The organism is Flavobacterium sp. AC274 (assembly GCF_979258275.1).
This window is the reverse complement of record NZ_OZ409852.1, coordinates 3,633,301-3,863,986: the sequence shown is the minus strand read 5'-3', so window position 1 is coordinate 3,863,986 and position 230,686 is coordinate 3,633,301. Positions and strand designations below refer to the sequence as shown.

The 230,686-nt window shown below is 33.8% G+C and carries 227 protein-coding genes, 5 pseudogenes and 1 riboswitch (1 of these 233 cut by a window edge); of the genes and pseudogenes, 133 read left to right on the top strand and 99 right to left on the bottom strand.

Annotated elements, in window-relative coordinates:
• The 6 genes from ACZZZT_RS17400 to ACZZZT_RS17375 all read left to right on the top strand — a co-directional run.
• Nucleotides 1–242: the 3' portion of a DUF6934 family protein gene (locus ACZZZT_RS17400; RefSeq protein ID WP_243396806.1), read on the top strand. 295 nt of this gene lie to the left of the window's left edge; the window shows 242 of its 537 coding nt (coding positions 296–537); its start codon lies beyond the left edge, outside the window; the stop codon is at nt 240–242.
• A 31-nt stretch (nt 243–273) separates the two neighbouring features.
• Entirely contained in the window at nt 274–441 is a 168-nt protein-coding gene (locus ACZZZT_RS17395) for a hypothetical protein (RefSeq protein ID WP_159438460.1), read from the top strand.
• 93 nt (nt 442–534) lie between these two features.
• A complete protein-coding gene (locus ACZZZT_RS17390; RefSeq protein ID WP_463461325.1) occupies nt 535–702 on the top strand; it encodes a hypothetical protein in 168 nt (55 codons plus the stop codon).
• A gap of 1 nt (nt 703) precedes the next feature.
• Nucleotides 704–1,381 carry a helix-turn-helix domain-containing protein gene (locus tag ACZZZT_RS17385; protein WP_463461324.1) on the top strand — a complete coding sequence of 226 codons (678 nt, stop codon included), beginning with the start codon at nt 704–706 and terminating at the stop codon, nt 1,379–1,381.
• 81 nt (nt 1,382–1,462) lie between these two features.
• On the top strand, nt 1,463–2,188 hold the full coding sequence (locus tag ACZZZT_RS17380) for a siderophore-interacting protein (RefSeq protein WP_463461323.1): 726 nt from the start codon (nt 1,463–1,465) through the stop codon (nt 2,186–2,188).
• Nucleotides 2,189–2,410: 222 nt separating this feature from the next.
• A complete protein-coding gene (locus tag ACZZZT_RS17375; protein ID WP_073393892.1) occupies nt 2,411–3,382 on the top strand; it encodes a hydrogen peroxide-inducible genes activator in 972 nt (323 codons plus the stop codon).
• Between the two features lie 231 nt (nt 3,383–3,613).
• On the opposite strand, the gene ACZZZT_RS17370 is transcribed toward ACZZZT_RS17375, so the two are convergent.
• A complete protein-coding gene (locus ACZZZT_RS17370) occupies nt 3,614–4,408 on the bottom strand; it encodes an alpha/beta hydrolase (RefSeq protein WP_463461322.1) in 795 nt (264 codons plus the stop codon).
• A gap of 158 nt (nt 4,409–4,566) precedes the next feature.
• The gene (locus tag ACZZZT_RS17365) at nt 4,567–4,983 is read right to left on the bottom strand and encodes an OsmC family protein (RefSeq protein ID WP_042564539.1); all 417 of its coding nucleotides are present in this window, start codon (nt 4,981–4,983) and stop codon (nt 4,567–4,569) included.
• Nucleotides 4,984–5,267: 284 nt separating this feature from the next.
• Here ACZZZT_RS17365 and ACZZZT_RS17360 point away from each other — a divergent pair.
• The 5 genes and pseudogenes from ACZZZT_RS17360 to ACZZZT_RS17340 all read left to right on the top strand — a co-directional run bounded on the left by ACZZZT_RS17360 (nt 5,268) and on the right by ACZZZT_RS17340 (nt 12,441).
• Nucleotides 5,268–6,828, top strand: a pseudogene (locus ACZZZT_RS17360) (type I restriction-modification system subunit M).
• Nucleotides 6,828–8,078, top strand: a complete 1,251-nt coding sequence (locus tag ACZZZT_RS17355; RefSeq protein ID WP_463461321.1) for a restriction endonuclease subunit S — start codon at nt 6,828–6,830, stop codon at nt 8,076–8,078. Before ACZZZT_RS17360 ends, ACZZZT_RS17355 begins: the two are co-directional and overlap by 1 nt.
• Nucleotides 8,071–8,673: a hypothetical protein gene (locus ACZZZT_RS17350; protein WP_463461320.1), complete on the top strand. Its 603-nt coding sequence runs from the start codon at nt 8,071–8,073 to the stop codon at nt 8,671–8,673. Before ACZZZT_RS17355 ends, ACZZZT_RS17350 begins: the two co-directional genes overlap by 8 nt.
• A 252-nt stretch (nt 8,674–8,925) precedes the next feature.
• Nucleotides 8,926–11,805 carry a type I restriction endonuclease subunit R gene (locus ACZZZT_RS17345; protein ID WP_463461319.1) on the top strand — a complete coding sequence of 960 codons (2,880 nt, stop codon included), beginning with the start codon at nt 8,926–8,928 and terminating at the stop codon, nt 11,803–11,805.
• Nucleotides 11,806–11,988: 183 nt separating this feature from the next.
• Complete coding sequence (locus tag ACZZZT_RS17340) at nt 11,989–12,441, top strand: DUF6934 family protein (RefSeq protein ID WP_463462457.1); 453 nt, start codon at nt 11,989–11,991, stop codon at nt 12,439–12,441.
• Between the two features lie 366 nt (nt 12,442–12,807).
• On the opposite strand, the gene ACZZZT_RS17335 is transcribed toward ACZZZT_RS17340, so the two are convergent.
• The 6 genes from ACZZZT_RS17335 to ACZZZT_RS17310 all read right to left on the bottom strand — a co-directional run bounded on the left by ACZZZT_RS17335 (nt 12,808) and on the right by ACZZZT_RS17310 (nt 16,776).
• Nucleotides 12,808–13,032, bottom strand: a complete 225-nt coding sequence (locus ACZZZT_RS17335; RefSeq protein ID WP_463461318.1) for a hypothetical protein — start codon at nt 13,030–13,032, stop codon at nt 12,808–12,810.
• A gap of 330 nt (nt 13,033–13,362) precedes the next feature.
• Nucleotides 13,363–14,175, bottom strand: coding sequence for an SDR family NAD(P)-dependent oxidoreductase (locus ACZZZT_RS17330; RefSeq protein WP_463461317.1), 813 nt, complete (start codon nt 14,173–14,175; stop codon nt 13,363–13,365).
• A 59-nt stretch (nt 14,176–14,234) separates the two neighbouring features.
• The gene (locus ACZZZT_RS17325; RefSeq protein ID WP_463461316.1) at nt 14,235–14,900 is read right to left on the bottom strand and encodes a TetR/AcrR family transcriptional regulator; all 666 of its coding nucleotides are present in this window, start codon (nt 14,898–14,900) and stop codon (nt 14,235–14,237) included.
• A 271-nt stretch (nt 14,901–15,171) separates the two neighbouring features.
• Nucleotides 15,172–15,633 carry a PaaI family thioesterase gene (locus ACZZZT_RS17320; protein ID WP_042564548.1) on the bottom strand — a complete coding sequence of 154 codons (462 nt, stop codon included), beginning with the start codon at nt 15,631–15,633 and terminating at the stop codon, nt 15,172–15,174.
• Nucleotides 15,634–15,767: 134 nt separating this feature from the next.
• Nucleotides 15,768–16,358: a TetR/AcrR family transcriptional regulator gene (locus tag ACZZZT_RS17315; protein WP_463461315.1), complete on the bottom strand. Its 591-nt coding sequence runs from the start codon at nt 16,356–16,358 to the stop codon at nt 15,768–15,770.
• A gap of 73 nt (nt 16,359–16,431) precedes the next feature.
• Nucleotides 16,432–16,776 carry a winged helix-turn-helix transcriptional regulator gene (locus ACZZZT_RS17310; RefSeq protein WP_042564550.1) on the bottom strand — a complete coding sequence of 115 codons (345 nt, stop codon included), beginning with the start codon at nt 16,774–16,776 and terminating at the stop codon, nt 16,432–16,434.
• 426 nt (nt 16,777–17,202) lie between these two features.
• Between ACZZZT_RS17310 and ACZZZT_RS17305 the strand changes: the two genes are divergently transcribed.
• From ACZZZT_RS17305 to ACZZZT_RS17245, 13 genes are all read left to right on the top strand, one after another.
• Nucleotides 17,203–17,949: an SDR family oxidoreductase gene (locus ACZZZT_RS17305; protein ID WP_463461314.1), complete on the top strand. Its 747-nt coding sequence runs from the start codon at nt 17,203–17,205 to the stop codon at nt 17,947–17,949.
• A 305-nt stretch (nt 17,950–18,254) separates the two neighbouring features.
• Entirely contained in the window at nt 18,255–18,821 is a 567-nt protein-coding gene (locus ACZZZT_RS17300) for a Crp/Fnr family transcriptional regulator (RefSeq protein WP_042564552.1), read from the top strand.
• Between the two features lie 373 nt (nt 18,822–19,194).
• On the top strand, nt 19,195–19,749 hold the full coding sequence (locus tag ACZZZT_RS17295; protein WP_463461313.1) for a YceI family protein: 555 nt from the start codon (nt 19,195–19,197) through the stop codon (nt 19,747–19,749).
• A gap of 4 nt (nt 19,750–19,753) precedes the next feature.
• On the top strand, nt 19,754–19,972 hold the full coding sequence (locus ACZZZT_RS17290) for a tautomerase family protein (RefSeq protein ID WP_055095205.1): 219 nt from the start codon (nt 19,754–19,756) through the stop codon (nt 19,970–19,972).
• Nucleotides 19,973–19,977: 5 nt separating this feature from the next.
• On the top strand, nt 19,978–20,712 hold the full coding sequence (locus ACZZZT_RS17285) for an SDR family NAD(P)-dependent oxidoreductase (protein WP_463461312.1): 735 nt from the start codon (nt 19,978–19,980) through the stop codon (nt 20,710–20,712).
• Nucleotides 20,713–20,714: 2 nt separating this feature from the next.
• Nucleotides 20,715–21,164: a nuclear transport factor 2 family protein gene (locus tag ACZZZT_RS17280; protein ID WP_463461311.1), complete on the top strand. Its 450-nt coding sequence runs from the start codon at nt 20,715–20,717 to the stop codon at nt 21,162–21,164.
• Between the two features lie 17 nt (nt 21,165–21,181).
• On the top strand, nt 21,182–22,267 hold the full coding sequence (locus ACZZZT_RS17275) for an NAD(P)H-dependent flavin oxidoreductase (RefSeq protein WP_463461310.1): 1,086 nt from the start codon (nt 21,182–21,184) through the stop codon (nt 22,265–22,267).
• Nucleotides 22,268–22,776: 509 nt separating this feature from the next.
• Nucleotides 22,777–24,078: an epoxide hydrolase family protein gene (locus tag ACZZZT_RS17270; RefSeq protein WP_463461309.1), complete on the top strand. Its 1,302-nt coding sequence runs from the start codon at nt 22,777–22,779 to the stop codon at nt 24,076–24,078.
• Between the two features lie 157 nt (nt 24,079–24,235).
• Nucleotides 24,236–25,225 carry an alpha/beta fold hydrolase gene (locus ACZZZT_RS17265; RefSeq protein ID WP_463461308.1) on the top strand — a complete coding sequence of 330 codons (990 nt, stop codon included), beginning with the start codon at nt 24,236–24,238 and terminating at the stop codon, nt 25,223–25,225.
• A 294-nt stretch (nt 25,226–25,519) separates the two neighbouring features.
• Nucleotides 25,520–25,927: an organic hydroperoxide resistance protein gene (locus ACZZZT_RS17260; protein WP_463461307.1), complete on the top strand. Its 408-nt coding sequence runs from the start codon at nt 25,520–25,522 to the stop codon at nt 25,925–25,927.
• 132 nt (nt 25,928–26,059) lie between these two features.
• A complete protein-coding gene (locus ACZZZT_RS17255) occupies nt 26,060–26,815 on the top strand; it encodes a DUF1223 domain-containing protein (protein ID WP_463461306.1) in 756 nt (251 codons plus the stop codon).
• A 268-nt stretch (nt 26,816–27,083) separates the two neighbouring features.
• Complete coding sequence (locus tag ACZZZT_RS17250) at nt 27,084–28,100, top strand: sensor histidine kinase (protein WP_463461305.1); 1,017 nt, start codon at nt 27,084–27,086, stop codon at nt 28,098–28,100.
• Nucleotides 28,081–28,848: a LytR/AlgR family response regulator transcription factor gene (locus ACZZZT_RS17245; protein WP_073393920.1), complete on the top strand. Its 768-nt coding sequence runs from the start codon at nt 28,081–28,083 to the stop codon at nt 28,846–28,848. The genes ACZZZT_RS17250 and ACZZZT_RS17245 overlap by 20 nt, the downstream gene beginning before the upstream one ends.
• Here ACZZZT_RS17245 and ACZZZT_RS17240 read toward each other — a convergent pair whose 3' ends face one another.
• Both ACZZZT_RS17240 and ACZZZT_RS17235 read right to left on the bottom strand, forming a co-directional pair.
• Nucleotides 28,849–28,971: a hypothetical protein gene (locus ACZZZT_RS17240; RefSeq protein ID WP_463461304.1), complete on the bottom strand. Its 123-nt coding sequence runs from the start codon at nt 28,969–28,971 to the stop codon at nt 28,849–28,851.
• Between the two features lie 186 nt (nt 28,972–29,157).
• Complete coding sequence (locus tag ACZZZT_RS17235) at nt 29,158–29,544, bottom strand: DoxX family protein (protein WP_073393921.1); 387 nt, start codon at nt 29,542–29,544, stop codon at nt 29,158–29,160.
• Between the two features lie 231 nt (nt 29,545–29,775).
• Between ACZZZT_RS17235 and ACZZZT_RS17230 the strand changes: the two genes are divergently transcribed.
• From ACZZZT_RS17230 to ACZZZT_RS17185, 10 genes are all read left to right on the top strand, one after another.
• Nucleotides 29,776–30,258 (top strand): TlpA family protein disulfide reductase, encoded by a 483-nt coding sequence (locus tag ACZZZT_RS17230; protein ID WP_463461303.1) that lies wholly within the window; start codon nt 29,776–29,778, stop codon nt 30,256–30,258.
• Nucleotides 30,259–30,260: 2 nt separating this feature from the next.
• The gene (locus ACZZZT_RS17225) at nt 30,261–30,680 is read left to right on the top strand and encodes a redoxin domain-containing protein (RefSeq protein ID WP_463461302.1); all 420 of its coding nucleotides are present in this window, start codon (nt 30,261–30,263) and stop codon (nt 30,678–30,680) included.
• Between the two features lie 787 nt (nt 30,681–31,467).
• Entirely contained in the window at nt 31,468–32,085 is a 618-nt protein-coding gene (locus tag ACZZZT_RS17220; protein ID WP_463461301.1) for a LuxR C-terminal-related transcriptional regulator, read from the top strand.
• 177 nt (nt 32,086–32,262) lie between these two features.
• Nucleotides 32,263–33,798 carry a pyridoxal phosphate-dependent decarboxylase family protein gene (locus ACZZZT_RS17215; RefSeq protein WP_463461300.1) on the top strand — a complete coding sequence of 512 codons (1,536 nt, stop codon included), beginning with the start codon at nt 32,263–32,265 and terminating at the stop codon, nt 33,796–33,798.
• 7 nt (nt 33,799–33,805) lie between these two features.
• Nucleotides 33,806–35,137 (top strand): lysine N(6)-hydroxylase/L-ornithine N(5)-oxygenase family protein, encoded by a 1,332-nt coding sequence (locus tag ACZZZT_RS17210; RefSeq protein ID WP_463461299.1) that lies wholly within the window; start codon nt 33,806–33,808, stop codon nt 35,135–35,137.
• A 30-nt stretch (nt 35,138–35,167) separates the two neighbouring features.
• A complete protein-coding gene (locus ACZZZT_RS17205; RefSeq protein WP_463462456.1) occupies nt 35,168–36,247 on the top strand; it encodes a heparan-alpha-glucosaminide N-acetyltransferase domain-containing protein in 1,080 nt (359 codons plus the stop codon).
• A 191-nt stretch (nt 36,248–36,438) separates the two neighbouring features.
• The gene (locus tag ACZZZT_RS17200; RefSeq protein WP_463461298.1) at nt 36,439–36,591 is read left to right on the top strand and encodes an acetyltransferase; all 153 of its coding nucleotides are present in this window, start codon (nt 36,439–36,441) and stop codon (nt 36,589–36,591) included.
• Nucleotides 36,567–38,837, top strand: coding sequence for a GNAT family N-acetyltransferase (locus tag ACZZZT_RS17195; RefSeq protein WP_463461297.1), 2,271 nt, complete (start codon nt 36,567–36,569; stop codon nt 38,835–38,837). Before ACZZZT_RS17200 ends, ACZZZT_RS17195 begins: the two co-directional genes overlap by 25 nt.
• Nucleotides 38,838–38,848: 11 nt before the next feature.
• Nucleotides 38,849–39,445, top strand: coding sequence for a GNAT family N-acetyltransferase (locus ACZZZT_RS17190; protein WP_463461296.1), 597 nt, complete (start codon nt 38,849–38,851; stop codon nt 39,443–39,445).
• 9 nt (nt 39,446–39,454) lie between these two features.
• Nucleotides 39,455–41,239 (top strand): IucA/IucC family protein, encoded by a 1,785-nt coding sequence (locus tag ACZZZT_RS17185; RefSeq protein ID WP_463461295.1) that lies wholly within the window; start codon nt 39,455–39,457, stop codon nt 41,237–41,239.
• Between the two features lie 295 nt (nt 41,240–41,534).
• Here ACZZZT_RS17185 and ACZZZT_RS17180 read toward each other — a convergent pair whose 3' ends face one another.
• The 4 genes from ACZZZT_RS17180 to ACZZZT_RS17165 all read right to left on the bottom strand — a co-directional run bounded on the left by ACZZZT_RS17180 (nt 41,535) and on the right by ACZZZT_RS17165 (nt 44,466).
• Entirely contained in the window at nt 41,535–41,924 is a 390-nt protein-coding gene (locus tag ACZZZT_RS17180) for a RidA family protein (RefSeq protein WP_042563744.1), read from the bottom strand.
• Nucleotides 41,925–42,312: 388 nt separating this feature from the next.
• Nucleotides 42,313–42,876, bottom strand: a complete 564-nt coding sequence (locus ACZZZT_RS17175) for a Crp/Fnr family transcriptional regulator (protein ID WP_463461294.1) — start codon at nt 42,874–42,876, stop codon at nt 42,313–42,315.
• A 29-nt stretch (nt 42,877–42,905) separates the two neighbouring features.
• On the bottom strand, nt 42,906–43,391 hold the full coding sequence (locus ACZZZT_RS17170; protein WP_463461293.1) for a hypothetical protein: 486 nt from the start codon (nt 43,389–43,391) through the stop codon (nt 42,906–42,908).
• A gap of 127 nt (nt 43,392–43,518) precedes the next feature.
• A complete protein-coding gene (locus ACZZZT_RS17165; RefSeq protein ID WP_463461292.1) occupies nt 43,519–44,466 on the bottom strand; it encodes a hypothetical protein in 948 nt (315 codons plus the stop codon).
• A gap of 183 nt (nt 44,467–44,649) precedes the next feature.
• Here ACZZZT_RS17165 and tssD point away from each other — a divergent pair, with 183 nt between their 5' ends.
• Nucleotides 44,650–46,239: a type VI secretion system tube protein TssD gene (gene tssD / locus ACZZZT_RS17160; protein ID WP_463461291.1), complete on the top strand. Its 1,590-nt coding sequence runs from the start codon at nt 44,650–44,652 to the stop codon at nt 46,237–46,239.
• A gap of 623 nt (nt 46,240–46,862) precedes the next feature.
• Complete coding sequence (locus ACZZZT_RS17155; RefSeq protein ID WP_463461290.1) at nt 46,863–47,297, top strand: hypothetical protein; 435 nt, start codon at nt 46,863–46,865, stop codon at nt 47,295–47,297.
• 628 nt (nt 47,298–47,925) lie between these two features.
• On the opposite strand, the gene ACZZZT_RS17150 is transcribed toward ACZZZT_RS17155, so the two are convergent.
• From ACZZZT_RS17150 to ACZZZT_RS17085, 14 genes are all read right to left on the bottom strand, one after another.
• Complete coding sequence (locus ACZZZT_RS17150; protein WP_463461289.1) at nt 47,926–49,080, bottom strand: acyltransferase family protein; 1,155 nt, start codon at nt 49,078–49,080, stop codon at nt 47,926–47,928.
• A 102-nt stretch (nt 49,081–49,182) separates the two neighbouring features.
• A complete protein-coding gene (locus tag ACZZZT_RS17145; RefSeq protein WP_463461288.1) occupies nt 49,183–49,599 on the bottom strand; it encodes a LytR/AlgR family response regulator transcription factor in 417 nt (138 codons plus the stop codon).
• A gap of 725 nt (nt 49,600–50,324) precedes the next feature.
• Nucleotides 50,325–52,175 (bottom strand): DUF7619 domain-containing protein, encoded by a 1,851-nt coding sequence (locus tag ACZZZT_RS17140; RefSeq protein WP_463461287.1) that lies wholly within the window; start codon nt 52,173–52,175, stop codon nt 50,325–50,327.
• Nucleotides 52,176–52,299: 124 nt separating this feature from the next.
• A complete protein-coding gene (locus tag ACZZZT_RS17135; RefSeq protein WP_463461286.1) occupies nt 52,300–53,484 on the bottom strand; it encodes a leucine-rich repeat domain-containing protein in 1,185 nt (394 codons plus the stop codon).
• Nucleotides 53,485–53,530: 46 nt separating this feature from the next.
• The gene (locus ACZZZT_RS17130; protein WP_463461285.1) at nt 53,531–54,292 is read right to left on the bottom strand and encodes a LytR/AlgR family response regulator transcription factor; all 762 of its coding nucleotides are present in this window, start codon (nt 54,290–54,292) and stop codon (nt 53,531–53,533) included.
• A gap of 207 nt (nt 54,293–54,499) precedes the next feature.
• On the bottom strand, nt 54,500–56,314 hold the full coding sequence (locus tag ACZZZT_RS17125) for a tetratricopeptide repeat-containing sensor histidine kinase (RefSeq protein ID WP_463461284.1): 1,815 nt from the start codon (nt 56,312–56,314) through the stop codon (nt 54,500–54,502).
• A 394-nt stretch (nt 56,315–56,708) separates the two neighbouring features.
• Entirely contained in the window at nt 56,709–57,116 is a 408-nt protein-coding gene (locus ACZZZT_RS17120) for a response regulator (protein WP_073393941.1), read from the bottom strand.
• Nucleotide 57,117: 1 nt separating this feature from the next.
• Nucleotides 57,118–58,356: a sensor histidine kinase gene (locus ACZZZT_RS17115; protein WP_463461283.1), complete on the bottom strand. Its 1,239-nt coding sequence runs from the start codon at nt 58,354–58,356 to the stop codon at nt 57,118–57,120.
• Nucleotides 58,357–58,358: 2 nt separating this feature from the next.
• Nucleotides 58,359–58,658: a circadian clock KaiB family protein gene (locus tag ACZZZT_RS17110; protein ID WP_463461282.1), complete on the bottom strand. Its 300-nt coding sequence runs from the start codon at nt 58,656–58,658 to the stop codon at nt 58,359–58,361.
• A complete protein-coding gene (locus ACZZZT_RS17105) occupies nt 58,658–58,957 on the bottom strand; it encodes a circadian clock KaiB family protein (RefSeq protein WP_073393943.1) in 300 nt (99 codons plus the stop codon). Before ACZZZT_RS17105 ends, ACZZZT_RS17110 begins: the two co-directional genes overlap by 1 nt.
• A complete protein-coding gene (kaiC, locus tag ACZZZT_RS17100; protein ID WP_463461281.1) occupies nt 58,954–60,636 on the bottom strand; it encodes a circadian clock protein KaiC in 1,683 nt (560 codons plus the stop codon). The genes ACZZZT_RS17105 and kaiC overlap by 4 nt, the downstream gene beginning before the upstream one ends.
• A 173-nt stretch (nt 60,637–60,809) precedes the next feature.
• Nucleotides 60,810–62,063: an RNA polymerase sigma factor gene (locus ACZZZT_RS17095; protein ID WP_463461280.1), complete on the bottom strand. Its 1,254-nt coding sequence runs from the start codon at nt 62,061–62,063 to the stop codon at nt 60,810–60,812.
• Between the two features lie 173 nt (nt 62,064–62,236).
• The gene (locus ACZZZT_RS17090; protein ID WP_463461279.1) at nt 62,237–62,581 is read right to left on the bottom strand and encodes a YciI family protein; all 345 of its coding nucleotides are present in this window, start codon (nt 62,579–62,581) and stop codon (nt 62,237–62,239) included.
• Nucleotides 62,582–62,965: 384 nt separating this feature from the next.
• The gene (locus tag ACZZZT_RS17085) at nt 62,966–63,418 is read right to left on the bottom strand and encodes a carboxymuconolactone decarboxylase family protein (protein WP_073393947.1); all 453 of its coding nucleotides are present in this window, start codon (nt 63,416–63,418) and stop codon (nt 62,966–62,968) included.
• Between the two features lie 698 nt (nt 63,419–64,116).
• Here ACZZZT_RS17085 and ACZZZT_RS17080 point away from each other — a divergent pair.
• The 9 genes and pseudogenes from ACZZZT_RS17080 to ACZZZT_RS17040 all read left to right on the top strand — a co-directional run bounded on the left by ACZZZT_RS17080 (nt 64,117) and on the right by ACZZZT_RS17040 (nt 77,136).
• A complete protein-coding gene (locus tag ACZZZT_RS17080) occupies nt 64,117–65,580 on the top strand; it encodes a glycosyltransferase family 2 protein (protein WP_463461278.1) in 1,464 nt (487 codons plus the stop codon).
• Between the two features lie 231 nt (nt 65,581–65,811).
• Nucleotides 65,812–66,189, top strand: a complete 378-nt coding sequence (locus tag ACZZZT_RS17075) for a hypothetical protein (RefSeq protein WP_042563737.1) — start codon at nt 65,812–65,814, stop codon at nt 66,187–66,189.
• Between the two features lie 130 nt (nt 66,190–66,319).
• Nucleotides 66,320–66,701, top strand: a pseudogene (locus ACZZZT_RS17070) (transposase); the annotation flags it as partial.
• 346 nt (nt 66,702–67,047) lie between these two features.
• A complete protein-coding gene (locus tag ACZZZT_RS17065; protein ID WP_042563739.1) occupies nt 67,048–67,440 on the top strand; it encodes a response regulator in 393 nt (130 codons plus the stop codon).
• A gap of 137 nt (nt 67,441–67,577) precedes the next feature.
• Nucleotides 67,578–69,020 (top strand): ATP-binding protein, encoded by a 1,443-nt coding sequence (locus tag ACZZZT_RS17060; RefSeq protein ID WP_463461277.1) that lies wholly within the window; start codon nt 67,578–67,580, stop codon nt 69,018–69,020.
• A gap of 4 nt (nt 69,021–69,024) precedes the next feature.
• Nucleotides 69,025–69,453: a response regulator gene (locus tag ACZZZT_RS17055; protein WP_042563741.1), complete on the top strand. Its 429-nt coding sequence runs from the start codon at nt 69,025–69,027 to the stop codon at nt 69,451–69,453.
• A 167-nt stretch (nt 69,454–69,620) separates the two neighbouring features.
• Nucleotides 69,621–73,250 carry a HAMP domain-containing protein gene (locus ACZZZT_RS17050; RefSeq protein ID WP_463461276.1) on the top strand — a complete coding sequence of 1,210 codons (3,630 nt, stop codon included), beginning with the start codon at nt 69,621–69,623 and terminating at the stop codon, nt 73,248–73,250.
• A complete protein-coding gene (locus ACZZZT_RS17045) occupies nt 73,148–75,895 on the top strand; it encodes a response regulator (RefSeq protein ID WP_463462455.1) in 2,748 nt (915 codons plus the stop codon). The genes ACZZZT_RS17050 and ACZZZT_RS17045 overlap by 103 nt, the downstream gene beginning before the upstream one ends.
• 8 nt (nt 75,896–75,903) lie before the next feature.
• Entirely contained in the window at nt 75,904–77,136 is a 1,233-nt protein-coding gene (locus ACZZZT_RS17040) for a response regulator (protein ID WP_463461275.1), read from the top strand.
• A gap of 477 nt (nt 77,137–77,613) precedes the next feature.
• Here the strand turns inward: ACZZZT_RS17040 and ACZZZT_RS17035 are convergent, their stop codons facing one another.
• The 6 genes from ACZZZT_RS17035 to ACZZZT_RS17010 form a co-directional block, all read right to left on the bottom strand.
• A complete protein-coding gene (locus tag ACZZZT_RS17035; RefSeq protein ID WP_463461274.1) occupies nt 77,614–78,624 on the bottom strand; it encodes an FAD:protein FMN transferase in 1,011 nt (336 codons plus the stop codon).
• A gap of 214 nt (nt 78,625–78,838) precedes the next feature.
• Nucleotides 78,839–79,669, bottom strand: a complete 831-nt coding sequence (locus tag ACZZZT_RS17030) for an FAD-binding oxidoreductase (protein ID WP_463461273.1) — start codon at nt 79,667–79,669, stop codon at nt 78,839–78,841.
• A gap of 44 nt (nt 79,670–79,713) precedes the next feature.
• Nucleotides 79,714–81,039, bottom strand: coding sequence for a PepSY-associated TM helix domain-containing protein (locus ACZZZT_RS17025; protein ID WP_463461272.1), 1,326 nt, complete (start codon nt 81,037–81,039; stop codon nt 79,714–79,716).
• Between the two features lie 6 nt (nt 81,040–81,045).
• Entirely contained in the window at nt 81,046–81,525 is a 480-nt protein-coding gene (locus ACZZZT_RS17020; protein ID WP_073393957.1) for a DUF2271 domain-containing protein, read from the bottom strand.
• Between the two features lie 15 nt (nt 81,526–81,540).
• The gene (locus tag ACZZZT_RS17015; RefSeq protein WP_463461271.1) at nt 81,541–83,013 is read right to left on the bottom strand and encodes an ankyrin repeat domain-containing protein; all 1,473 of its coding nucleotides are present in this window, start codon (nt 83,011–83,013) and stop codon (nt 81,541–81,543) included.
• 257 nt (nt 83,014–83,270) lie between these two features.
• Entirely contained in the window at nt 83,271–83,705 is a 435-nt protein-coding gene (locus ACZZZT_RS17010; protein WP_073393959.1) for a DUF1810 domain-containing protein, read from the bottom strand.
• A gap of 313 nt (nt 83,706–84,018) precedes the next feature.
• On the opposite strand from ACZZZT_RS17010, the gene ACZZZT_RS17005 reads away from it, so the two are divergent.
• Nucleotides 84,019–84,600 (top strand): TetR/AcrR family transcriptional regulator, encoded by a 582-nt coding sequence (locus ACZZZT_RS17005; protein WP_463461270.1) that lies wholly within the window; start codon nt 84,019–84,021, stop codon nt 84,598–84,600.
• Nucleotides 84,601–84,776: 176 nt separating this feature from the next.
• Nucleotides 84,777–85,985, top strand: coding sequence for an MFS transporter (locus tag ACZZZT_RS17000; RefSeq protein WP_463461269.1), 1,209 nt, complete (start codon nt 84,777–84,779; stop codon nt 85,983–85,985).
• A gap of 101 nt (nt 85,986–86,086) precedes the next feature.
• Here the strand turns inward: ACZZZT_RS17000 and ACZZZT_RS16995 are convergent, their stop codons facing one another.
• Both ACZZZT_RS16995 and ACZZZT_RS16990 read right to left on the bottom strand, forming a co-directional pair.
• Nucleotides 86,087–86,971: an EamA family transporter gene (locus tag ACZZZT_RS16995; protein ID WP_073393962.1), complete on the bottom strand. Its 885-nt coding sequence runs from the start codon at nt 86,969–86,971 to the stop codon at nt 86,087–86,089.
• Between the two features lie 31 nt (nt 86,972–87,002).
• Complete coding sequence (locus ACZZZT_RS16990) at nt 87,003–87,641, bottom strand: FMN-dependent NADH-azoreductase (RefSeq protein WP_463461268.1); 639 nt, start codon at nt 87,639–87,641, stop codon at nt 87,003–87,005.
• A 78-nt stretch (nt 87,642–87,719) separates the two neighbouring features.
• Between ACZZZT_RS16990 and pdxR the strand changes: the two genes are divergently transcribed.
• The 8 genes from pdxR (at nt 87,720) to ACZZZT_RS16950 (ending at nt 96,396) form a co-directional block, all read left to right on the top strand.
• Nucleotides 87,720–89,183, top strand: coding sequence for a MocR-like pyridoxine biosynthesis transcription factor PdxR (gene pdxR / locus ACZZZT_RS16985; protein WP_463461267.1), 1,464 nt, complete (start codon nt 87,720–87,722; stop codon nt 89,181–89,183).
• 84 nt (nt 89,184–89,267) lie between these two features.
• A complete protein-coding gene (locus ACZZZT_RS16980; RefSeq protein WP_463461266.1) occupies nt 89,268–89,723 on the top strand; it encodes a MarR family transcriptional regulator in 456 nt (151 codons plus the stop codon).
• A 32-nt stretch (nt 89,724–89,755) separates the two neighbouring features.
• A complete protein-coding gene (locus ACZZZT_RS16975; RefSeq protein ID WP_073393965.1) occupies nt 89,756–90,190 on the top strand; it encodes a carboxymuconolactone decarboxylase family protein in 435 nt (144 codons plus the stop codon).
• 146 nt (nt 90,191–90,336) lie between these two features.
• Nucleotides 90,337–91,491, top strand: coding sequence for an alpha/beta hydrolase-fold protein (locus tag ACZZZT_RS16970; RefSeq protein ID WP_463461265.1), 1,155 nt, complete (start codon nt 90,337–90,339; stop codon nt 91,489–91,491).
• 41 nt (nt 91,492–91,532) lie between these two features.
• Complete coding sequence (locus tag ACZZZT_RS16965; RefSeq protein WP_463461264.1) at nt 91,533–92,300, top strand: methyltransferase domain-containing protein; 768 nt, start codon at nt 91,533–91,535, stop codon at nt 92,298–92,300.
• An 841-nt stretch (nt 92,301–93,141) separates the two neighbouring features.
• Nucleotides 93,142–94,131 (top strand): ribonucleotide-diphosphate reductase subunit beta, encoded by a 990-nt coding sequence (locus ACZZZT_RS16960; protein ID WP_463461263.1) that lies wholly within the window; start codon nt 93,142–93,144, stop codon nt 94,129–94,131.
• Nucleotides 94,128–95,825 carry a ribonucleoside-diphosphate reductase subunit alpha gene (locus ACZZZT_RS16955; RefSeq protein WP_042563436.1) on the top strand — a complete coding sequence of 566 codons (1,698 nt, stop codon included), beginning with the start codon at nt 94,128–94,130 and terminating at the stop codon, nt 95,823–95,825. Before ACZZZT_RS16960 ends, ACZZZT_RS16955 begins: the two co-directional genes overlap by 4 nt.
• 322 nt (nt 95,826–96,147) lie before the next feature.
• Entirely contained in the window at nt 96,148–96,396 is a 249-nt protein-coding gene (locus tag ACZZZT_RS16950; RefSeq protein ID WP_042563437.1) for a hypothetical protein, read from the top strand.
• Nucleotides 96,397–96,585: 189 nt separating this feature from the next.
• Here the strand turns inward: ACZZZT_RS16950 and ACZZZT_RS16945 are convergent, their stop codons facing one another.
• From ACZZZT_RS16945 to ACZZZT_RS16935, 3 genes are read right to left on the bottom strand one after another with little or no spacing between them, the layout of a single operon-like run.
• Complete coding sequence (locus ACZZZT_RS16945) at nt 96,586–96,837, bottom strand: DUF7218 family protein (protein ID WP_463461262.1); 252 nt, start codon at nt 96,835–96,837, stop codon at nt 96,586–96,588.
• A 40-nt stretch (nt 96,838–96,877) separates the two neighbouring features.
• The gene (locus ACZZZT_RS16940) at nt 96,878–97,183 is read right to left on the bottom strand and encodes a hypothetical protein (RefSeq protein ID WP_052483540.1); all 306 of its coding nucleotides are present in this window, start codon (nt 97,181–97,183) and stop codon (nt 96,878–96,880) included.
• A gap of 21 nt (nt 97,184–97,204) precedes the next feature.
• Complete coding sequence (locus tag ACZZZT_RS16935) at nt 97,205–97,336, bottom strand: hypothetical protein (protein WP_256365458.1); 132 nt, start codon at nt 97,334–97,336, stop codon at nt 97,205–97,207.
• Between the two features lie 226 nt (nt 97,337–97,562).
• Here ACZZZT_RS16935 and ACZZZT_RS16930 point away from each other — a divergent pair, with 226 nt between their 5' ends.
• Nucleotides 97,563–97,856 carry a hypothetical protein gene (locus ACZZZT_RS16930; protein WP_463461261.1) on the top strand — a complete coding sequence of 98 codons (294 nt, stop codon included), beginning with the start codon at nt 97,563–97,565 and terminating at the stop codon, nt 97,854–97,856.
• A 114-nt stretch (nt 97,857–97,970) separates the two neighbouring features.
• Here ACZZZT_RS16930 and ACZZZT_RS16925 read toward each other — a convergent pair whose 3' ends face one another.
• The 12 genes from ACZZZT_RS16925 to ACZZZT_RS16870 all read right to left on the bottom strand — a co-directional run bounded on the left by ACZZZT_RS16925 (nt 97,971) and on the right by ACZZZT_RS16870 (nt 107,072).
• Entirely contained in the window at nt 97,971–98,378 is a 408-nt protein-coding gene (locus tag ACZZZT_RS16925) for an SRPBCC family protein (protein ID WP_463461260.1), read from the bottom strand.
• Nucleotides 98,379–98,395: 17 nt separating this feature from the next.
• A complete protein-coding gene (locus ACZZZT_RS16920) occupies nt 98,396–98,638 on the bottom strand; it encodes a YgaP family membrane protein (RefSeq protein WP_463461259.1) in 243 nt (80 codons plus the stop codon).
• Between the two features lie 40 nt (nt 98,639–98,678).
• Nucleotides 98,679–99,125 carry a hypothetical protein gene (locus ACZZZT_RS16915; protein WP_463461258.1) on the bottom strand — a complete coding sequence of 149 codons (447 nt, stop codon included), beginning with the start codon at nt 99,123–99,125 and terminating at the stop codon, nt 98,679–98,681.
• A 123-nt stretch (nt 99,126–99,248) separates the two neighbouring features.
• Nucleotides 99,249–99,767, bottom strand: a complete 519-nt coding sequence (locus tag ACZZZT_RS16910) for a hypothetical protein (RefSeq protein ID WP_463461257.1) — start codon at nt 99,765–99,767, stop codon at nt 99,249–99,251.
• 113 nt (nt 99,768–99,880) lie between these two features.
• Nucleotides 99,881–100,261 carry a YidH family protein gene (locus tag ACZZZT_RS16905; RefSeq protein WP_463461256.1) on the bottom strand — a complete coding sequence of 127 codons (381 nt, stop codon included), beginning with the start codon at nt 100,259–100,261 and terminating at the stop codon, nt 99,881–99,883.
• 70 nt (nt 100,262–100,331) lie between these two features.
• The gene (locus ACZZZT_RS16900) at nt 100,332–100,916 is read right to left on the bottom strand and encodes a flavodoxin family protein (RefSeq protein ID WP_463461255.1); all 585 of its coding nucleotides are present in this window, start codon (nt 100,914–100,916) and stop codon (nt 100,332–100,334) included.
• 6 nt (nt 100,917–100,922) lie between these two features.
• A complete protein-coding gene (locus ACZZZT_RS16895) occupies nt 100,923–102,503 on the bottom strand; it encodes an FAD-dependent oxidoreductase (protein ID WP_463461254.1) in 1,581 nt (526 codons plus the stop codon).
• A 235-nt stretch (nt 102,504–102,738) separates the two neighbouring features.
• On the bottom strand, nt 102,739–104,208 hold the full coding sequence (locus ACZZZT_RS16890; protein WP_463461253.1) for a glycoside hydrolase family 130 protein: 1,470 nt from the start codon (nt 104,206–104,208) through the stop codon (nt 102,739–102,741).
• A gap of 432 nt (nt 104,209–104,640) precedes the next feature.
• Complete coding sequence (locus ACZZZT_RS16885) at nt 104,641–105,237, bottom strand: hypothetical protein (protein ID WP_073393977.1); 597 nt, start codon at nt 105,235–105,237, stop codon at nt 104,641–104,643.
• Nucleotides 105,238–105,427: 190 nt separating this feature from the next.
• Nucleotides 105,428–105,784, bottom strand: coding sequence for a nuclear transport factor 2 family protein (locus ACZZZT_RS16880; RefSeq protein WP_463461252.1), 357 nt, complete (start codon nt 105,782–105,784; stop codon nt 105,428–105,430).
• 18 nt (nt 105,785–105,802) lie between these two features.
• Nucleotides 105,803–106,174, bottom strand: coding sequence for a hypothetical protein (locus tag ACZZZT_RS16875; protein ID WP_463461251.1), 372 nt, complete (start codon nt 106,172–106,174; stop codon nt 105,803–105,805).
• Between the two features lie 346 nt (nt 106,175–106,520).
• A complete protein-coding gene (locus ACZZZT_RS16870) occupies nt 106,521–107,072 on the bottom strand; it encodes an ATP-binding protein (protein ID WP_463461250.1) in 552 nt (183 codons plus the stop codon).
• Between the two features lie 207 nt (nt 107,073–107,279).
• Between ACZZZT_RS16870 and ACZZZT_RS16865 the strand changes: the two genes are divergently transcribed.
• The 12 genes from ACZZZT_RS16865 (at nt 107,280) to ACZZZT_RS16810 (ending at nt 118,431) form a co-directional block, all read left to right on the top strand.
• Entirely contained in the window at nt 107,280–107,858 is a 579-nt protein-coding gene (locus ACZZZT_RS16865; RefSeq protein WP_463461249.1) for an RNA polymerase sigma factor, read from the top strand.
• A gap of 223 nt (nt 107,859–108,081) precedes the next feature.
• Nucleotides 108,082–108,921, top strand: coding sequence for a FecR family protein (locus ACZZZT_RS16860; protein WP_463461248.1), 840 nt, complete (start codon nt 108,082–108,084; stop codon nt 108,919–108,921).
• Between the two features lie 138 nt (nt 108,922–109,059).
• On the top strand, nt 109,060–109,413 hold the full coding sequence (locus tag ACZZZT_RS16855; protein ID WP_463461247.1) for an STN domain-containing protein: 354 nt from the start codon (nt 109,060–109,062) through the stop codon (nt 109,411–109,413).
• Nucleotides 109,414–109,459: 46 nt separating this feature from the next.
• Nucleotides 109,460–109,798, top strand: a complete 339-nt coding sequence (locus tag ACZZZT_RS16850) for a carboxypeptidase-like regulatory domain-containing protein (protein WP_463461246.1) — start codon at nt 109,460–109,462, stop codon at nt 109,796–109,798.
• A complete protein-coding gene (locus ACZZZT_RS16845) occupies nt 109,744–112,290 on the top strand; it encodes a TonB-dependent receptor domain-containing protein (protein WP_463462454.1) in 2,547 nt (848 codons plus the stop codon). The genes ACZZZT_RS16850 and ACZZZT_RS16845 overlap by 55 nt, the downstream gene beginning before the upstream one ends.
• A gap of 422 nt (nt 112,291–112,712) precedes the next feature.
• Complete coding sequence (locus ACZZZT_RS16840) at nt 112,713–114,023, top strand: hypothetical protein (protein ID WP_463461245.1); 1,311 nt, start codon at nt 112,713–112,715, stop codon at nt 114,021–114,023.
• Nucleotides 114,024–114,106: 83 nt separating this feature from the next.
• The gene (locus ACZZZT_RS16835) at nt 114,107–114,964 is read left to right on the top strand and encodes a T9SS type A sorting domain-containing protein (RefSeq protein ID WP_463461244.1); all 858 of its coding nucleotides are present in this window, start codon (nt 114,107–114,109) and stop codon (nt 114,962–114,964) included.
• Nucleotides 114,965–115,021: 57 nt separating this feature from the next.
• Nucleotides 115,022–115,816, top strand: a complete 795-nt coding sequence (locus ACZZZT_RS16830) for a hypothetical protein (RefSeq protein WP_463461243.1) — start codon at nt 115,022–115,024, stop codon at nt 115,814–115,816.
• 52 nt (nt 115,817–115,868) lie between these two features.
• Entirely contained in the window at nt 115,869–116,228 is a 360-nt protein-coding gene (locus ACZZZT_RS16825) for a hypothetical protein (RefSeq protein ID WP_463461242.1), read from the top strand.
• The gene (locus ACZZZT_RS16820; RefSeq protein WP_463461241.1) at nt 116,198–117,229 is read left to right on the top strand and encodes a S41 family peptidase; all 1,032 of its coding nucleotides are present in this window, start codon (nt 116,198–116,200) and stop codon (nt 117,227–117,229) included. Before ACZZZT_RS16825 ends, ACZZZT_RS16820 begins: the two co-directional genes overlap by 31 nt.
• A 32-nt stretch (nt 117,230–117,261) precedes the next feature.
• A complete protein-coding gene (locus tag ACZZZT_RS16815) occupies nt 117,262–117,513 on the top strand; it encodes a hypothetical protein (RefSeq protein WP_463461240.1) in 252 nt (83 codons plus the stop codon).
• 393 nt (nt 117,514–117,906) lie between these two features.
• Entirely contained in the window at nt 117,907–118,431 is a 525-nt protein-coding gene (locus tag ACZZZT_RS16810) for a hypothetical protein (protein WP_463461239.1), read from the top strand.
• A gap of 38 nt (nt 118,432–118,469) precedes the next feature.
• Here ACZZZT_RS16810 and ACZZZT_RS16805 read toward each other — a convergent pair whose 3' ends face one another.
• The 6 genes from ACZZZT_RS16805 to ACZZZT_RS16780 form a co-directional block, all read right to left on the bottom strand.
• Nucleotides 118,470–119,033, bottom strand: coding sequence for a tetratricopeptide repeat protein (locus tag ACZZZT_RS16805; RefSeq protein WP_463461238.1), 564 nt, complete (start codon nt 119,031–119,033; stop codon nt 118,470–118,472).
• A gap of 222 nt (nt 119,034–119,255) precedes the next feature.
• Nucleotides 119,256–120,101 (bottom strand): helix-turn-helix domain-containing protein, encoded by an 846-nt coding sequence (locus tag ACZZZT_RS16800; protein ID WP_463461237.1) that lies wholly within the window; start codon nt 120,099–120,101, stop codon nt 119,256–119,258.
• 140 nt (nt 120,102–120,241) lie between these two features.
• The gene (locus tag ACZZZT_RS16795) at nt 120,242–121,237 is read right to left on the bottom strand and encodes an SDR family NAD(P)-dependent oxidoreductase (protein ID WP_463461236.1); all 996 of its coding nucleotides are present in this window, start codon (nt 121,235–121,237) and stop codon (nt 120,242–120,244) included.
• 170 nt (nt 121,238–121,407) lie between these two features.
• The gene (locus ACZZZT_RS16790) at nt 121,408–121,806 is read right to left on the bottom strand and encodes a phytanoyl-CoA dioxygenase family protein (RefSeq protein ID WP_463462453.1); all 399 of its coding nucleotides are present in this window, start codon (nt 121,804–121,806) and stop codon (nt 121,408–121,410) included.
• Nucleotides 121,803–122,324 (bottom strand): phytanoyl-CoA dioxygenase family protein, encoded by a 522-nt coding sequence (locus ACZZZT_RS16785; RefSeq protein ID WP_463461235.1) that lies wholly within the window; start codon nt 122,322–122,324, stop codon nt 121,803–121,805. The genes ACZZZT_RS16790 and ACZZZT_RS16785 overlap by 4 nt, the downstream gene beginning before the upstream one ends.
• Nucleotides 122,325–122,437: 113 nt before the next feature.
• Nucleotides 122,438–122,872 carry a hypothetical protein gene (locus ACZZZT_RS16780; RefSeq protein WP_463461234.1) on the bottom strand — a complete coding sequence of 145 codons (435 nt, stop codon included), beginning with the start codon at nt 122,870–122,872 and terminating at the stop codon, nt 122,438–122,440.
• Between the two features lie 161 nt (nt 122,873–123,033).
• Between ACZZZT_RS16780 and ACZZZT_RS16775 the strand changes: the two genes are divergently transcribed.
• The 20 genes from ACZZZT_RS16775 (at nt 123,034) to xylA (ending at nt 143,497) form a co-directional block, all read left to right on the top strand.
• Nucleotides 123,034–123,264: a hypothetical protein gene (locus ACZZZT_RS16775; RefSeq protein ID WP_073393992.1), complete on the top strand. Its 231-nt coding sequence runs from the start codon at nt 123,034–123,036 to the stop codon at nt 123,262–123,264.
• 304 nt (nt 123,265–123,568) lie between these two features.
• Entirely contained in the window at nt 123,569–124,006 is a 438-nt protein-coding gene (locus ACZZZT_RS16770) for a Crp/Fnr family transcriptional regulator (RefSeq protein ID WP_463461233.1), read from the top strand.
• Nucleotides 124,007–124,036: 30 nt separating this feature from the next.
• Nucleotides 124,037–124,627: a Crp/Fnr family transcriptional regulator gene (locus ACZZZT_RS16765; RefSeq protein ID WP_463461232.1), complete on the top strand. Its 591-nt coding sequence runs from the start codon at nt 124,037–124,039 to the stop codon at nt 124,625–124,627.
• 75 nt (nt 124,628–124,702) lie between these two features.
• Nucleotides 124,703–125,290 (top strand): NAD(P)H-dependent oxidoreductase, encoded by a 588-nt coding sequence (locus ACZZZT_RS16760; RefSeq protein ID WP_463461231.1) that lies wholly within the window; start codon nt 124,703–124,705, stop codon nt 125,288–125,290.
• 26 nt (nt 125,291–125,316) lie between these two features.
• Entirely contained in the window at nt 125,317–125,454 is a 138-nt protein-coding gene (locus ACZZZT_RS16755; RefSeq protein WP_463461230.1) for a hypothetical protein, read from the top strand.
• A gap of 234 nt (nt 125,455–125,688) precedes the next feature.
• Nucleotides 125,689–126,453, top strand: coding sequence for a putative quinol monooxygenase (locus ACZZZT_RS16750; protein ID WP_463461229.1), 765 nt, complete (start codon nt 125,689–125,691; stop codon nt 126,451–126,453).
• Nucleotides 126,454–126,494: 41 nt separating this feature from the next.
• Nucleotides 126,495–126,725 carry a hypothetical protein gene (locus tag ACZZZT_RS16745; RefSeq protein WP_463461228.1) on the top strand — a complete coding sequence of 77 codons (231 nt, stop codon included), beginning with the start codon at nt 126,495–126,497 and terminating at the stop codon, nt 126,723–126,725.
• A gap of 28 nt (nt 126,726–126,753) precedes the next feature.
• The gene (locus tag ACZZZT_RS16740) at nt 126,754–127,317 is read left to right on the top strand and encodes a DJ-1/PfpI/YhbO family deglycase/protease (protein ID WP_042563485.1); all 564 of its coding nucleotides are present in this window, start codon (nt 126,754–126,756) and stop codon (nt 127,315–127,317) included.
• Nucleotides 127,318–127,408: 91 nt separating this feature from the next.
• Nucleotides 127,409–128,518: an alkene reductase gene (locus ACZZZT_RS16735; RefSeq protein WP_463461227.1), complete on the top strand. Its 1,110-nt coding sequence runs from the start codon at nt 127,409–127,411 to the stop codon at nt 128,516–128,518.
• Nucleotides 128,519–128,743: 225 nt separating this feature from the next.
• Complete coding sequence (locus ACZZZT_RS16730; protein ID WP_463461226.1) at nt 128,744–129,799, top strand: adenylate/guanylate cyclase domain-containing protein; 1,056 nt, start codon at nt 128,744–128,746, stop codon at nt 129,797–129,799.
• Between the two features lie 47 nt (nt 129,800–129,846).
• Nucleotides 129,847–130,494 carry an NAD(P)H-binding protein gene (locus tag ACZZZT_RS16725; protein ID WP_463461225.1) on the top strand — a complete coding sequence of 216 codons (648 nt, stop codon included), beginning with the start codon at nt 129,847–129,849 and terminating at the stop codon, nt 130,492–130,494.
• Nucleotides 130,495–130,544: 50 nt separating this feature from the next.
• A riboswitch (cobalamin riboswitch) is annotated at nt 130,545–130,744 on the top strand.
• Nucleotides 130,745–130,859: 115 nt separating this feature from the next.
• The gene (locus ACZZZT_RS16720) at nt 130,860–132,905 is read left to right on the top strand and encodes a TonB-dependent receptor (RefSeq protein ID WP_463461224.1); all 2,046 of its coding nucleotides are present in this window, start codon (nt 130,860–130,862) and stop codon (nt 132,903–132,905) included.
• Nucleotides 132,902–134,047 carry a DUF5074 domain-containing protein gene (locus ACZZZT_RS16715; RefSeq protein WP_463461223.1) on the top strand — a complete coding sequence of 382 codons (1,146 nt, stop codon included), beginning with the start codon at nt 132,902–132,904 and terminating at the stop codon, nt 134,045–134,047. The genes ACZZZT_RS16720 and ACZZZT_RS16715 overlap by 4 nt, the downstream gene beginning before the upstream one ends.
• Before the next feature lie 159 nt (nt 134,048–134,206).
• Entirely contained in the window at nt 134,207–135,340 is a 1,134-nt protein-coding gene (locus tag ACZZZT_RS16710) for a PKD domain-containing protein (RefSeq protein ID WP_463461222.1), read from the top strand.
• A 66-nt stretch (nt 135,341–135,406) separates the two neighbouring features.
• A complete protein-coding gene (locus ACZZZT_RS16705; protein WP_463461221.1) occupies nt 135,407–135,724 on the top strand; it encodes a PKD domain-containing protein in 318 nt (105 codons plus the stop codon).
• A 71-nt stretch (nt 135,725–135,795) separates the two neighbouring features.
• Nucleotides 135,796–137,844 carry a hypothetical protein gene (locus ACZZZT_RS16700; RefSeq protein ID WP_463461220.1) on the top strand — a complete coding sequence of 683 codons (2,049 nt, stop codon included), beginning with the start codon at nt 135,796–135,798 and terminating at the stop codon, nt 137,842–137,844.
• Between the two features lie 63 nt (nt 137,845–137,907).
• Complete coding sequence (locus ACZZZT_RS16695) at nt 137,908–138,852, top strand: DUF4465 domain-containing protein (RefSeq protein ID WP_463461219.1); 945 nt, start codon at nt 137,908–137,910, stop codon at nt 138,850–138,852.
• Nucleotides 138,853–139,029: 177 nt separating this feature from the next.
• On the top strand, nt 139,030–140,274 hold the full coding sequence (locus ACZZZT_RS16690) for a cell surface protein (protein ID WP_463461218.1): 1,245 nt from the start codon (nt 139,030–139,032) through the stop codon (nt 140,272–140,274).
• Nucleotides 140,275–140,297: 23 nt separating this feature from the next.
• Complete coding sequence (locus ACZZZT_RS16685; protein ID WP_463461217.1) at nt 140,298–141,920, top strand: DUF5074 domain-containing protein; 1,623 nt, start codon at nt 140,298–140,300, stop codon at nt 141,918–141,920.
• 251 nt (nt 141,921–142,171) lie between these two features.
• Nucleotides 142,172–143,497 carry a xylose isomerase gene (gene xylA, locus ACZZZT_RS16680; protein WP_302095861.1) on the top strand — a complete coding sequence of 442 codons (1,326 nt, stop codon included), beginning with the start codon at nt 142,172–142,174 and terminating at the stop codon, nt 143,495–143,497.
• 114 nt (nt 143,498–143,611) lie between these two features.
• On the opposite strand, the gene ACZZZT_RS16675 is transcribed toward xylA, so the two are convergent.
• From ACZZZT_RS16675 to ACZZZT_RS16655, 5 genes are all read right to left on the bottom strand, one after another.
• Nucleotides 143,612–143,971, bottom strand: a complete 360-nt coding sequence (locus tag ACZZZT_RS16675; RefSeq protein WP_463461216.1) for a hypothetical protein — start codon at nt 143,969–143,971, stop codon at nt 143,612–143,614.
• A 67-nt stretch (nt 143,972–144,038) separates the two neighbouring features.
• Complete coding sequence (locus ACZZZT_RS16670) at nt 144,039–145,508, bottom strand: FAD-dependent oxidoreductase (protein WP_463462452.1); 1,470 nt, start codon at nt 145,506–145,508, stop codon at nt 144,039–144,041.
• Nucleotides 145,509–145,693: 185 nt separating this feature from the next.
• Nucleotides 145,694–145,972: a hypothetical protein gene (locus ACZZZT_RS16665; protein WP_463461215.1), complete on the bottom strand. Its 279-nt coding sequence runs from the start codon at nt 145,970–145,972 to the stop codon at nt 145,694–145,696.
• Between the two features lie 142 nt (nt 145,973–146,114).
• The gene (locus tag ACZZZT_RS16660) at nt 146,115–146,612 is read right to left on the bottom strand and encodes a hypothetical protein (RefSeq protein ID WP_463461214.1); all 498 of its coding nucleotides are present in this window, start codon (nt 146,610–146,612) and stop codon (nt 146,115–146,117) included.
• A 124-nt stretch (nt 146,613–146,736) separates the two neighbouring features.
• On the bottom strand, nt 146,737–147,594 hold the full coding sequence (locus ACZZZT_RS16655) for a helix-turn-helix domain-containing protein (protein WP_463461213.1): 858 nt from the start codon (nt 147,592–147,594) through the stop codon (nt 146,737–146,739).
• Between the two features lie 226 nt (nt 147,595–147,820).
• Between ACZZZT_RS16655 and ACZZZT_RS16650 the strand changes: the two genes are divergently transcribed.
• The 3 genes from ACZZZT_RS16650 (at nt 147,821) to ACZZZT_RS16640 (ending at nt 150,084) form a co-directional block, all read left to right on the top strand.
• Nucleotides 147,821–148,018, top strand: a complete 198-nt coding sequence (locus ACZZZT_RS16650; protein ID WP_042563478.1) for a hypothetical protein — start codon at nt 147,821–147,823, stop codon at nt 148,016–148,018.
• A gap of 261 nt (nt 148,019–148,279) precedes the next feature.
• The gene (locus ACZZZT_RS16645; protein ID WP_073394010.1) at nt 148,280–148,756 is read left to right on the top strand and encodes a GNAT family N-acetyltransferase; all 477 of its coding nucleotides are present in this window, start codon (nt 148,280–148,282) and stop codon (nt 148,754–148,756) included.
• A 65-nt stretch (nt 148,757–148,821) separates the two neighbouring features.
• Nucleotides 148,822–150,084, top strand: a complete 1,263-nt coding sequence (locus ACZZZT_RS16640) for an MFS transporter (RefSeq protein WP_302095867.1) — start codon at nt 148,822–148,824, stop codon at nt 150,082–150,084.
• 308 nt (nt 150,085–150,392) lie between these two features.
• Here the strand turns inward: ACZZZT_RS16640 and ACZZZT_RS16635 are convergent, their stop codons facing one another.
• From ACZZZT_RS16635 to ACZZZT_RS16585, 11 genes are all read right to left on the bottom strand, one after another.
• A complete protein-coding gene (locus tag ACZZZT_RS16635; protein WP_463461212.1) occupies nt 150,393–150,767 on the bottom strand; it encodes a hypothetical protein in 375 nt (124 codons plus the stop codon).
• Nucleotides 150,768–150,886: 119 nt separating this feature from the next.
• Nucleotides 150,887–151,138, bottom strand: coding sequence for a hypothetical protein (locus tag ACZZZT_RS16630; RefSeq protein ID WP_463461211.1), 252 nt, complete (start codon nt 151,136–151,138; stop codon nt 150,887–150,889).
• 47 nt (nt 151,139–151,185) lie between these two features.
• Nucleotides 151,186–151,962 carry a Ppx/GppA phosphatase family protein gene (locus ACZZZT_RS16625; RefSeq protein WP_463461210.1) on the bottom strand — a complete coding sequence of 259 codons (777 nt, stop codon included), beginning with the start codon at nt 151,960–151,962 and terminating at the stop codon, nt 151,186–151,188.
• Nucleotides 151,963–152,497: 535 nt separating this feature from the next.
• On the bottom strand, nt 152,498–153,130 hold the full coding sequence (locus tag ACZZZT_RS16620; RefSeq protein ID WP_042567182.1) for a response regulator transcription factor: 633 nt from the start codon (nt 153,128–153,130) through the stop codon (nt 152,498–152,500).
• Between the two features lie 298 nt (nt 153,131–153,428).
• Nucleotides 153,429–154,247 carry an alpha/beta fold hydrolase gene (locus tag ACZZZT_RS16615; RefSeq protein ID WP_463461209.1) on the bottom strand — a complete coding sequence of 273 codons (819 nt, stop codon included), beginning with the start codon at nt 154,245–154,247 and terminating at the stop codon, nt 153,429–153,431.
• 241 nt (nt 154,248–154,488) lie between these two features.
• Nucleotides 154,489–155,028: a hypothetical protein gene (locus tag ACZZZT_RS16610; RefSeq protein ID WP_463461208.1), complete on the bottom strand. Its 540-nt coding sequence runs from the start codon at nt 155,026–155,028 to the stop codon at nt 154,489–154,491.
• Nucleotides 155,029–155,356: 328 nt separating this feature from the next.
• Complete coding sequence (locus ACZZZT_RS16605) at nt 155,357–156,115, bottom strand: hypothetical protein (protein WP_463461207.1); 759 nt, start codon at nt 156,113–156,115, stop codon at nt 155,357–155,359.
• Nucleotides 156,116–156,190: 75 nt separating this feature from the next.
• On the bottom strand, nt 156,191–156,523 hold the full coding sequence (locus ACZZZT_RS16600) for a DUF4870 domain-containing protein (protein ID WP_463461206.1): 333 nt from the start codon (nt 156,521–156,523) through the stop codon (nt 156,191–156,193).
• A 156-nt stretch (nt 156,524–156,679) separates the two neighbouring features.
• Nucleotides 156,680–157,621 (bottom strand): helix-turn-helix transcriptional regulator, encoded by a 942-nt coding sequence (locus tag ACZZZT_RS16595; RefSeq protein WP_463461205.1) that lies wholly within the window; start codon nt 157,619–157,621, stop codon nt 156,680–156,682.
• A 125-nt stretch (nt 157,622–157,746) separates the two neighbouring features.
• Complete coding sequence (locus ACZZZT_RS16590; protein ID WP_463461204.1) at nt 157,747–158,592, bottom strand: hypothetical protein; 846 nt, start codon at nt 158,590–158,592, stop codon at nt 157,747–157,749.
• 286 nt (nt 158,593–158,878) lie between these two features.
• Entirely contained in the window at nt 158,879–159,775 is an 897-nt protein-coding gene (locus ACZZZT_RS16585) for a helix-turn-helix domain-containing protein (RefSeq protein ID WP_073394020.1), read from the bottom strand.
• A 172-nt stretch (nt 159,776–159,947) separates the two neighbouring features.
• On the opposite strand from ACZZZT_RS16585, the gene ACZZZT_RS16580 reads away from it, so the two are divergent.
• The 10 genes from ACZZZT_RS16580 (at nt 159,948) to ACZZZT_RS16535 (ending at nt 174,715) form a co-directional block, all read left to right on the top strand.
• Entirely contained in the window at nt 159,948–160,799 is an 852-nt protein-coding gene (locus tag ACZZZT_RS16580) for an aldo/keto reductase (protein ID WP_456312332.1), read from the top strand.
• 37 nt (nt 160,800–160,836) lie between these two features.
• Nucleotides 160,837–161,820: an aldo/keto reductase gene (locus ACZZZT_RS16575; protein ID WP_463461203.1), complete on the top strand. Its 984-nt coding sequence runs from the start codon at nt 160,837–160,839 to the stop codon at nt 161,818–161,820.
• 9 nt (nt 161,821–161,829) lie between these two features.
• Nucleotides 161,830–162,465, top strand: coding sequence for a flavodoxin (locus tag ACZZZT_RS16570; RefSeq protein WP_463461202.1), 636 nt, complete (start codon nt 161,830–161,832; stop codon nt 162,463–162,465).
• 126 nt (nt 162,466–162,591) lie between these two features.
• Nucleotides 162,592–163,059, top strand: a complete 468-nt coding sequence (locus ACZZZT_RS16565; RefSeq protein WP_042567173.1) for a (2Fe-2S)-binding protein — start codon at nt 162,592–162,594, stop codon at nt 163,057–163,059.
• A 22-nt stretch (nt 163,060–163,081) separates the two neighbouring features.
• The gene (locus ACZZZT_RS16560) at nt 163,082–163,696 is read left to right on the top strand and encodes a hypothetical protein (RefSeq protein ID WP_463461201.1); all 615 of its coding nucleotides are present in this window, start codon (nt 163,082–163,084) and stop codon (nt 163,694–163,696) included.
• A gap of 27 nt (nt 163,697–163,723) precedes the next feature.
• Complete coding sequence (locus ACZZZT_RS16555) at nt 163,724–165,886, top strand: molybdopterin cofactor-binding domain-containing protein (RefSeq protein WP_463461200.1); 2,163 nt, start codon at nt 163,724–163,726, stop codon at nt 165,884–165,886.
• A 472-nt stretch (nt 165,887–166,358) separates the two neighbouring features.
• Nucleotides 166,359–169,301, top strand: coding sequence for an Ig-like domain-containing protein (locus ACZZZT_RS16550; RefSeq protein ID WP_463461199.1), 2,943 nt, complete (start codon nt 166,359–166,361; stop codon nt 169,299–169,301).
• A 781-nt stretch (nt 169,302–170,082) separates the two neighbouring features.
• Entirely contained in the window at nt 170,083–170,463 is a 381-nt protein-coding gene (locus ACZZZT_RS16545; RefSeq protein ID WP_463461198.1) for a carboxypeptidase-like regulatory domain-containing protein, read from the top strand.
• Nucleotides 170,412–173,279 carry a SusC/RagA family TonB-linked outer membrane protein gene (locus ACZZZT_RS16540; RefSeq protein WP_463462451.1) on the top strand — a complete coding sequence of 956 codons (2,868 nt, stop codon included), beginning with the start codon at nt 170,412–170,414 and terminating at the stop codon, nt 173,277–173,279. The genes ACZZZT_RS16545 and ACZZZT_RS16540 overlap by 52 nt, the downstream gene beginning before the upstream one ends.
• An 11-nt stretch (nt 173,280–173,290) precedes the next feature.
• The gene (locus tag ACZZZT_RS16535) at nt 173,291–174,715 is read left to right on the top strand and encodes a SusD/RagB family nutrient-binding outer membrane lipoprotein (protein ID WP_463461197.1); all 1,425 of its coding nucleotides are present in this window, start codon (nt 173,291–173,293) and stop codon (nt 174,713–174,715) included.
• An 82-nt stretch (nt 174,716–174,797) separates the two neighbouring features.
• Here the strand turns inward: ACZZZT_RS16535 and ACZZZT_RS16530 are convergent, their stop codons facing one another.
• The gene (locus ACZZZT_RS16530) at nt 174,798–175,160 is read right to left on the bottom strand and encodes a hypothetical protein (protein WP_463461196.1); all 363 of its coding nucleotides are present in this window, start codon (nt 175,158–175,160) and stop codon (nt 174,798–174,800) included.
• A 530-nt stretch (nt 175,161–175,690) separates the two neighbouring features.
• Between ACZZZT_RS16530 and ACZZZT_RS16525 the strand changes: the two genes are divergently transcribed.
• On the top strand, nt 175,691–178,624 hold the full coding sequence (locus ACZZZT_RS16525; RefSeq protein ID WP_463461195.1) for an AAA domain-containing protein: 2,934 nt from the start codon (nt 175,691–175,693) through the stop codon (nt 178,622–178,624).
• Nucleotides 178,625–178,702: 78 nt separating this feature from the next.
• Here the strand turns inward: ACZZZT_RS16525 and ACZZZT_RS16520 are convergent, their stop codons facing one another.
• The 3 genes from ACZZZT_RS16520 to ACZZZT_RS16510 form a co-directional block, all read right to left on the bottom strand.
• A complete protein-coding gene (locus tag ACZZZT_RS16520; RefSeq protein WP_463461194.1) occupies nt 178,703–179,071 on the bottom strand; it encodes a nuclear transport factor 2 family protein in 369 nt (122 codons plus the stop codon).
• Nucleotides 179,072–179,164: 93 nt separating this feature from the next.
• Nucleotides 179,165–179,554: an acyl-CoA thioesterase gene (locus tag ACZZZT_RS16515; protein ID WP_463461193.1), complete on the bottom strand. Its 390-nt coding sequence runs from the start codon at nt 179,552–179,554 to the stop codon at nt 179,165–179,167.
• A 52-nt stretch (nt 179,555–179,606) separates the two neighbouring features.
• A complete protein-coding gene (locus ACZZZT_RS16510) occupies nt 179,607–180,188 on the bottom strand; it encodes a TetR/AcrR family transcriptional regulator (protein ID WP_463461192.1) in 582 nt (193 codons plus the stop codon).
• Nucleotides 180,189–180,443: 255 nt separating this feature from the next.
• On the opposite strand from ACZZZT_RS16510, the gene ACZZZT_RS16505 reads away from it, so the two are divergent.
• The 9 genes and pseudogenes from ACZZZT_RS16505 (at nt 180,444) to ACZZZT_RS16465 (ending at nt 188,515) form a co-directional block, all read left to right on the top strand.
• Entirely contained in the window at nt 180,444–180,830 is a 387-nt protein-coding gene (locus tag ACZZZT_RS16505; protein ID WP_463461191.1) for a putative quinol monooxygenase, read from the top strand.
• Nucleotides 180,831–181,064: 234 nt separating this feature from the next.
• Complete coding sequence (locus ACZZZT_RS16500; RefSeq protein ID WP_463461190.1) at nt 181,065–181,358, top strand: hypothetical protein; 294 nt, start codon at nt 181,065–181,067, stop codon at nt 181,356–181,358.
• Between the two features lie 239 nt (nt 181,359–181,597).
• Nucleotides 181,598–182,521: a hypothetical protein gene (locus ACZZZT_RS16495; protein ID WP_463461189.1), complete on the top strand. Its 924-nt coding sequence runs from the start codon at nt 181,598–181,600 to the stop codon at nt 182,519–182,521.
• Nucleotides 182,522–182,536: 15 nt separating this feature from the next.
• Nucleotides 182,537–184,506, top strand: a pseudogene (locus tag ACZZZT_RS16490) (TonB-dependent receptor plug domain-containing protein).
• Nucleotides 184,506–184,886, top strand: coding sequence for a hypothetical protein (locus ACZZZT_RS16485; protein ID WP_463461188.1), 381 nt, complete (start codon nt 184,506–184,508; stop codon nt 184,884–184,886). The pseudogene ACZZZT_RS16490 and the gene ACZZZT_RS16485 overlap by 1 nt, the downstream one beginning before the upstream one ends.
• Nucleotides 184,887–184,929: 43 nt before the next feature.
• Nucleotides 184,930–185,796 (top strand): MbnP family protein, encoded by an 867-nt coding sequence (locus tag ACZZZT_RS16480; protein ID WP_463461187.1) that lies wholly within the window; start codon nt 184,930–184,932, stop codon nt 185,794–185,796.
• A gap of 62 nt (nt 185,797–185,858) precedes the next feature.
• Complete coding sequence (locus ACZZZT_RS16475; protein WP_463461186.1) at nt 185,859–186,878, top strand: cytochrome-c peroxidase; 1,020 nt, start codon at nt 185,859–185,861, stop codon at nt 186,876–186,878.
• A gap of 163 nt (nt 186,879–187,041) precedes the next feature.
• Nucleotides 187,042–187,635 (top strand): YheT family hydrolase, encoded by a 594-nt coding sequence (locus ACZZZT_RS16470; RefSeq protein WP_463461185.1) that lies wholly within the window; start codon nt 187,042–187,044, stop codon nt 187,633–187,635.
• Between the two features lie 502 nt (nt 187,636–188,137).
• Nucleotides 188,138–188,515: a hypothetical protein gene (locus ACZZZT_RS16465; RefSeq protein WP_463461184.1), complete on the top strand. Its 378-nt coding sequence runs from the start codon at nt 188,138–188,140 to the stop codon at nt 188,513–188,515.
• 129 nt (nt 188,516–188,644) lie between these two features.
• Here ACZZZT_RS16465 and ACZZZT_RS16460 read toward each other — a convergent pair whose 3' ends face one another.
• The 5 genes from ACZZZT_RS16460 to ACZZZT_RS16440 form a co-directional block, all read right to left on the bottom strand.
• A complete protein-coding gene (locus ACZZZT_RS16460) occupies nt 188,645–189,859 on the bottom strand; it encodes a hypothetical protein (protein WP_463461183.1) in 1,215 nt (404 codons plus the stop codon).
• A 34-nt stretch (nt 189,860–189,893) separates the two neighbouring features.
• Entirely contained in the window at nt 189,894–190,796 is a 903-nt protein-coding gene (locus ACZZZT_RS16455; protein WP_463461182.1) for a DUF4625 domain-containing protein, read from the bottom strand.
• A 34-nt stretch (nt 190,797–190,830) separates the two neighbouring features.
• On the bottom strand, nt 190,831–193,254 hold the full coding sequence (locus ACZZZT_RS16450) for a TonB-dependent receptor (protein WP_463461181.1): 2,424 nt from the start codon (nt 193,252–193,254) through the stop codon (nt 190,831–190,833).
• A 10-nt stretch (nt 193,255–193,264) separates the two neighbouring features.
• Nucleotides 193,265–193,738, bottom strand: coding sequence for a DUF4625 domain-containing protein (locus tag ACZZZT_RS16445; protein WP_463461180.1), 474 nt, complete (start codon nt 193,736–193,738; stop codon nt 193,265–193,267).
• Nucleotides 193,739–194,216: 478 nt separating this feature from the next.
• Entirely contained in the window at nt 194,217–194,564 is a 348-nt protein-coding gene (locus ACZZZT_RS16440) for a hypothetical protein (protein WP_463461179.1), read from the bottom strand.
• A gap of 158 nt (nt 194,565–194,722) precedes the next feature.
• Between ACZZZT_RS16440 and ACZZZT_RS16435 the strand changes: the two genes are divergently transcribed.
• The 3 genes from ACZZZT_RS16435 (at nt 194,723) to ACZZZT_RS16425 (ending at nt 197,414) form a co-directional block, all read left to right on the top strand.
• Entirely contained in the window at nt 194,723–195,355 is a 633-nt protein-coding gene (locus ACZZZT_RS16435) for an NAD(P)H-dependent oxidoreductase (protein WP_042567152.1), read from the top strand.
• Between the two features lie 116 nt (nt 195,356–195,471).
• A complete protein-coding gene (locus ACZZZT_RS16430; protein WP_463461178.1) occupies nt 195,472–196,494 on the top strand; it encodes an LLM class flavin-dependent oxidoreductase in 1,023 nt (340 codons plus the stop codon).
• Between the two features lie 317 nt (nt 196,495–196,811).
• Nucleotides 196,812–197,414 carry a murein L,D-transpeptidase catalytic domain-containing protein gene (locus ACZZZT_RS16425; RefSeq protein ID WP_073394053.1) on the top strand — a complete coding sequence of 201 codons (603 nt, stop codon included), beginning with the start codon at nt 196,812–196,814 and terminating at the stop codon, nt 197,412–197,414.
• An 82-nt stretch (nt 197,415–197,496) separates the two neighbouring features.
• On the opposite strand, the gene arsB is transcribed toward ACZZZT_RS16425, so the two are convergent.
• The 5 genes and pseudogenes from arsB to ACZZZT_RS16400 form a co-directional block, all read right to left on the bottom strand.
• Nucleotides 197,497–198,555 carry an ACR3 family arsenite efflux transporter gene (gene arsB, locus ACZZZT_RS16420; RefSeq protein ID WP_463461177.1) on the bottom strand — a complete coding sequence of 353 codons (1,059 nt, stop codon included), beginning with the start codon at nt 198,553–198,555 and terminating at the stop codon, nt 197,497–197,499.
• Nucleotides 198,556–198,557: 2 nt separating this feature from the next.
• A complete protein-coding gene (locus ACZZZT_RS16415; RefSeq protein WP_463461176.1) occupies nt 198,558–199,172 on the bottom strand; it encodes an arsenate-mycothiol transferase ArsC in 615 nt (204 codons plus the stop codon).
• A 45-nt stretch (nt 199,173–199,217) separates the two neighbouring features.
• Nucleotides 199,218–199,691, bottom strand: coding sequence for a DUF6428 family protein (locus ACZZZT_RS16410; protein ID WP_302095902.1), 474 nt, complete (start codon nt 199,689–199,691; stop codon nt 199,218–199,220).
• Between the two features lie 79 nt (nt 199,692–199,770).
• Nucleotides 199,771–200,256, bottom strand: coding sequence for an N-acetyltransferase family protein (locus tag ACZZZT_RS16405; RefSeq protein ID WP_463461175.1), 486 nt, complete (start codon nt 200,254–200,256; stop codon nt 199,771–199,773).
• A gap of 10 nt (nt 200,257–200,266) precedes the next feature.
• A pseudogene (locus ACZZZT_RS16400) lies at nt 200,267–200,598 on the bottom strand (ArsR/SmtB family transcription factor).
• A gap of 239 nt (nt 200,599–200,837) precedes the next feature.
• Here ACZZZT_RS16400 and ACZZZT_RS16395 point away from each other — a divergent pair.
• The 6 genes from ACZZZT_RS16395 (at nt 200,838) to ACZZZT_RS16370 (ending at nt 204,705) form a co-directional block, all read left to right on the top strand.
• A complete protein-coding gene (locus ACZZZT_RS16395) occupies nt 200,838–201,455 on the top strand; it encodes a hypothetical protein (RefSeq protein WP_463461174.1) in 618 nt (205 codons plus the stop codon).
• Between the two features lie 310 nt (nt 201,456–201,765).
• Nucleotides 201,766–202,287 carry an esterase/lipase family protein gene (locus ACZZZT_RS16390; protein WP_463461173.1) on the top strand — a complete coding sequence of 174 codons (522 nt, stop codon included), beginning with the start codon at nt 201,766–201,768 and terminating at the stop codon, nt 202,285–202,287.
• 31 nt (nt 202,288–202,318) lie between these two features.
• Nucleotides 202,319–202,537 carry a dienelactone hydrolase family protein gene (locus ACZZZT_RS16385; RefSeq protein WP_463462450.1) on the top strand — a complete coding sequence of 73 codons (219 nt, stop codon included), beginning with the start codon at nt 202,319–202,321 and terminating at the stop codon, nt 202,535–202,537.
• 305 nt (nt 202,538–202,842) lie between these two features.
• Nucleotides 202,843–203,628: an alpha/beta fold hydrolase gene (locus ACZZZT_RS16380; RefSeq protein WP_463461172.1), complete on the top strand. Its 786-nt coding sequence runs from the start codon at nt 202,843–202,845 to the stop codon at nt 203,626–203,628.
• A 293-nt stretch (nt 203,629–203,921) separates the two neighbouring features.
• Nucleotides 203,922–204,077: a hypothetical protein gene (locus ACZZZT_RS16375; RefSeq protein WP_463461171.1), complete on the top strand. Its 156-nt coding sequence runs from the start codon at nt 203,922–203,924 to the stop codon at nt 204,075–204,077.
• Between the two features lie 121 nt (nt 204,078–204,198).
• Nucleotides 204,199–204,705 carry a PRC-barrel domain-containing protein gene (locus ACZZZT_RS16370; protein WP_073394062.1) on the top strand — a complete coding sequence of 169 codons (507 nt, stop codon included), beginning with the start codon at nt 204,199–204,201 and terminating at the stop codon, nt 204,703–204,705.
• Nucleotides 204,706–204,844: 139 nt separating this feature from the next.
• Here ACZZZT_RS16370 and ACZZZT_RS16365 read toward each other — a convergent pair whose 3' ends face one another.
• On the bottom strand, nt 204,845–205,642 hold the full coding sequence (locus ACZZZT_RS16365) for an alpha/beta hydrolase (protein ID WP_463461170.1): 798 nt from the start codon (nt 205,640–205,642) through the stop codon (nt 204,845–204,847).
• Nucleotides 205,643–205,914: 272 nt separating this feature from the next.
• Here ACZZZT_RS16365 and ACZZZT_RS16360 point away from each other — a divergent pair, with 272 nt between their 5' ends.
• Nucleotides 205,915–206,625 carry a DUF1826 domain-containing protein gene (locus tag ACZZZT_RS16360; RefSeq protein ID WP_463461169.1) on the top strand — a complete coding sequence of 237 codons (711 nt, stop codon included), beginning with the start codon at nt 205,915–205,917 and terminating at the stop codon, nt 206,623–206,625.
• 844 nt (nt 206,626–207,469) lie between these two features.
• On the opposite strand, the gene ACZZZT_RS16355 is transcribed toward ACZZZT_RS16360, so the two are convergent.
• The 4 genes from ACZZZT_RS16355 to ACZZZT_RS16340 form a co-directional block, all read right to left on the bottom strand.
• Nucleotides 207,470–208,606, bottom strand: coding sequence for a DUF4238 domain-containing protein (locus tag ACZZZT_RS16355; protein ID WP_463461168.1), 1,137 nt, complete (start codon nt 208,604–208,606; stop codon nt 207,470–207,472).
• A gap of 47 nt (nt 208,607–208,653) precedes the next feature.
• Nucleotides 208,654–209,475, bottom strand: coding sequence for an SH3 domain-containing protein (locus tag ACZZZT_RS16350; RefSeq protein WP_463461167.1), 822 nt, complete (start codon nt 209,473–209,475; stop codon nt 208,654–208,656).
• A 213-nt stretch (nt 209,476–209,688) separates the two neighbouring features.
• Entirely contained in the window at nt 209,689–210,546 is an 858-nt protein-coding gene (locus tag ACZZZT_RS16345) for a hypothetical protein (protein WP_463461166.1), read from the bottom strand.
• Nucleotides 210,547–210,750: 204 nt separating this feature from the next.
• Entirely contained in the window at nt 210,751–211,161 is a 411-nt protein-coding gene (locus ACZZZT_RS16340; RefSeq protein ID WP_463461165.1) for a helix-turn-helix domain-containing protein, read from the bottom strand.
• Between the two features lie 181 nt (nt 211,162–211,342).
• Here ACZZZT_RS16340 and ACZZZT_RS16335 point away from each other — a divergent pair, with 181 nt between their 5' ends.
• Nucleotides 211,343–211,900 (top strand): hypothetical protein, encoded by a 558-nt coding sequence (locus ACZZZT_RS16335; RefSeq protein WP_463461164.1) that lies wholly within the window; start codon nt 211,343–211,345, stop codon nt 211,898–211,900.
• A 69-nt stretch (nt 211,901–211,969) separates the two neighbouring features.
• Here ACZZZT_RS16335 and ACZZZT_RS16330 read toward each other — a convergent pair whose 3' ends face one another.
• Nucleotides 211,970–212,365 (bottom strand): winged helix-turn-helix transcriptional regulator, encoded by a 396-nt coding sequence (locus ACZZZT_RS16330; RefSeq protein ID WP_463461163.1) that lies wholly within the window; start codon nt 212,363–212,365, stop codon nt 211,970–211,972.
• A 132-nt stretch (nt 212,366–212,497) separates the two neighbouring features.
• Here ACZZZT_RS16330 and ACZZZT_RS16325 point away from each other — a divergent pair, with 132 nt between their 5' ends.
• Nucleotides 212,498–213,298, top strand: coding sequence for an SDR family oxidoreductase (locus ACZZZT_RS16325; RefSeq protein ID WP_073394072.1), 801 nt, complete (start codon nt 212,498–212,500; stop codon nt 213,296–213,298).
• A gap of 136 nt (nt 213,299–213,434) precedes the next feature.
• Here the strand turns inward: ACZZZT_RS16325 and ACZZZT_RS16320 are convergent, their stop codons facing one another.
• A complete protein-coding gene (locus ACZZZT_RS16320; RefSeq protein WP_463461162.1) occupies nt 213,435–213,941 on the bottom strand; it encodes a hypothetical protein in 507 nt (168 codons plus the stop codon).
• Between the two features lie 685 nt (nt 213,942–214,626).
• On the opposite strand from ACZZZT_RS16320, the gene ACZZZT_RS16315 reads away from it, so the two are divergent.
• The 4 genes from ACZZZT_RS16315 (at nt 214,627) to ACZZZT_RS16300 (ending at nt 220,571) form a co-directional block, all read left to right on the top strand.
• Complete coding sequence (locus tag ACZZZT_RS16315) at nt 214,627–217,635, top strand: SusC/RagA family TonB-linked outer membrane protein (protein ID WP_463461161.1); 3,009 nt, start codon at nt 214,627–214,629, stop codon at nt 217,633–217,635.
• A gap of 12 nt (nt 217,636–217,647) precedes the next feature.
• Entirely contained in the window at nt 217,648–217,881 is a 234-nt protein-coding gene (locus ACZZZT_RS16310; protein WP_463461160.1) for a hypothetical protein, read from the top strand.
• The gene (locus ACZZZT_RS16305; RefSeq protein WP_463461159.1) at nt 217,854–219,140 is read left to right on the top strand and encodes a RagB/SusD family nutrient uptake outer membrane protein; all 1,287 of its coding nucleotides are present in this window, start codon (nt 217,854–217,856) and stop codon (nt 219,138–219,140) included. Before ACZZZT_RS16310 ends, ACZZZT_RS16305 begins: the two co-directional genes overlap by 28 nt.
• A 132-nt stretch (nt 219,141–219,272) precedes the next feature.
• Nucleotides 219,273–220,571 carry a glycosyl hydrolase family 8 gene (locus ACZZZT_RS16300; RefSeq protein WP_463461158.1) on the top strand — a complete coding sequence of 433 codons (1,299 nt, stop codon included), beginning with the start codon at nt 219,273–219,275 and terminating at the stop codon, nt 220,569–220,571.
• Between the two features lie 127 nt (nt 220,572–220,698).
• Here the strand turns inward: ACZZZT_RS16300 and ACZZZT_RS16295 are convergent, their stop codons facing one another.
• From ACZZZT_RS16295 to ACZZZT_RS16280, 4 genes are all read right to left on the bottom strand, one after another.
• Entirely contained in the window at nt 220,699–221,034 is a 336-nt protein-coding gene (locus ACZZZT_RS16295; RefSeq protein WP_463461157.1) for a hypothetical protein, read from the bottom strand.
• Nucleotides 221,035–221,299: 265 nt separating this feature from the next.
• Entirely contained in the window at nt 221,300–222,301 is a 1,002-nt protein-coding gene (locus tag ACZZZT_RS16290) for an aldo/keto reductase (protein ID WP_463461156.1), read from the bottom strand.
• Between the two features lie 82 nt (nt 222,302–222,383).
• Nucleotides 222,384–223,289 carry a helix-turn-helix domain-containing protein gene (locus tag ACZZZT_RS16285; protein ID WP_463461155.1) on the bottom strand — a complete coding sequence of 302 codons (906 nt, stop codon included), beginning with the start codon at nt 223,287–223,289 and terminating at the stop codon, nt 222,384–222,386.
• Between the two features lie 308 nt (nt 223,290–223,597).
• Nucleotides 223,598–224,248 carry a DUF1349 domain-containing protein gene (locus ACZZZT_RS16280; protein ID WP_463461154.1) on the bottom strand — a complete coding sequence of 217 codons (651 nt, stop codon included), beginning with the start codon at nt 224,246–224,248 and terminating at the stop codon, nt 223,598–223,600.
• A 141-nt stretch (nt 224,249–224,389) separates the two neighbouring features.
• Here ACZZZT_RS16280 and ACZZZT_RS16275 point away from each other — a divergent pair, with 141 nt between their 5' ends.
• Nucleotides 224,390–225,157 carry a response regulator transcription factor gene (locus tag ACZZZT_RS16275; RefSeq protein ID WP_463461153.1) on the top strand — a complete coding sequence of 256 codons (768 nt, stop codon included), beginning with the start codon at nt 224,390–224,392 and terminating at the stop codon, nt 225,155–225,157.
• Nucleotides 225,158–225,209: 52 nt separating this feature from the next.
• Here ACZZZT_RS16275 and ACZZZT_RS16270 read toward each other — a convergent pair whose 3' ends face one another.
• Entirely contained in the window at nt 225,210–225,980 is a 771-nt protein-coding gene (locus ACZZZT_RS16270) for a DUF1349 domain-containing protein (RefSeq protein WP_463461152.1), read from the bottom strand.
• 245 nt (nt 225,981–226,225) lie between these two features.
• Between ACZZZT_RS16270 and ACZZZT_RS16265 the strand changes: the two genes are divergently transcribed.
• The 5 genes and pseudogenes from ACZZZT_RS16265 to ACZZZT_RS16245 all read left to right on the top strand — a co-directional run bounded on the left by ACZZZT_RS16265 (nt 226,226) and on the right by ACZZZT_RS16245 (nt 230,259).
• On the top strand, nt 226,226–227,014 hold the full coding sequence (locus ACZZZT_RS16265; protein WP_463461151.1) for an SDR family NAD(P)-dependent oxidoreductase: 789 nt from the start codon (nt 226,226–226,228) through the stop codon (nt 227,012–227,014).
• A 225-nt stretch (nt 227,015–227,239) separates the two neighbouring features.
• The gene (locus ACZZZT_RS16260) at nt 227,240–228,046 is read left to right on the top strand and encodes a phytanoyl-CoA dioxygenase family protein (RefSeq protein WP_042567119.1); all 807 of its coding nucleotides are present in this window, start codon (nt 227,240–227,242) and stop codon (nt 228,044–228,046) included.
• A gap of 156 nt (nt 228,047–228,202) precedes the next feature.
• Nucleotides 228,203–228,889: a CDP-alcohol phosphatidyltransferase family protein gene (locus ACZZZT_RS16255; protein WP_463461150.1), complete on the top strand. Its 687-nt coding sequence runs from the start codon at nt 228,203–228,205 to the stop codon at nt 228,887–228,889.
• 1 nt (nt 228,890) lies between these two features.
• Nucleotides 228,891–229,316 carry a GtrA family protein gene (locus ACZZZT_RS16250; RefSeq protein ID WP_463461149.1) on the top strand — a complete coding sequence of 142 codons (426 nt, stop codon included), beginning with the start codon at nt 228,891–228,893 and terminating at the stop codon, nt 229,314–229,316.
• A 326-nt stretch (nt 229,317–229,642) separates the two neighbouring features.
• Nucleotides 229,643–230,259 (top strand): annotated as a pseudogene (locus ACZZZT_RS16245) (DUF4833 domain-containing protein).
• The last annotated feature ends 427 nt before the right edge of the window (nt 230,260–230,686 follow it).

Here is a 230,686-nt window from a genome sequence, read left to right as displayed (position 1 = left end):
AAGGAAGTGATAGTCATAATTCATTTGAAGAAGAATGTAGAAGTTCTTGTTCTAAAAATTGTAATATAATTTGTAAAAATAAGGACAGAAGAATTAGAACATATATTCATTTTTTAGATAAAAAAATTAAAGTTTTTTCAAAAGATTACACATTTTATGGATTTGATGAAAAGAAAAAAACGTTTGTTGAGTATGAACCCAAAAATAAATATACAGCAATACTCGTTTATAAGAAAAAATAGATAATTTTGTATAATTCCAAGATTTATGGTTATGAGAAACGAAGAAAAAATAGTGACAAAATTAAATGTAATCCCTATGTCTAAAGCTACTGAGAAGAGACTTTCTAAAGTTTTGGATGAAATTAAAGGGAAAGATTTATTTCCGGAAAAAACGGAATTTGCAAAAAAAACATTGCAAAACGTAAAATTACCTATGTAAATTCTTAGTTAAAATATAAAAAAAGCGATCTCGAATAGATCGCTTTTTTATTGATATTTGTAGAAATTATTTTAACTAATACAATGCTTTTCATTGAAAAAAATCCCAATATACAATCAAAGTCCCGAAGCCGTTGGCGGTATTTTTGTTGCCTATCATTCTGCTGAAGATTTAGCCCGTTTCGATGATAAATTAGAGGTGCATCGGGATGATTTTTTTATTTTTTGTACTTACCAAAGGGCAGGCGGTTTTGAAATGTGATATGATTGATATCGAAATAAATCCTATTAATGTAATGATGATAAAACCGCTTCAAATTCATCACGGGCAGGATGGTTCAACAGATGCAGCGGGATATTATATAGGCGTAGCACCATTTCTTATTCCAAATAACTGTATTGAAATTTTTCAGAATCTAAAAATTGCAGAACAACTCAATACCATTGATCCGGCGTACCGGGAAGAACTTTTAGATACCATTGATTTACTGCATCGTTCTTTTAAAAGCTCAAATCCTAATAGAACACAGATCATTAACGGTCTTTTTAATGCCTTAGTTTATAATTTAGCGAATATATATTCAGGCTCAAAAAATGAGGTAAAGGAATTAAAAAACCAATCAGGATTAATTTATGCCAATTTCAAAAAACAGCTTTCAGAAAATAGTTTTTTGGAAAGCCCTTCTTATTTTGCAAAGAAATTAAATATTACTACCTCACATTTAAATGATTGTGTAAAGGCTTCATCGGGAAAATCGGTTACGTACTGGCTGCAAAATGCTATGATTACCGAAGCACAAAGATTATTGTATTATACTGAAAACGAAGTAAAAGAAATAGCTTTTATGTTAGGATTCGAAGATCATACTTACTTTTCAAGGTTATTTAAGAAAATTACGGGCGTAACGCCACTTGCATTTCGGAAAAAATTCCGTGAATAGTCCAATCATCTCCATTTCTTATGCAATGTATTTTTAATGTTTTAGCTTCAATTTTGAATTGAAATTTAAAACATATAAATTATGAATTCTATGCCCAAAATTATTGGTGATTTTATGGAAGTAGCTTTTAGCAATAAAATTTGCAAAGTAAAAGTTACTACAGTAGAAATGCCAAGTCTTAATATAAAAATAATCGCATTCAAAGGTGTTTTTCCTCATGTAAAATTTAAAATCGGACAAGCAATTGTCATCAGAATAGATGAAACCAATTACCGAAATTACACGCCAAGCAAATGGAATAGCAAAACAGGAACTTTCGAAGTGATTTTTCATATTCATAACAATGGTCCTGGAAGTGAATGCATTAAAAACTTACAACCAAATGACCAGATAACGGTTGGTTTACCGAGAGGTTTTACTGTTTTTAATACAGCGGCTAAATATCATTTCTTTTTTGGAGATGAAACCTGTATCAGCGTTTTTAATAGTATGAAAGACGAAATTAACCGCTCTGAAAATAATTATTTAGGCATTTTAGAATTAGATACAGAATCGACAGAAGTACCGAAAAAATTAGGACTCATTACAGACATCGTGCAAAAATCAGTAAACAAAGCAGAATTTGCTATACAATCGCTTCACAACTTAGACACTGAAATTTGGAACTTATGGAAAGACGGTCAATTTTATTTGTTGGGAAATGCGAAATCAATTCAGGCTTTTAGAAAAGCGTTAAGAGAAAAAGGTGTTTCGAACAAGAATATTTATACCCAGCCGTATTGGGCAGAAGGGAAGGTTGGGCTTTGAGATTTTTAGCTTTTGAATTTAACCGCAAAGGGCACAAGGATTTACGCAAAGTACACAAAGAAAATAAACTTTGCGCCCTTGCGACTTTGCGAGCCTATTTCGCACCAGCTTAAAAAAACTTAGCGAACTTAGCGTAAAACCTTTGTGCCTTTGCGGTAAAATCCTTCAATGTTATAATTTAAATTGATATTTAATTATCTTTATAAAATAAAATTATAAGCAATGACCATTCAGCAATTAAAATATATCGTAGCCTTAGACGAAGAACGCCATTTTGCAAGAGCCGCCGAAGTTTGTATGGTAACACAACCCGGACTTACGATTCAGTTAAAAAATCTCGAAGAAGAAATCGGAATCAAGATTTTTGATCGCAATAAAGTACCGCTTACGCCAACGTTACTGGGAATTGAAATAATCAATAAAGCCAAAAAGATTCTCCGTGAAGCCGATGAAATTCGAGATTTTGTGGTCAATGAAAAAAATCTGTTGGAAGGAGAATTAAAACTTGGTATTATTTCGACTTTATCGCCATATCTGATTCCGTTGTTTATTAATGCGATGAGAGAAGCGACGCCAAAAGTACGTTTCATCATTCGGGAATCGAATACGGGACAATTGATGAAAGATTTAGAAACCGGTGCCATTGATGTCGCAATTATGGCAACGCCTACAGGAAATACGAATTTAATAGAACATCCTATTTTTAAAGAGCCTTTTGTGGCCTATTTGAATGAAACCCATCCAATGGCAAACAATGATTTTTATGAATTACAGCCCGGAGATAAAACTGAATTATTGTTGCTTCATCACGAATTCTGCTACAACGCACAGCTTTTAGACATTTGCGGATTAAAAAATTCAGACAAAATAAAAGAGCAGTTTACGTACGACATCAGTTCGATCGAAACCCTAAAAAATCTCGTTCGCGCACAATTGGGTTTTGCTATAATTCCACAGCTTTCGGTTATGAATGAATCGGCAAGCGGACTTTTTAAACCCTTTAAAGAACCAATTCCGGTAAGGGAAATCAGTTTGGTAGTTTCAGATTCGTTCTCAAAGAAATTACTCTTAGAAAAAATGAACGAAGCCATTTGGAATTGCCTTCCGGATTCCCTCAAAAAAGATTTCGCTTATCGAAAAATTCGTTGGAACGACTCGCCTTATTTTGTGAAAGAAGTCAGCAAATTTTCATGAAATTCCAATCCCGAGGTGTCTGGATAAAATTCCAAATTCCAATTTTTAAAAAGAAATTACAAATACAAAAATTCCAAATTCCAAATCTGTTGCGATTGGAATTTGGAATTTATCCTATTGCACATTTTAGGCATCTTTGTCAAAGTTTAAAACTTTGACAAAGATTTTAGGTAACAATAATCTCAATTTAAAACTCCTAGTTTGGAATTTGGAATTTAAAAAGATTGGAATTTAATTTCTAGAAGCTTCAATAATCACATTAGCAACTTTTACCGGCTGAGACATAAAAACCACGTGACTTCCTTTTATCTCTGTAATTTTTGTATTAGAACGTTTGTACATCGCGCGTTCGATATCAGGGTTGATGCTTTTATCTTCTGTAGCAACAATTCCGTAAGAAGGTTTGTCTCTCCAGGCTGCTTTTGTAACAGGAGTTAAAAAACCTTTTGCGTGAAAAGCACCTTGCGAAGCATACATAAATTCAGCTTGTTCCTTACTGATATCTGCAGCAAAACCCGCATGATATTTCGCTTTATCGTAATATACGATTCCTTTTTCGTCTACAGGCAATACACCGTTTTCTGGAGCAGGAGGCGCAGTTTGAAGCCATTGTACAGTAGTTTCTCCGTTATCAGGCTGTAAAGCTGCGATGTAAACCAATGCTGCTACTTTTGGGTGATTTCCGGCTTCAGTAATTACAGTTCCGCCCCAAGAATGTCCAACCAAAACAGTTGGTCCGTCTTGTTTGTCAAGCGCAAGATTTGTTGCAGCAACATCATCTTCCAAAGAGCTTAACGGGTTTTGAACGATAGTAACATTGTAACCTTTTTTAGTCAAAACTTCGTAAAGTGCTCTGTATCCAGAACCGTCTGCGAAAGCACCGTGAACCAATACTACATTTTTAATTTTTGGAGTGACAGTTTTAGCCTGCGCATTAACATTTACAGCAGTAAATAATAAACTTAAGATCAAAGCGGCGAACAAGAAATAACGATTCAATTGTTCTTTTATATATAGTGTTTTCATATGTTTTAATTTTAGATTGTTTTTAAATTCCAATTTTTTTAAATCCCAAATTCCAAATTGAAATCCAGGCCGAAATAACTTTAACAAAATTGGAATTTGGAATTTTTTATAATTGATATTTATTATTTAATTGGCATTTGGAATTTAAATATTGGAATTTAGTTTAAAGTAACAGATAACGTAATTTCAGTATTTAACAATTTTGAGATTGGACAAATTTCTTTTGCTTTTTGAGCAGTTTGCTGAAAATCTTCTGCAGAAATTCCAGGTACTTTTCCGGTCAATTCTAATTGAATTAAAGTGATGGTTCCGTCTTCGAAAGTAACTTTTGCTACAGTATCTAAATCTTCCGGAACAAAACCGGCTTCAGAAAGTAAAAAGCTCAATTGCATGGTAAAACAGCCAGAATGTGCCGCTGCGATTAATTCTTCAGGATTTGTACCTACACCTTGCTCAAAACGGGTTTTAAAAGATAATTGTGCTTCGTTAAGCGTTGTACTTTGTGTACTAATGGTTCCTTTTCCTTCCATTCCTGTACCTTTCCAGTTTGCGTTTGCTCTTCTTGTAAATTTCATGATTTCTATTTTTTAAAGTTGTTTTTAATTATTTCAAATCAGTTGTTTGATTTTGATGAAGCAAAGGTATGGCGAAGGTGTTTATTAATCAAATTAATAATTTTTAAGGGTTATTAAAAATATTTATAAAGTTTAGGTAAGCCCTATATTCATAGGTTATAATTAAATATTAAAAGCAGAATAATGTAAAACATATTTTTATGGAGTTTATGGCTTTCCTCTTTCCCCTTAAGTATATATTCAATACTTTAGCACTCATAATAAATTCAAACAATAATTGCTTAATGGCAGCCGAACAAAAACAAAAATTAGAACAACAACTCTGGAATATCGCTAACACACTTCGTGGGAAAATGGATGCTGATGATTTCAGGGATTACATATTAGGTTTTATTTTCTACAAATACCTGAGTACAAAAATGGATTTGTATGCTAATGAAATATTGAAACCAGACGGTTTGACTTTTCAGGAAATCGATGGACATGCTGACGAAGCTTTATTGAAGCAGGAATTAAAATCATTGGCGATTGACAAACTCGGCTTTTTCTTAGAACCATCTGAATTGTTTTCTGAATTGGCACGAAGAGGAAACGCAGGAGGAAAAAACAATTTTATTTTAGGCGATTTAGCAAAAGTACTTACCCATATTGAGCAAAGTACAATGGGTACTGAAAGTGAAGAAGATTTTGGAAATTTATTTTCTGACTTAGATTTGACTTCTCATAAACTAGGAAAATCAGAATCTGATAAAAACGAATTGATTGTAAAAGTACTTGTGCATTTGGATGAAATTGATTTTGATTTAGAAAATGTCGACAGCGATGTTTTGGGAGATGCCTACGAATATCTAATTGGAAAATTTGCTAGTGGAGCGGGAAAAAAGCAGGTGAATTTTATACGCCGCAACAAGTCAGCAGTATTTTGGCACAATTGGTAACCGTTGGAAAAGACAAACTTAAAAGTGTATATGACCCTACTTGTGGTTCAGGTTCATTATTGTTACGTGTTGCCAAAGAAGTAAAAACTGTAAATGCTTTTTACGGGCAAGAAATGAATCCTACGACGTACAACTTATGTCGTATGAATATGATTATGCACGATGTACATTACAAACGTTTTGATATTAAAAACGAAGATACTTTAGAACGACCACAACATTACGATATGCGTTTTGAAGCTATTGTTGCTAATCCTCCTTTTTCTGCAAATTGGAGCGCAAGCCCTTTGTTTATGAACGACGAACGTTTTTCTGCTTACGGAAAATTGGCTCCAAGTAGTAAAGCCGATTTTGCTTTTGTACAACACATGGTGCACCAGCTTGACGATAACGGAACAATGGCAGTTGTCCTGCCTCACGGTGTTTTATTTCGTGGGGGTGCCGAAGGACACATACGTGAATATTTGATAAAAGAAAAAAACTACTTAGACGCTGTAATTGGTTTACCTGCCAATATCTTTTATGGAACCAGTATACCAACTTGTATTTTGGTTTTGAAGAAAAAAGGGAGAATCCAAATAACGTTTTGTTTATTGATGCCAGCCAGCATTACGAAAAAGTAAAAACCCAAAATATATTGCGTACAGAGGATATTGATAAAATTATTGACGCTTACAAAAACCGCGCAACAGAAGAAAAATATAGCCATCTCGTAGAGACGCAATTCATTGCGTCTCAAGATTACAACCTGAATATACCTCGATATGTAGATACTTTTGAAGAAGAAGATGCAATAGATTTGAAAGCGATAACTGCCGAATTGCGAGAATTAGCAGTGCTTGGTAAAACTACGGATGAAACAATCGCTGATTTTTGTGATGAATTAGGAATTGAAAGACCATTTTAATGAGTGCAGTAACTTTACATAATATAGAAAAGATAGTACTTGCTCCTAAATTGAGATTTAGAGAGTTTGAAGAAGAATGGGAATTGAAAAAATTCGGGGATTTTACAACAAATAAATCTGGAAAATTCAATCCAGCAAAAGAAAATTCTTTTACTAAATGTATTGAAATGGAACATATAGCTCAAGAATCGGGTAAGTTACTTGGCTTTATTGATGGAAGAAATTTGGGAAGTATAAAAAACAAATTTATTGAAGGTGATATTCTATTTGGTAAGTTGAGGCCTTATTTAAGAAAATATCTTGAAGCTCCTTTTGCCGGTGTATGTTCTTCTGAAATATGGGTATTAAAAGGAGTAAACGTAGCTAATCCTTTCATTTATCAAATCGTGCAGTCTGATAAATTTATTGAGTTAGCAAATCAGTCTAGTGGTTCAAAAATGCCACGTGCAGATTGGAATGTTGTAAAAAATGGTCTTTTCTCTATTCCAGCCCTCCCAGAACAACAAAAAATAGCTTCTTTTTTATCTGCACTCGATAAAAAAATACGGCAACTTTCCCGCAAAAAAGAATTATTAGAACAATACAAAAAAGGCGTAATGCAACAATTGTTTTCTGGTAAATTGCGGTTTAAAGATGAGAATGGTAAGGATTATCCGGATTGGGCGGAGAAAAGTTTCTTCGATCTTTTTTTAGAAATACTTGATTTTAGAGGAAGAACTCCACTGAAAATTGGAATGGAATGGGGTGGTAAAATATTGAGTTTGTCGGCAAATAATGTTAAAAATGGATATATTGATATAAATGCAGAAGGAAATATGGGTTCAGATGAACTTTATCAGAAATGGATGGGCAAAGTAAATCTTGAAAAAGGTGATATTGTTTTTACAATGGAAGCTCCACTAGGTAAAGCACTTCTTATTCCTGATAATCAAAAATATATTTTAAGTCAAAGAGTTGTAGGTTTTAAAACAATTGAAGAAGTTAGTAATCTATTTTTAATTCAATTAATTTGGGGGAGAAAATTTCAAAGTGATATAGAAAAACTTTCAACTGGTTCTACGGCTAAAGGGATTAATCAAAAATCTTTAAAAAAAGTAAAAATAGCGCTTCCATCCCTTTTAGAACAACAAAAAATAGCCAATTTTTTATCAAGTATCGATACAAAAATAGCAAGTACCAATAAACAAATTACCCAAACACAAAAATTTAAAAAGGGTTGTTACAGCAAATGTTTGTGTAATTATGAATAGAAAAATTATAGACTATATAGTTGTAGAAGTTAGGAAAGCTAATTATGAGGAAAACCAATATTATTCCCAACCAAATAAGAGAAATGGTCTAAAGTTAGCTTTGACTCTAAAAAATATAGAAGATGAAATTGTAATCCAGGAAAACAAAAAAATACTTCTTGAAGAAGAAATTAAATACGTTGATACTCTTTTGCAAACAGTTAAAGATTTTTCAACTTATAAAGTAAGTATAGACGAAATTTTATTTTATAAAGCAAAATACAATAATTCACATCCCCTAGAATATTCACGCAATTTAGAGGATGGCTATAAAGCAGAATTCTCTAAAAAAATTAAAAACCATCAAGGAAACATCGTAGCTATTGCTAAAAAAATTGCTGAAGCAAAAAATGAAATACAGAAGCTAAAAATTGAAGAAAGTGCACTTTTAGATAATAATCAAAATCTCGATTTTGAAACTTTTCGTACCGATTTTGAAAAAAGTGTCATCTATTATTTAGAAAAAGGATATGAACTTCAAGGTGGCGTGTCAATCGCAAGGAAAGACTCTTTTGATTTTGTATATTGTCAGGCAATGGTTAAATACGAGGAATAGGGGAGAATAAAGTTGTACTTAGAGCTTTTGAATTATTGCTAGATTGCAGTGAAGCGTATTAAATAGGACTTATTCCGACTTACGAAGCAGATGTTATTAAATTTGAAGGAAAAACAGATTTTGATATTCATTTTCTTTGCTGGGAAAAAGTTCATGATTTTTGCTTAAAAGAAGAAAAATTAGAAAAAGTGGTAGATATTTTTAAATTTAATAAAGGGCAAATTTTTTAATAAGAAAATTAAATTATATTCTATGAGTCATCAATCCGAAGCTGTCTTAGAAAATAACTTAATCAAGCAATTGATTGATTTAAAATATTCATCTGTAAAAATTGTCGATGGAGAAGCTTTGGTTTCTAATTTAAAAAATCAGTTAGAAATTTTTAATGAAACTACTTTTACAGCAAAAGAGTTTGATGCAATTTTGAATCATTTAGCCAAAGGAAATGTTTTTGAAAAAGCCAAAACGCTTCGTGATCGTTTTCAATTGACTAAGGAAGATGGTACTTCTTTTTATGTTCGTTTTTTTAATACTGAAGATTCAAGTCAAAATCTATATCAGGTTACAAATCAAATAAGTTTAGAAGGGAGTTATAAAAATCGTTTTGACGTAACTTTATTAGTCAACGGTTTGCCTTTGGTACAAATAGAGTTGAAACGCTCTGGAATTGAAATTAAAGAAGCTTTCAATCAAATCAATCGCTACCAAATGCATTCCTTTTGGAGCAATCACGGTTTATTTCAATACGTGCAATTGTTTGTTATTAGCAATGGTGTCAACACCAAATATTTAGCGAACAATAAATTACAATCTGTTAAGCAAACCTTCTTTTGGGCAGATGTCAATAATAAAAATATCACGGAATTACCTGCGTTTACTTCTGCCTTTCTGAATCCTGTTCATTTGGGTAAAATGATAGCGCATTATATCGTAATTAACGAAACCCACAAAGTAATGATGGTGTTGCGTCCTTATCAATATTTCGCAACAGAAGCTATTATATATCAGGTTAAAAACTCTAGTGACAATGCTTACATTTGGCATACAACTGGTTCTGGAAAAACATTAACTTCATTTAAAGCAAGCCAAATTTTGATGGAATTGCCAGAAGTTTATAAAGTTGTTTTTGTAGTTGATAGAAAAGATTTGGATTATCAAACTATGAACGAATTCAACGCTTTTAAAAAAGACAGTGTTGATGTTACTGATAATACACAATCCTTAATCAGGCAATTAACTGATAATACAAAATTGGTATTAACTACTATTCAGAAATTAAACAATGCTGTTTCAGAACGTTTTAAAGGAAACATTGAACCTTTGAGACATAAGAAAATCGTTTTTATTTTTGATGAATGCCACCGTTCTCAGTTTGGAGAAACTCACGAACGCATTACAAAATTCTTTGAAAAAAGCCAATTAATAGGTTTTACAGGAACACCCATATTTGCAGAAAACGCTTCTAAAAATGATTTAGGAAAACGAACTACTAAAGATTTGTTTGGCAACTGTTTGCATAAATATGTGATTACCGATGCAATTCGTGATCAAAATGTATTACGTTTTGGAATTGAATATATTGGTAAATACAGAAACAAGAGCAATACTTTTATAGATATTGAAGTCGAAGATATCGACAAGCAAGAAGTTTTAGATTCGCAAAAAAGAATCAATAAAATTGTTGACTATATTATAGCTTATCACAATCAAAAAACATTTAGCAGAGAGTATTCGGCACTTTTAGCGGTAAGTAGTATTGATAATGTGATTCAGTACTACGATCTTTTTCAGCAAAAGAAAGAAGCGGGAGAACACGATTTGCGTATTGCAACTATTTTTACATACGGTACTAATGAAGATTCAGACGAAGCACAAGATTTTCTTCCTGCTGATGAAGTAGATTTTGATGTTTTGGCAGAACCACGAACTCTTTATGAATCCAGTCATACAAGAGACAAACTCGAAAAATACATTGGCCATTATAACGCAATGTTTGGCACGAGTTTTACAAACAAAGACAGTTCGTCATTCGAAAAATATTTCCAGAATATAAGTAAACGATTAAAAAACCGTGAAAAAGAAAATTTCAACAATGACCAAGATCGCTTGGATATCGTCATTGTTGTCAATATGATGCTTACCGGTTTTGATGCCAAGAAAGTGAATACGCTTTATGTCGATAAAAACCTAAAGCAACACGGCTTAATACAAGCTTACTCACGAACAAATAGAATTTTAGGAGAACAGAAGTCGCAGGGAAATATTTTGTCCTTCAGAAATCTTAAAAAGGCAACAGACGATGCAATTACTTTATTTTCGAATAAAGATGCAATAGAAGTTGTTACTATGCCTGATTATGAAAAGATAGCAGAGAAGTTTGATGAAGCATTAAAACTGTTGAGAGAAATTGCACCAACTTCTCAAAGCGTAAGTTATTTAGAAAATGAAGAAGAAGATGCGCAATTTGTACAAGCTTTCAGGAAATTAATGCGAGCCATGAATGTGTTGCAATCCTACTCTGATTTTAATTGGGAAGATTTACTGATTGATGAGCAGGAATTTGAAGACTACAAAAGCAAATATCTTGACTTGTACGAAAAAGTAAAACAAGACAATCAAAAACAAAAAACTTCTATACTTGACGACATTGATTTTGAATTAGAATTAATTCATAGGGATCAAATCAACGTTGCTTACATTCTGAAATTATTAGCACAATTGAAAGGAGCTAAAACTCCTAATGCAGCTGCGACACAAAGAAAAGCTATAATTGATTTATTAGGTGGCGATATTCAATTAAGAAGTAAAAGAGAGTTAATTCAAAAATTCATTGATGAGAATATACCTCATATAAAAGATGGTGATTCTATCGAAGATGAGTTTGAAAAATTCTGGCAAGATCAAAAAGTTTTAGCATTAGGAAAACTCTGTGAAGAAGAACATTTAGATAAAGCACAATTCAAATCTTTAATAGATGCTTATATATACAGTGGTCGAGAACCTATAAAGGATGAAGTTTTTCAATGTTTAGATAACAGACCTAGCATTTTGCAGGCAAGAGTAATTGGCGATCGTATAATTGCAAAAATGAAAGAGTTTGTAGATGTTTTTGTTAAAGGAATGATGGCTTAAAAGATTTAAATAAAATAATGCGAGAAATTCTCGTTATATTTTAAATTTCATTCTCAAAACTGTAAGAAAATTTTAATATTTTAGCATAAAAAAACAGTTGAACAACATCGATATTTATGAAACCAATTTATCAATAGAAAGTACTATTGTTCAATATCTTTTTGAGAGTAAGGGCGAAAAAAGCTGATAAAAGCCGTTCAGTATTCGGGGTTTAAAACGCAGACAGGTTTGATTATGTATAATCTGGGTTTTGGCGATTATGATTTTGAAACCAAAAGTATTTCAGACAACGAAAGCAGTAATAATGGCGATATGCGAACCGTGTTTAATACGGTTTTAAATACAGTGCCAAAATTTTTTCAGGACAATCCGGGATTTCCTATTTATGTGCAGGGCAGTGACAGCTCCGATTTGTTTGAAGAAGAGTGCCGAATTTCGTGCTTTAAAAACTGCGATGAAGCTTGTAAAAACAGAAACCGAAGAATAAGAATCTATACGTATTTTGTCAATAAACACTTTGCAGCGCTATCAAAAGAGTATCTCTTTTTTGGATATGACGAACAAAAAGAGACCTTTGTTGAATATGTTCCGCAAAATAATTACATCGCTGTACTGGTTTATAAAAAAAATAGATAATTTTGTATAATAATTGACGTTTGTATTAATAATCAATTAAATAGGAGAGTGATGGAAAATAAAAAAGTCGATAAAGTCACAAAAATCATTTCTATGTCAACTGCAACCAAGAAAAAATTTCGAAAGTAGCAGACGAGATAAAAGGGAGAGATTTGTTTACAGATAAAATTGAACTGGCTAAAAAAACGTTACAGAATTTAAAATCATTACCCATTTAGATTTCTGTTCTTTATAAAAATAAAAAAACGAGATTATTTCTTTTTAGAGATAGTCTCGTTTTTATTTTTTTAAACCGCAAAGTTCGCAAAGCTATATATATTTAATCGTGCGAAGTCGCAAAGAAAATTAAACTTTGGGTCTTCGCGATTATAGGTAGGTATTTTCACTTGGACTTTCGTTTTGTCCAATAGAATTTCCGTCGTTTTCAGCACAACTTAAGTTTGATGAAGAAGTTTCAGGCAAATCATCCCAATGACCCCAATCTCCTTTATAGGCTTTGCGATAGGTAAAATCATTGTTATAAGCTACACAAATTTCGCTGTGTAATGAATCTACTTTGTGAATTTCGCTATGTTTTATTGACTTTTCCATGATTGTTTGTTTAGATACGCCAAAAGTACAGCAGTAGTTGCCTTTAGATTTATATATAAACCCGGAATAGTTATGTAATTCACATGTTGTTAGTTGTTTATCGATAAATATCACTAAATTTTTTCAGGATTTAAATAGATTTTAAGATATTAAATTCCATTATAAAGTATTTTACTTCATGTATTAGTCTATAATGAATAGAAGATCCTTCTTTAAGGTTCCCAAGAAATATGATAAAGTCAGCAGGAAATAGCTCCATAAAAAAACGAGACCATTTCTCCTAAAAGAAACAATCTCGTTTTCATCAGCATAAAAAATCAGAAATATAAATTACCCGTGAGCCGCTACAGAAACATCAGCCCATTCTTCCCAGGTTGCTAGTTTTTGCGCGTAAACATGTTTGGCTAATGGCAGCGCCACTTTTCCTAAAAACAGGCGTAAAGGTGGGTTTTGAGCATCAACCAATTTAAGGATGGCAGGTACCGTAAATTCCGTTTTTCCGAAAGTATCAGGATCATGTCCTTCTGCAATGGCTTTTCTCATTCCTTCATAATCATCGATGATTTCGCTGTTGAAACCGTTACCCCAAATATCTGTAAAATAGCCATTTGGTTCTACCAAAGTAACATTGATTCCGAATTGTTTTACCTCTTGAGCCAAAGTTTCAGTAAGACCTTCAACGGCAAATTTAGAAGCGTTGTAAAGACCTAAATTTGGTAAAGTTGCGATTCCTAAAATAGAAGAAACCTGAATAATATGTCCGCTTTTTTGGCTTCTCATAATTGGTAAAACCGCTTGAGTTAGCCAAAGAGTTCCAAAGAAATTCGTTTCAAATTGTGCTCTTGCTTCACTTTCGCTTGCTTCTTCTACCGCTCCGTTTAAGGCATAACCGGCATTATTGATTAATACATCAATTTTCCCGAAGTGTTGTTTTACTTTTTCTACTACTGCAATCGATTCTTCGCGATTGTTTACGTCTAATTTAAGCGGTAAAATGGCATCGCCATATTTTGCTTTTAAATCGTTTAGTGTATCAATATTTCTGGCTGTTGCAGCTACCTGATATCCTTTTTCTAAAAATGCTTCTGTCCAGGCTTTTCCAAATCCTTTTGATGCTCCTGAAAGTAAAATTGTTTTTGACATGATTTCTAAATTTTTAATTGTTAATTATTAATGGTGAATTGTAAATTTTGTTTAATCGTTTATTTGTTTAACTGTGTATTTGATTTTTGATATTGATTTTTAAAAATGACTGATCGGTCATTTTTTGGATAAAAAAAGTTAATAGCTTTTTCTTCAATCATTTCTTTTAGTGTTCTAATAATCACTTTCATTTTATCGTTGCTTCCGGACGTTCTCGAAATAAGATTCCCGCCTTCTAGCATGGCAAAAATTATTGTTGCAAAGTCTGAGGCATTCCAATCTGGTTTAAATTCGCCGTTGGCAATTCCTTTATTGATGCTGTTTTCTAATATCTGCTGTGTAAATTTAATTCCCCCGTTTACTTTTTCTTTTACAATAGGGTTGGTGTCATCAGCTTCCATTCCAAAATTCAAAAGAGGACAACCGCCTGTAATTGGTGGATTTAGTGGGTTATTAAAAAAATCAATATAAATGAACAATTCTTCTTTTGCCGTTTTAGCTTTACTGATCGCAGCCAGGATTTTATCACCCAAAACCTTCATGTTATGATCTACGGCAGCGCAGGCCAAAACTTCTTTGTTTTCAAAATGAACATACATACTTCCCTTTGAGAGTTTGGTAGCCTCCATAATATCGCTCATAGCTGTTGCTGCAATCCCTTTTACATTAAAAATAGGGGCGGCTTTTTCTATGATAAATTGTCTGGTTTCTTCTCCCTTAGACATGATTTTATATTTGTTCGTTTGAATTACAATGCAAATATATGACCGATTGGTCATAAAAAACAAATTTATTATGATTTATTTGTGATTTTCATCGTAGATAGATTTTTGTGACGAAGTTTTTTGCCACAGATTTCGCAGATTAGAAAGATTAATTTATATGTGCTAAATAGCCACGAATTCACGAATAATTGCGTATATAATTATAAAAAATTCGTGAATTCGTGGCTAAAAAAATCTATGTTTCTATGTATTAAATAAATTACACAAAGGCTTATTTATCAGATTCTAAAACCTTTTTTACCACATTGGTTTTAAATAAATTAGAGTAGGCGCGGGCAATTAATCGGGTTTGTGCTTCGTTCCAGATTTCACATTGTACGTTTACAAATTGTCGGCCTTTTTTTATGATTAATGTTTTGGCTAAAATAGTATCACCCACATGAGCCGGAGCAAAATAATCTACGTTTAAGTTTATGGTGGTGTAAAAGTTTTCTTCATCCAAAGAAAATAAAGTAGCACCAATACAATCATCTGCAATAGCAGCCGTAACGCCTCCGTGTAATGATTTTATGGGGTTCGACATTTCTTCTCTTACCACATATTTAAAAGTTACCGTTCCTTCTTCGGCAACCACTACTATAGGTTTCATCCAAAGCATAAAAGGCGAGGGAGAAGCCGTAAATTCTCTATCAAGGTGATCTTGTAATACTTGTAATCTAGTTTTTCTTTCCATAATTGTTATTTATTATTTGCAAAATGTTAGATGTAAAAATGAAAATGAAAATGTAGTTTGTGTTTGACATTTACTTCTATATTTTACCTCTAACTGTTTTTATACTGATCGGTATATTTTTAATTTAAAAAAAGTTACTCTAAGTCATTAATAATTTTATTTAGTGAAACCATAATCGTTGGTAAATTGTTAAAATTCCCGGTCACTTTTGCAATCATAACAGCGCCTTCGATAATGGCGATAAAAGTTAGGGCAATTTGTTCGGGATTAATTTCTTTGGCTTTAAATTCGCCAACAAGAATGCCTTGCTCAATAAAGTATATGAGTTTTTCTTTCCACCAAAGAAGCGCTCTTTCCACATATTTTTTAAGAATCGGATGTGTATCATCAGCTTCGGTAGCCGTATTCAAAATCGGACAGCCGCCGCTTGTAACTTTTAAATCATAATAATTAGAATACAAACGCGGATAAACCATTAATTTGTCTTTAAAGGTTTTTTGTTTCTCAATTTCATTGGCAAAAGTATCCTGCAGTTTTTTGATATTGTATTTAAAAGCAGCTATTGCCACTTCGTCTTTATTTTCAAAATTGCCATAAATACTCCCTTTTGTAAGTCCGGTAGCATCAGTAATATCACTCATAGAAGTACCGCTATATCCTTTTGTGTTAAAAATAGGCGCAGTTTTTTCTATAATAAATTGTTTGGTTTTTTCGGCTTTACTCATAATAAAATGATTTGAAAGCACAAATATATACCAATCGGTATAATTTTAAAGCCTTTTTAAAAAGAAATAAATTTTAAACTCTTTCTCTTTGATTTTTAATATGTTCCCGATGAGAAATTCCCCACTTGATCATCTCCGTTATAATTGGTCCAAAAGATTTGCAGTAGTCGGTTGATTCATAAAGTATAGGAATCTTTGCATCACGATCTTCAGTTCTTTTTACGAGATTATTCGATTCCATATCTTTCAATTCTTTCGAAAGCATGCGCGAAGTAATTCCGGGAATACTTTGCAGAATTTCTGTAAAACGCGTATTGCCATTACAGATAGAATTGATGATGGGCAATTTCCATTTCCCGCCCAAAACATATATTGTATCCTGAAGCGCCTGAAACTCTTCTTTCTGATTTCTAGCCATGCTGTTTGTTTTTCAATAAAAGTATAAAAAAGATTTTATTTTTATTTTAAACCATATAAGTGATATAAGTAAATATAAGAGCAAACCTAATTAAAGCTTCTGTTAGACTTATATCACTTTTAAAATTAATCACCTATTTTGTTAAATTTTTATATGAGCTTACATCACATATAGCTATGTTTGTTGATGCAAGTAAAACGCCTTTTTTAAGTTAAATAAACTATGTTTCTATGTGTTTAAAAAAATATGCCCAACAGATTAAACTTATATCACTATTAAAATTCATCACCTATTTCGTCAAACTTTTAAATGAACTTACATCACTTATATGGTAGAAAAAATAATTCCAGTATACTCCATGATACCATTAAAAAAGCAATATGTTTTCCCATTTAACTTTGTCCCGTTAATTTAAAAAACATAAAAATGGACAATTTAAAAAATAAAGTTGCTGTAATTACCGGAGGAAATAGCGGAATAGGTTACGCAACGGCAAAACAATTAAAAGAACAAGGTGCAACGGTTATCATTACCGGAAGAAGAAAAGAAGCGATAGAAAAAGCAGCTTCAGAATTGGGTGTAACAGCTATTGTAGCAGATCAGTCGAATGTTGCAGACACCGAAAATCTGGTTGCCAAAGTAAAACAAGATTTCGGGCAGGTTGATATCCTTTTTATCAATGCCGGAATCGCCGGTTTAGGTACAGTCGAACAAACTACCGAAGCTTTGTTTGACAGTATCATCAACATCAATTTTAGAGGAGCGTATTTTACATTAAGCAAATTCATTCCTATTTTAAAAGATGGTGCTTCGGTTGTATTTCTTTCTTCAAACACAGCGAGTATGAGTGGTGCAGGATCATCTGTTTATTCTTCTAGCAAAGCAGCGCTAAATTCGGTTATGAAAATTGCAGCCTTAGAACTAGCACCAAGAAAAATCAGAGTAAACTCCGTTAGTCCGGGACCAACAGAAACCGAAGTCATGAACAAAGTAGGTTTAGACAAGGAAACCATTAAAACCATTATGGATGTTGTGGTAGAAAGTAAAGTTCCCCTAAAACAAATGGGAACCACTGAAGACGTTGCCAAAATGGTTTCGCACCTAAGCAGCAACGCCTCAAAATTTATCACCGGAGCCGATTTTATTATGGACGGAGGGATGGTATTAGCATAATTTAAGGTTCAGAGGTTCATAGCGACAAAGGTTCATAGGCTTTGCTTTTTGGAATTTGGAATTTAAAAAAATTTGGAATTTAATTTTCATTAGGAGCTATTCCTGCTGTCCTTCCAATCTTTTGTGCCTCCCGAAGCCTCGGGACCGGCACAAAAGGATTTTCCCTCCCATCAGGGCTAGGGCACTCGTTTTCATAAGAAATAATTAAATTTAAAACCTTTGTCTCTCTGAACCTTTGCTACTTTGAACCTTCCTCAAAAAAAACCTTTGTACCTTTGTTCCTCTGAACCTTTGTACCTTTTCTCATGAAACAACTCTTAAAAGACCACATCTCCAAAACCGTTTCATTAACAGATGAAGAGTTTGACTATTTCTTTTCGCATTTTAAACCGCAGTCTTTCAAAAAAGGCCAAACGATTATTAGTGTAGGTGATAAGGTTGATTGTGAGTATTTTGTAATTTCGGGTTGTGTAAAGGCTTTTTACATTAACGACGATATTAAAATGTATATCCTGCAGTTTGCAATGCCAACCTGGTGGACATCGGACTACGCGGCTTTATACAATCAAACAAAAGCAACTATTAATATAGATTGTATTTCTGATGTAGAATTGCTTTGCCTTTCCAATGCCGATCGTGAAAAACTTTGTGCCGAATTTCATCAAATCGAACACTTTTTCCGTTGGCGAACCAACAAAGGATATGTTGCATCCCAAAAACGCCTTTTATCTTTTATGAATAATAATGTCAAAACACGTTACGAAGAACTTTTGGCATTATATCCTCAGCTTTACAACCTTGTTCCCAAACATTTAATCGCTGCTTATCTAGGTGTTTCCAGAGAAACTTTAAGTAGGCTTAATAACTCCTGATTTTTTTTAGCCACAGATTTCACAGATTAAAATGATTTTTTTCACGCAGATTTGGCAGATTTTATTTTTTTGAGTCTAGTTTGTCATTTCGAGGAACGAGAAATCACATCACGTAACCATTACGTAACCACACAGTGCGTTGCTCTCTGAATGTGATTTCTCGTTCCTCGAAATGACACAAAATGAGAAAAAACTTCGCGACTCTGCGCGATTAAAAACAAATACAACAAATAAAAAAATCTGCTTAATCTGCCAAATCTGCGTGAAATAATACCCCAAAACCCGAATGTGATCTACATCACGTAACCAACTTCCATAGTCGCCGTTCCTTTGTACTGTACTTTAAATACAACAACAATTAAATACAATAACAATGGAAACAACAAATTTTAAAATCGTAAGCGCAAACAGCCAAATCGATTGGACCGGAAGAAAAGTAACCGGCGCACATAATGGAACAATTGGTATCAAAGAAGGTAATTTTATCCTGAATGATGGAAAAATAAATGGTGGAAACATCATCATTAATACTTCGACAATAAAAATTCTGGACGTTACAGATCCGGCTACAAATGCACAATTTGCAGGACACCTTGCTTCAGATGATTTTTTCTCTATCGAAAAATTCCCTACAGCTACATTGGATATTCTTTCAGTAAAAGAAATTTCAAACAGCACTTATCATCTTGAAGGCAATCTTACCATAAAAGATATTACACATCTTGTTGGTTTTGATGCCAAAGTAGAAAACAGCAGTAACGAAATTAAACTTTCCGGTAAACTGGTTATTGACCGTACCAAATACGATATCAGATTCCGTTCTGGAAATTTCTTTACAGATTTGGGAGACACATTAATCTACAACGACTTTGACTTAGATTTTACTATTACTGCCGAAGCCGTACTTTCTGTACAATCTAAAAACTAAAGCCATGCCTTACGTAAAAATCGAATTGACCCGCGAAGGAGTAACCCGCGAGCAAAAACAAGAATTAATAAGCGGCATAACCAATTTAATTACAGATGTTTTAAATAAAGATCCGCATTTAACACATGTCGTGATTCAGGAAATAGAATTAGACGATTGGGGTTACGCAGGAGATCAAGTATCAGTATTAAGAGAAAAAGGCATAACAGCCGATAAAAAATAAAGATCATGAAAAAACAAACTATAATCGTTACCGGAGCAGCTTCTGGTATCGGAAAAGGAATCGCTAAATACTTTTTGGACAGAGGCGATAATGTTGTCATCAATTCAGTAACACCAAGTGCATTAGAAAACACTTATAAAGAATTTGGAGCAGGTGATAACCTGGCCATGTTTGCCGGAGACGTAAGCAAAAAAGAAACAGGAGAACAATTGGTGAAAATTGCTCTTGAAAAATTTGGTTCAGTAGATGTATTGGTGAACAACGCCGGAATCTTTGACAGCAAACCATTTCTTGAAGTTGATGAAGTTTACTTAGATAAATTCCTGACTACAAACTTTAAAGGAACTTATTTTACAACACAATCCGTGATTCCGCAAATGCTAAAACAAAAAGACGGCGTTGTAATTAATATCGGAACGCCGTTGGTAAACCACGGTTTAGGCGGATGGCCGGCTTCAGCTCCTGTTTCAAGCAAAGGTGCAATTCATGCGCTTACCATTCAGCTGGCAGCCGAATTTGGAAAACAAAATATCCGTGTAAATACTGTTGCGCCTGGCGTTATCCGCACGCCAATGCACGGCGACAAAGCCGATCAGAATGCAGGTTTACATTTGCTAAACAGAGTTGGTGAAATCGATGATGTGGCTGAAATGGTGTATATCGTTGCCAAAAGCACGTTTATTACCGGATCAATCATTAATGTTGATGGCGGTAAAGGTGCCGGACACAATTTAAACTAATAATGAAAACTTTTTTATTAATTGCTTTTATGCTCTGGAATTTACAGGGCATAAAAGCACAAAACAAGATCACAATGGAAAATCAGGAAGATGTTGCAGCAATTACAAATGCCATTGAAAACAATTATTTGAAAGGCATTTATGAAGGAGATGTAAGGATTTTGGGAAGCATTTTTTATCCCGGAACATTGGTTTACGGTGATATAAAAGGGCAACCTTATTTCAAGACAGTCGATTTATATCTCGACGGCGTAAAAAACAGACAAAGTCCGAAGGATTCAGGAAAACCTTTTAAAGGAGAAATTTTGGATATTCGGGTTGTAAATTCAATAGCCGTAGCCGAAATTAATGTTAAAATGTACGACTTTTATTATCGGGATTTTTTATCTTTTCATAAGATTAACGGAAAATGGCTTATTGTCAATAAAATGCTGACTGACTTAAGTCAATAATTTTAAACGAAAAAGCAATGTGGAATCATACAAAAATAACAGAATTATTGGGTATTGATTATCCAATTATGCAGGGGCCGTTTGGCGGGAATTTATCTTCGGTTGAATTAACTGCAACGGTATCCAACGCTGGCGGATTGGGCGGATATGGTGCTTATACCATGAGTCCGCAGGAAATTTTTGAGGTAGACAAACAAATAAAAGCGGCAACCAATAAACCGTATAATATCAATCTTTGGGTTTCAGATCATGATATTCCGCAAGGTGGTTTAACAGACGAAAAATTCGGTAAAACCATCGAACAGTATCAACCTTATTTTGATGAAGTTGGGATTCCGTTACCGGAAAAACCAGCGCCGTTTCAATCCAGATTCGAAAATCAGTTAGACGTAATATTAGACATTCGCCCAAAAGTATTCAGCTTTATGTTTGGCGTGCCTTCGGCCGATGTTTTAGAAGAATGCCGTAAAAAAGGAATCATAACATTTGGTGCCGCAACAACTCTGGACGAAGCCATTTTTCTGGAAGCTGCAGGAGTTGATATGATTATTGCTTCGGGTTTTGAAGCCGGCGGACACAGACCTTCTTTTTTGGCTCCTGCCGAATCATCCTTAACGGGAACTTTTGCTTTAGTGCAATTAATGAAAGAAAAAATAAAAGCACCCATCATCGCCGCCGGAGGAATTGCAAACGGAAAAGGTGTTGCAGCAGCTTTGGCATTAGGTGCAGACGCTGCCCAAATAGGAACCGCATTTCTTGCTACCGATGAATCGAATGCATTACCCATTCACAGAGAAATGTTATTTTCTGATGCAGCAAAATACACCACTTTATCAAGAGCCTATACTGGCAGACTCGGACGCGGAATAACCAGCAGAATTGCAAAAGATTTAATTGGTAAAGAAGAAAATATTCTGCCTTTTCCACTACAAACGACTTTAATTTCGCCATTGCGAAAAGCAGCGCTCGACCAGCAAAAATGGGATATGATTTTATTTTGGGGCGGACAAATTTCTCCCATTTTAAAACACAGAAAAGCAAAAGATTTAATGCATTCGCTGATTGAAGAAACTACAAGTTATTTCAATGATTTGAAAGGTTAATTTGATAAAAAAGAATTGAGACGAGGCTGCCCAAAAAGGTAGCCTTTTTTATTTTCGCAAATTAGTACCAAACCCGACAGGTTTCGATCCCGAAGTTTCGGGACTGCTGGGTTTACCCTAAAACGTATCAAGGAATATTCAAATAGATGTAGTCCCCACGGGACAATTTTGCGTGCGGTTATTTTTTTCTACCAACATGTAACCTCTACGAGGTATTACAATAGATACTCCTTTAGGAGTTACATATTGGTAGAAATATGAATTGTAGTTTTTAGAATGTCCCGTAGGGACTACATAATTGCGCAAACCTTTGTCAAAGTTTCAAACTTTGACAAAGGTAAACCCAGATAACCGAGTATTACAATATCAACACCAAACTTTCAACTTCTTCAATGTCCATTTCAGCATTAACTTCGTCCATTTGACTTATTTAATGATTTTAAAACGCTTGTTATCAAAATACTTTTGACAAAGAAATTAACTGATAACAAATAATTTAAATCAAAAAAATGAAAACAATTCAAAAAAACAAACGCAGTTTTCTAAGCACAATTGCTACAGGAACTTTTATGCTGATTGCCGCTACAGGCATTGCACAAAAAAATCAGACAGCAACTAAAACCAGCGACGCGTCTATTAGACCTTATCATATTAGTATTTCGCAAGATGCATTAACAGATCTTCACAATCGTGTCAATGCGACAAGATGGCCGGATAAAGAAACGGTTACCGATCAGTCACAAGGAGTAAAACTACAGCAAATTCAAAGCCTTGTAAAATATTGGGGAACTGATTATGACTGGCGCAAAACAGAAACTAAGTTAAATCAATTGCCACAATTCGTAACAAACATTGATGGCTTGGATATTCAGTTTATCCACATCAAATCTAAAAACAAAAATGCTTTGCCATTAATTATTACACATGGCTGGCCGGGTTCTTTCTTTGAACTTATTAAAGTAATCGGACCATTGACTGATCCAACATCTTATGGAGGAAAAGCCGAAGACGCTTTTGATTTGGTGATTCCGTCAATGCCAGGTTACGGATTCTCAGAAAAACCTACAGGAACAGGTTGGGGGCCAGAAAAAATTGGGAATGCTTGGGATGTTTTAATGAAACGTTTGGGATATAAAAATTATGTATCTCAGGGAGGCGATTGGGGTTCTGTAATTGCAGATGCCATGGCGCGTCAGGCTCCACAAGGATTATTGGGAATTCACGTAAATATGCCTGCAACAGTTCCGGCTGATGTTGCAAAAGCACTTAAAGACGGAGATCCGGCTCCTGCAGGATTATCTGTAAAAGAAAAAGCAGCTTTTGTTTCGCTGAATAAATTATACACAAAAGGCGGCGGTTATGCAGGAATGATGGTAACACGTCCGCAAACTTTAGGCTACGGATTGACAGATTCTCCTGTTGGATTGGCGTCATTTTTCTTAGACAAATTCAACGAATGGACATATAGTGGAGGAAATGCCGAAAAATCACTAACCAAAGATGAAATGCTGGATGATATTTCATTGTATTGGTTAACAAACACAGCCAATTCATCGGCACAATTGTATTGGGAAAACAATACGAACAACTTTAATGTGGTAGAACAAAAAATACACGACATTAAAATTCCGGTTGCTGTAACTGTTTTTCCCGGAGAAATCTACCAGGCACCAAAAAGCTGGGCCGAGAAAGCATACAAAAAACTGATTTATTTTAATGAAGTAAACAAAGGCGGACATTTTGCTTCGTGGGAAGAACCACAGCTTTTTACAATCGAACTTCGTGCAGCTTTTAAATCATTAAGAAAATAAAAACTCTTGTTGAGGTGAAATAATTTCAGGATTTAGCCTGTCCATTTCAACTTTTACTTTGTCCGGTTCACCTTTTTTGTGATTGTAAAAGGATGGTAATCGCGATACTTTTGACGAAGAAATTAACTAATAATCAAAACATTAAATACAAAATATTATGAAAACAATAAATCAAAAATCAGCTTTAGTACTTTCTAAATTAATTTTAATTGCGGTACTTTTCTTTACAACAACACAAATTTCTGCACAATCAGATAGTTCTCTAGGAACATTAAAACAAATCAACGCCGGGCTTTTAAATGTGGGGTATACAGAGGCTGGTCCGGCAAACGGAAATGTAGTAATACTGCTTCACGGCTGGCCTTATGATATACATAGTTATAATGAAGTAGTGCCTGTTTTAGTTGCAAAAGGTTACAGAGTAATTACACCTTATTTAAGAGGTTTTGGAACAACTCGTTTTCTTTCGGATGCTACTTTTAGAAACGGTCAGCAAGCCGCATTAGCAAGTGATATTATTGCTTTAATGGATGCCTTAAAAATTAAAAAAGCGACTATAGGCGGATTTGACTGGGGCGCAAGAACGGCGGTAGTTATGGCGGCACTTTGGCCGGAACGTTTAAACGGATTGGTGTCTGTAAGTGGCTATTTGGTTGTAAATCTTGAAGCGAACTTAAAACCTTTAAATCCGCAAGCAGAGTTAGGCTGGTGGTACCAATATTATTTTGCTACCGAAAGAGGAAAAATCGGCTACAGCCAAAATACATACGAATTCAATAAACTGATCTGGAAAATTGCGTCACCTATTTGGAATTTCGACAAAGCCACTTACGACCAAACAGCACAATCATTCAATAATCCGGATCATGTGGCAATTGTAATTCATAATTACAGATGGAGACAATCACTTGAAGGGGGAGAATCTAAATATGATGTGTTGGAAAAACGTTTGGCCGAAAGACCGGCAATTACAGTTCCAACAATAACAATAGGAAGCGATTTTGACGGCGCTTTCGCAGATGGAAAAGCCTACGCCAATAAATTTACAGGCAAATACGAACACAGAATTCTAAAAGGCATTGGGCATAATGTGCCACAAGAAGATCCAAAATCATTTGCTCAGGCGATTATTGATGTGGCGAAATAATAAATTCCAATTTTTTATCCCGAGACTTCGGGACCAAATTCCAAAATTTAACCGCAAAGTCCGCTAAGTTTTTTATGGATTGCGCTTAAATTTAACCACAGAGAACACAAAGATTTACACAAAGAACACAAGTTATATAAACACACAGCTTTGCGATCTCTGTGTTTTTATAAACCTTCACTATAAAAAAAACTTTGTGTACTCTGCGGTAAAATTACACGCTCCAAAAATCAATTTCAATAACAAATTCAATAATCTAAAATCTAAAGTCTAATATCTAAAATTAAATTAATCATGAAAAAAGTCTTATACACAGGAAAAACACACACAACAGGAGGAAGAGAAGGAGCATCACAAAGTTCTGATGATCAACTAAACATTAAATTAAGTTCTCCGGGATCTTCAAGTCCGGGAACAAACCCGGAACAGCTTTTTGCTGCGGGTTGGTCTGCTTGTTTTATTGGCGCAATGGGAATCGCAGCCGGAAAATTAAATATAAAACTTCCTGCAGAAACCGCTGTAGATGCCGAAGTAGATTTATGTAATGCAGATGGCGAATATTCATTACAGGCTCGCTTAAACGTAAGTCTTCCGGGAATCGATGCCGAAACTGCAAAAAAGATTACCGATATGGCACATCAAACTTGTCCGTATTCTAAAGCAACAAGAGGGAATATTGATGTTGAAATTAATATTCTGTAACACCCAAGTATCTATCCTGCAAGGTTTCCAAAACCTTGTAGGTTTGATTTTTAACGTGTAGATCAATCATTCTAAACTCATTATACCTACAAGGTTTTGAAAACCTTGCAGGAACGTATAAAAACACACAACATGAAAAAAATAAAATTAATACCCATTTTAAGTGCATTATTTCTTCTGGCAGGAATAACTGCTTTTGCACAAAATAATACAAATAAAAAAGGTTTTGCCGTTCTGGAATTATTTACTTCAGAAGGATGTTCAAGCTGTCCGCCCGCAGATGAATTGATGGGGAAAATTCAAAACGAATATCAGGATAACAATGTTTACGTATTATCTTATCATGTTGATTATTGGGACAAACAAGGCTGGAAAGATGTTTTTAGCAATGCTAATAACACCAAACGACAATATGATTATGCCCAATTTCTGGGGAAAGAGCCTATTTATACGCCACAATTAATCATCAACGGAAAAGCAGATTATGTAGGTTCACAAGAAACAATTGTTAGAAACGCTGTAAAAACAGCACTTTTAAAACCTGCAAATGTCGATGTATCCTTACAGGCGAATCAAACCAATACCAATCTTACAGTAAATTATAGTATTGAAGGAAATACCAAAAACAGTAAATTGTTGATCGCCATAGTTCAAAAATCAGCTAAAAGTAATGTAAAAAGAGGAGAGAATGCACATCGCGTTTTATCGCATTATCAAATTGTGCATCAGTTAAATTCAATAGAAATTGCAAAAGATAAAAAAGGAACTTCTGTAATTCATTTGCCTAAAAATTTCAACACCAAAGATTTTGAAGTAATTGGTTTTGTTCAGGATCTCAAAACCGGAAATGTTTTAGGGGCAGATAAAGCTGTCTTTCAATCAATATAAAAGTTTTTGTTTCACGCAGATTTTGCAGATTTGAGCAGATTTAAATTTTAAAATCATCTGCCTGAATCTGCTTAAATCTTTTTTAAAATCTGCGTGAAATAAAACACAATATAACTTCGCAAAGTCTACAAATAGCTTTGCGAACTTATATTTTTACAAAACTTCACTTATAAACAACTTCGCGAACTTTGCGTAAAATCTTTGCGAACTTTGCGGTTAAAACTCAATATTCTATCTTTGACAAGCAAGATAAAAACAAACACAAAAAATGGAAAAAGTAAAACGCTTTCAGGTATCGCGCCGTGTTATATGGGGAAGCTCCGTTGCGCTGGCGATTCTTGCTTCAATACCCAAATTATTTGATGCTTTCTCTACAGCTTCAGACATCGTTATAAACTCATCAATAACCTTGATGTTTTCGATGTTTATCTGGTATTATAATATTTACAGTCTGCCAAAATTTACGTCACAGCGTACCCATAAGAGTTTATTCAACTGGAAACTGCTTTTAAGTGTTTTAATGGGAATCCTGGTCATGGTTATTTTGGTAATTGCACATCAGGAATTGTTTCAGGTATCCAAAATGGATGCGCCAATTATGTTCGAATTACGAGGTGTTTTAATCAATTTAATTGTTTATATGTTTCTGCATTTGTTATTTCAAAATTATCAGACACAGCAAATTGCGGTAGAGTTAGAGCGTACTCAGGCGGTAAATCTGGGCGCACAATACGAATTGCTGAAACAGCAGGTAAATCCGCATTTTTTGTTTAACAGCCTCAACACTTTAAAATCGATGGTTGATATTCAGGATCCGCAGAGTTCTGATTTTATTCTCAAATTATCTGATTTTTACCGTTTTACGCTCGAAAGCAGAAAAATGGATTTAATCTCGCTTCGCGAAGAACTTCAAATTTTAGACTCCTATGTTTATCTGCTAAAAGCCCGTTTTGAAGACGGATTTGAAGTGACAAACGAAATCGATCCAAAACAATACGATTCGGCAATTCCGCCATTTTCATTACAATTATTAATAGAAAACTGCATTAAACACAATGTTGTTTCATTAGATAAACCTTTGAAAATTAAATTATATACCGAAGGTGATTTTCTGGTGATCGAAAACCAGATTCAGCTCAAAAGAGGCGCATTATCCACAGGCGTTGGTTTGGATAATATCAACCAGCGTTTTATGCATTTGATACATAAAGAAATAGAAATAGACAAAACCGAAACTACGTTTAAAGTAAAAATACCCATGATTTATGACTATCGTAATAATTGAAGATGAAGTAAAAACAGCCAAAGCACTTGGTCAGCTTATATTGAGTATCAGGCCAGATGCCCAGATTTTATCGTACATACAAAGTATTGATGGAGCGGTGAGTTATCTTCAGGAAAACGACCAGCCCGATCTTATTTTTATGGATATTCAGCTCGCAGACGGTTTGTGTTTTGAAATCTTTAAAAACGTTGAGGTGTTATCGCCCGTAATTTTCTGTACCGCTTTTGATGATTATGCGATTGAAGCTTTTAAGTCAAACGGAATTGATTATGTACTAAAACCTTTTTCGAGAGAAAGCATTGCGCAGGCGATTAAAAAAGCGGGAGAATTGAAGAATTTTTTCCAAAGAAATAAAAAAGCCATGCCTGATTTTGATTATTTACTGACCAGAACAGGCGAAAATAAAGGCAAAAGTAGTTTTTTGGTTTTTAAAAATAATAAATACCAAACCGTTTTAACAGAGAATATTGCACTGTTTTATATCAAAAATGAAACCCCAACTATATTGACATTTGATAAAACAGAATATCAAATTACACAATCCTTAGATGAGGTTCATAAACTATTGTCGACAACTCAGTTTTTTAGAATCAATAGACAATATTTGATCAATTTTTCGGCTATTAGAGAAGCAGAGCATTATTTTTCGCGCAAGCTGATTATCAAATTAACAATTCCTACCGAAGAAAAATTACTGGTAGGAAAAGAAAAAGCAACCGCCTTTTTGAGCTGGCTGGAAAACAGATAATTATTTCAGTTTTTCGATCGCATTTTTTATGGCGATTTCATCATTTTCCTGAAACATAAAACAGCTCAGAAAGAATAAGATAGAAAGAACAATGGCAAAGACGATTAAGATTGGTTTTTTCATGATTTTTTTGTTTAAAGATTTTACAAAAGACTAAGTCATAAAAGTTTTTTTCACGCAGATTTTTTTAATCTAAGCAGATTTACGCAGATTATTAATATTTAAATCTGCTCAAATCTGCGTTATCTGCGTGAAAAAAATCATTTTAATCCTTTAATCTGTGGCTATATTTAAAATGTTCAACGAATATTACGCAGCAACATAAGTCGCAGTATATAATTTTCTAAACATTAAATAAGTAACACTCACCATCACAAAAGCAATAATAGCATCGGTTGTAGCACCAAAACCAAATACCGCCAATTTCGAAAAGAAAGCAAAAATGATGTCGAAAAAGATTCCCGCAAATACCCATTCTTTCAATCGAAGTAATTTATTCGGAATCAACAAAGTGATAATTCCAGAGATTTTCATTACTCCAAGAATGTAAATAAAGTGTGCAGGATAACCCAGTTGTTGTGTAATTTCCCAAACAATTTTATTGGTTGTAAGTTCAAAAAATCCGCTTGCGCCAAACCATAAAGAAGTTAATACTACGCCAGTCCAATAAATAATTTTTGTTGTTTTTGTGTTCATGATTTTTATATTTTTAATTATTTGATGAGACAAAATTGCGTTGAAAGCAGGAAAATAAATAGTGTTATTTTGCTGAACCGGACAAATTAAAAGGTGAAATAGGCAATCTCAAACCTGATAAGAATTCATTGCCAAAAAAGAACTTTATTAACAAGAATTTACGATTTTTAAAATTCCATTAGTTTTATATTTGTAATGAACATTTGCCCATAAAAGCCAAATACCATTTGTATGAAAGAAATCAAAGCTTTTACAATTATTGTTTTTCTGTTGCTGGCTTTCTCCTTAAAGTCTTATAGCCAGCAAGTAAAGCTGATTAATATAGACCAGCTTCAGGAAAGAATGAAAGTAGGAAAAGACACTACTTATGTTGTTAATTTTTGGGCAACCTGGTGCGCACCCTGCATTAAAGAATTACCTCATTTTGAAAAACTTACTGCAGAACATAAAACAGATAAATTGGCTGTATTATTAATAAGCGTTGATTTTAAATCGAAACTTACTTCAGCAGTTGTACCATTTGTAAAAAGAAAAAATCTTAAGAATCAGGTATTTCTGTTAAACGAAAGCAATCCGCAGGAATATATCGATCGCATTGATCCGTCGTGGTCGGGGAGTATTCCCGCGACATTATTCATAAAAGGCGATAAAAGAAAATTTATAGAAAGCGAACTTACCTACGAACAATTACTAACCGAATATAAAAAACTATAATTATGAAAAAGTTTATCACACTTGCACTAATTTTTAGTGCCTTTCTAGCTCAGGCACAAGCTCCAACTCTTAAAGCCGGACAGCCAGCACCGGATTTTAAACTGAAAAATGTTGATAATAAAGAAGTTTCTTTTGCCAGTTATCCAGATGCAAAAGGTTTTATTGTGGTGTTTACGTGCAATACATGTCCGTACGCAAAAGCATATGAACAAAGAATTATCGATTTGGATAAAAAATTCAAGCCACAAGGATATCCTGTAATTGCCATAAACCCAAATGATCCCGAAGCATCAAAAGCAGACACTTTTGATAAAATGCAGGATTTGGCAAAAGAAAAAAATATGCGTTCCCTTATTTATTTGATAAAGGACAAATCGTTACAGATCAATATGGTGCAAAACATACACCACATCTTTTTGTAGTATCAAAAACCGCAAAAGGAACTGTTGTAGAATATACAGGCGCTATCGATAACGATCCTGAAGGAACTAAAGACGAGAAAACGAAATATGTTGAAGATGTAATTGCATCATTAAAAAACAATCAAAAACCAGCTATAACCGAGACTAAAGAAATTGGCTGTACGGTGAAAAGAAAAGCGAAAGCGTAATTTTTTATTGTTTTTAAAATCATTAGGCTGTCTGAAAAGGCAGCCTTTTTTGTTTTTATGTCATTTCGTTTTTTATGATGAAATTGATTTTTTTCAGGAGCTAATCCCGCTATCCGTTCCAATCTTTTATTTTTTTAAAGAAAAAAATAAAAGGATTTCCTCTTCTATCGGGGCTAGGGCAATCATTTTCAAAAGAATGTTTTCGTCTAGTTTGTCATTTCGACGCAGGAGAAATCTCCGCAAGAAACTCCACATAGTTATTCATTTATCAGGCTTAAATTATAAATTCAAAACGCATTGTCTTCAATTCTTCTAATTTATTTGATGTAGTTTTTACAGTTTTGACAATATCTAATTTTTTGTCGATAGAATATTTTGCACCAGTTTTGGCATCTCTAAGTTGTCTTATTTTATTTGTAAGATTTTATTTGTAAAATTAATTATTTCTTTTAAATAAATCCCTTTTACATTCCTTCATTTTACTTACATCTTTTTACTATTGGTCACATTGATTATAAGAAAATAACTATTTTTTCACTATAAATTATTATATAAATCAATTTAATTACTAATTTTGTTTAGAACAAATCTAAATAGTAATGAAAAATTTCCTGATTGCCGATTCTGAAAACCTACATATAATTGGATTGAGGCACACACTAAAAAAGATGGTGAAAACACCAAATTTAAGAGTAGTAAATTCAAGAGAAGAATTGTTTAAGAGTTTGGAAAAAAATGATGTCGATTGCCTGATTATCGACCCCAATAATATCTTTTTGTTTTATGATGACGATTTGAAAATTATCAAAACCAATTTTCCTAAATGTAAAATCATTATTCTGTCTTATTTTAAAAACAAACAAACCATTGATAGTTTTTTAAAAGATAATATAAACGGCTTTATATCAAAAGATTGCAAAGAGCAAACAATTTATGATGCCTTGTATAAAATTCAAAACGGAGAACGTTATTTATGTCCCAAAACATTAAATGCGCTTATGGATGTTTTAGTTTTGCCTTCTGCAGATGATGAGAAACTAACGCTTAGAGAATTCGAAATCCTGAAACAAATAGCACAGGGAAACAATGGTAAAAACATCGCTTCTGATCTTTTTATAAGCATTCATACCTTTCGTACGCATCGTAAAAACATTATGAAAAAAACAGGCAGACACACTACTTCTGAATTGATTCTCTACGCTTTAGAAAAAAAATAGCATAATTTTCGTATAATTTAAAGATATTTTATGTTTTATTTCCTACTATATATGAGGTATTTTATCTACCTCATATATAGAAACAATTTTCGCTTTTTTGTGGTATTGATTTAATTTTCTGACAAATATACATTTGCTAAAATTATTCTTTAGAATCAATCTAAATAAATACCACAAATGGAAGCACAAGAAAAAGTAATAACATTACCTCAAGAAATTGTAATTGATAATGTGCATGTAAAGCATGTTTTTTCGAACAATAATAAATCGATTGGGATTTATAGAAAAAGCATGAAAAAGGCCATTAAAACAATTGGAAATCACTTAAAAGAGAGAAATACCCCATTTACCGGCACAAGTATTTCTATTATAAAAAGAAAAATTGACAACATTTATCTCGAAGAAAACAAAAAAGGCAAAAGTCTGGATTATGTTTTAGACGAATTAAAAGATATTTATCTCGACGATTGTATTCATTTTCATAATCCCAAGTACATTGCGCATCTTAATTGTCCAATTCTTACGCCAACACTTGTGGCAGAAGCTTTTATATCTTCCCTGAATTCTTCAATGGATACCTGGGATCAAAGTACCGGGGCAACTTTTATCGAATTGAAACTGGTGGAATGGACGCTTGAAAAATTAGGTTATCCAAAAAATGCCGATGGAATTTTTACCAGCGGAGGAACGCAATCGAACATGATGGGTTTGCTTTTGGCAAGAGACCATTACATCAAAAAACATTATGGAATTGACCCAAAAATGGATGGATTACCGCCTGAAGCTTCAAAATTCAGGGTTTTATGTTCCGAGGTAAGTCATTTTAGCTTGAAGAAAAACCTGAGTTTGCTTGGTTTAGGACAAAATGCAGTAATCCCGGTTGCGGTAGATCCTGATTTCAGGATGAATACCAATGCATTAAAGAAAGTAATTCAACAGCAAAAAGATTTAGGGAATATTCCGATCGCTATTGTTGGAACGGCCGGAACAACTGATTTTGGTTCGATTGATCCGTTAACTGAAATAGCTGCAGTAGCCCGCGAAAACGACATTTGGTTTCACGTTGATGCAGCCTACGGCGGCGGATTATTAATCAGCGAAGCTCACAAACATAAACTCGACGGAATCGAATTATCAGATTCAGCTACAATAGATTACCACAAAACTTTTTATCAGCCTGTAAGTTCAAGCGGATTTTTTATGAGAGACAAATCATTTGTGGATTATATAAAATACCACGCTGATTATCTAAATTCTAAAGAACAGGAAGACGAAGGAATTCCAAACATGGTAAAAAAATCAATCCAGACAACACGCCGTTTTGATGCCTTAAAATTGTGGTTTACACTACGAATGATCGGTACAAAAGGTTTAAGCTCTTATATGGATAAAGCGATTGAAAATGCACAGTTTACAGCCAACTTACTGCGCCACAGAGACGATTTTGAAATCATTCATAAACCTGAAATAAGCGCTGTTGTATTTCGCTACACACCATTCGAAAACGGAACAGAAACATCGTATTGCGGCGTAAACAGTTATATCCGTAAAGCGATTTTTAATGAAGGAAAAGCCATCATTACAAGTACAAAAGTCTACAATGAAGTATTCCTGAAATTCACCCTTTTAAATCCGCTAACAACGCCTCAGGATATCGAAGAAGTTATCGATTTGATTGTACACCACGGAAACGAATATTCATTAAAAAATTAAAATTATCATGACAAATAAAACATACGATTTCATAGCTGTTGGAGTAGGACCTTTTAATCTTGGTTTAGCCTGTTTGACAGCACCAATCGAAAATCTCGACGGTTTATTTTTTGATAAAAACGAATCGTTCAACTGGCATCCGGGCATGTTGCTGCAGGATACGACATTGCAGATTCCGTTTATGGCCGATTTAGTGACTTTGGCAGACCCGACGAGTCCGTTTAGTTTTTTGAATTATATCAAAGAACAAGGCAAAATGTATTCGTTTTACATTCGTGAAAATTTTTTATTGTTAAGAAATGAATACAATCAATATTGCCAATGGGCGATTAAAAAATTACCAAACGTATTTTTTAATACCGAAGTTACGGCAATAGAATATGATGAGAATCAGGAACTTTATATCGTAAATACCGTTTGTACAAAAACAGATGTAACGACAATTTATAAAACAAAAAGGATTGTTTTAGGAACCGGAACTGCACCGCACATTCCGAAATCCTGCCAAAATTTAAAAGGAAAAGCAATTCATTCATCGACTTATATTCAGAATAAAGCGGAACTTCAAAAACAAAAATCAATCACGGTTTTAGGAAGCGGACAAAGTGCTGCTGAAGTTTTTAATGATCTTTTGCAGGAAATTGATGTTTACGGATATCAGTTAAACTGGATTACAAGATCGTCGCGCTTTTTCCCGATGGATTACAGCAAGTTAACGCTTGAAATGACGTCTCCGGAATATGTGGATTATTTCTACAACCTTCCTTCAGACAAAAGAGATCATCTGCTAAAAAATCAAAAATTATTGTACAAAGGAATCAACAAAGACTTGATTGCAACCATTTTTGACACGATTTACAACAAAAAAGTAATTACAGAAATTGATGTAAACCTTAGAACAAACGCTGCTTGTACAAAAGCTTCTTTTGATGAAAATAAGCAATCGTTTGAATTGGAACTGCATCAGGTTGAGCAAGATAAAAAATATCGCCATAAAACCGATGCCTTGGTTTTAGCGACAGGTTACGGTTATAAATTGCCTCAGTTTTTAGAAGGCATTGCCAACAGAATTCAATGGGACGAAAAAGGACGTTTTGCCGCCAACAGAAATTACAGCATTGACAATAATGCCAGTGAAGTTTTTGTTCAGAATGCCGAGTTACACACACACGGTTTTGTTACGCCCGATTTAGGAATGGCGTGTTACAGAAATTCATATATAATCAAAGAAATTACAGGAGTTGAACATTACGCGATAGAAACCAAAATTGCTTTTCAGGAATTTGGTGTTCCGGTGTCAGAAGTTATCGAATCTCCGGTATTTGAAACAATCGAATAATTATGGAAACAATTCAGAAAAAAGAGAGTTCTGGCGATCGATATTGCCAGAGGTACGAGCGTGATTTTAATGATGATGATTCATACCATGCTGATTTACGGCACAATTGCGACCCAGACAAATACTGTTTTAGGAGAAATTATCCTGTGGTTAGGCCGCGGAACTACGATGTTTTTGGTTAGTATGGGAATTTCTTTTGTGTTATCAAGACGACAAAGTTTTCTGGCCGTTTGCAAAAGAGCCTTATATATTCTGGCGGTTGGTTACGGAATGAATTTTTTGAAATTTCTGGTTCCTGAATTCATTTTTGGTGGACTTCCCGAAGCTTTTGTTTCGGCTTACGGCTTAAAATCAGGGACTTTAGAAACAGGAATTTTCTTTTTGCTATTGGGCGATATCTTGCAATTGGCCGGAATCACTTTGTTTATCATGGGATTGATCAATCATTTTAGTAAAAGTAAATACGTGCCACTTGCTGTCGCCTTATTAATTATTTCCGTTTCAAAAGAATTAAGCGGATTTAGAATCGGTATTCAAGGTTTAGATTACATCTGCGATTTGTTTTTTAGCAATCAATTTAATGTCTATTTCCCTGTTTTTCCGTGGAGTGCGTTTATCTTAATCGGAATGTTTTTGGGAAGATGGTACAAAGAACTAAACGAAAATCAGGAAGTATTTTTTAAGAAAATGTTATTTGTCGGACTTGGGTTTATGGCTGTTGGCGGAATTTTAAATTTCTCTAATCCTGAATATCATTTTGGAGATTATTACCATTTAGGACCAGGCGGAAGTATTTTATTACTTGGATTAAATCTGGTTTTATATTGGTTTGTTAACATCGTTGTTCATTTGTTTAAAGAAAACAATAATGTGTTTAATGTGCTGATTTTCTGCAGTAAAAACGTTACGAGTTTATATGTAATTCAATGGGTTTTGATCAATTGGGGAATGTATGTTTTTGGCTTCTGGCAACATGATCAATGGATTGTTTTAGGTTTATTTCCGGTTGTTATCGGAACCAGTCTTACTGTTCAATTGGTTTACAACGAAATCAAAACACAATTACGCTCTAAACGCAAAAATCGTACTGAAGTACTTGTAAATAGTTGAAATCATTTTATTAATATGTAAAAAGGTTTTATCGTAGAGGTGCACAGCAGTGCGTCTTCGCAAAGTATTTCTGCCACGAATTTCACCAATTACCACAAATCGTTACGTTTAATTAATTAGTGAAAATTAGTGTAATTCGTGGCAAACTTCATTTACGAATGAAGTAAATATTAATTTAAATAGTATAAAAAATGAATACATATAATCCTATTTATAGCACCACAATTCCGGATTTCGGTACGATAGATTTTCGTCCGTTGCAATTGGAAACTGATGCAAGGATAATTCATGATTGGGTCAATCGTGATTATGCCCAATATTGGGGCATGCAGGGAAAAAATTAGAAGAAGTTCAGTTAGAATATGAAAAAATAACCAAAGAATCGGATGTTTTTATCGGATTGGTAAATGGTGAAGTTTCCTTTTTACTGGAACGTTACAATCCAAAACAAGATATAATCAGAAATTATTATGCCGTTCAGGAATATGATTGCGGAATGCATGTAATTGTGGCACCGTCAACAAAACCTGTACATCAATTTACCTGGCATATTTTTTCGAGCATTATGAAATTTGTTTTCAGGGATTTAACCATTCAGCGTATTGTGGTTGAACCGGATATCAGAAACAAAAAAATGTTTGACATCTGTCACCGCGTAGGTTTTGAAGATGCGCATGTTGTCAATTTACCACATAAAACGGCCTTGCTTGCTTTTTGTACGCGAGAACAATTCATCAAAAAAATAGATTCATTTAACCTTAATTATACCGAAATGAATACCGAAAACCAATTAGAATTTCCCGAAAAAGCCATTACACATATACAGCCCGAAGTTTGGGAAAAAGCCAATCGTTTATTGATTAAAAAAGCCATTTGTGAGTTTTCGCACGAGCTTTTAATTGAACCCGTTTTAGAATTTGGCGTACAAAACACAAACAAATATTCACTGGTTTCTGATGATAATTCGGTGAAATATACGTTTAAGGCGCAAGAGCTTGCCATGAATCATTTAAATATAGAAGTAAATTCTATTTTAAAATACAAAAATGAAAAAAAGGAAGCTTTGGATGCAGTTGATTTTATTCAGGAATTCAGAAACAGTTTAGGAATTTCAGAACAATTATTGCCGTCGTATATCGAAGAAATTATCAGTACACTTTACGGAAGCTGTTATAAATTATTAAAGGAAAATTCTACTTCAAAATCATTGGCCAATTCTGATTTTCAAACCATTGAACAAGCTATGATGGAAGGACATCCGGGATTTGTGGCCAACAACGGACGAATTGGCTACAACAGCATGGATTACAAAGCCTACGCGCCCGAAGCCGGAAACCCGTTTAAGATTTTATGGCTTGCCGGACATCGCGACAGAACTGTTTATGCGGGAACAAAAAAACTGGATTACGATACTTTGATTCAGCAGGAATTAGGTGTAGAAACCATTTCAAAATTCAATACTACAATTAAGGAAAAAGGACAAAATCCGAATGACTATTTCTTTATTCCTGTGCATCCGTGGCAATGGTTCAATAAACTAGCCAATTTGTTTTCGCCGGAAATTGCCAAAGGAAAATTGATTTGTGTGGGTTACGGACCAGATTTATATCAGGCACAACAGTCGATCAGAACCTTATTTAACTTAAGTAATCCGAAGAAATTCTATACCAAAACATCACTTTCAATCCTGAATATGGGCTTTATGCGTGGTTTACCGGTATTTTATTTGGGAACTGCGCCGGAAATGGCCGAATGGTTAGATCAGCTTTTGAGCGGTGACGAATATCTGCAAAAAGTTGGTTTTGGAATGTTGGGCGAAGTGGCTTCTGTAAGTTACATCAATCCGTATTTTGAAAGCTTTGGAAAACACAATCCATACAACAAAATGATTGCTTCATTATGGAGAGAAAGTCCGGTTGCGAAACTCAAAAACGACGAGCAATTAATGACAATGGCAGCGTTTTTACATTTAGATAAAGATGGAAATTCATTATTGTCAGAAATTATAAAAGCTTCTTCGTTATCAATAGATTCATGGCTTTCAGAATATTTCAAAGTTTATTTGAGTCCGTTATTACATTGTTTTTACCAATACGATTTGGTTTTTATGCCACATGGCGAAAACCTGATTCTAGGATTAGAAAATCACGTTCCGGTGCGTTCTTTCATGAAAGATATTACCGAAGAGGCTGTGATTTTAAATCCAGACGTAGAAATCCCGAAAAACATAGACAGAATTTATGCTGAAGTTCCCGAAGACGTAAAACTATTATCGATTTTTATTGATGTTTTTGATGGATTTTTCCGTTTCATGTCTGCCATTTTGGTTACGAGTGATAATTATTCTGAAGATCGTTATTGGGAATTGGTGGCAGAATGTATCTCTGATTATCAGGAAGCTAATCCGCATTTGGAAGCAAAATTTGAGAAATACGATTTGTTTGCCAATGAATTTCAGTTGTCTTGCCTAAATCGTTTGCAATTGAACAATAACAAAACCATGATTGATCTTGACGATCCTGTGGCGTTGTTACAATTTCAGGGAAAACTGCAAAACCCAATTGCGCCGTATAAAAAAATAATCGCTTAAAACCTTAACAGATGAATAGTATAATAACGCATCCGGAAAATGATGTCGCGACAGATGTTGTTTTTGTAAAAACGATTCCCGGTTTAGGTGTTTTTGAGCTGCGACCAATTGATATGGAAAACGATATTCCGTTGATTCACAATTGGGTCAATCGTGATTATGCCGTTTATTGGGAAATGAATGGTTTTTCTGTAGAAGAAGTAAAAAATACATATCACAATATTCTTGAAAAAACGCAGGTTTATATCGGCGTTTTTAATAAGGAAGTGGCTTTTTTATTAGAATGTTACGATCCTCAAAATGATATTATAGGTAAATATTACGAATCGCAAAAAGGCGATAAAGGCATGCACATATTGGTCGCACCGTCAGAAAAAGTAATCCCGAATTTTACCTGGAATATTTTTACCGTAATTCTCGACTTCATTTTTTCAGATTCAAAAAGCCAGCGCATTGTGGTTGAACCCGACGCAAGAAATCATAAAATCCATTTGCTGAACAAAAGAGCAGGTTTTGTATTTCAACACGTTTTAGAATTACCACACAAAAAAGCGCATTTAGAGTTTTGCACCCGTGAAGACTATTACAAGGCATTACAATCGGTTTAATTTATGAAAATGGAAATACCAACCCAGAATATACAGCACTTAACAAAACAAAATTGGGACAAAGCGAATGCGCTTTTGCTCAAAAAAACGTTAAGTGAATTTGCACACGAATTACTTATTGTTCCTGTTTTAAAAAGCGATAATTTATATAGTATTTCTTCGCCTGATAAAACAGTTGAATATACTTTTAAAGCTTCAATTTTAGCCTTAAATCATTGGTCAATTGCCATTGAATCAATTAAAAAGACAAAAAACGGGATTGAATCTCCATTGCGTTTATTAGAATTTATAATTGAATTTAAAGATCATTTGGGTATCGGCGAAAGCCTTTTACCAACGTACTTAGAAGAAATTACAAGTACGTTGTACAGCACTGCATATAAAATTGCGAACGAAAAATACAATTCAAAAGATTTATTAGGACTTGATTACCAAATCATTGAACACGCAATGACAGAAGGGCATCCGTGTTTTGTGGCCAACAGCGGTAAAAACGGTTTTAATATTGAAGATTTTGCGGCTTTTTCTCCGGAAGCCAATGCGCCTGTACAATTGTTATGGCTGGCAGGCCATAGGAGCAAAGCTACTTTTACGGCAATTGAGGAATTAGATTATCAAAAAGTTTTAGAACAGGAATTAGATTCTGAAACGATTTCACGTTTTGAAAATGTATTAAAATCTCAAAATTTGAATCTTGACGATTATTATTTCTTTCCCGTTCATCCGTGGCAATGGTTCAATAAACTGGCTTTGATTTTTGCGCCGGATATTGCCGAAAATCATTTGATTTGTCTGGGTTATGGAGAAGACGAATATTCTGCACAGCAATCGATTAGAACGTTTTTTAATATTTCTTCGCCAGAGAAATTTTACGCAAAAACAGCACTTTCTGTCATCAATATGGGTTTCATGCGCGGACTTTCGCCATATTATATGGAAAGTACGCCTGCAATTACCGAATGGGTGGCGAATCTGGTTGAAAATGATGCTTATCTGCAACAAAAAGGATTTACTTTATTAGGCGAAGTCGCAACGCTTGGCTATCGCAATTTTTTATACGAGCCTTTGGGCCGAAGTATTCCGCATAATAAAATGCTGGCCGCATTATGGCGCGAAAGTCCGATTCCGAAATTATCTAAAAATCAAAAGATTATGACAATGGCTGCTCTGTTGCATGTGGATCAGTCAGGGAATTCTTTTGTTAGTGAGTTGATAAAAGAATCGGGAATTAGCGCCAAATTGTGGGTTAAAAGTTATCTCGACGCTTATCTTTCGCCATTATTGCATTGTTTTTACCAGCATGAAATGGTTTTTATGCCACATGGCGAAAACCTGATTTTGGTTTTAGAAAATCACGTTCCCGTAAAAGCCATCATGAAAGATATTACCGAAGAAGTAATGATTTTTAATGGAGAAATTCCGTTACCGGAAAAAGTAAAACGCATTCACATCAACATGAAAGAAACGTTGAAAATCTTATGCATTTTTAATGATGTTTTTCAGTTTTATTTCCGTTTTCTTTCGGCCATTTTAGCAGAATCTAACACACTTTCTGAAGAAGATTTCTGGTCGTGCGTTGCAGATTGTATAACGCAATATCAGGAAGATCAGCCACATTTAAAAGAGCAATTCAAAAAATACAATTTGTTTGTTTCTGAGTTTGATGCTTGTTGTTTAAACCGTTTGCAATTGCGAAATAATAAGCAAATGTTAGATTTAGCAGATCCTATTGACAGTCTTCAGTTTGTTGGGAAATTAAAGAATCCTGTGGCGGCGTTTATTTCGGTTGTTTAAAATATTTCCCGAAAGTTTTTTTGTGAATAAAAAATAAGACGACAATTCAGGCATAAGATAAATTTCAATGTCTTTCCAAAAAACGTGACAATATTGAACTTTATCTCGTTATTGATTTTATCTCATTCAGAAACGTCGTCTTATCCTTACATACGATCAAATCGTGAAGTTGGTTTTTGTTTTATCGAAAATTTTTAAAATTTTAAGTTTTATTAAGAACGAAGGGAAATTTAAAACAAAAAATAAGCTGTGTCTTTTGATTAAAGACACAGCTTATTTATCGTTCAAAAAATGATTATTTCACTACAGTAGCTTCAAATTCTACTTTCAGGGTTTCAAACAGGCTTTTTACTTCCATTAAACTTGTAGCTTGCTGAACACCATGTTTGGCAATCCAATCCTGAATGATATTGAAATGTGGCCAAAGCTCATTGGTAGCGGTTGTGTAAATAGTTAACCTGACAATTCCTTTAGGTTCATATCCGGCTTTGGCGATTACCGTTTCAAGATTATTCAGGGCCAATTTTATTTGCGATTCCATGTTTTCATTGCTCGAAGTTCCGTCAGCATTTACGGCGGCTTGTCCTGATACGTACAATGTTCCTTCCGGATTTTTAACTTCTACGGCCTGGTTATAACTACGTTCATTTTGCCATTCCCAGGGATTGATGATTCTTTTTTCCATTTGTTTAGCTTTTTGTGCGAATATTGGCATCGCGGTTAATAATAGTAATGCTAAAATTTTTGATGTTTTTTTCACGATTACAGTTTAAAATTAATACTGCAAAGTTGGGTATAACATCAGGAAAAAGTTCTTGACATTTCTCACGATTATGAAGTGAGGTATGTCACATTTTGAGAGAATAGAGAATAGAGAATAGAGAATAGAGAATAGAGAATAGAAAATAGAGAATAGAGAATAGAGAATAGAAGAAAGAAGAAAGAAGAAAGAAGAAGAAGAAAGAAGATAGAGAAAAGTATTAATGAAATCTGTGAAATCTGCAAAATCTGCGTGAAACCAATTTTTCAGCCCAATTATAACACAGAGTGAGATTGAAAACGGAAACTAAACGTTAAGAAGATAAACGGCTCAGGGTTTCGCGGGAAACGCCCAAATAAGAAGCTATCAGGCTTTTTGGAACACGCTGAAAAAGTAAAGGATATTGTTTAAGAAGCTGTTCGTAGCGCTCTTTAGAATTTGATGTTTGCCAGGAAATAATACGGCGCTGTGATCCCAGAAAACCAGAAGTGGCTTTTTCGAGAAAAAAGCGTTCCATTTTTTGTAAACCATCGCAAAGCTTTTTATAATCTTCGAGTGTACAGCAAAGAACTTCTGTATCTTCCAGACATTCGAGGGACATTGTGGCTTCGGTTTGTGTAAAATAGGCATAATAATCGCTTTCCCACCAATCTTCCATAGCAAAAGAAACAATGTGCTGTTTGGCCGAACTATCGGTATAAACCAACTTTAAAAGTCCTGAAATAACAAAATAAGAATACTTAACAGGATCGCCTTCCTGAATTAAAAATTGGTGTTTCTTGAATTTTTTAGTGGTAAAATGAGAAGCCACAAACGCAAACTCATCATCGGTAAGCGGAATTATTTTTTCGATATGTTCTCTAAGATTTGCCTGCATAGTAGAAGCCAAAGTTATTGAAATATTTTCTATTCAGTTATAGTAATACCATATTGAATTTTTGCCTCTTTGAAAATTGATTTTAGCATATCGTATTTTTGATCACAATATTCACCAATAGTTAATTTCTTATCACTTGTTCTATAATTATCACAGCCAAAACAAAGTTCAAGCCAGGCAATTATTGTGTTGTTATCATCCAGAAAAAAGATCGCGTTTCTTGGCATGTAACATCCGGCTTGTGCTATTGCATAAGGTTCTTTTTTATGTGAGTAATTAAAAATAATATCTGTTAATTGATTTATTTGTTGTGGAGTCAAATTAGTAATTTCGTCATATAAGTTTGATGCCAATGTATCTTTTCCGATTACAATGGAATTAATATAATTCATGAGATCATGTCCCACAGTACCGTCAGATTTGTCTTTAAAAGAAATAATTTTGATTTGTGCAGCTTTAGAAAAGGAAAGTGAGTTAATCTTTCTTTTTCTGAAAGGTTTTTTGTTCGAATGCATTGAGCATTTTTCTCGTATTGAGATTGCGAAAAAGAATATTGAACTAGTAAAATCGTCAGAAATAGAAATTTTCTCATATGAGATTGAGTTTTTTGCCAGACGAAAATACAAATTTATAGAAACTATCCTAAAAATAATTTGAATGCTTTTTTAAGATAGGCTTTTTCGGGTTTGTTGATTTCTTCGATGACGTGAACCCAGCTTTTTCGAGACTTACTTTTTTATAAAAAGCCAGAATATAAGACCAGTCGGCGTTTGGATTTTCGGTTTTGCGATTTAGGGAAATTTCGATAACCGTAAGCCATAAAAACCAATATTGACCGTTTTTAAATTCGGTAATGATGGTTTTTAAAACAGGATCATTTCCGTTTTCGATAAATCGGGAATAACTTAGTAAACCAATTCTGAGCGTGTTGATGTAATGTTCTGCAATTTTTGCATTTTTGCTGTTGTTTTTGGTTAGTTTTATGGCGATTTGCAAAAGCTGTAACACTTCTTTCTTTTGATCTTCGGGCGATTTGTTGAGATCCAGAAACCATAACGCATCGACGTAACTATAACCCGGCCAGAATTTAAACGTACAATTTTGGTACAAAACACTATTGATTTCCTTGTTCTGAAGTAATTCTGAAACCTGATTTTCGTCGTTACTATTTACGGCAATCAAAAGTCGGCTGCCTTTAATTTGCGGTTCCAATTTTGAAGAATGTACCAACGCCTTGCCAATCATAAAATCTTTGGTAATACTGACCGAAGTATCTCTTTCACCAATCGTCATCGCGCCAACGCTTACGGCACCTCTGGGCAACAAATAGAAATTAGGATCAGACAAAGTTTCATTTTCCAGAAAACATTCCCTATAAATACTCGCCAAACAATTAATAAGCACCGAATAATTCGTCGAATAAACCAACAAACAATCAGAAGATATATTGCCTTTTAACCTGTTATCATCGTTGATACTTTCAAAAGCAATATCATAAAACTTCAAAAGTAATTCCTCTGCTTTTTGATGCTCTTTCTCAATCATTTTGGTAAAACCGAGAAGGTCTATGTAGGCTAAAATGGTTTCCATGAAGTTTTTGTTGTGGAAACTAAATTAGGGAAAATTATTGGGAATTTTTGGGTGTTGTGGTTTTGAAGTATTTTAGATTTAATTATTTAAAAATGGTCTTATTTTGATAGTATAATGACATCTAGGTCTTATTATGGGATAATCTTCCTTCTATATTTATCGGAATGCTATAAACGATAAAATATGAGATCAGCCAAATTATTTATTCTGGGAGAAGAGCGGGAGTTACTCTGGACTTATATGGATTATTACAAACACATAGCAGCAGATGGTTCACCTACAAGTAATCTGGAAGGAGGATTACTAAGATTATGTTTTGTTTCGCAGGAAAGCGACGACGTTTTTTGGCATAATATGGTTAAAAAAGTCGATAAGGAAACAGAACGAATGGAAAAAGGAGAAATACACTTTTATAGCAAGGGAGATGAAGATATTCCCATACGGAAATATAAATTTAGTGACGCTTATTTGATAGCACTTTCAGAAACATTCTATGCTTACGGAACAGAAAATATGCAGACTGTTTTAACCATTTCACCCGCAATTCAAAATTATGGTTTTGAATATGATCTTGTAAAACATTGGCAAGTATCCAAAATTCCAACTGCGCCCGTTTATTATGTGCCTAAAGAAGAGAAAAAACAAACCAGGGTAAAAACCATAAAGCGCATAACACCTTTGGATTTTGGTTCTGACAATGATGGCAGCGGAACAGGCGAGCAAGAAGGAATGTTGTATGGCAAAGAATATGAATTTAAAGTTACAGAATATACTCAAGAAACACCCGATGATAAATCTCAAATTAAATGGGCAATTAAATATCATAGCTTGTATCAAAACAAATGGATAGAAAAAAATAGTTCTGTGACAGGTGATACCTTGAAATTTTTCTTAAATGAAAAAGACATGTGCGGGCGTTTTGTGTATTTTCGTGCTTATATACAAGATGCTGAAAGTGAAGGGGAACTTAAGGTTTGGAAACATAATAGATTTAGGTGGTTTGATAGGATGATGGTTGAAAAAGAAATAAAAGAGAGAACGGATGATAATAAACCTTGGTTAGTCAATCAATCAGGAACATCTTTATGCGGTATGGCATGTATATTTTATCTTTTTGCAAAAGATCAGCCAGAAGACTACAAAAAGTTGACAAAGGAACTTTTTAGAACAGGTGAAGCAAAATTTAATAAGTATACAGTAAAACCAAGTATTGAAGTTTTAGAAAAAAAGATCGACCGATTTGGTTTTCCAATAGGTACAGATAAAATGCCATTAATTGATTATATAACTATGGCAGGAACACGAAATACAGATAATCCAAACTATAAAGGAGGGAATGAAGAGTTTCAGGCTATTAACTGGCCACCTATAATGCACACTCTATGTAAAAGTCTATTAGGATATAGTGAAGTAAGTTCAAAAGGTGTTTATAATCCTGTGGCACCGTTGCCTTATACAACATCAGATATTCAGATTAAAATAAATGACATTAATGATCAAATTAAAGCAGGTTATAAACTAATATTAATGATAGATTCAGATTTAATTGAAGATGTCTGGGATTATAGCTCCGCAGACTTACATTGGGTAGTTTTAGAATCGCCTATAACATGGAATTATACACCAAAATTTTTAGGATCAAAAATAGATGAAATAGATTTTAGAGTATACTCGTGGGGCACAAATCCGTTTGATCCTGCTAGATATTTAAAAAATAAAATAACATCTAGTCATTTTATGAATAATTATAACGGATATATAAAAATCAAGTAATGAAGAAAGTAATGTTATCATTTTTGGGAGTAATAATTGCGTTTATTGTTTTTCGCTTTTTTATTATTAAAATAAATAATTATACAAATACAAATGAATGTAATTCATCTAGATTTGTTGCTAATGGTGAAAGGATTTATTTACATTTCATAAATTTAAATGGAATAAAAAAACAAATTCTTTTCTTATAATCATAAAAGGTAGGAATAATAAAACAAGACAAATACAATATTTAAAAGATAAAGTATTAGAGACTTATTTTACAGATGATAAAATATTAAAAGATGATACTTTAATAATAAAAAATATAAATAGTAGAGAAATTAAAGTATATGATTTTAAAAATGAATCCAAATGCATAATGGCAGGAAAAAGAAAAGGACAATACTATTGCACTCTTTTATATAAAGATAACTTTCATAATGAAAATTATTATAAAGATGATTCTGAATCTATAAATTATATATCTATAAATCTTAATTAACTTAGGACTGCTATATTTCGTGATTAGTTTACTTCAAATCGTTAATAGGATGTCGGGAAAATTGATGATGTTATCGAAGAAATGAGAGACATCATTATTAATCCAGAGATATTTAGTACTAATTATTATGGATATGTTTATGGGAAATAAATTTATTATTGGTTTACTCATAGTTATTTTTACAAGCTGTAACAAACATGTTGATTGTAAAGTAGAAGATATTCATGAAATTCATTTTAAAGGATTCAATAATTTTAAAATAAAGAAAATTTCATTTGAAGATTTAAATAACCGTACAAATAATTTAGAATATCTGAATCCAGAGTTTGTTAATACTGCTTTTGGAATACGAGAATTCGAAATAAACCAACTTACTTCTAACTCCTTAACAAATGGTTGTATCGTTATAATTAATGATAGCCTTAAATATAAGATAACTAACATAAAAATGGAAGAAGTTTATATTGAAAAAAAGACTATGTGGAATACAAAATTATACGGATGTAGTTTAAAAGAATATAGATTAAATGATTCTTTGATCGAAAGCCATACAGATATAATAATATATAAATAATCTGAAAATTAAACTTGTGATGATGGTGTAATCATTGAATTTAATGGGTACAAAATAAATGAAGTTGAAAATCTTGAAATATTCATAATCAAAAAAGAAAATTTAAAAAGAAAATTAGATATCAAAAAATAGATTCATTATTATCAAATGATTTATCATATTATTTAAAGGATAAAATTTTAAAAACAGATACTTTATTAATAAAACTAAGAAATAAAGAATTTAAAATTTATGATTTTAAAAATGAAGGCAGAAGACAAAATGCAGGAATAGATAAAGGAACTTATTATTGTGATATATCTTCTTTAACAATAAATTCCAAAATAGATAGCTTACATGCTACTAATAGGATTATTATACATCAAATTGAAGATTAAAATAATTATAGTAATAGTGTATAAAAAAAACTTCAAATCATTTTATGAATAATTATAATGATATATAAAAATCAACTAAAAATGAAGAAAGTAATGTTATTATTTTAGGGAAATAAGAAGATTATGCGAAACCCGACAGGTTTTTAAAACCTGTCGGGTTTGCTATCATTAGGGTGTCGTTAATTGATTCTAATTTTATGTCATTTGAAATGACAAGATTTTGTAAAATCCTTTTTTTTGATCAATAATTTTTAAATAATCTTCTTAACCCCAGGAATAGCTACCAACAATCCGCCAAAAGCAAAACTCCCCACAACTATCAACGGTGAAACTACAAGGAGTTTTAGGGCAGGATCTACAGCCCAGTTTCTTGCGGCCAAGGTGAATGCGACAATGACTACGGGATGAAAAATATAAGTCGCAAAGCTGTAGCGGGATAATTTGGCAAGCAATGGCGTTGATTGGTTCCATTTTGTTCTTCCTTTGATGAGCAGGACGGTTAAAATGGAAAGTCCGATCCATTGTTCCCAGATGGCGTAGAGTAATTGTTGCCAGTGAAAACCTCCTGAATACCATTCGACTGGCATTTTTACGGTGAGTCTGATCACGAAAAAGACAAGAAAAAAGACCAAACATAACCATGAAGAAAGGCTAAGACGTTTTCTGGTTTTTTCAGAAAGCTGTTGGAACCAATTGTTTTTGGAAGCCAATAATCCGATCGTGAAAAAGGTGATGTATTGCGGGAAATGACCTAATTGAAATCCGAATGGTTTGAGCACCCAGCCTACAGGAAATATAATTCTAACGGCAAAACTTACAAGTCCTAATACGAGTGCAAATAAAAGTATGGTTCGTGATGTGGGAACGGGCAATGTGTTTTCGAAACTGATTTTGAAAACTATTTTTGCGATTACATAAATAAAGGTAAACACAAGCAAAGCCAATACAAACCACATTACGCCAACATCGATCCAGGTATCGTAACCGCTTAAATACTGCAAAAAGGTAATATGGTGCCCTTTAGCAAAATAATACACGAGATAGCTCGTAAAAGGAGAAATTACAAGGGAATAAAATACTAACGGAATTCCTAAACGAATTAAGCGATCGGTAATGAATTTAAAAGTGCCTTTTTTGGTAAAAGATGAATCGGTAAAATAGGCGGCAAGCATAAAGAAAAAGCCCATAAAAAAAGACTGGTTCACGCTAATAAACATTTTTACGGGAATTAGCACGCCAAAAATCTTAGTGGGTTCTGTATAATACCATCCATCTGAAGTGCTGTAGGCTATAAAAGTGTGGTGCAAAATAACCAATATAGTCAATAGTATTTTGATGTTGCTGATGTAAACAAGCTGATTTGGCTCTTGTAAATCTTTAGATAAAGTTGCGTTTTGGGTTGTCATAACAGATTTAATTTAGTGTTTCTGAGGACAAACCTACAACAAGAAAATACGATTGTAAGCGGCCTTGTTATCACTAACAAGCTTTTGTGATGAACGACAAGCTTAGGCTATCTGCAGGTTTCGGAGTTGGTTGTAACAATTGTTGAAACTCTCAATCTGGTTTCGGGAAACGGGAACTTTTGCATCGGTATTATGAAACGATAAAACGTATCCCTGAGAATTTCCGCTTACTTTTTCGATCTTAAACATATTGACTAAATAGGTTCTGTGGCATCTGAAAAAATGCGGATAATCGGCGATTTGTTTTTCAAATTGTGTGAGCGAAATTCGTTTGAGTTCTACAGTCGCTTCTTCGTTGTTTGACTTTGTGAGTTCGATATAATTACCATCGGCTTTTACAAATAACAAATCTTCTAAGTTTAAAGTAAAATCATCTTGTTTGACTTGGGTATTGATAAAAAGGGTAGGAGATACTGCTGTTTTTTGTGTTTTGTTTTCAAGAGGAGTAAACTGAAGCACAAAAGGAGATCCTTTTTTGACTTAAAATAAAAACCAGCCATTCTGAGGAAAAAATAAAAAAGGATTCCGGCAAGAAAACAGTTTCGTATTTCTTCATACAAATAACGCCATGACCAGTTATTTGGATTGTTATATATTAAATCGCGCATTAAAAAACTGGCAATTCCGGACAAAAGCAAAAATAGACCAACGTGAATATATTCTTGCAGCAATGTCCAGTTTTTGAGTTGGTTTTGCTTGATGTAATTGTAAGTTCCGAAATATAAAAACAAGATTAATGCAGGTGAAAAAGCGTGAAAAAAACAAATCAAAAAATAATTAAGTCTGAATTCAGGCTCATAAACGCCAAATGGTGCAAACAATAAAAGAAACACAAAAATCGAAGCAAAGACAATCGCAGAACTTTTCACGAGATTTTCTGGCTGATATCGGGTAGGATATTCAATTTCGTTTAATAAATGCTCTTTATTGATGTAAAATGGCATGGAATATTTGGCTTGGTTCGGGATTAAAAGTACAAAAATAGTTGTTATGAAAACGGGTGTCCTAGCCCTGATAGAAGTGGAAATCCTTTTATTTTTTTCTTTAAAAAAATAAAAGATTGAAACGGATAGCAGGAAATAGCTCCTAAAATTTTTCCTCAACTTAATTGACATACTTAAAAAGCCTCCCAAAATCTCTCGATTTCAGAAGGCTTTTTAAATGAAATACCTAAATTTATTTCTTTATTCCTTAATTACTTTTTCGACTTTAATGCCGTTTTCAGTTGTGATTCTGATGAAATAAAGTCCGTTTGCTTTGTTTGAAATATCAAGTGTTGTATTGTTGTTGCTTTCTATTTTTGTTTGCAGAATTCTTCCCTGAACGTCAAATAATTCGATAAGTTTTATAGTATTGTCGCTATTAATATTCATATTTCCCTTTGTAGGATTAGGATATAATGCCACACTTTTATCAACTTCGAGATCTTTGGTTCCTAGATTTTTAAAAATAGTTTCGGCTTTATTGGTTTCAATTGGCGCGTTATAATCAAAGAAAATATCGGCTTGTTTTTCAACCTTGTCATTGGTAATCAGATCGTCCAGAGTTTTAATTTTAAATAAAATATTGCCATGATTGTTAACAGGCGGATCCTTTGCTGTAAGTTTTGCTTTTTTAGCCGTACCTAAATTGATGTTGGTAAAAATAAATTCAGCAACATTGCCGTGAATGTTTATTTGAGACGGATGTGAAGTATCCAATAACTGAAGCGAATTAATGTCGTATTTAGTTTGATCGATCGTTACTTTTACCACTACATTCTCTGCAGGGGCCGTTCCTGTGTTCTCAAAATTGATTACATAATGTAAATACTCGCCAATGATACTCGGAGAAACATTTTTTCCTTCAAGACATTCGATATCATTAGGATCATAAGAACCTATCACAACCTGATTGTAATTAAATGTATTATCTGCCGGATTAAGATCACCTGTAATTGGGTTTATTGTCGCTGTAAAATTCAATACATCATCTATGTTTACGGGAGGCGTTTGTACGGGTGTGTTTACATTTAGTCCAAAATAATTACTTCTGCTTTCAAATGGAAGTAAGTTGCTGTAATTCCAGCCCAATAATCCCGGGCTTTGCACATTTGGAGCCAAAGTTGCCAAACCATAATGCATTAAGTTTTGATTGTAGTTAAAACTAAAACTTCCGCTTGCGGTTTGATTTCCTTTGTTTCGAATTACGATTTCATACCAGGCCATAAATCCAGGTCTTGCAGGTACAATTGGCACAATAACAATTTCGATATCGCTTTGAGATCCGTTTGCGGTAATACAAAAATCCTGAGTTGCAACATGATTGTTACTATCTGCAAAAGAAAGCAACGGATTAACCGGAGAAATACTGAAAAGTGTTGGGTTTTCAAGATGTGGTGTTAGTGAAAAATTTCCTGCACCGGTATAAAAAACATATTTTCCGCTGGTTTTGGTAAAGGTTTCATTTTGCGTCGTGCCGTCATGAAGTCCAACTTTCAAATTTGGCTGTTTGGCATCTGAGGCATCACAACCATTGTTGTCAAGGTCAAAAGCAATTGTTCCTGTAATTGTATTGTAATTTCCGCCCGGTGTAAATGAGCAATACGAGTTGACTTCTACATTTGATAAGCCTACAGTTAACAGATAGTTTTTTGTTGCGATAATATCTGCTTCGTCCTGACAAACAAAAGCCAGATTTGTATTGGCATTGCCTAAAAATAAAGTTTCGGTTTTTCCGTTTTTGGCAAAAATCATTTTAAGATTTGGATTGCTGCTGGCAGATAAAGTCTGGAAATTTGTAAAACCAGAAAGATCGATGTTTTCTAAGGCACTTCCGTTTACGTTTAGGGTTATAATATTTGGTGAATCAGAGAAATCGATGGCTGTAATTGGTGTTTCAATACAAAAAACAGACGTTAATGCACTGCAGCCTGAAAGGTTAAGAGAAGAAACAGTATTATAACTGCAATCCAGGCTTTTTAAATTGGTTAAACCAGCAACATTCAACGATGTTAACGGTGCTTTTTCAAGCGGTTTTCCACTTATAGAAAGCATTTCAAGTGCTGTACAGCCTTGAACATTTATTGATGTTAATGCGGTACTAATATTACCAATATACTTTAGTGAACTGCAATTTGAAAAGTCGGCAGTAACAAGATTCGTATCAACTAATGAAACATTATTTAATGCCGTACAACCTGAAAGATTTAAATTTGTAGTTGGATTTTCTCTTAATTCCAGAATTTCTAAATTCGTATTTCCGGAAAAGATTTAACGACGGAATTTGATTTGAATTTAAAAAAGCATTTTTCAAATTAGTTGTTCCGGTTAAGTTTAAACTCGAAATAGCATTTGTTGAAGCCTGAAGCTGTACAAGGTTTGGCGAGGTACTTAAATTAAGTGCCGTTAATTGATTATTAGTACAATTTAAATTGGTTAATGCGGTACAACCCGTAAGTGGTAATGTTGTTAAGGCATTATTTGACACATTTACATCTTTTAAAGCACTACAACCTGAGAGATTTAAGGAAGTAAGCGTATTATCCGGAAACAATATATATTCTAAACTTGAACAGTTTGAAAAATCTGCGGTTGTTAATACTTTCGTTGAATTAAAGGCAGATTGCGGAAAATTAAGCAACGTACAGCCTGCTGCATTTATTGAAGAAAGATTGGTATTATCTTCGATTAGAAAAGTAGTCAGTTTTGTTAAACCCGAAACATTTATTGATGTTAACTGATTGTTTACGGCGTTGAAATATTCTACATTCGGGCATCCAGTTATGTCCAGAGCTGTCAAAACATTATCTGCGACATAAAACTCTTTTAAAAGAGGAAGATTGTTGACATTAAAAGTAGAAAAACCTGGATTTTGCTGTGCGAGAATAGTTGTTTGCAACGGATTATTTGAAATGTTTAAAGTTTCAAGTAACGGATTTTCCATAAAAGATGCGCCTGTTAAAGCATTCATTCCAGAAACGGTTGCTGTTACCAAAGTTGGACTTTTTACAAAAAGCGTTTTTAAATTCGGCATTCCGCTTAAGTTAATCGATGTCACGCTTATTTCTCTAAAACCTAATTCGGTCACATTTGTAAAACCTTCAATTCCCTGAATATTGGTTACTTGCGGAGCATTGGCGCCTTCTATCCAAAGTTTGTCAATTAAAGCCGCTTCAGAAACTTCGATCTCATTATTAAAATTGGTGTCTATTCTCGTAACGGGAACACCGCCCGAAGATGCTGTAAAATTATTTGCACCGCCATTTACCAGCATGGCTTTAAAGGTAGTATCTGTAAAAGTAAGGATCTGGGCATTTACCAGACCGGTAAAAAGCAAGATCAGTAAGAGTAATTTTTTTCTCATAATTATTATGGTTTGAGTTGTTCGTTAGAAAATTTTGGGGATGATTTTAAAGTGAATTGATTAATTCCTGCAATTTTTCTTTTTTGCTCTGTGCAATCGGAATATTGGCATTATCGGCCATAATCACATAGCCGCCATCTGTTTTAATGTACGATTTGAGATACGATAAATTGATTAAATGCGATTGATGAATGCGTTCAAAACCGTGTTCTGCCAATAATTCTTCATATTCCTTAAGTGTTTTTGATATCAAAACAGGTTTGTGGTTTTTAATGAAGAATTGAGTGTAATTTATTTTGGCTTCGCATCGAATAATATCCGAAACTTCAAATAAATGAATTCCGTCACTTGTTGATAAGGCAATTCTCTTAAAATTGTCGACTTTTTTACGGATGTTTTCCAATAATAAATCAATGTTTTCAAACGAATTATTTTTTCCCACTGCTTCTTTTATTTTGGACATTGTAAGCTGCAGTTCTTCGGGATCAACAGGTTTTAGAATAAAGTCTAATGCACTAAACTTAAAAGCTTTCAGGGCATATTGTTCGTGTGCGGTAATAAAAACAACATGCGATTTCAGTTTTCCGTTTGCTTTAGAAAGACGTTCCAGAATATCAAAACCGGTTCCGTCTGTTAAATGAATATCCAGAAAAATAACCTGCGGATTCAGTTTTTCTATTGCAGCGATTCCGGTTTTTACACTTTCGGCTTCGCCAACAATAAAAATATCATTTGTGTATCGTTCTAAAAGCGCTTTTAGTCCGGTTCGTAAATGCTTGTCATCGTCGATTAGTAATGCTGTTATCATGGTTATTTATTTATGCTTTTTGAAATTGATTTTGAAATTGAAAATTGAAATTGCAATTGCCTTTTTGATATTGATATTGTTTTTCGAATTAAGACATATACTGAATTGGCAGGTATAAAGTAACTTTTGTCCCTGTTTTTTGTTGTGCCGAATTAAGTTCGATAATCTCTATTTTAGCCGATTTGGAAGTGATCGATTCCATAATCTTCAAACGCTTTTTGTAATTTCCAACGCCATAGACTGATGTGCCGTAACGGAGTTTTCTTTTAAAAGTTTGGATTCTGATAAACCAATTCCGTCATCTGTAATCGTGCAGATTAATTGTTCTTTCTGAACATCAAAATTCACACTGATTTTTCCTTTTCCCTCTTTGGGAACCATGCCGTGCAGAATCGCATTTTCGACAAAAGGCTGAATCAGTAAAGGCGGTAAACCCATATTAAACTCTACATTTTCTGTTGATTGTATTTCAAATTCAAACTTGTCATGAAACCTAAGCTGTTCGAGTTCGAGATAATTCTGTAAACTTTCAATTTCTTTATCAATGGGAATCAATGAACCTTTTGAATATTCTAGCGTGAGACGCATTAATTTTGAAAATTTAGACAGATATTTTAAAGCAGAGTCAGTTCCGTTCTGCACAATAAAACTCGAAATAGAACTCAGACAATTAAAAACAAAATGCGGATTCATTTGTAAATGCAGTGCTTTCTGTTCGTATTCGGCTACCTCTTTTTTAAGTGTGAGCTGTCGTTTAACCTGCATTCTGTTATAAATTACAATGCTTAAAACAATTAATAATAATATTGCCAGTATCGAAAAAATAACGAATTGCGTTTCTCTTTTATGTTTTTCAAAAAGTAAAGCTTCTTTTTCCTTAAACTCATAATTCATTTCTGCACGGGCAAATTTCATATTAATTTCCTGATTTTGAATACTCTCACGTGAGCTTACGTAATTTTTGTAATGGGTTAACGCTAATTTTGTTTCATTTAATGATTCATACAATTCGCTTAGCAGTTTTTCGGTATGATAGGTTTGATCCTGAACATCGATTTCTTTTGCATACTTTAATGATTTTAGTGCGAAAGAAAGTGCTTCGTTGTATTTTTTCTGTTTTTGTAATAATAAACCAATATTGTACAGAGCAAGCGAAGCGCCAAATTTATTCTGAATTTCCTCGTATAACGTTAATGATTCCTGATAATAACCAAGTCCCACAGACAAATTATTTTGTTTGGTATAATAATCTCCCAAATAATTATTTAAAAGCGCAGATCCGCGTTTGTTATTGTTTTTTTCGAAACCTTTTTCTGCTTTTTGATAATATTCAATGGCATTTTTGTAGTTGCCCAATTCAAAATAAATTACACCAATATTGGTCAGCGTCATGGGCGCATTTTGTTCGCCAAGAGCGATTTGTATTTTTGAAGCTTCTTTGAGATAATGCAAAGCTTTAGGGTAAATTTGCTGTGATTTATAAAGGACTCCCATGTTGTTGAGCACTTTAGAAATGCTTTTTTCTTCCTTAATTTCCTGATATAATAACAAAGCCTGTTCGTAATTTTTCAACGATAATAGATAATCGCTTTGTTCTGAATATACTACGCCAGAACTTGCATAAGCTCTTGCTAACCCTTTTTTATATTGTTTTTGATCAGAATTTTGGTTGAGACATTTTTGAAATTCGGTTTGCGCTTTTTTAAAATATTGTAGGGCAGCAGGATAATTGCCCAGAATGATAGAGGCATTTCCTTTGTTGTTATAAGCAGTTGCAAGACCAAAATTATATCCTGTTTTAGTGCTTAAAAAGGCTGCTTTTTGTGCATAAAATAAAGTGGAATCAGTATCAATTTCCTTATATAAATCAGCGATTGCATTATAATGATTAACTTTTGAGGTATCTATTTTGATAACACGCAAAATTCGTTGCAAACTATCAATTTGACTATTTTGAGCATTTGCAATACCGCCAATAAAACTGAGCAATAAGAAAATGGTTAAACGTAATTTTAGATTCACCTGGTTTGGTTTTTTGGTTGTTGTGAGACAAATGTATAATTTGTTTTCAACTATCATAACACCAATTATTATTTACACCGTTTTGATTATTATTTGAATGTTTTGGATTATTTGAGGAATAATTTAACCGCAAGGTGCGCTAAGATTTACGCAAGGTGCGCAAAGTTTTTTATGTTTAATCACGCAAATATAAAATTGAGTATAAATTTTACCGCAAAGGACGCAAAGTTTTTTTGCATATAAGATTTTATAAAATTGCAAAGTTCGCAAAGCTTTGTATTGATTAAGCTTTGCGAACTTTGCATTGTATTAGCACATTAAAAAATAACCTTTGCGAACTTTGCGATTAAAAAATATTATTTCTTTGATTCGAAAAATATATTGGTATTTATTACTATTGCTGTTCGATGATTTTAATGATTTGTTTGGGAATTTCTTCAAAACCTTCAATAGAATAGGGTTTAATGAGGTAACCTTTTATACCAAGCAAATCGCATTTTTCTTTATAAGCAGGATTTATACTTGTCGAATAAATAAAACACGGAATACTTTTTAATGTTTCGGTATTTAAAATTTGTTGTAGCGCTTCAATACCATCAATTATAGGCATATTGATATCGGTAAGAATAACGTCAGGAGTTGCATTGGAAGTGTTTTTTAAATAATTTAAAAGTTCTTCGCCATTTGACACTAAGCTAACTTTATCAAAATCAGGATTTTTATTAAAGATTTCAGAGATTACATCGGCGTCATCTTCGTCATCTTCGGCAATAATAATGTGCAGATTGTTTAATTTTGTCATTTTATATTGGAAAATAAAGATTAAATGTGGTGCCTTCGTTGAGATTACTTTCTACAGTTATATTCCCGGAGTGATTTTCCATGATTTTTTTGCAAATGGCAAGGCCAATACCATTTCCGGAATATTCATTCTTAGCATGTAAACGCTGAAATATTGTAAAAATTTTGAGCAGATGATTTTTTTCCATTCCAATGCCGTTATCCTTTATTTGAATTTTTACAAATTTATCAGCAGATTCAAAATCATCAATTTGAAAAATTTGTATAACAGGAGGAATATCTGTTTTACTGTATTTAATTGCGTTTGAGATTAAATTAGAAAAAAGTTGTCGCATTTGCACTTTTGAAGCTTGTAATACAGGGAGTTTTCCTATTTCAAAATTAGCTTTTTTATCATTAATTATAATTTCCAAATCCTCATTAACTTCAGCAATTATTTCAACCAGGTTTACCTGTATACGCTCTTCCTGTGCATTATGTGAGGAATAATTTACCAAATCATCCACGAGAGAATTTAATCTTAAAGCAGATAATTTCATTACATTCAGATATTTAGTATCTGTTTCTGAAAGATCTGTTTTGTTGATTCTTTCATTATACATTACTATTTTTCTAAGCGGTTCTTTAAGATCATGGGATATTACATGAATAAACTCTTCAAGATTAGAGTTTATGCGGTTTAGTTCGTTTATTTTTTCCTCAAGCTCTTTTTGATGCTGAATTAAAGCATTTTCGTGTTTTTTCTTTTCGGTTAAATCAGTAACGACAATTCCTAATCCCTGTACAGATGGTTCAAGATCAGTTACAGATATTGATGCCAAAAAAGTTTTAGTGCTGTAATTGGTTTTAAATAAGATTTCGTGTGCAGTTATGCCGTATTTCAACGATTCGATAAGAGCAGTAAAATGATCCGAATTATTAAAATATTCCTGTAAATAGTTTCCAATTATTTTTTCCGAAGGTACGCCCAAAAGCTCAGAAAAATAATCGTTGCAGTACAGGATCAAACCATTCCTTGAAATACTCAAAGCGCCCTGCCTGAATTTTTCAATTAAAAGCCTGAAAGTATAATCTGCGGTTTCAAGAGAATAAAGCTGTGGTGTTCCGTTATTGCTTACTACTAATGCATCAACATCTCCTGTTTTAATGGCCTCAACAATACTATTAGACTCATGAAGTTCTTCTTTTAATGCTGCTATCTCTTTTAATAAAGATTCGATATGTTTGTTGTTATCACTCAAATTTATTCCCTTAAGTTTAGTATTTGTAATACTTTTTCCCTGTCTGACAAATCACCTAAAATGATTCTTCTTGGTGCAGGACCTATCTTAATCAATGTTGGTATGGCTACAATTTGATGTATTACGGCCTGTTCTGTATCCCGACTTATATCTATAATTTCCAGTTCGAAATTACCGGCGAGATATTTATCACATATTATTCGTAAATTTTCTATTGCATGCCCTGATTTTACAGACATACCCGAAACAAAAAGCATAAACTTATGTTTTTCCGGTTTTGTAACATCAGATGAGTTGCTCATTATAACGCTTTTAAAGGTTTAATATTGAGCCCCACCAAAACTCTTTCTTCATTAGAAAGATCCCCAATTATTTTACGAATTGGTTCAGGAAATTTTCTGACCAAAGTAGGAACGGCCAGGATTTGATCTCCTTCGGCCAACTGCGGACTTTTAAGTAAGTCTATAATTTCGATACTATATTTACCCGCCAAGTATTCTTCGGCGTATTTTTTTATATTTTCGAGTGCTTTAATCGACTTTGGTGTCTGACCTGCGATATATAGCAACAATTGCCATTCGGCTACAGCTTCTTTTTTCATTTTATTGCTATTTTTTTAGGATTCAGTTTTTCCTGCAACTCTTCTGTTGCTTTTAAGATACTTAATTCTTCTTCTGCCGATTCAAATTCGTTTCGAAGCGCTTCAATATTAGCTTGAAGTACTTTGCGTTTACGCTCAATTTCTCTGTCTTTTCTGCTAATTTCATTTTGCAGTTTAATATCAGACATTGTTTTCTTGAACAAATGCGATTTTCTCGCTGATCCTGTAAGTATTCCCTGCGGGCCTAATTCTATATCAAGCAGTTCAATTCCTTTATTTGTAATAACAAATTCTCTAACCTGATTAGAATGTCCCATTCCTCTGGCTTTTACAATAAAAATTCCTCGGTTTCTTTCGCCAATTCCTTCCATATCGCGTACCGTAATCCAGGTATCAACTAACGATGATACAGATTCTTCGGCAAGATCAGGTCTGAAATTGTCTGTTTGTTTGTTTAAAGAAGTAAAAAGTGCCGTAATATTATTTGCTTTTAGCATATCTATAAGCCTTACCAGCATCGAACGAACTTCCTGCTCGCTACCAACATTAATAAGATTACTTATAGGATCGATTACTATTGTAGTTGGTTTAAAATCTTTGATAAATTTTCGTAGTGTAAGCAAATGCAGCTCAAGACCATTTAAGGATGGGCGGGAAGAATGAATTTGCAGATTACCTTTTTTGATATATTTTCCAAGATCAACACCTATAGATTTCATATTGCGAACCAATTGCTGTGGTGATTCTTCAAAGGCAAAATAGATAACACGCTCGTTATTTTCACATTGTTTATTGGCAAAATAACATCCAACCGTTGTTTTTGCTGTACCTGCAGTTCCGGAAACCAATATATTACTTCCTCTGTAAAACCCACCACCCTGAAACATGTTGTCTAATCCGGGCACTCCCGTAGGAATTACATCCGAAGAAACTTCATTATTCAGTTTTAATGATGTGATAGGCAATACCGAAATTCCGTCCTCATCAATTAAAAAAGGATATTCATTGGTACCATGAGTCGATCCGCGGTATTTTACAATTCGCATTCTTCTGGTCGAAACCTGTTCGATAACACGATGGTCTAAAACGATAACACAATCCGAAACATATTCTTCCAGTCCCTGACGCGTAAGTGTTGCTTCTCCGCGTTCGCCTGTAATAATTGCCGTTACGCCTTTGGTTTTAAGCCAATGAAATAATCTTCGTAACTCAGCTCTAAGAATCGCCTGATTGTCAAGACCTGCAAATAAAGATTCGATCGTATCCAGCACCACTCGGGTTGCTTTTATAGAATCGATGGCATGTCCTAATCTTATAAATAAACCGTCGAGATCATATTCTCCCGCTTCTTCAATTTCCGATCTTTCAACTCTTACATAATCCACTACAAGCTTTTTATCTGCTTTTAGTTTTTCGAGGTCAAAACCAAGTGATTTGACATTTAATGTAAGATCATCCGAAGGCTCTTCAAAAGACATGAAAACTCCGGGTTCGTTATATTCTGTAATCCCTTTAATAAGGAATTGCATAGATAACAATGTTTTTCCGCAACCTGCACCACCGCAGATTAAAGTTGGTCGTCCTTTAGGAAATCCACCATCTGTAATCTCATCCAGGCCGTCTATTCCTGAAGGAGTTTTTGGAAAAATAAAACTATGTGATTTTGTTTGTTTTTGCACGATATAAAATATTCTGTTTACTCAAATATACGTTTTCCTACAATATTTAACATTAACATTTATTAAAGATTTAACAGCTGTTTAAATAATTTTGAGGTCATTATTTAGAAAAAACTGCCTTATTTCACGAATAATAAATGATTAATGCAAATACTCTCGAATTACTATTGAAATTAAGAATTTTTTAAATCAAAAAAAGAAAGCTGAAGAATATTTTTACTGATGATATTTTTTTCAGCTGTTGTTTTGGCTAAGCCAAGAGCAGTTTCAAAATGCTGATGCGCTTTTTTATTGTCAACATCGGTATATAAATTTCCGAGTAAAGAATAATAGAAGTGATTATCGGTTAAATTGAGTTTTTCGGCTTCAATAATGGCTTCTTTTTTACCATTTACTTTTGATAAGGCAAAAGTGCGATTTAAAGCCACAATTGGTGAATATTCTAAAATAATCAAATTATTGTACAATTCCAGAATATGCTGCCATTTTTCGGGAGAATCTTTTTTCTGTGTATGCCAATAGGCAATTCCGGCTTCGAGATGGTATTTAGAAAGTGTATTTCCGGTTGAAGATTTACTTAAAAAATACGTTCCTTTATCGATTAATTCATGATTCCAAAGTAATTCATCCTGATCCTGATATAAAATAATTTCTCCGTTTTCTGAAGTTCGTGCTTCAAATCTTGAAGAATGAAAACACATCAAAGCCATTAAAGCATTCGTTGCAGGTAAATTGGTACTTTCATTCTGAATCAATAAATAGGTGAGGCGCATCGCTTCTGCACAAAGATCTTTGCGTAAAGTAGTATTTTGCGATGTAGAATAATAACCTTCAGAATACAGCAGATAAATCGTTTTTAAGACCGTCTCAATTCGGTCGTTAATTTCTGCCGAATTGGGATGCTGAATTTTAATGTTTTCTTCTTTGAGTTTTTCTTTGGCGCGATTGATTCTTTTGTAAATTACTTCTTTATTAGATAAAAAAGCGTCTGAGATTTCATTGATTCCAAAACCGCATAATAAGTTTAGCGCCAATGCAATCTGAGCTTCGTTTGAATTACAAGGATTACAAACCGTAAAAATCATCGCCAATTGACTATCGGCAATATTTTGTTCCGATAAATCAATTTCTGTTTCCGGATTATTAAGAGGTGTATTGTATTTTATTTCGGTTACAATTTTCTTTTCAAAAACATCATTTCGTTTAAAATAATTTTTGGTTTTATTTTTCGCAACCGTATAAAGCCAGGCAGTCGGATTATCCGGAATTCCTTTTATTGCCCAGGTTTCGGCTGCAGCCAAAAATGTATCGCTCACAATATCCTCAGCAATCTCAATATGATGAATACCAAACAGATTACTAAGTACCGAAACTATTTTTTGGTATTCTGTTCTGAATAAATTTGGTATGAGTTCTTTTTCCATCATAAATATAAAATTTCAAATTTTTTATCCCGAAGTCTCGGGACCAAATTCCAACATAAACTGCGGTTATTGTAACCGTAAATCTTTGTCAAAGTTTTAAACTTTGACAAAGATGCCTAAACTCTTAAAAAAATTCCAGTCTTCTATATTGGAATTTGGAATTTAAAATTTGGAATTTAAAAATTTACCGCCATTCTAATCTCCACATTCCCGCCTAAATTCAAAACTGGGCAATTTTGTGCGATTTCGGCAGCTTCGTCGTAATCTTTAGCTTTTATGGTAATCATTCCGCCAATAGATTCTTTGATTTCTACATACGGACCGTTTGTTACGTTTTTGTTATTGGTTACAATTTTCCCTTGTCCGTCCCAGCGTTGTAACGGTCTTGCCAGTTTATCTTGTGCAGCCAGACTTCCGAACCAATTTTGCCATTGCTGAAAATGCTGCTGCATTTCTTCCGGAGAAGGCTGTATTTCTTTAGTTGTAAAATCTCTTCTGAAAATTAATAAAAACTCGTTCATTGTTTTATGTTTTTAAATTAAAAATTTAGAATTAAAAATTAAAAATCTTTTTAATAACTATGTATTGAATATTTTTTCACGCAGATTTAAAAAGGATTTAAGCAGATTCATGCAGATAATTTTCAAAATTTAATCTGCTCAATCTGCCAAATCTGCGTGCAATAAAAATCTTTTCAATCCTTGAATCTGTGGCTAATATTTTTTTCACTGATTTTAAAAGGATTTAAGCAGATTCACGCAGATAATTTTCAAAATTTAAATCTGCTTAATCTGCCAAATCTGCGTGAAATAATAATCTTTTAATCTGTGGCTATAAAAAAAGCTGTTTTACATTGAAGACATAAATTTACTATTTTACCTCAAATAAAAAACAGCTTGATTTATTTATCCAAATTGCCCCACTCTGTAAGAACCTACGTTGTTTGGAAAAGCAAGATTTAAACGGTTCCATGTATTGATCGTTGTAATAGCCAAAGTAAGATCGATCAATTCTTCATCAGAAAAGTGTGCTTTTGCTTCATTATAAACATCATCAGATACATGACAAGCTGTTACGGCTTCTGCATAGGCAAGAGCGGCTCTTTCTTTATCTGTATAAAAAGGAGTTTCTCTCCATGCACTCAAACCAAACAAACGTTGTGGGGTTTCGCCTGCCGCCAAAGCTTCTTTTGAATGCATATCCAGACAATAAGCACAACTATTGATTTGTGATACTCTAAAATCTACTAAATCTACAAGTGATTTTTCAAGACCTGATTTTTTTAAATAAACAGTAATTCCAAATAAAGGAGTTAATGCTTTTTGACCTTTTTCGAATAAATTAATTCTAGTTTCCATTGTGTATAGTTTTAAATGTTATACCCTAATGACAACCGAACTTTCAGAATTGGACAAATTTTTAGAAAAAAATAAAAAAAATATTTAACCGCATCCCGAAGCCTCGGGACGCAAAGGTTTTTAAAGTGTTAACAATACATCCCGAAGCCTCGGGACGCAAAGTTAAATCAACACAAAGCTTTGTGAATTCGGTATTAAACATAGCCCACGGTTTCAACCGTGGGAGACATGAATGATAGAAATATATTGCGTTCCAACGGTTGAAACCGTTGGCTATGTTTTTAACCGCAAAGAACACAAAGATTTTGCGCACGGTTTCAACCGTGGGAATTGTGATATGAAAATATAGCGCACGGTTTCAACCGTGGGGGACATGTATGTGGAAATATATTGCGTTCCAACGGTTGAAACCGTTGGCTATGTTTTTATAATCTGTAAAGTTTGCGGTAAATCTGTAAATATTTGAACAGAAACGCCATTGTTTATTGGGACAAAATGTGTGTACTGTATACCAAATTGTATAAAATTTACACACACTGTTTTGTTGTGAATCCAGATAAATAGCTCTATAACAGCGAAAAAGCATAATGGCATAAGGGTTGCTTACTGAGATAATGTGATTCTGTATACAATTTTAATAAAACAGAACACAATTTAATTAAAAGCCATTTCAGATAAAAATAAAATAGAAGACAAACATGGAAAGTGAAACAATTATCTCAAAACAATTTTATTCTTCAAGTGATACCAGTAATGTAGAACAAACTTTAAAAAGTTCCATTTTTCGCATTAATAACGACACTACCACTAAAAATATTGCACGAACATCAAACCCATTAAATTTATTTGTACTTGCGGGTACTTTTATCTTAATGTTTGCAGGTGCTTTTGTGGTTTATCTATTACAAGACGACTTTGATCAGTTTCAATTAGACAGAATCAATTCAACATGGGGTTATCCTTTTTTAATCGTAACCATATTATTGTTTTTCTTTCAAATAGGAGCTTTTCTTTATAATGTATATTTATTTTTCAAATACAAACCAATCGAATCCGTTAGTGATGAATTGTTGCCAACAACTACCATAATTGTTCCTGCATACAACGAAGGGAAATTAGTTTGGGATACTTTATTAAGTTTAGCAAACAGCGATTATCCAGAAGAGAAAATGCAGTTATTAGCTATCGATGATGGTAGTAAAGATGATACATGGTATTGGATGCAGCAGGCAAAAATTAAATTGGGAGATCGTTTAACCATTTTCCAACAGCCTGAAAACAGAGGAAAACGTCACGCACTTCACCGTGGGTTTGAATTAGGAACAGGAGAAATTTTTGTAACTGTAGACAGCGATTCTATCGTAAAAACAGATACTTTACGAAATTTAGTGAGTCCGTTTGTTACAAATGAAAAATGTGGAGCAGTTGCAGGAAACGTTCAGGTTTTGAATAATAAAAAAGCGATTCTTCCTAAAATGTTAAACGTAAGTTTCGTAATGAGTTTTGAATTCATGCGTTCTGCAGAAAGTATGTTAGGATCTGTACTTTGTACTCCTGGTGCTGCTGCAGCTTATCGTAAAACAGCTGTTTTTGGATGCCTTGACGAATGGATCAACCAAACTTTTATGGGACAGCCTTCGGATATCGGCGAAGACCGCGCTATGACAAACATGATTTTAAAACAAGGTCACCACGTATTATTTCAGCGTAATGCTACAGTTTTAACAAATGTTCCAGAAGAGTACACAGGTTTATACAAAATGTTCATTAGATGGGCGAGAAGTAATGTGCGTGAGAACATCATGATGTCTAAATTTGTTTTTACAGATTTTAGAAAAGGATCAAAATTCGGGTCAAGATTATTGTTTGTAAGCCAGTCAACGAAAATGTTAATGTCTTATCCATTTTTAGCTTTTATGTTCTTTTTTATTGCCATTCACCCGGTATTGTTTTTGAGCTCTACATTACTAAGTATATTAATCGTATCTAGTTTCCCGGTGTTCTTTTATGCAAAAAGATATAATTTAAGAGAATCACTTTGGGCATATTCATATAGTCTTTTTTATACCTTCAGTTTATTCTGGATCACGCCATATGCAATTGCAACAGCAAATAAAAGAGGCTGGTTAACACGTGGTTTAACCGAACAAAAAATAAAATAAAAACTCTAAATAAAAACTGCATTAAAATTAGAATAGATTATTTGTTTGAAAGACTCCTGCTGATAAAGTAGGAGTTTTTTTATGGAGTTAAAGTATTACAATAGAATTATGAATTATTGAATAAAAAAATAACCCAAGGTACGTAAAGCGGATAATTATATAGGAATGGATCTATAATTTTGCATCAAATCCTAACAAAAGGTTTCAAATACCCAATCTAAAAAAAATACCATGTCTGATTTTTTAAAACAATTTGGAGCAGATCTTCAAAAAAATGTACCAGGTTTTATTGCAGTTTCTGTAGCTGAAATTAAAAGCGGAATATCATATCACTCACAATCTGTAGTGGCTGATTTTGATCCTGAATTAGCATCTGCCTATAATCTTGAAGTAGTTAAAGCAAAGATGAATGCCATAAAAGCACTAAGTCTGGAAGGACAAACAATTGATAATGTAATGATCACCCTAACATCTCAAATTCATATTATTGATGTATCAGATAATGGAGATTATTTTATCTATCTGGCAGTAGATTCTACAAAGGCAAATTTAGGAATGACAAAATCTATTCTGAATAAATACAAAAAAGAAATTGAAGAAAAATTGTAATACTATTTTTTAGTATTGAAAAGGGAATATCAGTTGGCGTATTCCCTTTTTTTGCCTAAAATTCAAATACTAATAATGCTGCTTTATTCGGATTGATTTATATTTAATGCGTAAAACATAAATTGTATAAATGGAGTTACGTAAGTTTTTTGAAAAATATCCGGATGAAGAAACCTGTATCGAAGAATTTAAAAACAAACGTCTAAAAAGCGGTTTGGGTTGTAAAAAATGCGAACATAACCAACACACTTTTCGAAGAACTGATTTAAAATTTCAGTGCAAAAAATGTGGCACTCGAATAGGACTTCGTTCTGGAACCGTGATGGAAAATTCAAATTTACCATTTAGGCACTGGATGATTTGTATTGAATTGATGACACTTTCAAAACGAAAATTTTCGGCATTACAAATTCAATATTTATTAGGGCACAAACGCTATGAACCAATTTGGTTAATGGTTCAGAAAATTCATCTCGTCATGCGCTCAAGAGATAAAAAATACAGATTAAAAGCTTATGCTGATTTTGACAGCGAATTTTTGAAAGAAATAGAAAAAAACAGCATTCTTCAAAAAAGAAAGAACAGCGGTATTTAGTAAAAAACCAAAAAAAACTGTAAAATTTATTCTTTTAGTAAAATCAGGAATTATTTACAACTAAATGTTCTGTGGAGATATTTATTTCGCCCGTTAATAGTTGTATTAATAATTAAATTATTACATTTGGTAAGAGGCAATAAGCATAAAACGTTATTTATTGGCATCATGAATTTTTTATAAAGTAATGCTTAAGTAATACCACAATATATTAGGAAAAAACATTAGAATGTTGTCTAATAAATTCCAAAAATTTAAAACCAATGGCATATAAAAAGTTTCTACAAATCGATGACGATTTAGATGATTGCGAATTGTTTATGGAAGCACTTAATGCGGTTTCTCATTCCTCATACACAGGAATAAATGATCCTGTAGAAGCTTACCAAAAGCTTTTAATGATGGAAATAAAACCAGACGTAATTTTTCTTGATCTCAATATGCCTGTTATGTCCGGTTTAGAACTTTTGACCGAAATAAAAAAACAGGACGTACTACAGCAAATTCCAATTATTATTTTTTCGACTTCACAGCTTGAAGATATTAAACGAGAAGCAAAACAGCTTGGGGCACACGATTATATTTCGAAACCAAATAATTTTAACGACTTAAAACAAATTTTAAGAAAGTATGCTTATGAATCAAAGCATTCCTAAATTTTTATTTTCTTCGAATTATATGATTTTACTCAAAACAGATAACTTAAAAAACTAAGTACAGCTATCTGTTTTTTTTACTATTTTTATTTACAGAAATAAGTCAAGAGTAATCTATGTATGTTTAATTTTCGAAAATGAAATTATCCACCCAAATCCTTTTAGCATTTACACTGATAATTTTGCTCTCTGTTGCAGACTCATATACCAATTATATGATGTCAAAAAAAGTGCAGTTAAACTCCCATTTTCTATCCAGGTCAGAAGAAATAATCCGTACTTCAAACAAAACCCATAAAGCAATTATCGAAATGCAAAGTGCCTTTAGAGGTTATTTGCTTACAGATGATCGTGTTTTTTTAGATTCTTATTTTAGAGGCCTTAAAATTGTACCGCTTTTAGTAAATGAGCAAAATTTGCGTATTGGTAATGATAATTCGCAGCGCGTTATTTTTGATTCGATTAATACGCTCCATAATAATTGGCTTCATTATTCTGAAAAACTCATTCAGGCCAGAAAACAAAATCCTAATTCTTTTAATAATTTCTTCGAAAATTCACTAAAAAAACACATCGGTAAAAATATCAACGATGAAATCTCCAAAAAGTTCACAAGATTCGACCGAATAGAATATAAAAGAAGAAAACACCATAGCGAAGAGTTACTTATTTCTCTCAGGCACACCCGAATTTTTTCTCTCATTTTCCTCACTTTGACTATTATAGTAGGGATTTCCAGCACGCTTTATATTATGGAAATTACGACCAAACGAATTTCTTCGATGGTTAGTCTCGCCGAAAATATTTCTAAAGGAAAATTCACAAGTATTGAGGATACCAGAAATGATGAATTAACGGCTTTGGCATCATCATTAAATAGTATGTCCGGGAAACTCGATAAAAATATCCACGAACTAAAAAACAGAAACGCCGAGCTTAATAAGTTTGCTTATGTCGTTTCTCACGATTTAAAAGCGCCTATACGTGGAATTCATAACGTAATAACCTGGATTGAAGAAGATTTGGATGGAGAACTTTCTCCTGAATTAAAAAGATATTTAGCTATTATTCCGCAGAAAACCAGAAGAATGGAAGCCCTAATTAATGGTTTGTTAGATTATGCACGACTCAATATTAAAGTTCCGCCCGAACATATTAATACCAACAATCTGGTGCATGAAATTGCAGATTCGATTGTGCCAAGGAATTTCAAATTAGAAATAGGACATTTGCCTGAATTATTTACAGAACGAATAAAACTCGAACAGGTTTTTGCCAATCTAATTAGTAATGCCGTAAAATATACCACCCGCGAAGATGCCGTAATTGAAATTAGCTGCAGAAAATATTCTCATTTTTATGAGTTTTCGGTAAAAGATAACGGGATTGGTATTGCAATAGAATACCATCAAAAAATATTTGAAATATTCCAGACACTTCGCGAACAAAACGAGCAGGAAAGTACAGGTGTTGGACTTGCAATTGTTAAAAAAATTATCGACGATCAACAAGAACATATTATTGTGATCTCTAAAGTTGGAGAAGGTACAGAATTTATTTTTACCTGGAGAAATAGTTAGAATTATGAAAAAGCCGACCATTTTATTAGTAGAAGACGATGAACTCGACATTATTAGTGTAGAAAGATCATTAAAAAAATTAGAAATTGAGTATGAACTTCATTCCGCTTACAACGGTATCGAAGCCTTAAAACTGTTGCGAGATCCGGACTTAAACCTGAATCCGCAAGTGATTCTTTTGGATATTAACATGCCAAGAATGAATGGAATAGAGTTTTTGAAAGTGCTTCGGGAAGATGAAAAACTGAAAAATTTGAAAGTTTTTATAATGACCACTTCTTCCGAAGGAGAAGATCGGTTTGCGGCAGAAAAACTGGGGATTTCAGGCTATATCATAAAACCTCTAAATTATAATGACAATACCAAAAGATCAGATTCTATGGATGCTTTTGTGCAATTTCATTTAAGGAAGATTTTGATTGAAAGTATGTGAGAAGTTCGATGTTAGGCGTTAGAAGAAAGAAGCAAGATTTTAGAAGAAAGATTTTAGAACAAAGAAGCAAGATTTTAGAGAATAGTTATAAGCTATAAACAATAGATTACAAACTATAAACAATAAACTATTCAGGCAAAAGATAAATTTAATTCATTTTAAGAATTATGAAAAAAGCAAATGAAGAATTCGAAGAATCTGTTTTAACAGATGCTGAATTTTTAAAAATTTTAATTAAAGTTAAAAACGGAAATTTTACACAGCGTTTTCCAACAGATCAAAGCGGTGTAAAACGTTCGATTTGTGATACTTTAAATGAAATTATAGATCTTAACGAACGAATGGTTTTTGAATTCCAGAAAGTTGGGAAAAGTATTGGTAAACAAGGAAAACTAACCAATCGTGTAGCACTTGATGGCGCCAGAGGTTCCTGGAGTTCTTGTGTAGATTCTGTAAATACTTTGATTTCAGATCTTGTGCATCCAACTATTGAAATTGCACACGTAATTACATCGGTTGCAAAAGGAAATTTATCTCAGGAAATGCCGCTTTCTATCGAAGGAAACCCACTTCAGGGAGAGTTCCTCAGGATTGCAAAAGAGGTAAACGGAATGGTAAAACAGCTGAATTTATTCTCGATGGAGGTGACCCGTGTGGCGCGTGAGGTAGGTACAGAAGGAAAACTGGGAGGTCAGGCAAAAGTGCGAGGTGTAGGTGGAGTTTGGAAAGATTTGACCGATTCTGTAAATAAAATGGCGTCTAACTTAACGGGTCAGGTACGTAATATCGCCGATGTAACAACCGCCGTGGCAAAAGGAGATTTATCTAAAAAAATTACCGTAGACGTAAAAGGAGAAATCCTCGAATTGAAAAATACGATCAACACGATGGTGGATCAGCTGAACTCCTTTTCATCTGAGGTAACCCGTGTGGCGAGAGAGGTAGGAACCGAAGGAAAACTGGGAGGTCAGGCGCAGGTAAAAGGAGTTGGGGGAACCTGGAAAGATTTGACCGATTCCGTGAACCAGATGGCATCCAACTTAACAGGTCAGGTACGTAATATTGCCGATGTAACCACGGCCGTGGCAAAAGGAGATCTTTCGAAAAAAATTACCGTAGACGTAAAAGGAGAAATCCTCGAACTTAAAAATACGATCAACACGATGGTGGATCAGCTGAATTCATTTTCTTCTGAAGTTACCCGTGTGGCGGTAGAGGTAGGATCTGAAGGAAAACTGGGAGGTCAGGCGAGAGTGCGAGGTGTTGGTGGAGTTTGGAAAGATTTGACCGACTCTGTAAATCAAATGGCATCCAACTTAACAGGTCAGGTGCGTAATATTGCCGAGGTAACAACCGCCGTTGCAAAAGGAGATTTATCTAAAAAAATTACAGTAAACGTTGCAGGAGAAATTCTGGAACTTAAAAATACGATCAACACCATGGTGGATCAGCTGAACTCTTTTGGTGCCGAGGTAACCCGTGTGGCACGTGAGGTAGGTTCAGAAGGAAAACTGGGAGGACAGGCAAAAGTAAAAGGTGTTGGTGGAACCTGGAAAGATTTAACCGATTCCGTTAACCAAATGGCATCCAACTTAACGGGTCAGGTGCGTAACATTGCCGAGGTAACAACGGCGGTGGCAAATGGCGATTTATCTAAAAAAATTACAGCCGTTGCCGAAGGAGAAATCTTAGAGCTAAAGAAAACCATTAATACGATGGTGGATCAGCTGAACTCATTTTCATCAGAGGTTACGCGTGTGGCACTTGAGGTTGGTACAGAAGGAAAACTGGGAGGTCAGGCAAAAGTAAAAGGAGTTGGAGGAACATGGAAAGATTTAACAGATTCGGTTAATCAAATGGCATCCAACCTTACAGGTCAGGTGCGTAATATTGCCGAAGTAACAACGGCCGTAGCAAAAGGAGATTTATCACGCCAGATTACCGTAGATACAAAAGGGGAAATTCTGGAGCTTAAAAATACCATTAATACCATGGTGGGGCAGCTGAATTCCTTTGCATCTGAGGTAACCCGTGTGGCGCGTGAGGTTGGTACCGAAGGAAAACTGGGAGGTCAGGCGCAGGTGGAAGGTGTTGGTGGAACCTGGAAAGATTTAACAGATTCGGTGAATCAGATGGCATCGAACTTAACAGGACAGGTGCGTAACATTGCCGAAGTAACTACGGCGGTAGCAAAAGGAGATTTATCGCTCCAGATTACCGTTGACGTAAAAGGAGAAATCCTTGAGCTTAAAAACACAATTAATACCATGGTGGATCAGCTGCGAGGCTTTGCTTCGGAGGTAACAAGGGTTTCTCGTGAGGTAGGAACAGAAGGAAAGCTTGGAGGTCAGGCGAATGTACCGGGAGTTGCCGGAACGTGGAAAGATTTAACAGATTCCGTTAACCAGATGGCGGGTAACTTGACCGCTCAGGTTCGTAATATTGCCGATGTGGCGATTGCTGTAGCCAACGGAGATATGTCCCGAAAAATTACCGTTGACGTTCGTGGAGAGATTCTTCAATTAAAAGAAACCCTGAATACAATGGTGGATCAGCTTCGTGAATTTGCCTCCGAGGTAACTCGTGTGGCGCGTGAAGTAGGAACCGAAGGAAAATTGGGAGGTCAGGCAAATGTACCGGGAGTTGCCGGAACGTGGAAAGATTTAACAGATTCTGTTAACCAGATGGCGGGTAACCTAACAACTCAGGTACGTAACATTGCCGAGGTTACAATTGCCGTGGCCAACGGGGATATGTCGAAAAAAATTACGGCCGACGTTCGTGGAGAAATTCTTCAATTAAAGGAAACCGTAAATACAATGGTGGATCAGCTTCGTGCCTTCGCATCAGAGGTAACTCGTGTGGCGCGTGAAGTTGGAACGGATGGAAAATTGGGTGGACAAGCGTTCGTTCCCGGAGTTGCCGGAACGTGGAAAGATTTAACGGATTCGGTGAACCAGATGGCATCGAACCTTACGGATCAGGTGCGTAATATTGCCGAGGTAACAAAAGCCGTGGCAAATGGTGACCTTTCGAAACCAATTACCGTTGACGTAAAAGGGGAAATTTTGGATTTGAAAAACACCTTTAATACGATGGTGGAACAGCTAAACTCGTTTGCATCCGAGGTAACTCGTGTGGCGCGTGAGGTGGGTACCGAAGGAAAACTGGGAGGACAATCTGAAGTAAAAGGGGTTGCCGGAACCTGGAAAGATTTAACCGATTCGGTTAACTTGATGGCTTCGAATTTAACATCGCAAGTACGTGGAATTGCAAAAGTTGTAACATCGGTAGCAAAAGGAAATCTAAAACAAAAATTATCCATTGATGCCAAAGGAGAGGTAGCACAATTAACAGATACAATCAACGAAATGATTGATACGCTGGCAACTTTCTCTGATCAGGTAACCACTGTGGCGCGTGAGGTTGGAGCAGAAGGAAAACTGGGAGGTCAGGCGAATGTGCCGGGAGCTTCCGGAACGTGGAAAAACTTAACAGAAAACGTAAATCAGCTTGCGGCGAATTTGACAACGCAGGTACGTGCGATTTCTGAGGTAGCATCGGCGGTAACGCAGGGAGATTTAACGCGAACTATTGGTGTTGAAGCAAAAGGTGAGGTTGAGGCCCTAAAAGATACAATCAACCAGATGATTTCGAACCTGAAAGCGACAACGTTACGTAATCAGGAACAAGACTGGCTGAAATCGAATTTAGCGAAATTTACCCAAATGCTTCAGGGGCAAAAAGAATTGAATTCGGTTACCAAAAAATCCTTTCGGAGCTGGCGACGGTTGTAACCGCTCAGCACGGACTTTTCTATATTCTGCAGGAAGATGAGGAATTCATGGATTCTAAACTGAATTTGATTGCATCCTACGCATACATCAAAAGAAAAAATTCGCCTACGCAATACGCAATGGGCGAAGGATTAATAGGTCAGGTTGCGGTCGAAAAAGAAAGAATTATTTTGAGTAATGTTCCTAAAGATTACATTAAAATAAACTCCGGACTTGGAGACGCAAAACCAAAAGACGTTATCATTTTACCGGTATTGTTTGAAGGACAATTAAAAGCCGTAATCGAACTCGCATCGCTGGATACTTTTAGCGAAACGCACTTAGATTTCCTTGAAGGATTAACAGAAAGTATTGGTATTGTATTGAATACGATTGAATCGAATTCAAGAACCGAAGAATTATTGGTACAATCACAATCATTGGCAAGCGAGCTAAAAAGCCAGCAGGAAGTATTGAAAAATACGAATGAGGAACTGGAAGAAAAAGCATTCTTATTAGCGAATCAAAAAGAAGAAGTAGAGCTTAAAAACCAGGAAGTCGAAGTGGCAAGAAAAGCGTTGGAAGAAAAAGCTGATCAGCTGACTTTGACATCCAAATATAAATCAGAATTCCTGGCGAATATGTCGCACGAGTTAAGAACTCCGCTGAACAGTTTGCAGATTTTGGCGAATGAATTAATTGCGAATCGCGACGGAAATTTATCCGAAAAACAAATTCAGTTTGCGAAAACGATCAACTCTTGCGGAGATGACCTTATTCAGTTAATTAACGACATTCTGGATCTGTCAAAAATCGAATCAGGCTATATTTCAGTTGATTATAACCCGATTAGTTTTGATGAAATCAGTCACTTTGTGGCTTCTACTTTCAACCCGATTTCAGAAGCAAAACATTTACGTTTCAATATTATTATGGATGAAAATCTTCCTGAATTGATTGAAACAGATTCGCAGCGTTTAAATCAGATTTTGAAAAACTTACTTTCAAATTCATTCAAATTCACCGAAAAAGGAGAAGTAAAACTAAAAATTTACAAAGCAGATAATAACTGGAAAACGAGTAATATAAATCTCGAAAATGCAGAAGCGGTAGTTGCTTTCGAAATTTCTGATACAGGAATTGGTATCTCTAAAGAAAAACAAAACATAATATTCGAAGCTTTCCAACAGGCCGAAGGTTCAACAAGCCGTAAATACGGTGGTACAGGTTTAGGATTATCCATTAGCCGTGGACTTTCTGATTTATTAGGCGGAAGTATCGAGCTGGAAAGTGAAACCAACATTGGTAGTAAATTTACCTTATTCCTTCCATTAAAATACGTTCATATTGCTGAAATTGAAAACATTGACGTAACAGAAGAAACAGATCTAAAAGGCCGCATTAAATCGTTGCCGTCAGAAAGATTTAATCGATCTGATATTGATTTGTTCTTTGTCGATGAAGTTGGTGATGACAGAACCGATATTAAACCAGGCGATAAAGTTTTACTGATTGCAGAAGATAACTTAACTTTTGCGAAAATCATGCTCGAACAAGCACACAATAACGGCATAAAAGCTATTGTTACCACAAAAGGAAACGACGTTATTGACTTTATCAATCAATTTCATCCGCATGCCATTACGATGGATTTGAATATGCCGGACACGAGCGGCTGGAAAATTCTGGACCGATTAAAAACCGATTTTAATTTGCGTCATATTCCGGTTTATATAATTTCCGGTGAAGATGAAAGAAACAAAGGTCTTAAACGTGGCGCAAGAAACTTCCTTCTTAAACCCGTTAAAAATGACTCGCTAACAAATCTTTTTAATGATATTCATGATTTTAAAAACAAGAAAACCAAAAACCTGCTCGTTGTAGATGATAATGAAACCGATCTTCAAAGAATACTCGACGCTGTACGTGGGGATGATATTCAGGTTTTAAGCGCAAAAACAGCCAAAGAAGCGGTTACTTTAATTAGCAAAAAATCATTTGATTGTATTATCTTAGATTTGGTTTTACCGGATGCAGACGGTTTAGATCTTATTACAGATCTGGAGAATAACATTGCAGGGCAGGAAACCGCCATTATTATACACTCAGCAGGAGATGTAAATAATAAACAAAGGGCCAGATTAAACAGGTTTGCACATAGTATTATTTTAAAAAGCTTCGATTCTCTGGATGAACTTGTAGATCAAACGGCATTATTTATGCATCGTGTGCATAAGGAACTTCCGGAACAAATGCGCGAAAGAATTGAGTCTTTCTATTTGAAAGAAGATGTATTACAGGGCAAAAAAGTGCTTTTGGTTGATGATGACGTTCGAAATTTATTTGCATTAACCACGGCCTTAGAGCGTTATGGCCTTGATGTAATAAGTGCAGAAAGCGGTCAGGAAGCAATTGATATACTAAACAATGACGAAGCGATAGATATTGTTTTGATGGATATTATGATGCCGGAAATGGACGGTTACGAAACCATGAAACGCATTAGAAAAGACGAAAAACATAAAGATCTGACAATTATTGCGGTAACCGCAAAAGCGATGAAAGGCGATAGACAAAGATGTATCGAATCCGGAGCTTCAGATTATATGACAAAACCTGTAAATGTTGAACAATTATCCACGTTGATGCGTGTGTGGCTTAAATAAGATATTCAATGAAAAGTAACATTGCAGATAATCCAATCAAAATTTTGATTGTAGATGACAAAAAAGAAAATCTGCTTTCATTACAGGTAATTCTCGCCGACAGAGGTTACAAATTTGTCGAGGCATCTTCCGGAAAAGATGCCTTGAGAATTCTATTGAAAAATCAGGATTTTGCAATTATATTAATGGACGTGCAAATGCCCCTGATGGATGGTTTTGAAACCGCTGAATTGATCCGTCAAAGCGATAAATTAAAACATGTTCCGATTATATTCCTGACTGCTAATATGAACGCCAACGAGTATATTTTTAAAGGATATCAATCAGGTGCGGTAGATTATATGATTAAACCATTATCTCCGGAAATTTTGCAGGCCAAAGTAATGGTTTTTACAGAATTATTTAGAAAAAATCAGGAACTGCGTGCCAAGGAAGAAGAAACCAGAACCTTAAACGAAATCATTTTAAAAGCCAATACAAAACTTGAAGCTCAATATGCGGCGATAGAAAAACATGCCGAAGAACTCAAAAAGAAAAATACAGAACTGGATGCCTTTACCTATATTTCAAGTCATGATCTTCAGGAACCATTACGAAAAATACAGACTTTTACAAATCTGATACTTTCAAATGAGTATCCGAATTTATCTGAAGACGGAAAAGCAAAATTCAACCGAATTTTGTATTCGACAAACAGAATGAGAGAATTAATCAATAGTCTGCTTACTTTTTCCCGCACCACTATTGTCGACAGGAGTTTTGAAACCATTGATCTCAATAAAATTGTTGCAGATATTCAGGAAGCTTTACAGGAAAATATTGCAGAAAAAAATGCTGTAATTGAAACCGATTTGCATGGATTGGCGTGTATTATTCCGTTTCAGTTTATGCAACTATTAGAAAATTTAATTTACAATTCCATTAAATTTGCCAAAGAAGACGAATCTTTAATTATAAAAATTAGCAGCCGTGTAACAGATGGGGCAGAGCTGGACGAAAAATTAGTTCCAAATAAAAAATACTGTCATATTCGCTTTGCTGACAACGGCATTGGTTTTGATCCTCAGCACAATGAAAAAATATTTGGTGTTTTCCAAAAATTACACAGCAAAGATGTTTACGAAGGAACCGGAATTGGCCTTGCCATCGTAAAGAAAATTGTTGAAAATCACAACGGTTTTATCACGGCAAGCGGAGAACCAATGAAAGGGGCGACGTTTAATATTTATATTCCGCATTGATTATAATTTTTTTCAGGAGCTAATCCCGCTATCCGTTTCAATCTTTTATTTTTTTAAAGAAAAAAATAAAAGGATTTCCACTTCTATCGGGGCTAGGGCAATCATTTTCATAAGAATATTTTCGTGTAGTTTGTCCTTGCGAGGAACGAAGCAACCTCACTAACAATAGTCGACAAAGCTTGTCATTTAGAATATTTTCGTACCGTTTGTCATTTCGAGGAACGAGAAATCACACTAGAAACTCCGCAATCAAAATCGCCAATCTTTGTCGCTCTCTAGATGTGATTTCTCGTTCCTCGAAATGACAAACAGTACTTTTAATCATTCTTTTTTATTAATTTATTGATAACAAAACCACATTGTTATCAATAAAAGAATAACACAGAGAAAAAAATCCGCTAGGATTTACATATTGGTAGAAAAAATAGAAATTCACCCCAATAAAAATATCCCGTAGGGATTACACCTTTTTAAACCTCAAATTTTAGGATGAAATTTAGCAATCTTAAAATTCTTCGATTTAATAATCTTCCCGTTATCCGTAATCATTACGCAGGAATATTGAGGATAGTTATTGATTAATTTTAATCCCGCATCTTTTCCTAAAACCATTAACGACGTACTGAAACCATTTGCCATTTCGGCATTTGGGCCAAAAACAGTAACACTGCAGAGTCCTGTAGACGGATATCCGGTTGCAGGATTGATAATATGCGAATATCGCTTTCCGTTTAAAATAACAAACTTTTCATAACTTCCTGACGTTGTTACAGCACCATCATTTAAAGGCACAACGGCAAAAAGTTTATTAGTATCAAAAGGATTTGTCATTCCGATATTCCAGTCTTTGCCATTTGGCTGTTTTCCCCAGGCCGTCATGTCGCCAGAGCCGTTTACAATTCCCGCTTTTATTCCTTTGCTTAGCATCATATCACGGCATTTATCGGTTGCATAACCTTCGCCCAAAGCGCCAAAGCCAATTTTCATTCCCTTTAATTTTAAAAAGATAGTCGATTGAACACTGTCGAGAATAATATTCTGATATCCCACTTTTGCAACAGATTGTTTGATCGCTTCTTCCGTTGGCATTGTTGTCATCGAACCATCAAATTTCCAGATTCTGTCCATAGCGGCAAAACTCACATCAAAACCGCCATTTGTAATTTTCGAAAACTGAAGCGCTCTTTGCGTTAATTCAAAAACCTCGCGGTCTACTTTTACGGGTGCAATTCCCGCATTTCTGTTTACTTCAGAAACCTGAGAAGTTGGTTTCCAGTCAGAAATCAGGTTTTCTATCCTTGTAATTTCTGCAATAACCGTATCAATTGAATTTTCTGCTGTGAGAGAATCTTTCGCAACAATGCTAATATCAAAACGGCCTCCCATAAGCAGTGTTGTTCTTTTACGCAAAATTTGTGCATTTGATGTAAAACTACAAAGCACTAATAAAAGAGTTGCGAAATATTTTGGGTATGATTTAGTTTTCATAATTATTTATTTTTCACGCAGATTTTATTCTCATTTTATGTCATTTCGACGGAGGAGAAATCACATAAAGTAAAGATACACAGTACGTCGCTCTCTGGATGTGATTTCTCCTCCGTCGAAATGACAAACCAGACTTAAACATTAAAATAAAATCTGCTCAATCTGCCAAATCTGCGTAAAAAATCTTTTTAATCCTTTAATCTGTGGCTAAAATTTAATAACAATCTGCAAGAATCTGTTTATGAGTTTTATAATACGCAAGGTCGGTTTTGTTTTTATCCATGCAAATGGTTTCCAACACTTTTTCGACATCCTGCTGCATCGCAAGCGAACCACAAATCATGATTTTTCCACCGTTTTTCAATAAATCGACAAAGAAATCAGCATCTTTTCGAATCAAATCCATAACATAACATTGGTTTTGCTCACGCGAAAAAGCAATGTGAAAACTTTTCAGGTTTTTGCTTTGAATTTGATTTTCTGCAAACTGTTTGTATTGGGCAACAGTCTCAGTTTCATTTCTAAAACCGCAGTATAAATGCGTTTCTGTTTTATTTTTGTTTCCTTCAATCATTCCCAGAAATGGGGCAATTCCCGTTCCGTTGGCAATCAAGGCAACTTTTTGAGCTTTTTTAGGAAAATGAAATCCTTCATTATGAACAATTCTCGCTTTGATAACAAAATCAGCTTCAAGATTGTACAAATATCCCGAACCAAAACCATGCGGATGCAATTTTACAACCAATTGTATGTTGCCATTACTTTTACTAATTGAATAAAAACGATCTCTGCCATCTCCGTCAGGATAAATAGCCAGTAAATCTCCCGAAGTAAATTTAACTTTTTTCCTCGGTTTTAACGTCAGCCTAAAAATATGATCCGTTTCAGATAATGCTGTTTTTTCTACCACCATCATTTTTTGCAATCCGGTTGGTTTTTGCGCATACGTTGCCGGCGCTGTCGCGAGGTTTATTCCTGTTTGTGTGTTCCAGTTTTTTACCCAATCTGTAAATTGTGCCGGTGATTTGTCGTCGATAGTGTGCAAATCTAAAATTCTGTTTGCCCAATTTTGTTTGATTAGACAATTGTCTATTTCTTTGGCAAAACCACAAAAATCGGCGTATGATTTAGAACCAAATCCAACAACAGAAACATTAACCTTTTTTTCTGCGGATATTGATTTAGCAACGTTAAAAATTTACCTCCGTTTGAAGGCGCATCGCCCAAACCATGTGTTGAAGAGAAAATGATAATATGTTCGGCTTCCGGAAATGCCGTATATTGGTTTAATCCCCCTAAATAAGAAGAATATCCGTTGGCAATCAATTGTGTATGAATGGCATTGGCGAAGCGAAAAGTACTTCCGTTTTCTGATCCTGCAAGCAGAATAAAACGGCTATCTTTGGGTTTATGTTTGTTTTTAATCTTGGTTTCCCTTCGTTTTAAAGTCATCGAAAATCCCGAATATATAAAGAACAGAATATTTAATGACGCCAAAGCCAAAACAATTGCCCAAACCATATTCGCACGGCCTGTATGAAGATCAAGACTTAAATTCTCAAATAAAACGGTAGTCGGGTAGGGTGCATCGCTTACAATTTGTCCTGTAAACTGATTCACTTTTAGTTCGCGATCGTTCAGTTTTAGTATAAAAACTTCTTCGGGATCTTCTGTATCAAAAGGGAATTCTATTTTTTGAACCTGAGAAAGTTTTGTCTTTTTGAAAATGTCAAAATCGGCAATATTCTTTTGTTTAGAATCTTTTGTATCTGCTTTAATTTCTTTCGGCTGGATTGGCTTTTCGGTGAAAACCTTAAACCTAAGCATCGAAAGATAAGTACCTGAAAGTGCAATAATAAAAATGGGAATCAACATGAATCTTCCTAAAACAACGTGATAATATTGACTGAAATTATCTTTGACTATTTTAGAAAAAAATCGGCGAAAACCTTTTTGCCTTTGTACCACTAAAGCAATACCGGAAATGGCGATTAGAAAAAGCAAAAACGAATTAACGCCAATAAAAAATCGTCCGGTTTCATGCAAAAAAAGCGAACGATGAAGCGAAGTTACCCATTGTATAAACTCGCTTTTCTTTTGAGTTTTGCCAATAATTTTTCCCGTTTGGGGATTTATGCAGGCATCAATATCATTGCCATCGTCATCAAGACCTTTTAGGGTTGTAAATTTGTTGTGATCGATACTAATTTCAGTCACTTCCATATAGTTTTTACGCAATATTGGAAGCGTTTGTGCAACAGTCAAATCATCAAAATTTGTCACGCCATAAGGCTGTATTTTCTCTTGTGCAGCGTCTACGGCAAGTACAGTTCCTGTAACTGATGCCAGAATTAGAAATAGAGAAGAAAATACAGCGAGAGTTAAATGCGCGTATCTCCAAACGGATAATGTCATTATGGCTTATATCTTATTTAATTTTACATATCTGATGTATCCTTTTCCTTCAGTTTTTTCAGCGATTCCCTCTGTTGTAAACGGAATTTCGGCATCGGTTACATGATATTTTTGGTCTTCTACGGCAGTTTCAAAACGAATTTTATAGCCTTTGTCAAATTTCGAAGCTTCAATTTCAAATGTAGTTACGCTTCTGTCACCACCCGTTACAGAAGCGCCTGTTTTGGCACTGATATCCGGTTTTTTAGCATAAAATTTATACCATTCCTTGATGCTTTTGTACCATTTTTTGTCATCGCCCATTACATATAATGTTTTTTCGTATTCTCCTTTAGGATCAATAAGCGATACTACGATATAAGCGCCTTCGCCTACGTAATTAGACATTTGTAAAAGGCATTTGTATTTGTCAGTTTGTGCAGCTGCCTTAAATGAGAAAAGACACGCGAATACTGCCACAAGGCAGATTTTTGATAATGATTTCATGTATAATTATTTACTTTAAAAACTCAACCGATGTATTATTTTTTTCAGGACTTCATTCTCTTTTGCCAAATCGTAGGCAGTTTCGTCAAACTCGGTTTTAATTTCTTTTTTTGCGCCTAATGCTACCAAATATTTTAAAATAGCATCGTCTTTTGCCACCATAGCCGCTTTATGCAATGCAGTTAAACCTTCTTTGTTTTTGGCATTGAGATCAATATTAAGTCCTTCCAGTTTTTTTAGCAGGTTAATATTGTTTTTGATTACGGCTGTATGAAGTACGGTGTTTCCATCTTTTTGAGGCGTTGCGAAATTTATTCCTTTGCTTTTTAAAACAGCCAGTTTATCACCAAAATCATCTTTTTGCGATGCTTCACCAGAACTTCTGAAAGAATCTACAAGATAAAAAGCCAGATCATTTCCCTTAGTATCTTTCACATTAATATCAGCTCCTTTACTTAAAAGAAACGAAACAATTTCTGCAGAACTGCCTTTTACAGCTTGTGTCAACGCCGATTCTCCTTTTGCATTTACGGCATTAATGTTTTTAACCTTTAGCAGTAAAGTTTGCAATAATTCCAGATCTTTTCCTTCTGATGCTAATATAAAAGGAGTATTTCCGTCTTTATCGGTTTTGTTTACATCAACACCTTTGTCAATAAAATACTTTACAATTTCAGACTGTTTTTCTTTGCGTGCCAATATATGAAGAACCGTTTGCCCGTTTAAAGCCGTAACGGTTGGTTTTAATTTTAAATCATCTGCCAGATATTTATAAACTTCAATAGGATTGGCACTGCGACGCATTCCCTGAGCGGCAGAAATTAAGGCATAATCTGTATATTTTACACCTTTTTCAACAAGGGTTTTTAGCTGTGCAATATTTCCTGCTTTTGCAGCATAATCAAAAGCCGTGTATCCGTTTTTATCAACGTCTTTTAGCGATAAACCTTGTGATACCAGGTAATTTGTTGTTGTAAGATCTTTATCGTTCGGGATAGCAAGTAATAATAAACTTGCTCCGTCGTATTTCTTTTTAGGATCAATTCCAGCTTTAAAAAAAGCATCATAAGTAGCAGGATTTACCACTCCTGTACCAGAAGCAAATGCAATAGGTGTGGCGGCGTGGCTGTCTTCCAGATTAATATCAGAACCTTTTTTTATAAGATATTCTACCAATTCAGCATTTCCTTTATAGGCCGCCCAATGTAAATAGATACGACCGTCGTGTGTAAGTTTGTCTACTCCGTTGCCCGGAAGTTCGATTAAATACTTCGCAACTTCGTTTGAAGCGCCATTATTAATTGCCAAAACGGTTGGATCAAATGCAAATTGATTTAATTCTGTTGGATTATTTCCTTTGTCAATTGTAGATTTTAAAGTGGCTAAATCTGGAGAAGTTTTCCAGAAATTAGCATCCAGAAGCTTGTTTTGCTGGGCATTAACAAAAAGCGAAGCAAATAATAGGACTGCAAAGATTGTTTTTTTCATATTGGAGATATAAGCAAATGGGTATTTATGTAATGAAATTTCCACTTTGGGATTTCGAGGGCGAAAGTTATTGCTTATTTAGAATATTTCCAAATAATAAAGAATAAGATATAATTAATTTTATGGGGTGAAGATTTTAACCGCAAAGTTCGCAAAGGATTACGCAAGGTTAGTAGACTCAGCTTTGCGAACTTTGCCTTTTGTATAAACTTAATTTAAAAAAACTTTGCGCACTTTGCGGTAAAATTTTTCTTACACTATAAATTGCTGTATAAAAGCTGAATCGTATGAAAATCGTACGATCCACCAAAATACTTATTAATCACCTGCTCAAATACAGGCTCTGTATTTTGAATGTTGGCAAACAAAGTCATACTCGATTTTAATTTTTCGGCATCGGTGTCACCAAGAATTTCCAGGGCACTTTTTTCATTGGTATTAATGAGTTCCTTAGTAATTTCAAGAAGATGTTTTCCAAGAATAGGATGCTCCAGATAAGCCATTGCCTCATCGGCATTTTTGATCTCGTAGAACTTTGAAGTATCGCTCGAACCTAAACCTTTTATCTGCGGAAAAATAAACCACATCCACGGAGATTCTTTTTTCCCTTTCTTAATTTCTGCAAGTGCAACTAAGTACAATTTATTTTGAGCGTCTAAAAAGCGCATCAGATCATTTGTGTTGTAAGCCATTCTGTATTGGAATATTATTTGGGGTCAATTTGGTGGTAAATCTAATCAAAATATATCTTGATTTACATTACCAAATCTTTATAATTTACTTTTTTTCCGCGGAATTGCTGGGCTGTAAAAAAAATCTTATGGGTTGCGATTAGTGTTTAGTGATTTTAAAATTTAAGACCTGATTTTTAGTTTATATGATAAAAATTGAGTGTTGTCATGTTGAATTATTATTGAAACGGGAGTCAGTAATAAAAATAAAAAGTTAAGATATTTGTATTTTTAGACCGATCGGTCTATATTTGCAGTGTAAAATTTAGAAATCATGAGTAAAGCAGAACGTACCAGACAATTTATTATTGAAACATCGGCTCCTTTGATTAATAAAAAAGGAATGGCGGGAACTTCATTAACTGATATTATGGAAGTTACCAAGCTTGCAAAAGGCGGGATTTATGGCAATTTTGAGAGTAAAGATGAAATTTGCAGGGAATCATTTTTATATCTAAGATCGCAATTGGCCGGTAAACTCGACACGGCAGTCGCGCAGGGAACTTCGGCGAAAGCCAAACTCTTCAACTTATTAGGCGTGTATGAAAATGATAAAAATATGACGGAAGGCTGTCCGATATTAAATTTCGGGATCGAAGCCGATGATACAAACCCCGTTATAAAAGAGCAGGTAAAAAAAGCGATCCTGGCTGCCCAGAAAAGATTTTATAACATTATTGAAAACGGAATTAATAATAAAGAATTATCAGCAGAAATAAACCCGGAACATTTTAGCATTAAAGCTTTTGCCATGATCGAAGGCGGTATTTTATGCCGAAAAATATTGGGAAATAATGATCAGATGAAGATTGTTCTGCAAAGTATAAAAGACGATTTCGAAAAATATGTTCTTTGATTTTAAACACGAATTTCACGAATTATCACGAATTATTGGTTCGTGAAATAATTTCACAAACTAAGTTAACCATTCAGATTCGTGTTAATTAGTGAAATTAGTGTTTGTTTTTATAATCATTTTTTTGCAAAATTATAGACCGATCGGTCTACTATATTACTAATTAATTTAATAAAATGAGAAATTTACAAGAAAACCATCAGGGTTTTAGCACCAAATTAGCATTTGCTTTAATTCCGTTATCGGGATTTGCAACAGATATTTATTTGCCATCGCTGCCGGCTATGGCAAAAGATTTACAGGTTTCGGCAGGAGCCATTCAGCTTTCGCTGGTCTTTTTTATGTTTAGCCTAGGAATTAGCCAGGTTTTTATAGGAAGCATACTCGATAGTTTTGGGCGTTTTAAAATTAGCATTGCATCGCTTGCCGTTTTTTCGTTAACCAGTTTTGTAATTGCATTGGTGCCGGATATTTATGTTATTTATGCCATGAGAATTATTCAGGGTATTGCCATTGCTTTTATTGTAATTGCAAAACGTGCTTATTTTGTCGATCTTTATTCTGGCGAAAAATTAAAAAGTTACATTAGTTTATTTTCAATCATTTGGGCCTGCGCGCCTATTATGGCGCCATTTTTAGGAGGATATTTGGAGAATATTTTTGGATGGAAATCTAACTTTTATTTTCTTGGCGGATTGTCATTATTGTTCTTAATTCTGGAACTTCTGTATAGCGGAGAATCTTTAAAATACTTTCATGAATTTAAACTAAAGTCTATCGCACAAACGTATACAAACATCTTAAAATCGCCCGATTTTACATTGGGAATCATAATTCTTGGTATTTGCTTTGGTCTTGTTGTAGTGTACAGTTTATCGAGTCCGTTTATTGTAGAACGTGTATTTGGGTATTCTGCCGTTACTACAGGTTACAGTTCGTTATTGTCAGGTTTAGCCGTTATGATGGGCGGAATCACGGCTAAATCTCTTATTCATAAACCTTTGGCTAAAAAAATAACTATTGCGGTTTCAATACAGTTTACTTTGGTTTTACTTATGATTTTTACCTCTTCAATAGCAAGTAATATTTATACTTTAATCGCTTTTACAATGGGAATCAATATGTGCGGCGGCTTTATCTTTAATATTATTTATGGCTATTGTTTAAGCCGTTTCTCTAAAAATGCCGGAGTTGCCAGCGGACTTACAGGCGGTGCAACGTATATGGTGAGTTCGATATTTAGCTATGGATTTGTCAATTTATATGCCGTTAAAAGTCAGTTTTTATTGGGATTAACAAATATTTCTTTGATTTTTATTATCGGTATTATTTTTATTGTTTTTAATAGATACAGAGCGGTGCATCTTGCGACTGTTAAAAGTTAAATTCCAAAAATTAAATTCCAAGTAAAAAAACTCAAATAAAAAATTCCAAATTCCAATATGAGTTGGAATTTGGAATTTTTTAATTTGGAATTTTATTGATTTTATCTTTTCTGAAGGTTCATAAATGCTACAGCAAATAAGATCAATATTACACCAATCCATTGCAGAAAACTTACAGGTTCATCGAGGAATATATAAGCAATTGCAATAGAAACAGGAATTTCGACAGAAGCAATTATAGCTCCCAAACCCATTCCGGTTAACGGCATTCCTTTGGTAAAAAGTAACGGTGGAAGTATGGTTCCGAACAAAGAAAGCAAAATACCCCAGCGCAGAATAACAGCAAAGGAAAAATCTGAGTTGATCGACGTATTAAAAATAAAAGCGACTACAATACAGCCTCCAATAATCATAAAAAGACTTCTTTTTAACGGAGGAAAATGCAGTTCAACATGGTTGGAAGAATACATTGTTGCAGTATAAGACATTGCAGCCAGAATGCCGAACAAAAAACCTTTCCAGTTTATAATTACTGATTCCTGAAACAGGTTTGTGGCAAGGAATGTTCCTGCCAAAATGATGAAAACAGAAATTATCTTACGCAATCCGGGCATTTTTTTATGCACCGCGATTTCAAAAATAACACCCATCCAAACAGTTTGCATTAATAACACAATGGCTACGCTAACAGAAATATACTGCACTGAGAGGTAATAAAAAGTGCTTGTTAAACCAAGTGAAGTTCCTGCAAATATTAGCCTGAAAGTACTTTTTAAGTTTGAAGTTTCAGGTTTTAAAATCGGTTTTTCTTTGCGAAATAAATTCAAAATTAAAAGTCCGATAAAGCCAAGACCATATTGTGAAATCGTCACTTCGGCGGTTGTAAAACCTTCTTGGTATGCCATTTTCACAAAGGTTGCCAGCATGCCGTAACTTGTGGCTCCAAGTGCAATAAAAAGGCTTCCTTTGAGTACATTATTTTTCATTTCGATGTTTTTATTTGATCAATATCGCTGATTAAAGTTCACTTTCAATAAGAGATTTTATACTTTGATTTGCATCTTCTGCAGACTGTTGTAGTATTTCAGGACTCAGCGCTGAACCGTTAACAGCTACAAAATGAATATTATGAATTCCCATGATATTAAAAACCGTTTTTAAGTAATCGCTTTGAAAATTCATATGCTCGTTAAATTCTCCTTTTTCATACCCGTGAGAACCTCTTGAAAGCATTAAAAAAAGAGTTTTATTTTCAAGTAATCCAATGTAGGGATTCGCGATATTTTCAGGATTGAGTTTCCAGGTTTCGTTAACCCTTAAAACCTGATCAATGTAAGCTTTAAGCGCACTTGGAATCGACCAGTTATACATCGGGGCACCGAGAACAATAACATCCGCCTGACGTAATTCGGCAATATAATTATCACTTTCTTTTAGTGCCTCTTTATCTTCTTGAGATCTTGCATTTTCGGGTTTGAAAGCTGCAGAAATCCAGTTTTCGCTAATATGAGAAACAGGATGATTGCCCAATTCACGGAAAGTAATAAGAGAGCTGTTATGAATACTTTTCCATTGTTCAACAAATACTTCAGTAAGTTTTCTGCTTTGAGAATTAAGCGTTCTTGCGCTTGAATTAATGACTAATATATTTTTCATTTTTAAATAATTTTCAGCAAATGTATCCTGATTTTGGATTAACTTTGTATGCCAATTTTGATAAAAACTACAGCCCAGATGTTGCCATATAAATCTTTAATTCAAATTGATCGAAACATTCCTGTTACTATTTATATACAGGTATGCAACAGCTTTATTTCTTTGATAACAAATGGTACACTGCAGCCGTCTGATATATTACCAAGTTCGCGTATTCTTGCCGAATTAATTGGCATTAACAGGAATACGGTAAAATTGGCTTATGAAGAATTGATTAGTCAGGGCTGGGCAGAATCTGTTGAGAGAAAAGGTGTTTTTGTACTTTCGAAATTGCCTGTAATCTCAAAAAACAAACTTCCGGAAACCAATAAAAATAGTAGTAAAGAAGAATCATTTTTGTGGACCAATAAATTTAAAGAAGCCCGTCCGGTCAGGAATTTTCAAAAAGCCGGTCTCAGCATAGACGATGGATTTCCAGATGTGCGTTTGGCTCCCGTAGATCAGCTTATGCGGGAATATCGAAGTCTTTCGAAGAAATTTTACGGAAAAAATTTCCTGAAATATGGCAGTTCAAAAGGATCTGAACATCTCCGTATTTCGATTTCTAATTATCTTTCAAACACCAGAGGCTTAGCTGTTTCTTCTGAAAATATCCTGATTACAAAAGGCAGCCAAATGGGGATTTACCTGACGGCTCAATTGCTTTTAAATCCGTCTGATGTTGTAGCAGTTGGAACTTCGAATTATAGTTATGCCGATGATACTTTCAAATATACAGGTGCTAATTTAGTGCGTATTCCTGTTGATGCTAACGGAATGGACATTGATTATTTGGAGGAAATTCTGCAAAAGCAAAAAATAAAAGTAGTTTATATAATTCCGCATCATCATTTTCCAACAACGGTAACACTGAGTATGGAACGCAGGTTAAAACTGTTAAACCTGGCCAGAGAATTTCGTTTTGCTATTATCGAAGACGATTACGATTTTGATTACCATTATGAAAACAAACCGTATTTGCCTTTGGCAAGTATTGATCACAATCATAATGTCATTTATATTGGTTCGATTTCCAAGACATTTGCGCCAGCCTTAAGAATCGGTTTTATGACCGGGCCTTCCGTTTTTATTGATGCTGTCGCTTCTTTAAGAGAATTAATTGACAAACAGGGAGATACACTTCTGGAAGATGCATTTTCTGTTTTGTTTAATAATGGTGAAATGGAAAGGCATTTTCGTAAATCGCTAAAAATCTACAAACAGCGTAGAAATGTTTTTTGTGATATTCTGCAGTCAGAATTTAGAGATACAATTGAATTTGAAATACCAGAAGGCGGCCTTGCAATCTGGTCTCATTTTGATTCTAAAATTGATTTGGTTAAGATGTCTGAAAACGCCTTAAAAAACGGACTTTCTATCGATAATGGAAAATTCTACAAAAATGAATCGTTTGTTACTAACGCCATGAGATTGGGTTTTGCTTCACTTGAAGAAAAAGAAATGGTGACAGCTTTAGGTATTCTTAAAAAGGTAGTCCGGTAACTTTTCTGGGCTAGTCTTTATTTTAAAATTGGCATATTTTGTATCCGGATTGTTGCTCTAATTTTGCTGTAAAGAAAACAAGTTATGGGCACAACTTCAAAAAATGAATTTACTGCAATACTATCTTTAAGTAAACGAACTCTCACCAATATTATGCATACGCAAAATGTTTTGGCTGAAAATTTCAACGAGATTTTAAAATGTTTTGATTTATCATCGGAACAATTTAATGTTCTGAAGATTTTAGAGAATCAAAAAGGCAAGCCAACAAATATGTGTGAAATTCAGGAAAGAATGATTTCGAAGACAAGTAATACAACTCGCTTAGTCGATAAATTACTTCTAAAAGGATATGTTACAAGAGAAGTTTGCAGTAAAAACCGAAGAAAAGTTGATGTGTTCATTACTAAATCAGGAATGGAAATTTTGAGGGATTTAAAACCCGGAATGGATGTTTATGAAGAAAAACTTTCTCATAAACTGACTTTGAAGGAATTTGAAAACCTTAATTTTTTATTAGAAAAATACAGAACAGCTTAAATAGAAACAATAATTATATAAATTTTAGAAAAATGAAAACAAGAATTCGTATTGACAAAGTAGAGCCTGCAGGATATAACGCCATTTTAGGATTAGAAAAATTTATTGAAAGTACTTCTTTAACCCGCACTCATAAAGAGCTAATTAAAATTAGGGCTTCACAAATAAACGGCTGTGCTTTTTGTATTGATATGCACACCAAAGAGGCGCGTAAAGCCGGCGAAACAGAACAGCGTATTTATGCCTTAAACGCTTGGCGCGATACTCCGTTTTTTACAGATGAAGAACGTGCCATATTAGCCTTAACAGAAGAAGTTACTTTAATTAGCCATCATGTAAGCGATGCAACTTATGAAGCAGCGGCTAAAGTTCTTGACGAAAAATATCTTGCACAAGTAATCTTAGCTATCATTACTATTAATGCGTGGAACAGAATTGGTATTTCTACGAATCTTATTCCGGCTTAATACTTATAAGAATATAAAACTAAAAACCCTCATATCGAGGGTTTTTAGTTATTGTAAAAAAATACAATTAAAATATAAAAAATGTAACAATTTATGATATCTGCGGTCTTTATGGTGAGGTTAGTTTTAACGAATTCTTCAAAAGTATGAAAACTCAAATTTATAGATTTATTGTTTGCATTTGCGGACTTTTTTTAATTTTCTCTTCGAAAAATGCCGCGGCACAAACAATAGATTCCATTCCTCCGGCAAATCAACAGCAATTTTTAATTCATTCTAAAGCAATTAACGAAGAGAGAACAATCTGGATTCATACTCCTCCAGAATACAACGCTTCGACAGATACTTATCCGGTTTTGTATTTGCTTGACGGCGGAAGTCATTTTAAGTACGTTTCAGAAATGGTCAATTTTCTTTCTGATTTTGAGACTAATTTTATTTCAAAAATGATTATTGTAGCAATTCCCAATACAGAACGCGGAAGGGATTTTACACCAATATTTGATTCAAAAGAAAATGGAGCAGATAATTTTCTCCATTTTATAAAAGACGAACTTGTTCCGTACATCGACAAAAACTACAGAACACAGCCTTATCGAATTCTTGAAGCACATTCACTTGGCGGACTCTTTGGAATTTATGCCAATGAAAATGCGCCAGAATTATTTCAGGCATCAATTTTTATTAGTCCGGCTTTGACAGGTGATAAAAACAGAGATAAAGTAATGGAAGAATACGCCTTGTATCTTAAGAAAAATAAACAGCTTTCGAGAAAGATTTTTGTATCAATTGCCAATGAAGATAAACAGGCTGTTGACTTATTAACGAAACAATTAAAAATGTTTGCCTCAAAATCTTTTCAATGGAATTATAAAGAATACAAAGAAGAAAATCATTTTTCTGTGCCATATAAAAGCATGTATGACGGACTTCGGGTTATTTACAAAAATTGGCATACGGAAGCTTTTTTAAACTCAAATAAAATTTTGTATAAAGATATTGAAGAGCATTTTAAAAAATTATCCAGCGAATTTGGCTATAACATAAATCCAACGGAAGATTTTATAAATCAACTTGGTTATCAACAACTTCGGTTTAAACATATTGATGAAGCTATCGAATTTTTTAAGCAGAATATCAAACTGCACCCAAATTCATTTAATGTTTATGACAGTATGGGGGAAGCTTATATGATAAACGGACAGAAATCTTTGGCTATTGAAAATTATGAAAAATCAATTGCAATAAACCCACAGAATGAAAATGGGAAGGAAATGATTAAGAAATTGAAGAATAAATAATTTCGTATCTTAGCTAATAACACAATTAAAACCAATACAAAATGCCCTGGAATCCTGAAATCTATAATAAATTCAAAAACATTCGTTATCAGCCGTTTTATGATTTAATCGATTTTATTAAACCGATGGAATCTATGAAAGCCATTGATTTGGGATGCGGAACAGGCGAACAAACGGCGATTTTGGCAGATAAATTTTCAAATGCCAATTTTTTGGGAGTTGATTCTTCTGATGAAATGCTGGAACAATCAAAGTCATTAGAAACAGCTAATTTACATTTTAAAAAAGCGACTACAGAAGAAACAATTGAATCGGGAGAAAAATGGGATTTGATTTTTAGCAATGCCGCTTTGCAATGGTCAAACGATCACGAAATATTGTTTCCTAAATTAATAGAATTAGTTAATCCGCAAGGACAATTTGCGGTGCAAATGCCAGTGCAGCCAGAAAATAAACTCAATAAAATCCTTTCTGAATTGATTGATGAAGAACCGTTTAAATCCTATCTAAACGGTTTCAAGAGAGATTCTCCCGTTTTGAGTATTGATGATTATGCACAAATACTTTTTGACGGCGGACTTGAAGATATTCAGATCATGCAAAAAGTATATCCAATTATTGCCAACGATCATGATACCCTTTATAATTTTATTTCGGGTTCGGCATTGATTCCTTATATAGAAAGACTTGACGGAGATGAGAGAACACTTTTTATTAAAACTTACAAAGAGAGAATAGCAGCTGAATTTCCTAAACTTCCTGCTATATATTCATTTAAAAGGATTTTGCTTTACGGAAGAAAAGCTTAATAATCATTTTAATCGCAAAGTGTGCTATCCCGAAGCTTCGGAGCGAAGATGCAAAGTTTTTTTGCTGTAAATTATTTTTCACGCAGATTTTAAAAAGATTTAAGCAGATACATGCAGATAATTTTGCAAGTTTTTTAATTAAAAAATCTGCTTAAATCTTTTTAAAATCTGCGTGAAACTAACATTTAACTGATTTCTTCATTATAAATCCTGTAAACGATAAACTTGCAATAATTAAATTGATTCCGAATAAATAATTTTTGGGTTAAGGAACAGGGAATATCTTAATAATTAGGTATTCCCTTTTTATTTATATAATTACACTTTTCGTATTACAAAAAAAGAGTTGAAAACTTGATAACTATTCTTTTTTAATGAAGTAAATTGTTGTAAATAAGATATTTATATTTATTTTTCTACAATAATTTAGATTAAAATGATTTAATTCTTCATTTAATTTAAAAACAAAATCAAGCTCTTTTTTTCTTTTGAAAGAAAGGATTTTGGCAAGAAAAAGTCAGTTTTTTGAAAATTGCTGTTGATAAGTGTTTTTCAAAAAGGAAAATTTGAAGGCGATTTTCCTGTTGATAACTTTATTTAGATTCTTTATAAATAACTGATAATTCGGGCATTAGCCAAACTAATCTCCCTGTTCATAAAAACTAATTTTTTGGTCTGTTTCAATAGGATGACAGCTGTTGATAATTGGCTGGTTTTTTAACATCAAAAGGATAACAAAAAAGCAACAGTGGCTTAATTTTGTAAGTATAGAAACGCCGTTATTCCCACTTCGTAACTGGCTTTTTATTCTTGTTTAGTTCATTATTAAATACTATATATTATGTCTATTTTCGATAAGAGAATCAACTATAAACCTTTTGAATATCCAGAGGTACTACAATTTACAGAAGCAATCAATAAAGCATATTGGGTGCATACCGAAGTTGATTTTACTGCTGATACACAGGATTTTCACTCTCATTTAAATGTAGCCGAAAAAACGGCAATCAAAAATAGTTTACTGGCAATTGCACAAATTGAGGTGGCGGTAAAAAGTTTTTGGGGCAACATTTATGAGCATTTTCCAAAACCTGAATTTAATGGTTTGGGAAGTACGTTTGCCGAATGTGAGTTCAGGCATTCTGAGGCTTATTCGCGTCTTTTGGAAGTTTTGGGATATAATGATGAATTCGAAAAATTAATGGACATTGAGGTGGTTCGTAAACGTGTAGATTATCTTTCGGATGTTCTTAAAGATACACGTTCCCAAGACAACCGAAAATATATGGTATCACTGATCTTATTCAGTATTTTGATCGAAAATGTATCACTTTTTAGTCAGTTTGCGATTCTTTTATCGTTTACAAGATTCAAAGGTTATATGAAAAATGTAAGCAACATTATTGCCTGGACTTCTATCGACGAGCAAATTCATGCCAATGGCGGAATTTATATCATCAATAAAATACGGGAAGAATTTCCGGATTATTTTGATGCCGATACTTTAGAAATGATTAGAGAAACAGTAAAACATTCGATAGGCGTAGAGTCTGATATTTTAGACTGGATTTTTGAGGAAGGTGAAATCGAAACGATAAAAAAAGCAGATTTAGTAAACTTCATGAAATTTAGAATTGATGAAAGTTTAGGACAAATTGGGATTCCAACGATATTTAATGTTCCTGCAGAAGACTATAAAAATATGGCTTGGTTTGAAGAAGAAGTATTTGCAAATAGTCTTGATGATTTTTTTGCAAAAAGACCGGTAGAATATACCAAACATGACAAAAGTATTACTGCAAACGACCTTTTTAAACGGAATATATTATGAGTACATTACATACAACCGAAACAAATATTCCGCCATTAAGTTATGCCGATAACAAAATGTGGTGGAAAAACTCTGAAAGTGAACAAATATTAAATCGTGGTTATCTTTTAAAAGGAGAAACCGTAGAGGGTGCGATTGACAGAATTTGTACTGCTGCTGCAAAAAGACTTTACAAACCCGAATTGAAAGATTCTTTTGTAGAAATGATCGAGCGTGGATGGATGAGTATTAGTTCACCGGTTTGGGCGAATATGGGAACAGAACGCGGTTTGCCAATTTCGTGTTTTAATGTTCACGTTCCGGATAAAATTGAAGGAATTACCCATAAATTGGGAGAAGTTATCATGCAGACCAAAATTGGCGGCGGAACGTCTGGTTATTTTGGTGAATTACGCGGACGCGGAAGCGCTGTAACGGATAATGGAAAAAGTAGTGGAGCGGTAAGTTTCATGAAACTTTTTGATACTACGATGGATACGATTTCGCAAGGTGGCGTTCGCCGAGGTGCATTTGCGGCTTATCTTGATGTGGACCACCCGGATATTGAAGAGTTTTTAAAGATAAAAAGCATCGGAAACCCTATTCAGAACCTGTTTACAGGAATTTGTGTACCAGATTACTGGATGCAGGAAATGATTGATGGTGATGTCGAAAAACGTCAGGTTTGGGCAAAAGTATTAGAAAGCCGTCAGCAAAAAGGATTGCCTTATATCTTTTTTACTGATAATGTAAACAAAAACAAGCCACAGGTTTATAAAGACAAAAACCTTCCTATTAATGCCAGTAATTTATGCAGTGAAATTATGCTTCCGTCAGGAAACGACGAATCATTTATTTGCTGCCTTTCGTCTATGAATCTTGAGCTTTACGAAGAATGGAAAGATACCGAAGCCGTAAAACTGGCCATCTTTTTCCTTGATGCTGTATTGCAGGAATTTATAGAAAAAACAGAAGGAAACTATTATCTTTCTGCAGCAAATCGTTTTGCAAAAAGACACCGCGCACTTGGACTTGGAGTTTTGGGATGGCATTCGTATCTGCAAAAAAATATGATTCCGTTTGAAGGATTGGAAGCTAAAATGAAAACTACGGAAATCTTCAAGCACATTAGTGAAAAAGCCGATAAAGCATCTCAGGAATTGGCACGTATTTATGGTGAACCGGAACTATTAAAAGGATACGGAAGACGCAATACTACGACGATGGCGATTGCACCAACAACCTCATCATCTGCGATATTAGGACAAACTTCTCCGGGAATTGAGCCTTTTAGCAGTAATTATTACAAAGCAGGTTTAAGCAAAGGGAATTTTATGAGAAAAAATAAATACCTAACCAAATTGCTTGAAGAAAAAGGTCTTGATAATGAAGAGGTTTGGAGAGGAATTATGTTAAACGGCGGAAGCGTACAACATATGGAGCAGCTTTCGCAAACAGAAAAAGATGTATTTAAAACCTTTAAAGAAATCAGTCAACTTGAAATAATTCAACAAGCTTCAATAAGACAAAAATTTGTAGATCAGGGGCAAAGTATCAATCTTAATATTCCTTCAGAATTAGCGATTAAAGAGGTGAATCGTTTGATTATTGAAGCGTGGCAACTTGGAATTAAAAGTTTGTATTACCAACGAAGCCAAAGTGTATCTAAAGAACTTGTTACAAGTCTTGTTTCCTGTAGCAGCTGTGAATCGTAAATTAGAAGCCAAATACGACAAATCTTGTTTTGCAAAAAACAATTATTGGAAGATAATGTCAATTTTGGGCAATTAATGTTTAAAACTTTGTTTAAACTTTGAATAAAAACAATCCCATTTCGCAATGAAGTGGGATTTTTTATGTCTCAATTTGAAGAAATAACTTATAATATGTTAAAATAAAAATAACTTCGGATTTTAACATATTGTTTATTAATATGTTGATAAATAATGACTTATAACTGCTTTTTACCTATGCGCCAAAACAATTAATAGCTATATTTGAATATTATTATACGTCTAATAATTTAAAATATTAACTATGGAAAGAGCTATAAAACTAAAAGTTCGCAAAGAGCTGGACAGCCAACAGCAGTTGAATATAATTAAATTAAAAGGTAGTTTAATTTCTAAGGGCTATACGGAAATCATTCATATTCTTGATCAGGACGATGAATTTCATATTAATTCTTTCGAAACCCCAAAAGAAAGCACTACCGAAGTTCAGGAATTTATTGCGGCTTTCATTAACAGAGAAAATTTAGCAGACACTATAACTGTTTTCAGATAAACAGATCGCTATTTAAAACCAAAAGCCATTAATAAACCAAATGAATATTATATTCAAACCTTTATCGTTCACAAAATGACAAAGTAACCAAATCAAATTTAAATCAATAGAAAAAATCAAAAGCCTTCAAATTATGAAGGCTTTTTTAATTGCTTATAATTGTTGTGTAATACATTTTGGATCGAGAATTTAATTATTGCGCAGTGCGTGCATCAACTCTTTTTTTGTCATTTTCGATCTTCCTTTTATATCCGCTTTTTTAGCTTCGGCATACAAGTCCTGTTTGCTTCTGTCTTCATAGTCACCACTTTTTCCACCTCTTTTTTCGGCTCCCTGACTATTTGATATACGCGCAGATTTTTCTTTGCTGTAACCTTTATCGCGCAGTGCTTCGTATTGGTCCTTGTCTTTAATTGAAGGACCCGGATCTCTTCCTGGCATAATAATACATTTTAAATTTTATAATAATCGTTTTTTCTGTCTAGTAATCAGATCGGTCTTTTTCGTCAAAATCCTCTTCAAAACCGTCACCATCACCGTCGTCATCTAAATCTTCATCGATATTCTGGTCAATATCTTCATCGTCCAGATCATCCTGATACGGATCGTAGTCGTTTCTGGTTTCTGTATCCAAATCCGATTCTTCATAAACAGAATCAGAATTGTCTATTTCGTGCTGATTAATTGCAGGATCCTGGTTTTCCATAGTTTCAGAATTAATTCCCTCGTCTGCTAATTGAAAATTGTGACCTTCCAGATCAAAATTTTCGTTTGGTTCTTGTATCATAATTTGAATTTTTAGAGTTATTTATTTTTTTAAAGACGATTTTTTATAATCGGTATGTGGTTTTTCATTACTTCTCGACGATGTCGTTTTTGACTCGTGTTTTTTATCTGAAGTTCTGGAACTTTCAGCATAACTGTTTTTTGAAGTATTCATGATAAAGAAAGTTTAAAGTTTACATTACAAATCTAAAAACCATGAATATCAAATACTTATACTATTTACCTAAATATTTATATTATTTACTGAATAAGTAATTGTAAATCTGAGTATTACTGAAAATACATTTAATAATTCTATAAGATTTAGGAGTAATTGTATAAAAATTTGCTTTAGCTGAATTTTATATTTGAAATAGTACTAACAGAAAAATTTTAATATTATGAAGACTTTATTTAAATCAAAAATTGTATTGTTTTTACTTTTTGGAGGACTTTTATTTTCTTGTAAAAAGGCTGATGGAAGCAATACAGGAAATTCCGAAAATGATACAATTACTACAGAAACAATTGATACAGTAAGTTCTGTATCAGACAGTACAACTGTTAATTCTGCCACAAATGGTACGACCGGTGCAACAGGCGAAGGCTCGACGGGATCAGGATCTGCAGGAACTACACAAAAAGGAAATAGTTCTCTAAATACAGATTCTACGAGTACTGCAAAAGGCAAATAAGCGACTTATTATTACTTTTTTATTGATTGCTAATTTCACTCCCTCAACTTGATTAATTCTGAAAAAGCCTGTAATAATTAATTACAGGCTTTTTTAATTGGAGAAAATTATATTTTAAACAGACTCCAAATACGCTTTAAAATTTAGGATATCGTCTTTTACCAGTTTTTCAAAATAAGGATTAAGAAGTTTTGCGGCACTTTCTCCTGCAACGCCCAATGGTGCGTGATATGAAATAGTAACATCAATCTCTGTAGCGTTTCCTTTTGGTTTAAAAGTTACTTTTCCGGCATTTTTAATTGTAGAATCGGGTAGTGAATTCCAGCTGATTAATTTTTCTTTTTCATCTTTCACAATTTCTGCCTTCCATTTTATTTTTCCAATTCCAATAGGTCCTTTGGCTGTCCATTCAGAGGTAGTGTAGTTTAGAGGTTTTACAGATTCAAGATGATTCATGAATTTTGGTAAGTTTTCGAAATCACGCCAAAACGCATATACTTCACTAATAGGTTTTTGAATCACGCTATTAATTCGGATGTTTACATTTGATGCTTTGTCATGTTTAAATGATCTACTGCATCGTAAACAGGGCAATACCCGGAAATTCCTCGTAAAAGCATTGATCCGCCGACACCAATTTTTCCGGCATTTTTATTTTCTTTGGATAAACCGGAATATAAAAGATATGCTCCGCTTGTAACCATTAAAACTCTTTCGAGAGTAGATACATTTGTTTTAAGTTTTGATTTTTTTTGTATCGAAGCTGATGTATTTGTTTCCATAATTTCTAATTTTTAATTTTATTATTTATTTTAAGAATAGTTATAAGAAAGTTTTGTAAACCAAAAAAGCAACCAAACCGAAAATAACATGCGCGATAAATAGCTGTGTATAATATCCCTTAAAATCGATATTGGGTTTTTGCGGAATAATTTTGAATAAAATCATCCAGCCCAAAATGCCTATAATACCACTTATTGCACCAAAAAGTAATGCAATTCGCCACGAAAATTCTACAACATCATACAGCCACAAATAGTGATATATAATAACAAAAAAAGCTCCGATAATATAATGTAAAATCCATGCTAATACTCTTTTTGTTTTTAGAGATACTTCGATGTGAAATCTTGTCAGGATGTACGTAAGTAGTACAGGCTCTTTGTATAATTCTCTTACGCTTGCCGAAACGGCATAACTAAACAGCGTCATTACGCTTGTTGCTGCGATGGAAGAAATGAGGATTTGTAAAAATGCATGAAAGTTCATATTAGTACTTTTTGAAATTAGGTTACTTAAAAAATGTACTTCCAGGTCATCAACTTTATTAAAGTATCAGCATGAAAAAAACAACGTTGAGACAAGGAAGTACAATATCTTTATTAGGTTTCATTACTTGGCAGGACTTTTTTTAATCGCTATTTTATTCGAGAATTGACGCGGATGATTTACCGGATCAATTTCTTCAAGATCCTGATCAATATCTTCGGTTAACGAAACATCTCCGGAAACATAATCTTGTCTTTTTTCATTATCAGGATTTTCGTTGTCTTCATCATCTTGCTTGTCGTTTTCTAATGAGTCATCATTATCTTCAGCATCGCTTTTTCCAAAACCATCATCATTTCTGGCATCTCTTTCATTTTGTAATTTTTCATCCTCACTCAAATAATCCTCATTCAAATCATTGTCATAATCCTCATCAGGATTTGTGCGTAAATCATTGTCATTTTCATCGTCGAGTTCATCATCACGATCCTGTTGATTACTAAAACTTCGATTTAAGTTCTGCTCTATGTCATTGGTGACCGAATTATCAAAAGGGATAGTATCATTTTTGTTAGATGGATTTGTATTGTCTTGAAAATCCGTGTCAGTTTGACCGTAATTTTCTTTTTCTCTTAAGTTCATAATAGTCAATTTTAAGTTTTTGTATGATTGTAAAGTTACACGTACAGAAAATCAAAATTTTATAAAACAGATATTTTGTAATTACATAATTTACAGTATATCAGTTGTTTTTGTTAGATTTCGAGAAATGTAAAGGGATAGGCAGCTATTATCAAATAGGTAATTATAATAATACTCATAAGAAAAATAACGACCGTAAGGATTGTTAAAAGCATTGTAGAATATAAATATTCGCCACGCTGTAAAAGTCTGTGTACTTGTCTGTATTTCCAGTAGGATAACAAGATGGTAATAGCGCCTGTAAGTACTAAAGAGATACCAATAGATATAGTTAGTCCATTTTTTGGAATAGTTGAATCTTTAAAAAACGTGGACGGTAATTGATTGACAAATAATGAGAACTTTACAATTACGAAACCAAATACCATAATTCCGATGCCAGTACGAATCCACGACAAAAACGTGCGTTCGTTTGACATATACTCATTAATCATATTATTATTTTTGTTATCCACGATATTCTTATTTAGTAATTTTAATATTTTGCTTTTATTTAAAGTATTATCAGCCTGTGCCTGCTGCTTTTTTCAAAGATTCTGCCATAGCCTGGGCATCTTTTTCGTAAGTGCTTTTGTAGTACTCTAAAAGCTCGGCTTTGGTCTTTTTTGCATCTTTGGCATGGCCTTCCCAAATAACGCCAAGTGAAGTATAAGGCGGAACCGTAACACCAATACTGCAAAAGAAATTCGCAATATTTCCCGTAATATGTTCTACACCATCTGAATCGCCTGTTACAATTACACCGCCAATTTTTCCGTCAAGCGGAGAATCTTTTCCGCTCAAAATAATGTCGTAAACCTCATCAAGCCTTTCAATGCATCTTTGCAGTTCAGAGGAGTGATTGTTCCACCAAATAGGTGTTGCAAATAGTAAAATTTCAGCTTGCAGAATTTTGTTGTAAATATCTGGCCAGTCATCTTTTGTGTCCATTTGCGTATAAGTCCCGGGAACAATATTGTGATCAACAAGTTTTATTATTTCGAATTCAATTTTTTGCCGGATCAGATATTTAGCAAAAAAATCTACAAGAATTTCTGTGTTAGATCTGCCTTTATTTTTTAAGGTGGCAAGTAGTATAATAGCTTTCATGTGTTTTTATTTGATATGGATTTTGGATAGGTCAGTTTCTGCAGGACCGTTGATGACGATACCTTCTGCGTCAAATCGTGAACCGTGACAAGGACAATCAAAAGATTTTTCATCATTATTCCATTGTACGATGCAGCCTAAATGCGGACAAACGGCAGAAAATGCTTTTAAGGCATTGTCGTAATCCCGATAAACGGCAATTTTATTTAAGCCTGAAGAAAGTATTGCGCCTTCTCCCGCTGGTAAATCGGCTGTGTTTTTTAAATCAGAGCCTTTTATCCAGTCCAGATATTGTGAAGCCATGTTGCTTGCTTCTTTAATAAAATCGCCGGTCGTTTTTAAGGTAATTCTTGACGGACTATACAAATCTTCCCATTTGTTTTTAATGCCCATAATGCTGTCACAAATAATCATGGCACCAATTGTTGTGTGTGTCATTCCATTTCCGGAATCTCCGGTAATGATATAAATATTGTCATCGCCGGGATTTTTCCCCATAAAACCTAAAGAATCCACAGGTTCCATCACCTGGCCAGACCAACGATAGGAAATGTCATCCGGCATTGGAAAATAATTTCGTGTCCAGGTCTCAAGTCTTTCGTATCTTTCAAATTCAGAAATCCCTTCTTCATCTGCTTGACCCGTTTTGTGATCTTCACCTCCGGAAATTAGTAAATCATATTCGTCATCATAATTTTCCAAACGAACATAATGATAAGGCTGAGAAACCCATTTTGATTCCTGATCGCCGGTGTCCCACCAAAGCGAGTAGGGAAGCTGTCCTTTCGGAATTTTGGCTCCAATAACATAAGTTCTGTACGCGTGTTGTTTGGTGTGCATTGTTAAAACATCATTTATAGGCGTATTTGTTGCCACCACGATATAATCTGCAGAAAAAGTAAAACCGTTTACTTTCGCCCCTTTTTTGTTAATATCTTCTGCACGAGCTTCGGTGTAGATAATTCCGCCAAGAGAAACGATAGCATCGGCAAGTCCTTTAAGATAGTGCAGTATATGAAATTGTGCCTGATTGTTAAAGACGATGCATCGTTGTTTTTCTGCATTGGCCAAAGCAGGAATTTCTTCTAAAACAGAAGTCTGCAATCCAGCTTTTTGTGTCGCCTGAAATTCTTTATCCAGATTTTCTTCCTTGTCTGTAGGATGCAGAAATAAGTAACCGTTAACTCTTTTAAAAGAGCAATCGATATTTAAGGAAGTAACAATATTTTCAATTTCGTCGATAGCAGCTGCATGACTTTCGGCAGCAAGTTTTGCATTTTCTTCGCCAAAGGTTTCTTCAAGAAAAAAATAGCGATCATCGAGCGCGCAGGTTAAATGTGCCGTTGTACGTCCGGTTTCGCCGCTGCCAATAAAACCATCTTCAACAAGTACTACTTTTTTACCTGCTTTTAATAATTTATAAGCAGTTGTTAATCCCGCAATTCCACCACCAATTATCAATACTTCCGTTTGAATATCCTGATCAGGTTTTTTAAAAGAAATAATGGGAGCAGAGTCAATCCAAAATGAAACATTTTCACCCGAAGTGATGCTGGAGCTTTTTAAGGTATTGTTTGATTCATCCATAATGTAATTTTTTAGAATTTAGAATTTACAGGAGAAATTTAAAATCTGTATAAATTCATTTTTAAGAGGTTGATATCAAAGCTACTAGCTATAAAAACAAAACGTTTACAAGTTTAAAGAGAAGTTTTATAAGATTTTCAGTTATGTTTTTAGGTAACAAGGGATATTACGTAAATGCCTAAAAACAAATAAGGCTGTCAATTGACAGCCTTATTTGTTAGTGTTTGAAATATTTTTATTTATTACTGTTTTTTAAAGCATCCAGTAATTCTACCATATCTACCACAGCATAAGTCGACGAATAATCTGAGACTGCATAAGGTAATATAAGACTACCGTTGTGAATAATCGCCCCGCAGGAATACACAACATTGGGTACGTAACCTTCTCGTTCATCTTCCAGAGGTGAAAGTAAAGGTTCTTTAAGTCTTCCAATTTCTTTAGAAGGATCATCAAGATCAAATAAGGAAGCACCAATACAATAACATCTCATGGCACCTACACCGTGTGTAATAACAAGCCAGCCTTCTTCTGTCCAAAGTGGCGATCCGCAATTTCCTATTTGGGTCAGTTCCCACGTATATCGGGGTTCCTGCAAAAGAATAGGAGTGTTCCATTGCGTTTGTCTGTCAGAATACATGATGTAATTATTAACACCATCGATTCTGGAGAGCATTGCATATTTTCCTTTTATTTTTCTTGGAAATAAAGCCAGGTTTTTATTTTGAGCACCAGCACCGTGCAGAGGCATTACCCTGAAATTATAAAAATCCTCGGTCGAAATAAGTTTTGGAAGTATTGCATGACCATTATAGGCTGTATAAGTTGCCATGACGCGGGTAGAGCCGTCATCATCGGTGAAACGTACAAAACGGGCATCTTCAATACCACGGCTTTCAGAATCGGAAATTGGAAATATAACACGTTCTGTTATATCAGAATCATGCTTAAATTGTAAATCATAAAAGGAATTTGCCAGCCAGATGATTTCTTCAAGTGCTGTTCGTCTTTCCTGACGTATAGAAGGATCCAGCAATGCATCTTTTACCATACTTTTTAAAACAGCATATTCAAATTCATCCGGTAAATCCTGCATGATTTGGGTAATATATTTGTCCTGCGTATGCATTTCTGAAAGCTTTAATAAAAATCTTTCTTTGTTATATAAGCTTTTGTGTTCAATCTCTGCCTTATCAATGTTATTACCGTTTTTCATTATCTGCAGATTATTGTCTTTATCGAGAATTCCTCGTCTAAAAACAATAGAAGAAATATGACCTTCTCCTGTGGCACGAAACGAAATAATAACGCGTTTTGCTCCTGCTTCCAGACCAGACTGATCAAAATCTTCGATAATAGACGGATTGAAAATTGCTGCAGATTCAATAGCATATTCCATTGTGCAGAAAGAACCTATAAGCATTTTTCTATCTACAGAAAGTGCATCATAGTCTATTTGCATTCCTTCGATAATGTATCTGATTTTTTCGCAATGTTTGAAAAATATATTCGAGATATTTCGGTGACGCCTGGCAAATTCGCGAAGTGTTTGTTCCAGGGTTTGTAAAACCTGTTTTTCGTCAAGCAACATTATGCGGCTTACCATTTGTTGTGTCCGTTCTTCACCATTCATAAAATATCGTGCAACAACTCTTTTAGAATCTGGGGTAAATTTTATATTTTTTCGAATGATTGGTACTCGCATAGTTTTGTTTTTTAATTACAGTAAATAAGTATATTTTTTTTAAGTAATGCTTTTCAGGATTACCTGTTTCGTTTAGATAAATATAGAAATACAGATGTTTAGAACAGGAACAGTATTTTTCTATTACTATTTCTAAGTTAGTAATTTTGTGAACGAAAAAAAACTTAATTTTTTATTAAAACTTTATGTCGATGCTTACTTGTCAAACTGCTTTTAGGAAAAATCAATTTGTAAAGGCTGAATTGTATGTAAAGAGGGAATATCAAATTTACAAAAAAGAATAAATAAATTATTTATAATTGTTTGATTTTCAATAAAATATTTTTCATTTCTAAATAAACCTAAATGTGTAAAAAGAAAAAAACGGGATAAAAGAGGTTTTCTTTTTTTCCCGTTAATTAATTGAACTAATAATATTTATAACTGTAAACTTTATTCTTTATACAAAATAATAACCGCTTTGTAACCTTTACCAACATTCCATTGGCTTGATTCGATAGCTACTCCCTGATCATCATAAACCTGAAATTCAGCCGTATTTGGCGAGGCAGAACCTTCATTCAGAGCTTCAAAATCAATTTTATTGATCCCTTTTACTAAAGTTATTTTGAATCCCTTAAATTCTCCATCAAGTGAAACTTCCGGTTCAATAACTTTATCATTAAGGTAAACTTTAATTTTATCACCATCTACAAAAGCGGCATCTCTATAACGAATTGTCGATGTAATAGATTTTGTTACAAATCCTCCTAAATATTCATTTCGACGATAAAAAATTCCCGGAACGTTGGCTTCTCTTTTATATAGAACATTATTATTAAAAAGTTCATCCGGATTAATTTTTAAAGTAACCGGTTCTTTTGGAATTGTAGGATCATCTGCTTTTGGAGCGTCTTCCGTTGGCGGAACAGCTTCTTTATTGTCTAAATTTTTAGATTGGATTGGTTTATTTTTATTGTTGAGTTCGTCCTGTGCATATCCATGCATTGAAACACTAATGATGATAATCAAAAACAATATTTTTTTCATACTTTTTAAATATTTTAATCTCTTTATATAAACATTTAATTCTGGCATTTATTGCCTTTAAGAGAATTGGTTTTTTAATAATTAAGGAAAAGATGGTTTTAAAAAACTTTACCAGATTTAAGTAACATTAAACCTTAATTAAAAGCATGAAATTTAAAATCCATTACGACTTTCAATTTGAATATAAGGTTCAGGATTTAGGTTCAATAACAAAAGCGTTTAATTGCGCCATTTTTGCGTTCCTAAATTTCCAGACGTCACAGTAATCGTAAGCTGTTATTTTTCCGTTTTCATCTTTCATTTTGATTTTGCCAATTGCAATAACAAAGTCATCTTCGGCCACTAAATTTGCTACTTCAAAATTTGGCGGTTCTTTGTAGGCGGTTTTCATCCAGTTTCTAACGGCTTCTTTTCCTTTTAAAGTTTGCTCGCCGGTAAATGTCCATTCAGTATCATCGGTGCAAAAGGCCAGAAAACCTTCATTGTCGCCTTGAGTAATGGCTATGTTAGCCTTTTTGAGTATTTCTTTATTATCAATTGCACTCATACGATTCTAAAATCAGGATTAGTCAATTTTATAACCGTCGTCTGCAAAAGTTTCCGGTTCACGATCATTTTCATCATAATCTTCTACTAAATCATCATCCAGATCGTCTTCATTTAAATCTTCATCTTCATCTAAATCATCTTCGTCAGGATCATCTTCATTTAATTCGCTTTCGTCATAATTTTGTTCCAGATCTTCCTGATCGTCTCTTTCAAGGGCATTCGAAAACTCGCTGTCTAAATAACTCTGATCTTCGTTTAGAAGCATTTCCTGCTCAAAAGTATTTTCGTCACCAATATTTTGTTGTTGGTATTGATCAACATAACTTTGGTTTTCTTCTGTACTATTATTTTCGTTTTGATCGTAATATTTGTTGCTATCTGTTGTCATAATAATGGTTTTAAAGTTTGATTTATTATTGCTGTATTTTAGCTTTCAATCAAAATTAACCTCAAAAACAACAAATTGTCTTATAGCATTAACAGAAAAAATTACTTAATTATCATTGTTTATCATTGCCTAAAAAAGAATTTTAGTTACATGTAATGTCTAAATATTTTAATTAAACACATAGAAACATAGATTTTATATTTTTGAATGAAGTAATTTAAAAAGAAACTCGTTTCTCACACATAGTCCCGATAACTATCGGGATGTGTTAATGTAAGTGAAACGCCTTTTTGAGTTCAATAATGCTATGTTTCTATGTGTTAAAAATTGCACCCAATGGTTACTGTTATTTATTATTTGTGCTATTTGTTTTTTCCAGAATAAGTGCAATTCTTTCTTCAATAGTTAAGTCGCCGGAAATTTTTAAAATCGGAAACGGAATGGTTTTTAGCCACTTTTCATGAGCATTAAAATTTCGGCTTGCAATACCTGTATGGTTATCATAATCGGTTGCCCATTCTATAAAATCTTCAAATTGTTTTATTCTGGCCGGATCAGTATAAATAATGTTTCCGTATCGTTCAAATTCTCTTTTCTTTAATCTTTCAATTCTAATGGCAGGAGGAATCCAAAGAAAAACTACCAGGTCAAAATCAGGAAATACATTTTCTCCCCATTCAAAAATTGATCCTCCTAAAATCCAGTTTTTTAGATTATTCAGGTCTGTTTTTATGGTGGAATTTCTTTCGTCAGGATTTCGTTTCACTGTAAAGGGAGGTTCGGTAGTTTCCCAAAAATAATTGTCACTATCAAAATAAGTCAGACTAAGTTTTTCGGCCAATATTTTTCCTGTTGTTGTTACGCCGCTTCCGGAGGCACCAAAAATGTGAATTTTCATCTTTAAGAATTGCTACTATTTGACCTCAATATTACAAAATCTTTTATTGTTTTGGGTTTACAAAAGGACACTGGAATTGTAATATCACCAGAAATCAAAAAAGAATTTGCGAATATTAATAAATTATTAAATGAATAAATCGAAAAAATATCAATAACCGTTTATCTTACATTTGTAAGGGTCTTCTTTAACAATTAAAATTGCATCATGAGTTCTAATTTGGTATTAAGGTTACGAGAGGGAGATGATTCCTGTTTTAGAGAAATCTACGATTTATATCATTTTAAAGTATTTTGTTTTGTAAAAAAATATACTGCACAGCTGGCAGATTCAGAAGATGTTACTCAAAACGTCTTTATTCATCTTTGGAAATATCGCACAAAATTAGACCCAAACGTAAGTCTGGAAGCCATTTTATTTAAAAGTTCGAAACAAGAGATCTCTAAATGGTATAAAAAGCAAAACAGGATTTTTTCTGTAGAAAACGAACAGTTGATTAAAGAATTGGATTCTCCCTCAGAATCAGACGATGATATTGATTTAAAGCTGGAACAAATACAATTATTATTAGATCAAATTCCCGAAAAAAGAAGAAAAATTTTTAACCTTCACAGGTTTGAAGACTTAAGCTATAAAGAGATTGCCATTGAGATGAATATGTCACCAAGTGCGGTTGCGAATCAGATATCGAAAACGCTGCAGTTTCTTAAAAAGAACTCGGTGCAAAATCATGAATTGTATTGGTTTGCGTTGTTTTTTATGAGTCAGCAAAACCTAATTTCGTAACATTCTGCGCGATTATTTTTTACAGTTTAAAATGTATTGAAATTGCTGTTTTTTTGCATCATTTCAGGTCTTTTAGTATTTAGTCATGTTATTACAAATCTTCTTTTGCATTAAGAAAACGTTAATAGTAATGTTGGCCTATGATATTTGATTCATTGGAAATCTAATGTAGTTGTATCGATAAGATTAGGTTTAATTTTCAACAACAAACATTTAAATTGTAATGAAGTCAAAAAGATTAAAAGACGAATGGAATGCAATACCAAACAGAGGAATTCTTCCTGGTGAAACTTCATCTCGTATGTGGAAGAATATTCGAAATGTTACTGTTGATAAATACAAAAACTTTTATAATTGGACAGCAGTTGCCTGTGCCGTATTTGTTCTTGGAATTGGTGTTTATAGTTTGATACCTCAGGCTAAAATTGAAATTGCTTCGACAAAAACATTCAATAAAGATATTCGACTTTTGAATTTGCCTGATGGTACACGCGTCTGGCTAAATGAAAATACAGAAATTGAATATCCTAAGGAATTTACAGGAAAAGAAAGAACAATTACTTTAAAAGGAGAGGCTTTTTTTGAAGTAAAGCGCGATCCTTCACATCCTTTTGTTATTAGCTCAGGACCTATAAAAACTACTGTTTTAGGTACTTCTTTTAATATTAAAGCTTACGATCACCATCAGCCGGAAGTTAACGTGAGAAATGGAAAAGTAAAAGTAGAAACGGAAGAAAATACGGTTTTCCTGCTACGCGGAGACAAAGCCGTTTATGGCGCCGGAACTTCGATGGTGTTTAAAGAAAAAACAAAAGTTCTGGAACCAAAATGGAAAAAAGTGTTGATGTACGTTGATGATTTGACGCTGGAAGAGGTGATTACTAAGTTGAAAACCGATCATCATTTTGAAGTGACTTATCTCGATGAAGATCTACGAAACTTAAAAATGCAGGGAACGCTGGATACGAGACAAGGTTTTTATGAAATGCTGCAGACTATTGCATTTGCATTGGAAATTAAGATTCAATCGACAGGAAATAAGACTTATCTCATTAGTCACTAAATATAAATTACAGACATTTTAGAATAACATTTTAGCCAAAATCAACTTTGAGCTACAAGGCAAGTATTGCAATATTTAAAAAATTTAACCCAAAATATCATATAAAAATTAATTCTAATAAACTAACAATTATCAATTATGAACAATGATTTTTCCAGGCAGTTTGCCATTTGGATTTTGTTTTTCGGTTTCCTTTTTGGAACGCACACTATTTATTCGCAAACCGGCACCGTTTCGGTTGATTTTAAAAATTCTACGCCTCAAAAAATAATAGATAATTTAAAATCCCAGACTCCGTATCAATTTATCTATCAAAAAGATCTCGATTTGAGTTTGCCATTAGTTACATTAAAAAAAGACAATGTTTCTATCGACGAAATTTTGACGGATTTGCAAAGTATGACCAATCTAAATTTCAGAAGAAATCAAAATAATATAGCCGTAAACAGTAAAGATACGGGCAAAAAAAAAGAAAGGAAAAGTAACGGGTAAAGTTGTTGATGTAAACGGACTTTCGCTGCCAGGCGTAAATATAAAAGTGGCGGGCCTTAATTATGGCGTGCAATCTGATATTGATGGTAATTATGTTCTGGAATTAGAACCGGGTGATTATACCATCGAGATAAGCGCTATTTCGTTTCAAACACAAAAAATTACGGGTGTAAAAGTGCTCGAAGATCAGGAAACGCCATTGGTTGTGTCATTAAAAGAAGATACACAATCATTGAAAGAAGTCGTGATTATTCAGGATTATAAAAAAGCTACAGCTTCGGTTGAAGGAATGTTGCTGCAGCAAAAAAAGCGCCTCAATTTTCTGATGGTATTTCTGCCGAACAAATTGCCAGAACGCCGGACAGAGACGTTGCAAGTTCATTAAAACGTATCACGGGAGTAACAACTGTGGGTGATAAATACGTGGTGGTGCGTTCTATGGGCGAAAGATGGAACCAGGCTGTTATGGATGGAATTGCCCTGCCAAGTACAGATGCCTATCAGCAAAACTTTTCTTTTGACATTATTCCAACTTCGATTGTAGAAAGTATTGTGGTGAGCAAATCGGCCACTCCGGATATGTACGCGAATTTTGCCGGAGGTTATGTGGAGATAAAAACAAAGGACATTCCAAAAGAAAATTTCACCAATTTTTCTATCAGTACTTCATACAATAGCAGAAGCACGTTTAAAGAACGACTTACAAAGCAGGAAGGCGATTATGATTATTGGGGATTTGATGATGGAAGACGTGATTTTCCTAGTGCCGACAATCTAACTGCGCAAAATGTAAAAAGTGATGCAGCAGATCCGAATATTTCTATCCGCGAATCAAAACAATTTACAGAGGATAATTTAACTACTTATAAAACGTATGCGGCTCCCGGTACTACACTTCAATTTGGTATTGGACGAAATTATAAATTACAAGACAATAATAAATGGGGATTTACAGGGTCTTTAATTTTTAAGAATACGCAGGAAAAATTAGATATTGAGCATACAGAAAGAGGGAAATACAAAAGCAATTCAGAGTTTTCTGCAGACAACGAAACTGTAGCATATTCTACCTTTAATAAATACGGGTTTAAGAATTCCGGAGCTACTTATAATTTTAATTCAACTTTGGGCGGAATGTTTAATGCGGCAATTCAGTTTGATAATCATAAAATTACAGCCCGTAATACTGTAATGCATATTTATAACAGTCAATTAACCCAAATTACAGGCTGGGATAACGGAGTTCCGATTGATGATATATTGGATAAAACTACATTGGCCAGAACAGCAGAGACTAATTATCCGGTTTATACGACTTTTATTCAGAATAAAATTGAAGGAAATCACAAGTTTAATAAGCTTGAAATCAACTGGTATGGTGCTTACGGAAATGTTACAAAAGACACTAAAGACGCCACATTTATAAATATGGACCGAAGAAAAATTGGTGACGATATGCTGGTTTATTACGATGTTTATAATGCAACCCAAAATATTAGAAGAAGTAATTTTAAAAATGACGAGATTGATTATAACGCAGCAATTAATTTTAAATACTCATTTAATTTTAGTGATTCTTTTACAAACGATATCAAAGCCGGATACTTCGGGACTTATAAAAAAGCAACCAATCAACAGGTATCCGTTAAATTAGAAACCTTTGGTCAGGAAACTGACAGAGGAAATATTTATGGTTCACTGAAAGAATTTTTAGACGGATCAAACTATTACTACGGTGGTTATGGCTGGTTTGGCGGCTTTAAATATGGTAATCAATATGTTGGAGATATCAAAGTACATTCGCCGTTTTTAATGCTTGACAATAAAATGGGGCGCTTTGTACGCTTTGTCTGGGGCGCCAGAGCAGAAAGTTACCTTTACACGCAAATTGAAAGTCAGTCTATAGATTCTGGTAGTTTTGAACAAGAACAAAAAGATGATAAGTTATGGCAATTTTTACCCTCAGCCAGCTTGATTATTAGCCCTACTAATAAAATGAATGTTCGATTAGGGTATAACAGATCTGTTTTACGCCCTCAGTTTGCAGAACGTTTGAATATCCCATATTTTGATCCTATTCGTTCTTATTTTATATATAATTATACCGGTGGAATTGTTTCAAGTGTTGCCAATAATTATGATTTTAAAATGGAATGGTTTCCTTCCGGTGGTGAAATTTTGTCCTTTGGTGTGTATCATAAAGATATAAAAGACCCTATTGAAAGTGTAGGAGCACTAAGTTCATCATTAGAAAGAAATGTTTATAACATAAACTCCTATGACGCTAAACTTTGGGGTTTTGAAGTAGAATTTTATAAAAGTCTTTCCTTTTTAGGCGAAGGCCAAACCCTAAAAAACTTGTTTATTAACGGTAATGCTACTGTAAATTCTACCAAGGTAAGATCGTATCAAAGATTAGACGGATCTGGTATTCTGTATGAGGCAAACAGACCATTGTATGGGCAATCGCCGTACAGTTATAATTTTGGTTTAGACTATGTGGGTGAGCGTTTAGGATTTAGTATTAAGCATAGTGCTGTTGGCGATCAATATATACTGGTGGGATTTGAATACGGTGCCGAGGAAATTCGTAAACCTTATGGTATAACAGATGCGCAGGTGAGTTATAAATTCTTTAAAGAAAGAAACCTGGAATTAAAATGCAGTCTAAAAAACCTGTTTGATACCAGTATAGAAACATACAACAACTTTAATAGTTACAGTAAGAGACAAGACGTTCCTATTGGATCTAACCCAAGGGAGGGATTTGCTCTTGGAGCCGGAGCGACAGATAAATTCGATCAGGATATTGATCAGGAATTATTTAAAGCAAAAAACGGAAGAACGATAAGTATATCCATTAATTATTCCTTTTAAATATTTAATAATCAGGAAGATTTTGGTGCTTTATGGCGGTGATTGTTATGCATATTAAGAAACCGTTAACAATAAAATCAGGGGATGATATTTTGATTTTTCAAATGCTAATGTATTTAGTTGTAAGTATTAGATTTCTTTTTTGTTTAGTGCATGAAGCAAAAATGGAATAAAGTACTTTAAGATGTTCTCTAAATAATTTGATATAAATTTTAGAAGAATGGAAAGCAAACCTTTTACTGCGTTAAAAAAATCCTATGAGTAAAAGACGGAATATTAGGTATAAACCCCGATGGTAAAGCGGGATCGTTTATAGAAAAGAACTTTACCAAAAAAGAGAAAGACCTGAGGAAAGATATTTTGCTGCTCTCTCCAAAGGCCTAGTTTGTAATTGCAGCAAATATAGCATTAAATAAATTATTATGAAAAAATTTTTTCTATGTGCAATGATTGCTCTGGCTGTGAGCTCTTGCCAAAATGATGATTCAACTGCTGATTCTTCTTTTTCTATGAAAGCTGCTGGTGCTGACTACAGTGGATATCCTGGAACAGTACAAACTGTTAGTGGGGATATTACAACAAACACTACCTGGACAAGCGATAAAGTTTGGGAAATTGAAGGTGTAGTTCGTGTAAAATCTGGTGCTACATTAACTATTCAGGCTGGTACATTCATTAAGGCAAAACCTTTAGCCGTAGGAGTTGCTACAGGAGTTCTTGTAATTACTAAAACAGGTAAAATTGATGCACAAGGAACAGCAACTGCTCCGATTATTTTTACAAGTTACAATTTATTAGACGGTGCTGCTACTACAGCTACTCCTGGAGATTTTGGAGGTGTTGTTATATTAGGTGACGCTGTTGTAAATAACGGATTGGATAATAACATTATCGAAGGATTAGGAGATCAGCCTAATGTTTCTGATTTTTACTATGGAGGTTCTAACAATGCTCATAATGCAGGAACTTTACAATATGTTCGTATCGAATTTGCAGGACGTATTATAACTACTTCTCCTGATATAGAAATCAACGGATTAACATTTGGTGGAGTTGGTTCTGGTACAACAGTTAACCACATTCAGGTATCATACGGTAGAGATGATTCATTTGAGTTTTTTGGAGGAACAGTAAGTGCTACACATTTAGTTTCTTTTGCACCGGATGATGATAACTTCGATTTCGATTTTGGTTACACAGGTACAATTACAAAAGCGATTGCAATTGCTGATAGTAATTCTAGCCACAGTTTGAGCAGCGGAAATCCTGATTCTAACGGTATTGAGTTAGATAATAATGCTTCAGGAACACCTGCTACAACTGGTATCATTACACGTCCTGTTCTTAATCAATTGTCAATTATTGGTGTAAGCTCAACTACAGTTGCTGATTTATACGAAAATGCTATTCACGTACGCAGATTAGGACAAATAAGTTTAACTGATGCAACCGTTACAGGATACAACACAGGAGTTAGATATGAAGCTCCATCAACTCAGGCCAGTTCTTCTTATTTAAGAGTATCAATCCACGGGTTTGATAATGTAGCTCTTCCAGCAGGAACAACTTTCTCAGGTTTGGGTACAAGTATTTCAACTGCAAATCCAGCTCCAAAATGGGGTCTTACACAGCCTTTCTTTAATGATGGCGTGCTTAATTTAACAGGAAGTACTGGTGCATTTAGAACCGAAGCTCTTTGGACTAACACTTGGACAAAGTTTACTAATTTTTAATTTATACAGAGGTTAATTATTAAAACTACATGGGCAGATCTGTATCTGCCCATGTTTTAAAATAAAATTTAAAATTTTAAAAAATGAAAAAAAATCTACTTTTAGTATTATTTATAATGATGACAACAATAGCATCTGCTCAATTTACAATATGGGAAGATGATTTTGATGATGCTGATGTTTCTGACTGGACTTTATTAGACAGAGATGGGAATGGAAGTAATTGGTTTGCAAGAAAAAACATTCAATTTGATGCAGGTACAGGTGGTGTTATAGACGGTACTATTGATGTTTTAGGTACTTATAATATTGATTTAGCGAATGGAGGAACTCCACTTGAAACTACCGAAGATAATTTTGCAATATCACCTGCCATTGATGCTTCTTTTTATTCCGGAAAACTATCCTTGATACTACATGCACAAACTAGTATTTACGACGCTAATCAGGATCTTTTTGTATATGGTTCTACTTCGCCGGATCCTGCTACATTTACACTTATAAGTACAGTAACTTTAGAAAGAACATCAGCTGAAGAAGCAGAGTTTAAAGATTATACGGTAGATATTTCCGAATTTACTGGAGAAACAGCAGTTTACATAGCATTAGGAACTAAACTTGGTTTTCCTTTTATTGGTTACGAAATTGATAAAATCTCTGTTACTGCCGAAACACTTTTGGGTGTTGATGATGTTGAATTAGAATCTCAGATTTGCAGAATAAACCAAAATCCGGTTCAGGAAAGTTTACAATTGCAATTGGCAGAACAATATCAAAACGAAGAAACAGCATTAAAAATTTATAATGCAAACGGAATTTTAGTTAAAGAATCTCCATATAAACCAGAAAATTTATCAGTTAGCGATTTGCCACAAGGCTTTTATTTCCTTGCAGTTTCTAACAATGGTGTTTCTAAAAAATTAAAATTCATCAAAAAATAAATTTGGAATTTTTATGATTTCCGATACTTAAAACCTTTACAATAAATAAAACTGAATATGAAGAATATCTTGACAAGAGTATTAATTTTCTCTATCATAATTGCATTTTTTGAATCTTGTACCAACGACGAATTGATTCCGTATTATGGTACAGAAACCAATGTACCCGGAAAAGTCGTTATAACAGGTTATAGCGCCCTGAATGATTCTATACAAATAAATGTAAACGGAAAACTTATTGAAATAGGGAAAGAGAAAGATAAAAAAACGGCTTTCACAAAAAAAATTGAGACAGAGTATCAGTTTGTTTATTTTGGGGATAAATCAAAAACTTTTGAAATAACTGATAAAGCAACAAAAAAGGTTTTTCGCAGCTATAATTTTACTGCCGAAAAAACCATTGATACAATCTCGTTTTTTGCAAAAGAAAACATCTGGATAGAGAACATTTCAGCAATAAAGCCAGGGGTTTTAAGTAAAACAGGAAATACGGGTTATAAGTTTATATTTCCTACTCAAAATTTATATTCTAAAAGCGGATATGAAGGGAATCTTGACGGAATCCTGCGTAAAATTAACGGCCAGACAATTGGTAAAGTTGAGAATATCAACAAAGATCAATTTAGTTCTTTTATTGAATTTCCGTATAGTTCGCCTCCTACAATTTTAATGGAATTGGTAAAACACGGAACAACAGAATCGTACGTTCCGGGAAAAAAGGTTATCGTTATTTTAACCATGTCTGTTAACAAATCTAAACTAATAGTTTTAGATGAAAAACAAGACGCAAACGGTGCTTTTGCCAGCGTAGACGGAAATTTAAATTTGGTAGATTATTTTGTTTTTAAATAAAGAAAATAATATCGGGAATAATAAAATTGAATTCATATTTATAGATTTTAAAATGAAAAATAAAGCGTTAAGCTATCTTTTTTATGGCATTATTCTTTTGATAGAAGTTATCATTCTTTCTTCCTGCTCTTCAGATGATCCGGAGCAGGTTTACACAGAAGGAACAAATGAATACACCAATGAATGGATGTACGGGCAAATGAAAAAATATTACCGTTGGAATGACGCTATGCCAAATCAGGGCGATTTATCAGTAAATCCCAAAGAGTATTTTGCAAGGTTATTAAAAACAGATGATGTTTTTTCGTATGCGATGCATCCCGCTTTACCGGAAACCGCACCAAAAAGCCTGCGGCAAAATTTGGATTTGATATTTCGTTTATGGAATATCAAGGCAAGGTTCTCGGGGTAATTTTATATGCATTGTATGACTCTCCAGCCGAAAATAATGGTTTGGCAAGAGGACAATTAATCACAAGTGTTGATGGTGTCGAATTGACTTTAAATAATTACGACAGCCTCTACAAAAATATGACAGCAGCAACGCAATTAAATTTAAAATTAATTTCATACTCAGCTCAGCTGGGGTTTTACAATGAAAAACAAGTTGCTATTTCTCAGGGTTTCTCGTTTACACAGCCACTTTTAAGCCAGGTTATTACAAACGGAAAAACTAAAATTGGTTATGTCGAAATTCCGCATTTTGATGTTGGTATGGCAAAATTATTCCTGCAGACTTTTCAGGAATTAAAAAGCAAGGAAATAACAGAATTAGTTTTAGACCTTCGCTACAACGGCGGAGGAGATATAGCTTCGGCAACGGCGTTAAGTATTATTTTGGCTCCCAACATAAAATCAGGTGATTTGTTTATCGAGTTTGAAGGAAATAAAAACGGTGGTATTGTAAAACAGTCTTTTCAGCAGGCATTAGAAAGTAATGAAAAAAGTATAACCTTTGAAGCACTTAAAAACACGCATCCCAATATTCAAAAAGTATATATTTTATGCGGAAAACATACTGCATCGGCTTCAGAAATAATCATAAACAATCTAAGTCCGTTTATAAATGTAATTGCGATAGGTGAGAAAACGGTTGGTAAAGACGTTGCAGGATTTCCTGTAGAAGATGACAGAATTTCGGGCAAAAAAGGCTGGGTTTTATATCCTTCTATCTATAAATTATTTAATGCAAAGCACGAAGGAGGTTATTCTGCGGGAATAAATCCTTCAATTAATGCAGATGAACTTGAAAATCCTGAGGTCTTTGCGTTAGGAAATCGTTCTGAAGTTTTATTAAATACAGCTATAAATGCAATATCAGGAAACGCAGGCAAAGCAAAAATGGTAAAATCGCACGCATTACCGCTTTCAAAAGTTTATACCGATGCCGATCCGTTATTGGTTACTCCGTAAATTAAAATTTCCATTCAATATCCAGAATTACTATGCAAGGAATAAGTTCTGCAGAACATCGAATTTTATTGGCCGCATTCCGTAAATTTGAGTACATGTCAAAAATTGCCGGCGACAAAATAGGAGAGACAGAAGATGCAAAAACAAGAAAGGCAATGGAAGAACTTGACTTGCTTTATGACAAGTTCCAAATCTTATTTGGCGAATTGGAGAAATGCACCAGAGATTATGAACTCAAAAAAAATCTACACGAAGCATTATCAACAAAAGTATCCGAAAATTAATGCCGGCGATGCAAAACGAAAATGATACGATCAATTAATTGAATAACCATTTAAAATTTTTAAGTGGTTTTTGTCTTTTTAACCTTTTTCAAGATTACCTCTTATTTTTATTCAAAATTTATTTATATCATAATATAAATGTTATAATATTTTTTATGTCTCTTTTAATTTTGATTGCTTTTAAAGTCAAAAAAGAAGTTTGTAATAAAATATAAATACTCAGATTATCAATTATTTAAGGTTTTCAATGTTAAGCTTTCACTCAAACTAAAAGCTTAACATTGGACAATGTGTATTAACAGTATATTTGTTAATAATTTGATAACATTAAAATAAAGTAAAAATAACTTTAATGCTAAAAAACACGTAAAATCCTAAAATAATACATGCCGCATGAAAGAAAAAGACATTACAAACACTCAGGACCAAACAGAAAATAGCAATTTGATTACTACTGATGAAAACACAACCAATGTTGAAGCAGGAAATGAAATAATTGCTGAAGAAACTGAAACTAAACCAGCAAATACAAAAAAGAAACCCGCTGCTAAAGTTGTTAAAACACCAACAGTTACAACATCAGAAACAGCAGAACAAAATGAAGAAGCAGTTTCTACTGAAGTTTCAACAGAAACTGAGGAAATTGTTTCAGAAGAGGGAGATAAATCTAATACTAAAAAGAAGAATAAAAAGATGAAAGAAAAGGAAAAAGAAAAAGAGAAAAAGAAAAAACAAGTAGCTAAGAAAAAAGAAAAAGCGAAACTGGATAAAAAGAAAGACAAAGCTAAAAAAGCAAAACAAAAAGCTAAAGCGAAAAAGAAAGCTAAAGCGAAAAAAGCAAAAGATAAAGCAAAAGCGAAAAAAATTGCTAAAAAGAAAGCTAAAAAATCGAAGTCAAAATCGAAAAAGAAAAAATAAAAAATAAGCCCTGAATTTCAGGGCTTATTTTTTTATAGCTATTTCACAGCTGCATTTTTTAACTTTACCTGTTTGATAAGATGTAATGAATCTGTAATAAGTGATTTAATTTCCAAAGAAGGAATTTTGGCAATTTCAGCAGCATTTTTTGTTAGTCCGTCAATGCTCATCTTAGCAAATAAAAGATCACTTTCAAACGATCTTAATATCGAATTTTCTAAAATTGTATTCTTTTTATAGTAGTAAATGGCATTATGTAGATCTTCAATTTGTCCGGTAAAATCAAAAATAGCTTTTTTAGAAACCGCGCGACTATAATAGCTTGAAAAGTCCAGAGGATTCGCTTCAATTGCTTTGTCAAAATCTTCGATCGCATTGTAATGATAATCCATTTTTTGCAGACAATTTGCTTTTAATTTGTAAGCTTCGTGATAAGAACCTGAGCTAATAGCATTGTCTAAATGAATGATAGCTTCTTGAAACTGGTTTGCGGCATAAAGTTCTTTTCCTTTTTCAAAATGAACAGATTCTTCGCCGGCAGTAATAGATTTTGAAAATTTTCCTCTAATTTTTTCGAGCGTTAAATTGTTGAACCACTTCATATTTTTTGGTTTTTGGTTGGTCATAATTGTAATAGCAAGGAAACGATTTATAAAATTGGGGAGGATTTAAAGATAATTAAAATTTGGAATATTTAGAGTTTATTGTTCAGATAAAATATAATATTTTGAAAAAAAAACGATTATAAAGTATTGTTAAACATTGTTTTAGAATATAATAGTCGCGCGATCTACTGCTATGAAAGAGATAAGCGAAAATTTGTTTTACACAATCAAATCTCCATTTTTAGTCAATACATCCAGGTTGGCAGTAACTAATTCTGTGGCAGTATAACCAAATTGTTTTTTGAAGGCAAAAGAAAAATGAGAAAGGTTTTCAAAGCCAACTTCATAGCAAACATCTATGGCTTTTTTCTTGTTTTTTGTTAGCTCATAATGTGCTAATTCTAATCTTTTTGCAGTAAGCCATTTTTGAGGAGTAGTATTAAAGTATTTTCTAAAATCTCTATTAAATGTCGATAAACTGCGGCCGGTTAAATATCCTAAACGGTCTAATGGCATATTAAACATAAAATTGCGTTCCATAAAATGTACTAAATCAATTTTTCCGGGTTCCTCAAAATTTGCGAGAATATTATCTATTTCCTTATCAATAGTTCTCAAAATAGTGATCGCTTCGGTTATTTTGAGTGAAGCAATATCTTCCGGAAGTTCTGTCATATCAAAATACGGAATCAATGAAGTAAGACAGCTTTCTAATAAGGGATGATTATTATAATAGTTTATTTTTGGAGAGATTGAAGTTTTGGGCTTAATATCGAGATTTGCATAAAAATCTTTAAGTCTGGCAGTAGTTAAATGCATTACCACCGTTTTGTGCGGCTCACCATCTTTTGGATAATTGATAATAGTGGCCAATTGATTTCTGGGAATAAGAAAAATATCTCCTTTTTTAAAAATGTGAATAGTATCTGCCTGAACAATTTTTGTTTCCCCCGAAATAAACCATACCAGCATATGCTGATCAAATATGATATCTGATTTAAAAAACTTGTCTTCATAACAAGAAAGCTTAATATCCGGAGTTATATATTTTGCCTCAAATTCCATTTGTCTGCGATTATTAAGTTTTATAAAAATGTAAGAGACTAAATAAATAGTTATTTGGAAAACACATACACCAAATTTATTAAAATTATATTTGTAATAATGTTGCCGCCAGTAAAGCCGACAACATTATTTTAATTTCATTAGCTAACCTTGAATGTAATTCCACTCATTTTTTCACTAAGTATCCATAAACGTTTGGCATTATCTTCATCCAGCGAATATAGTTTTACACCAGATGATATTGCCGTTTCGGTTGCTATTGGAGCGACCTCTACATCTTCGCAGTAAACACCTCCAACAGTATCAAGAAGAGCAGTTGTGGCACACCAGACAGTCGTTGCGGCACCTTGTGGAATCGTTTTTAAGTTGGCTAAAATCTCCGGCAAAATAGCACCATTTGCATCACAGAAACCCATTTTTTGAAATAATTCTAATGATGCTTCTCTGCCAAGTTCAGTTCCATTAATAGATCCCGGGTGAAGAGAATAAGACCTTACGCCAAATTCTTTACCACGAGTATCCAACTCAAGAGCAAATAAATTGCAGGCTGTTTTTGATTGTCCGTATGCCTGTAAAGTTTCATATTCCCTGTGTAGAAAATTAGGATCATCAAAATTAAAAGGAGCAAATTGATGTCCTTGCGATGATACATTTATTACCCGTGCAGAATTTGCTTTTTTTAATGCAGGCCACAATCTCGCTGTAAGCTGAAACTGAGCTAAATAATTTGTAGCCAATTGCGATTCGATACCACGATTGTCTCTTCGAAAAGGAACCCACATAATGCCTGCATTATTAATAAGTAAATGCAAAGGTCTTTCTGACTGCAAAAACTTTTGTGCAAATGCATCTATAGAATCAGGGTTCATTAAATCCATTTCTGCCAATTCTATATTGGGTATATTCTGTAAATTCTTTTTTGCTTTTTCAATATCTCTGGCAGGAACTATTACTGTTGCTCCGGCAAAGGCAAGAGTTTTGGCAGTTTCTAAACCAATGCCTGTATTTCCGCCGGTTACAATAGCAATTTTGCCTGTAAGATCAATTCCTTTTATTACATCATTTGTTGTTGATTGTGCATTAAATCCAGAACCAACCGGATTTTGCATTGCTCCCTGATAATTATTACTTTCCATTTCTTATAATATTTAGTTGATTATTATAAGGCAAAGTTATCGGTAAGTTAAAGCAATGAGTTTGTTCAAAATGTCATTTTACTTTGTTTAAAATGTCATTTTGTTTTTTAATTAAAAGATGTAGTTTGTTATTCTTTATTTGTGCGGAAATAAGTAAACTTTTGAAATAGCTACAGCCATTCTCCATAAGTATCATAATCATCTTGTAAATACGTTAGATACTGAACCATTCTTGGGTTTTCTCCCTTGTTTGGCGTTGCACAATGTGGCAGCGCATTATTCCAGATTATAAAATCACCAGCCTCGCCAATTATCGGTTCAGCTTTTAAGGTTAAAGCTTTTTCTCTTGGATTTTCATTTGGCAGGAGATCATTTAGCCAATCATTTATAATATTATGAAATCCCGGAACACAATGAAAAGCACCATCATTAATACCGCAATCACTAAGATAGAGTAGTCCCTGCAATCCAAATTTTATGGGCTGTTTTAAGCTGGTATCCCAATGAAGCGGACTTCCTAAAAAACGAAAATCTTCGGTTTCGGGAGGATTAAAACTTACTTTATCTATCGTTTTGTATATTTTGGTTGTCTTATAAAGCTGCTCATAAGCTTTTTTATTCTTGGAGAAAATCTGTTTTTGTTTAAAGTTTCATGATTCGAAAAATTAAGCATTAATCCTTTTTGATCCTCATGTCTTTTATACCAGCTTTGTTTATCATTGGGATCCATTTTTAAGAAATCCCAAATAGCTTGTTGGGTATCTTTACAATCTTGTTTTGAAATAGCATTTTTTACAATCACATAACCATTTTTATTCCAAAATTGAAGATCTTGTTCTGAAAGCACTTTATCTTCAAAATCTTCAATATTAGTATTTTCATTTTTTAACCTATTCGTAACCCAGATTCTAAAGGTTTCAAAATCAGGTTTTTCAAAATACAAAAACTGCAAAACATCTTCTATACTAATACCCAATTGATATAAAGTTTTAATTTCACTGTCCCAGGTTTGGGCAGTGTTTGCAGAAGTATGGCCGGAGGGATGCAAAGTACGTTCCCATAATTTTTCAAGAATAGTCCAGGGCATGGTTTTTTGGTGGTTTATGTTTTGAAGTTTGGTTGTTTAATTTTTAGTAATTTCAAAAATAAGCTATTTGATGCTTTTGATCTAAAGTAAAAATACCTGTTTTGATCTACAGTCTATTTACTTTTTTGCTTTTCTAGTTTCAGTTCAATAAAGTCATTCCAGTTTCCATCTTGAGTCTGAGCGTACCAATTACCTGTTATTAAAGTGCTTTGATCATTAATGTTTCCTGTAAACTTCAAATTTTTTCCTTCGATATTAAATTCATTTTTTACTAACGAACTTGTCATTATTCCATCTTCACCTTTTGAATCAAAATATTGTGTTTTAGCCTTATCCATTGAGTTTTGTAACTTAAAGATTTCAAATGTTTCACTAATATCGTTCCCCATTTTTACTTTTGCTTTATGCAAAATATAATTTCCATCAAGTATTAATTCGTAACTGTCAATACCGTTTAATTCCAGATTTTCATGACCTGATTTTATATTTCCACTGGTTTTCCATATACCAACAAGTCTTTTAAAATTGCTATTTTCTATCTTATCCATTTTTATTTCTTTTTACTATTACCAATTTACATAATTAAATAAAATATGTAATATGTTGATTTGTATTTAATTGTGTAACAAAAAGTTAAAATATTGAAACAAATAAAACTTACATCTAAGTAAATTTGAGAAAGCTTTATATAAATTTAAAAAATTACATTATGAAAACTATATTCAAATTCAAATTATTAGTGTTTGTTCTTTTAATGGCACTCACTTTTTCTTGTAAAACAAATTCTGCTTCAGGAACTTCTACAACAACAGATTCTGATGCTATAAAAGCAGGAGACAGCACATCATTAAATTCCGGAACAAGAGGCACAACTCGAAGCAATGAAGGTAATGAAGACGGAGATCCAGCTCCGGGAGACAGAGAAACCCCTAAAAAATAGCATTTTTTGCTAATTGAAACAAAACAGATTTAAGTTTTATAAAAAACTCCATTTAGTATGGAGTTTTTTTATTTTGAAAATTTCTTAATTCATTTTAATTTTTAAAAGTAATGGCTGTATGTCTACATAGTTATAAGCTAATTTTCTTTATTTTTGTTAAGGAACTTATCAAAATTATGGAGCATTTACGTAAACATATAGAAGCAATAACACCAATTACCGATGAAGAATTTGAATATATCAAATCTTTTTTTCTGTAAAAAAAGTACGTAAACACCAATATTTAATTCATGAAGGAGATGAGGTGAAATATGATTTTTTAGCCATATCCGGTATCTATAAAGTTTTTTATCTGGATAATCAGGGCAAGGAATATATTGTTCAGTTTGCTCAGGAAAACTGGTGGATGTCTGATTATTATGCTTTTTTTAAACAGCAAAAAGCAGAAATGTACATTGAATGTCTTGAAGAAGGCGAAGTGATTTGTTTAACACTCGACTCAAGAGAAAAATTAGCAGCTGATCTTCATCAGATGGAACATTTTTTCAGAATAAAACTCACCAATGGATATGTTGCTTTACAACAAAGAATTAAATTGCTTTTATCCAGTAATCCGCAACAGCGTTATGAAGAGTTTGCCAAATCATATCCAAGTCTGTTGCAAAAAATCCCAAAAAAATTAATTGCTGAATATCTGGGAGTAAGCCGCGAAACATTAAGTCGATTATACCAACATTCGTAGATAATTTTTTGATCTAAAATAAATCATCAAATGGAATCAGGAGCAGAAATACTTTTAAAATCAGTTAAGGAAATTTGTCCTGATATTACTGATGATGAGCTTTTTCTGTTTGCTTCAAAACTTACAATTGAAGAATTAAATAAAAAAGATTTTTTTGTTCCTATCAACAAAGTTCAAAAAGCAATTGGTTTTATTGCCAATGGCTTAGTGCGCTCTTCTTTTATCGACAATGATGGAAATGAAATCACCGTAGGTTTTTATGCCAAAGGTGATTACGCAACGCATTATCCTGCTTTTATAACACAACAGCCAAGTAAATATTCGATTCAATGCTTAGAACCAACCACTATGGTCTGCATTTCATATGAAAATTTGCAATGGATCTATGAAAACTTATCGGGCTTTGAAAAATATGGAAGATTAGTTGCCGAAGAAATTTTAAAACGTCAGCAGGCTCGTATTGAAAGTTTCATATTTCAAACTGCCGAAGAGCGTTATCTCGATTTTATAAAATGCCATTCAGATTTGTTTAACAGAATATCCGTATCTCATCTTTGCAGTTTTTTGGGAATTGAAAGACAGTCACTTACAAGAATTCGTCAAAAATTAGCCCATAAATAGTTTTTGACACATTTGTGTCAGGAGTACCTTTTGATTATTTAAAATCTTTGCAGTGTCAAATTAAATGAAACTGCAATGAAAACGAATATCTTACTTATACTAGGGCATCCTTCTGAAAATTCTTTTTGTAATGCATTATTAGACGCTTACAGAAAAGGAGTAGAAACTACAGGAGCAAACTGTAAAACGATTTATATCTCTAAATTAAATTTTGATGTAAATCTTTCTGACGGATATAAAAACGGAGAAACTTTAGAACTCGAAAAAGATTTAATCCAATCACAGGAACTTATCTTGTGGGCAGATCACGTTGTTTTGTCTTATCCAAACTGGTGGGGTTTCATGCCCGCTATTACCAAAGGATTTATAGACAGAATTCTACTTCCGGACTTCGCATTCAAACATCACTCAGGAAAAATATTTCCCGAAAAACTCTTAAAAGGAAAAAGCTTAAGACTCCTCGTTACGATGGACACACCAAAATGGTGGTTTTACCTCATTTATCGTGCATCACAATATCAAATTCTCAAAGACATTGTTTTTGGCTACGTGGGATTTGATCCTGTCAAATTTTCAACTTTTGGTTTTATGAGAAAATCAACAGAAAACCAAAGAAATAAGTGGTTGAAAAAAGTAGAACAATTAGGAAAAAAGCTTAAATAAAATAATCAACTATTAAATTAAACATCATGAAAAATTTAGCAAACGGGCACACAGTTGCTCAAATCAATCCAACAAAAGGTTTTAGAATTCACTTATTGGTATTTGTATTAACGATTCCGATCATTTGGGCAATATGGTTTTTTACAAACAGAACTTATTTATAGCCATTATGGCAAACTTCAGCATGGGCTGTGGGTTTACTGTTTCATTATTTGGGCGTTTTTATTTTCAAAAAGAAAAATCATTAATCTGAAATTATTGAAAGTGATTTCGATCACACATTTTTAGTGATTTGCCTCATTGGCGCGAGGCTGATTGTGGTAGTAATTTTGGTTTATAATTAAGATCATTATCAGCAAGTAATCTTTAAAAATAATAATCCTTAAACATTTAAAATTATGACAGCAAAAACAAATCTCTCTATTTCTCAAAGAGCGTTAGTAATTTTTACAACGTTGTTTATGTTAGCAAGTGCGTTTGCAAGCGCACAAACTTCAACTAAACCTGAAGAAAGTGTTATAGTGGCTAAAATTACTCGTTACGAGGTAAAGAAGGAATATCTGCAAAAATTTGAAAAAGCTATAAGAGACTATGTTCTAAAATCGCTTTCAGATGATAGTAATATTATGGCAGAAGCTTATTTTGAACAAGATAATCAATCAGTTATTTGGTTATTCGAGCGTTGGACAAATCAAAACAAACTGAATAAATTCAGGAAAAATTCAGAGTCAAAAGCAGTAATACAATTAGAAAACTCTGCATTAGCAAAGCCTGAAAAGGTAATCAGCGTAAAAGATTTAGAACCTATTTCTAAGCAAGAATGGCGAAGAGCCAGCAAAGCAGAAGATAAGCAATTAACCATTATGCTTTTTGTGGATGCAAAGGCAGGCACAGAGGAAAACTTCAAAGCTGTTTATCACATTGCAATGCCAGAATTTCGAAGCGAACCGGGCGTAGTAACTTATCAGTTATCTCAGTTAGATAATGATAAAACCCAGTTTGTGACTTTTGAAAAATTTAGAAGTAATGAAGCTTTTCAGTATCATCTCAATTTTCCGCCCATTCAACCTGTACTTGATTATCTCAATACGAGTATAAAAAAGCAGCCTTTTCAGGACGGAATTCACAACCTTATCGAATTTGCACCGCTTATTCGTGAATAACAATTTTAAACAGAACAAGTAACAATTAAATCTAAAGAAAAATGAAAACAAGTAAACAAATCATTGTAGCAAGTATAGTAAGTCTATTTGCACTATCAAACGCAGAAGCTCAGGTAACAGTAAAAACTAAAGAAATGAAAACAAATTATTCTAATGAGTTAGAAGTTGTAAATCAATTATCTACTCAATCGGCAGTGGTAAATATGCCCGTAACAAAATTATTGAATGCACCAGGAAACGAAGCCTTAAAAGCTTTCTTTTTACTCCTGTAAAAGACAAAACGGTTCTTAAAGGAAAAAAATAGCTGTTCTTGTAGCAGACGGTTTTGAGGAAATTGAATTGACAGGTCCAGTTTGGTATTTTAAAGAATTGGGAGCAGAGGTAGAGATTATTTCTCCAAAATTCAATCCGGCTCCTGAAAGATACGGGCTTGCATTTCCTGAAATGTCAAAAACACATGTAATGGCTATTCAGTACTTACAGCCAGTGGGCTGGATAAAATTTGACCGCACGGCAGATCAGATTAAAGTAAGTGATTATGATGCTGTATTTATTCCCGGTGGAGCCTGGAATCCGGATAATCTTCGCTATGATAAAGATGTGATAAAATTTATTCAGGATTTTAATAAATCAGGAAAATTAATTGCAGCTATTTGTCACGCTCCGGTAGTATTGGCATCTGCTGATATTTTGAAAGGAAGAAAATTAACAGGTTACTGGAACATTCAGTCAGATTTAAAAAATGCGGGCGGAATCGTTTTAGAAGAAACCGTTGTAACTGACGGAAACATTATCACAAGCAGACATCCTATTGATGTAGCAGATTTTTCAAGAGCTGTTGAAAGCTGGTTGATTAAAAAATAATTTCAAGAGATTTGATAGTGAAGAAACAGCTTTTTCTTCACTATCAAATCATTAAAAAAATACAATAATAGATTTCAAATTAAAATTGAATATGAAAACAGATATATTTAAGCCGGCACAGATTGGCTCTTTAGAATTAAAAAATCGTATTGCAATGGCACCAATGACAAGAGCAAGAAATGAAGATGGTATTCCCAACGAAAATAATGTTCTCTACTACAAGCAACGCGCAGGAGCAGGATTGATTGTAACAGAAGGAACAGCAATTTCTGCAACAGCAAAAGGAGTACTTTACATTCCGGGATTGTATACACCACAACAAATTGAAGGCTGGAAAAAAGTAACCAATGCGGTACATAAAAAAGGAAGCATTATATTTTCTCAATTGTGGCACGTGGGCAGGGTTTCTCACACTTCAAATCAACCAAACGGAATCGCGCCCGTTGGTCCATCAGATATTCAGGCAAAAAATACTTCGGCCTGGGGATATAACGAAAATGGTATTGAAGGTTTTGTAGCAGCATCAAAGCCCAAAGCACTTTCGTCAAACGAAGTAAAAGATGTTGTAAACGATTTTGTAAATGCTGCAAAAAATGCAGTTGAAGCAGGATTTGATGGTGTAGAAATTCATGGCGCAAATGGTTATTTGGTAGAGCAATTTTTAAATCCTTTTGTAAACAACCGCACAGATGAATATGGAGGAAGCATTGAAAATCGTTCCAGATTTTTATTAGAAATTATTGATGCCACTATCAAAGCTATTGGAAATGAAAAGACAGGCATCAGATTAACGCCATACGGAGGTTTGGGAGATTTGCCTCATTATGATGAAATAGAAGCAACGTATCAATATTTAGCCAAAGAATTAAAGAAAAGAAATATAGTTTACATCCATTTAATGGATCAGCAATCTAAAGGAAGCCATGCATTGCCAGAGGGTTTTATAGAGCGTTTTCGTTCCTGGTATGATGGTTTAATTATTCTTGCCGGCGGAATGACCAGAGAAAAATCTGAGGAGCTTATCGATGCGGGAACAATTGATATTGCGGGATTTGGAGAACCGTTTATCTCTAATCCGGATTTAGTAGAACGTTTGGAAAACAACTGGGAATTAACGCCGCCAAATCGTGATTTGCATTATGGATTAGGAAATCACGGTTATATAGATTGGAAAACTTATAAAGAGCCGGCAACAATTTAAATCTGAATAAAAGCGGTAACAGAGACAGTTTTGTTACCGTTTATTAACGTTGAAATTTGCTTTATTTAGGTTTGAAATTTAATCCGGATATTGTTATTGATTAATTTTTTAAACTTAACATTCTGTATTACTTTTGATTAGAATAGTATTTTTTATTTATGAAGAAGTTTAAAATTTCTAAAAGATAAAGGAAAAGTGCCTTGAAATTCATCAATATCTAGTTATATGGAATTGCCTAAGATACCTTTTTATGAAAAATACAGTCTCATTTTTAAAGCAATTGTTGCTGGTGGAGCAATGGGTTTGCTTTATACCGCAGTTAGTAATGCCGGAGCAGATTATCAATATCTAAAACTTTTGCCCGGTACCATTATTGGAATTTCTATTGGTTTTATTGTAATTATTTTTGAGAAGACACTTACTCATCTAAATAACTATTCCTTTTTGGGAAGTATGATTTTAAAAGCACTTATTTATAGTTTCTGTATACTATTGTTTTTGCTTTTTTTCGTGATTGTTTTTGCAGAGATTTTGGGTCATCTTACCTATCAGGAAGCTTTAAGTAAATACATTAATAATCGTCTTTTTGAAGATTTTATCTTTTCGCTTGGTGCATCAATTTTCCTGATTTTGTTTTTAGAAATTAGCAGTTTGTTAAGCAACCGATTTTTTTCTAATTATTTTACAGGTCGATATCATCGTCCGATGCAGGAAGAGCGAATTTTTATGTTTGTCGATGTCAAATCATCCACCACAATGGCAGAAGAGTTGGGAGATATTCTGTATAGCAAATTACTTCAGGATTTGTTCAACGATTTTACCGATGCCATTTTGGCTTCACGTGCAGAGGTTTATCAATATGCCGGAGACGAAATTATTCTGACCTGGAAAACAGCAACGGGTTTAAAAGACCAGCGGTGTTTGTATTGCTTTTATCTTCTTAAACAATGTATTAAAAACAGAAATGAATATTATTTAAAAACTTATAATAGGATTCCGAAGTTTAAGGCCGGAATGCACATTGGAAATGCTGTAACAACCTGGGTAGGAAAAGTAAAAAAAGAAATTGTTTATCATGGAGATCTTCTTAATACAACGTCAAGAATTCAATGCAAATGCAATGATTTTAATCATGATTTTGTTATTTCTGAGGCCATAAAAGAAGCTCTGCCAAAAGATTTACCTGTAACTTATATGCATCAGGGAGAAATACTTTTAAGGGGAAAGGCGCAACCAATGAAACTTTATACTGTTGATTTTAGTATTGACGAAATTTATTAGTCTGCCTTAATATTGTATTAGAAATTATTATTTAAAAAATTAAAATTATGAAAGCATTAGTTATTGGTGCAACAGGCTCAACGGGAGAATTTCTGGTTGATGAACTTTTGGCAGATAAAAATTACGAATCTGTTACCATTTTTGTAAGAAGAGCAACAGGTAAAAAGCATCCAAAACTCGTAGAAGAAATTGTTGATTTCTCCAACATAGACAATTATAAAGATTTGATTGTAGGCGATGTCATTTTTTCGTGTTTAGGAACGACGCTCAAAGCAGCAGGATCAAAGGAAAATCAAAAGAAAATAGATTTTGATATTCCTGCAACATTTGCAAAATTAGCCAGAGAAAATGGCGTTTCCTCTTTTGTTTTGTTATCTGCTTACGGAGCTACTTCAAAGAGTAAAGTTTTTTATTCGAAGATAAAAGGAGAACTCGAAGACAGCATTGCAGAGCTCAATTTCCAACAGTATATTATTTTTAGGCCAGGATTGCTTTTAAGGGCAAATTCTGATCGTTTTGGAGAATATGCCATGGCAAAAATATTAAAAGCAGTTAACTCAATTGGCTTATTTAAAAAGTTCAAACCCCTGCCAACTGATTTGCTGGCCAAGAAATTAGCAAAGGCACCAACAGTGCTGCCTAAAGGCACTTCAATTATCGAACTTGATAAAATATTCAGTTTTGCCAATATGTAGGACAAAATGTAAATTAATACATTCATACTTATTTTTATAAAGATAGTTATATCTTTGCGCCAGATTTTGGTCTATTTTTCTTAGAAAAAAATAGTTAAAAGGGAATCAGGTGTAAATCCTGAACAGACCCGCTACTGTAAGTTCTGTATAAGTCTTTAAACGTTACCAATGCCATTGTCCCGATCTCGGGATGAGAAGGCTGTTTAAAGATGGAACAAGTCAGGAGACCTGCCACAATCACATAGTTTAAGACTTTCGTGGAATAAAGTTGAACAACAATAAACGGACCTGTCATTTTATGGCGGGATTCTTTCTTATTGCTTTTTTGATTATTACATCCCGAAGTTTATTTAATTAAATAAGTGATGTATAATACAAAAAAAATACTTTTATTCATTGTTCTGTTATCTCCTGTTGTACTTCATTCTCAAGTATCTAATGATAGCTTGCGCGTTTTAAAAGAAGTAATTTTAAAAGGAAAACCCTATCAGGAAGTAATTCCTGTACAAAACCTTTCGGGAGTATTGCTTGAAAATCTCGCCAGTCATAATGTTGCAGATGCACTTCGTTATTTTGCCGGAACTCAAATTAAAGATTATGGCGGTCTTGGCGGACTAAAAACCGTTGATGTACGCAACATGGGTACACATCATGTGGGTGTTTTTTACGATGGGATTCAATTAGGCAATGCCCAAAACGGAGTTACAGATCTGGGAAAATACTCGCTAGACGACATGGAATCCCTAACCATGTATAACGGGCAAAAAAGTGAAATATTTCAGTCTGCAAAAGACTTTGCGGCCGCTTCAACTATTTATTTAAGAACAAAAAGACCTGTTTTTTTAGAGGCTAAAAAAACAAATGTATTAGTGCGTTTCAAAACAATGTCTATCAATTATTTTGATCCGTCTTTTAGATGGGAACAAAAGTTGAGTGACAAAGTTAGCCTGAGTGTAAGTTCTGAATACATAAAATCGAATGGGCAATATAAATTCAGGTACAAAAGAAATAATCTGGACGGAACTGTGGCTTATGACACCACTGCAACCCGACACAACAGCGATATAGAAGCACTAAGATTTGAATCCGGTCTTTATGGAAAAATAAAAAATGGTTCGTGGGATGCAAAAGTATATTATTATGATTCTGACAGAGGAGCTCCCGGCGCTATTGTCGAAAATAAATTCTCAGACGGTTTTAGGCAATACGACAAGAATTTTTTCTCGCAAGGAACATTTATAAAAGACTTTACCAATAAATATAAATTTCAGGCAAAGGCAAAATATGCCTACGATTATACACATTACGTGGCCAGAGATACTACAAATGTGCTTGGTGAAACCGTAACCGAAGGAGCGCAGTCAGACGATAGTTATTACCAGCAGGAATATTACTTCTCGGCCGTAAATATGTACAGTATTTTGCCAACCTGGGATATTTCGCTTTCTACAGATTTTCAATACAACAGATTAAATGCAACCAGAAAAGGAATTAAAACTTTGTTTTCTTATCCACAGCGTTATACAGCATTGTTTTCTCTCGCAAGTTCTTACAGGGTAGGCAAATTTAAAGCTTTAGGAAGCGTTGTTGGTACACACGTGCATGAAGAGGTTCGATACAATGCAAAAGCGCCTGATAAAACAGAGTTTACTCCGGCATTATTTCTCGGATATACACCTTTTGCAGCTTACGATTTTAATCTTAGAGCATTTGCAAAACGCATTTTCAGAATGCCCACTTTTAATGATTTATATTATACAATGGTTGGTTCAAGTACTTTAAGACCTGAATATATGAACCAGTATGATGTTGGGTTTACTTATAATTTACCTGTTAAGGAAAGCTTTTTTGACAAATTTTCTATTCAGGTCGATGGATATTACACCAATACAAAAGACAAAATAATCGCCGCTCCAACAGGAAATTTGTTCCGATGGATGATGACCAACATGGGGCAGGTAAAAGGCCACGGAATAGAATCTGTTATTAATATGGGGATGCATATTAATAAATTGAACCTTGTTGCAAATCTAACTTATACGTATTCTGAAAGTCGCGATTATACCAAATTTGGAGGCTTGGAATTGTCTTCTTACGGCGATCAGATTCCGTACACACCCTGGCATAGCGGGTCTGGAATACTAAATGCCAATTATGAATCGTGGAATTTCAACTATAGTTTTATCTACGTCGGAAAGCGATATAATGGCAATGTAAACAACATCAGAATCAACGAAGTACAGCCTTGGTACACACATGATCTATCGGTACAAAAAGCATTTGCAATTCATAATTACAAATTAAAAGGAACGGTAGAACTCAATAATGCACTCAATCAGCAATATGAAGTGATTTACAATTATCCGATGCCGGGTCGTACACTAAAATTTATAATCAGTATTGAGCTATGAAAAAGATAACCGCAAAATTAGTACTCCCTTTATTTATAGCCCTTGCTTTTGTTTCGTGTAGAGAAGAAGAAACCATTTTTCCATCTTCGGATGTAAGTGTTGCTGCACCCAGAAGTGATGGCAATATAGAAGGTTTTTATCTTCTAAACGAGGGAAATATGGGAATGAACCGGGCAAGTATAGATGTTTTTAATTACAGAACAGGAAACTATACAACCGATATTTACTCAGAACGCAACCCGACAGTCGTAAAAGAATTAGGCGATGTTGGAAATGATATTCAAATTTATGGCAACAAGGTTTACGCGGTAATAAATGTTTCTAATAAAGTAGAAGTCATAGATAAATGGACGGCAAAACGCATCAGGAAAATTGATATTCCCAATTGCCGTTATGTAACTTTTTATAAAGATAAAGCATACGTGAGTTCCTATTCAGGTCCAGTTGCTATTGACCCTAATGCAGAAATTGGTTTTGTTGCCGAAATTGATACCACATCATTAGAAATTAAAAGAAAAGTTACAGTAGGATACCAGCCCGAACAAATGGTGGTGCATAACGGTAAACTTTATGTTGCTAATTCCGGAGGCTATAGAGTTCCTAACTACGACAGAACAGTTTCTGTAATCGATCTTGAAACTTTTACCGAAATAAAGAAAATAGACGTAGGTATTAATCTCTACGGTATGCAAATAGACAGCAGAGGAGATATTTATGTGAGTTCAAGAGGGGATTATTACAATACGCCATCCAATCTTTTTGTAATAGATACCCAGATCGATGAGAAAAAAATGCAGTTGGATCTTCCGGTTTTAGGAATGTGCCTTGTCGACGATTTACTTTATTTCTACAGCGTTCAGTGGAGTTACCTCACCAATAGCAACAAAATTACTTACGGGATATTAGACACCAAAACCAAGAAAATTATTACCGATAAAATTATTACCGATGGCACAGATAAGCAAATCATGATTCCCTATGGACTCCAGGTAAATCCCGAAACCAAAGAAATCTACATCACCGATGCCCAAAATTATGTAGTAACAGGATATATCTACTGTTTTACCCCCGAAGGAAAATTAAAATGGAAAACTACAGCAGGAAATATTCCCGCACATATCGCTTTTATAACCAAAAAATAAAACCAGAAACATGTATTACAGATCTTTAAAACATTTAAAGTTATTACTGCTTTTTTCTTTGCAACAGTAATCTTAACCAATTGTTCTGACAGCGATAACACACAGCCAGATAAAGAACAAGTTGAAAACAATGAATATAATGCATCGCGTTTTGCGATAGTGTCTTTAAGTTCAAAAGTAAGTGTTGGCGCAGATGCTACTTACAGTTGGACGGCAGTAAATGTTTCTTCAGAAAATTACTCTTTGACTAATAATAGCTCAAAAGAAGCATTATTTGCAGCAACAGAAGTTGGGACTTATGAATTTATAGTTACCATCAATGACAAAGGAAATACAAAAACAGAAACAGTTAAGGTTTTTGTAAGTGCAGAAGCTAAAGAATTAAAAAACTACATCGCAAAAGTATTCGAATTTAAACCGGCTCCGGGACAATTTGTCAATGATCTTCCTGTGGCAAATGATGGCGACACGACGGAGAGAATATTAAGCAGAGCCAATTCGTATCTGGCAAAGAAAAACGGAGATCTTATTTCGCTTGGCGCATTTGGCGGTTTTATTGTTTTTGGGTTTGATCACACAATTGTAAACCTTAAAGGAAAGCGTGATTTTAGAGTTCTGGGCAATGCTTTTTGGGCAGATGCCAATCCGAATCTGAATGCAGAATTACGTGGCGGAAGCAGTGAAGCGGGCGTTATTATGGTTTCTTACGACAAAAATAAAAACGGACTTCCGGATGATGAATGGTTTGAAATTGAAGGTGGCGGACATAAAATGGCTAAAACAATTCATAATTATGAATTAACCTATCACAGACCGGATCCAAACAAAACACCTGTTCCGGGAGGCGGAACCGGAACCGTACTTTTTACAGATATGGAATACATTTATTGGACAGATAATCAGGGTAAGAATGGTTATTTGGCACAAAACAATGCTTACAATCATTCATTGGATTATTGGCCGAAATGGCTTAAAGATCAGGAAACAATCACTTTTAAAGGAACGCGATTACCCGATAATGCTGTAGATGAAAGCGGAACCGGAAGTTATTTTGTTCAGTATGCTTTTTTATACGGTTACGCAGATAACGCACCAAATGCCGATGATGATTCAGGAATAGACATTAACTGGGCCATAGATAAAAGCGGAAAGAAAGCAGAACTTCCCGGAATTGACTTCGTAAAAGTTTACAACGGTCTTAACCAACAAGCGGGATGGCTGGGAGAAACTTCAACAGAAATAATGGGTGCAACGGATCTTCATCTTTTAGGAGAAAATATCCCTACACGATAAATCAAACAGTATCAGAACCAAAATTATTATATCAGAAATTATGAAAAAAATGTTACCCATTTTTTATTGCTTGTCTTCGCATTTGCGTTTATCGGATGCAGCAGTGATAACGATAAACCGGATGAAAATGCCAATGTAATTGAAATTACGCTTCAGGAAAAATATGAAATTCCAACATTTACGGTTTTAGATATTGCAGCTTCTGATGCCGGAAGTACTGCTAAATACGAGTGGATCATGACAAAAAATCCTGTTAACCAAGTAACAGATTCTATTGTTGGAAACTCAAAAGATTTAAGATTCACAGCGATTTATGCAGGTTCTTATGAATTTACTCTGAATGTTACAGCGGCAGAAAAAAAGGAAGCAAAACGACAACTGTAACCGTTACAAACGAAACTTCAAATTACAATCCTTACATAACAAGCATTTTTGATTTTGATCCCGCACCAGGCATGTTCGCCAACGATTTGTATAAAGATGGCAATTCTAAAGAAGACGTAATGAAAACGGCTTTGGGCAGAATCAACGAAACCAGTGTAGGTTACCCATTAGATTTGGGAGGTTTTGGAGGTTCTATAATTGTTGGTTTTGACCATACTGTTGTTAATGTGGCAGGAACCGAAGATTTTAGAATATATGGAGGAGATGTATCAAATCCAACATCATCTAAAGCAAATCCGCCGGCACCGGGATTGATTTATGTGGCTTATGATAAAAATAAAAACGGAAAACCCGATGCAGACGAATGGTATGAAATTATTGGAAGCCAGCACTCGAAAGCCAATACAATTAAGAATTTTAAAGTTACCTACCATAAAAAAGCTGCAGGAGAACCTTTGGTAACATCGAGTGCTCTTTTCTTAGATTATGAACATGTTTTTTGCGAAAACAATCAGGAAGAAACCTACTATTTGGCTAGACCAAGAGCTAAAAAGGAATTTTACCCTTTATGGGCAACACAAACTACAGTTACTTATGAAGGCCTGAAACTAGATGTAGATTTTGAAACCGCACGTGCAGGTCAGACTACTTTGTGGAATTCTACTCCTCCGGAATGGGGATATGCAAATGCAATTAACCCGAATATTGATATTGACTGGGCAGTAGATAAAGACGGAAATAAAGCCAATCTTCCGGGAATCAATTTTATTAAAGTAGTTAACTGTGTGAGTGAACCAATGGGACTTTGCCAGCAGCAATCTTCAATGGCGACTGTATTTGCAGGAGCAGGAGACCTTCATATATTAAAAAAATACAATCTAAAAAAGCAAATAAGTAAGACCATGAAAAAGTATTTAAAGTATAGTTTATTTCTAATCGCTTTTGTTTGTTTTTACGCGTGCAGCAATGACGATCCAAAGCCGGAAGAAGTTATTGAAGAACCTGTTAAAGACCCAACAATTACTATAAAATTAGCTTCAGATTTTGCAATAGAACAATATAATGTTACAGAAATAACTCCGGAAGTAGTAATCGAAAATGGTGACGGAAAAACTGCCAAATACCAATGGTCAGTAAAAGTTTCTGATAAAGATGGTGTTGCAAAAGATTCTGTCATCGGCGACAGCAAAACTTTATTATTTATTACACCAAAAGCAGGTGATTATGTGTTAGATCTTACGGTAACAGTAGACAAAATTGTAAAGCAGGCTTCCACTAAAGTTACGGTTTCAGAAACCGGAAAATCATATACAGCAAAAGCATTAACACTTGTAGATTTTTTACCAGCACCAAGCTTTAGTGTAGCGAGTTACACTACAAAAGAAGAAGCTTTTCAGCAAACTCAGGCAACTATAAAAGAAGGCGGTTCTGTTTATTTGGGAACATTTGGAGGATATATTATTACAGCGTTTGACCACACAGTTGTTAACGCTTATGATAAACGTGATTTTACTGTTCAGATGGCAACAGGAACTACTTCGATTAAATATTCTCCCGTAAGTATAGCCGTAGCTTATGATGCAAATAAAAACGGAATTGCTGATGAAAACGAATGGTATGAAATAGCAGGAAGCGAATATTATAAAGCTACAACAGTTAAAAATTACGAATTAACTTATCATAAACCTGATGCCACGGCGAGCCCGGTAACCGGAACAGCAACCTGGCAGTATGATACATCCTATCTTCCGTGGACAGACAACCAAAACGGATCTGGTACAATTACGAAAACCAATAATCGCAGACGAGTTAATTATTATCCGGTATGGGCAGCAGATACTTATACTTTAAAAGGAACAAAAGTAGCTATACCGGTAAAAGATGTAAGTGATGGTGCCGGTACAGCTTATAACGTTGGAACTTTTGAATGGGGTTACGGTGGTATTAAAGATCCATCAATAGACATCAGCTGGGCAGTTGATAAGGATGGAAAAAAAGTGCATTTACCGGGAGTTGATTTTGTAAAAGTATATGTGCCAACATTTACAACATTGGGAGCTGCAGATTTATTAACGAGCGTTTTTCAGGAAGTATCGGATTTAAATTTTCCAAAGAAGTAATTATTAATACTGTTGAATTTGAGATAATTAAGAATGAATATTAATCCATAAATTTTATAAATCATGAAAAAAGTAGTTTATTTTTTGACATTCGGTTTGATGTTGGGATTTTCGTCCTGTAGTAGCGACGATGATGTTTTAGGCAGCGAAAGTAATTCGGCAGTAAAAACGTCATCAAAAACAGCAAAAATCGCTGTTACAGATCCTTCAATAGGAACCACGACGACTCTTAATCTTACTAGTGCTTTATTAAGCAGCGGTATTACAACAACAGGAGGAAAGTACTGGCAAAACACTTATGTTTCTAACACGAACCTAAGTGTAGATATTTTTACATTTTCGCACACTGCGACATCTTCGGGTTATAATTATTGGGATGGTTTTATTGTATCAAATGTAAATGATATTACAAATTATGGCTCTGGTTCAGGTTCGGGCGGATCAGATGGCTGGGTGCCTCATCAATGGGGAACTATGGCAGGAAGCGGTTTTGGAACTTCTTCTTCAACTGCACCGGGAACACCGGGAACTTCGGGAGATCCTTATATTGTAGCTTATTGGTCGAGTTATTTAGATCCTCAAAACCCTGAAGGAAGCACCTTTAGCGAAAGCGGTTTTTCTAACTGGATTAAAATTGGAAATACAGGAATATATACTGTTGAAGGTTTAAAAATCAATATGCATCCATGGCCCTATTACGGCTGTTTGTATGGCGATGGATTTGCTCAGCCTTTTGCTTCCGGAGATCATTTTGAATTATTGATTTATGGTGTTGATGAAAATGGAGTAATTACAAATCCGGTAACTCAGAGTCTGGCAGATTATACAGGATCATCTTTGGTTATGCCTACTGGTTGGATTACTGTTGCAGCCAGCAAACTTCAGGCTTTAGGAGACGTTCAATACCTTGTTTTTCAAATGGCTTCAACAGATTCAGATCCTCTTTACGGAATGAATACAGCGGCTTATTTCTGTTTAGACAAGCTTTCTGTAAAACGTGTAGATTAATTTAAGCAGTTTGTTTTAACAGATTCGTTTTATGATCGGTCTACATTTTTAAGCATCAGGAATAAATAAAAAGTCCCATTTCAAATTTTGAAATGGAGACTTTTTTTATAATACAACACATCAAAAAAATATTAAAAAAATTGCCCTTACATCTACTAAAACTAGTGTACCAAAATTATGAAGGAGAATAGTAATTCTAAATTTTATGAAAATGGAAAAATTCATTTTAAAATGATAAAAATCGCGCTGCTGTTGATTCTCTTACTTGGATTTACAGCGTGTGGAACTGATAGAGAAGAAGATTTAGGAAATGAAAATCCGACAGAAATACTTAAAGAATCATATACAATAGACCGTTTTAAAGTTCTGAATATTATTACAGACTTGCCCGAAAACTCACAATTTACGTGGAGTATCAATGACTCTGTAATTTCTCAGAATGCAGAGCTGGATTTTATCAGTCCGTATTTAAAAAATTATCCGCTGACTTTAAAAGTAGAAACAAACGGAGTTGTAAAAACATATCAATCTATTATTAATGTCACAAAAGAGACAGGAAATTATAGCAAATACATATCCAATGTATTTGATTTTCGTCCGGCAATAGGTCAGTTTACAAACGAAATTCCGGAATATGTGACCGGAAATACAGAAAGCAATCTTATCAGCGCAGCAAAAAAATCACTTGTCGGGTCAAATTCTACCATGATTTCACTAGGCGGTTTTGGTGGTTATGTTGTATTTGGTTTCGATCATACGATTCCGAATATGAATGGTCGTGATTTTAAGATTTTAGGAAATGCTTTTTGGGGAAATGATGCCAGCGAAACCCGTTCAGGATCTTGCGAACCCGGAATTATTTTAGTCGCCTACGACAAAAATAAAAACGGAAAACCCGATGAAAACGAATGGTACGAAATAGCAGGAAGTGAATATTTTAAAAATACAACTGTAAAAAATTATACCATAACCTACTTTAAAACAGACGCTAATAAAGCTCCTGTTGCCGGAGGTGAATTTTGGCAAGCCGATGTAGAGTATATCAAATGGCAGGATAATTTAGGCAACTCCGGATACAAAACACAAAATACATTTCACAATCAAAGTTATTATCCATTATGGATTTCTGATGTATCATATAGCCTTAAAGGGACAAAAATCGAAGACAATTTTTACGAGCAAAGCGGTACGGAAAATGATTGGATGGGCAAATCTCTTGATTTTGGCTATGCAGATAATGCCCCAAATAACGATGAAGCCTCTAATATCGACATTTCCTGGGCTGTAGATAAAAACGGAAATTATGTAAAACTTCCTGGTATAGATTTCATCAAAGTTTATACAGCAGTTAATCAGGAAGCTGGCTGGCTGGGAGAAGTTTCTACAGAAGTCGCCGGAGCTTATGATTTATACCTTAATTAATAGAATTTTAAATTAAATATAATATGAAGAAAAACTACTTTTTACTAATGTTGTTTTTTGCATTTCTTACAAACGCACAAGTAACATCAACAGATTATACCAACGGATTTTTTATGGTCAACGAGGAGTGGTTTGGTCATACCAACGGATCTGTAAATTTTATAAATAATGATGGTACTGTTAATTACAGGGTTTATAGTAGTGCTAATAATAGCCAGGCTTTTGGTGCAACAACCCAGTATGGAACAATTTATGGAGATAAATTTTATTTCATTTCAAAACAAGCCAAAGATGCCGGAGATACTAATTATACTCCAGGAGGAAGGTTGGTTGTTGCCGATGCAAAAACGATGAAAAAAATTGCCGGATTTGATGTTATTGGCGGTGACGGACGTTCTTTTGTGGGGGTTAATGAAACAACAGGCTATATTGGTGCATCAAATGGAATTTATCTGTTTGATATTGCCAACATGAAAGTAGGAAGTTTGATAACAGGTACAGGTGGTGGACAGATAGGAATTATGATTCGTACTTCTCAATATACCTTTGCCGTAAAGCAAAATACAGGAATTTTAGTAATCGATCCAAATACTAACGCAGTAATAAAAACAATTTCGGGTTCCTTTCATTCTATTGCTCAGGTCAAAGACGGAAGCATTTGGGGAATTCAGGATCAAAAATTAATCAATATTGATGAGCTGACTTTTACAACAACGCCATATACAATTCCAACCACTAAATATATAGGAGCCTGGGGAGTATGGAATGCAGGAAGTTTTACTTACAGCAACCAGCAAAATGCTTTGTATTGGATTAATTCTATTAATGGTTTTACTTCGGGAACACAAATCGTGAAATTTGACGTAACGGAAAAAACATTCAATGAAAATTTCGCGTCAATTCCGGGGCAAACAGCAACTTACAAGCAAATTCCTTATGGTGCAGCATTGCGTATTGATCCGGTTTCTGGTCAGTTAATTTTAAATACAACAGAAAACGGATTTGGAGCACATTTTCAAAAAAACTGGATTCATACTTTTGATATTACAGGAAGTTTAATCAACACTAAAACTTTGGATGATTATTATTGGTTTCCTGCCGTAGCGGTTTTTCCTGATAATGATGCACCAATCGTGAGTACTGCTTTACCTTCAGAAGTTTCAATAAGTGACCCGACAATAATTAATTTAAAAACAGTTGTTTCAGATGCAGATAATTTGTCTGAAGCTATTGTAAAAACAGTAAAATCGAATAGTAACACAGCTATTGTTTCAGCAGAAATAAATACAAGCGATGAGTTACTATTGACACCTAAAATTTCCGGAGAAACAACAGTTGTAATAAGTTTCAATTCTAATGGTAAAATAGTTGAAAAATCGATAAAAGTTAATTCGACAATTAATTTAGGAATCGGTGATTTTAAAAAATTGGAATTAGGCATTTATCCAAATCCCGTTTCTGATATTCTGAATATTATAACAGAAGATGAAGTTTTGAGCGTAACAGTTTATGACATTTCAGGAAAATCAATCATGACAAAAGCTAGCAATAACCAAATTGACGTAAGTGATTTTGTAAAAGGAATGTACATCATCAATATCGTAACAGACAAAGCAAAATACACACAGAAATTCATTAAGAATTAATCAACATATTAGGTTTTAGATTAAAAAGAACCCCCTTTTACTAAATTGGTAAAAGGGGTTTTCGGTTTATAAAACAGAATAATGAAGTGATGTAATTTTGATATCCGATTGAATTATTAAAGCGAAATACCAGCAAATATGTGTTAAAGTTAAATTTTTGAAAGAATTTTGGCTTATCAAATAGTCATTTTGACTATACATTTGCCCAATTATTACGATAAATTGTTTTAAAATTATAAAAGAGACGGGAGATGATAGTTTTAGGGGACAAAGAATATTACAAAGGAATTGGCCAAATTAATTTTGAAGGAAAGGATTCAGATAATCCTTTGGCATTTAGATATTATAATCCAGAGCAAATTGTGGCAGGCAAAACAATGCGGGAACATTTTAAATTTGCAGTTGCGTATTGGCATAGCTTTGGAGGAAACGGCGCAGATCTTTTTGGGCAGGCCACTCACAATTTTTCGTGGAATGAATTCAGAGAACCCATTCAGGCGGCAAAGAACAGGGCAGATGCAGCATTTGAATTTATAAGTAAAATGGGTTTTGATTATTTCTGTTTTCACGATTATGATTTGGTACAGGAAGGACAAAATTTCACACAATCAGAGTTGCGATTACTAACAATGACTGATTATTTAAAAGAAAAGAAAGCAGCTTCCGGAATCAAAGTTTTATGGGGAACAGCCAATTGCTCTTCTAATCCGCGATACATGAACGGAGCCGCAACAAATCCTGATTTTAAGGTTGTTGCAAGAGCAGCTGCTCAGGTAAAATTAGCTCTGGATGCTACAATTGCTTTAGATGGTGAAAATTATGTTTTTTGGGGAGCACGTGAAGGATATCTAAGTTTACTTAATACCGATATGAAACGCGAACTGGATCATATGGGAGAATTTTTATCCAAAGCAAGAGATTATGCGAGACAACAGGGTTTTAAAGGAAACTTTTTAATCGAGCCAAAACCAATGGAGCCTTCTAAGCATCAATATGATTTTGACTGTGCAACTGCAATTGGTTTTTTACGAGAATATGGTCTGGATAAAGATTTCAAAATAAATGTCGAAGTCAACCATGCAACATTGGCACAACATACTTTTCAGCATGAGTTGCAGGTAGCAGCAATGTCAGGTATGTTGGGCAGTATTGATGCCAATAGGGGAGATTACCAAAATGGTTGGGACACAGCACAATTTCCAAATAATATACAAGAAGTTACAGAAGCTATGCTGGTTTTCTTAAAAGCAGGCGGTCTGCAGGGTGGCGGAGTAAATTTTGATGCTAAAATAAGAAGGAATTCAACAGATGTAGAAGATATTTTCCTGGCACATATTGGCGGAGCCGATGTTTTTGCCAGAGCTTTGCTTGCTGCAGATAAAATTATAACATCTTCTCCTTATGAGAGTTTACGACAACAGCGTTACAGTTCTTTTGACAGCGGAAAAGGAAAAGAATTTGAAGAAGGAAAATTAAATTTTAAAGATTTGTACGATATTGCCATTGAAAATGGTGAACTCGAATTGCAGAGCGGAAAACAAGAACTTTTCGAAAATATTATCAACCGATATATATAGTTTTCAGCTTACCATTAAGATGGAATTGAACATAAAATCAAAATCCTGTTTCTTATGAAATAGGATTTTTTTATTTTGTGAACTAGTAAGAAGAGCTTATAAAGGATTGCTTCATTACTTATTTCTTTCCTCATATTCTTTCACTTGTTTTTTTGTAGAAAGTCCTTTCCAGCTCAATTCAAGTATTTCAGTCAGCAATTTTCTGTTGTAGTTGTGTATCCACATGCAGATGTAAGGATAAGCTTTAAAATGATCCGGTAAGTGAAAAATTTCAGGATGACTGTCTAAATACTTATCGCGTATGTCAAAATCAAGCCTTATCGGAATAAATTCTCCGCTGTCATGAAGTCGGCACATTAATTTTCCCCGTACTTTTACAGATGGAGTTCCTTCATGCGAAACACTTTCTTCGGTATTAGGAAATGTCAGGGCAATATTCTTTACTACTTCAAAATCGGCATAGTTAAATTTCATCGCTTGTCTATTATTTGTTACGTTTATTTTAATCAAACATTTAATAATCAATTACAAAGATCAGAAATTAGTAACTATTCTTCACTGTTTTTTTCTTTAAACAGCGTCCTCTAGGTTCATCGCCTTCATAAAGTACAATTTCAGAATGGAGAAATTGAGCGGCTTCGGCAGAATCTTTTACTTTAGTAGCACTTCGTTCTAACATGGCCGATTCAAATTCATTTAAAACACTTTTTCTTATTCCCACTTTTCGCCATTGAGACCTGGGATTACATCCTTTTGAGATTCCCCGAGCCAATGTAAGTGCATCCAGCAACGCCTGATTTGCACCTTGCCCTTTAAATGGACTCATTGGGTGAGCGGCATCTCCAATTAACGTTATTTGTTCCCCTTTTTCTAATAATTCCTTTTTGAGTAATTCCCTGTCATACACAGGATAACCGGAAATCTGTTCTGCTAATGTTGCCGTCATAATTTGCGGAATAGGGTCGTGCCATTGCGTTCTGCGGCAGGCTTCTTCCTTAAGTGCCTGAGGCCCCTGATCGCTTAAAGCCTTAGCCTCATCTTCTGTCATTGGAAAACTAAGCTGCCACATCACAGAATCTGCTGTATAAGGCATGATGTAAATTCGCTCATTTCCATTAGCGGTCTGAAATACCGTAGCAGAGTCTAATAAAGAACTGTTTACACCTTTTAGAGAACTTAAAGGGCAAATCCCCAATATTACAATACAACCAAGATAACGCAAAGGAGTACCATCTTCGCCAATCAATAACCTGCGAACAGAACTTCGAATTCCATCGGCTCCAACTACAAGATCTGCTTTGGCGGTTTTTATTTCGCCATCTACCTGAAAATTAAGCTCAACGCTTTTATCACTGGATTCTTTAAAATTTATTAATTGATGTCCCCAATGTACAGCATCATGTCCGCCTAATTGCTCCAGTAGCGCCAAACGCAAAGATTGTCGTGCAATATGAATATTGGTGCGTTTGGGAGCCGTTTTTGCATCTGGATCTATCCATTTTCTAATTCCCCATTCGCCAATTACTTTTCCTTCTGTAGTGTGAACCAGATGTTTTGTAGAAATCACGCCATCTTTCAACGAGAAAATACCCAATCCTTCAATTGCTTTACTAGCTTGTTGTAATGTAAGTCCGTAACCCTGAGATCGGGCATTGAAGTTGCTGTCGCGCTCATAAAGCGTAAAAGGAATTCCCCGGTGCAGGCAGGCTACAGCCAGAGCAACGCCGCCAATTCCGCCGCCAATAATAGCAACATGAGGATAGTTTTCTTTATCTGCAACCGGAGGAGTAACAGAAGAAAGCAATCCGGATCCCGAACAATTTAAACAGGTATATAAATGCGCTTTAGGACGAATAGGAGCAGTTCCTTGACCGTTTGTTTTTTCAAATTGCTCTAGTGCTGTTTGATAAAGTAGTCGTACTTTTTTACTAAGTCTTTGACTTTTTTTGCCTCGTCCCTGACATTCCGGACAAAAAGTCCAGCTTCTTTCTTCATTTTCGATTTTATCCACGTCCTCTTTTTTCACTTGATTTTACTGCCTTTTATTAGAAAAAATAATCTATAAGTTTATTTTTTTACGACGTTGGCAGTTGGCAAATTTAAGCAAAAGATTACCAGTACAAAAGTGCTGGGGAATTTTCGAAGAAAACAGAAACAGTCACAAAAAAAACCGCCTGATTTACAGACGGTTTTACGTTATTCGTTTCGATTAGGATCGGTAAATTCCTCATCGTCTTCATCTAATTCATCTGGCGTTTCATCATCAAATTCCTCTTCAGGTTCTTCGTTATCAAATTCCTGAGGATTCTCTTGATTTATTTCTTCGGTACTTAAATCATTTCCGTAATCCGGCTCTGCATATTCTGTTATGGAATGATCTGTTGAAGGAGATTCAATTTCCATTCCCTTATTTATTTTATCATCTTGAAAATTCTGGTCGTCCTGACGGTTGTTTTCTAATTCATCTAAATTCATAATATAATTTTTTAAATTATTTGTAGTTACAGTTTACGGATAAGAGAACTTCTTTTTCCTTTTATAAAATTAGGAAAGATGCCCTGCTGTATTTTACAGTTATTATACTATGTAATTATATAATTTACAGTTTATGAGATGATTATAATTTGGTAATGGCTTTATTCGTTTTCTTTTGAATAATAAATTGATAGACAGATCCTGCAATAAATAATATCAAAAGAAGTAGTAATGTTTTACCTATCAAAGGATCATTGATGTCTTTTGCCAAAGGATGCCCAACCGGAATACGGGTAAACGTTTCATTGACCGTAGGCAGCATAGACAGTAAAAAACTAAAAGAAAGGGCGAAGTTTTCAAAATAGCGTGCTCTGCCGCTTTCCTTTTTTCGGGAATAAAGAAAATAGGCCGCCAAAATTAAAATTACAACAAGTAACGACAAAACATGACCCGGGTTAAAACCACCATGTTTTGATAAACCCAAAGCAGTTAATGAAGTAATCAAAGTGGTATAAAAATAGATCTTTCCCGTAAGTTTGCTTAAATCTATTTTGCCATATTTTATGAATGATATAAGTGCGGCCACAATTGCAGCAACACCAATAAGGGTGTGAAAAATCCCTAAATTTGATAGTCCCATCTTAATTATATTTAAAAATTCTATGTCATTATTGACAATGCAAATTTGCAATACAAAAAGTGGAATGATTTTGTAAAAAAGTTCAATTATTTGGCAATTCGGTTCAACTGAAATAAACTTTTGTCTATTGCTTGTTATTTAAATTCAATCGATAATTTGTAGGTGTCATTTTGTATTTGTCGTGAAAACTTTTGGTGAAATTCGCCAGATCATTAAAACCGCAATCAAAAGCAATATCGGTTATGCGTTTATCAGAAAACGAAAGAAGTTCGGCTGCATTTTCAAGCCTTTTTGTCTTGATATAATTGGCCGGAGAAGCGTTGTACAATTTTGTAAACTCTCTTTTAAAGGAAGAAATACTAAGATTGGTTTTCTGTGCCAAATCTTCAATACTAACCTGCAAAAATAAATTGGCTTCTATAATTTGTTTAAAAGTATAAATAGTTGGCGAAAAAAGCTGGGACAATATTACCTGTATCGTTTCTGCATTTTGCGTCTGCGATAATAAAAGTATGATTTCCTTTAATTTTAAAATCAGAATTTCATCATTTACCAAAGATGGATTTTCGAAATAAAATAAAAGTCCTTCAATATATTTCCGAATCAAAAAGTCATTATTTATTTTTTCGTTTGACTGATTTGTAACGTTATTTTTTGGTTTTTGAAGCAGGAAAGGAAGTTCCCGATCATAGATTTTTTTTAAAATATCAGAATGAAAACTAATAACAACAATTTCATTGGAACTGTTTGAATTTGAATTGGTTATCTTTTTTCCTGTATTTAAGCAATTTAAAAGTACCGAATAATTTCTGGGGATATCAATTTGTTCTTCATCTACATGAAATTGAATATCACCTTCAAGAGAAAATAAAAAACAAGCGTAATCTGAAACAGGAAAATCAAATTGAAATGGCGTTTTTATTGCAACTTTTTGCATTAGGGTTTTTCCAAACAAATCAATTTTTTTATAATCAGTAACCATTTATATGAAAATATTTTTTGTGTGAAATTGTAAGAATGACATGTTTATTATTCACCAATTTCGATTTTGAATTTGATGTTTGTTTTTCTTCCGATTCAAAATTAGGCAATTAAAAGATTGGTTTCGTCTTTATTTTTAGTGCTATTTTTATAAGTTTTAGCAAGGATTGTATAAAGATAAATAACTCTATATCAAGTAATTTTAGGAAAATTAAAATTTACGAGATATGAAAACGAATAATCAAAATTCAAATCACTCTGATAAAAGTGGATTTGACAATCGAAGTGACACCAGAAAACATCAATATAAAGAACATGATGAAGTTCTGACAAACGATGAAAATTATGATGTTGACACTAAAAAATTTAAAGGTAAAGAAGAACCTGAATTAGATGATAAACTGAACAATGAAGAGAAAAAATAAACTCTTAGAAAAACGTCTCAAAAATAGAATTTGAGACGTTTTTTTTGCCTTTTATTTCCATTTTCTTACGATTAAAAAACACACAAAATCTTCTGAAAAAAACAGGCAAAATATTCTGAAAAAAACATGCTATTTTAGGTTAAAAAATGATGATTTTTCCATTAAAAAAAAGTACATTTATGGCTTTAAAAATACAAGATAAATTACTTAATAATTCATTGTAAATGAGGGTTTTTGCTAGATTTTTCTTAAACTTTTGTTATGGTGAATTTGCATGAGATTTTAGAAATAGATTCCAATAATTTTGAGTCCGTAAAAGACATCATTTTTGAGTCAAAATTAATAGATGAAAAACTGTTAAATTTAGAAAATGCCGTGCTATTTATTAAGTATAAATTAGACCGGAATAAAGCTAAAGTTTTTGTCAAAAAAGAAGATGATATTCCTGTAGCATTTATAGTACTTTATTATAAAGTAAACCCACTTTCTAAAATAAAATACAATTGGCATATTTCATATTTATATGTCAAACCAGATTTTAGAAGAAAATATATTGGTAAAGAAATTATAATGAAATGTATTGATTATGCTAAAAAAACAAAAGTTGATCATATTTCCTTAAATACGGACACTGAAAATTATGCTGCACACCAGCTTTATGAGAGTTTTGGTTTTGTCCGGAAAAATTTTATCTCTAACTATTATTATTACGAAATGAAATTATCGTATGAACAATAAAAGAGTTTTCCTGAAATAGCCTGCCTATAAAATCTATTATTACTTATTACCCAAACCTATATTTTATGATTACAACATTACTTAAGAATTATTTAAAAAATTTCAGTCAGTTTTCTGTAGAGGTTAAAGTTTTAGCCATTACAACTTTTATTAACAGAATAGGTGCGATGGTTGTACCGTTTCTTTCTAAATACATGATGGAACAACTTCATTTTACCTACGGTCAGATCGGATGGGTGATGGTGTTTTTTGGTGTAGGTTCTTTTATCGGAACCTGGATTAGCGGTAAATTATCTGATAAAATTGGTTTTTATAAAGTCATGGTTTTTAGCTTATTCACAAGCGGACTTATCTTTATTTTGCTTCAGTTTTTAACAACTTTTTACAGTTTTTGCTTCGGGGTTTTGTTACTAACCACAGTTTCAGATATGTATCGACCGGCAATGTTGGTTTCACTGGATACTTATGCGACCAAAAACGAAAGAACAAAAGCCTTATCGTTAATTCGATCTTCGGTAAATCTGGGTTTTATGTTTGGCCCGCTGATTGGCGGAATCATTATCACTGTTTTAGACTACACTTTTTTATTTTACATTGACGGCTTAACCTGTATTTTGAGTATTTTGTTATTTGCTATTTATGTAAAAGAGAAAAAATTGCCTTTTAAACTTAATAGTTTCAAATATTTAAAAGAAGGAAATTCGATTTTGCAGGACAAACCTTTTTTGATTCATCTGGTTGTTACCTTAATAACAGGTATTTTGTTTTTTCAAATGTTTACAACTCTTTCTCTTTATTACAAGGAAGTATTCAATTTTACAAGTGTAGAAAGTGGTTTGTTTTTAGCACTAAACGGTGTATTAATATTACTTTTTGAACTTTCTATTGTAAGTTATGTAGAATCTAAAAACATCAATAAACTTTTAATGGTGTCGTATGGCGTACTGGCTATGGCGGTGAGTTACTTGTTTTTGTTAATCGAACACAGCATTTTTGCCCTGATAGCAATGATGGTTTTTATGACTATCGGAATTATGCTTACTTTCCCTTTTGCAAATTCATTTGTAAAAAACAGATCTCTTAAAAAACAGGAAGGTAAATTTATGGCTGCTTTTACAATGAGTTATAGTGTTGCCCATATTTTAAGCACAAAAACAGGTATGACAATTGTAACTGATTATGGATATAAAGTCAATTGGGTATTTTTAACCTGTTTAGGATTTGTAGGTTTTCTTTTGGCTTACCGTTTGGTTTTTATTGTAACAAAAGAAAGTGAAACCATCAAGAAGAAAATTGTCAACTCGCTTTTTACGACTACTGCTAAGTAGTTTAAAAATAACCGCAAAGTTCGCAAAGCTATTTTTATTTAATCTCGCAAAGTCTCAGAGTCGCAAAGAAAAACTTAAAAAAAGAAAAACTTTGTGACTGCGACTTTGCGAGAAATAAATTAGCGATCATTGCGTAAAACCTTGCGCACCTTGCGGTTAAATTTTTATACAGTCATTATAAAAAAAGCTCGTAGAAATTACCTTTCAACGAGCTTTTATATTTTGATTTATATCCGGATTTTCACATAACAAATAAAAATCAGCTTTAACAGAAAACGATTTTATGGAGATTTCTGATTTAAAATCGATTACATTTTTTCAGTAATATCTTTTTTAAATTTATTCAAAAGAGCTTTAGTCATTCCTAAATTTGCTTTACTTGAATCTACAGCCAAATAAATAAAATATTCGTTGTTTTCTGAAATATCAATAATGTGAATTTGATTTGTTAATGAAATCATGATATCATCAATTCCCTGGTTTAATCCTAAAGCACTAATGGCATTTAATTTTGCTTTTACTACTTCTAAGTTAAAAGCCGAAGCCAACTCAGGATCGAAACTAGCAACAGCAGAGTCACTAAAATAAGAAATACCACTTTTAATTTCGGTTACTGCAACTGCAATATAACCTGGAATGTTTTTTTTAACTTCATCCCCAAATTGTTGTAAAAAATCTGACATATTAAATTGTTTTAAATTATTGTTTGTATTTGTTAATAGCGTCTAATAGTTTGAAGACAATTAAACAGAGATTAAATTTATTTTTTGAAAGCTGTTTTTATGAGACTAGAAATTATTTTTTATTTTTTTGAACGGTCTACAACATAAGAAACCAGCCATGCAATTTGTCCTTCTTTGGCAAAATAGATTTTCTTTGATTTCAAATCAGGAATACTTTCCAGGCAGGCAATTAAAATATTGTTTCCTGAAATTAAATGTTTCTGGCTGTACGTGTTTATGACCTTATCTGCTTCTCTGCTGGTTTTGGCTAAATTTTCGTACTTAACAAAGTTGTTTTTCAAAATAGCATCATAATTTACAATGTCTTCCATTTTTAACGGCAGAAAATGATCGTCGCTATTAGTATTGTAGTATAAAGTTACAAATGCCCAAATTGCTCCTCCAGACAGGTATATCTTCTTTTTTTGAAGTGATATTGGTTTAGTTTTAAGCATTTCCCTAATTTTTCTCTCAAAACAGGCGAGTATTCAAATGATTTTTCTTTGTATACCTGCATGTCATTTGTTTCTCTCGGAATTACAATCGTTTTATTAATTGCTTCTGTAAGAGTGATAGTACCGTAATCTAATTTTAAAGGAAAAAACTCAAATTTGTTGCCGTTAAGTACATCGACATATCCGCCTTTTGTATTACCTCCGCCTATATCCAGAACAATAGCATCCTGATAATCAGAGGGAGGAATAGAACCTTTTAAAAGCATTTTGCCTTCTGTCTCGGCAGTAATAAAATCAAGATCTTTGTTCGTTACTGCTTTTATTTTATCAATTAAGGTTTGCTTATTAGCGGCGAGTGCAACTCCGGAAGAAGCTACAACATAAATATTTTCATCAGTAACACCGTATTTACTTTTAATTTTCAGAAGATTTTCCAAAACCACAGATCCGGCCCTTTCTATGTCCTCTATAGCAAGATTGCCATCAATGGCGATGCTTCGGGCAATACCAACATTTTCTGTCCAGTATCCCAATATATCGTAGTCTCCTTTTTTAATATTATTTACATCGATTATCGAAATTTTGATTCCCTTACTTCCAATTTCAATTCCTGCATAGCGGCTATCCTGAGCAATTGCCCCAAAAGAAATGAAAAGAATAAAAAGTAAAAAGTAAGCTTTCAAAAAGTATTTATTTTGCATACGAATTCTTAGTATTAATTTTTAAGCGCTTTTGTATTTTCAATCAAATACGTAATTTTATTACTTACGGTTTATTAATTCGATAATTATATATAAATAGTTTTTGGTTTGGTTTGGAACTGCCCTAATTATATAATATCGAGCAACTATAATGCTCACTCTGTTTTACTTTTTAATAAAATAGTTTAGTATATTTTTAAAATAAAAGAGCGTGCAAAAGTCACCTTTAAATGCTTAGAAATTTGTAGCAAAATTTTAAACATGCTGTAGAATTAATTCTACAATCGTTCCAGGATTTTATTCTATAAGTTAAGTAGTAATAATTTCTTTTGAAGTGAGAAAAATTTCAAAACATTTGGTAAGAAAACACCGTGAATACAGTACAAACAGAAGAAACTTCAAAAATAAAAATGAAGGAAGAAGTAAGATTTTTTCGAGAAAAAATTTGAGAGACTAAACTGAAAAAACACTGAATTTTCAGATTTTGGAAAAGGAAAAAAGGGGGAAGTAATTATGTTTAAAATTAAAAGAAAAATTAATTTTTATACACATTCAAAATTTCAATCAGTTTTACGATATTATTGATGCCGAGTTTATCAAAAATTCGCGTTTTAAAAGTACTTACGGTAGACATTTGAATGTTTAATTTATTCGAAATTTCCAGGTTTCCGTCTCCGTTTACCAAAAGTTCGGCCACTTCAATTTCTCTGTCGGATAGTTTTTCTAAAGGGTTGATTGGTTTTTTTAATAAAGCATTCTCCAGGATTATTTCCTTAACGACATCACTTACGTATTTTCCGGTTTCAAGAAGCGATTTTACGGCTTTAATAATCTCTTCGTCTTTGCTGTATTTATTTAAAAAACCATTTGCACCTGCATGTATGTAACGTAAGGCATAACGGGACTCGTCATAAGCCGAAAACATCATTATCAACAAATTTGGGTGGCTGGATCTGATTTCTTCAACCATTTTGGTGCTGTTTCCTCCTGGAAGGTTTATATCCAGAAAAAGTAAATCCTGTTTTTCACTCAATTTAGTGAGTAAATCTTCAAAACTATCAGCATGCGTTACAGTTACGCCGTCGAAAGCTTTTTTCAATAATACTGAAACTCCGTGTCGAACTACGCTATGATCATCGACCAATAATATCCTTAAATCTTTCTTCATTTTTATTATATTAAACTGCCTGTAACTAAAAATAAATTTTAGAAAAAAAAGCGGGCAAAACCCGAAATTATAATTTTGTTTAAGGAAGAGGTCGTAAAGTTAAACAACAAATATAGAATAAAAGAATAAAAAGAAGCAGAATAAAATTAGAAAATTTACAATTTCTTAATATATTCCATATGGATTTGATTTCAAAATTTTTTCGATAAACCAGAATTTTATTAATTTAAGCAAAAAGTAAAAGCCTTCAAATCAGTTGATTTTGAAGGCTTCTATACTCGGTTTATATTATGATTTCTTATAATTTGATAAATTCAAGAATATCCTTATTAATGGTTTCTGCTTCTGTAGTTGGCATACCGTGAGGAAATCCCGGATACGAAATTAGTTTTCCGTTTTTCAAAAGTTTAGCCGCTCTTGGTGCCTGATTAAAAGGCACGATCTGATCGTCTTCTCCGTGCAAAACCAAAACAGGAATATCTAAGCTTTTAAGATCTTCTGTAAAATCTGATTCAGAGAAAGCTTTTATGCCTTCATAATGTGCCAATACAGAACCCATCATTCCCTGACGCCACCAATTGTGTTTAATACCTTCCTGAACCTGTTTTCCTTCGCGGTTCCAGCCGTAAAAAGGTATCGGAAAATCATAAAAATATTGCGCTCTGTTAAATCCTGTGCCTTGTCTTATTTCATCAAAAACAGACAATGGAACACCTTCCGGATTTGTTTCAGATTGTATCATTATTGGTGTTACGGCACTAATTATTACTGCTTTTGCAACACGTTCTTTTCCGTATTTTGCAGCATATCTTATTACTTCACCGCCACCGGTTGAGTGACCAACGTGAATAGCATTTTTTAAATCAAGAGCTGCGGTCAATTCAGCGATATCAGATGCGTATGTTTCCATATTGTTTCCTTCAGAACTTTGACCAGAACGGCCATGTCCGCGGCGATCGTGTGCAATTACGCGATATCCCTGTTTAAGGAAAAACATCATTTGGGCATCCCAATCATCGCTTGATAAAGGCCAGCCATGGTGAAAAACAATTGGTTGTCCATTTCCCCAATCTTTGTAATAAATCTCTGTTCCGTCTTTTACTGTAAATGTGCTCATCTTTTTTTCGTTTTAGAATTAATGATTATTTATTTGTTTTGATTTCTGATACAAATTTACTTAGGCAGGAGCGGGGCGTCGATTAATGTAGATTAAGAAATAAATATAATCATTTTTAATTGTTTGTAATTACCTGAAAGACTTTTAATTAAGGGATAAAAAGTTTTTTTAAAAATTAAAAAACAAACAAAAAAGCCCATTTCTCTCGAAATGGGCTATCTAAAAAACAAAATTCAAAAAATTAAAACGTCTTCACATCAATTCCGTGCTCTTTTGCGTAAGGCAAAGCAAGATCCCATAGTTTTTTATATTTTGCTTCAAAAACAGGAAATGTGTTAGCCTCCATGTCAGCAATTGCTTTGTCTACCGTTTCTTTTGGTGCTTTTTTATCCATTAAACGGGCAATTTTTACATAATCATTTTCATATTTGTTCTTCACGAAATTAAAAAGATCAAGCGAAGCATCAATCATGGGTTTGGTTTCGTCTGTAGGTTTTAGGTCTTCGATCTTTTTTATAGATTGATTGAGGTAGGCAACCTTGAATCTCAAAATATGATCTTCATAAGATTTTGCCGGAAACGTTCCTTTTTCGTCAAAAGCAATAAGCTGATTGGCGTTTTTGTTTTGTTGCATTGTCTCAAAATCCTTAGAACCAAATTCCATAAATAAATTTGTGTTTAAGGCAGATATATCGAAATATTCTTCTGGTGTATTTTCCATTTTGCACGATTGCAAAACGATTAAAAGTAAAAATGCTATCAGTATATTTTTTGTTTTCATTTTCATTTTCATTTTCTTTTTTTATAATTATTTCTCTTTTATATGGCGTATACTTAATAATGATTCACAATAAATTTTATTACTGATAGCAATATGATTGTAATTATTTTTTAACACATAGAAACATAGTATTATTGAACTCAAAAGGCGTTTCACTTGCATTAACAATCATAGCTATGTATGAGAAACGAGTTTCTTTTTGATTTACTTTTTTCAAAATTATAAAATCTATGTTTTTATGTGTTTAATTAAATTTTTAAGGTATTATACCCAACGAGTTAATACAAGCAATAAAGCGGTAATTAAAGTTATCATGTTAATTCTGTATTTATTCCATTTCAATTTGAATTAAAGCCATTGCAGACTTCTGGCTTCCTTTATCAACGCCTTTATTCCATTGTTCTACAGCTTTTTCCTTTTGACCTAAGATATAGTAATAAGTTCCCAGAAGAGTATAACCTTCAGGTTCCTCCTGCGAAATTATTTTATTTCCAAGGGAAACAATTTCAGGATTCAGTTTTTTTGGTTTTGTATTTTTTTCAGGATTTAACAAAGCATCCATGCCCTGATCTTCGATAAGCAGGATTCCAAAATAATCCATACAGGCTTTACTTAACCCCTCATTGCAAAGTTTGCTTATTTTTTCTTTTTTTGCTTTGGCTGCATTGTCGTCCATCATCATTTCGATTGCCATTTTTTCGCTGGATATCTTATAATATTCATGTAACAAAGCGGCTTTCTTTTTAGACAAAGCTTCATTTTTTCGATTATTTGCTACAATGGTATCTTTTCGAATCCATGTTTCATTTTCGACCCAGTTTGAAGCTCCAACAAGGGTGTTGTTTTTTATTTTAAATTTAAAAATGCTTTTATCAGGATATACAATCAGCGAATCGCCTTTGGTAAAATAATCACCAGTTCCGATTCCTGTAATATTTACTTTTCCGTTGCCATCAAATTCAAAAAAAGAATACATATTAGAATCCGATTTTGCCTGATAATATCCCTGAATATTATTATCAATAACCTGACCGACTGCCAAATTTGAAAATGAAACTACAAGCAGTAAATAATAGAATTTTTTCATGATTTTGATTTTTTGATACAGTGTTAATTCAATAAAGCCAGTATTAGACGTAGGTTTCATACTGGCATTTAGTAATTACTTAATGAAATCAAATTTATCAGTAAATAATTTTCCCACTACAGGAACCGGAATTTCCTGCTCATTATTAGCATTGATGATCCCCATAATCCATAATACTAAAACTACAAGATTTACCAGACTTAAAATGCTTGCCAACGTTGGTACTACAGCTGCAATAATTGTTAAAGCAACAGAAATTACAATTCCTAAAATAGCAATCCCTAAACCTTGTTTAAGATGAAATCTCGTTAAAGAATCTTTAACTGTTAATTTATTGTAGTTTACGTAAGCAATAACCCATCCGATAATAGTAATGTACGAAATAATTGAAAGCGTCTTTTTGTTCATGATTTTTAGTTTTAAATTCAAGTTCAAAACTAATCATGTATTGATCAAAAAATAAAATCTTGTATATACTAACCATCTACAGCGGTCAATAGAGTATCTATTTTGTATCTACAAGAAAATTATTTTACAGATAAAAAAACGCCATAAGTGTTGATTTTACTGGACAGAAGTAATATAAGTGTCCAAATCGGTTTCGCGGTCCAGATTTAATTTTTGTTTAATTCGGTATCGCGCCATTCGCATGCTTTGTGTTTCAATATTCATGTGATTGGCAATTTCTTTGGTACTCATTCCTAACTTGATGTAACCGCAATATTTAAAATCCAGTTTAGTTAAGGTGCCCGAAGCTTTTTCCTGTAAAGTCGAAAAAAAGACAGGATTAGTATTGGCAAGACTTGTTTTTAATAACTCAAATTCATCATCAACTTCCATGCTTTTGTCGATCGTTTTTGAGATTGTTTTTATATCTGATGATTTCTCAGATTTCATCATTGACAATTTATTCTGAATGTCTTTTAAAATCTCATTTTTCTTTTCTAACTGCAGGTTATTGGTCATTAATTCCTGCTGAAGTTTTATCTTTTCCTGTTCATTTAACTTTTTTTCCTGAATGGCAATTTGAAGTTCTTTCTCTGTTAATTCAGATTCCAGTAAAGCAATCATTGCTTCTTCTTCTTTTATTTTGGATAAAAGAGTAGCTTCTTCATTGGCTTTTTGGAGCAAAAGGTTGGTTTTTATATAAGATCTTTGTCTAAAATGATACGAACGCAGCATAAAAAGAAGCATAAAAAACACCAGAACAACAAGCGCCGTATACAAATAATTTATCTTTTTTCTTGATTCAATATTATCTGTAAGCAATTGAATTTGCTGTGATTTTTTCTCCGTTTCAAAACGAACGGAAGCGTTGTAATCCCTGGCTCTGTTTTCTTTTTCCATCATAACTGCAACCGCTTTGTCATAGAGATTGAAATATTTTTTATAAGAAGCAAAATCATTTTTGATCTCTGCCAGATCCATGTAGTTTTTATAAAGCAGGGCAAAATATCTAGGGTTTATCTTTGGATGTGTTTCAATAATATCAGACACTTTTTTCAACACCTTTTCAATATTTGATATATCATTTAAGTTCGTATAAAATTGCGCTTGCTGGCCATACATAACCATAAGTTGCATGGGCTCGTTTAGTTCGAGACAAACGGCTTCTGTTTTTTTTAAATGTGCTAAAGTTTTTTCGGGTTCGGTTTCAAAAAATGATACAAGTAAAGGCTGGTAAGATTTAAGCAGGTTCTGCCGTAAGAGCCAATAATATTTCCTTTTCTTTTTTCATTTTCGAATATAGCAATCGCTTTTAGGTAATTTTTTTCTGCAGTTTTGAGTAAATCCGGATCGGCAGGAGTTTTTTGCTCTGCGTCTCTTACCAAAAAAAGCGCCCAACTGGTTAAACCATTGGCAATATTAACCTGATTTTTACTTTCGTAAGCCAAATCTAAAGCCTTTTTGTTGTATTTTTTAGAGAATACAAGATCGTTATGATCGATATAATAAGCACCCAGATTTTCATATCCGTTTACCAGCTTGTCATATCGTATTTTGTTTTTTTCAAAATAGGCCAATGACTTTAGCATGTACTCAATGTATTTCTCTTTATTTCCAATAAATTCATTTTTATAGGCAATGGCATAATTGGCGTATGCGATGGCCTTTGCATCTTTTGATGCTGTGGCTAAAGTATAACTGGAATCGGCATATTTGATTTGCAGTGAAACATTATCCAGAAATCGGGCAACGTCTGAAAGTGATTCATAAGCAATGGCTTGGCTTTTTATGTCGTTTTCTTTACGAGCCATTCTTAATGCTTGATTTGCATAAGAATACGCTTTTATGGTATCAGTTTTTTTATAACAAGAACTAAGCTGGCATAAGTAATCACCTTTTAGTTCGGGAGATAAAGCTGCCTGCTCAATTAATTTAAGCAGTTCTTGTTTGGATTTTTGTGCATGAGAATTATGGGTAACAAAGAAACTGAATAGGATTATATAGAAAATGTTCTGAAGGCTTTTAGTCATAATTTCAGATCGGTTGTTGGTATTATATTGAAGAAAAAATCTTTGTTTTTTTAACGGAAATAATTCCAATTTAGGATAATAATAACGCCTAAAGAATCTGTATTTCCAGATTGGAATCAGAACCAAAGATATAAAAATAGTAGTAGTAAAAAATAGCAGACAGTTATAAATAAGAAAGCAGAAGTCAGTAGTAATTCATTTTATCGAATTACAAATTGCTTTTTTATAAATTGAAACTCCTGATGATGGAAATTTCAGGAGTTCCATTATTTAATTTTGGAAGTTTTTAATTTAAACTTCTGTATTCATTGGGCGTGTTGCCAACATGCTGTTTAAAAAAACGTGTAAAATGCTGTGGATATTTAAATCCCAATTCATACGCAATTTCATTAATGGTTTTCGAGGAATCGAAAATTTTATTTTTGGCGGCATCAATAATTTTATTTTGAATGTATTCCTGTGCCGATTTTCCGGTTTCTTTCTTTATTAAATCACCAAAATAATTGGGTGATAAATTGAGTTCGCCCGCATAATGTGCCACAGAAGGCAAACCCAAAGTATGTGGTTTATCCGAAGAAAAATAGCTGTTTAGTAATTCTTCAAATTTTTCGACAATTCCTTTATTGGCGTTATCTCTGGTGATAAATTGGCGATCATAAAAGCGTTCACAATAATTCAAAAACAATTCGATATTTGAAGCTATAAGTTTTTTACTGTGTTTATCGATGGCTTGTTTTAATTCAATTTCAATTTTAGAAAAACAATCCAGGACAAGCTGTCTTTCTTTTTCAGATAAATGCAGGGCTTCGCTGGTATTATAACTGAAAAAATTATAGTCATTCATAAGTTTTGCCAGTGATGTACCACGAATTAAATCAGGATGAAAAACCAGTCCGTGTCCTGCCGGCTGGTAATAATCAATTTTATTTTCTACATCAATGGTCTGACCTGGTGATACAAACACTAAAGTTCCTTCCTGATAATCGTAATAATTACGTCCGTATTTTAAATCTCCGCAATTTACTTGTTTTAAAAAGATACAGTAAACCTCAAAGTTCATTTTAGAACCAGTTCTTGGTTTTGCTTTCGAAAAATCGATTATGCTTACCAAAGGATGTAAGGTTTCATGATTATTAAAGTCATTGTACTCACTAATGGTTTCAAAGTTAAATACTTGTTCCATGTCTTTTATTGTTTTGTTGTACAAATTTAAGGAATAGATTGTAGCTTTAGTATTAGTCTGTCCTCAATCAGTAATCTTGGTAGAAGATTCCGTAATCTGTATACCAAAGGCCTCATATTTACTTCGGAAATTTGTAATAATAGAATTATAAAGTATTAAAAATCAATTTACAATGTACAATATAAAATTAAATAACGGAGTAGAAATGCCCATTTTAGGCTTTGGAGTATTTCAGATGCAGGATATGGCAGAATGCGAACAGGCTGTTACAGATGCCATTGAAACAGGATATCGATTAATTGATACTGCGGCTTCTTACATGAATGAACAGGCTGTGGGGAATGCGATTAAAAAAAGTAATATAGCAAGAGAAGAACTTTTTATTACGACAAAACTCTGGGTAAGCGATGCAGGATATGAAAACACAATAAAAGCTTTTGATAAATCACTAGAATTATTGCAATTGGATTATCTGGATTTATACCTCATACATCAGCCTTACGGCGATATTTATGGTTCATGGCGTGCGATGCAGGAATTATATAAGTTAGGGAAAGTAAAAGCAATTGGGGTTTCCAATTTTCATCCTGACAGAGTTATGGATTTAGTTGCCAATACAGGTTTTATTCCGGCAGTAAACCAGATCGAAACGCATCCTTTTCACCAACAAAATGAAACCCAGAAATTCCTTCAGGAAAACAACATACAAATAGAATCCTGGGGACCTTTTGCAGAAGGAAAGAATGAAATCTTTACCAATGAAGTTTTATTAAAAATTGCAGCAAAATACAATAAATCAACCGCACAGGTTATTTTGAGATGGCTGATCCAAAGAGGTGTAGTTGCTATTCCGAAATCAGTTCGTAAAGAAAGAATGGCAGAAAATTTCAACATTTTTGATTTTGAATTAGCTCAGGAAGATTTGAATGCTATTCAAACTTTAGACACAAATGCAAGTCTGTTTTTTGATCACAGAGATCCAAATATGGTAAAATGGCTGAGTGAGCGCACATTAAACAGATAACGAGAAATAAATAATTCAAATTATTAAAGACAAAAAAATGGAAAAGAGAATATTAGGAAATAACGGACTTGAAGTATCTGCATTGGGTCTGGGTTGTATGGGATTAAGTTTTGGTTACGGAAAACCAACAGAAAAAAATGAAGCGATTACCTTAATAAGAGCCGCTTATGAAAAGGGTGTAACTTTTTTTGATACAGCAGAATGTTACGGACCTTTTACAAACGAAGAAATTGTAGGCGAAGCTTTAGCGCCATTTCGTAAAGAAGTAGTCATTGCAACCAAATTTGGTTTTCAGGATGGCGATTCTAAAAAAGGATTAGACAGCAGTCCGGCAAGAATAAAAGCTGTTGTTGAAGCATCGCTTAAAAGATTAAAAACAGATTATATTGATTTGTTTTACCAGCACAGAGTCGATCCGAATGTACCTATCGAAGAAGTTGCCGGAACGGTAAAAGAGTTGATTCAGGAAGGAAAAGTGAAACATTTTGGTCTATCGGAAGCGGGTGTGGAAACCATTCGCAGAGCGCATATTGTACAGCCCGTTGCAGCATTGCAAAGCGAATATTCTTTATTTTACCGTGAACCTGAAAAAGAAATTATTCCTACTCTGAAAGAACTAGAAATTGGTTTTGTGCCTTTTAGCCCATTAGGGAAAGGGTTTCTGACCGGAGCCATAAATGAAGAAACAAAATTTGAAGCTTCCGATTTTAGAAACATTGTACCCAGATTTTCTGAAGAAAACAGAAAAGCAAACCAAACTTTGGTTGATTTAGTAAAATCAATTGCCTCAGAAAAAAATGCAGCGTCATCGCAAATTGCTTTGGCTTGGCTTTTGGCTCAAAAAACCTGGATTGTGCCAATTCCGGGAACTACAAAACTGCATCGTTTAGAAGAAAACATTGGTGGCGCAGCAATTCATTTGAGCAAAGAAGAATTAAATAATATCGACAAAGCGCTTAAAAATATAGAAATTGTTGGGGCGCGTTATCCACAGCAATTGCAGGAAAGAGTGGGTAAATAAATCAGCTGTATGAAAAAATCAGCAGTATTCTTATTTTTAATAACGACACTAGTTTGTTTATTTTCAGGCTGCAGTAAAGCACAGGAAAAGCCTCAGGATGAAAAGGAATCCCTAATGGACAAAAATATTTTGATCGTGTATTTGTCACGAACTAAAAACACAAAAGCGGTTGCGACGATTATCCATAAAAATGTTGGCGGATCTTTGGTAGAACTCGAATTGCAAAATCCTTATCCTGAAGATTATAAAACAATTGTGAGTCAGGTTGCCAATGAAAACGAAACTGGTTTTCTTCCTCCGCTAAAAACAAAAATCGAAAACATTGAAAAATATGATGTTGCTTTTGTGGGGTTTCCAACTTGGGGAATGCAGTTACCGCCACCCATGAAAAGTTTTTTGAAACAATATAATTTAGAAGGAAAAACAGTTATTCCGTTTAATACGAATGCGGGTTATGGAATTGGCAGCAGTTTTCAAACGGTAAAAGAACTTTGCCCGAAGAGTAAAACATTAAAAGGTTTTTCTACAAAAGGCGGAATCGAAAGAGACGGCGTATTATTTGTAATGGAAGGCGAAAAAGAAAAAAATATTCAGGTTGAAATTCAAAATTGGCTGAAGAAAATTGGTTTTCAAACAAATGAATAACAGTAGTTTAAGAAATAGCTATTTTGTGAATTAAATAATTAAAAATCAATTGCTTGTGTTTTTTTTGTAAATTAGAAATACAGAACCTCACCGAAATAATTGTAAATCCAAAAATCAGACTTCATTATGATACAATTAACCGTAAATGGCAAAACCGAAAATCTTGACGTAAGTCCCGAAATGCCTTTGTTATGGGCAATACGCGACACACTTGGTTTAACGGGAACTAAATTTGGCTGTGGCGTTGCACAATGTGGAGCATGCGTTGTCCATCTGAATGGCGAAGCTGTACGCTCGTGTGTTACAAAAATGAGCCGTGCCGAAGGTAAAAACGTAGTTACTATAGAAGGATTATCTGAAAATAATGATCATCCGGCACAAAAAGCCTGGCAGGAAATAGACGTACCGCAATGTGGCTATTGTCATTCGGGACAAATAATGTCGGCTGCTGTTTTGCTTCGCGAAAACCCAAACCCGACAGATCAGGATATTGATGATGCTATGGCAGGAAATATTTGCAGATGCGGAACTTATCCGAGAATTCGCAAAGCGATACAACTCGCTTCACAAATGCAGGAAAAAAATAAAATCTGATCCGGAAAATAAAACAGAGCTTATGTCGACAAAAACTAAAATTATATTGATAGCCATAATACTGGTTTCCACTATTGGACTGGCATTTACCGTTTCGATGCATCGGATAACGGAAAAAGAATATATTGGCATTACGCCGATAAAAAAAGACAGTTTAGCCTCTGTCGCGGCATTCAAACAAGTTTATAAAGTACTGATGAGTCCACGTTGTCTTAATTGTCATCCAAAAGACGATATTCCGCTTCAGGGCGATAATAGTGTGGTACACACAATGCAGCCTAAACGAGGAAAAGATGGAAAAGGCGTATATGCGATGAAATGCGCCAATTGCCATCAACCCGAAAATAGTCCCGGATTACACACGCCTCCCGGAAATCCGGAATGGCATTTACCGCCTGCTGATATGAAAATGGTATTTGAAGGTAAAACAGCCCACGAATTAGCCAAACAGCTTGTAAATCCTGAACTTAACGGACATAAAGACCTGGAAAAACTAATCGCTCACGCAGATGACGGATTGGTAAAAGCAGGCTGGAATCCCGGAAAAGGAAGAACAGTTCCGCCTTTAACGCACGCCCAGTTTAAAAAAGCCTGGATTACCTGGCTTCAAACCGGCGCTTATGCTCCTGCAAAATAGTATTGCCCTAATTTTAATGATGATCTGATGACAAAAAATAACAACGTAGATACTACAAGAAGAAATTTTTTAAAACTAACGGGTTTGGGAGGCGCTGCACTTTGTCTTGGTTTTTATTTTCCTGCAGATGGCGTTCCAACGCTTGTACGACCTTCTGAATTGAGCGAATCTGATATCGAATTATGTCCGTGGATTATTATCAATCCCTCCGGAAAAGTAACTATTGTGAACCACAGGGCAGAGATGGGACAAGGCTCGTATCATTCGGTTCCGCAAATTGTAGCAGAAGAATTAGAAGTTGATATGAAAGATATCAACGTTATTTTCGCTATCGGAAACGAAAAAAAATACGGCGGACAAGTTACCGGAGGAAGTTCAACAATTCGGTCTTCTTATAAAAACCTGCTTAAATTAAGTGCAACTGCAAGAGAAATGCTAATTGCTGCCGCTGCTGCGAAATGGAATGTTTCTGTTGCAGATTGTTATGCCGCATCCGGACATGTGATTCATAAACCATCCGGAAAAAAAGCACATTATGGTGAACTTGCTGTAGCTGCTTCAAAATTGCCGGCACCAAAAGAACCAAAGCTAAAGAAGATATCCGAATACAAATTAATTAGAAAACCACTAAAAAGAATCGATACACCATTAAAAACCAATGGTTCATTAATCTTCGGACTAGACAAAAGAATTCCGGGAATGCTGTTTGCTTCGGTAGAACGCGACCCTCGTTATTTTGGAAAAGTAAAAAGCTTTGATGCGAGTAAGGCATTAAAAGTTCCGGGTGTAAAACGCGTTTTTAAAGTAAATATGGGCTATTACGAATACATCCGTGAAGGCGTTGCCGTAATTGCTGATTCGACCTGGGCAGCACTTGAGGGAAGAAAAGCCTTAAAAGTAGAGTGGGATACAAGTGGTTTTAAACATTGGAGTACACCGGAAATTTTTGAAAGTCAACATAAATTATTGAAAACTCAGGAAGGATTGCCGCTTAAAACGCAGGGAAATCCAACTGAAATATTATCAAAAACAACTAAAAAAATAGATGTAGTTTACCAAACTCCGTATCAGTCACACGTTGCTATGGAACCGATAAACTGCATTGCACATTATAAAAAAGATTCGATTGAAATTTGGGGCCCCATACAAGCTCCGGGTTGGATTCAGGACGATATAAGTAAACAATTTAAAATTGATAAAGAAAAAGTGATTGTGAACATGACTTTTCTTGGAGGCGGTTTTGGAAGAAAAGCAATGATCGATTATCCAAGCGAGGCTGTTGGCATTTCAAAAATATTGGGGGGCCCGGTTCAGGTTGTCTGGACACGTGAGGATGATGCTACTTTAGGACCATTTCGCCCCGGGATTTCGTACCGCTGTGAAGGAACAATTGCCGATGGAAAAATTGATGCGCTAAAATTTAGAATGGCAGGACAAAATAATGATCACTGGCGCGGAGGCTCAAAAACAGAACCCAACCGAAGCACCAGCGAGGGATTTTTGAAACCGTATTACGAAAGCATTAAAAACTTAAGCATTAGTGATGTTCTTTTTGAAACCACAATCCCCACAAGTTTCTGGCGATCAGTATATGCGTCTACAAACGGATTTGCCTATGAAAGTTTTATTGATGAAATGGCACACGAAGCTAAAAAAGATCCCTTAGATTTCCGTCGCGAACATTTGCAGGAAGAGCGCTGTCAAAAGTTAATCGACAAAATGAAAGAAGTGTCAGGCTGGAAAAACAGGTCAAAAAATGAAGGCTTTGGTGTTGCCATTACAGAATGTTTTAACTCAACTGTTGGTCATGTTGTCAAAGTTTCTAAAAACCTTCATGGTGGGGTTAAAATCGATAAAGTCTGGGCTGTAATGGATTGTGGCTGGTATGTAAATCCCGACATCATTCATGCTCAGGTCGAAGGTTCCATTGTCATGGGATTGGGTGCAGCGACTACGCATCAAATTACATTTAAGGATAACGTTGTAGAACAGCATAATTTTTATGATTATCCGTTACCGAGAATTAACGAAATTCCGCCTATAGAAGTATATATTATAGATAATGAAGAAGATGCGGGTGGAGTTGGAGAACCCGGACTTCCGCCTTTTGCTCCGGCTTTAACCAACGCCATTTTCGATTTAACCGGAAAACGAATCAGGACTTTGCCGTTTAAGCTTTCGGAGGTTTAACACACATAGCTAACTATGTGTTAGAAACGAGTTTCTTTTGGATTTACTTTTTTCGAAATTATAAAATCTATGTTTCTATGTGTTTAATTAAATTTTTATGCATTTACATCCAATGGGTTCATTATATTCATAATATAAATCCTGTTTCTATTGAAACAGGATTTTTTTAAAATAATTTCCGAACATAATTTTATGTAATTCCTTATAAAAAAGAGAATATCTCAATTTTAAGGCTAAAATTTTCTACATTCTTACTTATTATCGGTTTAATTTATAAACTTCTCATCTATACATATTCTTGATTTTTTATTTCAATTTAAAATTTAAAATATTGATTATCAATATTTTGATGTATTTTAAATAGCCTAAGAATCTTGATTTTTAACATATCTTTTTTATAATTTCTTTTTTAAATCTAGTTTCGTTATGTTCTTTTTTTAGGAACTACCTTACTAATTTAAAACCACAGATTATGAACAATCAATTACATTCAACTTCTTTTAAAAGAGAAAAATATTTCCATATCGTATGGATTTTTTTCATTCTCTTAACCTCCAATTTATACGCACAGCGCGGTTATTATGATGCGCCGTATAAAAGGTACGAAGCAAACGCAGGACAATTGTCGAATGGCGCTGCAACTACTTCAAAATCATACATTCAGGCAGATCTTCAGTCTGAAGCTACAGACCAGCAATGCGTGAATATGTCGGCTACGAATGCTACCGTGCAATGGACACTTACAGAAGCCGCAGATGGACTTGTGATTCGCTACAGCGTTCCCGACGGACAATCGGCTACTTTGGGCGTTTATAACGGAAACACAAAAATTACCACGCTGACTTTAACTTCAACCTGGTCGTGGGAATATTTGTGGAGCAACGGGAATCCTAATAATAATGGAATCACAAATCAAAATCCAAGAATGCGTTTTGACGAAGTACGTTATAAACTTCCGGCAAAAATTTCGGCATCGGGAACATTAAAACTGGTAAGAGAATCAGGAAATGTTCATGTCGATTTTGCTGAGATGGAGCCAGTTCCTACCGCTCTTACAGCACCAACAGGTTCAGTAACCTATACCGGAAACGGAAGCGATCTTCAAACCTTTATTGATGCAAACGGCGGTAAAAAAATATTTGTTCCAGGCGGAGTTTATAATGTAAACCGCGAACTGTATTTTGGTGTTGCCAATACCTCATTAATCGGTGCGGGAATGTGGTATACACAAATTAATTTTACCAATACCAGCAGTTTAAACGGTGGATTGCGTGCAAATGCAGCCGGAATTTCGTTTACAGATCTTTATTTAACGACCAATTCGGCTTCTAGAAGTAATTCTTATAAAGCAATAAATGGGGTTTTTACATCAACTTCAATTGTAAAAAATATTTGGGCAGAACATTTTGAATGCGGTGCCTGGATTGCACAATACAATACAGGAGGCCCGGCAATTGCAGATGGATTTACAGTATCACATTGCCGTTTTAGAAATAATTATGCTGACGGAATTAATCTTTGTAAAGGAACGGCAAACGCAATTGTAGAACATTGCAGTTTTAGAAACAATGGCGATGACGATCAGGCAATCTGGTCTGCTGATGGACTGGAATGTATCAACAACACTTTTAGATACAATACTTCCGAAAACTGTTGGCGTGCCTGTGGTTTAGCTATTTATGGCGGAAAAAATAACAAAGCTTACAATTTGATTATAAAAGACAATCTGGAAGCAGGAATCAGAGTAAGTAATAATTTTCCCGGAGCACCCTTTAACAATGACGGAATGCATGAAATACACGATATCACAGTATCAACCTGCGGAACTTTTAATGATACTTATAACAATCCTGTAGCTGCGGTAGATATTTTTAGTGCTACGAATGCGGGAACTCAGGTTAAAAATGTTCAGTTGTACAATATTGATATTTTAGATTCAAGAAATGATGCAATTTCGATAAGTAAAAGATCTGGTGATGGTATTTATAATCTTAGTTTTAAAGATATTACCGTAAATGGAACTGGGAAAGAATTTCCAAACAATAATGCCCTTAACAGAAATTGGGGCAGAGGCTATTTTGTACTTATAGCTGGTTCTCCTGCCGGAAACGGAACGTATTGTAATATGAATTATTCTAATAGAGGCGGTAGTGCAACGACTGATCAGGAACTTAGCGCTATTGGTACTTTTTCATGGACACAAAGTACAACCTGTTCTGGCACACCAATTATTGCGGTTACAGGAGTATCGGTTGCACCGTCGACAGCTACTTTAGGCGTTGGCGCGACACAACAATTAATACCAACAGTTGCTCCGGCAAATGCAACAAACAAAACAGTGGCTTACAGTTCTAATAATACTGGGGTTGCAACCGTAAATGGTTCAGGTTTAGTTACTGCAATTGCTGCGGGATCTGCAACGATTACCGTTACAACTCAGGATGGTGCAAAAATTGCGACTTCTGCAATAACGGTAACTTCATCAAATGTAGCCGTGACAAGTGTGAGTCTTAGTCCGGCATCGGCATCATTATCAGTTGGATCAACGCAGCAATTAACGCCAACAATTCTTCCGTCTAATGCAACTAATAAATCTGTTTCATATGCTTCAAACAATACGGGCATTGCAACGGTTAATGCTTCTGGTTTGGTAACGGCAATTTCAAACGGAACTGCAACAATTACTGTAACTACCGCAGATGGAAATAAAACAAGTACCGCTATAATTACAGTTAGTACAGCAACAGGAAACTATTTTACCATTAAAAACAAATGGACAAATAATTATTTATACGATGCCGGTGCCAATGTAGGTTATGGTGCAACTGTTGCCAACAACAATTACAAATGGCAAAAAGTAGCTGTCGACGCCACTTATTTTGTATTAAAAAATGTAGGTACCGGAGATGTAATGCATATTGAAAACCTAACAGGAGCCGTACAATGTAGTGCTGCGGGATCTGATTGGTGGAGTGCACAATGGTTAAGCGAAAATGTGGATGGTACTTTTGTACGAATTAAAAACAGATGGCAGACCGGAAGTATGATTCATATCGAAAACCTGAATGGTTCTGCTCAATATGCTGGAGGACAAAACAATTGGGAAAGCGCACAATGGCAATTTCAAAGTACTTCGACAGCTAAAAAAATCAATGATGCAGAAATAACAATAGAAGATAACCTGATTAGTATTTATCCAAATCCTTCTGTAAACAAAGAATTTAATATTGTCTTTCCGGAATTAAAAATTGGTGATACCGCAACAATAACCGTTACGGATATAAACGGAAGAAAGGTTTTGATAAACCAACTGAATACATCTGCAAAAATCAATCATAATTTGGCTTCAGGAATTTATGTTGTTACAATCAATTCTAATGATTTTAATGTTTCTAAAAAACTGATTGTAAAATGATAATCGAAAAAACTGATTAGAATTTTAAATAGTCTCTACAGAGAGGAAATGCCAGATCAAAAGATCTGGCATTTTTGTTTATTACTTTGTCTATTTTGGTTTCCATTTATAATATGAAACGACTTTATTATTCTTAAAATCTTACTACAACAAATCGCTTTTTTCATTGCTAAAGAAGTAGAAAAAGCCCATTTTATAGGTAATGAGCTAGTAAAACAGCTCCGAAAAACGGTAATATTTGCATTGATTTTTCATTTGTTTAGGAAAAATCTTAATGGATTTAAGAAAACGGTAAGATGTTAACTGCTTTGTTTATAGATAATTAAACTTTTAATTAACATTTTTTTTGCAAAAGTTATGCTTAAATTTTTTGAGTTAATATTTTTAATTTACTTTTGTTCTATCAAATTGGTAGAATTTAAATTAAGGTAATAAACACAGCTGTTAAGGACTTTCGAATACATTTATTTGAACAAGAACAGATCATTTTGGGTATTTAAACATTATGGTTTTTTGCTGTTAAAAATTCTTTGGCTTTTAAATAATACAATTTTTTAAAAGATGCATCCTAAAATTTCTTGAGGTTGAAATCTATCAAAAAAAATTAAAAGAATAGTAATCAAAAAAATAAGTAAAATGAAAAAACGAATGTGTTGTAGATAAAAAAAGAAACTGTTTCTGCTGCAACAGAAATGGTGAAGCTTAAATAAATTGTACATCTCTATAAGGAAAGCTAATGATTTAAATTTTTGGCTCACCTTATTCAAACTAAAACTAAGTAATGAAAAAAATATTATATAGATATGCATGGTTATGCATCTTGTTGATTTCTATTGGTGTTAATGCCCAAGAGACCAAACCCTTAATTCAGTCAAAACTCGAAGGAATAGTAGTGGATGCGGTTACAAAAGACCCTGTTATTGGGGCTTCAGTAAACATTAAAGGTACTACACACGGTGTTCAGACAGATTTTGATGGGAAGTTTTATTTCCAAACCGGACAAAAATTTCCTTATTCTCTTGTAGTAAGTTACATGGGATATAAACAAACGGAAGTGGTAGTAAATGCAAATTCTGTTGTTATTGAACTTACACAGCAAGAAAATGCCTTATCAGAAGTAGTGGTTACCGCACTTGGTATTACAAAAGAAAAAAATCTTTAGGTTATACTACTCAATCGCTTAAAAACAAGGATTTATCAGATACAAAAGAAACCAATTTTTTAAATAGTATGACCGGTAAATTAGCCGGAGTACGTATTACAAATTCGCAGGGTGATATGGGATCTTCACGTATCATTATTCGTGGAGAAACGTCTATTGGCGGAAATAACCAGCCTTTGTTTGTGGTAGATGGAGTTCCGGTAGATAACACGCAATTTAGCAGCTCAGGTGGTGTAAATGCTTCTCGAGATTTTAAAAACGCAATTGCCGATTTAAATCCAAATGATATTGAAACATTAACAGTATTGAAAGGTCCTAATGCGGCAGCCCTTTACGGATCGCGTGCGGCGCATGGTGTTGTTTTGATTACTACAAAATCAGGAAAAAATCAAAAAGGACTGGGTATAAGCTTTAGTTCAGGAATCACTATTTCTCAAGTGGCTACATTGCCAAGCTTTCAAAATACTTTTGGACAAGGATCAAATGGAAGATTCAGTTATGTAGATGGTAAAGGTGGCGGTATCAATGATGGTGTTGATGAAAGCTGGGGCCCTAAAATGGACGGGCGTCTGATTCCTCAATTTAATTCAAATGGTGTAGCAGTGCCTTTCGTGGCTCATCCTAATAATGTGAAAGACTTTTTTAATACTGGTATTACTTATGAAAATAGTGTTTCTGTAGGAAAATCAGATGAAAAATCAGATTTCCGTTTAGGAATAAACAATCAAAAACAAACAGGAATAGTACCTAATAGTGAAGTAAATAAAACAAACTTTACTATTAATTCTAATTATCAAATATCTGAAAGTATAAAAGTAGGGGTAACAGGAAATTATATTGTTACTGATGCTCCGGCACTTCCGGGTGGTCCATCGGGTAACCGTGCTGCGGGTGTAATGCTTCAGTTTCTTTGGTTCGGACGTCAGGTAGATATCAATGCACTTAGAAATAACAGAGATGTTAACTGGAACAACAGTTATTATAGCAATCCATACTGGAATGCGTATTACAATACTACAAGCCAACAGCGTAATCGTTTAATTGGAGATATTCATTTGGATGCAAAACTTGCCGAAGGACTTAATTTTAGATTCCGTACCGGAGTTGATTATTATAACGATCGCAGAAAATACGAGATTAAATATGGTACAAACGGAACTCCTTTTGGATCGTATGCTGAAGATGCTTATACTGTAAATGAGCAAAATACAGAGGGTATTTTTACTTATACTAAAAAACTAAACGATGATTTTAGTGTAGATGCTCTTGCGGGATTCAATATTCGTAATCACAGTGATGCAAACAATTATCAAAAAGCACCCCGTTTGGCTGTGCCTGATTTGTATACGCTGACGAATTCAAGAGATCCGTTAACGTCATCAAACACCTTATCAAGATTAAGGGTTTATAGTGCTTATGCTTCGGCTCAATTTGGTTACAAAAATTATGCATTCTTAAATGTAACAGCACGTAATGACTGGTCGTCTACATTGCCAAGCAACAACCGCTCTTATTTTTATCCTTCTTTTAATGGTAGTTTCGTAGTTTCTGATGCTTTTAATTTAAAAAGTAACACACTTGATTTCTTAAAAGTACGTGGTGGATGGTCTGAAGTTGGTAATGATGCAGATCCGTATCAATTATCTACGGTTTATAATTTCCAAACGGCATTCGACGGAAATCCGATTCAAACTTCTTCACAAAAGAAACTTAACGAGAACCTGAAACCGGAAACAACACGCTCTACCGAATTAGGTTTAGAAGCTTCTTTCTGGAAAAACAGACTGCATTTTGATTTTGCTTACTATAACACAAATAGTTTTGATCAGATTCTGGAGATTAAAACAACTGCTGCGAGTGGTTACACTTCTCAGTTAATCAATGCAGGTAAAATAAACAACCGAGGAATCGAAATTCAATTGGACGGAACTCCTGTTCAAACTGAAAACTTTAAATGGAATATTGCTGGAAACTACTCAAGAAATATAAGCAAAGTAGAGATTCTTGATTATGAAGGAAGCATTAAAAACTACACAATTGGTTCTTCAGGAGGTGTTGATGTATTGGCATCTGTAGGACAGGCTTACGGAGCACTTTACGGAACAGCTTATGAGCGCGATGCCAACGGAAATATAGTAGTAGGAGCAAACGGATTGCCTAAAGCTGATCCAACAAAGAGAGTATTAGGACATTATACTCCAGATTATTTAGCTGGTGTTACCAACACATTGACTTACAAAAATCTTGAACTTTCATTTCTTGTTGATGCTAGTGTAGGTGGTGAGATTTTTTCAGGAACTAACAGAACGGGTACTTATACAGGTGTATTAGCAGAAACGCTGCCGGGGCGTGATGCTGCCAATGGCGGATTAAATTATTATGTAACGACAACGGGTACCACAAATACGAAAACCCTGGTTTCAGGTGGTAATGCGCCATCAGGAGCAGTAATATATGATGATGGAATGATTTTTAAAGGAGTATATGCTGATGGAACTCCAAACACTTCAGTTCTTAGTGCACAGGAATATTACAAAGCATCATACAATATTAGCGAAGCATATATCTATAGTTCAACTTTTGTGAAACTAAGAGAAATAAAATTAGCTTACAATTTCAATAAAAAATTTGCAAGAAAGCTGGGATTAGATGGAGCCAGTATTACTGCAGTAGGTCGTAATTTGTTGTTTATTTATAAAGATGTACCGAATATTGACCCGGAAACAGCTTTTAATACCGGAAATGCTCAGGGATTGGAGAGTTTATCTTTGCCAACAACGAGAAATTTCAGCCTTAATGTTAATCTTAAATTTTAAAACACGCAATCATGCTTAAAAAAATAGCCTATATAACGCTCTTTGCATTGTCATTGAGCTCTTGCAGCGATACGTTGGATGATATTAATAAAAATCCAAATGCAACCGAAACACCATTAGCGCCTTACCTGTTAACAGGAACATTAAAACAGGGAGCTGATTTATATTGGGGAGACGTTAATAACTTTAACTCATCTTTATTATTTGTTCAGCATTGGGCTAAAATCCAATATACTGAACCGGACAGATACGATGTATCTAATGCTTCTTTCACCACTTTATGGGATAAAGGTTATTCGACTTTGATAACCGATTTGAACACCATTATAAATTTTCCGGATGCACAGGCAAATTCAAATTATAAAGGAATTGCATTAACGCTGCGTTCATGGACATTCTTATTGTTAACCGATGCTTATGGAAGCATTCCTTACAAAGAAGCAGGTTTGAAAGTAACACCGGCATATAATACTCAAAAAGAAGTATATACAGGATTACTTGAAGATTTAAAACAAGCCCAGTCTTTGCTGGCTACAGCAAATGGTACCGTAACCGGAGATTTGGCTTATAAAGGAGATGTCTTAAAATGGAAAAAACTGGTAAATTCGCTTCGTTTGCGTATAGCGTTGAAAATTGCTGATAAAGAACCTGTTTTAGCAAAGCAAGCTGCGATTGAAGCAACAACAGATCCGGCAGGAGTGATTAGCAATAATAGCGAAATCTTTAAGTTTGTTTACACGAGTTCACCTCAGCAAAATCCAGCATCAGCCTGGTTTGAAACACGCGATGATTTTCGTATTTCAAAAACTATGGTCGATAAATTATATGAGTTCTCAGATCCGCGCTTAGCTGTTTTTGCTCAATTGCCATCAGATGCAAGCGTAGGGAAATATGTTGGAGGAGCCAATGGATTATCAAACAGTGATGCCAATAGTCAGGGTTTTGCCAAAACATCAAAACCGGGAACTTATTTTCTAACTTCGGCATCGCCGGCTGTATTTGTTTCTTATTCTGAAACACTTTTCAATCTTGCAGAAGCGGCAGCACGTGGTTATATTGCCGGAGATGCAGAGCAGTTATATAAAAATGCAATTACGGCATCTTTAAATCAGTTTGGTATTACCGATGCAACAGTTATTGCTAATTATCTTAATCAGCCAACGGTGCAGTACGATGCTACAAATTATGCCAAATCGATAGGTACACAAAAATGGATTGCATTTTTTGGACAAGGTCTTGACGCTTTTGCAGAATGGAGAAGACTTGATTATCCGATATTAACAGCCGGCCCGGCTACAGTTTTGGACGGACAGATTCCTTCGCGTTTCTTCTATCCGGGTACAGAGCAGTCATTAAACGGAAATAGTTATCAGGCCGCAATATCTGTTCAGGGAAAAGATTTGCTTACTACAAAACTATGGTTTGATGCCAAATAAATAAGTGTAAATAGTATTTTATAAATGAATACTATTTATTGAAAATGAAAAAGCTAAATCGAAAGATTTAGCTTTTTTTATATCAAGAACTTAGTTTTTCTGTGCTTTTAATTCTTAAGCAATGTTCGGTTCCTAAATACAATGGATTTCCGTGTTTTTCTGACCAGAAGCCATCCAGTACATCTTTGGTTATACAACGATAAACGGCGACACCTTTGTAGGTTTTCCTGTCATCACCTTTATAGCTAAAATTAATAACTAAAATATTGTCTTTAAAGAAACCGTGTCCCTTTTGCTGCTGCGTATCGTTAATAAGCCACAGTGCAACAATTCGGTTATTTTCATCCAAAGACAAATTCAAAATACCTTTATAGTTTATTTCCTGACTCTCATCCTGATTACTCCCGGAAATGGAATAACTGCCTATTAAATCTTGTACTGTCATTATATTTATTGATGCTGAAATTAGCGTTTTCTGAGTTATTTTGAGGTGCAAATTTGAATAAAATATAGAGAATAAACAATCATAGTTAGGGATATTTGAGGTGATGGAAATGTTCTGGTTTAGGCATGTGTTCTTGTTTTTAAATTTTTGATAATTTCTAAATATCTATTTTCAAAAACAGACTGATCAACAGGTAACACAACCGATCCTTGCTCTCCGAAGAATTCTTATGAAACTCTGCGAAGTCTCCTGATTTCGCACCCGCAAGACTTCACAGTGGGGATTTTATCTCAATCCTTTAATAACTTAACTTTGTAAGTTATAGCTTATTTATGTAAGAATATTTCCTATATTAGCTATTCTGAATATAAATTATAATAAAAGATTTTGAAGCAAAAAGATATACTGGAATTTTGGCGAAATATTGAAATATTCAATCTACCGGATTTTAATAATAATGCTGCCTTGTTAAAAACAGAGCAAATATTTCCTTGGGTTTTAAATAAAACAGCTGCCAAAAAAATTATGTTTTGCAACACACTTTAATTTTCGGAAGATTAGAAAAGAAGAAGATTGTGGATCAAATTGATCATTTTTTGAATGGTGAAATTACAAAGGGAGACTGGGAAGAAACTATTTCCGGATATACGTGTCTTTCAGCATTAATTCTAGATCAGGGAGGAAGACCAGATGAAAAAAGTTATGTAACGGCTTCATTTTCTTTTGGAATAAATGCATTAATAAAAAAACAAAACTTGTCTGTTGTGTATGCCGATCTGGAAAAATCAAAAGAAGATTTTGAGATCAGATATAATATCCCTGAAATTATAAATAACAGCGAAAATGATAAAAAAGAAGAGCCTTCAAGAAAAGGAGATATTATTTCTTGGGCACATTTAAATGAAGAATTAGATTATCTGCATAAACAATTTGATATATGGAATAAGGAGGATATAAAAATTTATATGTTTTCTCAGGAAGTTCCCAAAGACAATAAATCAGATACTAGTTTTTTAAACAGTTTTTATTTAAGTGATTTAAATTATCTCTGTAATTTAAATGAGAAGGAATATAGTAAAACTTTAAAAGCTTATCTAAACTTATCTGTAGATACATCTATTCGAAAAGATATTATTTTAGATAAAAATCAACTGTTTGCCTCTGTAAATCCAAAATTAATGCAGGCTGGCAGATGGCCTTCTAACATAGATTATAGTTTATACACTGCACAACTTGGAGCAGTCAACGACTTATTTTCAGAAAATGAACCCTTTGTAAAAGGAATCAATGGACCTCCGGGAACAGGAAAAACGACATTACTATTAGACGTAATCTCGGATGTTATTGTTAACCGAGCTAAGGTTATTGCTAAATTAGGTTGTAGAGACATTTTTGAAGGAGGATATAATAAAGTAGAAAAAGAAAATGGTTTCAATTTATTTTCTTTTAATCTAAAATCAGATTTACAGAATAATTTTGGAATTGTGATTGCGAGCAATAATAATTCGGCCGTTGAAAATATTACAAAAGAACTTCCTGCTAAAGAGAAGATAGATTGCATTATATTTCCTGATGCAGATTATTTTTCAGAATGCTCAGAGAGACTAATTTCCGTAGAAAGCTGGGGTACGCTAGCAGCTGCGCTAGGAAATAATCAAAATCGGCATATTTTTAAAAATGCTATTTGGAAGTCAGATAAAGAAAATCAAATTTTAGGTCTTGAAGACTTATTGTATAATGTTTATAAAGATAAAGAAAATGATTCAACAGCTTATAATCAGGATTTATTCGAAGAAACAAGAAAAAAATTAAAACAACTTCATGAGGAATTTGAATCATTCATAAATAAAGTAGAAAAATTTCACAACTCATTACCTGTTTTTATTGAGGCAAAAAATGATGAAATTATTTTGAAAAAACAGATTCGGAAAACAGATTCGGAAATAGATAAAAATCTCGAAATAAAGAAAGAATTAGATAATAGTATCAAAAATGAGCTTTTAGAAAGCGAGAGAATTCAAAATGCTTTAACTGTTATTAAATCAAATAAACCCTCGTTTTTCTTTTTTCAAAAGCTTTTTGGAACCAAATCATTTAAAGAATGGAAAAAGCAAGCTGATTTATTTTTAGTTCAGTTTAGTGATTCGCAAAATGTTTTAAAGATCTTAAAAAAAGAGCTATCACATACGGAAAAAAAGATAAAAGATTTAGAAACTAAAAAGAACAGGTACCAGGATAATTTAAAGGATAAATTAAAAATAATCGATAATTATCAGAAACTTAATATAAAAATTAATACAGATTTTGGCATTGAAAATAAGCAATTGTTTACTGAAGAGTTCCATCAATTATCTTTAGAAGAAATTCATCTTCGAATGCCTTATTATTCACCAAAAATTGCAAAATTGAGAAGTGATATTTTTATTCAAAGTCTCAACTTGCATAAATATGTTATATTATCTAATGCAAAAAAGGTAAAAAACAACCTCAATCTGTTTTTTGAAATGATCCTTGGCTGGGTCGAAGTAGAAGCAAAACTAGCTCAAAATTTATGGGATACCTTTTTTCTTTGCATACCAGTTGTTTCTACTACTTTAGCTTCAGCAAGCAGATTATTTCCAAACACAAATGAGAATCAAATCGGTTGGTTGTTGATTGATGAAGCAGGGCAGGCTACACCACAATCTGCTGTAGGAATTATTCACAGATCAAAAAGATGTGTAATTGTAGGTGATCCATTGCAGGTGGAACCTGTAGTTACTATACCGGCAAACTTAGTTGCAAAGTTACGTCAGTTAAGTAACGTTGATTTGTTATGGTCTCCCTTACAAACCTCTGTACAACAACTTGCAGATAGAATTTCATTATCTGGTACCTACATGCAAAATGGAACAGAGTCAGACCCGATATGGACTGGTTTTCCTTTGAGAACACATAGAAGATGTGATGAGCCTATGTTTTCTATAGCAAACAAAATTGCCTATAGCGACCAGATGGTAAAAGCTGTTAAAGAAAATTCTAAGGAAATTTTTATAGGAGCATCTCAATGGTTTCATGTTGAAAATATAAATCCACCAATAAATAAACATGTAATAATTGAAGAAATTGATTTGCTGAAAATTAAAATTACCGAGTTACTTAATAGCGGTTATAGTGGTAATATTTATGTTATATCGCCATTTAAGTCGGTTGCCGGAGCTTGTGATAATGAATTTAGAAAGATAGAAAACGTATTCTGCGGAACTGTTCATAAATTTCAGGGAAAAGAAGCTGATATTGTATTTCTGGTTTTAGGAAGTGATCCTAAATCATCAGGAGCAAGAAAATGGGCTTCACAAAAACCAAATATTCTGAATGTAGCATTGACTCGTGCCAAAAAAAGATTATATGTTATTGGTAATAAAAAGTTGTGGAGTCAATGTGAATATTACAAAGAGATGAACAATGTGCTAAGTCAGAATTAGTGAAAAACATTATAAAAGCATAGGTTGCCTTAATAAAAACTCCGCAAATGTCTCTAACATTGCGGAGTTTTTTTATTATTATATGCTTGTAAATTGTTTAGGATCATAAAAGAACTTTTCTGATTTTATAAGTTCTTCCTGCCAGTTTTGATACGCGATTTCTTCAATTTCAGAAATAGTTCCATTTTTCCATTCAAATCGAAAATACCATCGAATAACAACCTGATCACCATTCATAAAATAGGGACGAATACATTTTGATACTAAAGATTTGACTTTTAGAAGTGTATTTTTTTCGTTAGCAACAAGATTATCTCTGCCGACACGTGGTTCTGACTGATTTTCCTGCATAGAGGCATCAATAGTGTAGAATTTTTCAATCGCTTTATCATGTTCGTTAGATTCAACCATTGCTATAAATTGTTCAATTGTTTCTGGTTTAGGCATGTGTTCTTGTTTTTAAATTTTTAATAATTTCTAAATATCTATTTTCAAAAACAGACTGATCAACAGGTAACACAACCGATTCAAATAATTTCATCAAATCTTCTGAATGGCTTGCTGCTTTTTTGTCTGGATGTTGTACTGAATAAATTTTATCCATAGAATTGCTTTTAATTCTGTTTCATTTTCATTCCACATTTTCATTTCAACCAGTAAAAGATTGTCAGTATATTGAATAAGCTGAGACTCAATTAATACCGTTTCCATTGTAAAAGCCGGTTTCAAATAACTGATCTGATTCGATGCAACAACCCAGCTAAGTCTCGTCGTTTTCATATATTCAAATATGTCAAGGTCATAGTTTTCAGCAATTTGATCCTCACGCACATTAATAAAATATTCTAAATATTTAGAATTGTTCAAATGATTAAAAGGATCACAATCCTGAAACCTTACTTTTCTTTTTGTCTTTAATATTTTTTCCATTTTTATAATTATTACATCAAATACCGATCGGTATCTGAAAGGTTAAAAATTTTTATTTGCTGATGCTTTCGATTATAGTTTGATCTATAAAACCCATTGCGTCATTTATGTAAGCTGGGTCATTGTGGGTAAAAGTCAAAAGAGAACTGCCTTCAATTAAGGATAGAATTATTTTAGCATATTTATCAGGATCGGTATTTGGTTTAATTTCATTATTAGCAATGCCATCATTGATAATATTGGTTAAACCGATAGTAAATTTTTGAGATAAATTTTGCGCTGCTTTAAACAATAACGGATTAATAAATTTGGTATCAACTCCTGCACGCAACATCGGGCATCCGCCTCTGTCTTTCACCAAATCATAATAACTGCGTTGATATTCGGTTATGGTATGAAGCTTATTTAAACTGCCTTCTTTGCTGGCAACCAGCTTGAATAAGGGAGTTATTGCAAGGTTTACATTTAGTTGAAATGACTTTAATGCTAAATCTTCTTTATTCAAAAAATTACAGTAAATCGCACCTTTTGTAAGACCTGTTGCCTTTGTAATATCTGTCAGGCTGGTTCCAACATATCCTTGTTTGTTAAAAATAGGAGCTACTTTATCTAAAATAATTTCAGAAGTATTCATAATGTTTGCTTATAGCGATTTATGACAAATATAGTACAAATACCGATCGGTATGTGTAAATACAATGAAAAATTTTCAACTAAAACAAGAAGTTCTAAGGAGGATAGATTAATAATACAAAGAAAATAAGTAAATTGTATGTCTATTAGATGTCTTAAGATAATTCAACATCAATAGACTAATTAAAGTTGAATTTTTATATATGAAAAAGTTAACCCTGAATCTTCAAAGCAATTTTTCAAAAGGTCGATTTTTATGTTTAGTATTTACAGCCGTATTTCTTATTTCCGGTTCTATATCTGCCCAAAAAAAGATATGATGGTTCGTATTGCAGAAATTGAAATTTATCCCGAACATTTAGCACAATATATAGCCATATTAAAAGAAGAGTCGGCTGCTTCTGTAAAGTTAGAACCCGGCGTTTTGGCAATCTTTCCTATGTATCAAAAAAGTGATTCTACTCAAATAAGAATAATAGAAATATATAGTGATAAAGATGCTTATCAGGCACATTTAAAAACACCGCATTTTCAAAAATATAAAACCACAACAACTAAAATGGTTAAAGCATTAAAGTTGGTAGAAATGAATACAATTGATCCTGAATCTATGAAAATGGTGTTCAGGAAAATAAATGAATGATAGCCGCTTATACAAGATTTCGAAATATAGCTGATAAATAAACACTTGGCAATGAGTGAATAATAATTTTTTGTTTAATAAAACAAGAAGTTTCCTTAAATAAAAGTAAAAATGATGTATTTTTGCTGAATATATAAATCAAGCAAATAGTTGAAAAGGTTTTTTATCTTATTACTTTCTTTTCTGATTATGGCACCGTCATTTGGCAGTTTGTTTATATATGCTTCCTTCAAAATGAATCAGACAGAGATCGCCAAAACGATTTGTGTACAGCGTAAATTAGCTTTTAACAGTTGTAATGGTCGATGTGAACTTCAAAAAAGCATCAAAAAATATTCTGATAACGAAAGAAAAATGCAGGACAGCTTAAAAGAAAAAACGGAGCTTGTATATGTTCAAAATACACTTGAAGTTAATTTTGATATAGTTCCTGTAATCGAATCAAAAAATAATTCTTCTATTTTGTTTGAAAAGAAACCAATAGGGGCTTCTAATCTTACATTTCATCCTCCTCTCTATTTCGCATAGATCAATCTTTCAAATTTAAAATTTTGACATTGTAACTATTTCAATGTTACTGTCTTACTTGTATTTAAACACAGCATTTTTCTGTTTCTTATTTTATTTGAAAACTATTGATCTTAATTGATTAATGCAATCTATTTGTGTTTTTCGATACCTCTTCAAATTCACTGCACAAGCTTATGTTTGATTTTCAGCTTATGTCTTTGTGCTCATTTTAAACAGTTTTTATAAAATTCATTTTAATGAAATCTTTTAATTTTTTAGTAATCGCAATATTTTTTGTGATTACTTCCTGTACAATCGACAAAACAGATTACGAAGCAGAAATAGACTCTGAAGTTCCTGAATATTATGAATTTAAAGAAGCTGTTTCTTTGACCAGCGGCATTTATAAAATTAGTATTGAGGCCTTAAACGGAACTTTTTACAGAGGTTATAATGAGCTTCACTTAAAAGTTACAAATACGCAGACTAATCAAAATGTAAGTGCCTCCGAAGTTACTTTTTTGCCTGTAATGACTAATACTGATGGAAATACAAATTCATGCCCACATCAATATAATTTAGAATATAATGCTTCAAATGGCTATTACAATAGTTATTCTGTATTTACATCAGAAAGCGCAACAACTGCAAGCTGGAAATTATACGTGAGTTTTACAGTTGAGAATCAAAAATATGAGATTAATAAAGAGGTTTCTGTTGAAAAACAAAGCAACAAAAATCTTAATATGACGGCTTTTACAGGAAAAGATAATGAACAATACTTTATTGCATTGGTTTCGCCACAAAAACCAACAGTTGCAGAAAACAAATTGGTTGCCGGAATCTATAAATACAATAAGCCAGCAACTCCCGCAGGAACTTTTCCTGATCCGTCGCAATTTTCTTATTCAGCAGTAACGGGTTATACCTTGAAATTAGATCCAAGAATGCCCGAGCCTTCAATGGGAAATCATTCTTCGCCAAATAATCAGGATTTAACACAGCAAAGTGATGGTTTATATCATGGCGTAGTCAATTATACGATGACCGGAAACTGGACATTGAATTTAATTATGATGAATCAAAACGGATTGATCTTAAAAGGAACGGTTGTTCCAACAGATTTTACACCCGGAGTTGAAGGTGTAAAAAGTGAACTTTATATTGATACTTTATTTTAATATCATGAAATATATATCAATAGCATTACTTTTTTTGGAATATCTGTAACTGCCCAAAATGCACATGTACATCATGACAGTATAAAAAATCTGGAGGAAGTAACCGTAAAAAACGCTGCCAAAAAGAAGATCGAAACAGAGATGAAAATGGCAGTTTCGGTAGATGAATTTTTATCTTCTTCGGATAATATAAGTTTCATAAAACGTGGCGCTTATGCGTGGGAACCCTTGCTAAATAACATGAGTACAGAACGTTCGACGGTTACCATTGACGGGATGCATATTTTTGGAGCCTGCACCGATAAAATGGATCCGATAACATCTTATGTAGAAAGCAATAATCTTGCTGCAATTGACATTAAATCAGGGCAGGAAGGAAGCCTTCATGGCGCGACAGTAGCCGGAAGTATTGATTTAAAAGAAGAAGCACGCCATTTAGCACAGAAAGAAAATGGAATGGAAGCTATCAAAGCGGATTTGAGTTTAATAATAAACAGTTTTTCAATCTTGGAAATGTCTCTTACTCAAGCAATAAATTTGTTGCTGATGGAAGTATTTCGTATAGAAAAGCAGATAATTATTATGACGGGAATGATGATGAAGTAAAACATTCACAATATAAAAAATTTAATACCTCGTTGGGTTTCGCGTACAAAACCAGTGATTTATCATCGGTTAGATTAGATGCGATTTTTGATATGGCAAAGGATGTTGGCTTTCCTGCATTGCCAATGGATTTATCACTTTCGAGAGCGCTAATAACTTCGGCTTCTTATAAACAATTATTTAAAGAAGGTTTGGTAAGAGTTATTGATAGTAAGGTTTATTTTAATGCGATAGAACATTATATGGATGATACAACGCGTCCTGAAAATCTGGTTCACATGGATATGCCGGGCTGGAGTACTACATACGGACTGGTTTCTAAAGCAAACGTAAAAAAGAATAGTTATTCTTCTGAAATACAATTGAATGCATACGATAATTTGTCGATTGCAGAAATGCGAATGTACCCGCAGGATAGAAGCAAGAGATCAATGTTTGCTTACAGCTGGCCGTGGGTTACTACGAGATATGGCGGACTTTCTATGAATAATTACTGGGACATTTCAGAGAAAAGCCAGCTGAGTTTAGGCGGATCTTTAGGAGTAAATTACAATTATTCTAAATATGTAGAATTCAACTGGATTTTTCATCCGGGTGCGCCTCAGGAAAAAACGAGATTTTTACCAAGTTTGCATGCAGGATATCAATTGGATATTGACCAGTTTAATTTTTCTGTTGGAACAGGTTACGGACACAGAGCACCTTCTGTTTCTGAAGGTTATGGATATTACATTTACAATAGTTTTGATCGTTATGATTATATCGGAGATCCAAATTTAAAAAATGAAATTTCGTATGAAGGAAATGCAAGCGCAGGTTTTAAAAATGAAAGATTAAGCATTCAGGGAAAAGTAAATTATTTCTACATCCAAAATTATATTATTGGCAGGGTTTTAAGCATGGGAAGTCCGATGAACTATCAATCGGTTGGCGTAAAAGGGTATACTTCATTAGATTATGCAACGCTTTTTAATATGTCGATGAATGCCGCTTATGATATTTTACAGCACTTACATTGGAAAGGAACCCTAACTTATGCACGCGGAATGGATGATAAAGAAGGAAACCTGCCTTTTATTCGTCCGTTAAGTTACCAGACTTCTCTTCATTTTATGCATAAAAATTTTGGTATCCAGACTTCTGTAAATGGTGATTTTGCACAAATTAATTACAGTCCGGAATACGGAGAAGACCAGACATCTGCTTACACCATTTGGAATATTTCTGCCAATTATACTTTCAAAATTAATAAAGTAAAAACGGTTGTTCAGGTTGGTGCAGAAAATTTATTAAATGAATATTACAGCACTTATGCAGATTGGGGAAATATTCCGAGAATGGGACGTAATATTTTTACTTCCTTAAAATTCAACTTCTAATGATGAAAAAAGTTTTTAGTATCACAATGACAATGCTGTTTCTGCTGGTTTCTTTCCAGCAGGCATTGATTATTGTACACTTTAAACTGAATCAAAAGGACATTGAAAAAGAGTTTTGTATTAATAAAACTAAACCTCAACTGCAATGCCATGGTAAATGCCATTTGAAAAAAGAGCTTAAAAAATCAGAAAAAAACAACGATTTAGAACTTAATGGTATCAGTAAAAAGATTGATTTTGTTTTGATTTCGGAAATAAAATTTAAGCCTGAAATCTTAAAAAATATAAATTCAACTAAAATATTAATTTATAAAGAAGGAATTCATTTTGAGCCTTATCTGGAAATCTTTGTACCGCCGCCTCTTTTTAATTGCTGTTAACCAAGACTCAATAAATAGAATTATAATAATTAAATTAATAAAAATGCAAAATTTCAAAAAATACCTTTTGTTGTCAGTGGCTATGTTGGCATTCGTATCTTGCTCTAGTGATGATGATACTCCTGTGGCAAACAATGTGACGCTGGAATTCAATAATACTTTTAAAAACACTACTATCGTTTTAGGGAATGCAGCTTCAACTTCTGTAACAGCCAATACCTCGGCTGCAGGACAAGTGCATCATTTTTCAGAATTAAAATATGTAATCAGTAATATCCGCCTTATAAAAGACAACGGGGATGAAGTTCCATATAACATAAATGATTTGGATAAAGGTGCAGCAGTTATCGATCAGGCAAAAACGGCTTCTTTAAGTTATGTTTTAAATAATATTCCGTCGGCGACTTATAAGCAGATTAAATTTGGTTTAGGAATCAAACCGGAACAAAATACTTTAGACCAGGTTAGATTTCCTAATTTCTATGCAGCTGCAGGCGCTAACGATACAGAAATGATGTGGGAATGGGGAAGTGGATACCGTTTTACAAAAGTAGAAGGCTTTTATGATACCGATAATAAAGCAATGTCAATTCACACAGGAAGTACTGTTGAAGGAACTGAAGGAGCTTATACTCAGGGTGTAAATGCATACAGAGATATTACTTTAAATCTTAGTACAAAGGCAATTGTTGGAAGTAAAGCACCAAAAATTAAAATTGCAGCTGACTTTGATAAATTGTTAAGCGGAAAAATCAATACAATTACTTTATCTACAGGAACGGGGATGAATGATAATGCAACTCCAAACGTTCATACTGCTGCTCAAATGGTGAAGTTTGTTGATAATTTGGGTGGAAATGGTTCAAGCGATATCAGCGGAATGTTTTCTGTTACTGCCGTAGAAAACTAAAACTATATTTTAGAGTCGTCTTGATGTAATTTGAGACGACTCTATTTTTTAATTCATTTCTAATGAAAAAAATAATTGTTTTCTTATCAGTAATATCGTTATTAACATCTTGTAATAATGATGATTCTGAAATGATTTATATAAACAATCCTGAAATTACATTACATATTCCTTCTGGATTTCCGGAAGTGAATAGTTTTGTGCGTTTAAATAAACCAACAAAATATGGTGTAGCATTAGGAGAAAAACTTTTCTCTGAAAAAAGATTCAGTACAGATAATACTATTTCCTGTTCCAGCTGCCACATTCAGTCGAATGCTTTTGCAGATCATAATCCGCAAGCGATTGGAATTGAAGGAAGAATTGGACTGCGAAATGCACCATCACTTCAGAATTTAATGTTTATGAAATTTTATAATTGGGATGGAAGTAAACTTCAGCTCGAAACGCAGCCATTAGTTCCCATTATAACTCATGAAGAAATGGATTCTTCAATTCTGGAAGTAATAGAGAAAATTAAGGATGATCCGGATTATAAAGATTTGTTCCAAAAAACATTTGGAGATGAAAGTATTACACCCGAAAGAATTTACAAAAGTATAGCACAGTTTGAGTACACGCTAATTTCTGCCAACAGCAAATATGACAAAGTAAAACGAAATGAAGGAGAATCCTTTACCACAAGTGAAGCGAAGGGATATGAGATATTTCAGCAAAAATGCGCAAGTTGTCATGGTACAGAATTATTTACAGATCAAAGTTTTAGAAATATTGGCTTTCCTGTAAACACAAATACCAATGAAGCCGGACGAGGAAGAGTTACGGGCCTTGCTTCTGATTATATGAGTTTTCGGGTTCCTACTTTAAGAAATATCGAATATACAGCACCTTACGGAAGTTTTGGACAGTTTTCTACCTTAAAATCGGTTTTAGATTATTTTGATAATGGCGTTTTAGAAGCCGATAATCTTGACCCGGTTTTTAAAAATAATGGCAACAAAATACCACTCACCGAAGAAGAAAAGAGCAATCTTATTTCGTTTATGAAAACACTAACGGATAATCATTTTTTGGGGAATTAGTTCATTTAATTTGATATCGTGAGTTTTACCTCCCAAAAGTTATATTTTGTTATTAAACGGGTCTATTTTTTTTAATTTATTAAAAATGAAATAAAAAAAGAAAGTTTTTAAATTACATTGATTGATTTGTTAGCTTTGTATAAGCACCAAAAACTTTTTTATCATGCCTGTAATTGAACAATCAGAATATAATTTTCCTCCGATTATTCATCGGAACAGGCATATCTCTACTATTTACGCTGCTTTATTTAAAAAGTTTGAAGTTCCGGGATACACAAGAGAAAAACATGAATTAAATGACGGGGATTTTATTAATATAGATTTTATTCTAAATGATCCTAAAAAAGCAGTGATTTTGTGCCATGGCTTAGAAGGTGATTCCCGCAGAACTTATAATAATAGCTGTGCAACTTATTTTCAGGAGAAAGGTTTTTCAGTTTTCGCCTGGAATAACCGTACCTGCGGAGGAGAAATGAACCGATTGCCGAGACTTTATCATCATGGCGCAGTTGATGATCTTGATGAAGTAGTTCAGTTTGTCCTGAAAAAAGGATTTGAAGATGTTTATTTGATTGGATATTCAATGGGAGGTGTTCAGCTTTTAAATTATTTTGGCTGGACAAAAATGGATGAACGCGTAAAAGCAGGAGTTTCCATTTCAGTGCCTACTCATATTGCTACAAGCGCTGCTGTACTCAAACAAGGGTTTAACAGGGTTTATTTAAAGAATTTTACAATCGATATTAAAAAAAGCTAAAATACAAAGCGGCACAATTTCCTGATTTTATAAACCGTGATCAAATTGACAGTATTACTTCTTTTGATGAAGTGGATCATTATTTTACAGCACCACTGCATGGTTTTGCCAGCCGTGACGACTATTATCAACGTGTTTCTCCAGAATTCTCCCTTAAAAATATTACCATTCCGGTTTTAATTATTAATTCTCTCGATGATCCTTTTTTGGGAGAAAGATGTTACCCAACTGCTATCGCAAAGGACAGTCTGTATGTGTATCTTGAAACCCCAAAGTACGGAGGACATTGTGCTTTTCCACTGCGCAATTCAACGTATTCATACGCAGAGACAAGAGCCTACGAGTTCTTTAAATCTTTTAAATAACCTCTGGAATGTTACGAACTTTTAGCATTTTTTAAACAACCACTTGCGTTAAAGGATATAAAATACAATTCAAATTATATAAATGTTTAGTTTATCATATTTCTAAATTTGAAATATAACGAACAAACAATAATATTATGAAAACGCTATCTAAATTAAAAATTGTTTTAACTGTACTGATAATAGGATTTTTACTTTCATGTAAAAATAATAAAGATGGGTATAGTGATGAAATTGACACTAGACAAACTCCCGATACTACTGCTGCAGACACCACTGAAAATAAAGGTTCAAATACAACCGGTACAAATACAACTGGCGCAACAGGAACTGAATCTGAAGGGGTTACCGGAGCGGGAAGTATTTCGGACCCAGGAACTGCTACCAAGAGAGAATCTACTCAGGGTACAGGAAGTGGTCCCGGAGAAAGTGCTAAAGATGGTTCAACATATACTTCATCTCAAACTAAGGATACCGTAAGCACGAAACAACCTGTAAAAGGAACCAAAAAATAATGTTAGTTTAGTAGACAGACATTTATCCAGATTGAAAAATATTCAAATTAAGTACCGCTGAAATAGAAGTTTTAACCTAAAAAAAACAAGCTGCCATTGGCAGCTTGTTTTATATTATCAGATTAAAAATTAGTGACTTTCACTGTTTTCAAACCCAAGAATTGTAATCATATAAGGAGTTTTTGAAACCTTAATTTTCTTCGTAATTTCCATTAAAGTCAAATTCAATTGCAATAACTCTCCCGTATTTGGAGATGTGATGTAAGCAAAATTCTCTGTTAACTGGATTTGTGGTTTTAAAGTAGCGTCAGTTGCAGTTTCGGCGATGATCTTTCCTTCTTTTTCAACTGATAAACTGTTTAGGTTGAATAGTTTGAATTCTCCGGAATGCAATAAAATTCCCAGTTTGCTATCATTGTAGCTTACTTTACATTGCATGATAGTTGTATTTTGCAAAATTGGTTTAATTGTGCTGTTTGCAACATCAATTAAATAAGCTCCTTTTGCGGCAGTGTAACCTACAAATTTCCCTTTCGTTGAAGTTTCTAAAATACTTCCAAACCAGGCAGTTCCAAAATCTTCAGGAAGTGCAATCAATTTTTGTTTCCCTGTACTTTCAACCACAAGAACTCCACTAGCAGAACCAAAAACAGCATAAGTTCCATCAGAAGCATTTCCGTGAATTCCTTTGGTAACAATTGTGGCATCAAAAAGTGTTTTACCGGTATTGTCTATAATTTTTACTTTTTCAGGAAGCGTTCCTGTAATCGAATTATCCTTTTCAGTAATGGCATAAGCTCCGTTAGTAAAAGTCGCCATTGCACCGTGATGCGCCAAAAGCCCTGCATTTATCACTTTAAATACCGCACCTGGAGTATTAATTTCAGCTTCTTTTGCCACAGACAATGTTCCATCACCATCATTAAAAGTCAATAATTCGCCTATTTTACTTTTAAAATGTGTTGGCAAAAGTGATTTTCCTGTCAAAGCACCAAATTGCGGAAGACCGTCTAAATCAACATGATCGCCATGACTTTCAAAACCGCTGTCAAAAGTTTCAACCGTGTTGTCAGCTCTATGCACTATTCCTGCATATCTGCCAGATTCTGTAGTATAAAGAGCAGATTTTGCAAACTTTGCATTAAAAGAACTTGTTGTGGCATCAACCGGATTTACCAATGTAATTTCATTTGTTTTTTCATCAGAAAGTAAAATTCTAAGGTATTTAAATTCTGAAAGCGTTTCGTCGGGAGTTTCAACATTGTTGTCGTCATCATTACTACAGGAGATTATGAAAGTCGATAAAGCAAATAAGAAAATCAGTTTGAAATAATTGTTTTTCATTGTAAAATGTATTTAAATTAATATTTGGGTTTAATTAGAAACTAATGGTAATTGGCATCGATTTATAGACGCTCAAATTGTATGTGGTATTTTTATAAAGAATTACCCAATTGTATTGACCGGATTGCCATGATTTATCTAAAGTTGTTGCTTCGCCAATAGCATCTTTATCAGCGCCAATAGTGATGCTTTCTCCGCCCCATACGTCATTTATTTTTTGAAGCGTAGCAATTTTTGAAGCAGGAGCAAGGCCTTTATGTTCAACTTTTGAAATCACAATTACTTTTTTAAAATCAAGATTATCAATGCTTTCTGGATGGTAATTCAGGCTTTTTTTGATTAAACCAGAATATAAAATTCCGTCGCCCACAATCTGGCTAACCTGCGCATGGGCTGTAAGCAAATCATTTTTTTTGAAGATTAATTCCGGCTCCACCCAGGTTTCCATATAATAAATCAGATCGTCGTTTCTGGAAATCATATCGCGTCCTATTAAAGGATCAGCAGGCATATTCGCGGGATCTGTAATCGTAATTTCTTCCTTAATTTCGAGTTGGGTTCCATTTTCATCCAAGACAATAAAATAGAAATCAAATTTACCTTCGGGAGCATCTGCAGGAATCGTAAAATGTTTATGTACATTGGTGTTTTTTGTTCCGATGTATTCAGCCCACTTAAACTCCAGTTTCCAGTCTTTTGTGTAGGTTTCTCCACTTTTCGGAAGGATTTTTAGCTGTACATCGGCAATTTTATCGCCAGCAACAACATCGGCATTAAAATGAAAATCACGACCAATTAAGGCTCGTTTGTTATTGGCGGTTCCAATTTCAATGTTTTCAGCTGTGGGTTTTGCAGCTTCCGGGTTTTCATCATTATCACAGGCAGTAAACGAAACAGCCACAATGGATAACAGAAGAAATAATTTTACTTTTTTCATAAGATTTAGGATTTATTAATTTGATTTAAAATTTTTATTGATGAATTAAAAACGGCACTTTTACCGACAGAATAATATTTCGGCTTGCCTCAGGAAGTTCGATTAACCGGTAAAAACTCGTGTGATTGAGGTATTTGGTATTAAACAGGTTTTGAACCTGCAGGCTGATTGTAAAATCCTGTCTTCCGGTTTTTAATTTAGTTCCTAAAGCAAGGTTGAAAACATTACTGCTCGCGGTTTTCTTTTCGGGAGGAACAATCTGGTTTTGCGCAGCGGTATAACGATAATCAAGCGAAAAATAAGTATCTCTTAAATTCTTGATTTCCGGACTGTACGTCATCCCAAACAAAACCGAAGCAGGAGGAGAGAAGGGAAGTGTATAACCTTTTTTGTTTCCAGATAATTGTTCAGAATAAAGATATTCGGCCAGAATTTCGACACTTAAACCAGTCATAAACTGATAACGCGTTTGCAATTCCCCACCGTATCGCATAACTTTACTTTGCTCATATTCAAATACCTGATTTCCTGCTCCGTAATAAATATCATGTTGCGAAGTGGGATTCAGATAAATATAATTGGGGAAATAATTAAAAAACGGACTCAGTTGAAAAGACCATTTATTTTCCTGCCATTCCATACCAAAATCTAATTGATACGAACGTTCTGCAGATAAATCAGGGTTTCCTTTTTCAAATCTGAAATAATGATAATTGACACCGTTTGAAGCCAGTTCTTTTGCAATCGGCATTCTAAAACTCGTTCCCAGATTTGCTTTTAACGCCAGTTTCCCCGGATTATAATTCACTCCCGCTGACCAATTAAAACTTTGAAATGTTCTGTTCAAATCATCTGAACGTTTTAAATATTGAGACGTTGTCTGACCATTTTCCGTAATTTCACTTAGAAACCAATCGTTGTATTGCTCCATTTCGATTTTACCATAATCGAGTCGAACAGCGCCATGAAGCAGCCATAAATCACTGACCTGGATTTTATCATAAGCAAATAATCCCGCCGTAATTTGCTGGAAAGCAGGAATTAAAAAACTCCAGCCATTAATAGTATTCTGCTGTTTTTCGCCATTGATTCCAACAGTAAACTGATGTTTATTTATCGAAAATTCATCTTTAATTGCGATAGAAAAAACTTCTTTATAGTACTGTCTTTCCAGATTATGAGGTGCATACATATCATCAGGATATAGGGGCGGCATAAAACCATGATTGACATAATGGCTCCATTCGCGACGGAAATTCTTCTGAAATCCCAATTGTGTTTCCAGCTGATGATTTCCTACCTGAAAAGAAGTTGTATTACTGATTTTAGTATGTGTTACTTCCTGGAAAGGCATCAAAATATCACGGCTCGATTTGTCGTGAAGTTCAGCATCAACATTTCGAGGTTCAAGTCCGTGTGCATTGGCAAAAAAGCCGCTTTTACTATAAACATTACTCGCATATAAAACCGATTTAAATTTTTCGGAAACATATCCTGTACTTGCATGCAAATCGAGTTCGCGTCCTGCGGTATTTCGCAGGCGATTTTTATACAACGGAACGGCATAATTGTAAACATGAACCGTATCTGTGGGAACACGATAATCGCCGTAATCCATAACCGTCATTCGGGTATCGAAAAACCATTTTTCATTGCGCCCAAACAGATTAATCGATCCGCCAAATTGTTCGTTGTTACTTTTCCCGGTAAAATCAATGCTTCCGCCTAATGTGTTTTTTGCAGGCACGGGAACGGGTTTTATATTGATTGCTCCGCCAATAGCATCAGATCCGTAAATAAAAGAGGAGGGACCTTTGATAATTTCGACACGATTTACCGCATATTGATCGATTTCTAGTCCGTGATCTGCGCCCCATTGCTGGCCTTCGTGTTTAATGCCGTTTTCAACCACAATAACCTGATTAAAACTGAGTCCGCGGATTAAAGGTTTTGAACCTCCGGAACCAATGGAAATCGTTTTAACGCCGGGAATTCTCTGTAGCGATTGCATCAGGCTTCCGCCGAGATTTCTCTGGATAAAACTGCTGTTTACGGTTTCGATATTTAGCGATTCTTCTTTTTTTCGGCGAAAGCCAAAATTATCGGAAACAATCACTTCTTCTAATTCTTTTATGTCTGGTTTTAAGAAAATATCCGGTAATAAAACGGCACTTTCTTTCAGTGAAAGCTTTATTTCATAAGGCAGATAACCCGTGTAGTTTATCGTTAAGCTTTTCGAATTTTTTGGAATATTTGTAAAATAAAAACGACCCTTTTTGTCTGTAATTGTGGTTAAATTACCGGGCTGAATAATAACGGTAAGACCTTCCAGCGAACCCCTTTCACTGGAAAGTACTTTACCTGATATACGAATAGATTGCGCTGCAGTTTTTGAAACTATAGCAAAACAAAAAAGCAGACAAAAAATTCGGAATCTATTTAATTTGGTTTTATACATCAAAATCAGCTTATAAAATTTTAATGCTTAAACCTTTAATGGTCTGCCAGCCTTCTTTATCCGTCAGGCGGATTAAAAAATGATAATCTCCGGGATCAATATCCTGTGGAATGCTGATTTCCTGAACGGCCTCGTAACTTTTTTGCCCGGCGGGAATTGTTACAGAATTAATATAAAGCAATGGATTTACAGGTTTTTTAATTGGATCTGATACACAATCATTGACTTCTGTACTATGTGTATGATGATCAAAATTGTGGTGAATATCAAGACTGTAAGAACCTAATTGGGCATTGTCTGTAAATTTTGTTCTGAAGGTGATTTTTTGTCCGCGTGTAATTTCACTGCATTGCACAGGAAAAGTATTTGAAGCAGAAATATCAATAACCGGATATTCTGTGTCAATTTGCTCATTATCGCTTGAACAGGCAGTAACAAAAAAAGACATTGCAAGAAGCGAAAAGGCAATTTGTAGTATTTTCATGTTTTTTGATTTGGTCTGGATTGTATTCATAAATATTAAATTGGGTTACGAAAGAAAACGATACAACAATACAGCACAGCTATTTCAGAATAGCAATGATGGCATTACGTAATTTTATAAACTAATGGTGTGATTATGCTCTAATAAGCATCTTGGGAAATAAGCGTTTCACTTTTGAAACCAAATAAGAATTCAATATCAATTTAGAATTGAAATCTATTTTACCTGGTTTAAAAACGTAACATACGGCATGTGCCTAAATGGTTTTTAGGTTTTTATTTTGAATTGAATTTGAAGCCGAATTTATAATATCGAATCAGTTTAATTCTGTCTTAAATTGTTATTTATGAATATAGAAATCCTGAAAGCAATGAAACTTTCAAAAAAACAAAGACATAAAAAACAATTAGGTTTTCGACAGCATTCAATTCTAAATAAAAAATGCGTGTACATCATCGTGAAATGATTGCTTATTAATTTAAATTCCGGGTGGTGCACGAAGCGCAAAAAGGGATCCTTTAAAAAAGGAAGAGTAGGCTTTGAAATAAAAGCCAACATTTGTAGTAATGCTAAAGCTTTTATAAAAATCAAAATGTACAAAAGAGAATGTACTAACCGGACTAAATTTAAAATGACAGATCGAACATTCTTCAGTAGAATGATCGTGTATTTTAAATTCGCTTTTATCTGAATGATGTTGTATTGAACTTTTATGTGCAGAATTATGATTCTGTATATGTTCATAAGAATGTATTGCCGGAAATAGTATTGCAAATACTACCAGCAGCGGCATAAAAAGAGTAATAAATTTAAATTTCTTTTTCATTCTGAACAATCGTCAGTACAAATATAAAATTCTTATTTTTAAATGCAACTTTGTTTCATTAAAAAAAATATTATTTATTAAAATGAAGATGTTTTTTAAGCTGCTTAAACAATTAAAATAGTTGTATTTTTGAGATATGAATTAAAAATGTAATTAAAATGAAATTGTTAGATGCCCTAAAGTGGAGATATGCCACGAAGAAAATGAATGGAAAAGTTATTCCTCAGGAAAAACTTGATTATATATTAGAAGCCGCAAGATTATCACCTTCATCATCTGGTTTGCAGCCTTATCAAATATTTGTTATCTCAAATAAGGAATTATTAGAAAAGATAAAAGCAATTAGTTTTGACCAAAGTCAAATTACAGATGCATCTCATTTATTAGTTTTTGCAGCCTGGGATGGTTATTCTCTGGAAAGAATAGAAGCTGTATTTAATAAGACGGTTTTGGAACGCGGTTTGCCATTAGATGCAATGGATGCTTACAAAGAAAGGCTATGGTCAATGTACGAACCTTTAGGTCAGGAATGGCATGCAAATCATGCGGCCAAACAAGCATACATATCATTTGGTATAGCAATCGCGGCCGCCGCTGAGCAAAATGTAGATGCTACACCAATTGAAGGATTTTTGCCGCTTGAATTGGATAAAATATTAGAATTAAATAAACAGGGTCTTAAAAGTGTTGTATTGCTTCCTTTAGGATATAGAGATGAAACCGCTGACTGGCTGGTAAACCTAAAAAAAGTGAGAACTTCAATAGATAAATTCGTTACTTTTATTTCTTAATTATAAGATGTAGAAGTACTACAATTAAATTTGCTGATACACTACAAAAGAATAAATAATAGGAAAAAATTCTTTTCTATTCGTATATTTAAAATTGTAAAATAATAATAGGATCTATGAAAAAAATAGGATTTTTATCATTTGGGCATTGGGCCAATCATCCATCCTATCAAACTCGTACAGCGGCTGATACATTGCTTCAGTCGATTGATCTGGCTGTTGCTGCAGAGGAAATTGGTTTAGACGGTGCTTATTTCCGTGTTCATCATTTTGCAACACAGCTTGCTTCGCCTTTTCCTTTACTTTCGGCCATCGGTGCTAAAACGAGTAAAATTGAAATTGGAACGGGCGTGATTGATATGCGATATGAGAATCCGCTATATATGGTGGAAGATGCTAGTGCTGCAGACTTAATTTCAGGAGGACGTTTACAATTAGGAATCAGCAGAGGATCGCCGGAGCAGGTCATAGACGGCTGGCGCTCTTTTGGTTATGAACCTAAGGAAGGTGAAACTGATGCTGATATGGGTCGCAGAAAGGCTTTAGAATTTTTGGATGGTCTTAAAGGTGAGGGATTTGCAGAACCAAACCCGTATCCGATGTTTCCAAATCCGCCGGGATTATTACGTTTAGAGCCGCATTCAGAAGGATTACGAGATCGTATCTGGTGGGGAGCAGCCTCTAATGCCACAGCTATCTGGGCAGCCGAAAACGGGATGCACCTGCAAAGTTCTACCCTGAAATACGACGAAAATGGTAAACCTTTCCATATCCAACAGGCAGAACAAATCAGGCTGTATAAAGAAGCCTGGAAAAAAGCAGGACATGAGCACCAGCCAAGAGTTTCGGTAAGCCGTTCTATTTTTGCACTGGTCAACGATCAGGATAAGTATTACTTTGGTAATCAGGCTAAGGGTTCAGACAGTTTTGGTAATATTGAAAGAGATAAACGGGCAATCTTCGGAAAAAGTTATGCAGCTGAGCCGGATAAACTCATCGCAGAGCTGGCTCAGGATGAAGCTATTCAGGAAGCGGATACAATATTGCTAACCATTCCAAATACATTGGGCGTTGATTATAACGTACATATATTGTCTTCTATACTAAAATATATCGCCCCAGAACTGGGTTGGCGTTAAAACGATTTAAGATTTCATATGTCTCTTAACTAGAAGTCCCATTCGCCGCGGCGAATGGGACTTTTTACGTTGTTCCAAATTAAAACAACTTAATTTCCTACTTATTTATCTAACGGTTTTTGTTAAAAAGAGTGATTTTTGAAAAATAAATTCATGTAAAGTTCATGTTGTCAAATATTTATAATATATTTAACTTATGAAAGATGGGAATTGTGTAAAATTTATTGATAAATTTGCAACATCAAAATATAAGTAAAAATAATATTTGTGATAAGGCAATCCCAATCTGCTGTTTAACTTAAAATTTACTGTTGCGTATGAAAATATTTTTTATGGCACTGCTTTTTTCTTTAACTTCTTTTACTACTTATAATGTAACAGATAAAAAAGAAATGTTATCTGAAGTTGAATTCGCACGACTTACAAATCATGTAAGCGAGATCAAATCTTTTACTTCTGCAAACCGCACTTACAGCAAAAAAATTGCTTTTCTTGTAGATATGAAAATCAAATCAGGAAAGAATCGTTTTTTTGTTTATGATCTTGAGAATGACCAGATAATTGACCAGGGGCTTGTTGCACATGGTTCAGGATCAGAGACAGGAATAAAAGGCGATATTCTGCAATTTAGCAATACACCAAATTCTAACTGTTCTTCACTAGGCCGATATTCTATTGAAAAATCATATAGTGGTGTTTTTGGTAAAGCTTTCAGGCTTAATGGTCTTGATGAAACTAATAGCAACGCATTGAAAAGAGCTATCGTATTGCATCGTTATAAAGAAGTTCCTGATGAAGAAAAAGAATATTATATTATAAACAGCCATGGCTGCCCTATGGTAAGTGAAGTGTTTTTTAAAAGACTTGAAAAAGTTATTGAGAGTTCAAATTCGAAAATAATGCTTTATATGTATTATTAATCAAACATAAAATTGTTACAATACTAAAAAACAGTATAAAATAAAAAAGAGCTAATTAGCTCTTTTTTATTTTATATATGGATCAATAATACTTCTTTCTAAACCAGAAAGCAACATTAACCAGTGCAATAAGCGCTGGCACTTCTACCAAAGGGCCTATAACTCCTGCAAATGCCTGACCGCTGTTTATGCCAAAGACGCCAATAGCCACGGCAATTGCAAGTTCGAAATTGTTTCCTGTAGCGGTAAAAGCTATTGATGTTGCTTTTGAATAGTCTGCCCCAAAATATTTTCCAACAAAAAAGCTGATGATAAACATAATAGTAAAGTATATCACCAATGGAACGGCGATACGAACAACATCCATAGGAATTTGAACAATCAGTTCCCCTTTAATACTAAACATCACTATGATGGTAAAAAGCAGAGATATTAGGGTGATTGGGGAAATAAACGGTACATATTTAGTTTCAAACCATTCGGCTCCTTTTATTGCAATAAGGGCATAACGGCTTATAACTCCAAGTGCAAACGGAATTCCCAAATATATCCCGACACTCTCGGCAATCTGACCAATACTGATATTTACTTCAAAACCATTATATCCGAAATAGGGTGGAAGAATAGTAATAAAAATATAAGCATATACGCTATAAAGCAGTACCTGAAAAATACTGTTCAGGGCAATAAGACCCGCAGCATATTCCCTGTTACCATACGCAAGGTCGTTCCAAACTACAACCATGGCAATACAGCGCGCCAAACCAATTAAGATCACACCGATCATATATTCGGGATAACCATTTAAAAAAAGCAAGGCCAATGCAAACATTAAAACAGGTCCCACAATCCAGTTTAAAAATAGCGAGGCCACTAGAATTTTAGTATTCCTAAAAACCTGTCCCATCTTTTCGTATTTTACTTTTGCCAGGGGTGGATACATCATCAGTATGAGACCAATAGCTAAAGGAATATTGGTTGTTCCGCTTGAAAAAGAATTGATAAAATTTCCGCTCGAGGGAATAAAATAGCCAATTGCTACACCAAGAGCCATAGCCAGGAAGATCCAAAGCGTTAAGAATTGATCCAGAAAACCTAGTTTCTTGCGTCCTACGGCAGGCGCACAGTTATTTGCTGACATTTTTATTGTTTAATTTGTGAGAATACATAAAACATTTCGGTTCCAATTTGAAGACTGCGTTCCAGATATACCTCTTTTTGCTTTGGTGTGCCATCTGATATCTTTGGATCTTCAAAGGTTATTGGAATACGTTTTTCTGCACCTGCAATAAAAGGACAGCCTCCATCTGCCTGTGAGCAGGTCATTATGGCAACAAATTCACTCTCAGGATTAAAATCATCATCATAGGTTTTAGAAAAGCCAATAACCGGGAGTTCATTCGATGCAAACTTTATGGAATAAACTGGGTTTTGACCTTCTGAAATAGCTTTAACTTTAAATCCGGAATGCTGCAGCGTTTCAGCTACCATCGGAAACAGGGTAGTAGCCTCAGTGCCTCCCGAATAACAGGAAACATTTTGTATGTTATAATTTGCAGCTGCGGTCTGCGCCCAAACCTGAGACAAATGACTTCTTCTCGAATTATGTGTGCAGATTAAATTTAGTCTTATTGGCTGTTTATTGTCGACCTTGTTTTGAATATAATCAACTAAAGGCTGCAGTATAGTTTTGCGTTCGTCAGAGATCTGATTAAAATCAAATGAATTAGTGGTATTTTTTATTTCAGTAAATAACATAGTTTGTTTGGTATTTATAATAGATTTTTAATGGTTATTTAAAAATTAGCAACAACCTGATCCGGGTGCGCATGAATTTGAAGAATCAGGATTTAACTGAGCTAATTTTATCTTAGATTTATCTGTTGGTATCCCGCATTGTTCCTGAGCAAGACAGGCAGTTTGTTTATTAAGTAAAACAAAATTTTTACCATTAAAATCTAAATCATATTTACCAATTGTGGTGTCCTGATATTCAACTTCAATTTCATAATCTTCAATACCCAGAACCTTTTCTGAAAGTTCAATGATATGAATCAGTTTTTGTGGTTTAAGTCTATGCTCGTAATCATTAGCATCCCAAAGCTGAAAGTTTACAACAGTTTCTTTTCTTACTGTTCCTCCACAGTCAATAAAGTTTTTAGTAATCAAGCCAACTTCTGTTACATGGAAATATTCCGGAACAAAATTTCCATTAGGCAATTCAAAATTTACTGCCTCGACTGTTTTTAATACTTCTTTAATTTCTGAAAGTTTCATAATGTGTTTTTTTTAGTTTTTGATGTGTTTACAACAGAATTATTAATTCTTTTTACCGCATTTTTTTATAATTAAATACTTAATTGATAAGCTGGCTTCTTCTTTCCAGCAGAACAGTATCTCTCCAGATTCCATTTTGTTTTCCAATTTTTTCCCGAATACCTAATGTTCTGAATCCGGCTTTTTCATGGATACGCAGACTAGCTGTATTTTCTGGAAATATTCCCGCCTGCAGCGTCCATATCCCTTCAGTTTCACTCAAATGAACCAGTTCTTCTAAAAGTGCCAGACCAATTCCTTTACCCGAATGCTCTGGATCAACATATACACTTACTTCGGCTACACCTGCATAAACGCATCTTGAAGAAACTGGTGTGAGTGCTGCCCAGCCTATAATCAGGTTATTACTTTCGGCAATAATTCTGCAAGTAGCAAGGTGTGATTCGTTCCAGTCTTGCCATGAAGGAGCGCTGGTTTGAAAAGTGGCATTGCCGGTATTAATTCCTTTTTCATAGATTAATCTAACCTGCGGCCAATCTGTATCCAATAATTTTCTGATTTCCATAGTAATTAATTTAACAGCACTCGTTTCTCTTTTTTCTAAATGAGCACTGATGTGTTCAAAAAATCCTTTTATTTTTTCCAATCCCGGTTCATTTATACAATAACAAATAGAGTTACCGTCAATACTGCCTTTTATTAAGCCTGCACTTTTAAGTTCCTTAAGATGTTGCGATACTGTTGGCTGAGATAGCGGCAATTCATTAACTATATCTCCGCAGATACAGGCATCTACTTTTAGTAAATATTCCATAATCGCAATTCTGGCTGGATGCCCCAAAGCCTTAGCTAAAACCGCAAGTTCGTTTTGATTGTCTGTAAAATGATCTGTTTTTGTAGCTCCCATTGTTTTATATCTATATTGCAATATTACGATATTGTTTTGAAATGGGAACATGTTTTTACAAAAAATATTTTGATTACTTGTTTATTGCTATTTGGTTGAAATAAAGCTAACTCTAAAGCCTGTAGATAGTTAAAAACCAGAAAATAGGAATTAATACAAAAACTGGACTATTAACAAGTTAGTAATCCTAACTACTTTTGTACTTGTAATTAGAATGTTTAACATAATTAATTTCATCAATGTCAAAATTTCATCTCAATACTCAGGAATTGCTTCAGGGAGAATTCAAAGTAAATAAGGTTAATATAGCGTTTGTATTTCAGGTAAATTGTCCGGGTTGTTTTATATATGGTTTTCCTATGATGAACAATCTTTATAAATCATTTAAGGATAATGTTGGCTTTATTGGAGTAGCAACTGCTTTTGAAGACTTTGAATATAATAACGAAGCCAACTTAAAGCTATTATTAGAAAACGGTACATTAGTTGGAGAAACCAAAAAGTATTACAATACAAATTTCGGGCTTTCTAACTATTTAGATATTCCAAACTTTCCAATAGCTTTTGATACTATTACATCTTCTGAACAATTACTTAATTCAGATAAGATTGAATTAATTTGCAATATCATTCCCAATTTTGAAAATTTTTCTGAGAACGAAAAAGAAATTTTATTGACAAAAATAAAGTCATATTATTCCCAGATACCTGTAATAGCAGAAACATTTACACTTAATCAGTTACAAGGGACTCCGTCATTTATTATTTTCGATGATAATTATAATATATTAGGAGTGTATTTCGGGCATCAAAATGAGGATATATTAAAAACTAAATTAGAAAATTTGCTATCCTGATTTTTTGCAGGGCTTTTAGGTATGAACTCAATGATTACCGTGGCTAAGTGTTATAGCTCAGCAACGACTCTTCGTGCCACCTTCAAAAAATTGCTAATTATTTAAATATCGTAAAAAAATATTTACGATTCACGAAATTTAGCAACTCAATAAAAATTATTTATTTGTAAACTACTGATAATGTGTTGTTTTTTATTCAGGCGTAAAGATTGCTATAGTTTTAAATGTTAAGCAATTAAGTTAAGATTTACTGATTTAAAAACTAAAAAGCAGTAAGCTGTACTTTATTCATCACTAAAAATTTAATATTATGACAAAATCAAAATCCATAATTCTTATACATGGAAACTTTGTGAATGATTTAAGCTGGGCAAATTGGAAAAGCCACTATGAGAAAAAGGGGTATACAGTTTATACGCCAGCTAATCCTGGACATCAGGGCAATCCTGCAGATTTAAGAAATCACGTTCATCCGGAGCTTACTAAAACAGGATTTACAGATGTAGTTGGCAACATAGCCAAACTGATCGACAGTCTGCCTGAAAAGCCATTAATCATTGGGCATTCTATGGCGGGAATGGCCGTAATGAAACTGTTGGAACTAGGAAAATCTGCCGCCGCGGTAAGTATTGACGGAGCGCCGCCCAAAAATGTATTTCCTCCGTTTCAAACCCTGAAGACTGTACTACCTGCATTTGGCTTTTTCTCCGGCAAAGATTACTATATGGGAAGCCGTGAATGGTACAATAAAAGTTTTTTAATACCCTGCAGTCTGAAAGCGAAAAAGCGAATGCTTTTGCCACTTACGCAGTGCCGGAGAGCTTTAAAGTAAGCCGTGAACTGGTACTGAACTCTTTTCTAACATTGATTTTAAAAAACCGCACGAACCAATTTTATTTATTGGAGGGGGAAGCGACAATATTTTTCCTGCTTCCCTTACAACAACTTTAGCAAAAAAATACAAAGATAAAAACAGCCGTGTCGATCTGAAGATTTTTCAGGGGAAAAGCCATTTTATCTGCGGAGAAAAAGGATGGGAAATTGTTGCAGATTTTATTTTGGACTGGTACGAACGTTTATAATTTTTTGGTGAAATTTTATTAAATCAAAATTTGATTTTGGAAATATAACAACTTCTGAGGGAAGTTCTTCAATCACTATACATAAGTCCGCGGATTAGAAGATTAAAACACTTTCGCAGGTTTTTTCAGCAAAAACCTGAAATCGCATGGTATAAAAACACATCGAATTTGTTTAATCTTCAAAATCCCGGGATAAATATTTCTCTCCTGATACCACATTTACCCCCTGAAAATTCATTATAGAACCGAAGTCTGTTTTAAAAGAATCACGGCTGTCGGTTTTTTTAAGACTTAAAAAACAATGTATGCATCAGATTACGACAAAAACGGTTATGTTTATTTCGGGGGCTTTTGTGAGTCATTATTATTGGGAGCAATGGCTTTGGTATTTTAAAAGCAAAGGATACAAAGTTGTAGCTCCGCCATGGATCCATAAAAACGATGCTCCGGAAAATTTGAGAGACACAAATTCCTCTAATAAAATTGGTTCAATATGTTTGTCTGAACTTTTATGCTATTATACCGAAATTATAGAACAGCTTCAGGAAAAACCAATTTTAATTGGTCATTCTTATGGCGGTCTCTTAGTTCAGCTGCTTGTTCAGCAGGATTTTGCAGCGGCTGGCGTTTGTATCAGCTCTTTTCCACCAGCAGGCTTATCTTTTAAAAAATTTCTATTTTATAAAAATATACTCCAATTTGTGCACCTTTTTTTTTCAGATAAAAGTATTGTTTTGCTAACGTTTAAAAAGTGGCAGAATATTTTATATAATGCTGCATCCGAAGAAGAACAGATCATCGAATTTGAAGATTTTATAATCCCAGAATCAAAAAGGGCTTTACGCGACCTACTGTTTAGAAATACAAGAGTAAACTTCAAAAAAAAACATGTTCCCCTTTTTTTTATAGCAGGATCGGAGGACAAATTTGTTACTTCTAAAGCGTTGTATTGGAATTACAAAAAATACAAAAACTTTCATTCTATCACCTGTTACAAAAAACTAGAGGGCAAAGATCATTTTTTGATATTGGAACCTCAATGGGAAGAAACCGCAGAAAGTATTGTAAAGTGGCTTGATAAAATCAGTTAAATTTTATTGATCTCGAGTTTTTTAATTTAGCGTTGAGGGATTAATATCTAAAATTTCAGCTGCACCTCCGGAACCCGACACTTTTTCATTGCATTTTTTTAGAATATACAAAATATAATCCCTTTCATTTTCTACAATAGTTTTTATGACAAGTGTTTTATTCTTACAATAAAGCAATATCAATCTATGGGAATTTTGTAAGATCCTGCTGTAATTAAATACTTTGTACGCTCTTCTCATTTGTATCTTTAATTGTGTTTAAAAACTATTTTATAATCAAAAGAAAATGAGTTATGGCAGAAATTAAAATTGAGAAAAAAAGGCCGATATGGCCATGGATTGTTGCATTACTACTAATAGCAGCACTTATATACTATGTTTTTGTAAATGATCATGAAACTCATAGTGAAAACAGTGTAGAAATCGAAAACAGTACAAGTGCACAGTAGAACAGATAACCGGAAAACAGTGGGCAATTTTGTCCTTTCGCTATTGTGAAAATTAAAAGAAATAGTTTTCTGGAGTTAACAGACAAATAAAAACAGTATATAATACTATTTAAAAAAAATTATGGAAAATAAAGACAAAAACTTATACAGACTGGACGAACTATCTGATTATAAAGTTGCTTCAAATTATTCTGATGTAAGAGGGTGGAAGATCGTAGACGCAGAAAACCATACAATTGGTAAAATTGATAATCTATGGGTGAATAAAGACATGCAGCGCGTGGTTTATCTGGATGTAAAATTAGATAAAAAATTAATAGATGACCACCGTAATGAAGTGCGTGATGTTATTGCAAACGACAACGGAAAGGAGTTTATCTATAAAGAAGGAGACAGCCATATTATTATACCAATTGGATCTGTAAACATAAATACAGATACTAAAATTGTTATGGCAAATAGTATTGGATATGATACTTTTAGAAACACAAGCAGATATAATACGCAGCATAATTTTGACAGGGAATATGAAAGAAGAGTAATGAAGTCCTATTATCCTGAAAATGATCCTAACTATGATAGTAATGATGATGCTTTTTACAACCGCAGGGAATTTGAAAATCGCTAGCCGGTGATGCTAATTGGTATATCTTAAATTAGGTATTTACTGTTATAATAAAAATAAGAAAGATCAAACGTTTTATAATGTTTGATCTTTTTTTAAGTAACCCAAACTGTGTGGTTTGAATTGTGTTAAGATAAAACTTCTATTTTTGGTTAGATATTAAAGATTCAATTGAAGCATCCTTAATTAAATCGGCTACTTTTTCTGGCTGTGAAGTATAAATTGCGTGACTGCCGCCTTTTATTTCAACAACTTTTTTGCTTTTTGCCCGTTTTGCATAAAATCTTTCCAGATCCGGATTTATAATCCTATCCGAATCAGCTACCATATACCAGCTTGGTTTGGTTTTCCATGCTGCTTTATTTACAATTCCCTTAAAAATTTTATCGGCTGTTGGAACCTGAGAGTTTGCCATAAATTGGGCTTTATTGATTTCAAGGTCAGATGCGAAATCTTCATGAAATTTTTCCGGATCTATATAATCTATTCCGTCATTTCCTTTTATCAGGGATTTATATGCTGAAGGAAATTGTTTTACTAAATCCGACCTTGATTCACCTTCTTCGGGAGCATGAGCTGCAATATACACTAAACCTGCTACTTTAGGATTATTACCAGCCTGTGTTATTATGACACCGCCATAGCTGTGTCCTACTAAAATACAAGGGCCGTCCTGCTGCTCTATAATTCGGTTAACTGCCGCTACATCATCATCAAAATCTTTTAATGAATGCTGTGTTACAGATACTTTGTAGCCCTGTTTCGTTAGAATAGTGTAAACTGGTTCCCAGCCAGAACCATCTAAAAAGGCGCCATGTACAAGAACAATGTTTTTAATATTTTGAACGGTTATATTTTGTGCTCTTGAACTCATTAAAGGAATAAGAAAAATTAATAGTAAAGTGTAAAACTGTCTATTTTGTCTTTGGTTCTTTTTCATAATATCAGTTTTAAATATTTAAAGTAAATTTAAGTTTTTAATTAGATTTTTATTTAAAACACCAAACTAATTTATTTAAATATCAATAAGTTAACGTTCAAATTCAATCGAGATAAACTCCGGTATACATCCAAACCTCTTTAAGAAGTACAGTGTTGTTTTTGGGTGAAAAAGGTAGTGCTCCAAAAGTTTATAGCGATAAAAATGCCACAACTGACTACTATTACATAATTTTGTACGACATAAAGTAACCAGTATTTTAATATTATACTATGAGCAATACATTTTCTGACAATAGCCAAATTGGAACAGTATCTACGTTCTCTGATCTTGTACATACTGATTTTAAGGGAGAAATGAATGCGCTGTGCTGGTACAGAAATTTAGATGGCGATTTTAAAGAGATTGTTGCCCAGTTATCTTTAAAAGAAAATATAGCAGAAAATATAACAGAAGTTCATCCTGAAGATCTAATCGCACTCCAACTCTCAGAAAAAGGAAATAGAGCAAGAGAAATAATCTTAAATGATTTACAATTATTAACTGATTTTGGAGCTTCGCCGGCTCTTAATTTACTGAAATGTTACGAACGTGATGATGAATTTGATTTCATATCCACAGATGTGTATTCGTTTCATGTTGATCGTTCGCCCATTGCAACAGATACTTTTTTATGTACTTATCACGGTGCGGCAAGTGATATTGTTTCGAATTCGCAGGCTGAACAAAAAATCCTGATTCCGGAAATTCGAACAAAGCTAAAAGAACTACACGACGGACCAACAGAAGAATTCGAAGACTTTTTAAAAGAAAATTATTTTGATTTGCATTATCAGCTGCATACAGATGCAGAACCTATTAATTTAGGATTAGGACATCTTTGGCGCCTGGCCGTAGATCATCCAAAACAACAAGTGCTGCCTTGTATTCATAGAGCACCAATAGAAAATGATGGGGAATATCGGTTGTTGTTGATTTGTTGAGGGGATCGTTGGACAGTTGCATTGCTGTGCGAAGTCTCCCGACTTCGTACCCGTTCCAATATTCTATAATGTGATACTATTACTTTTACAAACTTCTCTTTGTTGATTTTCTATGCGGGTGCGAAGTCAGGAGACATTCGCACAGCTTTTCATAAGAACTCTTCAGGGAGCGGGGGATTAGAATTTTTTTATATATGAAGCCTTTTTTATATAAAATTGTGATAATTGAAAATTCTATTTATTTTTACTATAGAAAGTTGTTAGTAAATAGCTATTGTAAAGAAATTAACCAAAAAAAAACTTAGTTACTCATATAAACTCGAAATAGGTGCGCGAGGTATTGAATCGTATGAATTGAGATTTTATAAAAATGAGAAGAAAATAGTTGGAATAGGAAGAGGTTTTGATGGTTGGACACAAGAAACTTTAGATAATATTATTGAAGAATTCGAAAACTTAAATATTAATAAAATAGAATAAATGAAAACAAAAAATAAAATAATAATTCTAATTATAACTTCTGTAATTGGAATATTCTATTCAATATACTTGTTATATAGCAAAAAGGGATATCTCACTACCAATGATTATATAGCTTTAAGTGTTACCTCTATATTTGTAATAGGATTGGAATATTATTTTATTAAAAAATGGAAAAAAGAAGAGAAAGATTAAGATTCAAAAAAATGGTTTCTGTCGCATATGGGAATAACTTTTATCTTTAGAATTTTAAATCCGATCGCTCGTATACACACAACGATAGCGCGGAAATTCTTTCCGTGCTCGTTCCTATATTAATATAGCAGTTTTTTTAATCTGTTAAGATATACTTTGCGGGCACGGATTACAAATCCACGCGATCGGGGTTTTCAATAATTGGTGTAATTGTATAGACTATATGAGTATAAGCTTTGAATTTGACATTTTTCCTGTACTGATCTTCAAGTGACTTTAGTTTGACAGTGGATGATTTAGAGATAAAGTTTAATTTTTGAAGCGTTAGCTTGATATTTAGGTCTGAAACTCCCATTTCGATCATTTGCGCAGTAAAGTTATCAAATCCTTTAGGAATATTCATTTTGTGCACATTAATAAAGGCATCGTTTGCTTTTTTATATTTTTTAGACCTTTCATAAATAGTGTCAATATAATGTTCAGATGCTTTATGATTGAAATTAACAGTAGTTTCAGAATTCAGAAATTGCAGAAGATTAAGCTGGTCAATACTATTTTTATCATTTAAGGTTATTACCTGCTCTTTTTTATCTCCGAGTTTATAAATATTGGGATCATATACAACTAACATATACGAATCATTCAGAGGCAAAAAAAGCTGTAATCCTTTTAAACCAAAATCTCTTTGGCTGCCGAATTTCCAGTTCCTTTTTTCTAAAAACTGATTGTAGAGGACTAGCGGATTATCTGAAATAATAAAAGGATTTAAAGTTGTATTTTTAATGAGTTTGTATTTCAGGTCTAAAAGATCAGAAGCTAGTAGTTCTGTTGATTTCAGCGAGTTTAGTTTACCGTTAGCAGTCTGATGTTCCTTTAATCCAGGGATCATATCAGTAGGAACATTGCCTTCACTGACTTTAGACTTAGTGGTGGGAAGTTTTTGCTCAAAACTATTTAGAATTTTGAAATGAATAGGATTTCGAAGGTCTAAAGCAACCATGAAATGCAACATTTTTAAATGCTCCCGACTTTGAGCAATCGGCAGTTTTTCTTTTTCCCACATTTCCCTGAAGATTGAAGCGGAATCTGTTTCGAGCTGTGAAAGCCAACTTTCTAAATTTCCGTCTTTACCATAAAAATAATCACTACTGAGCTGTGAAGAGATTGTTACTTTACTTTTGAAAAGATTCAGCTGAGTATTGAACATGCCAATGGTTTTTCCGTTGTTTTCATAAGAGAAGAAACGTTGGAAAAACTGTGGTACAAAATGCTGGTTTTTTGTAATATGTTTTTTCTGCTGAGTCATTTATATTCTGCTTATGAGTACTTGAAATTTGGTTAAAGAGATCATTATCATACTCTGACTATATCACTTTTTAAAATCCATCCTATTGTTTTGATTCCGCTTGCATTTGTAAATTCGATATATACAAAATATTGAGAATCGCCAATAGATGTTATGATCTCACCATACACTAAATAAGTTTTATTTTGGTTGTAAATACTAGGCGTCGAATGAAAATATGCTTTCTGTGTTATTACTTTATAACTAATGTCGTATTCTAAATTTGATTTATTATAATAATTTTGATTGTTTTGTGGATAATAAACTTTGTTCTGTGAAGAATAAGAGCTTAAATATCTGTTGCTTATATATCCTTCGTAAGTGTCATAACTATAAGTATAAGCATTATATTTTTTTACACTTACTTTTTCCCAATTACCAAAATTGTGTAATGATGTAATTTCATCTCCGTAGCTTAATCTATTGATTATGTTTTTCCCAATTTCTGGACTTGCTCTCAAATTGACCTTTGTAGTATTTATATATTTTTTGGATGAAGAATTAGTTGGTATATTACTTTCTTTTTCCTTTGTTCTGTAATAACCACTTACATAAGTTCCGTCATTTCGATGATATCCATCTACCCATTCTGTCTTTGTATTAGTTGAATTTGTGTAATTATAATTACTGCTATAGGATGAATTATCATACGAAGTGTTGGGGTTATAATTTCCCGGATAACTATAGTTGTCAGTGATAGTGGAATTAGGAGCTGTTCTTTGGTGAGGCTGAACATAGGTGCCATTACTCCTGTAGTATCCTTTTACATTAACTTGAGGATATGAGTTGACTGTAAATATGAAAAGAAATAAATAATAAATTTTTTTCATTTATTTATGGAATTATTAGAATTTTAAACAAACATCGTTCATAAAAAGGACAATATAATACGTAAAAATACCTGATTTAGAATATTAAAAGGTTATAAAATTTTACCTGAAGTTTATTTTTTAAGTGATTTGGTAAGGAATTGTATAAATTGAGGTCAATATTAACTTTGAAAATTTTTTAATTTTTTGTTTCTAAATAACTATACATATTTCTTATTTTCTGTTTTTCTCTTCTGTATCGGCTCTGTCAAGCATTCTCTGATAAAGATTTGTTTTAAGATAATGTGTATCTTCACCGAGATAATAATAGTCTGTGATAAAATCAACAGATAATTCAAGTATACTTTGAATTATTAGGAAATATTCAGGTTGAAAAATAATAATAGTATCATCCTGCAAATTATCATCATATTTAACAAATTCTTCTTTGAAGTTTCCTGGGATATTATTTATATGATCTACATATTTATAGAGTGGCTCTAAGATTCTTATTTGGAACAGAGAATTATTATGATTTCTAGATACCATACCTTCCAATGTTTTTTGATAAATCACTGATAATTTATGTGTACGTGGAGCTTGTGTACCAATTAGTGATAGATAAGCTTTACAAAATACTTCTACGTAAAATAATGTATTGTGAAATAAAGCAGGTGTGAGTTCACTAAGATATCCAAAAGTATAACTATTAACATCATAAATACGTTCATTTTTCATAGTTTCAATTGACTTCTCCATCAATAATGATATTACAGTATATTGATTAAGACAGGCATTAACAGCACTATTGCTTGTAGCCTTATTTTTTGCAATTAAGCCAAATGTGCTAATCCAAACGTATTCAAATTCACTTTCTGCAATATGTAGGTTTCGTTTGTTATCAAAAAAATAATATTTTTTTATAAATTCCTCGTAATCAATTTCTAATGATTCAAGTAATGCAATAAATAGACTTCTTTCCGAAAACTTAAATTGATTTGCAAATAATTGTCCTTCGGTAAATCTCTTCACTAAGTCATTTAATTGATTTTTATCGGAAATGACAATGTACTCTTCGTTATTTTTTCTCATACAATAAGTTTTTATTTATATACATTTAAAATCTTTATGTTTAGGCATATATAAATTACTCAAACATTTAATCAAAGGTAAAATTATACTGCGCAATTATTTTGCGTAGAAGCTTTACTATAAAAAAATTGAAAAATAATTTTCCAAAACAAAAAAAGAGACTCGAAAGTCTCTTTTTGTAATTAATATATCTTCTATAAATGATTATTTATTGATTAATTTTTCAAGCCTTACCATCATTTCATCTTTCTCTTTCAACATACGCTCGTACAATGCAATTTTTTCATCATATAATTGAACAATTTTTTCAATTGGATTAAATGTACAGTGTGGGTTAACTGCATTTAATGTTGATGTGTCATTACTTGTAAAAGTATTAGAAATAATATTTACCGCCTGTTCCTCATCAAAATTCTGAAAAGCTTCAACAGGAATTTTTAATGCATTTGAGATTTGATCCAATATATCATCTTCAATTACATCTTTTTGCTCCAGCATAGAAATTTTCTTTTGGTTCCAGTCATTTCCCAGATCAAAAGCCAATGCTTCTTGTTTGATGCCAAGCATTTCTCTGAAGCGTTTTACGTTTCTTCCCTGATGTATTTTCTGTTCCATAATGAATATCAATTTTTCTAGAGGCTCAAAGATAAAGCCATTTGGATAAAAATCCTGAATTTCAAAGATAAAAAAATATCTCAGAAAACATCACTTTTGTCAGATATTATATCCGCCTTTTCGAATAGATTATCCTTTGCAAAGAATGGACTTTCGCTGGAAAATTTTATACTTCCGTACTATGAAAAAGAATAAAGTATCCTTAGAAACTAACTTTTGGGCAGGGATTGTGGCAGGAAACCCCTTTAAGGCAATTGATGCCTTTTTTACCTTTGCACGTCTTGATTATTATAAACAAAATTTAACCGAAGTGGTAATTTACAGCTATAAAACAAAAGTTTACAAAGAAGATAACCCTTCTGATGTTTTTGTCTTTTATACCGCTATCTTTTCTTTTCTCAAAGTTTGTTACTGCCTGCAGGAGAAAAGCAAAAAATGGAAAGTAAAAAAGTCTTTGCGCTCTGAAACAGTTTTTCATTTTACTTCATTGACAAAGGAAGAATACGACAATCCTTTTATTGTATTTCAAAAAGCATTTGAAGAAAAAACGCTTAAAGAATTTGAATTCTTTTTATGTCTAATCGCAGAGCTTTCATTGTCTCCCTATGCCGAAGATCCAGAAACTGACCTAACAACGCCCTATATTCATTTAATCAAAATGCTCGATGCCGTGGAACTAATCAGAGAAAGGGGAGTTGAGAAAATCAAGAAAAAGTATCAGATTTCTGTAACAAAGTAAAATATCCTTATCCCAATTTTGAAATACACAGTTCTATAAGCGGATTAGGGGTAAACTCTTTTTTGGCTACTAGGTTTTTTTCTCAGTCATTTTGGTTTTCAATTCTTTTGTTACCTGTTTTACGAATTTGTCTTTGTCTTTTTTGGCTTCTTTGATTGTCGCTTTTAACTCGGCTGGCATTTCGTAATATTTGTCAGACCAAATGTAAATTTCCATAATTATGGGCAATAAATCAATTCCTTTTGGTGTGAGTTTGTACAAATTTTTTGCTTTACTGTCGGGGTGTGCTGATTTTTCAATTACACCATTTTCTTCAAGTCCTTTGAGTCTTGATGCTAAAATATTGGTTGCAATGCCTTCTTCCGATTTTAAAAAATCGTTATAGGTACATTTATTTCCGAATATTAAATCCCTGATAATGAGTAATGACCACTTGTCGCCAAATACGTCAAGTGAGCAACTCAATGGGCAGTCTGATCTTTTTTTTCTGTTTTCATAAAATATTTTAAAAAACAACTTGCATTTTGAAAGTTGTTTATATATTTGCACTTGCAATTTGCAAGCAAATTTACAAATTAAATTTTAAATCAAGTAATCATGAATAAAACGATTTTAGTAACAGGTGCTTCATCAGGGTTTGGCCTGTTAATAGCAAACAAGCTTCACAAAAGCGGATATAATGTAATCGGTACCAGCCGCAACCCCGAAAAGTACGCATCAGAGTTGCCTTTTAAAATGATAGCATTAGACCTTGATTCAGAACAATCAATAAATACTTTTTCAGAAAGAATTTTCAAGGAAATAGGACAGTTAGATATTCTTATCAATAATGCTGGCTTTTTAGTTTCCGGTATTGCAGAAGAAACTCCTATTGAGCTGGGAAGACAGCAATTGGAAACTAACTTTTGGGGAACCATCAAGGTAACGAATGCCGTATTGCCCTATTTTAGAAAACAAAAATTCGGCAAAATAATAACGGTGGGTTCAATTGTAGGGCTTGTTTCGTTTCCCAATGCGGCATATTATGCAGCTTCCAAACACGCATTGGAAGGATATTTCAAAGCATTACGTTATGAATTGAATGAGTTTAACATTAGTGTTGCTATGATTGAACCTGCTGCTTTTAAAACAAGTATTTTAGATAACTCATCGTCAACTTTAAATAAAATTGAAGATTACAATATACTGAGAGGTAAGATTGAAAAATTCACAAACACTTTGGTAGAACAAGCCGAAGATCCTGCAATGGTTGCAGAAAAAGTGCTTAAAGTTGTACAGACGGCTAAACCTAAATTTAGAAATATTGTGGGTAAAGGCACTTCTGTTCTGATAAACCTTCAACATTTTGCTTATGGAATTTTGGAAAAAAATGTTCTTAAACAATTACATAAATCCTAAAATAAAATTCATATTTTTAAATGATAGATTACGGCAAAAAAACGGGGCAAAAGAAGATTTTTATCTTTTGTCCCAGTGACCTCGACTGGATTGCAATTTATTACTAATGGTAAGCATTATGTAATATATAATCGTATTAATCACAAAATCCCTTAATAATTCTATTTAATTTTTCTTTGCTTTCGTAATCTCCATTGATACTATCCATTTCTCTTTGCGATTTGAACCATTCGAGGTTGTTAGTTTTAGTGGTATGGTTCCATATCATTTCATAATCATTCATGTATTTATATCTAATATAAATCACTCCGTTTTTTACAATATATTCTTGATGTTCTCTTTCTAAAACCCACTTTATGTTTTTATAAAAATTTGGCGGAATTTCGTTTGGTTTTGCGATTTTAAATAATTGATTATGAAATGTTTCTGAAAAATATATTGGTCTATGTAAAACCTCATTTACAAGTACAGGGCGAAGTTCTACATACCTGTTTTGCCAATAATAATAAACTGAGAATAAAATAATTAGAATTGCTAAACCTATGTATGTTTTTCCTTGTTTATTCCAAAAAGGATCTCCAAATAATTTTTTGTAATCTGAAGGATCTAAATTAGTTTTTGTTTTAAAAAAATCTTCATTCATAATTTTGCATTGCTAGGTAATTAGTTATCTCTCAAATTTGAGATATGTAAATAATTATCAAAGCCAGAATAAGGTTTAAAAACATTGCTAAAAGTTTAAATAAATATTTATGTTTAAATTTTGGTCCGGCGCAGATTATTAACTAATCGAATTAGACTTTTTTTGATATTAATTACAATATTCTTTTTTAAGAAACCGATTGTTTTTTTATCTGTATTTTGCTTTTTTGACTTATTTCCATATAGGATAAATTGCAAATGTTATCTTTTTAACTTGTTTTAGTAGTTTTTTACTTATATTTAAGATGTTTTTAATAGAATTTACTCTTTTTTTTAATATTTGTATTTTTTGTATTAAATAGGTCAGTTGGCTATTAAATTATTATTTTTTATTTTAAATTTATTTCAAGATTGAATTATTTGTATTTATTTTAGTTAATAAATATTTTTAATGTTTTTATTTCGACTATTTTTTGTTTATTGTTTAAATAAAATACAAAGCAACCGATTGTTTTATTAATTGTTTTTTTATATTTGTTAGTAATATAATTACCTCATACTGATTCACATTGAGTCAATCTTTTTTTAAATCAAAATAATAACTGAATAAATAATACCACTATGAACTAATCAATTAGAATACAAAAACCATTAACTATTTAAACCAAATAAAAAAAACTATTAATATGAATTTAAAACTCAAAATTGCACTAATCGGACTGCTGATCGTGGGCAGTCATAGTATAATGGCACAATCAAAGACCATTAACGGAGTGATTACTGACCCTTCGGGATTTCCTTTACCAGGTGCCAGTATTAATGTAGAAGGAACGCAGAATAGCGCATCAACAGATTTTGACGGTAAATACTCTTTAAAAGGGGTTAATCCAACCGATAAAATAACTTATTCCTATGTTGGCTTAATCTCACAGACAATCACAGTGGGTGAAAGAAGTTCAATTAATGTTACTCTTGTTCAATCGACACAAAATTTAAATGAAGTAGTTATAGCTTATGGTACTCAAAAAAGAACCAAGATTACAGGAGCAATTTCGACTGTAAGTTCAAAAGATATTGCTGCGGTACCTATTACTAACGCTGAATCTGCACTACAAGGACGTGCAGCAGGGGTTACAGTTGTAAATGGTGCACCTGGTTCGAATCCCACCGTTAGTATTCGTGGTCTTGCTACTATGGGAAACAGTGCTCCTTTATATGTAATTGACGGGGTTTTAACGGGTAACCTTTCTGGATTAAGTCCGAATGACATTGAGAGTATATCTGTTTTAAAGGATGCTTCTACCACAGCTTTATATGGTTCTAAAGCCTTTAACGGTGTTATTGTGGTTACTACTAAAAAAGGAAAAAAAGGTCCGGGACAGCTAACCTTTAGCACTTACGTTGGCGGACAGGAAGTGACAAAGAGGTATAATGTTTTAAATACCCAGCAATATCTTCAATACGCTAAAGATTTAGGAAGTGATTTAACAGCAAGAGCGGCCGAATTTGGAAATATAAATACAAACTGGCAGGACCAGATTTTTCAAACGGGAATTATGCAGGATTACAATTTGAGTTTTTCAAATGGTACTGAGAATTCTACAAGCCGTTATTCTGCTGAATATTTAAAACAGGAAGGGGCTATTATTAATACAGGTTTCGAACGTTATTCTTTTAGAGCAAATAATACGCAGGATATTGGTAAGCTAAGAATAGGAAGTAACATTGGCGTTTCTTTTAGTACTATTAACCCTGAGCGTTCTGCAGGAGGAAGAACATTATTAGAGCATGCAATTAAAATGGCACCTTATTTTCCAATTTACAATGAAAATAGTTTAGGCGGCTATCAAGGACCTAGCGCTATAGATGGTAATGACGCAGAAAATCCTGTTCGTGTGGCTAATTTAGGATATCAGAAAATAAATAACTTATCCATTATTGGAAATATTTTTGCTGAATTAGAAATTTACAAAGGATTGAAATTCAGATCACAAGTTTCCTTAGATTATTATACAGGTAAAGATCATACTTTCGTTCCGAGCTTTCAGGATGGTTCTTATCACAAACAGGCATTTTCTACAACAAACGAAACAAATTCTCAAGGCCAGACTATCGTTTTTGATAATAGTTTAACTTATAAAACAACTATCGCAAACAAACACAATCTTGAAGTGTTGGGAGTTATTACTAAAATTGATGGAAAATCACAAAGTGTAGCAGCCGGAAGCCGCTATTATATTTCAGACGAAATTGATCAGCTGCGCTATAATGAGGGAAGTTTAGGATCTGCCAATTACGAGGAAAAAAACATCGGTTATATTGCCCGTATCAATTATGACTATGATGAAAAATATATCCTGGCTGTTTCAGGACGTAGAGATGCATCTTCACGTTTTGGGGCTAATAATCGCTGGGGAAATTTCTATTCTGTTGCTGTAGGATGGAATATTGCTAAAGAAAGTTTTATGCAAAATTCTGTTTTTAGTACATTAAAACTTAGAGCCAGTACAGGAACGACAGGAAACGACAGGATAGACAATTATCAATATAGTGCTACTTTATTGGCAAATTATAATTATCCAATTGGAGGCGGGAATGCGCCGGGTGTTTCTTTGGGAGTTGCGGCTAATCCAAACTTAAAATGGGAGTCAAAACTAGACAGGAATATCGGTTTAGATTTTGGTTTTTTTGATGAAAAAATAACGGGTTCATTTGAATATTTCAATAATAAAAGCAGTGATATTCTTTTTGCAGTGCCTCTTGCGGCTTCTGTTGGATCTGCGGGCGGCGGAACTCAAATTCAAAATATTGCAGACGTAAAAGTAAGCGGTTATGAATTGTCAATTGGTTTTAATGACAGAAAAGGAGATTTTACATGGTCTGCTTTGGCTAATTTGGGAACAAGCAAAAATGAGGTAGTGAGTTTGGCACCAGGAGTTACAAGTGTATTAGGAGGTCCTTCTGCCAGAGCAGGTTTAGAAAATTTCTCCAGATTAGAAGTCGGACAGCCATTATTTTATTTTTACGGATATCAAACCAATGGAATTTATCAAAATCAAGCAGAAGTTGATGCTGTTTTTGGACCTGGGCAGACTACGATTAAACCGGGTGATATTAAAATAATTGACAGAGACGGTAATAAAATCATAAATGCAGATGATAAAACAAATATCGGAAATCCATATCCAGATTTCACTTACGGTTTAAACCTGAGCGCAGCCTATAAAAACTTTGATTTCAATTGTTTTATAACCGGGGTTGCAGGTAACGATATTTATAATGCAAACACTTTTGATCTAAAAGGAATGAACCGCTTGTTTAACTCCAGCACAGATGTTTTAGACAGGGCAAATGTTGTAAATGGCGTTGTTACAAATCCTTCGGCTACATTACCAAGAGCACAAGGAGCAGATATCAATTGGTCTTCAGCAAACCAGCGTTATATAGAAGATGGTTCTTACACCAGATTAAAAAACATCGCTATTGGATATACATTATCAGGAGATTCTTTTAAAAGCTATTTTTCAAAAGCAAGATTTTATGTAAGCGGACAAAACCTTATAACAATTACAAATTACTCAGGTTTAGATCCTGAAATTGCCCGTGCTGATGCAAATGCAAATTCAGCTGGTATTGATTTAGGAAGATACCCACAGCCGAAATCGGTGATTTTTGGAATTGATGTTACATTTTAATATTTAGAGACGATGAAAAAAATTAAATATATACTTATAGTGCTGTCCGGAGTTTTAAGCATAACTTCATGTGACACGAGCGAATTAGAATTAGCTAATCCTAATACCTTATCGCCTGAAACTTTCTTTAAAACCGAAACACAGGTGCAGTCTGCCGTAAATGCTTCGTATGCAAATCTTCAGACAAGAGGACTCTATGGCAGAAATCTTTTTTCGCCATGGATCTTATGGGACATGATGCTTTAGGAAACCCGCAGTTAGAGGGTAACAAGAAACCTTTTCAGGATTTTTCTTTTAACGGAGGAAATGATATTATTCAATATTACTGGGAATCTTGTTATACAGGAATCTCCAGAGCTAATTTTGTGCTGGATAACGAGCCGAAAATCAATGCTCTTCCGGATAATGTTTTATCTCAGGAAAAAAAGAATAAATATTTAGCAGAAGCTCATTTTTTAAGAGCGTACTATTATTTTCTGCTAGTAAGACGTTTTGGTGATTTACCAATTTATAAAACAGGCACTATAATCGGGAACGCCAGAAGCCCAAAAGCAGAGGTATATGCATTGATTGAAGAAGATCTTGTATTTGCAACGCAAAATCTTTTGCCAAAAGCTTCAGAATCGGCAGGAAGAGCTAACAGAGAAGCGGCTTATGCACATTTGGGCAAGGTATTGTTATATCAAAAGAAATACAATGAAGCTTTAACAGCTTTTAATAATGTTACAGGTTACAGCCTTGAAGATAAAGGTAATTTTTACAACAACTTTATGGAAGAAACAGAACATGGTAAAGAATCTATTTTTGAAATTGAGTTTGACGAGAAAAACGGAACTGGTGATCAATGGGGAGCTGTTGGTGATAGTGGAGGAACAGGTTTTGAGGAGTCAACACTTAGAGGTCAGGAATACGGAAATCTTAGCTGGTACAATGTTTATCCGTCAGATGATATTTTAGATTCGTATGAAGCAGGGGATAACCGTTTTGGAGATACTTTTTATGTGCCAGGATCATCTTATTTAAAAGGAACCAAGGTAATGGTAGCAAGTAATTTTACTACCTCTGCAGGTATCAGAAGAGCGGGCTGGAAAAAATATCAAAACTATTACACAAGAGAAGATGAAGCAACGAGATCAAGCATTAATTTTAAAGTAATGCGTTATGCAGATGTATTGCTGATGAAAGCCGAATGCGAAAACCAAAGAGATGGCGGTTCGCAGACAGCAGCTATAGCATACATTAAAGAAGTGCGAGACAGAGCAAACCTGACAACTACTATTGCACCAACCAAAGACGCAGTTTTTGCTGCAATTGTTCACGAACGTCAGGTAGAGTTTGCTGGAGAACAGTCTCGTTTTGATGATCTTATAAGATGGGGTATTGCAAGTACTGTATTACAAGGAACAGGTTTTACTACTGGTAAAAGTGAATTATGGCCAATACCAAACAGGGAAACATCTTCTAATCCTAAAATAAAACCAACAGATAATAATCCTGGTTATTAAGATAATTTAAATTTTGGTTAGTTTAAGTTAAGTTGGATAAACAGCGCATTTCACTGCGCTGTTTATTTGTTTACAGAAATGCAGCTGAAGAAAAACGAATTGCATTTTCAAATTATTTAATTAAGTCAAAAAATGAAAAATACAGATAAAAAAAATCGAAGCTTAAGTTTAGTTAAAATTTCAGCTTTGGTAATGATCTTTATATTGACTGCTCCCGGTTTAATTATAGGACAGAATAATAAGAAAACGGATAAATCAGAACTCAAAAGACCTCAATATCGCAATCTTTTTAAAGAAGCAGGGTACAGCCAGATCGAAATAGATAAGAAATTAGCCAAAGCCTATTACGATGTTTTTGAAGGACCGGATAAAGTTTATTTTGAAGAAGGGGATTCATTAGGATATGTCTCTGATGTTAAAAATAAAGATGCCCGTACCGAAGGAATGTCATACGGAATGATGGTTGCCGTTCAGCTCAATAAAAAAGATGTTTTTGATCGTCTCTGGAGATGGTCTGTTAAATACATGCAGCATCAGGAGGGACCAAGAGAAGGGTACTTTGCGTGGAGTGTAAATCCAGAGACCAAAAAACAAAACTCTCCCGGTTCTGCTTCAGATGGAGAATTGTATTATATAACCAGCCTGCTTTTTGCTTCTAATAAATGGGGTAATAATACAGGAATAAACTACTACAAAGAAGCAAGAAGAATCCTAGATGCCATGTGGAAAAAAGACGGAACCGGCAATGTGCATAATATTATAAATACAGAGCATAAGCAGATTTCATTTGTGCCGGAAGGAGGAGGTTACAATTGGACAGACCCTTCTTATCATGTTCCTGCATTTTACGAAATATGGGTATTGTATGCCAAAGACGGTCATGAGAAGTTTTATAAAGAATGCGCCGATGTTTCGCGTCATTTTTTACATAAAGCCTGCCATCCTGTAACGGGGCTAAATTCAGATTACACCGAGTTTAACGGTGAACCGCACCCAACACCCTGGATGCCTCCGGGATTCCGTTATGATTCCTGGCGTGTTCCTATGAATATAGCAATGGATTATACCTGGTACGGAAAAGATAAAGAATGGCAGGAAGATTATGCCAAACGATTTCAAAATTTCCTTAGATCCAAAGGATTAAATACATTTAAAGATCAGTTTAATCTGGATGGTTCTGTTCCAGAGTTTATTCTTCAGGCTGGTCCGGTCAAAAAACTAAGACATTCGATTGGATTAGTAGGAACTGCAGCAACAGCATCATTAGTAAATAAAGATAAAGCAAGTATAGATTTTGTTCATGCTGTTTGGAATGCCAAACTTGAACCTTATGAAGACGGTTACTTTGATCCTTATTATGATGGATTAATGTATCTCTTTAGTTTAATGCATCTTAGCGGAAACTATCAAATTATAGAACCAAAGGGTTAAGTGAATTTAATCAGCCATGCGTAAAATATATTTATAATCCACATTTTAAAACACAAAACCTTCTTTTTTGAAAATATTCATAAAAAGAAGGTTTTGTGTTTTTTTGCACTTTCTATAATAAATACAATTACTCATTATCCTTGTTTAAATCATTTTTCCTTTCATCATTGGTAATGGCGTCATTTTTATTTATGATGTGTTCCTGATCTGTTTTTTCTGATTTGATTTTAAATTCGTCCTGATATTGATATGGATCTTCATCTCTGGCATAATTATCATTATCAACAAGAGTATTTTGGTCTATATAATCAGGATCACTTTCTCCAAATTCTGTTGTATCTTCTTTTTGAACGACTTGGTGTAATTGATCTTCGTTTAGGATGTTATTACCATCAACCAAAGTATTTTGATCAATAAAATCGGGATCTGTTTGACCATATTCGGGGTTGTTTTGCTTTTCCATAACGTTTGTTTTTTATAATTTACATAATTACAAATTTACCATAGGTTCCATCCCAACTTCTTATAGAAAAATAAATTATAGTTGCATAATTATTAGCTATGTACATGTAAAAATTAATCTTTACCAACTCTGGTTTTGTTTAGCCATATTTCTATCATCATCTTAATAAAGAATGATTTTAGAATTGTTGACAAAAATAAAGTCTGCTCACACCACGGCGCGAGCAGACTTTATTTTTGTTGTTATTTTAAATAAAAAGAGCTACTTAGTGATTAACCATCTTCATTGCTTCTTCACTATATCGCTCTCCAATTATAGGATATTTATTAATTAACTCATTAATAACTGTGAGATCAGCGCTTGACAATTTAACTTCAATTGCACCAACATTCTCTTCCAGATAATTTCTTTTCTTGGTTCCCGGAATAGGAATTATATCTTCACCCTGCGCTAACACCCAAGCCAAAGCTAGTTGTGCGGGTGTACAATTTTTGGAAGCTGCAAAAGCTGCAAAATTTTCTATAAGCTTATTGTTGTTGTCAATATTTTCACTTTGATAGCGCGGAAGCGTTCTTCTGAAATCATCAATGGCAAGTGTATCCACATTAAGTTTATTGGTAACCAGACCACGCGCCAAAGGAGAATAAGGGACAAGAGAGATACCAAGCTCACGAGTAGTTTTTAATATTCCGTTTTCTACATCTCTTGTGAGAAGTGAGTACTCACTTTGAACAGCAGAGATTGGATGCACAGCATGCGCTTTTCTTAAAGAATTGGCAGAGACTTCACTAAGTCCGAGATAGCGCACTTTACCTTCTTTTACTAAATCTGCCATTGCCCCAACAGTTTCCTCAATCGGGACATTTGGGTCAACCCGATGCGCATAATAAAGATCAATTGTGTCAATTTTCAAACGCTTTAGGCTCTGTTCAACTGCAACTTTCATCCAGGCAGGAGAGCCGTCAAAGTAGGTTCCCGAAGCACTGCTTGGCCCCGCAATTCCATCTTTAAAACGAAATCCGAATTTTGTTGCGATAAATATCTTATCGCGGTTAGGGACAAGGACTTTTGAGATGAGTTCTTCATTGGCACCGTTGCCGTACATATCGGCCGTATCCCAAAAGTTAACCCCCAAATCAAGTGCTTTCTCCAGCGTTGCCAGACTTTCTTTATCGTCTGCCGGACCATAAGCAAAGCTCATGCCCATACAGCCTAAACCAAGTGCTGATAGTTCCTCACCGGTGGTTCCGAGTTTTCTGTATTCCATTTTTTATCTAATTTTGTTTCTACAAATGTAAACCTGAAAACACAGTCGGGACTTATAGCGATCAAACAGTTAATTATAATATTCAAACAGTTATTCTCAGCTGAGTTGGTGCCAAACCGGTGTGCTTTTTAAAAAAGAGTGTAAAATAAGAAGGATATTCAAAACCAAGGCTGTAGCCAATATCGGCAATATTCCAATCTGTGTACTGCAATAAGGTTTTAGCTTCTTTAATAATACGATCTGCAATATGAGTAGATGTAGTTTTTCCTGTAATTTCCTTTACCGAACGATTAAGATGATTGATGTGTATGGATAAAGAATTGGCATAATCTGCCGGATTTTTTAATTTTAATGTGAGTGAAGGAGAGTCAATAGGAAACTGTCTTTCGAGCAATTCAAGAAATAAAGCTGATACCCGGGAAGAGGCATTTGTATAAGTATGAAAATTTGTGGCAGCATTATTTTTCATGGCCTCATGAATTATCAGATGCAGATAGCTGCGCAGAATATCGTACTTATGCGGATAAGTAGAAAGCATTTCGGCTTGCATCTTCATATATATGGCTGAAAGCTCCTTTAATTGAGTATCATCGGGAAAAAATATCGGATTACATCCAATTTTGAATAAAGGAGAATCCAGTAAGCTATTCATGCGTTCGCTATGCTGTATAAAATCTTCGGTAAACAGGCAGTACCAACCAGACTGATCCTCAGATTCTGCTTCCCACGAATAAGGCACCACAGGATTAGAAAAGAGTAGGGCAGGTTTGTCAATCTGTATCCATTTGTCGGCATAATAAATCTTGCCCTTGCCGATGATTAGAGAAATCTTGTAAAAATCCCGTCGGCTGTAAGGACTTACTTCGGCACATGATTCTCTGGTAAAAACATTAATATGGCCGATCCCGGCATTATTAAGTGGCACATTTACAGGTGCATGGTTTGGCAGTCGTTTATAAAATTCGCTAACGGTTTCTGCTTGTTTCATTGCGTAAATTTATAAAAATAAAATAAACCTTAAAATAGGGAATTATAATTTAACAAAGCAGTTGCATGTGATTTTTTATCAAGATGCGTATTTATTTTCATCTTCTGTTGCTGGCAGGTTACTTCCGGCGCGGCAACCAGTTTTACATTAAAAAAATCAAAAAAACGTTTTACGTAAGCCTGTTCCAATAACGCATTGGTAACTTACGTAGGTTTATCGAACCTTACCATATAATTTGATTTTGTATAAAAAAACTGCTGAACTTATCGGGTTCAGCAGTTGCATGTTGTAATTGATTCTACAAAAAACTATTGATTGTTTTTCAACCACTCCAAACGTCTTTGATCCGGAAGGTGCGTAATTTTAAAATCTTCGAAAGTAGCCGTAAAGCCTTTTCCATCAGGACTTGCAGCCATCATACCCACTTGTACTGTTTTAAATTCCGGAAAATAAGCGGTATTAGTCATTGTATAATTAATCCCATCAATAGAATAAAAAATCTCCAGTGCATCTAATCGGCGTACGGCCTTCATCCATACATTTTTAGGTTTTTCTTTTAAGCCAAGAACACTCCATGAACTTTTATCGATAGTATGAACAGTACTAATATTATAAACTCCGTCTACATATTCGACACCAGTTTTCACGTAATTGTTTTCATCAATTCGAAGCATAAGGCAAACCTGATCGAATCTGGTCTTATAAACACCGCTCATTTTTACAACAACTTCAAACTCGCCACTTCTTTCTGTATAGAGAAAAGGTCCATCGTATACTGTAAATCCGTAGTGGCTTTTGTTCCAATAATCAGATTGTGGTGTAACCTGCATAGTAAGTTTATTGTCTTTTATTTCCCAGTCAGCTGGTTCATTGAGCCAGTTCATTGAAGTTAGTTTTTGAGCGTTTCCTTTTACAGCCATAATGCATATACATATTAAAACTAAGTGAATTCTCTTCATGATTTCTTAAATTTGGATTTTATTAATAATTTACAAAGAATGTAATTTGAGTTTTTTGCAGCAATAGTTAAATATAACCATTTTTAAAATCACTCTAATCTCCTTTCTTATAACTTAGTACAGTAATAACGAATTATAGTTATGAATCCTATCTCGAACTTAGAAGACAAATTTTCTTTTGAATCAATAGACAGCCCTGAAAAGCGTAAAGAAGCATTAAATGAGGCTATAGTAATGATGGAAGCCTACGTGAAATTAGATAATTCAGTAGCTGTACTCTCAGATTTAGCTAGTAATAAGAGCTATATATTTGCGGGTAATTTTGGTCGTTTTTTTGATATTCATACTTCCGGATTTACAACAATTGATTCTATTTGGGAAGAGGACATTTATAACCGCATTCATCCTGATGATCTTTTTCAAAGACATCTTTTGGAACTGGAGTTTTTTAATTTCTTAAAGACAATATCTTCTGAGGAAAGGTTAAATTATGCTACAAAATGCAGAATTAGAACCTTAAATACTAAAAAGGAATACCAGTATATTTTGCATCGCAGTTTTTATATGAAAAACAGTTCAGAAGGCGGATTGTGGCTTGCTGTGTGTCTATATAATTATTTATTAGAAAAAACAGCTGGTGTAAATGGTATAGAGGGAAAAATTATTAATACTAAAACAGGAGAAATCTTTTATGTAGATACCTATGAAAATTGTGTTGATCTTTTGACTTTGCGTGAAAAAGAAATTTTAGTTTTAATTAGTAAAGGTATAATTAGTAAAGAAATTGCTGCGAAACTCAATATCAGTATTAATACTGTAAACAGGCACAGACAAAATATTTTGGAAAAACTAAATGTAAATAATTCTATTGAAGCAGTTCGAACAGCAGGAGCTTTAAATTTGTTGTAAATTATTGGATAACTGCGAAGTCGGCAGACTTCGCAGTGCAAAGGTATTTAAATTAATTTCCCATTCTGAAATCAGTAACACTATTTTGAACTAAGCTTAAATCTTCAAAGTAGCTTAATGAACCTTTGTCAACTGGACATTGGTTACTAATTCCTACCCAAATTTCAGATGGATAGTTGTTTTTGTATAAGCGTACCATGTGCCAGTCTTTTTTATCATAAGAGTAGTAACTAGCAATTGTTTGTGTATCTGAAGAGATTTTCATGTAAATAGATGGAGTAGTTACGATATCATGATTATTATCGTCAGATGTACCTATGGTTCTAACACTTACTACACGATGTTTTCCACGTTCGTCTTGTTCAAAACATAGTTTTTGCCAAAAATTATCATTCACATAAATATACAATACGCCGGCATTGTACAAACCTTCTTTTGTAAATTCAGGAGTTACTTTTGAAATTAAAGTGAAAGGTTTTTTATTGTCAATTTTGGATAACAAAATAGGAGCGGTGTTGTTAGATAATTTTTCGTTTGGATCACAAAAATAATCCTTTTTGGCTCCCGCTTTAAATGTTACTTTTCCATTAGCATCTGCTGTAGCAAGTGTATCTGCACCATTAACCGATTTCGTAAAATGGATTCCCGAAATGGTAATATCGCATGTTGTTCCATTTACACGTGCCGAATCTTGGTTTGTGGTTTTAGTTTCGTTTACGGTTTCGGTTTCGGCTGTAGGTTGATTCGATTTATTCTTGTTTTCGCAATTGGCAAAAAGAGCAATAACTAACAACGCGAAAATACTAGTGATTTTTGTTTTCATAAAAGATATTGTTTTTATAATTAAGGGTAGATTATTTAATCCACTAAAAAATATTTAGCAATACAAATGTATAGGAACTCTAATCTTGTAACAATAGTCAAAATTAACCATTTATTACTACGATGAGTATTTTGAAAAATAATATTTACACACTGAAAGTTGCTTTATTAGGTTAAATATTATGCAAGTTGTACACTCAACGGTTTACAATTAATCTTTATATTTGAAAGATTAAAATTAATAAAATGAGCGAAAAAACGAAACCTTATGCCTTAATAACTGGCGCCAGCAAAGGCATTGGAAAATCTATTGCTTATGAATTGGCTAAACAAGGTTATCCACTATTGCTTGTTGCAAGAAGTGATGAGGAATTAAAAACGCTATCTGATGATCTTCAAGCTAAATACGGCATCAATGCTCCTTTTTTATCGATTGATCTTTCGACAAATGGTGCATCGCAAAAAGTAACCGATTGGATAAAAATGAATAACTATCCAGTTGGCATTTTAGTAAACAATGCGGGTTATGGTGTTTGGGGCGATTTTAGTAAGTCTTCTCTAACCGATCAGCTTGGCATGATGCAACTTAACATGAATGTAGTTGTAGAGCTTTCACATTTATTAGTACCCATACTTTCACAAGAAAAGCAAGCCTACATTTTAAATATATCGAGTACTGCTGCATATCAAGCTGTACCTACGCTGGCTATTTATTCGGCTACAAAGGCTTTTGTTTTATCGTTTACCCGTGCCTTACGTTTTGAACTTGCCCAAACTTCAATTTCAGTAACCTGTTTTAGTCCTGGCCCGGTTGATACTGGTTTTGCTTCAAGAGCTGGTTTAGACGCTTTTAGTAAAATGGCTGAAAAGTTTAATATGCAGCCTGATGAAGTTGCAAAAATGGCTGTAAAAGCCATGTTCAACAAAAAATCAGAAGTTATTCCGGGTTTTACAAATATCATTTCGGTTTATGCCAACCGTATACTACCAAAGGCTTTTATCGAAAAAATGGCAGCCGGGATTTATAAAATTTAATTTTTTCAAAAAAATAAAAAAAAATCTTTGCAAATGAGAAATTATATTACATTTGTATAAATGTCTACTAATTCTATAGAGTATATCTAATATGAGAAATGAGTTTAATTTTACTAAAGATCGAATGCACGCCAACACTATGCGAATGTGTTGCTGTTGTTGCTGTTGCTAATCCTTTAGATAAAATTTCAAACACTATTATTTCATTTATTAAATATATTTATTATGGTATCTTCTTATAAAACTTTTACGCTTACTGAGCAATTAACTGCTGAGCAAATCAACTTTTTTAACGAACATGGTTTTATCCATTTCAAAAAATTTATAAATCCGGAAACTGTTTCATCCATCATTGATGCGTCTAAACAAGTGGAGCAAAAATGGATTCACAATGACCTTCAAAAAGTAAATGGAGTTCCTATTAAATACGGAAAAGATTTAGATGGTTCTCCTATTGTTCAACGTTTTGCTTTTATCAATCAACATCATCAAACCTTAAGCGGTCTTTTACTTGATCCAAGATTTAATAGTTTATTACCATTGGCAGGCGATGGTGCAAGATTAGGTACTGAAGAAAAAGACGGAATGGTTTTCAATCATTATATCAATGGGCCAGAAAGTAAGTTTACTAAAATGGGCTGGCATACAGATGGTTTGCGAGATATTTTTTATGGTGCAAAATTAAACCCGATGCTCAATGTGGGTATTCACTTAAGCACTTTACAACCCGAAAACGGCGGCCTTAAAATCATTCCGGGTACTCATAAACAAAGTATTTATCAAATGCTTTTCCGTAAAAAGTACTTTTTAGATAATAAACCCGATCCACAGGAAGTATCCATCACTCCGGAAGCTGGAGATTTAACCATTCACGATGGCCGTTTGTGGCACAGAGTGGCTGAATCCTCTATCCGTGGCGAAGACAGTAGAAGGAGAGTTATTTATATTCCAATTATAGCAGGAAAATATGCTCCTAAAAACGAGAACAGCCCAACGGTTTTCTATCAACGTTTTGCAGGTATTGTTAAATAATTATGCTGATTGTCCTCGCAGTTAGTTATCTGGTTAGATCAGGTAAACTAAAAAGAACCACCGATTTCTTTAAAAATACGCAAAGAAAAATAAAATTGAAAATTATAAAACTAGAATTGGTATAATACTATCTGGCTTATAAATATTGCGATATTAATGAGAAAAGAAACACAGGTTGAAGATCATAGTGCAATTGTACAAAGAACATTTTCAGACCGTAAGCGAACTAATATTTTAAAAAGGGCTGAACAGTCAACGATTGTATTTTTGCTGCCAAAGGTGCCTAAATTCATTTCGCCAAACGTACTCACTTTAATGGGTACACTGGGTTCTGGATTGGTTTTTTTAGCTTTTGTTTTAGGTACTTATTTTACAAACTGGTATTTGCTTTTGGGTATTATCGGTTTGGCTATAAATTGGTTAGGCGATTCTTTAGATGGAAGATTGGCTTATTATAGAAATATTCCACGTCGTTGGTATGGTTTTGCACTCGATATTATTGCCGATTGGATTGGTATTATACTTATAGGCTTTGGCTACTACATTTATGCCAAAAATGGCACACAAATAGTAGCCTTTGCTTTTGTCGCATTGTATGGCTGGTCTATCATCATCAGTCAGTTACGCTACAAAATCACAAATGAATACAGTATAGATTCTGGCGTTGTTGGCCCAACAGAACTTCGATTTATTATTGCCTTAATTTTAATTATAGAAGTTTTATTCCACGGATCTATTACATATCTGGCCGGCTTAATCACTTTTATATTGTTTATAATTAATGTAATAGATAGCTTAAAACTTTTAAAGCTGGGCGATTTAAAAGATAAAAACCAAGACTGATATGTTCCCGAAAAAATCTATTTTCACTTTTCTACAAGCACAAGTTGCGGCATTTTTAGGTGGCATTACCGATTATGGCTTAATGATTTTATTAACAGAAGTATTTAAATTGCATTTTACCTTTTCGATTCTAATCTCCGGAACCGTTGGCGCCATTGTCAATTTCAGCATCAATAGATTTTGGGTATTTAAAAAACAATGTGGTTATAACAGCCGCATCAATAGTCAGCTTTTTAAATTTGCGTTGGTTGTATTGGGAAGCATTTCCTTAAAATCATTTGGTACGCTTATTTTGCAAAAAGTATTTCAAATCGATTATAGAATCGGAAGATTAATCACGGATAGTTTTGTTTCTTATGGATTTAATTATCCATTAATTAAATATTGGGTTTTTAGGGTAAACGAAAAACAGAATGCAATTGAATAAAATTAGTATATCAATAAACAGTTGGGTGTAATTTTGTGGTTTTTCTGTTCTAACACATAGTCCCCAAAGCCCAATGTCATTAAGTTAAGGAATTAGTAAAAAGACAGAGAAGTAACCACAAAGTTTGTCATCTCGACGAAGGAGAGATCACACTAGTATTTCCGGTCAGATATTCGCCAATCTTTGTCGAGTTTCTTGTGTGATCTCTCCTTCGTCGAGATGACAAGATTGCGGATTCTGAAAGAGTTAATCTGCATTAAAACATGTGAAACGCTTTTTTAAGCGTCCTGAATCTATGTTTCCAGCCTGCACTGAGCGGAGTCGAAATGTGTTTAAAATATTTGCAATCAATGAAAATTTCGTTTATGAATAAATTACCATTTAAAAATTTTAGAAAATCACTAATTGTTATAACGATCTTAGTAAATATAATTTCTGGTAATCTATTGGCACAAACCAAAAATCCATCACCATTACATTTCCCAACGCCTAAAAATATAGATAATATGCTATTTTACATTCAGCGAGATCCGAATATAAATACTGCTATTTATGCCATAAACTACCAGGAAAACGGAAAAATAGACAAAAGCAATCCTATAAAAGCGTATTGGATTCGATATGCTGAGAAAGGAGAAAAAAAGATTTTAGTTATATACAACGTAAATTTGCATACGGAATAGAAAGTAAAGCCTCAAATAATGAGGAGTTTGAGCTTCAATTTGTATCGTATAAAAAATTACCCTTAACCTTGAAAAAGATAGATTCAGATCAAAAATATCATGTTTTTGTAAATGTAAATCAGAAAAAAATTCAGGTAGAAAAAATATTTGTGCGCATTGAAGGAGGTTCTTTTTGGTTACCCAATGTAAAGTATGCCGAAGTTACCGGTATTGATGCTTCCTCAAATAAAACAATTACGGAAAGAATGTTATTAAAATAAGATGCCTATAATATCTACAAAGAAAATTTTTAAGAATAAACTCTAGTTGAATAATTACTTTAGTTAGACTGTCTTATCCTTATGATACTGCAGGAGCCACTGTTCCATTCGTTGGAGGAGTCTTACTTCTTTTGGGTCACCCATTGGGTTTTCAAGTCCGTTTATAGTCCTGCTTATGTTAAATTTTTTATTTTCAAACTTACAGGTAAATTTCGGAAATTCATTATGGGTAATAGTCCAATGATCGTCGGCTGTTTTATTAATTGCAAATTTTTTCATTTCACGGCTGGGCAGTTTGTTGTATTTGAATTATAAACGGTAATGTGTTTTGATTATTATGGTTGAATCAGGTAGCTGTAAATATACGATTGTTAACAATAATTGAGACTGTATCTCTTAGAGTCTTAATTACAATTACTAATGTCTT

Coding starts and splice junctions, on each gene's coding strand:
- ACZZZT_RS17395 (WP_159438460.1), top strand. CDS start 274: ATGAGAAACGAAGAAAAAATAGTGACAAAATTAAATGTAATCCCTATG.
- ACZZZT_RS17385 (WP_463461324.1), top strand. CDS start 704: ATGATTGATATCGAAATAAATCCTATTAATGTAATGATGATAAAACCG.
- ACZZZT_RS17380 (WP_463461323.1), top strand. CDS start 1,463: ATGAATTCTATGCCCAAAATTATTGGTGATTTTATGGAAGTAGCTTTT.
- ACZZZT_RS17375 (WP_073393892.1), top strand. CDS start 2,411: ATGACCATTCAGCAATTAAAATATATCGTAGCCTTAGACGAAGAACGC.
- ACZZZT_RS17370 (WP_463461322.1), bottom strand. CDS start 4,408: ATGAAAACACTATATATAAAAGAACAATTGAATCGTTATTTCTTGTTC.
- ACZZZT_RS17365 (WP_042564539.1), bottom strand. CDS start 4,983: ATGAAATTTACAAGAAGAGCAAACGCAAACTGGAAAGGTACAGGAATG.
- ACZZZT_RS17355 (WP_463461321.1), top strand. CDS start 6,828: ATGAGTGCAGTAACTTTACATAATATAGAAAAGATAGTACTTGCTCCT.
- ACZZZT_RS17350 (WP_463461320.1), top strand. CDS start 8,071: ATGAATAGAAAAATTATAGACTATATAGTTGTAGAAGTTAGGAAAGCT.
- ACZZZT_RS17345 (WP_463461319.1), top strand. CDS start 8,926: ATGAGTCATCAATCCGAAGCTGTCTTAGAAAATAACTTAATCAAGCAA.
- ACZZZT_RS17335 (WP_463461318.1), bottom strand. CDS start 13,032: ATGGAAAAGTCAATAAAACATAGCGAAATTCACAAAGTAGATTCATTA.
- ACZZZT_RS17330 (WP_463461317.1), bottom strand. CDS start 14,175: ATGTCAAAAACAATTTTACTTTCAGGAGCATCAAAAGGATTTGGAAAA.
- ACZZZT_RS17325 (WP_463461316.1), bottom strand. CDS start 14,900: ATGTCTAAGGGAGAAGAAACCAGACAATTTATCATAGAAAAAGCCGCC.
- ACZZZT_RS17320 (WP_042564548.1), bottom strand. CDS start 15,633: ATGGAAAGAAAAACTAGATTACAAGTATTACAAGATCACCTTGATAGA.
- ACZZZT_RS17315 (WP_463461315.1), bottom strand. CDS start 16,358: ATGAGTAAAGCCGAAAAAACCAAACAATTTATTATAGAAAAAACTGCG.
- ACZZZT_RS17310 (WP_042564550.1), bottom strand. CDS start 16,776: ATGGCTAGAAATCAGAAAGAAGAGTTTCAGGCGCTTCAGGATACAATA.
- ACZZZT_RS17305 (WP_463461314.1), top strand. CDS start 17,203: ATGGACAATTTAAAAAATAAAGTTGCTGTAATTACCGGAGGAAATAGC.
- ACZZZT_RS17300 (WP_042564552.1), top strand. CDS start 18,255: ATGAAACAACTCTTAAAAGACCACATCTCCAAAACCGTTTCATTAACA.
- ACZZZT_RS17295 (WP_463461313.1), top strand. CDS start 19,195: ATGGAAACAACAAATTTTAAAATCGTAAGCGCAAACAGCCAAATCGAT.
- ACZZZT_RS17290 (WP_055095205.1), top strand. CDS start 19,754: ATGCCTTACGTAAAAATCGAATTGACCCGCGAAGGAGTAACCCGCGAG.
- ACZZZT_RS17285 (WP_463461312.1), top strand. CDS start 19,978: ATGAAAAAACAAACTATAATCGTTACCGGAGCAGCTTCTGGTATCGGA.
- ACZZZT_RS17280 (WP_463461311.1), top strand. CDS start 20,715: ATGAAAACTTTTTTATTAATTGCTTTTATGCTCTGGAATTTACAGGGC.
- ACZZZT_RS17275 (WP_463461310.1), top strand. CDS start 21,182: ATGTGGAATCATACAAAAATAACAGAATTATTGGGTATTGATTATCCA.
- ACZZZT_RS17270 (WP_463461309.1), top strand. CDS start 22,777: ATGAAAACAATTCAAAAAAACAAACGCAGTTTTCTAAGCACAATTGCT.
- ACZZZT_RS17265 (WP_463461308.1), top strand. CDS start 24,236: ATGAAAACAATAAATCAAAAATCAGCTTTAGTACTTTCTAAATTAATT.
- ACZZZT_RS17260 (WP_463461307.1), top strand. CDS start 25,520: ATGAAAAAAGTCTTATACACAGGAAAAACACACACAACAGGAGGAAGA.
- ACZZZT_RS17255 (WP_463461306.1), top strand. CDS start 26,060: ATGAAAAAAATAAAATTAATACCCATTTTAAGTGCATTATTTCTTCTG.
- ACZZZT_RS17250 (WP_463461305.1), top strand. CDS start 27,084: ATGGAAAAAGTAAAACGCTTTCAGGTATCGCGCCGTGTTATATGGGGA.
- ACZZZT_RS17245 (WP_073393920.1), top strand. CDS start 28,081: ATGACTATCGTAATAATTGAAGATGAAGTAAAAACAGCCAAAGCACTT.
- ACZZZT_RS17240 (WP_463461304.1), bottom strand. CDS start 28,971: ATGAAAAAACCAATCTTAATCGTCTTTGCCATTGTTCTTTCTATCTTA.
- ACZZZT_RS17235 (WP_073393921.1), bottom strand. CDS start 29,544: ATGAACACAAAAACAACAAAAATTATTTATTGGACTGGCGTAGTATTA.
- ACZZZT_RS17230 (WP_463461303.1), top strand. CDS start 29,776: ATGAAAGAAATCAAAGCTTTTACAATTATTGTTTTTCTGTTGCTGGCT.
- ACZZZT_RS17225 (WP_463461302.1), top strand. CDS start 30,261: ATGAAAAAGTTTATCACACTTGCACTAATTTTTAGTGCCTTTCTAGCT.
- ACZZZT_RS17220 (WP_463461301.1), top strand. CDS start 31,468: ATGAAAAATTTCCTGATTGCCGATTCTGAAAACCTACATATAATTGGA.
- ACZZZT_RS17215 (WP_463461300.1), top strand. CDS start 32,263: ATGGAAGCACAAGAAAAAGTAATAACATTACCTCAAGAAATTGTAATT.
- ACZZZT_RS17210 (WP_463461299.1), top strand. CDS start 33,806: ATGACAAATAAAACATACGATTTCATAGCTGTTGGAGTAGGACCTTTT.
- ACZZZT_RS17200 (WP_463461298.1), top strand. CDS start 36,439: ATGAATACATATAATCCTATTTATAGCACCACAATTCCGGATTTCGGT.
- ACZZZT_RS17190 (WP_463461296.1), top strand. CDS start 38,849: ATGAATAGTATAATAACGCATCCGGAAAATGATGTCGCGACAGATGTT.
- ACZZZT_RS17185 (WP_463461295.1), top strand. CDS start 39,455: ATGGAAATACCAACCCAGAATATACAGCACTTAACAAAACAAAATTGG.
- ACZZZT_RS17180 (WP_042563744.1), bottom strand. CDS start 41,924: ATGGAAAAAAGAATCATCAATCCCTGGGAATGGCAAAATGAACGTAGT.
- ACZZZT_RS17175 (WP_463461294.1), bottom strand. CDS start 42,876: ATGCAGGCAAATCTTAGAGAACATATCGAAAAAATAATTCCGCTTACC.
- ACZZZT_RS17170 (WP_463461293.1), bottom strand. CDS start 43,391: ATGCATTCGAACAAAAAACCTTTCAGAAAAAGAAAGATTAACTCACTT.
- ACZZZT_RS17165 (WP_463461292.1), bottom strand. CDS start 44,466: ATGGAAACCATTTTAGCCTACATAGACCTTCTCGGTTTTACCAAAATG.
- tssD (WP_463461291.1), top strand. CDS start 44,650: ATGAGATCAGCCAAATTATTTATTCTGGGAGAAGAGCGGGAGTTACTC.
- ACZZZT_RS17155 (WP_463461290.1), top strand. CDS start 46,863: ATGGGAAATAAATTTATTATTGGTTTACTCATAGTTATTTTTACAAGC.
- ACZZZT_RS17150 (WP_463461289.1), bottom strand. CDS start 49,080: ATGACAACCCAAAACGCAACTTTATCTAAAGATTTACAAGAGCCAAAT.
- ACZZZT_RS17140 (WP_463461287.1), bottom strand. CDS start 52,175: ATGCTTTCTATAAGTGGAAAACCGCTTGAAAAAGCACCGTTAACATCG.
- ACZZZT_RS17135 (WP_463461286.1), bottom strand. CDS start 53,484: ATGAGAAAAAAATTACTCTTACTGATCTTGCTTTTTACCGGTCTGGTA.
- ACZZZT_RS17130 (WP_463461285.1), bottom strand. CDS start 54,292: ATGATAACAGCATTACTAATCGACGATGACAAGCATTTACGAACCGGA.
- ACZZZT_RS17120 (WP_073393941.1), bottom strand. CDS start 57,116: ATGACAAAATTAAACAATCTGCACATTATTATTGCCGAAGATGACGAA.
- ACZZZT_RS17110 (WP_463461282.1), bottom strand. CDS start 58,658: ATGAGCAACTCATCTGATGTTACAAAACCGGAAAAACATAAGTTTATG.
- ACZZZT_RS17105 (WP_073393943.1), bottom strand. CDS start 58,957: ATGAAAAAAGAAGCTGTAGCCGAATGGCAATTGTTGCTATATATCGCA.
- ACZZZT_RS17095 (WP_463461280.1), bottom strand. CDS start 62,063: ATGATGGAAAAAGAACTCATACCAAATTTATTCAGAACAGAATACCAA.
- ACZZZT_RS17090 (WP_463461279.1), bottom strand. CDS start 62,581: ATGAACGAGTTTTTATTAATTTTCAGAAGAGATTTTACAACTAAAGAA.
- ACZZZT_RS17085 (WP_073393947.1), bottom strand. CDS start 63,418: ATGGAAACTAGAATTAATTTATTCGAAAAAGGTCAAAAAGCATTAACT.
- ACZZZT_RS17080 (WP_463461278.1), top strand. CDS start 64,117: ATGGAAAGTGAAACAATTATCTCAAAACAATTTTATTCTTCAAGTGAT.
- ACZZZT_RS17075 (WP_042563737.1), top strand. CDS start 65,812: ATGTCTGATTTTTTAAAACAATTTGGAGCAGATCTTCAAAAAAATGTA.
- ACZZZT_RS17065 (WP_042563739.1), top strand. CDS start 67,048: ATGGCATATAAAAAGTTTCTACAAATCGATGACGATTTAGATGATTGC.
- ACZZZT_RS17060 (WP_463461277.1), top strand. CDS start 67,578: ATGAAATTATCCACCCAAATCCTTTTAGCATTTACACTGATAATTTTG.
- ACZZZT_RS17055 (WP_042563741.1), top strand. CDS start 69,025: ATGAAAAAGCCGACCATTTTATTAGTAGAAGACGATGAACTCGACATT.
- ACZZZT_RS17050 (WP_463461276.1), top strand. CDS start 69,621: ATGAAAAAAGCAAATGAAGAATTCGAAGAATCTGTTTTAACAGATGCT.
- ACZZZT_RS17040 (WP_463461275.1), top strand. CDS start 75,904: ATGAAAAGTAACATTGCAGATAATCCAATCAAAATTTTGATTGTAGAT.
- ACZZZT_RS17035 (WP_463461274.1), bottom strand. CDS start 78,624: ATGAAAACTAAATCATACCCAAAATATTTCGCAACTCTTTTATTAGTG.
- ACZZZT_RS17025 (WP_463461272.1), bottom strand. CDS start 81,039: ATGACATTATCCGTTTGGAGATACGCGCATTTAACTCTCGCTGTATTT.
- ACZZZT_RS17020 (WP_073393957.1), bottom strand. CDS start 81,525: ATGAAATCATTATCAAAAATCTGCCTTGTGGCAGTATTCGCGTGTCTT.
- ACZZZT_RS17015 (WP_463461271.1), bottom strand. CDS start 83,013: ATGAAAAAAACAATCTTTGCAGTCCTATTATTTGCTTCGCTTTTTGTT.
- ACZZZT_RS17010 (WP_073393959.1), bottom strand. CDS start 83,705: ATGGCTTACAACACAAATGATCTGATGCGCTTTTTAGACGCTCAAAAT.
- ACZZZT_RS17005 (WP_463461270.1), top strand. CDS start 84,019: ATGAGTAAAGCAGAACGTACCAGACAATTTATTATTGAAACATCGGCT.
- ACZZZT_RS17000 (WP_463461269.1), top strand. CDS start 84,777: ATGAGAAATTTACAAGAAAACCATCAGGGTTTTAGCACCAAATTAGCA.
- ACZZZT_RS16995 (WP_073393962.1), bottom strand. CDS start 86,971: ATGAAAAATAATGTACTCAAAGGAAGCCTTTTTATTGCACTTGGAGCC.
- ACZZZT_RS16990 (WP_463461268.1), bottom strand. CDS start 87,641: ATGAAAAATATATTAGTCATTAATTCAAGCGCAAGAACGCTTAATTCT.
- pdxR (WP_463461267.1), top strand. CDS start 87,720: ATGTTGCCATATAAATCTTTAATTCAAATTGATCGAAACATTCCTGTT.
- ACZZZT_RS16980 (WP_463461266.1), top strand. CDS start 89,268: ATGGGCACAACTTCAAAAAATGAATTTACTGCAATACTATCTTTAAGT.
- ACZZZT_RS16975 (WP_073393965.1), top strand. CDS start 89,756: ATGAAAACAAGAATTCGTATTGACAAAGTAGAGCCTGCAGGATATAAC.
- ACZZZT_RS16970 (WP_463461265.1), top strand. CDS start 90,337: ATGAAAACTCAAATTTATAGATTTATTGTTTGCATTTGCGGACTTTTT.
- ACZZZT_RS16965 (WP_463461264.1), top strand. CDS start 91,533: ATGCCCTGGAATCCTGAAATCTATAATAAATTCAAAAACATTCGTTAT.
- ACZZZT_RS16960 (WP_463461263.1), top strand. CDS start 93,142: ATGTCTATTTTCGATAAGAGAATCAACTATAAACCTTTTGAATATCCA.
- ACZZZT_RS16955 (WP_042563436.1), top strand. CDS start 94,128: ATGAGTACATTACATACAACCGAAACAAATATTCCGCCATTAAGTTAT.
- ACZZZT_RS16950 (WP_042563437.1), top strand. CDS start 96,148: ATGGAAAGAGCTATAAAACTAAAAGTTCGCAAAGAGCTGGACAGCCAA.
- ACZZZT_RS16945 (WP_463461262.1), bottom strand. CDS start 96,837: ATGCCAGGAAGAGATCCGGGTCCTTCAATTAAAGACAAGGACCAATAC.
- ACZZZT_RS16940 (WP_052483540.1), bottom strand. CDS start 97,183: ATGATACAAGAACCAAACGAAAATTTTGATCTGGAAGGTCACAATTTT.
- ACZZZT_RS16935 (WP_256365458.1), bottom strand. CDS start 97,336: ATGAATACTTCAAAAAACAGTTATGCTGAAAGTTCCAGAACTTCAGAT.
- ACZZZT_RS16930 (WP_463461261.1), top strand. CDS start 97,563: ATGAAGACTTTATTTAAATCAAAAATTGTATTGTTTTTACTTTTTGGA.
- ACZZZT_RS16920 (WP_463461259.1), bottom strand. CDS start 98,638: ATGGAAACAAATACATCAGCTTCGATACAAAAAAAATCAAAACTTAAA.
- ACZZZT_RS16915 (WP_463461258.1), bottom strand. CDS start 99,125: ATGAACTTTCATGCATTTTTACAAATCCTCATTTCTTCCATCGCAGCA.
- ACZZZT_RS16910 (WP_463461257.1), bottom strand. CDS start 99,767: ATGAACTTAAGAGAAAAAGAAAATTACGGTCAAACTGACACGGATTTT.
- ACZZZT_RS16905 (WP_463461256.1), bottom strand. CDS start 100,261: ATGATTAATGAGTATATGTCAAACGAACGCACGTTTTTGTCGTGGATT.
- ACZZZT_RS16900 (WP_463461255.1), bottom strand. CDS start 100,916: ATGAAAGCTATTATACTACTTGCCACCTTAAAAAATAAAGGCAGATCT.
- ACZZZT_RS16895 (WP_463461254.1), bottom strand. CDS start 102,503: ATGGATGAATCAAACAATACCTTAAAAAGCTCCAGCATCACTTCGGGT.
- ACZZZT_RS16890 (WP_463461253.1), bottom strand. CDS start 104,208: ATGCGAGTACCAATCATTCGAAAAAATATAAAATTTACCCCAGATTCT.
- ACZZZT_RS16885 (WP_073393977.1), bottom strand. CDS start 105,237: ATGAAAAAAATATTGTTTTTGATTATCATCATTAGTGTTTCAATGCAT.
- ACZZZT_RS16880 (WP_463461252.1), bottom strand. CDS start 105,784: ATGAGTGCAATTGATAATAAAGAAATACTCAAAAAGGCTAACATAGCC.
- ACZZZT_RS16875 (WP_463461251.1), bottom strand. CDS start 106,174: ATGACAACAGATAGCAACAAATATTACGATCAAAACGAAAATAATAGT.
- ACZZZT_RS16870 (WP_463461250.1), bottom strand. CDS start 107,072: ATGAAAATTCACATTTTTGGTGCCTCCGGAAGCGGCGTAACAACAACA.
- ACZZZT_RS16865 (WP_463461249.1), top strand. CDS start 107,280: ATGAGTTCTAATTTGGTATTAAGGTTACGAGAGGGAGATGATTCCTGT.
- ACZZZT_RS16860 (WP_463461248.1), top strand. CDS start 108,082: ATGAAGTCAAAAAGATTAAAAGACGAATGGAATGCAATACCAAACAGA.
- ACZZZT_RS16855 (WP_463461247.1), top strand. CDS start 109,060: ATGAACAATGATTTTTCCAGGCAGTTTGCCATTTGGATTTTGTTTTTC.
- ACZZZT_RS16840 (WP_463461245.1), top strand. CDS start 112,713: ATGAAAAAATTTTTTCTATGTGCAATGATTGCTCTGGCTGTGAGCTCT.
- ACZZZT_RS16835 (WP_463461244.1), top strand. CDS start 114,107: ATGAAAAAAAATCTACTTTTAGTATTATTTATAATGATGACAACAATA.
- ACZZZT_RS16830 (WP_463461243.1), top strand. CDS start 115,022: ATGAAGAATATCTTGACAAGAGTATTAATTTTCTCTATCATAATTGCA.
- ACZZZT_RS16825 (WP_463461242.1), top strand. CDS start 115,869: ATGAAAAATAAAGCGTTAAGCTATCTTTTTTATGGCATTATTCTTTTG.
- ACZZZT_RS16820 (WP_463461241.1), top strand. CDS start 116,198: ATGGAATATCAAGGCAAGGTTCTCGGGGTAATTTTATATGCATTGTAT.
- ACZZZT_RS16815 (WP_463461240.1), top strand. CDS start 117,262: ATGCAAGGAATAAGTTCTGCAGAACATCGAATTTTATTGGCCGCATTC.
- ACZZZT_RS16810 (WP_463461239.1), top strand. CDS start 117,907: ATGAAAGAAAAAGACATTACAAACACTCAGGACCAAACAGAAAATAGC.
- ACZZZT_RS16805 (WP_463461238.1), bottom strand. CDS start 119,033: ATGAAGTGGTTCAACAATTTAACGCTCGAAAAAATTAGAGGAAAATTT.
- ACZZZT_RS16800 (WP_463461237.1), bottom strand. CDS start 120,101: ATGGAATTTGAGGCAAAATATATAACTCCGGATATTAAGCTTTCTTGT.
- ACZZZT_RS16795 (WP_463461236.1), bottom strand. CDS start 121,237: ATGGAAAGTAATAATTATCAGGGAGCAATGCAAAATCCGGTTGGTTCT.
- ACZZZT_RS16785 (WP_463461235.1), bottom strand. CDS start 122,324: ATGCCCTGGACTATTCTTGAAAAATTATGGGAACGTACTTTGCATCCC.
- ACZZZT_RS16780 (WP_463461234.1), bottom strand. CDS start 122,872: ATGGATAAGATAGAAAATAGCAATTTTAAAAGACTTGTTGGTATATGG.
- ACZZZT_RS16775 (WP_073393992.1), top strand. CDS start 123,034: ATGAAAACTATATTCAAATTCAAATTATTAGTGTTTGTTCTTTTAATG.
- ACZZZT_RS16765 (WP_463461232.1), top strand. CDS start 124,037: ATGGAATCAGGAGCAGAAATACTTTTAAAATCAGTTAAGGAAATTTGT.
- ACZZZT_RS16760 (WP_463461231.1), top strand. CDS start 124,703: ATGAAAACGAATATCTTACTTATACTAGGGCATCCTTCTGAAAATTCT.
- ACZZZT_RS16755 (WP_463461230.1), top strand. CDS start 125,317: ATGAAAAATTTAGCAAACGGGCACACAGTTGCTCAAATCAATCCAACA.
- ACZZZT_RS16750 (WP_463461229.1), top strand. CDS start 125,689: ATGACAGCAAAAACAAATCTCTCTATTTCTCAAAGAGCGTTAGTAATT.
- ACZZZT_RS16745 (WP_463461228.1), top strand. CDS start 126,495: ATGAAAACAAGTAAACAAATCATTGTAGCAAGTATAGTAAGTCTATTT.
- ACZZZT_RS16735 (WP_463461227.1), top strand. CDS start 127,409: ATGAAAACAGATATATTTAAGCCGGCACAGATTGGCTCTTTAGAATTA.
- ACZZZT_RS16730 (WP_463461226.1), top strand. CDS start 128,744: ATGGAATTGCCTAAGATACCTTTTTATGAAAAATACAGTCTCATTTTT.
- ACZZZT_RS16725 (WP_463461225.1), top strand. CDS start 129,847: ATGAAAGCATTAGTTATTGGTGCAACAGGCTCAACGGGAGAATTTCTG.
- ACZZZT_RS16720 (WP_463461224.1), top strand. CDS start 130,860: ATGTATAATACAAAAAAAATACTTTTATTCATTGTTCTGTTATCTCCT.
- ACZZZT_RS16715 (WP_463461223.1), top strand. CDS start 132,902: ATGAAAAAGATAACCGCAAAATTAGTACTCCCTTTATTTATAGCCCTT.
- ACZZZT_RS16700 (WP_463461220.1), top strand. CDS start 135,796: ATGTTCGCCAACGATTTGTATAAAGATGGCAATTCTAAAGAAGACGTA.
- ACZZZT_RS16695 (WP_463461219.1), top strand. CDS start 137,908: ATGAAAAAAGTAGTTTATTTTTTGACATTCGGTTTGATGTTGGGATTT.
- ACZZZT_RS16690 (WP_463461218.1), top strand. CDS start 139,030: ATGAAGGAGAATAGTAATTCTAAATTTTATGAAAATGGAAAAATTCAT.
- ACZZZT_RS16685 (WP_463461217.1), top strand. CDS start 140,298: ATGAAGAAAAACTACTTTTTACTAATGTTGTTTTTTGCATTTCTTACA.
- xylA (WP_302095861.1), top strand. CDS start 142,172: ATGATAGTTTTAGGGGACAAAGAATATTACAAAGGAATTGGCCAAATT.
- ACZZZT_RS16675 (WP_463461216.1), bottom strand. CDS start 143,971: ATGAAATTTAACTATGCCGATTTTGAAGTAGTAAAGAATATTGCCCTG.
- ACZZZT_RS16665 (WP_463461215.1), bottom strand. CDS start 145,972: ATGAATTTAGATGAATTAGAAAACAACCGTCAGGACGACCAGAATTTT.
- ACZZZT_RS16660 (WP_463461214.1), bottom strand. CDS start 146,612: ATGGGACTATCAAATTTAGGGATTTTTCACACCCTTATTGGTGTTGCT.
- ACZZZT_RS16655 (WP_463461213.1), bottom strand. CDS start 147,594: ATGGTTACTGATTATAAAAAAATTGATTTGTTTGGAAAAACCCTAATG.
- ACZZZT_RS16650 (WP_042563478.1), top strand. CDS start 147,821: ATGAAAACGAATAATCAAAATTCAAATCACTCTGATAAAAGTGGATTT.
- ACZZZT_RS16645 (WP_073394010.1), top strand. CDS start 148,280: ATGGTGAATTTGCATGAGATTTTAGAAATAGATTCCAATAATTTTGAG.
- ACZZZT_RS16640 (WP_302095867.1), top strand. CDS start 148,822: ATGATTACAACATTACTTAAGAATTATTTAAAAAATTTCAGTCAGTTT.
- ACZZZT_RS16635 (WP_463461212.1), bottom strand. CDS start 150,767: ATGTCAGATTTTTTACAACAATTTGGGGATGAAGTTAAAAAAAACATT.
- ACZZZT_RS16630 (WP_463461211.1), bottom strand. CDS start 151,138: ATGGAAGACATTGTAAATTATGATGCTATTTTGAAAAACAACTTTGTT.
- ACZZZT_RS16625 (WP_463461210.1), bottom strand. CDS start 151,962: ATGCAAAATAAATACTTTTTGAAAGCTTACTTTTTACTTTTTATTCTT.
- ACZZZT_RS16620 (WP_042567182.1), bottom strand. CDS start 153,130: ATGAAGAAAGATTTAAGGATATTATTGGTCGATGATCATAGCGTAGTT.
- ACZZZT_RS16615 (WP_463461209.1), bottom strand. CDS start 154,247: ATGAGCACATTTACAGTAAAAGACGGAACAGAGATTTATTACAAAGAT.
- ACZZZT_RS16610 (WP_463461208.1), bottom strand. CDS start 155,028: ATGAAAACAAAAAATATACTGATAGCATTTTTACTTTTAATCGTTTTG.
- ACZZZT_RS16605 (WP_463461207.1), bottom strand. CDS start 156,115: ATGAAAAAATTCTATTATTTACTGCTTGTAGTTTCATTTTCAAATTTG.
- ACZZZT_RS16600 (WP_463461206.1), bottom strand. CDS start 156,523: ATGAACAAAAAGACGCTTTCAATTATTTCGTACATTACTATTATCGGA.
- ACZZZT_RS16590 (WP_463461204.1), bottom strand. CDS start 158,592: ATGACTAAAAGCCTTCAGAACATTTTCTATATAATCCTATTCAGTTTC.
- ACZZZT_RS16585 (WP_073394020.1), bottom strand. CDS start 159,775: ATGGAACAAGTATTTAACTTTGAAACCATTAGTGAGTACAATGACTTT.
- ACZZZT_RS16580 (WP_456312332.1), top strand. CDS start 159,948: ATGTACAATATAAAATTAAATAACGGAGTAGAAATGCCCATTTTAGGC.
- ACZZZT_RS16575 (WP_463461203.1), top strand. CDS start 160,837: ATGGAAAAGAGAATATTAGGAAATAACGGACTTGAAGTATCTGCATTG.
- ACZZZT_RS16570 (WP_463461202.1), top strand. CDS start 161,830: ATGAAAAAATCAGCAGTATTCTTATTTTTAATAACGACACTAGTTTGT.
- ACZZZT_RS16565 (WP_042567173.1), top strand. CDS start 162,592: ATGATACAATTAACCGTAAATGGCAAAACCGAAAATCTTGACGTAAGT.
- ACZZZT_RS16560 (WP_463461201.1), top strand. CDS start 163,082: ATGTCGACAAAAACTAAAATTATATTGATAGCCATAATACTGGTTTCC.
- ACZZZT_RS16555 (WP_463461200.1), top strand. CDS start 163,724: ATGACAAAAAATAACAACGTAGATACTACAAGAAGAAATTTTTTAAAA.
- ACZZZT_RS16550 (WP_463461199.1), top strand. CDS start 166,359: ATGAACAATCAATTACATTCAACTTCTTTTAAAAGAGAAAAATATTTC.
- ACZZZT_RS16545 (WP_463461198.1), top strand. CDS start 170,083: ATGAAAAAAATATTATATAGATATGCATGGTTATGCATCTTGTTGATT.
- ACZZZT_RS16535 (WP_463461197.1), top strand. CDS start 173,291: ATGCTTAAAAAAATAGCCTATATAACGCTCTTTGCATTGTCATTGAGC.
- ACZZZT_RS16530 (WP_463461196.1), bottom strand. CDS start 175,160: ATGACAGTACAAGATTTAATAGGCAGTTATTCCATTTCCGGGAGTAAT.
- ACZZZT_RS16520 (WP_463461194.1), bottom strand. CDS start 179,071: ATGCCTAAACCAGAAACAATTGAACAATTTATAGCAATGGTTGAATCT.
- ACZZZT_RS16515 (WP_463461193.1), bottom strand. CDS start 179,554: ATGGAAAAAATATTAAAGACAAAAAGAAAAGTAAGGTTTCAGGATTGT.
- ACZZZT_RS16510 (WP_463461192.1), bottom strand. CDS start 180,188: ATGAATACTTCTGAAATTATTTTAGATAAAGTAGCTCCTATTTTTAAC.
- ACZZZT_RS16505 (WP_463461191.1), top strand. CDS start 180,444: ATGTTTAGTATTTACAGCCGTATTTCTTATTTCCGGTTCTATATCTGC.
- ACZZZT_RS16500 (WP_463461190.1), top strand. CDS start 181,065: ATGAATCAGACAGAGATCGCCAAAACGATTTGTGTACAGCGTAAATTA.
- ACZZZT_RS16495 (WP_463461189.1), top strand. CDS start 181,598: ATGAAATCTTTTAATTTTTTAGTAATCGCAATATTTTTTGTGATTACT.
- ACZZZT_RS16485 (WP_463461188.1), top strand. CDS start 184,506: ATGATGAAAAAAGTTTTTAGTATCACAATGACAATGCTGTTTCTGCTG.
- ACZZZT_RS16480 (WP_463461187.1), top strand. CDS start 184,930: ATGCAAAATTTCAAAAAATACCTTTTGTTGTCAGTGGCTATGTTGGCA.
- ACZZZT_RS16475 (WP_463461186.1), top strand. CDS start 185,859: ATGAAAAAAATAATTGTTTTCTTATCAGTAATATCGTTATTAACATCT.
- ACZZZT_RS16470 (WP_463461185.1), top strand. CDS start 187,042: ATGCCTGTAATTGAACAATCAGAATATAATTTTCCTCCGATTATTCAT.
- ACZZZT_RS16465 (WP_463461184.1), top strand. CDS start 188,138: ATGAAAACGCTATCTAAATTAAAAATTGTTTTAACTGTACTGATAATA.
- ACZZZT_RS16460 (WP_463461183.1), bottom strand. CDS start 189,859: ATGAAAAACAATTATTTCAAACTGATTTTCTTATTTGCTTTATCGACT.
- ACZZZT_RS16455 (WP_463461182.1), bottom strand. CDS start 190,796: ATGAAAAAAGTAAAATTATTTCTTCTGTTATCCATTGTGGCTGTTTCG.
- ACZZZT_RS16450 (WP_463461181.1), bottom strand. CDS start 193,254: ATGTATAAAACCAAATTAAATAGATTCCGAATTTTTTGTCTGCTTTTT.
- ACZZZT_RS16445 (WP_463461180.1), bottom strand. CDS start 193,738: ATGAAAATACTACAAATTGCCTTTTCGCTTCTTGCAATGTCTTTTTTT.
- ACZZZT_RS16440 (WP_463461179.1), bottom strand. CDS start 194,564: ATGAAAAAGAAATTTAAATTTATTACTCTTTTTATGCCGCTGCTGGTA.
- ACZZZT_RS16435 (WP_042567152.1), top strand. CDS start 194,723: ATGAAATTGTTAGATGCCCTAAAGTGGAGATATGCCACGAAGAAAATG.
- ACZZZT_RS16430 (WP_463461178.1), top strand. CDS start 195,472: ATGAAAAAAATAGGATTTTTATCATTTGGGCATTGGGCCAATCATCCA.
- ACZZZT_RS16425 (WP_073394053.1), top strand. CDS start 196,812: ATGAAAATATTTTTTATGGCACTGCTTTTTTCTTTAACTTCTTTTACT.
- arsB (WP_463461177.1), bottom strand. CDS start 198,555: ATGTCAGCAAATAACTGTGCGCCTGCCGTAGGACGCAAGAAACTAGGT.
- ACZZZT_RS16415 (WP_463461176.1), bottom strand. CDS start 199,172: ATGTTATTTACTGAAATAAAAAATACCACTAATTCATTTGATTTTAAT.
- ACZZZT_RS16410 (WP_302095902.1), bottom strand. CDS start 199,691: ATGAAACTTTCAGAAATTAAAGAAGTATTAAAAACAGTCGAGGCAGTA.
- ACZZZT_RS16405 (WP_463461175.1), bottom strand. CDS start 200,256: ATGGAAATCAGAAAATTATTGGATACAGATTGGCCGCAGGTTAGATTA.
- ACZZZT_RS16395 (WP_463461174.1), top strand. CDS start 200,838: ATGTCAAAATTTCATCTCAATACTCAGGAATTGCTTCAGGGAGAATTC.
- ACZZZT_RS16390 (WP_463461173.1), top strand. CDS start 201,766: ATGACAAAATCAAAATCCATAATTCTTATACATGGAAACTTTGTGAAT.
- ACZZZT_RS16380 (WP_463461172.1), top strand. CDS start 202,843: ATGCATCAGATTACGACAAAAACGGTTATGTTTATTTCGGGGGCTTTT.
- ACZZZT_RS16375 (WP_463461171.1), top strand. CDS start 203,922: ATGGCAGAAATTAAAATTGAGAAAAAAAGGCCGATATGGCCATGGATT.
- ACZZZT_RS16370 (WP_073394062.1), top strand. CDS start 204,199: ATGGAAAATAAAGACAAAAACTTATACAGACTGGACGAACTATCTGAT.
- ACZZZT_RS16365 (WP_463461170.1), bottom strand. CDS start 205,642: ATGAAAAAGAACCAAAGACAAAATAGACAGTTTTACACTTTACTATTA.
- ACZZZT_RS16360 (WP_463461169.1), top strand. CDS start 205,915: ATGAGCAATACATTTTCTGACAATAGCCAAATTGGAACAGTATCTACG.
- ACZZZT_RS16355 (WP_463461168.1), bottom strand. CDS start 208,606: ATGACTCAGCAGAAAAAACATATTACAAAAAACCAGCATTTTGTACCA.
- ACZZZT_RS16350 (WP_463461167.1), bottom strand. CDS start 209,475: ATGAAAAAAATTTATTATTTATTTCTTTTCATATTTACAGTCAACTCA.
- ACZZZT_RS16345 (WP_463461166.1), bottom strand. CDS start 210,546: ATGAGAAAAAATAACGAAGAGTACATTGTCATTTCCGATAAAAATCAA.
- ACZZZT_RS16340 (WP_463461165.1), bottom strand. CDS start 211,161: ATGGAACAGAAAATACATCAGGGAAGAAACGTAAAACGCTTCAGAGAA.
- ACZZZT_RS16335 (WP_463461164.1), top strand. CDS start 211,343: ATGAAAAAGAATAAAGTATCCTTAGAAACTAACTTTTGGGCAGGGATT.
- ACZZZT_RS16325 (WP_073394072.1), top strand. CDS start 212,498: ATGAATAAAACGATTTTAGTAACAGGTGCTTCATCAGGGTTTGGCCTG.
- ACZZZT_RS16320 (WP_463461162.1), bottom strand. CDS start 213,941: ATGAATGAAGATTTTTTTAAAACAAAAACTAATTTAGATCCTTCAGAT.
- ACZZZT_RS16315 (WP_463461161.1), top strand. CDS start 214,627: ATGAATTTAAAACTCAAAATTGCACTAATCGGACTGCTGATCGTGGGC.
- ACZZZT_RS16310 (WP_463461160.1), top strand. CDS start 217,648: ATGAAAAAAATTAAATATATACTTATAGTGCTGTCCGGAGTTTTAAGC.
- ACZZZT_RS16305 (WP_463461159.1), top strand. CDS start 217,854: ATGGATCTTATGGGACATGATGCTTTAGGAAACCCGCAGTTAGAGGGT.
- ACZZZT_RS16300 (WP_463461158.1), top strand. CDS start 219,273: ATGAAAAATACAGATAAAAAAAATCGAAGCTTAAGTTTAGTTAAAATT.
- ACZZZT_RS16295 (WP_463461157.1), bottom strand. CDS start 221,034: ATGGAAAAGCAAAACAACCCCGAATATGGTCAAACAGATCCCGATTTT.
- ACZZZT_RS16290 (WP_463461156.1), bottom strand. CDS start 222,301: ATGGAATACAGAAAACTCGGAACCACCGGTGAGGAACTATCAGCACTT.
- ACZZZT_RS16285 (WP_463461155.1), bottom strand. CDS start 223,289: ATGAAACAAGCAGAAACCGTTAGCGAATTTTATAAACGACTGCCAAAC.
- ACZZZT_RS16280 (WP_463461154.1), bottom strand. CDS start 224,248: ATGAAGAGAATTCACTTAGTTTTAATATGTATATGCATTATGGCTGTA.
- ACZZZT_RS16275 (WP_463461153.1), top strand. CDS start 224,390: ATGAATCCTATCTCGAACTTAGAAGACAAATTTTCTTTTGAATCAATA.
- ACZZZT_RS16270 (WP_463461152.1), bottom strand. CDS start 225,980: ATGAAAACAAAAATCACTAGTATTTTCGCGTTGTTAGTTATTGCTCTT.
- ACZZZT_RS16265 (WP_463461151.1), top strand. CDS start 226,226: ATGAGCGAAAAAACGAAACCTTATGCCTTAATAACTGGCGCCAGCAAA.
- ACZZZT_RS16260 (WP_042567119.1), top strand. CDS start 227,240: ATGGTATCTTCTTATAAAACTTTTACGCTTACTGAGCAATTAACTGCT.
- ACZZZT_RS16255 (WP_463461150.1), top strand. CDS start 228,203: ATGAGAAAAGAAACACAGGTTGAAGATCATAGTGCAATTGTACAAAGA.
- ACZZZT_RS16250 (WP_463461149.1), top strand. CDS start 228,891: ATGTTCCCGAAAAAATCTATTTTCACTTTTCTACAAGCACAAGTTGCG.